Raw genomic sequence first — 192261 nt, forward strand, 5'->3', positions numbered from 1 at the left:
CGGCGTTTGTTAATTTATAAGTAAACTTATCGGAATAATAAAAATTGAGGCGTGACAACTTATGATAAGACGTATCCGCTCGGGCGGACATCTATACCCGATCATTTCACTTCTTGTCTTTATCGTACTCTGGCAGCTCATTGTGACGCTGGTCGGCGTGCCGATGTATATTCTTCCTTCGCCCATAGATACGGTGAAAGCTTTGGTCGAGGATTTCAACCTTATTGCCGGACATGTCGGCATGACATTATACGAATCAGCAATAGGCTTCTTGCTGTCCATCGTGCTGGCTTTTGTTATCAGCATTCTGATGGACAGCTTTGCTCCGCTCAAGAAGTCTTTGTATCCTATTTTAATTGTTAGTCAGACCATTCCGACGATTGTGATCACCCCTATCCTAATCATCTGGTTCGGGTTTGGACTGCTGCCGAAGGTTCTTGTTATCGTCATGGTGTGCTTTTTTCCGATCTGCATCAGCCTGATGGATGGATTCGAGAAGGTGGACAGGGACTATTTGAACCTGTTTCGTACCTTTAGGTCGAGCAAGCTTCAGACTTTCCTACACCTGAAGTTGCCGCATGCTTTGGTGAATTTCTTCTCTGGGCTCAAGATCGCTGCGACTTATCTGATCATGGCGGCGATTATTGCGGAGTGGCAAGGCGGCACGAAGGGGATCGGCGTGTATATGGTGCGAGCTAAGAGTGCCTACGCCCTCGATAAGGTGTTTGCGTCCATCCTAGTCATTGTTCTGATTAGTGTTGTATTAATCGCTCTCATCAACTGGGTCGGTGAGCGGGCAACGAAATGGAAATAGAGGTGATGACCGTGCAAACCGTACAAGAGCAAGCGCGGGAGAACGTGGAACCGAATGGGGAAAAGATGGGCGAAGAGATTCGCGGTACGGAAGCTCTAATTGTGCTCGATCACGTCAGCAAGAGCTTTGGCGACTTAGAGGTACTTAGGGATATCTCCCTGCGAGTAAATCGCGGAGAGTTTGTCTCCATCTTGGGGCCAAGCGGCTCAGGCAAGAGCACCTTGTTTAATATGATTACGGGATTGCTGCCATCGGATAGTGGCGATTTGAAAATAGACGGAGAGATCGGGTACATGCAGCAGAAAGATCTGCTGCTCCCATGGAAGACCGTTATGGACAACATTACGCTTCCTCTGAGGTTTAAGGGAGTCAATAAGAAGCTTGCGAGGGAGCAGGCGGATGCGCTAATCGACCGAGTCGGACTGCGCGGTTACGAGGAGCATTATCCCAGCCAGCTGTCAGGGGGCATGAAGCAGCGGGCAAGCTTCCTTCGGACGTTCCTCGCTTCGGGCGAAATCATGCTGCTCGACGAACCGTTCGGAGCGCTCGACTCGATGACAAAGAGCGGCATGCAGAGCTGGCTGCTGGAAGTGCAAGAAGCTTTTGGCGCGACGATCCTATTCATCACTCACGATATCGAGGAAGCGATTCTCTTGTCAGACCGGATTTATATTCTTTCATCGAGACCTGGCGTGGTGAAGGAGGAGTTGTCAGTGAGCTTCGCCACTGGCGACAAGCGGGGAAGATTGCTCGATCCGGAGATGCTGCGGATGAAGGAAGCGATTAAGAAGTTTTTGTAAGAGAGACAAAATATCATTAGAGGGGGAGCAAGCGTGGAATGGTATTCAATAGGAGAAGTCTCGAAGCAGTGTCGTATTCCGATCCGTACGCTGCGGTACTATGACGATATCGGATTGCTTAAGCCTGAGCGGATTTCGCCGGACAACAACTATCGTTACTATTCCAAGGAAGGTATGCGCAAAATCCCCCTTATCAAATATTATAAACAGCTTGGGTTCAAGCTGGAGGACATCGCGACGATGCTGGAGCGACAGAACTTTGACATGCTGGAGGATTACATGGAGAAGGAGCTTATTGACGTCGAGAAGCAAATGGCTGAGCTGCAGAAGAAACATTTTGCCATTCAGGAGTGGCGTAGGCTGCTGAAGCAGGGAGAATCGTTTCTAGCCGATTCCAAGAAGGAGAGGGAAATCGCTATTGCTGATTTCCCTCTCTATCGTACGATGACGTTCCACTACGAGGTCAAGGAACAGCATGCTGCGGACATGGAGGTGCTTTACAGCAATATACTTGTCGAGCTGTGCACTCGTCAGAATGTTTTCGCTTACGGGCCGTTCATACTGTACTTCGAGGACTTCGGACGACGCGTGGATCATACGTTCACAGGGGTCGATTGTTATACGTCGGTTATCGAAGACGGTACGAACGATGGGCTGACAACGGAGGTAGGAGGCTTCCGGGCGATTAGTGTTGTTCATCGTGGTGATTACCGCACGATTGGTCAGTCCTACCGCGAGGTTCAGGAATGGGCGGATCTGGAGAATATTAAGCTGCAGGGCGCATCCTATGAGCGGTACATCATCGATCCGTGGAGCACCAAAGACAGCGACAATTATGTAACGGAACTAATTCTGCCAATTGGGGGCAATGAGCATGTCTAACTTGATAAATGTTGAAGAGGCGGCATTGCTGCTTGGACATTCGAATGTCGTGTTCGCGGATGTGCGGTTCGTGTTGGGTCAACCAGAAGCGGGTCGCTGTTTTTTTGAGGCAGGACATATTCAGGGCGCGTTGTTCTTCGATCTCTATGAGGACTTGTCCGGTCCGAAGAAGGAGCACGGTGGAGGTCGTCCATTGCCGAGTGTGGAAGAGTTCGCACGAAAGCTGGGCGAAGCCGGAATTGACGCGGAGACGGAGGTTATCGTGTACGATGATCAAGGCGGCAGCATAGCCGCGCGGCTATGGTGGACGCTGAAATACCTTGGTCACGACCGGGTTAAGCTGCTGGCGGAGGGCTTTACGGGCTGGCTCGACGCCGGGCATCCCGTAACGAATGAGCTTTCGGGACCGAAGGTGGCGAAGCGGTTCATCCCACGCGTGAGGGAAGAGCTGTTCGTTGATATCGAGCAAGTGAAGGCAGGTATTGGCCGCAAAGGTCGAGTACTGATCGATGCGCGGAAGCCAGCACACTTCACGGGCGAGGATACGAGCAAGTATGCCAAAGCCGGCCACATTCCGAGCGCTATTAACCGTTTCTGGGAGGATGGATCTCCGGGCGGTGTCTTCCAAGATGCGGCGGCGCAGCGTGCAAGATTCAAGGATCTGCCGCTCGACTCGGAAATTATTGTCTATTGCGGGGCTGGCGTCACAGCAACACCTAATGTTCTGGCGTTAACGGAAGCGGGATATGGGAACGTGAGGTTGTATGTTGGGAGCTGGAGCGATTGGGTTTCTTATAAGGGGAATTTAGTTGCGGTGGGGGATGAAGAGAAGGCGTAAGCATATACGAAAAGAAGTACATCGCTCATTTCGCGATGTACTTCTTTGTGGTGGACCTAGGGGCGTCGAGGTCTACAAGAACTCAACATTAGATTCCTGATAGTATATTCATGTAGTACCCGATTCGGGCTCAGATTGAGACCAGCATGTATGGCCTTCGATAGATCGTACAGCCCTTTGTACGGTCACGAAGACAAGGAAGGCAGAAAGATTAAATACATATCCATGCGGGCTTCGTGCCTGATTAACTATAGAATTGCCAGAATACAAGCAGTCCCAACAGAACAATAATCATTGCCACTGCCAGAATGATTGACCACTTGTCACGGACAGTTGAAGCCGTTCTTTTTTTCTTCCAGGATAGAAGCAGCGCCACCACCAACAATACAGCTAGACCAGTCAGACCATAGTTAATTATAATCTGCGGATACACTTCGGCATAGGCACGCTCATTGTTGCTGAGCATACGTAACGCCAGAACTAGATTATTCCCCACAATACTGGTACCCGTTAAGGTGAGGCCAGTCACCAGCTTGCAGCTGATAGGACCAATTGCAGATAATGTTCTGGCTCTTCGCTTGTTCAAGATCGCCCGCACCAGCAATATAAACGGGGCAATAATGAAATAGACGATTGTCATCATCGCCAACGCGGCATTCAAGAGCAGAAGCGGCATTGATTTACTGGAAGGCAACGGCAAATAATCAGACGTATATACCGAGATTGCCTCTATCTTGCCATTACTGACAGTGACATGCAGCATTGGCCAGGCATCGAGCGCTGAATCTCCGCTTACTTTCTCATAGAGGTAAGGTTGAACCTGCTTATAGCTTCCGCTCATACCCGCAAGTGACACATGGAGCAGATTGGCTCCATGCGGCTTAATCTTCATCAGCGTAAGGTATGGGAATAAACTCATGAATCCATGTTCAGGGCGACGCGCAGCCACGAACTCACCTTGAATCTCTGAAGCATCCGGCAGATTGACAGCATCCGCCTGCTCCCGTACGCCCACTATCGCTTTGGCCAGACCATGAACAATGTTGGATTCGCTGGCCTGATTGGTCATAATAATGATTGCAAACCGGCTTTCAGGCACAATCAACAGATTGGTGGCAAAAGCAATCGTATTCCCGCCATGCCCCAGTGTACGGTGCAGTCCAGGGTATTCCCAGAATCCATGAGCAATGCCTGGCATTTCTGTAGATGAGGCATTACTCTGGGCCAGCATTGTGCTTAGCGTCTCGGGCTTATCGAACAGAGGGGATTGCTCCCTCGCTGCAGGTAGGAATGCCATCGCAAATTTAGCCAAATCTTCTGCAGTGCCGTTATTACCGCCATTGGGGTACATGGACATATAATTCCAAGCTCCCTGCGTAAAGGCCCCTTTTCCTTCAAAGAAATAACCTTTAGCTTTATGCTCAAGCAGCTCCGGACGATCCTCTACGACGGAGTACGCAATGGAACTTTTCATGTCCAAGGGATCAAAGATATGCTGTTGAACGTATTCATGAAAAGGCTGACCGCTAATTCTCTCCACAATATAAGCAGCTAGTGAGTTGCCATAGTTCGAATAGGCTACAGTTCTACCGGGCCTGTAAATTTGTGCCGGCTGGGCAAGCTGCAGTCCTTCTTCCAGTGATCGTACTTCCTCAGGAGATTGATAGGCCATATCGAACATATACTCTTCGAACCCGGCATTATGGTTCATTAGATTAATCATTGTTATCGGCTCATCATATTTCAGCTTGGTTAGGAAATTCACTGGTAAATAACTGCGGATATCTTCATTTAGATCAATAGTACCTTGTTCAGCCAGTTGCATCACGGATGTCCATACTGCAAGCTTACTAATTGAGCCCCACTCCATTACTGTATCTGTCGAGACAGGGATCTGCTGCTCCACATCGGCATAGCCGTAACCCTTGGACAGCACTATCTGGCCATCCTTCACCATAACAACAGACGCACCGACAGTTTGTTGTCCGATGTAGTCTTTTACATAATCGTCGACAAAAGCCTCTAGACTTGCCATAGGAATCCCGGAAGGGGTTGCTCCTTCTGATCCGTCGCTAACTTTCTCTGCTGCCAAGGCTGTGATAGTACTGCTCAGAAACAATAGTATGGCGAACACAAGTATAAATCTTTTTCTTAACAATGAAACCTCTCCTTTAGTCGGTTGAATGCCTCCAACTATTCTAACAAAAATCCTCAAACGGAACCGTATATTCTTATAAAAATGAGTTCTACTGCCTTAAGCGTAGTGGTATATCTCAGATGCGCTCAACAACTTCTAGAAAGGCTCATTGGCCAAGCGGTATTCGCCTGGCTCGTCTTGGGGTTTGCTGAGTTACAATGAATGTGCCTCAGTAATGGAGCTTTAATCGAACAGAAGAAATCGGACTTCACCATTTGACTGGAGAGGAATGCAATCATGACGGTTTCTCATATACGAGCAGTTCCGAAAGATTTCTATTAAAGCAGGGGAAGTGAATTTTTCGCTTGCCCCAATTGCGGCGGATCCAGCAAGGTTCATGATACCGATCAGAAGCATTGGCAACATCTTGATTTCTAGAATTGGAAAACCTATATCCATGCCAAAGTACCGAGAACGGAGTGCACGAATTGCCGCAAAATATGGCTCGTCCCTGTTGCATGGTCACGCCCGAAGTCGCACTTTACGCTGTATTTTGAAGCCTGGGCTATGCGTCTGATGGCGGAAATGCCTGTTAATGCCGCCGCCCGTGAGCTTCGAGAACACGATACTCGCCTGTGGCGGATCTTTCGTCACTATGTGAATAAAGTGATGACAGAATTGGAGTTGTCGTTGCTTGAAGGTATTCATGGACTTGTTCAAGTTTCAAAACGAAAAGCTCGCGGATACCGAAACGTGAATCATTTGATTGCTGTGGTTTACATGATCGCTAACAAAACACGACTTTCAGCACTCGCAGCACGAAGGAGCTGAACTCGTCAGTTCCCCGTTTCCTTTCTACCAGATTTTAAAGAAACTTTCACATCTAAGCGACACTATGAAACTACATAATTCGGTGTTAGCCACTCAATTGAGCGAAGAGCCGTTTTTTTTGTCGAAAGTCAACGTGGAGTCATCTATCGGCTTGGGAGTATTATACTTTTCGAAGTAGTATGGTACTTTGACCACCGAGGGATGGGATACAAATCGATTGAAGTTGGTTGTGAACAGTGTTACTCTAACAACGGTAAACTTATAATTTATGGTTTGCAATACGTCTAATAATAGTCACTATTTTAGTTATATAGAAAGGAAATACTATGATAACAGTTGATAACTTATCCTTCTCATTCCCGCAAAAAGAACTATATAAAAACATTTCATTTACGCTTGAGGAGGCACAACATTGCGCTTTTATAGGAACAAGTGGCAATGGGAAAAGTACATTGATAGATATATTGATAGATCCAGAAAGATATTTGTTCGAGGGCAAGTTAGAAATAGACCCCACTTGTAAGATTGGTCTCGTAAGTCAATTTCCACAATTTGACAAAAAGAAAGAAATAACCGTTTATGAATATATAGGGGAACAATTTATTAAGATACAAAATGAAATAACTGCTATTTGTATTGAGATGGAAACATCATCGGATATTGATTCCTTATTAGAAAAATATCAATTAGCTTTAGACGCATTTGATTCAATTAGTGGGGAAGATTTTGAAAGCAACATGAATAAGAAACTTAATCTAGCAAACCTTATGAGGCTTAAAGATCTTAGGGTATCCGACCTGAGCGGTGGCGAATTCAAGCTTATTCAAGTGATGAAGGAAATGCTTAGTAGTCCAGACTTAATGATTATGGACGAACCAGATGTATTTCTAGACTTTGAAAACCTAAATGCGCTTAAGAACCTTATTAATTCTCACAAAGGAACACTGCTAGTTGTTACGCACAACCGATATCTATTGAATCATTGTTTCAACAAAATGATACACCTTGAAAACACAGAGATCCAAGAGTTTGATGGGCGATATATAGATTATACCTTCTCATTACTTCAGACTAAAGTTGAGTTACAAGAACTCAAAATTGCCGAGGATGAAGAAGTGGAGAGAAACGAGAATATCATTATTAATCTCAGAGCTATGGCAACTTATAATTCAGAAGCTTCTAGAGGCAAAGCATTAAAAGCTAGAGTCAAGTTTCAAGAAAGATTGGAAGCGCGTAGAATTAAAGCGCCATTTGTTGATATTAAGCAACCGAATATTCGTTTTGGTATTGATAATGAAATGGAAGACACCATTGTTGTAAATGTCACTAATTATAGTGTTGCCTTTGATGAGTTGCTGTTAGACAATATTAACTTTGAGATAAAATCTACCGATAAAGTAGCCATTATTGGTTCAAATGGTACCGGGAAAACGACTTTACTCCGAGATATCTTTACAAATAATCATGATTCCATTGCAATAAATGCTGATGTTAAAGTAGCTTATTTATCTCAAAATCAAGGCGAAGTGCTAGAAGAATCTAATACAATACTAGAAGAATTCATCGATGCTGGGTTTAAAACGTATGATGAAGTTAGATCGTATATTTCAAACTATGGCTTTGAAGGAGAAATCGTTAATCAAAAGATAAAATCTTTATCGGGTGGAGAAACAAATATGCTTCAATTGGCTAAAGTAGCTGCCAGTAAAGCAAACGTATTGCTTCTTGATGAACCGACAAGCCATTTAGACATCTATTCACAAATAGCACTGGAGAAAGCTATTGAAGACTATCAAGGTGCGGTTCTCATGATTTCTCATGATTTCTATTCTGTTGTAAATGGTATGGATTATGTTTTAATCATTGACGATAAAAAGATTAGAAAAATGAGTATTAAAAAATTTAGACAGATGATTTATGCTAGTCATTTCGATAAGGACTATCTAGAAACTGAACTAAATAAAAGATCAGTTGAAATGAAAATAGAGTTGGCTTTAAAAGATACTGATTTTGAACTTGCAAAAGTATTGGTTGAAGAGCTGGAAGAGCTGATTAAGTTGCTTTAAATGATAACCTTCTGACTTAAATTGAAGACCCCACCGAGGTCGCAATGTCATTAAGATAAAGCACAGTGCCAAATATCAAGAAAAAGAGCAGGTTATCGAAAAGATAGGAGGCTATATAAGGAGAGGGCATCCCTCACCAAATAAAAATGCATTTTAATAGAAATAGAGCTGGGCAGTTCTCTTTGGGAGAATGCCCAGCTTTATTTTTTTTATTGGTTTCTTAAAAAAATCAGAAAAATATTGATGAGCTGGAAGAGCTGATTAAGTTGCTTTATATTATAACCTCTTATAAGAACTTGTTTGGGACTGTAGGCTAACAAATCTTTCTTGTCAGCTTTCGGTTAAATTAGATATGAAGTAGTCTGGCAAGGAGACAAATTGAGTATAGTACCGGGAGATAAGGTATTTAATGCTGTATGCAAAAATTTTAGATTGAGATACAAGAAAAAAAAGCGACCCTGATTATTAACAAATTCAATAAATCAAGAAATGTGGCCATCGTATTTGGAAAATCTGATTAATGATTCTTCGCGGCAGAAGCAACGCCCCAAGATCGCCGTCATCAACGGCACAATGAGAACAAAAGGTCTCGTTGTTCTGTACACGCCCCAAAGTTTCAACGCTGAAACCTTTTTCAGAGCATAACCGACAGCTGGAGTGATTGGATCTCGTATGCGAGAATCCGGTGGCTACAGGTGAAGACGAGAAGGGGCAAGCAGTAATATAGTATGCGGATATTGAATACATCGCCAGATAGGCTGAGTGCCTTGGGCGATGCTGCTCGAAGCATTCCGGCTTATTTGTGTTGCAAGCGACTACGATACGTTTGGAAGGATTTGTGAGAACCGCTCCGAATTATTAAGGATAACAAGATAATCGGAGGGGTTAAAGCTTGAAGGATAAAATGGCTAAGGTCAGCGAACCAACTGCGGCCGTACAAAGAAAAACGGAGGCTGCTGCCCCGGTCACGGGAGAGCGAGGTTTCGGCGGGGTGTACGGCGGGTATTCGCCGGAGTCGATCTTGCAGCTTCAGCAAAAAGCAGGCAACAGTGCGGTTATGCAACTGCTGGCAAGCCGTTCAGCAGGTTCAGCGCTTGGCAGCTTAGAGAGTTCAAGGCCTCCTGCGCAGCTGGCTAAGGAGGCAGAGCCTAATCGGACAGGCATGCCGGATAGTCTGAAGAGTGGTCTTGAGTCGGTGTCTGGCATGGATTTGTCGGATGTATCCGTCCATTACAACTCCTCACGACCGGCGGAGCTTCAGGCTCACGCCTACGCACAAGGAAATGACATCCATATTGCGCCAGGACAAGAGCAGCATCTCCCGCATGAAGGCTGGCATGTCGTGCAGCAGCGGCAGGGGCGGGTCAGACCGACCACACAGCTCAAGGGTGAGGCCATCAATGATAACAGTGCATTGGAGCAGGAAGCGGATCAAATGGGAGCACGAGCGAGCATGCTGGGAACAGCTTCGCACACGCTGTCGGCATCAGCAAGCCGTGCAGCATCCTCTACGGCTATTCCTCAGAGGAAGTCCTTTGGTTTTCTTCCGTCTACCTCCGCGAATGCACCGATTCAGCGTGCGCTAGTCCGAGATCAAGAGGTCATCGACGAACGCGACGATACGTTTAGATGGGGCAAGTTCAAAGGCAAGAGGGATGACGTCGACCCTAACCATGTAGGCATCGAGCAAGGAAGAGGCACAAAGCTGACCACCGGTGACAATGTAAAAACCAAAGTGCAGTGGAGCGCAATTGACGGCTTGGCTGGTGAAGGAAAGCGAGTAGAGGCGCTCGTTGGCCCCGATCATAATCTGGGAACATCGCCGAGTCATCCCAATGCAGTGGCGAGGGTCAATGGATTCAAGGCGCTATCGGGCCAATCCTATATCTCTGGCCATCTGCTTAATGAAAAGCTGGGCGGACCGGGCAACGACCCACGGAATTTGACCGCGATTTCAGGCTCGGCGAATTCGCTGCAAAGTTCGAATATTGAGCAGCATGTTCGTGATCCGGTGAACGAAGATGGCGATTGGTACAAGTACATCGTAGATGTAGAGTACGCGGACGATTCAACGTTAATGGAAAACAACAATCCGAAGCTGAAGGCCTATAATAAGCTTCCCAAGAAGCCTACCGGTGTTGTCATTACCGATTCAGGAGACAAGAAGCAGATTAAAGTGCGTTACGCTTCCAAGCTGACAGCCAACTGGTATCAGGTCAACTCTAAAGGTGGCAGATACGGTGCGGAATTCAAGAAAAACATGAGCATAAAATCCCCGTTTCACGGCGGAGAGTCCAGTATGGGCAAAATGAAGAATGAAGGGGAGGTAGCAGCCAAGCCCGACAAAAAGATTAGAGGCAAAGCTGCTCGAACGGATATCGACGCCGAAGAATTGGTGCTGACGACAAGCAATCTGCTCAAGAGCGTTATCGAAAACCGCGAGGGCTTAATCGAGAGACTCAATGAGTTGCGCGGCAGCAACAAAGAGCAGGCGGAGCTTGTGAAGAAGCTTGAGACGCTCGTTGACAAGGGTGAAGGAGAGTCTATTGAGCTTCGTGACATCGTCTATAATTACGGGTATGACTGGGGCTACGATCATGGCAAGGCGGCCCATTATACTAATATGGGCTGTTATGAGGATGATGGGAATAACGGTGTCTATAGCGAGGGATATGCGGAAGGCTACAAGCAGGGATATGTTGATGCTGAGCAATATGAGTTTGGTCATTCCCATGGCAAAGAGGACGGCTATTATGGGACGGGCTACACCAAGTACGAGAAATATAATGATATGCATAACAATCAATCTTACCGTGACGGGTACGATGCGGGTGATGTTGAAGGCCGCTTTGAATACTGGTATGAGCGTGGGGAGCAGGACGGCTATCACGATGGTCGGGAGGATCTGGAATGGCATTTGCTCAGCGAAGAGGAAGGGTACCTGAAAGGCTACGAGATGTCTTATGCAGAGGGCTTGAAGGAGAGTGCGTTCGCGAAGGGGAAAAGGCCAATTTGTGAAAACATTAAGCTGACCTATGACGCTAACGAGGCTAATCAATTCATATATAAAAAGTTTGACGGCACGACGATCGTTTCTCTGACGGGTGAAAGTGATTATTTCAATGGTGAGAAGTGGTATGAGGTGGAAGTCATGTTCTCGACCCATCATATTTTGCAAGAGTATATAAGAGACAACGAGTTTGCGAAAGCATTGATGCACAAGGATTGGATTCGAGAGGGTAAATAATAATATTCCTTTACGGGAATATTCCATTTGAGGTATGCTCTAATTATAAATTCATACTAAGAAATGAGGAATGGAAATGACAGTGAAACGGGAAGACAAGGAGCTAGTCATTACACGTGTACTCCATGCACCGCGTGAGCTTGTATTCAATGCATGGTCAGAGGTCGAGCATTTAAAGCGATGGTGGGGACCGAAAGGGTTTGAAATAAATGTCGCACAATTGGATTTCCGTCCAGGCGGTGTTTTCCATTACAACATGCAATCTTCCGATGGAAATCAAATGTGGGGTAAATTTGTGTATCAAGAAATTAAAGCTTTCGAGAAGATTGTCTGGGTCAACAGCTTTTCAGATGAGGCGGGTAATATTGTTAGGGCTCCTTTTAGCGATTTGATCCCGTTGGAAATACGAAATACAGTAACCTTTAGTGAAAATAACGGTATTACAACAATGACCTTGTGGAGTGGACCGATCAACGAAACGGAGGAAGAGAGAAGCTTCTTTGAGGGCATGTTTGAGTCCATGCAGGAAGGCTTCGGAGCAACGTTCGATCAGCTCGAACAATATTTGGCAGACCATTCTTAACCAAGATTCATAGGTAAATCTTATTATTGGTTAAAGAAATTGGATCTCGGTCACTGCCCTTTTTTGGTTGTACTGTAAGCAAGACTGTCTTTCGACTGAGTAATGCTACAATTATTGTATAGAATGTAATCATAACCGTCGCTAAAATGTTTTTGATAATAGGGCTAATTCAGTTAAGAGGGAGGCTGGCAAGTGCTTTAAGCAGGATGAAAGCACTCGCCAGCCTCGGAACGAGCCGGATTTTCCCTAGTGTTATAGTTAACTACCTAGATTGAATTTCTTATTTCTTTCAAGAAATCTCTCATTATGAGAGGACACGTAGGCCATGCTGTCGGCTGTCGGCTCCAAATACAGCTTAGCGCTGTTGAGCGCTAGCACCGCGTCATTGAAGGCACCGGCGATTAGCTTGACCTTGCTGCCGTGGGAAGCGATGTCCCCTGCAACGAAGACGCCTGGAATATTGGTAGCCATGGTCTCGTTGGCGGCAATGATATTATGGTTCATTTTTAGACCCCAATTGCCTATTTCGCCGTAGTCCCTAATAAAGCCATGGCTGATGACGACGGCATCGATCTCTAAAGTTATTGAGTCGCCTGTGTCGCTATGTACAATGTCCACGCTATGTATCGTTTCGCCTGACCCATGAAGCTTGTCGACCTTATAGGGTACGAACACACGCGCTTCTTTCATCATATTGGCCACCTGATTCTCATGGGCTGCAAACTGTTCTCGGCGATGTACGACATATACTTGTGCCGCAATCGGAAGCAGTTCATTGGCCCAGTCGACGGCAGAATCGCCTCCCCCGGAAATGAGTACGTGTTTGCCGCGAAAACGATCTAGCTGCTGAACCGTATAATGCAGATTGCTGATTTCGTATCGATCAGCACCTTCAATATCTAGCTTCTGTATGTTGGTTATGCCTCGGCCAATTGCTAGAATAACCGTACGCGAGTAATGCTTCTCGCCTGTGTCTGACAGTAATTCGATCGTTCCGTCCTCCAAACGGGCAAAGTGCTGAACACGCTGATTGAATACAATAGTAGGATCAAACGTACGAGCCTGCTGCTCCAAATGGCCGATTAACGTTTCGCAGCGAGTAGGAGGAACTGCGCCAATATCCCAGATCAGCTTCTCGGGATACATGTGCATGAAGCCTCCAAGCTCTGACTTGGCTTCGATTAGCTTGATTTTTAAATCGCGCATGCCGCCGTAGAAGGCCGCGTACATGCCAGCCGGTCCGCCGCCAATAATCGTAACGTCGAAAATAACTTTATCGTTCGGCATAACTCTGCTCTCCATATGTTGGTTATCCATTTATTTTATGTTTTCCTTTAATACTTTAATTAGCTCGTTAAGCTTGGCTTGCTCGGCTTTCGGGCCTTCGATCAGCCAGTTTTTCATGTTTAGTACATGTACATTTCCTTTTATGACTGCAGGAATGGAGCCCCAAACTGCCGTGTCTTCGAGAGCGAGCAAATTATCCAACGTCTTCTGCAAATTCTCGTCGCTTCCATCCGAGCTTAAGGTGACGACAAACAGATGCTCCGCCGATACTTCGGGAAGAACCTCTAGCGAAATTGAGGCGTTTTGCTTATCCGGGTTAGCCTTTTGCAGTTCTAGCGTGAATGGGTCGGCTTGCCAGCCAAGACCTTCATAAACGATGCTGACATAGCTAGACATTGGAGTCGTACTAGATAAAATAGATGGTAGGAACAAGCGAGCATCCTTCTCTTGCATCCGCAAAAAGGCTGCAGTCGGCTGTTCGCCAATCAGTTGGGATACTTCTTGTTTAGCTGCGGCAATAAATGCTTCCTGATCGGACAACACTTGCTGCGCTCGCTCGTCCAAGTTCAAGGCTTCGCCGATTTGAACGATGGAAGTTCTCCAATTGCTGCGATTATACGCGATAGTCGGCGCAATTGAGCTCAGCTTGCTGTACACTTCTTCGCCTAGCAGGGAGGAAGCGATAATAAGATCAGGGTCGGCTGCGATAACGGCTTCAAAATTTAACTCATCTGTAAAACTTTCAATTTTTGCACCTTGCTGTTCTAAATCGGAATTAAGGTAATCTTGGCGCAGAATAGGGGTTGCCAGGACGAGTGGAACATCAAGCGTTAGCAGCATATCTTCAAGATTAATGGACGCAATTCGTTTCGGATTGGCAGGAATATCGGTCGTTCCAAAGTTATGCACGACTGAACGCGTTTCGTTATTAATTTCTTCTTCGGGCAAATCTGACACGTTAGGCGTGGCATTGCCAGCTTCTATCGTTCCTGTATTGTTACCGCCGCAGGCTGCAAGCAAGGCTATCATAAGGAATAGTCCAAGAAATACACTCAGGTATCGTTTTTTGTTAATCATGTTGACCCCTCCAAGTTTAATTGATATTCATTCTCAATAAATAAAAGGATACCATTCCTCCCCGACGGGAGGAATGGACTTTTGTTGAGCTTATTCATGGATATAAGAGGGATTCGTAAACAGCTGTAGCGCTTCGTTTAATATTAAGTCGTGACCGTGCGCAGAATAGTCCAGCCAGGGCATCTCGTTGACTTCATACACCTGACTTTTCTGAAAGGGAATAAGATCGTTCCATATACGGGACTGGAGCCAGCTGTTCCATTGGTCTCGGGACTGCTTGTCTTTATTAACAATAACAAGCATATGGTCGCCTGCAAACAGGCCAAGCTCGGAAGGAGATACGTGGTGGAATACGGCAATTTGCTCGTATGGATAAGCGGGCTGCAAGCCTAAGCAGTCGAATAGGACGGAGCCGCCGTTTCGTTTGCCGTAAACGTAAAGCTTGCCGTTTTTGACATGGACAATGGATATGGCAGCCTTGCCTATCCGAGCTTGAATAGCTCCGGCAACCCTTTTCGCTTTGCGATCGTAGTCCTTCAACCATACTTCTGCTTCTCTGCGCTTGCCAAGAGCATCGGCGATCATACAAAGCTGTTGACGCCAGTCCAGCTCCATCCACGGAATAACGATTAGCTTGGAGGAGGAGTCGGAAAAAGATTGATAGGTGGCTGCCTCCTCTTCGCTGCACATAATGATCTCGGGCCGGGCTTCTCTGAGCATGTTTGTATTGAAGTGCCAGATGTCTTCGTCGATCTGTTCGGATCTTTGTAATTGATAAGGAATGCGATTGAAATAAGAGCTGCGGTGACTGTCGCGGCCTTGATCAACAACGGCTACGTATGGAACGACCTCAAGCGCCAGCAGTTGACCGGTAAAAGGAAAGCTGGCTGCCGCGATTTTATTTCGTTTGAGCTTGCGGTATGCGCTTGGCGATACGCCCTCCATATGTTTAAACTTGCGGCTAAAATAATACTCATCGGCAAATCCGGCTTGTCTGGCGATTTCGATAACGGATAGGTCTGTGGAAAGCAGTTTTTCTTTTGCAGACTGAATGCGGATTGCATTCAAATAAGCAATCGGACTTTGTCCGGTCTGCTTCTTGAACTGCTCGGAGTAATGCCATACGCTCATACCCGCAAGGCGGGCTAGCTTATGCCGGTCTAAAGGCATATAGTAATGCTTGTCCATGTAAACAATCGACTGGCTTATGACATGCTCGCTTTGCTTGTTCTTGCCTGTTTCACTGCACTCCATCAGAAGGAGCAGCAGCTTGGAGCGCATGAGCTCAGCTTGTACAATTGCACGGAGACCGTCTGCGGCTGTCACATTCAGAAGCTGTTCGGCCAGCGATAGCCACTCTGTTTCTGATGAACCTTCAAGCTTGCCGGCTTCGGGAAAGGGCCATTCCAGCCTTCGGAATGGGCGGACTTCGTCATTGTTAGGGGTTAACGGCTCATAGAAATGAATAGCTATGAAGAAGCCGCGTACTCCTCTGTCCGTATCATGTTCCGCGAATATGGCATTCATCTTCGGTAGAATGACATAGGCTTGGCCGCGTTCGAGCGAATAGTTTCGATCTTCAAGCTGCAATGTTCCAGTACCGTGTTGAACAATGAAAATGACGGTACTTGCTTGCAACATGAGGGCAATCGAGAAGGTATCGTTGGATGTATGATAATTTTGAACGTTGTCGATGTAAGTAATGGTCATTGCTTCGTTATGAGTCATAATAAAGTCCTTTTCATTTAATGATAATAATTATCAAACATAATGCGAAAAAACTCAATGAAAAGAAACGGGTAGTCAGATTGGGAGCTGAAATAGCGGTGTCATCAAACAGAGTGGTAGAGGGAGGGATTTCGACGCAGTAAGATTTACGATGTCGCTTTTGATTCTGAATGTGCAGCTCGAAGGAAGAAGCTTACCTTATATTACAAGGGTTGAAAAATTCGATCTGGTACCTTTTCCTCATTTGGTATTTATGTTTCTTAATGGAAACCCGATATAAAAAAGGGAAGATTACAGAGAGAAGGGACAGTCAGCCAGTTATACGATTTAAATCATGGGTCAATACATATCGAACGGACGATATTGAGTTTCACTATTGGATTGGGGAGGAAGGCAATCATGACGGCTTTCTTCACATACGGGCAGTACCGACGGATTTTTATGAAAACAGGGGAAGTCGATTTTTGAATATGGACGATGAAACCTATAAAGGTGTTGGCCAAATTATATCTTTAAAATGCCTTTAACCAAATGTTTAATCATTAAAACAAAACGGTTGACCAAGCTTTTCTTAATATTTGGACACCAAGCTCCATTTCCTCTTCTTTGATTCCCCCAAAGCCCAAATAAATCTTAGGGTTACCACAATTTAACCGTAATTGAGCATCTTGACTTCCGTATACAAGCACACCTTCCTGCCTTGCTAATTCAATCAATGTCTCAGCACTGACAGGGGTAGCAACACATAATTCTATGTGTAATCCTGATCCGCTGCTATTGACCTGGACAGACTCTGGCATATGGATGCGTATGAATTGAACCAATGCATCGTGTTTTAAGCGATATATTTTCCGCATCCGCCTTAAATGGCGATACCAATGGCCACGGGAAATAAACAGCTGCATAGCCCATTGATTCATTCTCGAAGGGCTGGAGAAAACTTGATCTAATAATCGAAGTTTCTCTAATAGATGCAGCGGTAGGATCATATAGTTCATACGTAATGAAGGTGTAAATACTTTTGAAAATGTACCCATGTAGATGACTCTTTCGTTTTTGTCCAGTCCTTGAAGTGAGAGTATGGGCTTGCCAGATAGTCGAAGCTCCCCATCATAATCATCCTCAATAATATAACCTCTATTTTGATTGGCCCATTGAAGCATTTGTTGCCTTATAACATAGGGCAAAGGTTCACCTGTTGGACGGTGTGAAGGCGTTACATAAAGTAAGCGAAGCTTATTGGAGGTTAACTCGTGCTCCAGTTCTCCATTATTATGCATGGAAAAAGGGACAATTTGAAACTTGTTTTGAGTAAAAATAGGTCTAACTTGAGCTATTCCAGGTTTTTCAATCCCAACATAGAGATTCTCCTCCAGAAGTCTGGAGAGTAAATGAATACTATAAGAAATACCGGTTCCAATCACAATTTGTTCGGGTGAGCATATAACGCCTCTTGAGTTACGAAGATATTGTGCCAAGCTTTCTCGCAATGGATATTCACCTTGAGGATCGCCGTATTCGTGAATGGATTGACTATTAAGTGTGAGGGACTCGCCTACTATTGATTTCCATCTTTGAATGGGAAACGAATCTCCATCAATAGTTAAAAGACTGAAATCAATGTAACCTTCCTTCCATGTTTGTCCCCGTTTATCAAGTTCAGCTTCCAGCTTTTTATGTACCGAGGAATCAGGATGCTTGGACGATTTTACTGGATAAGGATTAACGACAATTAAGCCCACTCTTTCTTTACTCAGAACATATCCTTCTTCCAACAGCAAATGATAGGCCGTTTCTATAGTTGTTTTGCTGATATTTAGCTGTCGCCTAAGCGAGCGAATGGACGGTAATTTCATGCCGTCTATCAAGACGTCATCCTGAATGAGTGCTCGAATATGTTTATATAACTGCATATATAGTGGTTCGTCTGTATGAAATGAAAGAACAAGATCGATCTTATTTCCCTCCTCATCTGACCCTTAAATATTGTTACAAACTGATACTATATATAAGGTCATTGTTATTATAGACTTTGTAATAAGTTCCATCAAGATTGCCTATTATTCATTCGGAGATTTTGTCGGATTCCATAATACGGTGAAAAGTTCGTGCTTTGCGAGATGGGGATTTAAACTATTGAGAATGTAGGTGGAGTAACAAATATGACTAAGCAAACCATAGCCGAGAAATTGAAGTTGTTGGGGATTGCGCTGCCAATTGCCAGTGAACCTGCTGCTAAATACGCGAATTATGTGAAAGTGAACAATTTATTGTTTGTTTCAGGAAAGGGACCTACGGGGAATCCTAAGGGTAAACTTGGAGGGGATTTTACAACAGAAGAAGGCTATCAGTTCGCCAGACAGGCTGGAATTGTAGTTCTTGCTGTATTGGAATCTGCTTTAGTCACATTGGAAAACGTGAAAAGAGTGGTTAAGATTCAAGGTTTTGTGAATGCAACTGCTAATTTCGAGGAACATCATAAGGTGTTGAATGGTTGTTCTGATTTAATGTTAGAAGTTTTCGGTGAAAAGGGAGTACATGCGCGTTCCGTTTTTGGAGCTGTTTCAGTAAGAGACAATCTTCCCATTATTATTGATTCCATTTTTGAAATTGAAGAATAGAGTGCTCAAATTTCCAGATAAGCATTTTGCTAAGCGGCAGTCACTCGTTATTTCCAATGCCAATGATTCATACAACGCTACGAAAAGTGTTCTTACAAATTATGCTATAATAGGGTGGGTTTTAAACCTGAATATTTCAAGAAAGAGGAATACCCTATGAACTTATACTATTCCATGCTCGGTCGATTGCTGGACGGGAGAACGCCGGTCCACAATGAAGGATACTATATGATAGACGATCAGAATGAGGTTGTGTTTTGCAAAAAACCTCCCGCTGAAGTGGAGATCGTAACGCTTGGGGATTTTACGAATGCATTGGTCGAGGGATGCAAACAAGTTATTTGTTCTTTTGCTAAAACCTCTGATAACAAAGACGTGTATGCTTTTAACCTATATACGGATGAGCACAAATTTATTTGTGTTTATATGAACACGTTGAGTTATTTTGAAAATACGTTGGCTAAGTATCAAGATAGATATGAAAATTATTATGAACAGCATGAGATTCAGTCGCTCAAGTATAATAGTGGGGATTTCGACCTTCAGTTTGGGCAGGACCATATGGGGGAATACGGGCGTTACGTTACTCAATTCGAAACGATTGCTTACTGTGCATCGGATATCGACAAAGAGCATGCTGAACAGGCCATGGAAGGTGTTCCGGTCGTCGCTTTTGAAGCTGGAATTATCGAAGATGGATATTATGTTTGTGCAATCGAGGCCATGCAACGACTAGTGAATGAGGACGCGTTTAATAGCTTGGATAAAACCGATAATTTTATTGCCTATGCTTCAACTGGAGAGGATGGTTTAGATTACGATATCGTAATGAGAAAAACGATCGACGCAAATTTGTATTATCTTGTATTCCCAGAGATGAAGGAATCAGATGAGAAGTTTGACGAAGCAATAAACGAAAGCAAGCATTTAACGGTTTCCGATGCTATTTCGTATTGGACGGATATCATTCATAATAATAACAGTTTGGAACCTTCGTTTACTTATATTAAGCCTACAATGGAGATTTTTGTACAGCTGGAGAGGTTTGGGAGTGAGTTAGCGCAAGAATGCTTGGATAAATTAACGGAATTACCAAGTCTAGAGAATTTAGATAACGCTGATTATGAGAAGATTGGCTTCTACATAGAAGCTTTATATTTCTGCGGATCTTTCACTCCTGAACAAATGAAACAGTGCGTCCAAATAGAACAAAGATTTTTGGAGGGTGACGATATTTTAATCGAATGTGCAAACGAACTGAAAGCCATAGTAAGCGGTTAGGAGACAGGGGGTGGTGGTAGAAACGATGTTAGCTTGGCCCTTCATTCCTTTAATACGGCGGGCGCCGATCAAGGTGCACAAGCATCGCAGAGCATCTCTGAAGCCATTATGGTTGTGGCCGACAGCTCGGAGTGGCAAACGTCCAGTGTACAAGATGGCAGTGATGCAGCGGAAAATATAGCGGTGCAAATTTACGGTGTTGCAGCACATAGCTCAGATGTAACAGCTATCGCATCTGAGGCTACTGCCTTGGCAGCAGACGGTTTTGCCGCTATGAACAAGCTGGGTAGCAAAATGGACGAGATGGGGCCCGGCATTCGTGAGTTGTCGGACACCATTCAAGACCTTAGCGGTTTGTCTGTCAAAATTGGCGAGGTTGTAGGAAGTATTAGCAACATCGCCCGCCAGACGAATATTCTTTCCTTGAATGCGGCCATTGAGGCATCGCGCTCTGGTGAGGCCGGTCGAGGTTTTACCGTCGTTGCTGATGAAATTCGGAAGCTTGGAGGACAGTCGATGGTATCTGCGGAACAAATTGCCGGCTTTATTGGTAGCATTCAGGATGAGATCGCGCTTACGCTTCGCGCATCCGAACAGACGGTAGAACAAGCTGCTCAGGGTAGACAAGCAAGCGAGCTATTTACACGTATCCGCTCATCCGTAGAACAGGTTGCAGAAAGCATTTGAAGCGTTTCTACGGCGGCGGAGGAGATTGTCTCTGGTACGGACAGCTTAGCTGGCTCTATTCGCTACATTGCCGATTCCGCCAGCGAAACCGCTGTTGAATCCGAGAATGTCTCGGCTGCCGTGCAGCAGCAAACGGCCTCGATGGAGGAGGTTGCTTCCTCCTCAGCAGAGCTCGCCAACATGGCAGGAAAGCTTCGGAAGCAAATCGATAAATTTAAGCTTTAGTAGGCTGATCGTTAAAGTCGAAAATTAGAAGCAAAAGATAATAGATACAACAAAAATTCGTTTCTTCATTCTGGGTTAGCATAGTCTGCTCATAATGAATGGAACGGTTTTTTTGAAGTTGCAAGTCAATTGATATAACAATTGAGCACTCTTTAACAAAGGAGATAACGTCGCTCGCAAGTTTTTTAACAGATGTCGGAAAAAGTTCCTTACCAATCTGTTGCTTAATATTATTTACTCAACTTTCGCAGCTACAAATTAACTCGAATATTTTGGGACTGTAGGGAGTAAACATTTTTTGTGTTTACAAAATAACTTCTTCGTTGGGTATCATGGAAGAGACTAGTAACCATTCAAAAAATAATAGATGTGTAAATCTACGGTATACCGTCGTTCCTAACTGACTAGTCTGTTTTTTTAGGTTTTCAGGAATGGTAAATTGCTTCGTTAGGTTGGGATTCGTAAGTCGTTTGCTCTCTCTGGGTTTACTGGTTTCAGTTGCTATCTCACTTGTACTTAAGGGCGAAAATTGCTTGCGGCTGCTGGAGAGTAGCCGCGGAGTCTAGTTGACGGGCTAGGATATGGTCTAGTGTTTCTTAAATCAAGTGTAACGATGGTTCGGCAGTTAAACGTGTAATAGTATTTATTTAGACGACTCAATTCTTCAGCGCAGCCGTGATAATAAGGTAGTACTAATTGTTCTGGTGTTTGATCATACAAAAGTCTGAGTGTATTCCATGTTAACGCTTGACGACTGGTTCGACGGCTTTAGCTTTACTTTGCCCCGATTGACTTTATCATGCTCTCGTCTACCAAACTTATAAATTGTATAACTGAGATGACGACAACAATTACGATGCTTAGTCGTGGGTATATGCTCCGTGTTGAGCCTCTTATAAAGTGGAACCTTTAAGGATAATAAAACTCTCATGTACTGAATGCAACACATCTACTTCAATATTAGGAATGTCCAGTGTAGGTAGTAAGTTGAGGAGTTGTATCCAATAATTGTTTGGTTCAAATTTGCAGCTTTCAATTTGTTGTGGGTATTTAAATTTTATATAGTAAAAAAGAGACTTTTGAACTATAATTACAAAAAAAACCAGCGAGGTGTGTGTTCTAAATGTATAACAAAGAAGTTGCTTATAATAATCTACTAATTTCTTTGAAAAAGACTCTTTCAGATTTCGGAACTATTTATATTGTAAGTAGTGATTTGAGTGAATCTGACTATGATCCTAAAATTTATAGCGATAATTTGCATTTGTATCGGGATGAAAATGATAAGTTTATATATTTATATGATAGAAGTGATGATGTTGTAAATAAAGTGTTAATAGGATCGTTAAAAATTATTCTACAAAATGTCGTAGCTCGATTAGTTGAAGAAACGCATGAGTTGAATTTATTAGAAGAATATCTAAGTACGGAAGATGGTGTATAAGGTCAGCTATGGATAATCTTATATATCACTTTACTGGAGCAACTGCGCTAAAGAGTATCATATTAAATCAAACATTTTGGATCACAAAGAGTGACTACTTAAATGATACCACTGAGTTGCATGCAATTAAGCCATTTATACAAAAATTTTTCAAACTGCATAACAAGATGAGTAGAAAAGTTCAAGCTTATATAAATGAACAACTAGAAAAATACTTAACCGATTACAATTATTATATCTTATCATGCTCTCAGGTAGATGATTCTTTACCTTTATGGAATTATTATTCTGAAAGTGAAGGGTATAGTATCGGCATTGACAAAGAAGAGTTTATTAATATGTTTGAACGATATTTTCAAAATATTGATGCAGATGTTAAAGTGAGTATTACTCCGGTTCGTTACGTAGCAGACTCAGATGAGACTGTAATTAAAGACTTATTATTACCTGTATCATATTTCACGGACCAAGATTTATTGTCAAAAAAAGACATATTAGATGAAATTTGTTTTGAGCTAGCCAATATGTCTTTTTCTGTTAAGCATGAAGCGTATTCAGCGGAAGAAGAAGAGAGAATTGTAGTTATATGCAAGAAAGACAGCGCCTTAACACATAGAGAAGAGTTTAGAGTATTAAATGGTACTTTTATTCCCTATATTGTTTTTAATAAAGAAAATGTTGATGGCTTGAAAGTGCCTATAAAAAAGGTTAAGCTCAGCCCCTATTTAACAATGGATGTCACTAAAAAGAGTGTTTTATATTTAGTTAATCGAAAATATGAAGATATTAATGAAAAAGATATTTCGCAATCAGTAATACCCTCAAGATACTAATCAAATTTCTATTGAATAAATATATAAAAAACCATTTTAAATATTATTTCATTTAACGCGTATAATTATGACGCGGTTTTCTGATATTGGGAAAATACTTATCGTGAGGTTGGCCAGCTAAATCTGGTAAACCTCTTTTTTTTATCTATACCTGTGAAATATGTGAGCTTGTACTTCGTCATAGAAATTGTTCATCTGCAATTTACATTAACTATGATGAAGCTGCATACGATGTTGTTGTAATAATGACGCAGTTTTGTGATTTTTTAAGAATCATACTGATAACGGAATAAGATGCACATATTATGCTGAAGTATCTGTTTGTAAAGACTAATTAAGCAATACCTAATCTTGTTCTAATTACGAGTTTTTCATAATCCCCGAGACGTTAGAGGGAGTGTTAGTTAAAAAATGAAGCAAAACAGGCTATGTAGCCGCTTCGCTAATCATAGAAGCACTGAAACTGCCAGAGACTACACAATTCAAGCCGTGGCTTGGGAATTTGTATAATCTTATAGGTTAAACTTCTTAAATGACAGCTGCGCCTTCTGTGCAGATTATTCTAACCCATCGCTTTCTAACAAGTCATAGAAATGATTACGGTCTTCGTTATCGAATTTACCAATCGTCCGTACCCTAACAGCTTCATACCAACCATACATGTCTAATTCCTCGTCATTCTTTGCCAGCTGGGCTCTACCCAAGTACCCGTAACATTTGGTCTCAGCGTTTTACCGTCAAACCGGTTCACCCCGATGTTTTATTAACCTTGGTACTTGTCTATTATCTAGTCTTTGCTTACAAAACTATTGATAATGATTCTTAAATGATAGGCGGAAACCGACGATGCTAGATACGAAATCTCACACGTTTGGAGAAATCCATTTTATTACAACGACAGATGGACGCCAGCTGCATCATATGGAGCAAGCGTAGGTGAACTTACCGTCATATTCGAATCGAGTATGGACTTGTCTCGCTCTACTTGGGGACTTGTGCAGCCGCTTGTCGCCGAACATGCGCGCTCTTGAGCGGGTGCTTGTAGGAGCGAGCCGGACAGTGAGCCAAGGACGCTGGTCCGAATAGCGGATGATCTGATTCTTTGTTGAACCATTTAGGAACAGGCCCGTTTATCCTCGTCGGGCATAGCTGGGGTGGCCCAATTATTTGCACAGTGGCAGCGATGGTTCCCGCACGCATACGTGGACTTGTTCTAGTTGATCAAACGGACGAGCATTGCGGATTGTATTTCAAAGAATCGACGGTAAAGCATTACGCGAGAATGAATTGGCTTATTCCGATGCTTGCCGGAACTGGCCTGTATAGGCTGATAGGAAGCAAACCCGGCAGTGTCCAGCTTACGGATGTCTATAAGGATCACCGCCGGGAGGATTTCATGATGCAGTCGGCTAGAACAATGGTAGCTGAAGAAGGCTTTTCCTTGATGATTTAAGAAGGCTCCACAAACAGCCGCTGATGCTCGTTGGCACTGAAGTTTCCGTTATCTCCGGAACTCTAATGACGCGGATGGAGCGGAAGTTCCGCCCGACACTTAACGAAGCTTATAGGCAGACTGCAGAGGTACTAGCGAATGGCTGCTTGGTAGAGGCACCGCATTCCGTGCATATGGTTATGTATAACGAACCTCAAATGGTCGTGGACGATATAAAACGAATAATGGATATGAATTAACGTTCTAAATAAAAATACATCGCCGCTAGAGTTATACATCTAAGGCGATGTATTTTTTTGTGTTTTGAGTCAACAGGGTGAAAGATCTAGGTTTCCTTACGCACGGTAAAACCGCCATAAAGTCATGTTAACCCTCCATAATGACCACTTAGCGCATAAGCGTTCCTAATTCGTAAACCATCGATTACATTAATGTATGTGAAGTACATGGATCGAAAGGTGGTCAACATGAAAATACCCATTAGAATTGTGGTTGGTTTAATTGTTTTGTTTGCGTTAGGGGTTGGTTTATTAGCCTTTCTAAATAGGCCGATATCGAAAGAGGCTGTAAATGAAAAGCTGGAGCAGCACCTAACCAAAATTGTTGAAAAAAATGATTCGCTATCAAGTGCATTATTGACGATTTACTCTAATCAAACGGGGTACTTGGGACAATTTGCAGTAGGCATTAAAAATCAGGTCTCGGATCAGCCTGTCCAAATCGATAGTCAATATCATGCAGCCAGTGTCGGTAAAACGATGCTTGCTGCGATCTATGGCCTGTTAGTAGACGAAGGTAAACTCAGCTTTGATGATAAAATCAATACATGGCTGGACGCTCAAATTTTGAAAGGATTATTTGTAGTAAACGGTACGGATTACAGCGACCAGGTAACAATAAGAAACTTGCTGAGTCATACATCAGGAGTGGGCGATTATTTCGCAGGTCCAGTGAAACATGGGAAATCGATATTGGAGATAATGGCTTCAACTCCAGACCGTTCATTCACTCCTCAAGAACTGATTTCATTTACCAGGGATAATCAGGAGCCTGTAGGACTGCCAGGGGAAACCTTTTACTATTCGGATACGGGTTATATATTGCTTGGACTCATTCTGGAATCGCTAGAGGGTAAGCCTTACTCCGAGATTTTAGAGAAGAAACTATTTGAGCCACTAGGCATGAACGACAGCTATTTAATGTTCGATCAGGATGAGCCTGCTGATATTGTTGGGATCTATGTGAATGGTATGGACTATAGCAACAAAAATGCATTATCGATTGACTGGTCAGGCGGTGGTGTCGTTACTACTATGGATGATCTGCTAACCTTTATGAAAGCTTTGGAACACGGGGCTCTGCTGTCTGATGAAGTGTATAGACAGATGACTGACTTTAGCGGGCGCTATGACAAGGGAATCTATTACGGCATGGGGATGATGTATTTTGACTTTAGTGAGCTGTCATTCCTGCTAGGCTCTATGACAGATGTATATGGCGGTGTTGGATCAACGGGGACGTATGTGTTATATGACAAGAAAAAGGATACCTATTTTATCGCGAATTTCGGATCGCTTGATTTTGCGGAAAAAGGGATAGAAGAATTAGTAAAAATAAGGATGATTTATGATAGGATGATAGTAGAATAAACAATACACTAGGTGTTATTAGGAGATATGATGGTTCAATTACTGTGTTCACACAAAGTGTATGAGAAATTGAAACAAGAGTTATCCAAATATCAAATCGAAGTTGAACCAGACGGTGAATGGGTGCTCGTTGAACATGGATATGACATACCACACGGCAAGCTTAGTGTTGTATTCGATGCGATTGATTACATGGATGTAGTCAAGCTATTGGTCTCTGGCGTTCGAGAAGATATACATCTGGCGAATACTTTTACAGGGTTAAGTGAAAACAAGTTTGCCGTTATGGAGCCGAGGGATGTTTTGTATCTAGAAGCAGGTATAGAAGGAATTACGGCATATACGAAGTCAAACCACTATAGTATCAAAGAAACCTTACAGTATTATGAGAACATTTGGGCAGCGAAAGGGTTTATACGAATCAATAAATCACAGATCGTTAATTTGCTGCATGTGAAAGAGATTATTCCTTGGTTTAACTCCAGATATGTACTGAGAATGGATAACCAGGCAGAGCTGGAAGTATCCAAAATGTTCTCGAAAAAGCTTAGGAATACACTCAAAATGTAGGAGAGCCGCAATGGAAACGATTCATTTTGAAAATATAATAAAATCATTTTTTCTCGGTATTTTTATGGGCATTGTACTGCAGTTCTATGATCATGCGGATATGCTCATCGGCTATAAAGTGTTAACGGTATTAGCCAGCGGAAGCATAGGTTTCATTATAGGCCTCCTAACTGAATGGCTAACGGCCATACTTCCGCTTAGTATGGCGAATGCGAGGATGTACTTCTTTATCAACAACCTAATTGCATTATTGGTAACTACATGCATTATGGCATCCTTATTATGGATAACAAGCAGTGATATAGAAAACAAGCAGTCCTTTGTGCCAACCCTATCCATTGTGCTTGGTATCATATGTATAGCGAATCTATTCGATTATATGATGTATCGGCGAGCACAAAATAAATTGAAAACATTGAAGGCATTTCTAAAAGATAAATAAGCGATGGGCCTAAATGGTATGAGGTTATTTGTAATATGATGTTATTGGGCACAGAAGGAGGAGGAGCACATTCTTTGCTCCTCCTGCAACTACTTATGTCTATGCAGTATCCGCCTCTGCTATAAGCTTTGCGATTACCGCACTGCGTGCCTCCTCCGTGAAGCGGATTGCGCCGTTCTCCTGAATGATAAGGCCTTCATTGATTCGTTTATCAAGCCAATCGCTGATGAAGCCGGGAGCGTACCCGTTTTGACCAAATTCACCGCCAAAAGCGATAATTTGGCTATAAGTATCCAGATACTGCTGACGGCTGGTAGCTGGGTAAGCACCCACGTACAGCCAGAACTGCACATCGTACATGAGATGAGAGAGCTCATCCGCATGAAAAGAGAAATGGCCTTTTTCTTTAACAATCCGGTTACAGACGCTGCGTATTTTGGACTCAAGCTCTTCTACCTCAGAGGCTTGAGCGGCACATAGCTCTGCGAGCAGAGGAGAGAATTTCCCATCTGTTACTTTAAGCAGATCGTCCTCTTTAACTTCCTCAGAAGTGTCGTATTCCTCGTCACTTACTAGTCCGCGAAAAAACGTCTCGAAGTCTGGAGCTAGGAATGTAATTTCATAATCATCCTCTTGATCGACATGGATAACTTCAGGTTCACCGTTCTTCCCGCAGTGCCGATAATCCAGCATTACAACGTCATGTCCTGCCGAGGGGCAATCACAGATCACCACGCCAATATCCGGATAGCCCCACTCTTCAATCATAAATGGGCTGCCGAGATCTCCACAAATCGAGTAGCTTTTGTCACGTCCGATTCCCATAATCCCCGTAATGGCGATATGATCCTCAGCCCACGAGGTAGCTTCATCTGTCGGAAAGGAAGTATGGTGGGGGATGCCTCCATTCTGATGCTTCATCAGTGCAATATAGCTTGCTGGTAGCCTATAGCCGAGCTCTTCTTCTACAGAAGCAATCAGCTCATTCGTAGGCGGAGCGGAGACATACTGTTCTCTAGCATAGGAACTATCTTCCCAGAAACGATTGAGATCCATGCCTTCAAAAGGAGCCGTTCCCGAGTCTTGTTGCTGCTTGCTACGTGCACGCCGCGCTTGGCTCTTTTGTTGTTTTTGCCACTTGCTTCGGCTCCAGTCCAGCAATCGGGCTGCATGCTGATCGTCAGGATCGAGCTCTGATGCGGTGCTCAGCACATCAATCGCTTCCTCATACCGCTTCATATAATAATAGGAATAGCCTACGCGAAAATGCCATAATGAATCATTTTTTCCCTGCGTGGCAATGGAAGCGAACTGTTCCAGCGCTTCTTCATACAGTCCTAGATTGTTAAACGCCCGGCCCATGCTGTTGATTATGTCGTAATCCCTGTCTGCTGGAGTCATTTTCATAAGAGTGTCTATGATCTGCTGGTGCTCGCTATCCTCATGCCATTGCATGATTTGGGTTTTTAGCTCTTGTTCCATCGTTGCCGTCTACCTCCCAAGTGAAAATATGATTTTCTCTATTTTATCAAATAGGAGACTGTGAATGGAAATTGGTGCTAGAGAGGATAATTATACGTGCAACTGAAGGGAACCGCAGCTAGGAGTGGTTTCTTAGGTGAATGTTCTTATTACTTATTTTCAGAGAAAAGGTATCTTTTATCGAAACTTGAATACACTATTAAAGGATTCGAAATGTTCTATTTATTCCTTTTGTTCTTTGTGGATAGATGGTAAGATGGAGGTGAGGAGGGTGATTATTATGCCTAGTGTACTGAGTTACGTTACACTGCCAGATGCTACTGAACGCACATTTATTAGTAAAGATGCGCGAAAATTAGCTAAAATAAGGCTGCTTCAACGCGCACTTGAGATAGAGGCTACAATCGCTGCACGAGGACTTACTGATACGGATATTAAAGACATTGAGGATGCTATTCAAGCACTCGATGTAGAACCTTTGATTGAAAGAGATGAGGCGGTACATCCAATTCCTGAGTTCTTAACGGTTCGTGATGTGAGTTTGATAACGGGACTTGCACCGCAAGTTGTTCGTAGACATCTTCAAAATAAAAAGTATGAAGGTTTTCAAAATGCTGGAGAAAATACGACATGGCACGTTTACTCAACTCAATTCTTAACTCACCCTAACTGGCAGAAGTTTCTGAAGGAGAAAGACAAAGGGTTCGAAAACTCTAAGCAAGTTGCTAACCTTGCGCTAGAACTCTTGGAACTTGAACCATCAACTGAAGCAAATGACGTTGCTAAGTAAGGAGAGATAGGGATTAGATGTCAGAGCCATTCGTCTTTATGCCGGACACAAATATGTTTCGTGATTTTGTAAACGGCAACGCTAATCAAGCAAATTTAAAACAGGCGGCTCACGATTTCTGGACTAGTACCAGTAGATTAGCCGCCATTAATCAAGCTGAAATTAAAATACCAAAAGAGGTAGAGGTTGAGCTAAAGGTTCAAATGCATACGTTCACCTCGGAACAGCATAAGAACATAATTACACAAATTTTGAATCAAAATGTCATCGTTGATTTTCCTTTACCTATAGATTTAGAACGCGAATTACGCGAGTTTACAAATTACCTCCGGGATAATAATAATTTTAACCAATCCGTTATACGTCATCCTAATTATGGTTTGAACTATCTGCAGGCATCCGATGCACGAATTCTTGTAACCGCTTATAAGTATGATGGCATATTAGTGACTCATAACATAAAAGATTTTCTCATCTACGATTTATTGTTTGAATCCACGGAAGACAAATTGTACGACTATGTGAATAAGCGTTTCGTCAAAGTTCCTACTGATGGAAGAACATTAATTGAGCAAAATATCTGGTTTCAAAAATTGAAGCAAGATTTGATTAACTTGTAAACAAAAAGTTGCCATATGGCGACTTTTATGGTTTAGATGGAGTCATGAATCTGCTTCTCTAATGTCCTTTTATAATGCGACTGCAACTACATTAAGGTAAACCGCGTCATAAGTAAGAGTGAGTTTTCTGGTAGGGTGCTTTATGGCGCAAGCTTGCTTTTATCAAGGAGATTGCTGAAGAGATCTGGCAGTAATTGCGCGGGATTATCATGCAGGTTGGTAAGTGCAATATAGGAAAACAATAAGGAGCTGCTGCGGCAGCTCTTTTTATTTGTTAGCAGGAGTCGTCTTTTGTATAAACGTGTTATATTACGCCTTGCACGCCCTTAGTAGCTTATACTATATTAAAAAGAAATATGATAAGCTAGCTTTCTGTATTTTACGACAAAACCTAAAGGAATTTATATCATGAATGCTACAGTTGAGCTTGTCTTAATGATCGCTTCCTTAATGATGACGGGTATCATTTTATACTTTGTATACGGGTTTAGAAAAGAGCGTGGAATAAGCTATCTCATTGGATTAATTGTGTGCCGGATGATCTACTCAAGTAGTATCATTCTAGAGAAAAGCAGCTTTTTGTTAGTCGAAAAGTTGTTTTTCCGCAATATTCAAAATACGGCGCTTAATTTAATCGTGCCTTTTTTCATCCTGTTTGTTTATCAGCTAATTGGCAGTGACAAGTTATTAAAGCTACGATGGAAGATTATGCTGTTCGCGATATTTGCGCTCTGGTCGCTGCAGTCATGGTTAGATCCCCAGCTTCATATGATATATCGCACAATCGAGCTCGACAACGGGCATTTATTCACAACGAGAACTGTTTATTCCATCATGTTCGGTGTTATTTGTTATTGTATTTTGATTCTGTGCATGTACTCTCTATTTAAATACATAAGGAATATTCGTAATGATTTCCGTACACCTGGGATGTGGGTTTTGTTTCTGAGCTCATTTCCCATCTTTCTTGAGATTATGAAATTGATGAAACATGAGTGGTCGCCTTGGCTGCTTCCGTTGTCAGTTTATTGTGGATTCTCGGGTACATTGATGCTGGTGATTATGCTGCGAATTAAGTTTTTCTCTACGGTGCCGATTGCTAGGAATATTGTGCTCGATACCATTCAGGAAAGTATTGTGATAGCCAATGCTTCGGGTAAGATTATTGATAGTAATAAGCAGGCTTCGAAATGGTTCGAAGAGATGGGTCATACAGCTATTGATAACCGCAATATAGCGGAGCTATTAGAGCCGTGGCCAGAATGGCAGGAGCTGTGTAAGTCTATGCAACAAGGACGCGTAGAAATCGATACTTGGCTGGATGGGAAAAGAAAAATATACAGCGTGAACGTATATCCATTACGAATACTGCGGAAGCAGAAGCAGGGCAGTATATCCCTTATCGTTGATATTACGGAGAAAGAAAATCATCTGGAACAGATTGCAAAGCTCAACCAGTTTAAGGATCAGTTGTTTACGATCGTGTCTCATGATATTCGGAGTCCGCTGGCGCTGCAATTTCAACTCGTAGAATTATTAGAAGAAGACAGAGATCGCTTCGATCCCGATCATCAGGAAATTATTGAGAAGCTAGGTGACCAGATCCGTAATACAATGGGAATGGCAAATAATCTATTAGAGTGGTTCCGCAGCCAGCGGGATGATATGGCGCTTAAGCCTCAACTGCTGGACTTGACTGATGTTGTTGAGGATTGCTGTCATATGCTGCTTATTAGCAGCCATGCTAAACATATAAAGATGCATCACACGGTTGCTTCAGGCACTCAAGTGTATGCTGACCGAGAAGCACTTGGCTTAATAATTCGTAATTTGTTATCCAACGCTATTAAGTTTACAGGACAGGGCGGGGAGGTTCGTGTACAGGCTCAGCTATCAGGGGATATGGTTATTATATCTATACATGATAACGGAGTAGGTATGGAGGAGATGCTGCTTCGTGAGCTATTTGCTGAGAAGCCCCTTAACTCGTCGGCAGGTACCTTGGGAGAGAAGGGGGCAGGACTTGGGCTGCTTGTAAGCCAGCAGTTCATAGAACTAAGCGGCGGGAGATTATGGGCGGAGAGCATTGCAGGACAAGGAAGTGTGTTTCATTTCACTATTAGAGGTGTGGATTTTCCGCAGTTAAAAGAGGACCTTCACGACAATGAATAGAAACAATATTGCACTAAAGGCCTGGATGGTTGAGACGTGGGCAAGCGATCAAGGCTGCTAGAGAATTGCATTTGCTGGATGAATAGATCGACGATAAAGTGAAATTGCAAAAGTCGGTTGGCGCAAACCTGATCCAGCTTTTTTTTGCTTTTCTACTACGTTAGTTGAGTTTTTTTACTTTTTGAGCTATTTATAGGTTCAGCAGTTATTTGTTTGTTTTTATCAATAATTGTATAAAAATGTAGTTTTGTGTGGTAGGGTGTAAGAAGTATTGTTTTGTAATCATATTGAGGGGGAATTAATTCAATGAACTACACTAAAAAATTCGTATCCACTTTATTGATTACAGTTATGTTGTTGCCATCGACTCAAGCGGCGTTTGGTGCATCAGAAACTTCGAAAACGGATATTCAGGGAACATGGGCCGAAAGTCAGGTATCTGATTGGATCGACAAAGGATATGTTACAGGTTATGAAGACGGCAGCTTCAAACCGAATAATACGATATCCAGAGCAGAATTCATCGCCTTAATTAACCGTTCCTATGGTTTTACGGAAACAGCAGATGTTTCCTTCAGCGATGTCGCTTCATCTAGTTGGATATATACCGAGGTTTCCAAAGCTATGAAAGCAGGCTACATTAAGGGTTATGCAGATGGAACATTTGGTGCAACTAAACCAATCAGCAGGCAGGAAGCTGCAGTTATCGTAAATCGCCTTCTAAATCTAACAAATACAGATAGTAAAGAAGCTAACTTTACAGACTCAAGTTCTATAGCCTCTTGGGCTAAGGAAGCCGTTGACGCTGCAGCAGCAAATGGTGTTATACAAGGCTATGCCAATAATACTGACTTCAAACCCCATCAACCTCTTACACGTGCTGAAGCGGTAGTCGTATTATATCGTTCAGTTACTGTGAGAGAAACATTAGGGAGCACACCAACTCCTACGCCAACACCGACAGCAACACCGACAGCAACACCGATAGCAACACCGATAGCAACACCACCAGCAACGTCAACACCAGCTCCGACGGCAACTCCAATAGATACAACAGCACCTACTCTATCGGGTGTAACGGTGGGGTCAATCTCACTTGGGGATGACGTAAATGGGTTAAGCAATGAGAATGGATATTTATATCTTGTTCCTTCAACAACTGTTGCAACCCTCACAGGTCTAAACCAGGCTGTGGATGCATCGATAGGTACAAAGCTATCCGCAGAAGCAGGCGTAAATGCAACCATTAAGACAGTAGGATTAGGCTTAGGTCATTATGTTGTATATGCAGTAGATGCTTCTAACAATATATCTATCGCTTCGGGCGAAATCGTAATTAGTAAGAAGCAGCTGACTGTTGCGAATCCAGCGACGCTGACAGCGGTCAAAATGTATGATGGGACGAATTCGACGTCTGTAACAGCAGGTTCATTAATCGATGTCGTTGGTGATGATTCGGTTACTGTAAACGCAGTAGCTTCTTACAATGACGCAGCAGTAGGAACAGGCAAAACCGTAACGGTGGTTTATACATTAAGCGGTGCAGATGCAGGTAATTATATGGCACCAGTAAACTACACAACAAATACAGCAGCCATTACACCTGCTCAATTAACGATTGAAGACCCAGAATTATCACTTTCAGAATCAGAAGCTGGTGATTCAGTAGTATCAGCAGTTGCAGGTGGATTAGTTGGAATAGTTGCGAATGAAGATGTGACAGTGAGTGTTGAAGTGACTTACGATACATCAGCTATAGTTCATGCTAGACCATTAACTGTAAAATACACAATATCGGGATCTGATCGTGCCAATTACTTGGCGCCTACAGACAATACGAACTACATGGCCTATGTACAATACCACGAAGATACAGGTATGATGATTGATCTGATAAAAACGTCCAAAGTGTATGATGGAACTAAGTCATCAGTCGTATTAGCAGGATCTAGAGTTGGATCGTGTGAATATGTAGGGATATGTCCTGGGGATGACGCGACAGTACTTGGATTAGGTGTTTATAGTGACGAAAACGTTGGCACTAACAAGACGATAGACGTGTCGTACACAGTTGTAGGAGCAGATTCTATTAACTATGGGGCTCCAGCCCCTATTGCAGTAACTACAGGTGTAATTACAGCTCGACAATTATCGATTTCATCACCTACAGTAATAGCCAAGGTGTATGATGGCAATGCAACAGCAATTGTAATACCGGGTACATTAATTAATGTTGTTAGTGGTGATGATGTCACGGTGCATGCGGTAGCCACTTACAATAACGCAGAAGTAGGAACCCATAAACAAATAATAATCGTTTATACGCTCACTGGGGAAGATGCAGGGAATTATCTTGCACCTGCAAGCACTAAATTTGATAATGGTGAAATCATAGCTGGCGTTTAATAGCTAAAAGAAATCACCAACCAATAAGAGACTGTTCAAAAAGGAATCCCTTTTGAGCAGTCTCTTTTACGTTTCGCCGTTGCTATTCCACTTCAATCTGTTTTACGGTTTCGCCTTCAATTAATACAGGCTGGTAGTAGGTGGTGGTGGGCAAGTCTTTTTTGCCTTGTAAGTTTTTAATGACCCAGTCCGCTGCGTCGCGACCCATTTGTTCTTGGGGGTGCGTCAATGTCGTTAGCTTAATATTGGCGTTTTTGGCGATATAGGAATTGTCCTGGCCAATGATGGATAGATCGTCTGGAATGGAAATTCCGAGCTCTCTGCAGACATTAACGACTTCCAAGCCTACCTCATCGTTATAACAGACAAGCGCAGTCAATTCATCACGATTATCGTTCAGATATACCTCTAAGTTAGCGGAAAGATCAGACTTTGTTGAAGTATCGAAAGAAAGCACATGCTCTTGCTGGAACCGAAGCTTAGCTTCTCCCAGTGCTTTAATAAATCCCTTCATACGAAACTTTCCTTGCAAATCATCCATTTTGGCAATGATGCCGATCTGAGTATGTCCTTTGGCAATAAGCTCTCTGGTTGCTAGATAGCTGGACTGTACATCATCCAGACAGAAGAAAGGCACTTCCAATTCTTCATAATAGGCATTGATCATCGTGAATGGAACATCCTGCTCCTTGAAAGACAGATAGTAAGCAATATTGGGGTTGTACACATTGCTTCTAGTAGGTTCTATAATGAGCCCATCCACGCCGTAGGACAGCATCATTTCTAATGCTTTTTTTTCCTGATTGATATCATTATTTGTACTGGCTAGCAGCAAGGAATAGTTATCTTCATTTAATCGGCTCTCAATGCCGCGGATAATAGAGGGGAAGATATAATCCGAGATATAGGTGGTGATGACGCCGATCGTTTTATTCATCGTCTTCGTACCTGTTCTGGATCGATATTGACTGCTGACGTACGTGCCGGAGCCCCTCTCGCTTCGCAGGAATCCCTCGTTCGATAACTCAAGTAATGCCTTCCGAACCGTCTGCCGGCTTACGTTGTAGCTCTCCTGCAAAGCGAGCTCCGAAGGGATCTTCTCGCCTGCTTTGTACGTTCCAGAGAGGATATATGTTTTGAGATCATCAATAATGAGCTGGTACTTTGGCTTCATGTAATCCACTTCTTTCATCATTGTTCAAAAAGTTGTACGTACACATTCTAGCATGAATTGCTTGAATTGCAAACGAAGTAGCCATATTTGTGAATATAACCGTACAAGTTGTATCCTTTTTATGTGTGATCTTTTATTTGAAGAAACAATTGAGGGCATGGTACTAGCTTATGTTAGTATAACTAATCGACTATATTGACAAATGTACGTACAGAAAATATACTAAGTCTGTCAGTAAGAGAAAGCGCCTTCTTTCTATCGGAATGAATCATTAACAGCAACAGGGGATCAATCCGACGGGAAGCGGCTAGTATAGAAATGATAATCGGCTAGGTTAAATTACGAAATGCAGTCGCTATAAGAGCGATGTAATTTCTGTACAAACCATGAATAGAGAGGGGACATACGTGATCATGAGTCATGTCGAATGGAAAGAAGCGATAACCAAGGGTGAAACTTCGCTGGGTATCGAGTTTGGATCTACACGGATTAAAGCGGTATTGATCGATCGTCGTTTCGAGACTATTGCATCGGGAAGCTTCGAGTGGGAAAATCTGTTGAAAGACGGATACTGGACGTACAACCAGGAGGATATTATAACAGGGCTCCAAACCGCCTATCGTGAATTGAAGCAGGAAGTGGAACGTCATTACGGAGTCACTCTCAAGGCCGTCGGTTCAATCGGATTTTCAGCAATGATGCATGGCTATATGGCATTTGATAACACAGGTGAGCTGCTAGTTCCGTTTCGGACTTGGCGTAATGCGACAACCGGCGCGGCAGCAAAGGAACTAACGGAATTATTCCAATTTAATATTCCTGAGCGCTGGAGTATCGCCCACTTATACCAAGCCATTTTAAACAAAGAGGAGCATGTGCCTCGCATTGATTTCGTAACGACGTTGGCCGGCTATATTCAATGGCTGCTAACCGGTAATAAAGTAATCGGCATCGGAGATGCTTCCGGCATCTTCCCTATAGATGAATCCACTCATAATTACCATCCAACGATGGTTAAGCAATTCGACGAATTAATTGCAGCCAAAGGCTATTCGTTGAAGCTTGAGGATATTCTTCCGAAAGTGTCTCTCGCAGGCGAGCAAGCTGGCGAGCTAACGGCAGCGGGTGCCGCTGTTCTTGACCCAGCCGGGGATTTGCAATTCGGTATTCCGCTTTGTCCACCAGAAGGCGATGCCGGCACAGGCATGGTTGCGACGAATAGCGTCAAGAAGCGTACGGGGAATATCTCCGTGGGTACTTCCGTATTTGCGATGATTGTATTGGAGAAAGAATTATCCAAGGTTTATCCAGAGATCGACATGGTAACGACGCCGAACGGCAGTCCGGTTGGTATGGTGCATGCCAACAACTGCTCCAGTGATCTTAACGCATGGATGGGATTGTTCCGTGAATTCTCAGATGCGATGGGTTTCAATGCAGATTCCAGCAAATTGTTCAGCGTGCTGTTGAATAAGGCATTGGAAGCCGACCCGGATGGTGGCGGTTTGCTTAGCTACGGTTATCTCTCGGGCGAGAATATTACGGGAATCGATAAAGGCAGACCGTTGTTCGTTCGTTCTCCTGAAAGCAACTTTAATCTAGCTAATTTCATGCGAACGCACTTATTCTCTGCTTTTGGAGCATTGAAGCTCGGAATGGATATCCTGACCGAAAACGAACAGGTTGCCATTGACAGCATCTTGGCACATGGTGGTCTCTTCAAAACTCCGGTTGTTGGTCAAAAAGCGTTGGCTGCTGCGCTGAACGTACCGATCTCAGTGATGTCGACTGCCGGTGAAGGCGGGGCATGGGGCATGGCGCTACTAGCTTCCTACATGACCAACAAGGATCAAGAAGAGAGTCTCGATGAGTTTCTTGAGCAGAAAGTGTTTAAAGATGCTGAAGGTCAGGAGATTAAACCGGATGCTACAGATGTGAAAGGGTTCGAAGTATTCATCAAACGATATCAAGCAGGGCTTGCCATCGAACAAGCTGCTGTAGACCATCTGCTAGAGAACGGGAGGGACTAACGTTGTTAGAACAATTGAAAGAAGAAGTATATCAGGCGAATCTGGATTTGCCTAAGCACGGACTCGTGAAATTTACTTGGGGCAATGCGAGCGCCATTGATCGGGAAAGCGGCCTGTTCGTGATCAAGCCGAGTGGAGTTAGCTATGAGAAGATGAAACCGAGCGACATGGTCGTTGTGGATCTCGATGGTAAGGTAGTCGAGGGAGAGATGAGACCATCCTCTGATACCGCAACTCACGCCGTATTGTACAAACGCTATTCGCAGATTGGCGGCATCGTGCATACTCACTCGACCTGGGCAACGATCTGGGCGCAAGCGGGACTTGATGTGCCTGTAATGGGAACAACGCATGCAGACACCTTCTATGGTGCGGTACCTTGCGCACGGTTCTTGAACCAAGAAGAGGTTGACCGAGGCTACGAAGCGGAGACGGGTCACGTTATTATTGAAGAGTTCGAGAAACGCGGATTGGATGTCATGGCGATCCCGGCCGTCTTGCTTCAGGGACATGCGCCTTTCACTTGGGGGAAAGACGTGAAGTCGGCGGTTGTGAACAGCGTCGTACTGGAGGAAGTATGCAAAATGAATCTGTATGCGCGTCAGTTAAACCATTTCGCCAAAGAATTGCCACAAGGCATTCTGGATAAGCACTATCTCCGGAAGCATGGGAAAGATGCCTACTACGGGCAGAAGTAATCGCCTTACCTACTATAAAACTTAGAAAAGAGGATGAATAAGATGTCAGTAACAGCAGCTAAACAATTTTGGTTTGTCGTAGGTTCGCAGCATTTGTACGGGGAAGAGGCACTAGCAGAAGTAAAAGCACATGCACAGACGATGACGGATGCTTTGAATAACAGCGGTGTGCTCCCTTATCCGGTTGTGTTGCAGGATCTGGCTGTCAGCGCAGATAAAATTACAAGCATTCTAAAAGAGGTTAACTATCGCGATGAAGTAGCTGGTGTGATCACTTGGATGCACACATTCTCGCCTGCAAAAATGTGGATTCGCGGTACGAAATTGCTGCAGAAGCCTTTGCTTCATTTGGCAACTCAGTTCAACGAAAGCATTCCTTGGGCAACGATCGATATGGACTTCATGAACTTAAACCAAGCGGCTCACGGCGACCGCGAATACGGCTTCATCAATGCCCGCCTGAAGAAACAGAACAAAATCGTCGTAGGCTACTGGGAACGTGCCGAGGTGCAGCAGCAAATTGCGGATTGGATGGACGTAGCAGTTGCATATAACGAGAGCTTCAGCATCAAAGTAGCCCGTTTCGGCGACAACATGCGTAATGTTGGCGTAACGGAAGGGGACAAGGTTGAAGCGCAAATTCAATTCGGTTGGACTGTGGATTACTTCGGTATCGGCGACCTTGTACAATACGTGAATGCTGTTACAGAACAGGAAATCGATGATCTGTTCGCGGAGTATGCGGAGCTCTATCATTTTGACTACGGCACGAATAGCAAAGAGGCTTGGGAAGCGAGCGTTAAAGTTCAAGTGAGTTATGAAATCGCCATTAAACGTTTCTTGGACGAAAAAGGTTATAATGCTTTCACAACGAACTTCGAGGATTTGCATGGCATGAAGCAGCTCCCAGGTCTTGCTGTTCAACGTCTGATGGCGCAAGGCTACGGTTTTGCTGGCGAGGGAGACTGGAAGACAGCAGCGCTTGATCGCTTGCTGAAAGTGATGAGCCGCAATCAAAACACAGGCTTTATGGAAGATTACACTTACGAGATGGCAGCGGGCCAAGAAGCTATCCTGCAATCTCATATGCTTGAGGTAGATCCATCCTTGGCGAGCAACAAGCCTACCATTATTGTTTCTCCGCTTGGTATCGGCGATCGTGAAGACCCTGCGCGTCTCGTATTCGACGGTAAAGCCGGCGATGGCGTCGTTGTATCCATGGCTGACTTCGGCACGCATTATAAATTGCTGATCAACGAGGTTTCTGCATTCGAGCCAACAGTTCCGGCTCCGAATCTTCCAGTGGCTCGTGTCCTCTGGACGGTTAAGCCGAACTTCCAAGATGGAGTAAGAGCATGGATCGAGAATGGCGGCGGCCACCATACTGTTGTTTCCTTGAACCTGACGACTGACCAAATCGTGACTTATGCGAAGCTGGTTAACTTGGAATACGTTGTTATTAAGTAATTCGTTATTAAGGTGAGAAGGCAGCTGAATCGGAGCAATCGTGAGGCGGCCTCCTTAAACCAAATGTAAAAACCGTTTCTTTCGTAAATGGATCATCCCATTACGAAGAAACGGTTTTTTTATAGTACGATATAAGTTCAGCGATCGGAAGAACCATTCACATAGCGGATACTAGCCGAAAAACATGAGTTGAACCTTGTATGCTCATAGGTGATGTCCAATCACTGTTGTGATTGAAGGCTCTTTTTCATAATATGGCTTTGGTAAAAATTAATTTTATAATCCAGCATTTGTTCGGTCGTTGTCAGGCTCTCCAACTGCTGGCGAATGAACGTGCGATGTGTCTCAAGCAATTGAAGTCTGTCCTCACGCGTATGTTCGCCTTCGGCCACAAGCCTGGCGTATTGCTTAATTTGTGCAATGGACATCTTCGTTTCCTTCAGACGGAGAACAAATCGCAGCCACTCCACATCCGCTTCACGATACACTCGCTCGCCTTGAGCATTGCGATCGGGTGCGACGATTCCTTCCGTCTCATAGTAACGAAGCGCATAAGTGCTGATACCGAGTAATTTGGAGAGCTGGCTGATGGCATACATAAGTTTCTGCCTCCTGGATATAATGAAATCGCTTGACTTCTAGTAAACTCTAACCAGTATAATTCATACTGCAACGAAAAAAAAGGAGGCTACACGATGAAGTATACAGTGATCACAGGAGCAAGCTCGGGAATTGGATATGAAACGGCGCTGACATTCGCGGCTCGCGGTAAAAACTTGGTTCTGGCGGCGCGGCGTCAAGCAAACCTGGAGGAGCTGCGTTCTCGGATTGAACATCAATACCCGGATGTGTTGGTCGTCTTGCAAGCTGTAGACTTGTCCGTAGCCGATAACGTCTATGCTTTTTACGAAAGTTTGAAGGAATACGAAGTTGAAACTTGGATTAACAACGCTGGCTTCGGCAACTTTGCAACAGTAGGCGAGCAGAAATTGGACAAAATCCAGCAGCTGCTTCACCTCAACATTGAGGCGCTGACTATTCTATCTACCTTATTTGTAAGGGAGTATGCTTCGAAAGAAGGCACTCAGCTAATTAATATTTCGTCTGGTGGAGGGTACACGGTCATTGCTGACGCTGTTACTTACTGCGCCTCCAAGTTTTATGTGAGTGCATTCACAGAGGGACTTGCGCTTGAATTGAAGGCTAAAGGATTGCCGATGCAGGCGAAGGTGCTTGCACCAGCCGCGACAGAGACGGAATTCGTCTTGCGTTCACGGGATGTCGATCAGTTTGAATATAAGGGTGCCGTGCCCAAATACCATACAGCGAAAGAGATGGCAGGTTTCTTGCTGGAGCTTTACGATAGTGAGAAGATTGTCGGAATTGTTGACGGACTGACGTATGAGTTTCATCTGAAGGACCCGATTTTTCAACATGCGACGATGGCTAGGCGTTAAGGAAAGACACTGCTGTTTCCTTCCATGAGCCATAACATCAGGTTGGTGAAAATGATGGATATTATTTCAGATAAACCTCTAGCTCACTACTTATGCTATAATTTGGGTATTGGGATAGGGGGATGAATCATGGAGGTTCGATTAGAAGGTATTACTGTGCTAGCTAACGATGTATCTGCATTAGCAGCATTCTATCGAGATGTCATCGGATTTAAAGTAGTCATCGAAGAGGGGCATTATGTGGAATTCGACAATAAGGGAGTTCGCATCGCGATATGCGCCAGACCGTTAATGGCTGACAATACGAATATGCATCATTCCTTTATCGAAGAACGCAAAGGTCAGTCTTTCGAGCTGAACTTTGAATGTCAATCTCCTAAGGCTGTTTATGATCTATATGAACAGTTCGTATCGAAAGGCGCCATTGCTATTACTGAGCCAAAGAGCGTGTCTTGGGGTCATACAGTTGGATTTTTCGCAGATCCAGAAGGCAATATCCATTCTCTCTTCGCGGTCAATACAGCGGAATAAGCAGAGATTTAACACAGCATGAGTTTATCTCCAATTATATGTTTTTAATAGGTGCACCTAATCGTTCTTTACTGGACGATTGGGTGCTTTTTTACGTCATTCTACTATTGCATTTGGTTAGTTGAGCGTGCATAGCTGGTCCCACAGTACTTTATTTTATATGGCGGCAAAGAAACGGTTCGTTTATACTTATTATATAAAATATGGAATTTAAAGCGGTTAAGTTACAGCGTATCCAGTTAAGGGGGATTACAGAATGAATGCGATGATTGGTGAGAAAATTGGTGAGGGTGGCTGCTCCGAGGTTTTCGAGTGGGGTACTGCTAGTAAAATTATTAAATTAGCTAGGGCGAATACAGATATGGATGCGATGAGAAGAGAATACCACAATAATCACATGGCTTGGGATAATGGATTGCCAGTACCTCAACCATTCGAGTTTGTAGAGATTGATGGTCGCCCGGGCATTGTTTTTGAACGTATCATTGGTGACACGCTAATGAAACGGTTTGTAAAGCATGCTCTAGAAAGAGCAGTATCTAAAGAAGTTCATATCGAAGAGGACAGCCAAAACGACATTAGAATGACTGCCCGAATACTGAATGAAATTCATTCCAAATCGAATGTGAATGTACCGTCGCAGAGAGAAACGATAAAAAACGCGATCGGCTGGGTAAATTATTTGTCGCCTGAGGAGAAAGAAACGATCTTTAAGCTAATAGACAGCCTCCCAATGAAACAACAACTATGTCATGGCGACCCTAACCTGGGAAATATTATGATTAAAGATGGTCATGCTATCATGATTGACTGGATGAATGCGACCATAGGCAATCCAGAAGCAGATCTGGCTGAATATATTATAATGATTCGCTATGCCATTTTGCCGTCCTATTTGCCTGATGAAGCAGTGGCATACATTGATTCAATCAGAGAGACTATTATTAAAGTATTTGTTGAAGAATATACACGTTTAACAGGAGTCACTTACGAAGAGATTGACGCGTGGATTGCTCCCGTTGCAGCGCGTAAACTATCGGCGGATGGGATTAGTGAGGCTGAAAAAAGTATTCTTATCAATGAAATTAGAGCTAGACTAAGCAAGCTTTCATAATATCATTCATTCGGCAAGCGATTACAATAGAGGATATGGATGTTGCGGATCCATATCCTCTATTGAACAATATGATTAAGCTCACGATGGGAATGAACTTCCGAATCAAATGCTCTCGAGCTGTCTATCCACGTCAGCAACGATAGTTCGATTTCTTCCTGTTTCCTTGGCTATATACAGCGCTTGGTCAGCCAATTGGAACAAGGCTTCAGTATGCTCTGAGTGGGTCGGATAATGAGCGATCCCCACGGAAACCGTGATTTGTTCCCCGGCTATAAGTACACTCGAGTCTAACGCTAGACGAATGTTCTCGGCTGTTTGGTAAGCGTCTTCCAGTGTAGTTAAGGCAAGGAGCATAACAAACTCTTCTCCCCCGTAACGGCAGCATACATCCCCAGGTTTTGCATATAACGTGATTATTTGTGAAAGCTGTTTGAGTACTTCGTCCCCCGCCTGATGACCGTAGGTATCGTTTATTTTTTTGAACCGATCAATATCCATGACCATAATCGAATAGGCAACTGCCTCGCTTGTCCATTTATTCATTACCGATTCAAGTGTTCTACGGTTTGTTAATCCGGTTAAAGGGTCGGTCATGGCATCCCGGGTTAATTGTTCAGTCTGCTTCTTAATGTCGGTAAAGGCGGCCGTAATCGCTTTGGTCAGCAGATCGGCTTCCCTGTTCCAATGATTCTTCATCTCAGGAAGTTGGACTTCTTCTTTTCCTATTCTGCTGACGAGATCGGCAAGAGATACGAACGGACGGGCCAATTTGCGTGCGAGCCATATTGCGGCAAGCAATAACAGAATAAACGGCAGCAGCATTTTCAAGAGCAGCAGTTGGATGTGATGCTCTAATTGCTCTTGGATCGTATTAACGGATGAGGTAACGACGACTCCCCAGCCATTCTCCGGAACATAGGAATACCCAGCTAGAAGAGGAATGCCAGTCAAGCTAACAAACCGCTCCTGTCCACTCTTGCCCTGCATCAGCTTCTGAACGACTGTATTAGCACTTATATCTTCGCCTAGACGGGATTTGTCCGGATGATACAAGAGATGCCCGTCCGATCCGACGATGTAAAAGGAGGAGCCGGCAGCATCTATATTATTGCTCCCGAATATCATATTCATAATATTAGGCTCCTGCAAATAAATACTGCCCCCGATAACTCCCCGATACGTACCGTTTTTATCATAGATAGGCTCGCTCATAAATACAATGAGGCGATTGCTTCTGGCGCTTGTGTAGGCTTGGGACAAATAGGGCTTTTTGACCGCTACTGCTTCCAAGGCTGTTTCCGTAGAGATTCGAGTGCCAACCATGTTATCGGCATAGGGGGAGCGGCTGCGTATGAGTCCGGTCTCATCGATTAAGAAGACCGAGTTAAAGTAATTGCTGCTAAGACGCATTAATTCAAGGGTTTCGAACAGTTCTTCCTCATCTGTTGCGGGGCTGTTCTTCAGCATACTCGCTGTATATTGAAGTCCGCTTCTCATTGATTTGAACAAAGAATCCATCGTTTGACTCATCTTTGCTGCGTTATTGAAATTCAGGTTAAGTGTCGTGTCATATAAGGCTTGCTTCTTGGATTGGTAGGATGCAATGAGCAGAATCGTCAGCGTAAGTAAGACAGAGAGGATGACTAATCCAGAAAATAAGGTGGCTAGGCCAACTTTCTTCTTATTGGTTTGAAGCTCTTGCTGTGAAGGCATCGTAGGACTCCTCATGAGTGAAATAGGCTCTGGTTAAAATTCGACGAGGTTCTACATATTCCTTTTAAGTGAATGGAAAAATTTTTCATATTAATGTCGAATAGATTGTAAATGAACGATACAACAAGAAATACATTGTAGATGAGAACGATTATCTTTAAAATAGGCGATAGTGCATCTGCGAGCGTGTCTTGTTGATGTGTAGAGGTATTCTGGAAGGTGAAGCAATGTACGTAGACGAGCATGTTAAACTTTGGAATCTGGCTTCAATTAAAATATGGGATGTACGGCATAGAGTACTGCATGCTGGTGAACAAGTAAAGGGTTATCGATTGCCAGCGAGCGGATTTTTATATACAACAAGAGGAAGTGCGACAGTTACGCTGGACGGAGAGGCGCATGCCGCTCAGAAGATGCAAGTTTTGCATGGAGGCAAGGGAGTATGTTTAGATATTACGCTCTCGGAAGAGTATTTTGAATATTATTTAATATTTTATCGGGCAAGCCTGCCTGTGTCTGGCAGCCGTGAGCTTCAATCCCTGCTTGGACAGCATATGCCTTTCCATATTCAATATGCATTCATACCAAGCTATCCTGTCGTCTTATACGACAAGGTCCAAAAAATTGATCAGTATTGGGGTCAAACGGATGCACTAGCGAAATTTCAGGTTAAAACGCTATTCTATCAGTTTATTAATGAATTGATGAGGCAGCTGAATACGCAAGATATTCAGACCATTCAGCCTAATCTCGTTGCTCAAGCCGTTCGTTATCTTCATGAACACTATGCTTTGCCGATTATGGTCGATCCACTCGCAGAGCTTCTGGACTGCAGCGCGGGACATTTGTCTAGAATGTTCAAGAAAGAGACGGGCAGCAGCCTAATCGCCTATTTAACGGGGATTCGAATGAGTAAAGCGAAGGAGCTGCTGCTGCATACGGATGCGTCTCTGCAGGCAATTGCCGAGGGGATCGGTATTCCCGATGTCATTTATTTCAATCGCCTATTCAAAAAGCACGTAGGTGTGTCACCGGGTCGTTTCAGGGAAAGTATCATTAGCCTGCCGACCAGTCAGGATAATACTAAGGGCAAGTCAGAATTGTCCATTGTCAGGCGTAAACTTCGAGGTTATATTCGTATTAATGATGATAATCATTATCAATATAAACAAAAAGGAGATTTACGCATACCTATGAAATCGAAACAATCCGTCACCATGCTTTTATTGCTTAGTCTTACACTCCTATTGTCCGCTTGTTCATCCTCACAGAATTCTACGACAGCAAACGGGAATGGACAGAACAATACAGCACAACCAACTGCCTCTGTACAACCAAGCGAGCATCCAGCAGCGCAGGAACGTGTCATTAAACATGCATGGGGAGAAACCGTTATTAAAGGTGAGCCTCAGCACATTATTTCCTTGTTCCCAGCTGCTACTGATTATTTACTTGCACTTGGCATTGTGCCGCAGGCGGCGTCGAGTAATGGAGAGGACAGCGATGAATTTCCTACGTACCTATCTGATCGTTTGCAGGGCAAAGAAAATTTGGGCTGGCAGGTTGAGCCCAATTTCGAAAGTATATTAGCAGCAGAGCCAGACCTTATTGTAGGTCAGGATTTCATGGGTGACGCTTTCGACAATTTAAGTAAAATTGCGCCTACCTTGTTTGCGGAGAAAGTGAAGGATGAGCAGGGCGTCATTCGAATGAAAACGAGCTTGCTTAAACTTGGCGAAATGCTGGAGCGGACGGAAGAAGCCAAGCAGGTTATCACAGACTATGAGAAGCTAGCGGCAGAAGGTCGTGAGAAGATTAAGCAAGCGATCGGTGACGAGTCGGTTATGTTCCTACGCTTATCCGACAAAGAAGTGCGGTACTATAGCAAACGGAACTATGAGGTTCTTTATGATGATCTAGCTCTTCAGCCTCCTGCTTCTATGCCTGACCCAACTGAGTCGATGCAGGTTATCTCGTTAGAAACATTGCCGTCCATTAATCCTGACCATATTATCCTTCTAGCATCAGATGGGGCAGAGGTAAGTGAGATTGAGAAAACAGCAGTGTGGAAAAGCCTGAAAGCTGTTAAGAACAACCATGTGTATATGGCTGACTACGGTTTATGGTTCCAAGGCCCAGGCGGCCCAATCGGCCAAAGCAAAATTATCGAAGAAACGGTGAATTGGCTCACCCGCTAAGGGGATGCGAGGGGGAGGAGCAGCCGATATGGAATCATCAGCAATAGAGAAGCTTATTCGTGAAAGAAGAACCATTCGTCAGTTTAATGAAAAGACGCTTCCGAAAGAAACAATCATGGACTTGTTGGAAGCAGCCGTATGGGCACCTGTACATTCACGCAAAGAGCCGTGGCGATTCATTTTATTTATGGAAGAGGGAAGGAAGCAATTCTCTGATGCGGTGTTGTATACGTTCTCTCAGGAAGAACGTGAGCGCTGGGAACAGAAGCTTCAGGAAGATTATTGCCAGCGAATGCAGGCCCATCTGTTGGTCGTTATAGAGGCTGATCCAAGGCAAAGAGTATGGGAAGATGCTGTAGGGGCAGGCGCAGCGCTTATTCAGAACATACAGCTGCTGGCATGGGAGCAGGGAATCGGCGTAGTATGGAAAACAAATGAATACAATTTCGACCCTGATTTCTGCAGACTTACAGGTGTGAAGCCGGGCGAGAGAATTATCGGCACGCTTCATCTAGGCTATTTCGATCAGAATAAGATCCCGAAGCCCAGGCCGCGTACCCCGGCAAGGGAGCGATTAACCTTCATCTGTGATGCAATGGGAGAGAAGCAGCAGTAATTGCAAATAAGTAAAAGACCGGTATTCTCTTGTTGAGAAACCGGTCTTTCTTCTGTGTACAAGCAGCTTACAGTCCAACCAGCCAATCAGCTAATTCTTCCGTTTGGCTTAGAATGGCAATGGGGTCCCAATACCAGGAGCGTTTGGATTCCCATAGAAATACGCGATCATTTTTAACCGCATCCAGCGAATTCCAAATCGGATCGTTTTTCAAATCCTCCAATGAATGAGAATCAGAAGTTAGCACGATATAATCGCCCGCATAGGTAGGCAGTGTTTCACTGGATAGAGAGGCCCAGCCTGGATCATTGAGCTCTGGACCTACAACAGCAGGCGGCTTGAAGCCAAAGCTCTTGTAGACTGGTTGTCCGCCTTTACCATAGTTTGCACCGACTGCCGATATATTTTTGTCCATAAGCTCTAGAACGGAGAAGGTACTGTCCGCAGGAATAACCTGTAACACTTTTTCTTTGGCTTCAGCAATACGTCGATCATAATCGGCTAGCCAGTCTTCCGCTTCTTGCTCTCTGCCCAGCAATTTACCGAAATAAGTGATTTCCTCGTGAACGGTTTTCAGCGATGCAAAAGGAATAACAACCGTAGGAGCTATTTTGGGAAGCTGCTCATTCATTTCGGCATAGGTATCATCCATAATAATAAGGTCGGGCTGCATATCCAATATTTTCTCAATATTTCCATTTCCCTCACCAATATCCTCAACACCTTTCAGAGCATCTCCGAAATAAGGATTCTGAATATGATGATTGGATGTACCAACAGGAGTAACGCCTAGCGCAATCAGACTGCCCAAGTATTCCCCTGCTACGATCCGCTGTGGATGGGTCGGCACTTCGATTTCCCCTGCAACGGTCGTCACGAGCTTCGTTTTCGGCTGCTCAGTGGCCGCTGGTGCTTCTGTAGCTTCTGTAGCTGGACGCTCTGTCGCCTCAGGTACGCTACTTGCTCCGCACGCGCTTAGCACCAGCATGAAGCTGAATAGCAGCACGGCCGCCAGCGGCTGCTTGAATGTTGTAAACATAGCTTGATCTCCCTCATTTTCATGTTGATAATGATTATCACTGACAACAGTATAGCTGAGCGGACCTGGTGAGACAATGGAGGATCTCATGCTAGGGGAAGGACAATCTTCTGCCCTGCGCTTCGCGGAGTGTTTCGCCCTAAAGTGTGTTGGCGAATATCCCTTGTGTTTTTTGAAGAGTCTGCCCAAATAATAAGGGTCTTGATAGCCTACACCGATTGCAATTTCTTTCAGAGTGGCATCTGTCTCAAGGAGCAGGGCAGCTGCTTTATCCACGCGTACTTTAATTAAATAATCAATAGGGGAGAGACCGGTTCGGCTCTTGAAATAAGAGGAGAGATGGGGGACGCTATAGTTCAAGCTATCGGATAAAGATTCCAAAGTGAGTGCTTCGGCATAACGGTCATGGATAATGGAGATGATCTGCGCAGCTAGATCTCGTTTCTCCTCGCGCATTCCTTGCGTATGTATCTGATTCAGCAGCTCATGGATAAATTGCTGGAACAAAGCACTTACGCGAAGCAGCGTAAGCGTACCTGCCTTCTGCCATTCGTTGTGCATATCGGACAAGCAGCGCAGCAACGCTACAGGCACTGCGGGGACAAAACTATACGTCATTTGGAAAGGACGCAGGCTCTCTGAAAGTCGAATCAATTCCGGACGAGCGGGCGAGGCAAGGCTTGCTTTATAGTAAAGGATATAATATTCGAACCCGTCTGCTCCAGCATGTATATTCAGCAGCACCCCTTTGCCTGCATGAAATAAGTTAACGCGGGCTACAGTATAGGCTGTACCACCTAGACTGAACTCCGCCGTTCCGCGTACAGACATGAGAAATACACTAGCAGGAATGGTATAGGGACTCGCGGATTGTCCAGCTTTCAGGATGATGCGGCGTATATCTGCAAGTCTGCAATGGGCATGGCTCCACAGCATAATATGATCGTTAATGTCCATCCTCATGCAACCTGCCTTCTATTTACGTAGTCATATTAATAAACAATGGCCTCTTCTATTATAAATGATATGTAATCTCGTAAACAGTCATGTTTCAGTAGGTTGATGCTGGTACAAAGCGTATCGTGAAATCGAAGGCTGCCAACATATAGAAACAGGCACGGCGTAATCAGACCTTGATGGAGCTTGAGAAAGCCGCTCTATCGAATGTCTGAATTCAACCGTGCCTGTTATAAGTGTTCGTTATTATTTGTTATTCTCAAAAACGCGTAGAACTTCGTCGATCGCATAGTTGTCTGCGAGTGGAGACATGCCCAAATTGAACCATTCCTTACCGGCCATCGTATAAACGTGATTGTTTTTGACGGCAGTCATGCTTTTCCAAATCGTGCTGTTCAATAATTCCTGATAGCGGCTCTGAATCGCATCATCGAACTCATTATTAAGCTGCAGGATGATATGGTCTGGATTGTATTCGGGCAGCTTCTCCAAAGAGATAGATAGAGAAAGCTCCGTTTGCGGGAAATTTTCAACTGGAGTTAAGCCAAGCTGCTTATGAATAAAGCTGCCCCGATCAATCGTTTCTCCATAAATAACGAGTTCCTTGTCCATAACCATCACGTACATAACAGTCTCGTCCCCAACAAGGGTGTCCAGCTTCTGCTTAGCCTCGGTTTCTTTGGTCTGCAAATCGGTAATAACCTTCTCTGCTACCGTTTCTTTGCCAAGTACTGCAGCAATATCTCGTAGCTCATCCTTCCAGTTATCACGCTCCGGCAGAAGGATAGTAGGAGCGATCTTCGATAGCTGATCATAATCCTTATCGGACCACCATGTCGGAGCTATAATCAAATCGGGCTCTTGTGCCAGAATCGCTTCAAAGTTGGGCACTTTGGCAATGCCCATCTTCAAGGTATCTTTGAAGGCTTCTTCCAAATAGGAAGGGAATTCATCATGGTAGTTTTGTACAGCTACTGGTGTAACACCAAGTGCATACAAAAACTCAGGATATACGACGGAAAGTCCAATGACCCGTTTAGGATCGGCTGGAATCGTTATATCACCTTTTAGGCTATTGACGACCCGCTCTGCCGCAGGCGCTTCTGTGCTCGGCTGGCTGGAAGGTTCAGCTGTTGCATTTGTGTTGTTCGTTTCTGTTTTCGCTGCTGCGCAGGCTGTGCTTATCAGCACTAACAAGATCAGCATCAATCCCATTAGTAAGCGTACATTTCTTTTCATTCTGTGGTGCCCCTCCTGTAAAACTAATTTATTAATGACTACCTCGCATTAAAATTGATAATCATTATCATATAAGAGGAGTATAGTTGAAATTGTTACTTCGGCATATTGACGATAAAGACATTTTTTTATGTACGATCCCGCCAAAGCTTCAACACTTCATCTAATATAAGATCATGGGTAAAAGCTGTATATTCGATCCAAGGGTATGAGGGGAGGAAAATCAATCGTCCTTCCCGGACGGCATTCAGACTTCGCCATTGATCGGACAGCATAAGCGCCTGCCAGCTCGATTGCGACAAAGGGTCCTCATCGATGAGGAGTAAGAGCCGATCAGCGTCCAACTCCTCAAGCTGTGCAGCACTAATCGGCTGATCTGTCTGCATATGATCGTCAGATCGTGCAGATCTCAACTGCAAATCATCATAAAAAACAGTGGCGATGCTTCTTCTGCCCAATGCGGTGTAACGCTCACCTGAGATCCTTAGAATGAGCAGACGCTCATTGCTGTTTACACCTTTGATCTGTTCGCTTACAAAGCGGGCTTTGCGTTCATAGTTTTCCAGCCAAGTCTCCGCAACCGAGCTTTTTCCCAGAAACTGAGCAATTAAGCGCAAATGCGTGCGCCAGTCATTTCCCGTCCAAGGCACAAAAAACGAGGGAGCGATTTCTTGCAGCAATGTCTGCTCCTCGGTGGATATATGTAGGTCTGTGCCGATTATGAAATCGGGGACGGCAGCACGTAATTGTTCTATCTTGGTGGATGGGAGGGTACTCAAAGGCAGAACAGCGCTAGATTCATACTTCCTCCGGTAGTAATCGGTCCATGGATGATCAGCGGGTGCAGCGCTTGGTGTGGCATGAAGGGCAAGGAGCTCTCCAATGATTAAGGAATGGTAAGCTACGATTTTTTGTTTGCTGTTTTTTATAAAAGCAGCTGGCGGCAGGCCTGATATTTGTTTGAATTTGCGGCGGAAATAAATATCATCTTGATAGCCTACATGTCTTGCAATATCCCGGATTCGGTACTGTCCGCCAGTTCGCATCAACTGCTGTGCCTGCTTGATTCGGTAGGCCGCCAAATAATCGATAGCGCTGCATCCATATCTTTTTTTGAATAGACGCATGAAGTGACGGGAGCTAATTCCTGCTACTCTAGCCAATTGCTCGATGGTTAATTCCTGCTGATAGTGCTGCTCGATATAAGTCTTCACATGCTCAAGCGCTGCGTCCGAGTCGGTTTCTTGGTCAAGGAGAGCATCCTGCAGCAAGGTATGGAGTATTTCTTGGAAAAGGATTTGTGCGCGGAAGCGGTTTAGAGGTTCATCGTCCTTCACGTACCGACAGATGGTATCGCACAACGCACCGATTGAGACTTGGGATGTCGGGATTAGTTCACCGATTACAGGAAAGTGATTGCTTTTTTCGGACGAGCTCCTGCTAGTTAAGGAAACACCATCATCCTTCATCACATCGAATCGCATGAAATAAAAACCCCGTTCATCAAACGATTGTGCTGCTGCTTCAATAAGCTGACCGGGAAAGAACACGTATAGACTGCCCTCCCGCAGCTCAATAAATTGTCCGTCGATGGTTAGCATGCCATGGCCGCTTGCGGCGAATATAATCGTATGCGCTTCAATAAATTGAAGCTTGAGACTCCATTCTTTCGATTCGTGCTTTATATGCTCGGCTTCTCTAAGCTTGAAGCACATGCCTTCAAGCGAGCCGTATGCTGCAGTTTTTATGGTCTTATTCGTTGAAGTCAATCAAGCTCACCACCCTTGTTGCTAGCTAAGGATTATTCTAGCTCACAATGCATTTCATCGCAATTTTTGGGCGGCAGAATGCTAAGGGAGCTATGACTGAACTGACAAGTGGAAATAGCCGATATCATGCATTTTGTTTTATAATAAATGATATAAGTTGTGAGGTGTATGAATGGAATGGTTAGAAACGATCCGCTTATGGAACCAAACACCCATTAGAGTATGGGATATAAGGCATGTTGTGTTGAAGCCGTGGGCGGAGCTGCGTTCCTACCGTCTTCCTGCGAATACGTTTCTCGTTTCCAGTCAGGGGGAAGCACGCATACAGCTGGATGGCATGAATCTGTCTTCCGAAGGCTGCCAGGTGTTCCACTGTGGTCAAGGTTCCGTTCTGAACTTGTGGGGCTTGAACCGCCCATTTGAATATTATTTGATATTATATAAACCGATGCTTAGGTTGAAGAGTGATGTATTGCTTGTCCAAGAGGAGCATCAAGCCTCCTTCAAACGACAATACTCGTTCCGGGCAAGCGAGCCTATTGCCTTGCTTTCGCTGCTTGAGCGAATGCATCACTATTGGACAAACGGCAAAGAGCTGGAACGGCTGCAAGTGACAGGGCTGTTCTATCAATTCGCATATGAACAATTCCGGCAGCTGCAGCTCGAGGGCGCTGAGCTTGCGGAGCCTGATCTAGCTATGCAGATCGCGCAATACCTTCATGAGCATTACCAGCAGTCGATTCCGATGGAGACAATGGCCAATGTGTTTCATTATAGTACTCATTACCTTGCAAGGGTGTTCAAGCGCAAGTTTGGAAACAGCCCGATGGAATATCAGGTTCAACTACGTATGGACAAGGCCAAAGCGTTAATGATCGAAACGGATATTCCCATCCGCACAATAGCGGAGAGTGTCGGCTATACCGATATTTATTATTTCAACCGGCTATTCAAGAAGCAGACCGGCGCTACGCCAGCGCAATTCAAAATGTATAGACCGGGACCCAAAGGTTCAATTCGTACGAATTTTATGCCCGAATCGTTCATTGCGCCTCAAGCAGGGGAAAGCTATAGTGTTAATAGTGATAATCATTATCAACATAATGCTTGGAGAGTGGATGAAATGAATTTGAGATTTAAACCTTCTTTTGCAGTAACCTTGTTATTCAGTCTTTCTTTGTTATTAGCCGCATGCGGCGGTGCTGGGGCTGAGGTGCAGCCGACTGCTCAAGCAAGTAATGAGCAGAAGAATGAATCCGCGAATACGGTGTCTTCCGAGAAAAGAATGTATAAGGATGCTTTGGGACGCGAGATTGAGATTCCAGCTGACCCGACCAAAGTTGTTGTTGTTACATATGGCGGATATTTGCTGCCGTTAGGCTTGAAACCAGTTGGCGTTGATCAAGCAACCTTGGAGCATTATCCAGAAGATATGGTCGATGTCGTGAGCATTGGCAGCGGTCTAGGCAATGCAGAGGCGATCTCTGCGTTGGAACCTGACCTGATCATCGTGCCTGATTACCATAATCCAGAGTCCTATGCATCCTACGAGAAAATTGCGCCGACCATTGCAGTAGCATGGGGTGGCGACCCGAACGTCATCGATACACTTCGTACGATGGGCGATATTATGAATCGCAAGGATGAGGCTGAAGCGTGGGTCGCTAAGTTCGAAGAGAAGCTGCAGCGGATTCGCGACCAGATCGACATTAATATTAAAGAGGGGACTACCGCCATCACCTTCATTCTATACGAGGGAGAGTTTCTATTAGGCGGCGAAGGCGGTACGCTGGGCAAGCTGATCTACGAGGATTATGGCTTCAAGATGCCCGAGCAGTTCAAGCAGTTTGCGGACGGCGGAACGTCATTATCGATGGAGCAATTTGTGAATCAGCCTGCGGACTATTTCTTCACACAAATGACGGATGAAGAGATGGCGAAGATGACAGAACTGTTCCAAGAGCCGATCTATCAAGCGATTCCTGCGATCAAAGAAAATAGGATCATTAACGTCACCCGTGACAAATGGAACTATGGTCCTTATCTGGTAGATGAAGCAGTTGATGCACTGATCGAGCAGGTAGCGAAGGTGCATAAATAACGAAGTAAACGTGTAAGTGTGGATGTAATGAAGGTGAGCATACAGAGAGAGGCGGGCTGCGACTGGCTTCTCTCTGTATTTTTTGTTTACTGTGAGGGGAAATATAGACTAGCACAATAGCTGTGAATTCATGTAAAATTTGATTAGGAAGCGATACATTAGGTTCACGATGGATATCGTAAAGAATTGTGATAAGGAGAATGGGATATGAGTCAGGAAGTAACCGATTTTATCGAAGCGATTAATGAGCCTTGGCAACGGGATCTGAGCTCTCGTCTGCGTGAGATTGTACAAGGTGCTGTTCCTGGCGTTCAGGAGCGTATTCAGTATAAGAAACCCCATTTCTTGCACAATGGGAAATATGCCGCTGTGATCTCTGTGTCGAAGGCGGCGGTAAGCTTCACTATCTTTAATGCGAGCGGTCTGACACTCCCGGAGGAGCTGTTCGAGGGCCCGCCGGAGAGAAAGACGATTAAGCTGAAGCAAGGACAGTCATTCGATGCTGAGCAATTATCGGCGCTTGTTGGTCAGGCCGTTTCAACACTGTAATAAAAAATCACTCCCCATCGCCTTCATACGCGGATGGGGAGTGATTTTTTATTTAAAATATTGGAATGTATATCCTTAGCGTATACATGCTCTCTAATTCTCGGAAAGAAACGTTCTTCGCCGCCAGAGGATGGCTTCAGCCATTTACGCTTGATAGGTTTTAGCGTTGAATCGGCTCAATCCGATATGAAGAGGCTTCGCTATCCGCATTTCTCGTTCCATCTTGCGGAATGACTTGCCAGCCAAAGGAAAGAACAGCTGCAAGCTGCCGAGCTTCAGCATCTGACAAGGAGGCGATAACTGCCTCGTGACCAGGGTCCAGCAACAGCTCTGCGTCCTGCTTCAGTGCGACGAATATCCAGCTGTGGATACCGCGTATCGTGTTGTACTTAATATGATAGCCTTGTTGTACGGCTTGCTTGAAGCTGTCTGCATTCTCTTTTGCGTAGGCAGTCAATGCCGAATAATCAAAGCGGAATTTGCTCTCATCCGCAGGGAAATCGCCGGTGTTTACTCTGTTGATCAACTCATCATTAGACCAGCCATGCGCTTTGAGCGACTCCAGCATGAGGGCATCCCACTGAGACAGACTTGCTTCAGGTTTCTGTGTAGCTGTCATTACGATTCACTCCTTCTTATGGATAGCTTGATAGGAAGAAGAGACTGCCCGGGTCATCGGGGATGGCCTGTGGCAGTCTCTTGCTTGTATGAACGGTTATTTATTTGCTTGTATTGTAAGCATTAAGAAATTCTTTCACTTTCGCAGCATCAGCTTTCAGCTCTAGTCCTGTGCTAACAAGCGGGCTAAGCGTAGAGATCGCTTTGAATTTGTTGCCACTGTAGTAGGCAAGAATTTCGTCTTGATTAATGGAGTACAATACTGCTTTTCTCAAATCAGCGCTAGTTGCTACCGGACGGTTTTTTGTATTGAATAGCAGATAAGAAACGCCGTTGCTCGGGATCGTTTGCAGCTCAAGCTTGCTGTCGCCTTTTACAACATCGTATTTCGTCTCGGAAACGCCGTAGTAAAGATGAATTTCTCCGCTGCGAAGCGCAGCCAAGCTGCTGTCAGCGTCTTTGATGAAGCGGACTTTGATGTTTTTGATTTTTGGTTCATTTTCTGTGCCTGTCATGTAAGCAGGGTTTTTGTAGAAAATAGCTTCATAATCATTTTTGCTGGATAGAATGTAAGGACCGCTTGCATAAAGCGTATTGTTGTATGCACTGCCTTCCGTTACGGTGTTCTGATCGCCGTATGGAATATCTTTGTTAACGTCGAATTTAGCTACATCATACGTATTAATGCTTTCTACTTGCTTCTTAGAAACGATGCCGGCAGATTGGTGAGCCAAATAGTTCAGTACTTGTGGGAAAGGCTCAGTCGTTGTAAGCTTCACAACTTGGTATTTGCCATCTTTGCTGCTTGCTTGCGTTTTGTCAGAAACAAGTGAAGAGATCGGTGCGCCTAGACCACTCTCAAGTGCAGCTTTCACAGTGTCGCTGCCGCCAGATACTTTAACGCTGTCAAGTGCAGCTGCATCAGTTACGAGCTCAACCTTCTGGATATGCTCGTGAAGCGTGAATGTACGGTGGTCAGGAACAGAGTTTTTATCCTTCGCACGATCTAGGGAGAAGATAACATCGTCCCCGCCAACGCGTTCGCCTGTATCTACTGCCAGCTTGTTTTTGATTTGAGCAAAGTTAATGTTGTCTCTGAGAATGAAGTAGTACTCTGAATTGCCATCAGCAATGGCATGGTTGTAGGATAGGGAGCCGTCAGATGTAATTTTGTCATCATCCGTCAGGTTCACCAGACGAACGTTCATGTTCGTATTAATAATGTTGATCGAGCCGTCATTCCCTTTAATGGGGTCAAGTGAAGTCAGTGTCGGCATTGTAGATTGAAGTACAAGGGCATCCTTGTCACGTTTGGATGTATCATTGAAATCAAGAGCTTCCCAAGGTAGTGAACGGGACTTCGAGATGCGTACGGAATCTTTGTTCAGCACTTCTTTGTTGAACGCTTGCGCCTTCAATGAGTTATATAATGGAGCAATATAAGCTTTGTCGAATACGAGCTGCTGCTCGAATTGTTTGTAGGTCTCCGTATACTCTGCTGGTGTTTGAGCGCCAGCGGCATCAATTAGTGCATCGATTTCTGGATCTGCAAGAATGCTGTAATCGCCGCCTGTTTTGAAGAGCGAGCGAACGGCATAGTCAGGATTGCCTGTTACTGTTGTCCAGCTGGACAATGCGATATCGAAGTTACCTGCGTCTTGTTGGGACTTGAAGCTACCGTAATCGGCTTGGACATTCAGCTTCACATTAAAGCCGTTTTTGGACAGTTGGTCGCGGATAATGTTGATGTCAGCCTCATTGCTGCTCATACCGAGCAATTCAATATCTACCGGGCCGCTATCTACGACAGCTTCTGTTCCTTCAGTAGGCTTTGGGGATTCAGTGACGTCGTTCTTGGTCGTTACACTGCAACCGCTGAGCATAATGGAAGCACTAAGCAGCATAAGAGCGCCAAACTTGGTTTTGTTCTTCATGGTATTCCCTCCAGATATATATTCTTTTTCTATTTTTAACTCACATTCATTCATCGCTCAGTTAGGTTATGGAAACATAGTGATCGACAGAATATGAATGAGTTACGTGTTTATCAAGCAGGCAGTTAGTCCAGTTTCGGGTCTAGTGCATCGCGCAAGCCGTCGCCAAGGAAGTTGAACGAGAGCACGAGCGCAATAATCGCAAGCCCAGGATAGATGGCTGTAAAGGCATGCGTTTCGAGATAGGCGCTGCCGAGCTTGAGGATATTGCCCCATTCGGGAATATGCGGCTCTACGCCAAGTCCTAGATAACTCAAGCTGCTTGTCGAGATGACTGCCGTACCAATCGTAAGCGTAGACTTAACGATCATAGGTGCAATGGAGTTTGGCACAATATGCTTGAACAGAATGGCGCTGTCGCTCGAGCCGAATGCTCGGGCAGCTTGGACATACTCAAGTGTAGAGACAAGCAAGACGTTTGCTCTCATCGTTCTAGCGTAGGTTGGAATAGCACCGACACTCAGTGCGAGAATCAGATTGACGGTGCTTGCACCGAATGCTGCGATAATAGCGATAGAGAGCAGAATGCCTGGAATCGCGTATAGGATGTCCAAGGCTCTCATGATTACGTTGTCCGTATGACGGCCGTAATAACCAGAGATGGCCCCAAGCACGCCGCCGATCACAACGGGAATGAGCGTAGACATCAGTCCGACAACTAGTGATATCCGTGCACCGAACACGATTCGGGAGAAAAGGTCTCTGCCGAAGTTATCCGTCCCGAGTGGGTAAGCCATATTCGGAGACTGTAGAATTAAGCTGTAATTGTTATCAATGGCCATACCATAATCGAATGTTAGATAGCTGGTGATGGACAAAGTCAGCAGAAACAGAATAAAGAGCAGTCCGAGCATGGAAGTCGAGCTTCGTGACAGTCGTTCGACGACCTCTCCGAGCTTAGACCCCGAAGTATGGCCCTTGTCACGGAGCTTAGCTATAAGCAGCAGCCCTAGGAACAGCGCAAACAAATTGCCGCTTACTGAGGTCAGAATAAGAATGAAGGCAACCACCCACATAAAGCGGGGGAGAATTGGCTTATCGGCGTACTTAGCAACGAGCAGTACGACAGCGAGCTGGAGAACGGTGACTATAATCAGCAGAAACATGCCGATTAGAAACCCGTTCGCAACGTAAGGTTTGAAAATATTTAATGCAGAAACTGCGAATACGAGAAGTGTTGTAAGTGCGGCGTATACGGATAGCGTATATGCAGAGCTTTTCTTCACCTTCAGAAGCTGAAACGCAGCGGTTGCTATAAATAGGTTGGCGGACAAGATGCTCAGAAGCAGCACATATCCGAGTAACCTCGTAGAACGCTTAATTGCGCCGAATTGAATAAGATCTCTGCGTATGAGCGACCAAACGGCGAGTTGAAGCAGTGTAAATATGAAATAGGTGAGACTGGCTATTAAGACGACTGGCTTGAATGCTCCCGTGCTTGGTATGTAGCTGTTCAGCAGCAGGACAAGCGCCAGAGCCAAGGACACGATGCCTGAGAAGCTTGCTTGGCCGTATTCTTGGCTGGATTTCAGCCGGAACTGAACTTCTTGTTTGGTGATGGACGGATTCGTCAAAAGTAGCACCTGCTTTAGTATTGTTTCATTTTGGAACGAATTCTCGGATCAAAGAACGCATATAGCAAATCAACAATCACATTTACGATGGAAATCGTAATGGCGGTATAGACAACTCCGCCCATAATGCTTGGGATATCAGGTATGAACTGCTTATCTACGATATAGCTTCCGATACCGCTAATATTGAACACTTTCTCCGTTACGGCTGCTCCGCCGAGCATAGCGCCGAACTGCAAGCCGATAACGGTAATAATCGGGATAAGCGCATTGCCGACAGCATGCTTCCAAAGCACATGTCTGCGAGCGAGTCCCTTTGCTTTGGCAGTCGTAATATAATCCTCATGGATGACCTCGAGCGTGGAAGAACGCGTCATCCTGGCTACAGCTGCTGTCAGTCCAGTGCCTAGTACAACAATTGGCATAATTGCAGACAGCCAATTGTTCGGATTATAAGTAGCGGGCAACCAGGGCAGTTTAATAGAGAAGTTTAGAATGAATATAAGCCCTTGCCAGAAATTAGGAATGGACAATCCGAGCAAGGCAATAAACATAAAGGTATAATCGAGAAAAGAATTCGGCCTTGTAGCAGATATGATCCCGATCGGCAGAGCGATTAGAACAGCAATCAACGTGGCAATAAACGTTAAAGTTAATGTAACTGGAAATTTATTCGCGATTGCTGTTGTTACGTTCTCGTTGCCGGCAAATGATTTGCCAAGATCAAAGGTTAATATGCCCTTAATCGTGTTCCATAGCTGGACAAGGTAAGGCTGATCCAACCCGTAAATATGATTGAAGGTTGCGATTTGTTCCGCAGTTGCTGTCTCCCCCAGCAGATTCGCAGCCGGATTCATCGGCGAGATGTAAAGAATCGTAAAGACGAGGAATGCGACTCCAAAAATAACGAAAATGGCCATGAACAGCCGTTCTGCGATATATTTCACATAAGGATTTGCATAGATAGCCATCAGCAGATACATGGGCAATCCAATAATAACCGAAAGAACCAAGAAGAAAGGGTTCATTGCTAATGAGTGGTAAGTGTCACCGAACGTGATTTTTAATCCGCTTTCTTCAGAAAGGCGTTCTTTTAACTGCACTTGCAGCGTTTCTTCGAATTTCTGTGAAGCTAGCTGCTTTGCCTCCCGAGCCGTTTGCTCTGTATTGACCGTCTGTCCGAAGAAGCGATGCTTGCGCTCCAGTTGATCCTTTGCTTCTAGAAGCAGCTCGTCAAGATAACCCGATTTCAGCAGCTTGTTTCTCGTTTCCTCGACGATGCTTGTATAACCACTTTTAGATTTGAGTAGTAGATACGCCACATAGACAATAATAGTCACGGGTGCTCCCGCAAGCAGAATAAGCAGCCTATAGGTTGGATGTAATAATATTTTGCGGTATGTGGCGGCCAAACGATCAGCATAGCCATTACCCGTTGCAGTAGCGTGCCCTATCAAGCTAGTCCGCTCCTTTTCGTTCAAACTTTTTTAATTGCATTATTCCGATCGATATAGTAGATTTTATTTTAAGGATTGAAAATTGTCAATATCCTTAAATCCTCCTGTTGGAATAACACTTTAATCATTATACAATATATAATAAGCATGAGAAATGTTTTAGTAACTTACTTTTTGAAATCTTTATAACTTTTATTGGAAAATAATAACAATGCGGGTGACAATATGCACACATTACTCCAAGTTAACGACTTATCTGTTTCATTCTTTTCTCATGACAAAGAAGTAGAAGCGGTTCGTCATGTCAGCTTTGAAGTTCATAAAGGCGAGACGCTGGGTATCGTCGGCGAATCTGGGAGCGGGAAGAGTGTCACCGCTAGGACGATTATGAGGCTGCTTCCCTCGCCGCCTTCTATGGTGAAGAACGGTGAGGTTTTATTCCAAGGCCAGAATCTGGCGTACAAATCCGACAAGGAAATGGAGGCTATCCGGGGCCGAGATATCGGCATGATCTTTCAAGACCCGATGTCCTCCCTGAATCCGACGATGCGGATCGGCAAACAGATTGAGGAAAGCTTAATGAAGCATCGGAAGCTGAACAAGCAGCAGGCCAAAGCAGAAGCGATCGAGATGCTGAAGCTCGTGGGCATTCCGAATAGTGAAGCTCGCTACTTACAGTATCCCCATGAATTCTCCGGCGGTATGCGTCAGCGCGTAATGATTGCTATCGCCTTGGCTTGCCGTCCTTCGCTGCTCATTGCGGACGAGCCGACAACGTCGCTTGATGTGACGATTCAGGCACAGATTCTTAATCAGATGAAAGACATACAGAAGCAGCTGGGTACCTCTATTATTTTGATTACACATGATCTTGGCGTAGTGGCGGGCATGTGCGACCGCGTCGTCGTCATGAAAGATGGAGAGATCGTTGAGACGGGAACGACGGAGCAAATATTCGCGAATCCCCAGCATCCATATACAGTGAAGCTGCTGAGCGCCTTGCCGCGGCTCGATGAGAAGAAAAAACCAAAGCCTGCTCCGAAGCTGTCCCGCCCAGAAGATGGCGTGCCCCTGCTCCAGGTAAGGTCGTTAAAGCAATACTTCGATATGGGCAAAGGACAGATTGTTAAAGCCGTTAATGATATTAGCTTCGACATTCGGGCAGGTGAGACGCTTGGCGTGGTTGGAGAATCCGGAAGCGGCAAATCCACGACGGGGCGTACAATACTTCGTCTAAATGAGCCAACAGGAGGCGAGGTTCTATACCGGGGTATTCCGCTGCAGCAATTGAACCGCACGGAGATGAAGACAATGAGGCGGCATATGGGGATGATATTCCAGGATCCCTATGCATCCTTGAACCCGAGGCTGCGCATCGTTGATATTATCGGCGAAGCGCTCGATGTGCATGGGATAGCTTCTTCGAAGCAGGAGCGTCAGCGACGCGTCGAGGAGCTGCTGGAGATGGTGGGCCTGGATGCGTCGCATGCGCTTCGGTATCCGCATGAGTTCTCCGGCGGTCAGCGACAGCGAATTGGCATCGCGCGGACACTAGCTGTTGAGCCGGAATTTATCGTATGCGATGAACCATTATCGGCGCTGGACGTTTCCATTCAAGCTCAGATTGTGAAGCTGCTTGAGGAACTCCAACAAAGGCTTGGACTTACCTACCTCTTTATCGCTCACGACTTGTCCATGGTCAAGCATATAAGCGACCGGGTAGCGGTCATGTACAAAGGCAAGATTGTTGAGCTTGCCGAGAGTGAGGAGCTGTACGCCAACCCGATTCATGCTTATACGAAGTCGCTGCTCGCAGCGATTCCGGTACCTGATCCAAAGGTCGAATCGCAGAAGAAGGCAGTTCCGCATACTGAAGCCGCCAAGGCCGATCCCTACGGGCTGGAGCACTCTACTTTTGTAGAAGTGAGGAAGGGGCACTGGGTCGCAATTGCAGACAATTAAACATTGAGAACGGTCTTCCAATTACAGGAAGGCCGTTTTTTGTTTTGTATGCCTGAGGGGTTGTTTTCTTTACATTTCTATAATAATTGAACATTCTCTCTATAGTTTATGCATAGTCAGTGACGGTCGGCCAGCCCATAATTAGAGCTAGGAATGACAACATTCGACAAGGGGGACGAAAGGTTTGAAACATGCAAAACGAAAGTCTGCTTTACTGTTCATGTGCAGCCTGTTATTCGTGTTGACCGCATGCAGCGGAAACAATGGTAGTACGGAGCAGCCGGATACGGTCGTTAAGGAGGGCGAAGGTTCAAAGAAACAGATTACTCTGACCTTCCAGAATCATTATCCCGATGCTACTGATGTCCAGCACAAGGTAATGAGGCAAATTACGGATGATTACATGGCAGCCAACCCGAATATTAAGATCGAAGTAGATTCCCTGAATATTGACCAGCAAAAAATTAAACTTAAGACGCAAGCGGCATCCAATGATATGCCGGATATAACGGTAGTGAACGCAGCAGCGCAGATGGCGCCATTCGTCGAAGGCGGCAAGCTGGCGCCTCTCAATGATATTTTAGACCGTGATGGTCTCGGTGCAAGCTTCCATAAAGGTATTTTAGATTACTATACGTTCGACGATAACGTGTACGCGCTGCCTGATGGCAACAACATTGCCGTCATTTATTACAACAAAGAACTGTTCGAGCAGGCAGGCGTAGCCATTCCAACGACGTTCGATGATTTGATCAAGGCGGCAGAAACGTTCAATGGAAAACAAATCATTCCCATGGTTGTAGGGGAGAAAGAAACGTGGACCGGCTCCTACTTCTTCATGAATATCCTCCTTCGTCTGGCTGGGCCGGGCTACCTGAGCGATGTTCAAGCGAAAACAAAGGATTTCATGGACCCTGCATTTGTTCAATCGGTTGCGAAGTTCCGCGAATTCATTGAAGCAAAGGGCTTCCAGGAAGGGGCAACCTCCTACGATTATGATTCTGCGGAGAGTCTGTTCACATCCGGCAAGGCGGCTATGTATTTCATGGGCACTTGGGCGACTGGGGCAATGGATGACGCAGAGATTAAAGGGAAGGTCGGTGTATTCCCTTTCCCTACAGTAGACGGTAAAGGTGATCTGGATGAATATATGCTGGGCCCGGGCACAGGCTTCGCCTTGTCAGCGAACAGTGCGCATCTGGAAGAAGCGAAGGATTTCCTTCATTATTTTATGACCAATTATCCGAAGGTATCGTTTGAATTCAAAAACGCAGTTGGCGTGGCACAAGTTGTGCAAGGAGATTTTGCACAAGCCGGGTATTCGCAGCTGGCGATTGACGTACTCGATATTTTTAAGAAGGTAAAAGGCGGAGATATTGCTTTCGATAATACGATGGATCCAAGTACGACACAGACGCATCTTAACAGTATTCAGAATCTGTTCGTATCCTCCATTCCACCGGAAGATACCGCTCGAGAGCATCAGAATGCATTTGCAGCCAACAACCAGTAAACGAAATCAGCTAAAGCAAGGGAGAGGATAATTCGATGCACGCCGCCAAAATTTCAAAACTAACCCTTTCGGTTTTCGTTCTCCCTTGTCTGATTTTATATGTGGTGCTCGTATTCGTACCGATTTCCGTCGCCGCCTATTATTCCCTGTTCCAGTGGAATGGCATCGGAGAGAAGCTGTTTGTCGGCCTGTCCAACTATTCAACGATGCTGGCTCATGATCCTGTCTTTTGGCCATCGGTGTGGAGAACGATTATGTTTGCATTCTTCTCGATGGCTGAGATTCCTATCGCCTTGCTCATTGCCGTGCTTCTGACCCGTTATGTGCGCAAGCCAAATTTCCTCGTTTCGAGTTACTTTCTGCCGGTCATTCTTTCGGTGGTCGTAATCGGACAGCTGTGGAAATCGATCTACAATCCGGCCTCGCTTGGCGGACTGCTGAACAATGCTCTCGATTTTGTAGGGTTAGAATCATGGACGAGAACGTGGCTTGCTGATCCTGAGGTATCGATTTTTGCTTTGTTCTTCGTATCGCTCTGGCAGTATCTGGGCTACCATATTCTGATTCAGTTTACCGGTATTCAGAATATTTCGCAGGAGGTTTACGAAGCAGCCAAAATCGATGGCGCGGACGGTTGGAAAGCAGACCGTTACATCACGTTCCCGCTCGTCGTTCCTGTCTTCAAAATTTCGATGGTTCTAGCCGTAATCGGTTCCTTGAAGGTATTCGACATGGTAATGGTGATGACCGCGGGCGGCCCGGCACATGCGACCGAGGTCATCTCGACCCATATGTACAATAAGACATTTGCGGCGCTAGAGTACGGATACGGGAGCGCGATCTCCATCTTCCTGGTCGTGGAATGCTTGCTGGCAACGGTGCTGCTCAATAAATTGTTCAAAAGCTCCGAAGACAGCATGCAGTAGTTAGTTATCATGTCCGGGAAGCATGGGAAGGAATAACAGGCAGTGAGGTGGACGGAAATGAGAAAAATAGCAGTATGGATATTGTTTTCAATTCTTTTTATAACACAGGTGTATCCGTTAGTATGGCTTCTGCTTTATTCATTCAAGACGAATAAGGAGATTATGTCGGGGCAATTTATGTCGCTGCCAGCTGCACTGCAGTGGGACAATTATACCTCGGCCTATACCGCGGGTCATTATTTGCAATATTTAATGAACAGCCTAATCGTCGTGAGTATTACGCTGCTGTTCACTTTGGTATTAAGTGCAATGGTCTCCTATGCAATTACTCGGTTCAATTGGAAATGGGGCAAGGCAGTCATGCTGTTGTTCTTGATCGGGATCATGATTCCGATTCAATCGACGCTGCTGCCGCTCGTGGTCATATTTAAAAATATTGGCATTCTGAATACGCATCTCTCGCTTATTCTACCGTACATCGCCTTTGCGATTCCGATCGCGGTCTTCATCCTGTCGGGCTTCTTCCGGACGGTGCCTCGTGAAATCGAGGAGTCCGCGAGCATGGATGGGGCGTCGGTTTACCGCATTTTCTTTAACATTATGCTGCCGATTATTGCTCCTCCGCTCATGACCGTAACGATTCTGACGTTCATTGACGTATGGAACGAGTATATTCTGGCATCGACGTTCATCTCTAAAATCAGCTTGAAAACACTGCCTTTCGGGATTTACAGCTTCTTCAGCCAGTATTCAACGAATCATGGAGCGATTGGAGCCTATTTAATAATGGGTGCAATACCAGTTATAACCATTTACTTCATACTGTCTGAAAAAATAACGAAAGGAATGGTTGCGGGAGCGATAAAAGGCTGAAATATCGTGTTATAATGCGAACATTATTCATTATATTGCTACGAAAAAGGTGTTCAATAATGATGACAATGTTCAAGTTTCGTTCATTTGGCACACGGTTATTTCTTTTATTCTCAGCATGCTCGTTCTGCCTGCTAATCGTATTTTCGTTATCGTATTCGAAACGATCTACCGAGCAGATCAACAGTATGCTTGGCGATGCGGCGTACAAAAACGTGTCCCAGGCCCGCGAGCATGTGGAGCTGCTCCTGAAGGGCTATGACAGCCTAAGTCGATCCATTGTCACCAACACCGATATTCAACGTTTGCTCGGCAAAAAAGAGCCCAATTCAGCAGTAAAGGCAATCAACGAGAGGACCATTACGAATGCGCTGGGTTCTATCTACTATTCTTGGGATGATGTTCTGGGCATCCACTTGTTTAATTTAGACCATGGCTTGTACAGCTATGGAAGCAGCACGCAAGTGATTGATCCAGAATATGCCAGCCGAGCATGGTATGAGCAGATTAAGCAATCTGCCGGAGAAACCGTATGGATTGGTATGAGACAGCATTCGGTTATCGACCAGAACGAGCAGGGGTCTGTATTCATATTTGGAAGGAAACTGACGGATTTGCACAAATCCCATTCGATCGGCATGGTGCTGATCGAGATTAAGCCGAACGCGCTGCAGACGATACTCAGCAATATGAACGTCACGGATCATACGATATCGTTTCTTGCGGAGTCTGACCAAATTATTGCCCATTTGGATGTATCGTTGCTCCAGTCGGAGCCGAGCGTTACGCTGCCGATGATTGAGAATGCTACGTCCAGCCGCTTTGTTGCGGGTGATGAGCAGATTGTCGTGTCCAAGCTGAGTACGAACAATTGGTATGCGGTAAGCTTGACGCCGATATCCGACTTGACGGTAGAGATTAATACGATTCAGCGGCTGCTGACGGGTTTGACCATTGGATTGCTTGTCGTATCACTCGTATTCGCCTTACTGGTCTCGGTTACGTTTACGGCACCGCTCAAACAATTAATGCGACATATGAGACTCGTGGGCCAAGGGAAATTCGAGGAGGTTCCTGTTCGAAAATCATTCAAGGAAACCGAGCTGCTGACCGAGGGCTTCAATCAGATGGTACGGCGCATTAACGAGCTGATTGAATGGAACAATCAGGTTTCTGAGAGTGAGAAAATTGCACAGCTGAACGCACTGCAATCGCAAGTGAATCCACATTTTCTTTACAATACGCTCGATATGGTGTATTGGATGCTCGATGAGAAGGACAATGAATATTTGGGCAATGTCGTATTGGCCTTATCCAGCATTTTTCGTTATAGCAGTGATTGGTCGAATGGCTCCTCCGCCACGCTTGGAGAGGAGATGGAGCAGATTCGGCGCTACGCTCTAATCACACAGGCCCGTTTCGGCGATAAGCTGAAATTCGAATTCGAAGGAGAAGAGTATGGTCTCGATTTGACACTCCCTAAGATGACGCTGCAGCCAATCGTCGAGAATGCTGTCATCCATGGCATTGGTCATTCGGGTAGTGGAGGGGTCGTCCGAATTTCAGTCGCGCGTCTGGACCAGCTTCTTGTCATTACCATCGAGGATAATGGTATCGGCATTGCGCCAGAGAAGGTCGACGTCATGAACGAAATGTTTGAAAATTCTGTACCTTTGGGCGGGCGATCTGGTGTAGGGCTTGCTAATGTTCATCGCAGGCTTGCCTATCGCTTCGGGACGGCCTACGGGCTTTCGGTCCGATCTGCTGTTGGCCAAGGCTCACAGGTCATTATCACTTTGCCGTTCCAAGGAACTCGGCGTGCAGACAGGGAGGCAGCGTTATGAGGATTCTGATTGTGGATGATGAACCGACGATACGCAATGGGGTGAAACGGACGATCGAGGCTGCCTTTCCGTCTGCTGTCGTACAAACTGCTGATTCCGGGGAAGCTGCGCTGCTTTGGCTGCCTGAGGTCGACATCGTATTTCTAGATGTCATGATGCCGGGAATGGGTGGGCTGGAGCTGCTGCGGCTGGGGAAAAAAGACTTTGAGAACATTCGTTGGATCGTCATCTCCGCCTATTCGGATTTTTCTTTCGCGCAGCAGGCGCTTCGTTACGGTGCGAAAGATTATTTGCTGAAGCCAGTTGGCAAGCAGAAGGTCATTGAATTGCTGCAGGAAGCGGACGAGGCCATACGCGTCGAACGATCGCTTAAGGTGGAACAAGAGCAACTGGACCGTCATATGCACTACATTCGGGAAGCCGTATTCCAGCGCTGGGCCTCTGGACTTGATACAGGCCACTACGATATGACTCCGATTGCGAAGGAATACGCGGGAAGCAGGCTGATTATGGTTAGTCTGCTTCCCGAAGAGGACACCCGCAAAAGTCATTTGCTGGCGGAGGAAGCGCTGTCGGCTTGGATGAGAAGCAGCGGGAAAGGGTTTTGCGTCAGCTTTGGCCAGCGCTCGCTGCTAGGTGTGTTTCTCGCTTCTGCATCGTTAAGTGAAGAGAACATACTAGCTAAGCTGCAAGTAGCGCTCGGTCAAACGTTAAAAGGATCGTTTCGGCTGCAGGTTTCGCAGCAGGTGGCTTCTTTTGACCATATCCATAAGCAGGTCACACTCATGCAAGCGCAAGCAGAGGAAACAGTAGAAAAGCTGGGCCTGCCTGAAGCTAACAGCAATGTGATTGTTCAAACGGCGTTAAAGTATATTCAGGACAATTATCAGAATAATTTGACGCTGGAGAAGGTTGCAGCTGCCGTGTATTTGAATCCCGTCTACTTCAGCCATTTGTTTAAACAAACTAATGGGATTGGCTATAAGGAATATGTTATTCAGCTTCGGATCGAACAGGCCAAGGATCTGCTAAAGCATTCAACTTGCAAAATAACAGATATTGCGGAGCGGGTCGGCTATCAGGATATGAGGCATTTCACGCAAGTATTTCGTAAAGCGGTGTCCATGACCCCTAGTGAATATAGGCTTCAAGAGAGCAAAACGAGTCTTTGATCATCAGGCTTTGAACAAGAAATAGGAGGGATTGTAGATGTTGAGAAAAATCGGCAAACCGGCAATCGTGCTTACGACAGCTTGTACGTTATTGTTCTCCGTTGCAGCATTCGCCGCAACAGACGGCAGCTCGAAGCATTGGGCTTCAGATACGCTGCAGGAATGGGTTTCGGAAGGGCTTCTAAAAGGGGATGCCACGGGTAATCTGAATGAAAATCAATCGATTACGAGAGCCGAATTTGTGGCATTGGTCAATCGTGTATTCAATTACAGTGACACCTCTTCCCAAGTATTTGCAGATGTTGCAGCGACGAAATGGTATGCGGACGAATTCTCCAAAGCGTTTGCTGCCGGCATCGTGCAGGGGGATGCTGCGGGTCTAATGAAACCCAATGCGAGCATTACGCGGGCAGAGGTTGCGGTTGTACTGGCGAATGCGTTCAGGCTGACTGCCCAGAATGGTAATGCGTACAGCGGCTTCAGTGACGGACGAGCGGTAGCGGCATGGGCACAGGATGCGGTTAGCGCTTTGTTGGAGAAGCAGTACGTACAGGGACGAAGCGGCAATCAATTTGCGCCTTCAGCGCAAATTACGCGGGCGGAAGCCGTAGTTATGATCGATAATGTGATGGGCTATCTGATTCATGCAGCGGGTACCTACAATCGCGATGCGGATGGAAATGCAGTATTGAACGCAGGAGACATTTTGCTCAATCAATCTAAGGTCGCTGGTAATCTCTATCTGACTTCAGGAATTGGCGAAGGTGATGCGACTTTAAAGGGGGTCGAAATTAAAGGCAACCTTTACGTTGAAGGCGGCGGCGTCAACAGCGTCATGCTCGATGGCACGACGGTGGGAGGACAATTGATCATAAACCGCAAGCAGGCACAGGTAAGAGTCGTCATCAGCGGGGAAAGTTCGCTGTCTAACCTTGTCTTCCAACGCTCCGGCAAGTTGGTGATCGAATCGCCGAATACGATTGGGACTGTGACGGTGGCTCCTTCTGATTCCACAGCAGTTATCAGTATTACGGGGAAAATCAAGAGGCTCATCATTGAAAGCGGAGCAATAGTAGATCTGAGCAACGCGGAGATTGAGGTGCTCGAAATCAAAAGTACCGGCTCTGGTGCGACCGTAACGGTAGACGCATCCTCGCAAATCGGAAAAGCATTGCTAAGCGGCATCTCCTCCATAAAAGGAACAGGCAAGGTGAACGAAGCCGAGATTCATGCAAGCGGCGTTACGATTGAACAAAGCGTTAGTACGGTTATCGTAAAGGATGGCTTAACGGCGATCGTGAATGGCAAAGAAGTGAAGGGAACAGCCAGCAATACTGGCGGCGGAAACTCGGGCACGACGCCTACACCTGGAGTTACACCAACTCCGACAGCAACACCAGCGCCAACACCAACGACTGAACCGACGGAGACTCCAGCGCCAACGCCAACACCGGATCCGGTAGGCACTGTGAAATATTTTAGCTTTACTGATCAGAAAGTACCTGTGAAGCTTAGAAACTATCATCTCGTGCTGATTGGTGAAAAAACGCTTGATTACACGATGACCCTGCAGCCGTCGATATTCCCAGTCAGCGATGACCATATCGTCGCATCCGTATTGGATACGGATGGTAAAGTATGGGTAGCTTCGGCCAATGAGCTGACTAGGTTTAACATCTATGAGCAGGATGCAGGCAAAGTCGAGGTTTTCCGTCAGGATGAGCATTTCAAGGGCGAGATTCAAGCGCTGCTTGTGGAAGGCGATGTCATATGGGTACTGACCAATGATTCTATATCTCAAATCAAATATAAATCGTCCATAAAATAACGAGGAGGGCTCACGATGAAAAGATGGACTAAGTCAATGGTATCGGCCGTTATTGGCGCTAGTGTATTCGCTTCGATTCCGCTCAGCGCTTTTGCTGCCACAGCAGCCTTGCCAAGCGCTAAATTTGCTCCCGTCGCGTTAGAGGAGCGGGCTCAGAAAGACATGAAGTATTACAGCGCTTCGGAATTTTCGGCGCTAGCTGACAAAGATGAAATTCTAGCCGGATTTGCAGCATCCTTGGTGATACCTAGCGATTTGCAGGTTCTTAAAGTAATCGGAGAAGAGCAGTTGACGGCATTCGTGCAGGATGGCGACACCCTTTGGATTGGAACAAAAAGCGGAGTTACGCGCATGAATTTCAGTGAAGCGGATACGCGTGATTACGTGCAGTATTTATCAGGCCCGCGCTACCTCTACAATGGCGATGACGTTGTAACCGGGCTCTACAGCGACGGCAGCAACGGCGTCTGGATCCAGAATGCCAAGGGCGTTGTCCATTTGGCTATGGAAAATAAGACGTTGAAGGAAAAAGCGGATATTCAGGAAAACATCATGAAGACGGTCAATGACCGTAACGGAATGATTCCGGATCAATATTATTCGATTGTGAATGGACAATATGTGGGCAAGCCAAGAACGAATGACAATGACGGCTTATGGACAGCGGCATATGCGATTGGAGAGATTTTCCGTTACCAGACAGCATTGCGCGAAGGAAACGAGCAAGAACGCGTGGAGGCTAAAGCTGCAGCAACAAGAGCAACCAAGGCGGTTCTGCTGCTGAATCAAATTTCTGGCCGCGCAGACGGCTTCCCGACGCGTTCCTACATCGTGAAGGGTGAGGAGCAGCGCAGCGGCTTATGGTTCGAAGTGAAGGAAGCAGGAGCAGGAGGATATGCGCTTGCGGTGAAATCACGCGAGGCTGTTGGCGATAAAGGCGCTGAAAACTTTCAGATTACCGATCCTGACTTAATCCTTGAAGCGAAGCAGGCATACGAGGCGATGACCGGAAGAACGTATGATACGGATTGGGGAACCAAAAATTATTACGGTCCGAATTGGATTTATCCTGTTGTATTCGACACAACGGTGTCTGGGCCGCGTAATGTCGGTTACTTGGAGCCCGGCGTCGCTTGGCGCTTGAAGTCCGATATCAATGAGGATCTTGATCCGATGCTGGCGGCATTGTACCGCGACATGGGCATTTCGGATACGGACATTATTTATAAGGCAGATACGTCGGCGGATGAAGTGCTGGCCCATTTCAGTCTCTTCTATTATGCAGACCGCTATTTATTCGATGGATCTTCCAGTGAAGATGCTCACTTGAAAGAGCTGACGGTCCAATTCGCAGACAGGATGATGAACCATATCCTTACGAATGATTTTAGAATCGTTGACGCGCATGGCAATTCCACGACATGGTCCAAATGGTTTGCTTCCTATTTTCTAAAGGATGATCCGGAAAATCCAGGGGAGTTTGCTTATGGCTATGAAGACGGGCCGCTGAACGCGATTGAAATTATGAGCTTTTTGAAAACGACGATGTATTTAACGAAGGGCAAAGCGGATTACAGCGAGCACTATGCGCAGTATGAGCAAGCATATAATAATCTGTGGGATTACAGCTACGACGGCACGGAAAACGGCAAAGGCTACGTTCGCTTCGCCAAAGAGCATTTGCAGCGGAGACTGGATATCGTTCCTCGCGATTACATGGAGTTTGACGACTACAGCTCTGATCCGGCAAGGATCGAAGACATCGTCGCCCGTCAGGATGTGACGCTATCCGTTAACTACTCCGATGAGCATTTGTTTACGATTTCGTTCATGCCATTGATTGAACTGGAGCTGGAAGAGGACCCAGCCTCCAGTCGGGTGAAGGATTTACGAGAAATTTTGGACCAATGGTGGGTAAATATGAGCCGTGAGCTCAATCCGCTATACACTTTCGTCTACCAATTTTCGAATCAGGATAACACGGATGTCGACCTGGAGTCGGCAGTATGGATGATGTACCGCTCGCCGCAAATTCGCATTGAGCTACCGGTGATGAATTCAACCCGCAAAGATGTACTGCATCTGGATGATTACAGCGCAAGGGATGAAGAGGAGCTTCTCCTTAACCGCGTGCTTCCGCCGGATGAGAACAAAATATACAAATACAACAAAAATCCGTTCGTTGCGGATGAGAATGTCAGCGACGGCGTATATGGTGGCGTGAATTACAACGATGGATATATGAGCAATTCAACGGCGTTTACGCTTCCCTATTGGATGGGCCGTTACTATGGAATGATCGAAGGCGAATAAGGGTTTCGGTAACCTGGCCTGGGCGCTGTCGGTCGTTATGACTGATTAGCCGTCCAGGCTTTCTCCTTATCGTAAACCAGATGTTTCAGCCAAATCAGAATGACTTCAGCCTGACACACTGGCCGTCATGAGGAAAGAGGAGATTGCGATGGCTATCGTAATGGGGGTTGACGGTGGCGGCAGCAAAACGTATGCCGTTATCGTAAATGATCAAGGCATCAAGCTGGGAGCCGGAGTTGCAGGCTGCGGCAATCATCAGCGGATTGGCATAGATGCGGCCCTAGGCCACATCAAAGAGGCGATTGACCTAGCACTGGAAAAGGCGGGGCTCTGTACCGAACAGATTGATTTTGTACAATATGGACTTGCTGGAGCGGATCGCGCTATCGACTTTTCTCTTTTGTTGCCTGCACTGGCCACGATCTCGTTCAAAAGCTGGGATGTTGTCTGCGATACGATGATCGGCTTGCGGACAGGCAGCAGGAGCCATAGCGGTGTCGTGCTCGTTTGCGGCAGCGGGACGAATGCGGCCGGACGAAGCAGCCAGGGGGAGATTGTCCAGATAGGCGGCTTTGGTGAGCTGTTCGGTGACCGGGCAGGCGGGGAGTATTTGGCCGCACTGACATTTCAGGCTGCCGTTCGCTCTTGGGAAGGACGGGAAGCGGCTAGCAAGTTGACTGATTACGTTGCGGCTTACTTTGGCGATGACCATCTGGGGACTACTATTGAGCGGCTGCTTGACGAGGACATCTCCACCGTACCGGAAGCACTGACGATCGTGCTGCATGAAGCGGCCGCTGAGGGAGACACGCTCGCTATAGGGATTTTGAAAGATACGGGAAGAGAGCTTGGACTGGCGGCAAACGCCGTAATCCGCAAGCTGGGCGGAAACCAAGACAGGCCTAATCCAATCGTGCTGATTGGCAGCGTGCTGCAAAAGGGGCGCAGCCCCCACTTAATGAACGAGCTGCAGGCGATGCTGCGGTCGGAGAACAATGATGATCAACTCGTCATTCCCGAAATGGCGCCTGTGTATGGCGCGGTAATGCTTGCGCTGGAGCGAGCGGGCATTCATGAGACGGAAGCGCTCGAACCTATTTTTGTACAATATGGAGGCTATCAAGAATGAAACATAAAGATTTAAAGGTCGCGGTCATTGGCGGAGGCTCCTCATATACGCCGGAGCTTATGGAAGGGTTTATTAAAAATTATAATCAATTTCCGATAAAGCAGCTTTATCTTGTCGATGTGGAGGCAGGCGCGGAGAAGCTGCGCATTATCGGCGAGCTGGCGAAGCGGATGTTCGAGAAGGCGGGGCTTGCGGTCGATATTCGCGTGACTCTCGACCGGCGTGAGGCGATCAAGGATGCCGATTTCATCAGTACGCAAATCCGCGTAGGGCAATTGGCGGCTCGCTCTCTCGATGAGCGAATTCCTGCCGAGCTCGGAATGATTGGGCAAGAGACGACCGGTGCGGGCGGCTTCGCCAAAGCGCTGCGGACCATTCCGGTCATTCTTGAGATTTGCCGCGATATCCGAGAGCTTGCGCCGGATGCCTTTCTGATTAACTTTACCAATCCAGCAGGTATCGTTACGGAAGCGGTGCTGAAGTACGGAGGCGTAAAGACGATAGGATTATGTAATTTGCCAATTGGCTTGCGTAATCAAATTGCAGAGCTGTGCGAGGTTCCCGTGTCCGAGGTGCAGTTGGAGTGGGTGGGGATCAACCATCTGAATTGGACCACGCGTATTATCGTGCGGGGCACAGACATTACGGAGCAATTTCTGCGTGAGATGGCCGGGGCGGGCGGGATGACGATGAGAAATATACCCGATCTGGACTGGGACCCGCAATTTTTGCAATCGCTAGGAGCTTTGCCATGTGCTTATCACCGTTACTATTATTTGCGCGATGAGATGCTGGAAGAGCAGTTTGCAGCGATGCAATCCGTTGGAACGAGGGCAGAAACGGTAATGCGGCTGGAAGATGGGCTGTTCAAGCTGTACCAGGACCCTCAGCTTGCCATTAAGCCTCCCCAATTGGAGCAGCGGGGCGGCGCATTCTATTCTGAGGTTGCGGTTAATCTGATGACGGCCATCTATAACAACAAAGGTGATATCCAAACGGTCAATGTACGCAATAATGGCATTATAGCCTGCTTGCCAGATGATGCAAGCGTGGAAGTCAATGCGGTTATTGATGCTGAAGGAGCGCATCCAATCGCTCTATCCGAGCAGCCGGGACCACAAATACGCGGATTGCTGCAGGTTGTGAAGGCCTACGAGGAGCTGACGGTCGAAGCGGCGGTTCATGGCGACTATAATAAGGCGCTGCAGGCGCTTTGCATTCATCCGTTGGTAGGCTCGGTGGCGGCAGCGAAGCAGGTGCTTGACCAATTGCTTACGGCACATCAGCGTTATTTGCCTCAATTTGGATAGTTGATTGGCAGGCAAGTAGCAGAAGAAATAAACGATAGGGAAATGAATGGTATAACAGCAATAGTAATGGAGGTTGTGAAGGGTTAGGAATGTAACCTTTTACAGCCTCTTTGTGGTTATTTCCTGTTTAATCTTTTCATCAAAAAAGGTAAGTATGAGCAGCTCGTGCAGCAAGCAATAAGATAGCGTTATAGAACAAGCTGATAGAGGGTAAATGCCTGAGATCAGCTTTTTTATATGCAACGGATGTAGAGCAGGTCGAAAGGGATTTCCCTATTTTGACAGAAATAGGTGTACTGAGGGATTGTACTAGCATGAAGTTTAATATTCCAATATAGAAAAGTATATCCTTAGGCAATGCATTCTCTATATTTCTAGGAATGATACTCACCGCACCGCTAAAGGACGGCTACAGCCGCTTCACCTTGATATCAGTTATTCCATAAAAAAGTGAACGAATAGGCCAGTTGTAATGTCAGTTAAGGTATAGGGGGGATGCCAGTTGGATTTCACGTATTTGAACACGCTTGCCGGTGAGTATGACCGTGAACAGGTATTGCATGACCTGATCCACGTTTATAGGAACGAGGTTTGGGATTATGCATTCTCAATCACCAGAAGCGTGGACATGGCTGATGACGTCGTGCAGGATGTGTTTTTGAAAGTGTATGAGAAGATGCATACCTATCGGGGAGAAGCCTCAATGAAAACGTGGTTATTGCGGATTACGCGCAACACCAGCCTTAATCGAAGAAAGAGCAGCTTTTTCCGGCGGGTGCTGCTGATGGACGAGGTTAGTGAGGGAAGAGGGAGGTCTCCTTCAGCCGAGAATCAAGCAATAGACAAAATGGTTTCATCGGAAGCATGGAAACTCGTTCTTCAACTTCCGATGAGGCATCGTGAGGTTATGGTGCTGCATGCGTATCATGGATTAGCTCAAGAGGAGATTGCCTCGTTGCTCCACGTACCGATCGGGACTGTGAAGTCACGTCTTCATCATGCCAGACAGAAATTAGCGAAAAGATTCGCAGGAGGTGCACGTGATGACAGATTATAACATGGAACTGGAGCATGCGCTTAGACTACGCCCGATTCCAGAGAAACAAGCGATTGTTGCAGTGGATAAGATCGTGTTACCGGCACGTAGAAGAACTTTGCTTCGCCATATATCGGTAATGCTTGCTGGCTGTGCTTTGGCGGCGGCTGTAATCTGGTTTGCCGGAGATGGGTATCAATGGTTGAAGGAGGTTGGTGTCCAGTCTGAGAGCCAGAATGAAGGACAGGCAGGAGTAGCTGCAAGTGTGACTTCGGCGTTAACCGATGCGCAGTGGCAGGACCTATTCAAAGGGGAGGCTTCTGTAGCTGGCATTGAAGTGCTTCACCGTGAGCAGGTTACTGATCACACTCAAGTACTGTTCATGGTGAAGGCGGGCATGGAGCCTTACCGCTATCACTTGATTCAAGCAGAGTTCGTGCTGGACAAGAATAAGGAGTATCAAAAAACACAGGTTTCTGAATCGGTCCCACTAACAAGAAGCCAGTGGCCTGAGCTTGAAGCGGGCAATGATTGGATCACCTTCAGTAAGCAATCGTTTCATCAGCAGGCGGGGCCTGATCGCCAAGTAGCATTCGGTTATATACTCAACTCGCGTGTAACGGAAATAAAGCTAACAGATAGCAAAGGGCTGCAGGAGGATGCGGCGGTACAATATGATTCCAAAGGGCAGGGATTCTGGTTTAAGGTGTTATCTGCCTCCATGTCAGAGGCTCCCTACTATGCGGATGCCTTGAACCGTAGGGGTGATTCTTTGCTTAAAATAGATAGTGAAAAGGGCAATATAGCAACCAGAAGCAGCAGCGTTCATGATTTAACAACAGCGGAGTGGTGGGATATTTACAACGGAGACACGGTTGATTCCCGCATGGAAATGCTGCATAAAGAGCAGCTGGCTGGCAATCAGTGGGTCATGTTTATGGCTGGCAAACGCCTTGATGAAGGCGGTACAGATTACAGGTTAGCAGTCACGTCACTCCGGCAAGCGCAGAATGGTACTTATTTGCCAACGGTACTTAGCGTTGCGGCATCGAAGGGGATGATAGAGAATTCAATTGGTCAAAATGCATGGTTCTCTCACGAATGGTCCGTATCAAGCACGGACCAGAACCCGCCCGTAGTTCATATATTTGGATTAGTCAAAAATGCTCAGGTCGCATCCATTCAACTGACGAATCCTGAGGGCAAGTATAAAACGTTGAAGCTGCTTCAAAATTCGGAAGGTGATGCGTTCTTCTTCTCCTATTTGCCGAATGAGTGGATGAAGCAGGGGGGGATTTTCCAGACAGAGGCGCTTAATAAGAACGGAGAGTCGCTATACATGGAGAGTGAATGGATAGCCCGATAGCCGTAAAGTTGTTGATTCTAAAGTATAGCTTGAGCCGAAAACGAGTGAGCGGCATGCTTGACGATTGAAGGAAGCAAGGGTACGATGGGGTTTATTGCTTCCTTCTTTGTTAGAATTTAGGTGTAGTCTATCATATGAGAAGGAGAGGCTGATAGGGCAGGAGAGGAACGTATGAAAAAGCTTTTAACGATTGAGAGTGGGTATGTCATTGCTGCAGGTATCGTCGCGGTATGGCTGCTTTTTACAGGCGTATTTATTGGCGTTGCTGATAATGGCGATTTCTTAAGGATGATGGGATCTGCTGGTTTGAACTATTATGATGCACTGGAGTCATATGAGGATCGTTTCTTTGGTTTTGCACATGTCTATTTTGCATATGATCATTTTTTTCGTGGATTTTATCCGTCAACGCAGTTCATTATTGTCGCTATAGCAAGGTTTATCGGAAAGCTGTTCAATGGCTCGGCATTTGATATTCGTATTCTTGGCGGCATGTATACCTTACTTCTGCTTACTGCGGGCTATCTGCTCATTAAGTACAACAAAACCAAGTCGGTATGGACGGCTGTTGTATTCGCTGTGCTCATGCTGCTAGTGTTCTCGGATATTGGTTATTTGGCGTATTTTAATTCGTTATTCGGCGAGCCCGTATCGTTTGTGTTTCTGCTGCTTACAATCGGTCTTGGGCTGATGCTCACGAAGCAGGAGGAGCCCTCAAGCAAGCTGCTGGTGCTCTTTTTTGTATCCATCTTCTTTCTGGTCTGCTCCAAAACTCAGAATGCGCCGATCGGTGCGGGCTTTGCCCTTCTTGGTCTGCGGTACGCCAGATTGAAGCAAGACAGAAGCTGGCGCAGGCTTGCGCTTGCGCTGTCTGTGTTCACTCTTTTCGCTTCCGTAGTGATGTATGCGGCTGCGCCAAAGGATTTCAAGCATATCAATATGTATCAAACCGTATTCTTCGGCATATTGAATGAATCGCCTGATGTCGCGGGAGACCTGAAGGAGCTTGGGTTACCCGCTCATTTGTCGGTGCTTGCTGGGACGAACTACTTCCAGACGGGTACTGCAATCAATCAGAATGATCCCTCGTTAAAGAGTGACTTCTATGACCGGGTGTCGCATAAGGATGTACTATTGTTTTATATGAAGCACCCGTCTCGATTAATAGATAAGATGGAATACGCAGCGAAGAACGGCATGACGATTAGACCGTATTACTTAGGCAGCTTCGAGAAGTCGGAAGGCAAGCCGTCTGGAGCGGTTGCCTATTCCTTCAGCGCATGGAGCGAGTTCAAAAGGCATCATCTGCCGAACGCTTTATGGTTTATTGCCGTTATTTATGTAGTGTACTTTGGGGCAGCAGTGCTCGAATGGCTGCGACGCGAGGACAAGCGCTCGCGCATCGCAGTTGAATTGATGATACTGCTAGGACTGACGGGCATATTCAGCTTCCTCATTCCGATTCTTGGCGACGGTCAGGCGGATATGAGCAAGCATTTGTTTTTGTTCAACGTTGTTTTTGATATGATGCTGGTTGCGATTGTCGTATGGATGGTTTACCACTTGACGGCTTTGTTCACCAAGCGAGGCGGCTGGAATAGATAGAGCTTGAATGCGTGCGGGGGCCAGAGCGGCTTCCGTTCTTTTTTTGAGTGCGGAGGTAAGACTACAGAGCGGTGTAGTATTTGTACAAAATATCCTTACAGTTTGTCCATTGATATTGCTTAAGGGCGAAGCTTACAATAAGATGATAATGAGAATTAATATCAAATAGAGGCTTAGGAGGAACCATTTTGACGGAATCATTAGAATTATATGATGTGACGATTATCGGCGGAGGCCCTGCGGGGATGTATGCTGCTTTCTATAGCGGAATGAGAGATTTGAAAACCAAGGTCATAGATGCGAATGAGAAGCTGGGCGGACGGATGCTCATTTATCCCGAGAAGATGATCTGGGACGTAGGCGGTGTTACGCCGATTCTGTGCGAAAAGCTCATTACGCAATTGGAGCAGCAAGCGAACACCTTTGAACCCACAGTAATACTGGGCCAGCAGATTTATGGTATAGAGAAGCTTGCGGATGGTACCTATATGCTGGAATCGTCTGAAGGGGTGAAGCATTGGACCCGCACGGTTATTCTAGCAATCGGGCGCGGTATTCTGAAGATGGCGAAGCTTGAGCTTGAAGGTGCGGAGCGGTATGAGGTATCCAATCTGCACTACACGGTCCAAGAGCTGGAGCCATTCCGCGGGAAACGGGTGCTTATATCTGGCGGCGGTAATTCAGCAGTCGATTGGGCGAACGAGCTGGAGTCAATCGCAGAGCAGGTTACGGTTGTGCATCGTCGCGAGCAATTCGGTGGCCATGAGAAAAATATTGCGAAGATGAAGGAATCCTCCGTAGACGTGAGGACGCCATACGAAGTCACTCAGCTATATAGCAGCAACGGTGAAGCGATTGATCAAGTAACGGTTGCACATCTGGAAACGGGACTAAGTGAGAAGCTCGCGGTGGATGCGGTTATCGTCAACCACGGGTTGAAAGCCGATTTCAGCGGCATTAAGGACTGGGGCTTGAAGATGGATGATTGGAATGTGTTTGTGAATGCCAAGCTGGAATCGAATCTTCCGGGGATTTTCGCGGCAGGGGATTTCGCTGAGTTTGATAGTAAGCTCAATCTAATAGCGGGGGCGTTTACCGATGCTGCGCTTGCTGTTAACAGCGCGAAGCTGTATATGGACCCTGAAGCACCGAAAGTGGCATATGTTTCCTCCCATAATGAGCGATTCAAGGAGAAGAACAAGGCGCTGGGCGTTGTGGAGGAAGAATAGAGGAAGAAGCTGCACGGCCATTAGGCGAATACATTTTGAACGGAGCAAATGGCGATTCTGCCCTAGATAAATGACTATATCATAAAAGAAAAGGCTGGTCTTACGGCATATACGAAACGTATATCGCCGCAAGTCCAGCCTTTTTGAAAATATAGGAATTTATAAGTTTGCTTGCTTATAAAGGGCTTTTATTTCACCGTCAAAACTATTTCAGCGTCTTAAAGGACGCCAAAGGCGTTTTTGCTTGGTTGGGAGCAGATGGATTAGCGCATGAGCAAGTAAAGGAAATAAGGTACGCTGAGTATGGTTACGATGATGCCCGCAGGTATATCCGCGCCGAAGCTTACCGTTCGGGCTATCGTATCAGCCGCCAGCATTATGATGCCGCCAATCAATGCAGCGGCCGGCAGAAGCAGCTTGTGGTCAGGCCCTACAAGCTTGCGTGCCACATGAGGGCTGATTAGGCCAAGAAAGAAGATGGAGCCGCCAAGAGCGACACTTCCAGATGCTATGGCAACCGCAGCGATAACTAAGCCGAGAAACTCTTTTTTGACATGTGTCCCTACTCCAGTCGCAATGTCATTGCCAAGCGTTAATGTGTTAAGCACCAGCGCTTTGTATCCCATAAACAGGATGAGGAGCAACACCCAAGGCGCAAGAAGAGCGAGGTAGGGCCATTCGTCCCCCCACAAGTAACCAGCTTGCCACTTCTGTGCAAAAACATATTGATCCTCATCCAGCTTAAGCGTCAGAAATAGTGTTAAAGCGCTCAGCCCTACGTTAATTGCAGCGCCTGTCAATACCAGTCTGGTCGGGGAAGGCGCGCTTCGCTTCCGGTAGGCAAGCAGATAGATGAGAAAAGCTGCCAATAAACCGCCGATGAAAGCCAGAAGCGGGAGGAGAAAGGCGGAAGATAATCCGGCAAGTCCGAATACCGAGATAAATAGGAGGACCATTAAGCCTGAGCCGGCGTTAATGCCTAGCATGCCGGGGTCCGCAAGATCATTGCGCAGCAGGCCTTGCATAACGGTTCCCGCTGCAGCCATGCCCATGCCGACAAGTGTCGCGAGCAGAATACGCGGAAGCCGGAAATCAAATACGACAAGGTTCTGCTGATCAGTGCCTTTCCCTAGCAGTACGCTCCATACCTCCGCAGGCTGGAGCGCCATCTTGCCTGCATTCATACTAAGTAGAATGCCCGCAAGCAAGCATACGAGCAGAGAAGCAAGCAGAATGCCGCGTTTTGTTTTTTTCGCCGTGATGGTCAATTGAACGCTCTCCTTTCCTTGCGGGAGATGAGCAGGAAAAACGGTACCCCGACGATTGCAAAAATGATGCCTAGCGCGATTTCATTCGGGCGATTAATAAGCCTGCCTACTAGATCGGCTGCGAGCATAAATACAGCTCCATATAGCGCCGCTGAAGGAATGATATGCCGGTAGTCGACACCAACCATAAACCGCATCATATGCGGAATAATTAAGCCGACGAACCCGATAGGTCCTACAAGCACGACAGACAGACCTGCCAAGATGAGTACGGCAAGTACGGAAAGCAGCTTAACGAGCAAGACTCTTTGGCCTACGCTTCTCGCAATCTCATCACCAAGATTCAAGATCGTTATGGATGGCGCTAGTCCGAGGGCAAGAGCTAGGCCTGCAATAAACCAAGGTGCGACCAGAGCCAGCTCATGCCAGGTTGCGCCAGCAACACTCCCGGAGGTCCAATAGGAGAGCGCTTGTCCAATTTTGAAGATGAGGGATATGAAAGTTCCAATTGCGCCAAACAGCATTGTAATGGACAGTCCTGCGAGTACGAGACGCTGCGGTGTCATGCCCTTTCGGCTGAATGAAGCCGTCAAATAGGTAAACCCGGCACCAGCGCCAGCTCCAATAAAACAGATAAGCAGCAGTGTAGTATAGGGACTTCCCGGGAAAAAGGCTAGAGCGATCGCCATGGCCAGCGCAGCTCCGGCATTGATGCCCATAAGCCCGGAATCCGCCAGTGGATTCCGGGTGCTGCCTTGCATTATGGCGCCTGCCGCTGCTAGACTTGCACCGACCATGATATCAGCAATCGTCCGAGGTGCACGCAGGAAACGAACGATTTGATGCTCCATTAATTTAGAGTCGAAGGAAAACAGAGCCGTCCATGCTGTCGTTAGGTCCATTCGGGCAGCCCCAAACGATATGGAGGCTGCTGCAGCGAGCAGCAGGAGAACAAGACCGGCCAGCATCAGCATGGCAAAGTAAGAGGCTGAAGGCTTACTGCCGACCGGAAGAGGTCTTCTAATACCTAGCATTTCGAGTTAGCTCTTCGGTGCTGCAGCAAGCAGATGTTCCACTATAAAGTCGAGCTGCTTATCAAGAGAGAATATATCGCTGTAATAAGCTAGGCTGAAACTAATCTCAATCATGCGGCCTTCCTTCACGGCAGGAATGGTACTCCAGATTGGATGATCCGTTAGATCGTCCATGCCTTCATAAGAAGAACGGAACACGTAATCACCAATGAAATTCGGAAGTACTTCCATGGAGACGGTTTCGCCGCTGCCTTCAGTTGCTACGTCGATTTTTTCCTGGATGGCAGCAGGTGCCTTTAAGCCCAAATATTCATAAATAATTTGGGAGCCGCGTCCGAATTGTTTACTAGCAACGACCGTCATTTCCTTCTTGCCGCCTTCTACAATCGATACGGTTTTGTCTTGCAAGCCAGCATCAGCGAGCTTCTTCTTGCTTTCTTCGACCTTGCTGTTGAAATTAGCGAGCAGCGTCTGCATTTCCTGCTCTTTGCCGAAAGTTTGACCGAGCAGCGCAAGACGCTCTTCTGTCGTCATCTGGTCGAAGGGTACAAAGACAGTTGGAGCAATATCTTTGAGTGCATTATAGGTATCCTCAGATGGGACGATGATGAGATCTGGATTAAGTGCCATAACTGCTTCTGGATTCGTTTCGAACCAAGTGCCGAGTGATTCAACGCCAACAAGTTCCTTCTCGAAGGCCGCACCTTCGGAAACCTCGGAGACGCCTACCGGCTTAATACCCATGGCCACAACATCGCCTAGCAAATAGAGTACGACTACACGTTTTGGATTAGCAGGCACCTCGACGTCGCCTTTCACAGTAGAGACGATGCGAGTTTGATTCTCGCTTGCCGTTTGGTTTGCTGCTGAATCAGCGGTCGCTGTTGCGGTTGCCGTCGTTCCGCTATTGGCATTGCTGTTAGCTGCACCTCCAGTTGAGCAAGCTCCGAGCAACAGTGTCAGACTTAGCAGCAAGCTCACTGCTAAACCAGGTTTTGAATATTTCTTCATTTGTAAAGACCCTCCACGTTTGTATTGATAATGATTATCACCATCACTATCAATATAACGTCCAATCTTTCGTAATCCAATGGATATTCCTGTCGTTCTAAATGGATGATCTTCTGATCGACGGTTTTGCCGTTCCTGTTTTTGGAAGCGAACAGGAGACAGACCTGTATATTTCTTGAAGATACGACTGAAATAATAGACATCCGAATAGCCTACAGCTTGAGCAATGTCCTGAAGCGCTGCATCCGTACTGAGCAGCAGCTCGGCTGCTTCGGTAACACGAACCTGAATCAAATAATGTATGGGGCTTTCGCCAGTTTGTTCTTTGAACCGCATGGACAGATGGCGCGGACTGTAATTCAGTGTCTCTGCTATGGATTCAAGGGTGAGGCTTTCTGAATAATGTGCATCCATATATCGTATCGCTTGGGCGACTAGGTCTGGCTTGCGCTTGCTCACACCTTGCATCTCCAGTTGACGCAGCAGTTCGTGAATAAACTGATAGAAATGGCTTTTGACTTGCAGCTGATCCAAGGTTCTCGCGCCATCCCAGCGTTTCTCCATCTCATTCAGACTGCGAAGGAGCGGCAGCGGCTCTTCCGGCTCGAAGGCATACTGAAGGGAGAAGGGGCTGTTGCAATCAAGGAGTCGTGTTAGCTCTTTCCGATGGGGGTACACAGGGGCGGCTCTGTAGAATAGCAAATAATATTCGAATTCTTCTCTTGCTTCTATATCGAGCAGCATGCCTTTGCCGCCATGAAGGACGTGAAAGCCCGTTGTCTCTTGCTTGATGCCATCGACTTTAATACTCGCAGCTCCGCGAATCCCATATAAGAAGATGCTGGCGGGAAGCCTATAGTTCTCCAGCAGCTCGCCGGGATGCATAATGGTATGCCGGATGTCTAATATTTTGATAGCGGAGTGGTTCCATAAGGTGATATGTTCGTCCAACTTCATTGTCTATTCCTCTCCGATCTTTGAATGAATAGGAAAAGTCCCTTTTCGAAAGAATCGTTATTCATGCCTTATACAGTATAAGTGATAACTATTCTCAATTACAATTAAAAACTTGTATGTATTTCGTTGATTAAATCGATTAAGCGACATAAAGGAGACTGCCCTTAAGGCTTGTCTTCCTCTGAGGACAGCTTCTTGTTCAGCTGGCTCGTTATGTTTTGTAGAGACGCAGCCGAGGGTCCAGTGTTGTTGGTTATGATAAGGCTAGTTGTGGGTATACATATTTATAAGCGAAGGGAGCTGTTGAAATATGCCGCAATATGCGAACATGACTGCAGAGATTCCAGACATTAATCCCGACCATAAGCCGGAAATCAAGCCGCCAGCTGCGCCGGAGATTCTGCCTGATCAGCCGTCTCCGGAAATCATTCCACAGTCGCCGCCTGAAATTAAGCCGGATGTCATTCCAGAAATCATTCCGGATGGTCCGCCAGAGGTTCCTCCTAGATCGGCATGAGGAAACGCGAAAAGCTCCGAGGCGCTAGTCGTCACGGGGCTTTTTTTGTCTACGACAGGAAAATGTGGAACGGCTCATAGGGCTGCATTCTCTCAGACTGCATGCGTTTGTTCGGAAGACCTCAAAAACATAAAGGATTTCCACCGATTTTGTCGAAAAATATAGCTATGAAAAAGATGACAAAAATAATCGTATATATGACTTTATTTATATTGGCACTTACAGGCCTTCGCCTATACTGGATATTTGTAGTTACACCGCCGCAGCCGGCGCAAGCCGTTCGAGGGGAACTAGATTTGCGTGACTGGAACTTCCATTCTGAGAAGGCTATATCGCTTAATGGCGAGTGGGAGTTCTATCCAAGCAGGTTGCTGCCTGATTCTGAAGCAGCAGCAGGAGAACAGGCAGATATGCGCATGATTCAGGTACCAGGCAACTGGAATGATGCTATTCAAAATAACGAGAATCCAACATTCGGATATGGCTCTTATCGCCTGCTTATAAAGGTTGAAGCGGATGAATATCAGATTTATGGTATCCATTTGCCGACCATTCCAACTTCCTCCAAGGTGTTCGTGAATGGGCGATTAGTAGCTGGGGCTGGACAGCCGAGCGAGACGCTGGATAGCTATGAACCAAGAATTGTTCCATATTCTGCAACCTTCTCCACGAATCAGCCGGAGATCGAACTCATTATTCAGGTCGCTAACTTTAATGATCGGGTAGCAGGGGGAATCTATTGGCCGATCAAATTCGGCAGCGATCATGCGGTTCACCAAACGACCTGGTTTTCTGCTGGTCTACAGCTGTCGGTATGTCTTGTTCTATTAGGTCATGCGGTTTATTCAGCTATTTTGTATGGCATGGGTGTAAGGCAGAAGGCTCTTATTTATTTTTTCCTCATGCTGCTCTTTGCAATCGTTTCGATTCTTATCGACAACAGCTATCTGCTCATTGCTTGGCTTCCAATCAGCTATGAATGGAATCTCAAGCTGTACTATTTGTCCTATTTGGGTATGGCAGTACTCATTCTGCAGTACACCAGAAGTCTGCTGCCAGAGATCGGCAAGCTTAGAGGCTTGTTTACTTATACCGCTGTTAGTGTCTTATATGCTGCGGCTATTCCTTTTTTACCCGTTGAATGGCTGACGTATTCTGATTATCTTCATGTTCCGCTCGTTATGTTGTCCTTTCTAGCTGTTCCAATTGTTGCATGTCTGGCGGTTATACGGGGAAATAAGGACGCTGTGTACATTTTACTGGGAATCAGCGCCATAACGATCAATTCGATCTGGGGCATTGTCAAAAATACTGGATGGATGGAGATGGGCTTCTACCCGTTCGACATGATCGCAGCTTTCTTTGCCTTCGGCTCCTTCTGGTTTAAGCGTTATTTGCGAAGCTCGGCCCAAACGGCTCAACTCGCAGAGAAGCTTCTGGAGTCAGACAGGCGCAAGGATCAATTTCTTGTTCAAACTTCGCACGAGCTGCGGAACCCTCTTCACGGAATGCTAGCCATTGCTCAAACGATTCTAAGTGGTGATGAGCGAGTGGATGATGCCAAAAATCGTGACAATATGAGATTGCTCGTATCTGTTGGCAAGCGTATGTCCTTCTTGCTGAATGATCTGCTTGATCTCTCCCGCTTGGAAGAGAGCCAGATGCGGCTCCAATTATCTCCTGTGTCCGCTCAAGCGGTAGTTGCCGGTGTTAATGATATGATTCGGCTGATGACAACGGGCAAGCAGATACAGCTCATTAACAACATGCCGGGGGAGCTTCCACTTGTTATGGCTGATGAGAATCGGCTTACGCAGATTTTATTTAATCTGCTTCATAACGCAGCGAAGTTCACGGATGAAGGAGTCATTGCCGTAGATGGACATGTTCAGGATGGTTATGCGGTTATCGTTATATCCGATACAGGCATCGGGATGGATGAAGCACAGCTTCAAACGATATTTGAGCCCTACGAACAGGGTGGCGGACATGCTGCCCATGCGAGCGGGCTTGGGCTGGGCCTCAGCATTTGCAAGCAATTGATTGAGCTCCACGAAGGCATGATTACGGTCCGCTCGATTCCTGGCAAAGGTTCAACATTTACATTCACACTGCCACTCTCAACTTCTAGCGCTCCCCTAGTGGAAGTATCGACTATCCCTGCGCAGTTGCAAACGATGTTTCTTGAGACGGCGACGGCTTATATGGAGCTTCCGCAGGATCAGTTCATAGAAGAAACGGATGAACGTCTACAAATATTAGCGGTGGATGATGACCCCATTAACCTGAGCATACTGAAAAGTATGCTTGTACAGGAAGGCTGCAATGTCGTAACTGCGACCAGCGGTAAAGAGGCACTAGACCTGCTGACAGTCAGAGATTGGGACTTAATCGTGACCGATGTGATGATGCCGAATATGTCAGGCTATCAATTCACACAAGCGGTTAGGGAGCGCTTCGGATTGACAGAGCTTCCGATTCTGCTGCTTACTGCACGCAGCCGTCCCGAGGATATTGAGACAGGCTTCAAGTCAGGGGCGAATGATTATGTCATAAAGCCGGTAGATGTGTTTGAGCTGAAATCACGCATACGTGCGCTGACGGACATTCGCAGATCGTTCCGGGAACGATTGCGCGTGGAGGCGGCATGGCTGCAAGCGCAGATTCAGCCGCACTTTTTATTCAACACGTTAAATTCGATTAGTGCACTTAGCGAAATCGATACGAATCGGATGCGCAGTCTATTGAATGAGTTTAGCGATTATTTGCGGGCGAGCTTTGATTCGAAAAATCTGGAGCGAGTTGTTACTTTAGAGCACGAGCTGAGACTGGTACGTTCTTATTTGCATATCGAGAAAGAGCGCTTTGAGGAGAGACTACAGGTATTCTGGGACATTCAAGAGAATATGCGGCTGGAGCTCCCGCCGTTGTCGATTCAACCGCTTGTCGAGAATGCGGTAAAGCATGGTATTCTGCAGCGTGCGCGCGGGGGCAGCTTGCATATACGAGTTCTAACCCATGCCGAAGGAATGGAAATCGTAATTGCCGATGATGGAGTTGGCATAGAAGCTGATAAGCTGAGGGGCATGCTTGAAGGCCCGCCGTATGTGGGGCAAGGAATTGGCCTGCGCAATACGCACAGAAGATTAAAGCAGCTGTACGGAAAAGGTCTTCATATTGAAAGCACGCCAGCTCAAGGTACGACTGTCTCATTCGTTATCGCTCATCGCAGTTGAAAGGAATAATTACAGTTTCTTATTGTAATTGCTATAGAAATAAATGAAACGCCAGAATGCGAGGTTCTGGCGTTTTCCGTCTGCTGAGAAAATCTCGGCAGACTGGCGGCGACAAAGCATAGATGCTTTGTCGCCATTTTTGCGTGTATATAGAAGTGCCTTACTTTCAATTAAAACATTCCATTGGTCTGGAGTATGAACTATAGCTCCAGCAGCTTCTGACCATCACGGATAAGGGTTACAGCTGAACGGCCGCCGCTTAGCTTCTGGAATGAGAGCCGGTCTTCGCGGCCCTTCCATTGCAGCACGGCCTCCGACTCCGCAGTCGAATAAGTAATGCTTGGTAATTCGTCGCCATGATAATGCGGAATCAACAGAACTTTGAACTTTGGCTCTACACAGTGGCTGGGGATAATCAACCGACGATCAAGGCCGAAGCTTCTTCCGCCGTCCTGCTTGTAAAGCGCATGTGTATCGTTAAAGGTATCCTTCTTCTCGAAGGTTTCCAGCCTGATCGCCGGATTCGTTTCAAAATCTCTGGCGAGTGCAGGTGTACCGTTCTCCAGCACGTGGACGAGCAGCATAGGATCGCCTTTGCGAGGCTCGGTACCGGATTTACTGCGGCTGAATAGAAGGATGTCGTGATGGCGAATAGCGCATACGTCAATATCCATACTTGCCATCATCGTCCATTCATAGAGCCGTTCTTGATCATCCTTGCGGATGTCGTCCACGATGAAGGCGTAGGGCTGCGACCCGCGGACAAGACCTGCGGTGCGGTAAGCGTACTGAACCGGGTTATGCATTACTCGTACCGGCCATCCGTCCTCGTCCCAGTAGCGAGGGCCTATACCCTCCCACGGTTTAAAGTGAGCAGCAATCGTTGGGGAAGGCTCAGGCTCTTGATGTACATCACCATATATCTGCTGGAATTTCATCGTTTCATCCTTGAAGCTGCTCCAACGCTCGTGCGCAAATTGTGGATCATCGGGTGTGCTGGAAGCTGCAATTGTTTTGGGCCAAAACCAATCATAAGCGTACTTGGCATCACATGCTGCAGCTGTTACAAACGGCTGATCCTGCGCGCCCAGCCATTTGCCGGGTGCTGGGAAATAGCCTTGTCCTTTGCCATCAATTAACACGCAGCTGTGATATTTGGTTTCAACTGAGCGAAATGTTTCGCCAACCCATTTGACGCCAAGGGCAGTAAAGCTGATATTCCCCCGATCTGCGTGCTCGTGGGAAGGTGTAAGGGTATCCTGCCTGCATTCGAATTGGAGCATAACGCCGTCCTCGGACCAAGTGTCCCTCGTAACGAGCGAACCGCGTTCAGCATCAACAAAGGTTAGTGCCTGCTGCACGGGCTTGGTCCTCTCAGAGTGACCGTCTGCTGCACAGAGAAGCGCCTCGACAAGATGCATGCGTTCCAAGCGCTGGTCTTTGCCGCGCTCGAATAACGTGTGATGCCAAAGCACATCCATATCAGGATCATCAGGATAATAGTATTTCAGCATTTGCGCAAAATGCGGACCAGGACCGCCGTCTCCGCCGTCTCCATGGCTAACCCATTCCTGGCCATAAGGCTGCATCGTATGCAGCAGCCAATGCTTGTAACGGTCGAAATGCGAGTGCAGAAACAAGTTGTCTCCTCGCCTAGCCATAGCAATCATGGCGGGCACGCCCCATACCCATCCGAAGGCGGTATAACCGACGGCTTCGCCGGAGCTGCCTGCAACTGAGATGCCGTAGGTCAAATAATCTTGCATCACCTCGACGCTCCGATGATAGACGCGGGCATCGAAGCCTTCTTCGCCTTCAATCGCCAGTGCGAGCAGCACGAAGCAGTTGCTGCAATTCATCCAGTTCCAGTTGCGCCAGTCAGGCGGCAGCTCCATGCCGAAGCTGATTGCTCCGCTTGTAATGGAAGAAATAACCTTGCGTACGGTAGCGCGCTGTTCCTCAGTCATGAACCCGTGCGCGAAATCATAAGCGTAGCCCAGATGCTGAAAGCCGAATAGCTCGTAGCTGCCAAGCGCATGCCAGCTGCCCCAGCGCGAGGCATGTCCGCCGAATATGCCGCTGCGGTATTGCCGGACTTTGGGCTCGAGCAGCTCAGCAAAGCCAGTAATGGCTGAAGCGGCAGCACGGCCTTTCGTTTCATCTCCAGAAATCCATGCATCGAGAGCCTCAAGAACCAAAGCGTACAGTATTGGTGGTTGATAATGGCCGGGCTCCTCCGAATATGCTGGATTGTCCAAAAGCAGCTCTGCTGCACGAGGGTCCTGTTGAAGGGCTGCATATACCTGGTTTTCCCAGGTTCCGTCGCAGAGAATGGTCGCTCCGTTCCGGCTACGGAGATTGGCAAGCAGCAGCCTGCCGGTCTCGGTTTCTTTCGTACGCCGCCTAATGTCCGGAAGCTGCTCCGGGCTGCAAAGAATCCGGGGATGAACCCCGGTTTCGGGCACGGGATAGAGCTTGCCTGAATCGAACAACGCATCGCTCCCTGCTACGAACAGCTGGTCGGTATTTGCGCGCTCCAGCCCGTTCAATACCTCTTCCGGAGATCTCTCCGCGTCGAATCTGTTAAGCTGTTTCTTCATTTATGTTCCTCCTTACTGATGTGCTGCGCTATCTTGATGACTACTTAACCATATGGCCGCCGCATCCGCCATAGACAATAATTGCAGGTAGACAAAAATGGGAAAACCCTTATAAAACCTATGCTTTTAGCCTATTCAAGGAGGAATCCAACACTTCTTGCTAAGCCGTAATTTTTGTTTATAGACGGGTAAAGTACGGGTGTGGTTCGATAAGGGTGTCCTTCCTGCAGCGAGGTGAACGAGGGGCAAATGTCTGAATTCGGAGTTGATACCTATTGAAAATTAATCCAGCTGTGAATGTACAGACAGCGTCCGCCGTGAATGCAAGCAGGCGAAGGTGGAAGCAGAACATTCCTTGGCTCATCATGTTCGCTCCCGTAGCGGTGTATTTCATTCTCTTCAAATATATTCCGATAGGCGGGTTAGTCATCGCCTTCAAAAACTATCATTTTCTGCACGGGGTATGGGGCAGCGAGTGGGTCGGCTTTAAAAATTTCGCCATGCTGTTCACGGACCCGGCAACGGTTCATACGATTCGGAACACACTGCTTATCAGTGTGCTTTCGATGGCTGTCGGGTTTCCTTTTCCTATTATTTTAGCCATCCTGTTCAACGAAATTAGGATGATGTGGTTCCGCAAATCATTGCAAACGCTGCTTTACCTGCCCCATTTCCTGTCTTGGGTTATCGTGGGCGGCATGGTCATTACGCTGTTCTCCCAGGAGACAGGCATTATTAATTCGATTTGGGAGAAGTTGACGGGCCGGACCTATCCGTTCATGTATCAGGAACCATCCTGGCTCGCTATCTTTCTTGGTGCTGGCGTGTGGAAGGAAGCGGGCTTTGGGGCCATCATTTATTTGGCTGCGCTTGGCAATATCGATCCGCATCTCTATGAAGCGGCTAATCTAGACGGCGCGAACAAGCTAAGACGAATTTGGCATATTACGCTGCCGGGCATCATGCCGGTCATTGTGCTCATGCTGATTCTCGGGATGGGCAGGGTGATGGAGGTCGGGTTCGATCAAGTGTATATGCTTCAGAATCCCGTCGTATCCAATATCGCCGAGGTCATCTCCACTTACATTTACCGCATGGGTCTGCAAGGAGCTCAGTTCAGCATTACGACGGCGATGGGCATGTTCGAAGCAGTTATTGGCTTGATTCTTGTCATGATTTCGAATGGCATTGCCCGCCGATTCAATCAGTCATTATGGTAAAAAGGAAGGTGGCCTCCTATGCAAATTTCAAGGGGAGAGAAATGGTTTTATCGCATTAACTACGTGCTGCTCACCTTGGCTGCTCTGACATGCTTGCTGCCGCTGATGAACATACTCGCTGTGTCGCTTAGCGGAAACAGGGCCGTCATGTCAGGAGAGGTCGGTATTTGGCCGGTCGAGTTCAATATTGCCTCTTACGCGGCGCTTGCCAGCGGCAGCCCAATCATTCCAGCATTCAAGAACAGCCTCATTATTACAGTGGTCGGTGTTGCACTTTGCATGTTGTTTACACTGCTGGCGGCCTATCCGTTGTCCCGGAAGGCATTCTACCTGCGCAAGCCGATTACGCTCGCTATCGTCTTTACGATGCTTTTCTCGGGAGGTATCATCCCTCATTACTTATTAGTTGATTCATTAGGTCTTGTGAACACGTACTGGGCGCTGTGGCTGCCTGTGCTCGTTAGCCCTTTCAATATGCTCATTATGAAAAACTATTTCGAGCATTTGCCGGAGGAAATGGAAGAGGCGGCGCGTATCGATGGGTGTGGCGAGTTCTCTTTTATAACGAAAATCGTACTGCCGTTATCATTGCCGATGATGGCGACTATCGCTTTATTTTATGGCGTTAACTTATGGAATTCGTTTTTCCAGGTGTTGATTTACATTAATGATACGGATAAATACAACCTAACCGTCCTTGTTCAGCAGATGGTAAGAAGCACGTCGGTGCTGCTTGAATTCACGAGCTTGCAGCCGGATGAGATGAATGAATTCCCGCCGGAAGGTGTCAAGGCTGCTGGGGTGATGGTACTGCTGCTGCCGATGCTGATCGTGTATCCGTTTATTCAGAAGTATTTCGTGAAAGGCGTTATGATTGGCGCAATTAAAGGATAGGATACCAGAGCTTCGAGAGGGGGAATGTCGGGCTAAGCAGCTGTTTTCCGTGAAGTTTTTACAGGGGTGTTGTACACTACGAGTATGGAGGATGAATATGACAAAGAAATATTGGAAGTCCAGTTTGGCGTTAATCGTAGCGGGTGTCTTCATTAGTTTGTTTTTGTCAGCATGCTCATCGAATGAAGAAGGTACGAATAAGGGCGCCAAGCCGTCCGAATCTGCGGCAAGTCCAGCGGCAACCGATCAGACAGAGCCGAAGGAAAGAGGCCAAATCTCGGTATCCATCTACGATAGAGGAACGGTTCCGGCGGAGGAAGGCAATATGGAGGAAAACCGTTGGTCGAAGTGGATTAATGAAAACGGACCGGTTGACGTGGATTTCATGAGCGTACCGCGCTGGGAGTCGCAGCAGAAATTTAACGTGATGTTTGCGTCCAAAGCAGCGCCGGACTTGATTATGGAATATGATACGGCTTACCGGAACCAACTATATAACCAAAAGCTGATTATGCCGATTGATAAGCTCGTCGAGGAGCATAGCACGAATTATAAAGCGATGCTGGAGAAATATCCCGCACTGCGCAAGGTTGGAACGAAGGATGACGGCCAGCTCTACGAGATTGCGCGCGTTATTGGCCTGCAGCCGAACCATGCCTTGTTTATCCGTGCCGATTGGTTGGAAGCGCTTAAATTGGAAGTGCCCCAAACGACGGAAGAGCTGTTCGCGGTAGCGAAGGCTTTCAAGGAAAATGACCCGGATCAGAACGGCGCTGCCGATACTTACGGGATGGCGCTTAGCTACATCAGCGGCATGATCGTGGATTACATGCATGGAAGCGTATTTACGATCTTTGAGAAGCAGCCTTGGTACCCGAATGACAAGGACGAGCTCGTACATGACTGGACCCGTGTCAAAACAGCTTTTGAATTTAAGAAGAAGCTGTTTGACGCTGGCCTAGTTGATCGAGATTTCCTGACCGACAGCAAGGGAGAGAAAGCGAAGCAGGACTTTATTAACGGCAAGCTCGGCATTTGGGGAACGACAGTTGGTGACTTTGCTTCCTATGAGACGTTGAAGAAAAACAACCCGAACGCCCAAATCAAAATTATTGCCCTGCCGGAAAGTCCTAACGGACAATTCAGCCCCGTGCTTTATAATCCGATCCAATCGGTGGGCGTTATTAATGTAATGGCTAAAAATCCGGAGGCCGTCATGGAGTATGTTGATTTCATGCTGGAGCCTGCTACAAAAAAGGTGTTTGATTTCGGAATTGAAGGCGAGCACCACACGGTTGTGAACGGCTGCCCGAAAGTAAACGATTCGGAGGAAGTGAAGAAACAGCTTGGCTACAAGGCTGATTTCATGATGCTGTTCTCGACCGACTTCGAAGACAAGTGCTCGGATTGGTGGAATTACAATGAATCTAACGCAACGCCAATGCAACTGGAATATAAGGAGCTTCGCTATGATGCAGTGGAAGCTTACGTGAATGAAGCGCGCCCCAACCCGGCCTTGACTTCAAGCGAGCATATGCCGGTTATCCCGCAGGATTTGCAAATCAATCAACAGAACGGCTTTAAGGCAGTAGAAGACGCGCTTACGAAATCGATTATTAGCGGTTCCTCTTATACGGTGGATAAAGCGATTGAGGATGCGAAAGCGGCATGGGGCAAAGCGAACGGCGACAAGATCGATCAGTGGTATGCGGATTGGTATACGGCAAACAAATCTACAGCGTTTTTGATGGACGATATGTATGAGCTGTCACAGGATATCTTTTTCAGAAAATAGGCAGTCATAAACAGGGGGAGCTCTATGAAGAATAAATGGTTTCAGAAAATGATGTTTTCATATCTCCCGTTGTTTTTTATTATGATTTCCATTCTCGTATTTATATTTTTCCTCTCAGTGAACCAGATTGCAGAGAAGGAGAATAAGCGGGCGAACGAGCAGTTCGCCAAACAGATTATGCAGCTGCTGGATAACGAGATGTATACGCTTAGCCAATCGTTTCTGAGCGATGTCTATTTCACGGATGAGGTGCAGCTGTTTTTCAATTCATTCTACAAGGATGATATCGCCTTGAATTATGAATTAATTCAGAAGCTGCAAGCGTTCGTACGCTCCTCGGAGTTCATTGATTCTATCTATCTGTACCGGAACTCGGACAGTATGGTGCTGTCTGATACGATCAAAATCGAGGCGACCCTGTATCCGGACATGGACTTCGCTCTGAAAGAGAGTGGGGAGATGACATGGTCCAACGCTCGTTCTTTTACGGAATTTGACGACTCGGGCAAACGGCGGGTCGTCTCCTCCAAGAAGCCTTATCCGCTCACGGGAACGCCGCAGGGTGGACTCGTGATGAACGTCAATCTTCAAGCATTGCAAAAGCGCTTCTCCGAACTTGGGCGGGTTGATCTCAGCTATGCGTACGTAAAGGACGATGCCGATCAGTGGCTTGTAGGCAATCTGAGCCAGCAGGATTCCGAGCAGCAGGAGCAGGATGTTGTACTGCGCTCCGAGACTACCGGATGGACGTTGTATTCGGGCCTTAACGAGCATTATTTGTTCACATCGCTGCAGCTCATTTCACGTATCTGGATCGTGACTGGAATCTTCATTATTTTGGCAGGCTTCGCTTGGCTCATTTATTTAATTAAGCGAAACTATCGGCCAGTTGAGGCGCTGGCAGCGCAAATCGAGAGCTATTCGCTCCGCAAGTCGATGGAACTTAGGGGGAATTACGACGAGTTCAAATTCATCGAGAACGCGCTGAATACTTTGCTTGAGGATGCCCAGTCCCATCATAAGCAGCTCAAGGAAAGTTTGCTGTACAAGGAGAAGTTTCTATTCCAGGCGCTGGCTGACGGGTCGCCGTCTTTCGCTTCTCACGAGCTGCTGCAAGCGCTCGCTGCCAAAGGCTTCGATCCTCAGGCTTCCGAATGGCGCTTCGTGCTGGTGGAGATGGACCAATTCCGCGACTTCGAGACCAACTACTCTCGAAAGGACCAGCTGCTGCTCAAGTTCGCGCTTACGAGCGTGCTGAAGGAAACGGCAGACCAGCAGCAAATTGTGCTGTGGGCGGAATGGATGTCCGATAAGCAGGTTGGCGTACTTGTGCAGGCTAGTTCGGCTGAAGAGCATGCTGTTCGTCTTCATGCATTGTATGAGGAATGCTTAAAGTGGGTCGAGACGCACCTGTCTTTTACGATCACCATTGCAGAGGGCATACGGGTCGCCAGCTTGGATGAGGTCTATCTCTCCTATGACAGCACACTGGAAATCATGAGGTTCAAGCCAACAATCGGCAGCAATCAATGGCTGGACGAAACGCAAATCAACCAAATAACTGGCGTGGGCTATTACCAGCTGCTGCCTGAGGTTCATCAGTTGACGGAGTCATTCCGGGTTGGCAAAGCCTCATGGTCAGCCAATCTGGAGGCTGTAAGCGAGAGCATACAGGACCATCATATGTCTCGCAAGGAAATCGTTAACTTGTTTGAATATATGCTTCATAAAATAAATAGCGAGCTAAGCGAGGTTGCCGATGCGAAAGGATCATTCTGGAGCAAGCGGAATATTGCGGATATACAGAAGGCGATTGATACATTCGATACCGTGGAGGAACTTGTCAGCCGTGTGAATGCTCTGCTCTCCGACGTATTTGCACGGATGCTCAGCTGGCGGGACAGTAACAGCAATCATGCTTTACTGGATCAAGCGAAGCAATATATTGAAAAGTATTATGCCGATGCGGCGCTTTCGCTAAACCAAATCAGCGAAGGGTTCGGCATGAATCCGGCTAATTTCAGCCGCTCCTTCAAGCAGGGAACAGGCGAGAAGTTCGTGGATTACGTGACGCGTATCCGGATCGAGCATGCGAAGCAAAAGCTGATTGCCACCGATGATTCCATTCAGGACATCGGATTCGCGGTAGGCTATGTGCATGCTGTATCTTTCAATCGTTCCTTCAAGAAGTCAGCAGGCATTACGCCGGGTGATTACCGTAAGCAGTATCAAGGGTGACGAAGCTTGAAAGGAGCGTGCGGCTTTTGACCAGAGACGCAACGAGCAAAACGTTAACGATGGATCAAATTGACGACAACATACAGAAGGTGATTCATCAGCTTCAGAATATGAAGGGTAGTATCGCAGAAACAGCGCCTATCGGCATCATCTCGATGGATAACTGGGAATGGCCGCAGGGCGTAGCGCTGTTTTCGCTTTATCTGTATTACAAGGAAACGGGAAAACAGGAGATATTGGACTATTTGTGCGGCTGGTTCGACCGACAGCTTGACGGCGGGGAACTGCCCCCAAAAAACGTTAATACGATGTGTCCAATGCTGACGCTCAGCTGCTTGCATGAGGAGACGGGCAATGAACGTTATCTGAAGCTTTGCAGAGAGTGGGCATGGCATGTGGTGCATGAGATGCCGCGTACGGGAGAAGGAGCTTTGCAGCATATCGTATCCGGTGAAACTAACGAAGGCCAGGTTTGGGACGATACGCTGTACATGACAGTGTTGTTCATGACGCGGATGGGCGTCGTTCTAGAGGAAGAGTCTTATATTCAAGAGAGCATCCGGCAGTTTCTGGTGCATCTGAAATATTTGACAGACCCGGTTACGGGACTGTTCTTCCATGGCTGGTCGTTCGTGGAAAACCATCATTTCGCCGGCGCCTTATGGGCTAGAGGGAACTCTTGGTATACGGCGGGCTTGGTCGATTATTTGGAAATGGCTCCAATACCAGCTGGGGTGGAGCACTATCTTATAAGCTCGCTTGAGAGGCAGGCGGCGAAGCTTCGCGAGGTGCAGGCCGAAGATGGTATGTGGCATACGCTGCTTAATGACCCGAATTCATACAAGGAAACATCGGCTACGGCCGCGTTCGCTTATGGCATTCTAAAGGCAGTAAGAAAAGGGTATTTGGATGAGAGTTTTGCGGCATGCGGTTGGAGAGCAGTGGAGGCGGTTGTGAATCAAATTGGCGGTGATGGTATCGTCCAAGGGGTGTCCTACGGAACGGGAATGGGCCGTACGCTGCAATATTACAAGGATATTCCTCGTTGCCCGATGCCGTATGGCCAGTCCATGACGCTGCTCATGCTGGTCGAAACGCTAAAGCATAAGGAATAATAGAGAGGATGAACGAGTATGGAAACGAGGCGTAAGGTTGGCATCGTAGGCACGGGGAACATTTTCCGCACGGCACATGCGCCGCTGCTGTATGGGCATCCGGAGATCGAGCTTGTCGCTGCTTGCGACATTGATGAGGCGAAGGTAAAGAGAGTGGCTGCGGAATTCGATATTCCTCATGTTTATACAGATTACTCAGAGCTGCTTAAAGAGCATCCTGATCTGGATATTATTGATATCTGCACATCTAATCTGCATCATTCAGATATTGCTGTTGTCGCATTAGAGGCGGGAATGCATGTTTTCTGCGAAAAACCGGATGCGATTAATCCAGCAGAAGCGCAGAGAATGGCGGATGCAGCGGAGCAATCAGGCAAGCTATTGCTTACGATGCGCAATAATCGCTTCCGTCCTGCGGTGCAATTTCTTAAAAAGTATGTCGCAGCTGGACACGCTGGCGATATTTATACGGGACGCTGCGGCTGGATTCGCCGCCGCGGCATACCGGGCAAAGGTGGATGGTTTACGACGAAGGAGCTGTCCGGTGGAGGGCCGCTCATTGATTTGGGTGTTCATTTCATCGATGTGGCTGTGTGGCTAATGGGCAATCCGCGTCCAGTGTCGGTCGTCGGCGCGACGTATACGAAATTCGCACAGAGCACGATTAGTGATTCTGCCCACAGCAGCTTCGGAGAGAAAAAACCGGAAGGGATTTTCGATGTTGAGGATCTAGCTTCAGGCTTTATCCGGTTCGATAATGGCGCGACACTGCAGGTAGAATTCAGCTGGGCTTCGAACATAGAGGAGGAGAGAAACTTCGTGGAGCTGCGCGGCACGAAAGCAGGCTTCTCCTTCGACAAGGGCGAGCTGAAGCTGTTTACGGAAATTGAAGATACCTTATGTGATATTGTGCCGAAGCTTGCGAAGGACGGCCATGGACATTCAGAGTATTTGCAGCACTTTATAAATTGCGTACAAGGCAGGGAAGAGCCGATCATGCAGCCTGTTGATGGCGTTCATATGATCAAGCTGCTCTCCGCTTTATATGAATCAGCGCGCACGGGCAATGAAGTGAAGCTGTAAGCAGTAAAAATGGGATTGTCCGCTCGGCCCTTTAGACGGGTCTGATTGGGCAGTCTTTTTTTGTACGGATATAAGTGGCTGTTGCGGTCTGCAAGAATCGTTTATTGACACTGAAAACCTAGATTAGTCGGGGATTTTTCAGATTTTGTTGTTCCTGTTAATTGATAATTAATGTCTATTTATGACTGTCCGTACGCTGTGCTACAGTATGGCGGCAGGGAGGAATGCTCTTATTATCTTTTTTGATCACTTGATGAAAAAGGAGGAATTTCATTTATGTAAGCGGTGTCATATATAGAGAATGGATAAGGAGGGTTTTGGAGTTGATTAAACAGAACATTTATTTCCATAACGTAACGGAACTAGAGCCTTGCAACGGGGGAGTCTATCTTCGAAGATGGCCGAGTGCGGTAAGGCATGCCATGGGGGATAGGGGAAGATTTATCGCGGAGGAGGCAACGGGCTGCGAGCTGCGATTTGTGACAGCGGCAAAGTATGTTCGGGTAACGGTTGGCATTCCGGAAACAGACGGCATTGTGAAGGTTTTTAAAGGTGGATTGTTTCATTCCGAGCATAAGCTGCAGGCCGGAGGCATTCGTACCTTGCATCTGGAAGAGCCTAGTGCCCGGTTCGCTATGGTGGATCGCAAGCATCTGCTGGAGTCCGGATTTGCTCCCGAGATATGGCGAATTTGCTTTGGCAACCACGCAGTAATCTTTTACAGTTTGAATACGTTTGGCTGTGAAGTGCGCCTCCCGCAAGCGGGAGAGATGCCTCGGCGGCGATGGTTAGCTTATGGCTCTTCGATTACGCACGGACTTGATAACTTCCCGCTGTCGTATATTCATCAAGCCGCAAGACGCATGAAGCTGGACGTCATGAATGCGGGGATGAGCGGATCTTGTTTGTGCGAGCCGGAAGTAGCAGATTTTATGGCCGGAAGGGATGACTGGCAGGTTGCTACACTGGAGCTTGGCGTTAATATGAGGGACAGCATGAGTGACGAACAGTTTGAAAGCAAGACATCCTATCTGCTGGAGAAGATGGTTGCGAGGCACCCTGACAAGCCTATTTTTCTAATTACAATTTATCCGAATTTCGCTACCTATGCAGGCAATGCCGTGACGGAGCGGGACCAACGTTTCAATGAAATATTACGCTCTCATGTCGCGAGATTGCGGCATCCGCTGCTGCATCTTATTGAAGGAGAAGACGTTATGCAGGATATGAGCGGAATGACCTGCGATCTCATCCACCCCGGCGAGTACGGCCATATGCGAATGGGAGAGCAGCTGGCGCAGCAAATGATTCATCTACTATTGTAAAAGGTGGGATGGTTATGCGTAGTTCAGTTCAAATGAAATGGATTTGCCGACTATTGATTTTCATGCTGGTTATCGGTATCGTTCAACCGATGTCTCAAGTGACTGTCAAAGCTTCGGGCAGCGCGGCAGCAACGATTCTGGCTGAGGTTTTCGACGATCAAACGACAGGAGCTCAGCCTGCAGGCTGGAATATCCCCACAGCACCGGCAGCGGTAGCCCCTGCTCCAGATCCGTATGTGATTCGGGCTTCCATCGGGGAGCTGGATGCTTATTCTGGTAAGCTGCTGAAATTTGAGAAAAATGGAAAATCGGTCGCTTCGTATTCGATTAGACGGAATGTAACGGCAGTTACCTCTAAGGTGACATTGACCTATAAGGTTCGTGCGGAACAGACGAATGCGGTCGTTTACTTGCCATCGCTTCAGAACAACACGGCCGTTAAATTCGCATTGAACAACGGACAATTCAGCTATATGAAGGAAAACGCTTCGGGTTGGACACCGATTCAGGCATACCAGAGCGGAGAATGGTATGACATTAAGGTGATGCTGGATACCGAGCTTGGCGTCTTCGATTTCTACATAGACGACACTATGCTGTTATCGCAGGAACCGGGAGGCGAAGGAACGCCGCTGTCCTCGTTTTATTTGGGCATGTACAAGGATAGCGTGGGTATCGTATATTTTGATGATTTCTTGATTTATCCGTACATGCCGGCTGCTTCCGCTAGCTTCGGGCAGTCCTCCCACGAGCTGGACACAGGGGAGCAGAAGCAGCTCGCGTTAAGCTTCGAGCCTCAGAATGCAACCGTCCAAAGCGCGGCATGGTCGAGCAGCAATCCCGCAGTCGCTTCGGTAACAGCTACGGGGATGGTAACGGGCATATCGGCAGGCTCGGCTTTGATTACGGCGCAGCCGCTGGATCAGTTGCCTGCCGTCACAACGAGCGTGTATGTGAAGGAGGCCGTGCGCGTCAAAGGAGATGTACTCGCCGAAAGCTTTGATGCTGCTGCGAGCGGTCAGGCACCGCCGAATTGGTCGATTCCGACGAAGCCGGCTGCGGTTCCTCCGGTACCTAATCCGTTTATATTGCAGGCAACGGTGGAAGAACTGCCGAATGAAACGGGCAAATCGTTGAAGTTCACTAAAAATGCACAAACTACCGCTTCCTATTCCATTACGCGAGCGGTGTCCACTACCTCAACGAAGGCTGTGGTCACGTACCGGATTAAAGCGGATCAGACGGGTGCTGTGATTTATCTGCCTTCCTTGAACAACGGCTCGCAAGTGAAATTCGCACTTAACGCCGGGCAATTTGCCTATATGAAGGAGGGCGGAACGGGCTGGACGAACATTCAGCCTTACGCGACGGGTGAGTGGTACGAGGTTAAAATTATGCTTGACGGAGATGCGGGTGAATTCGATTTCTATATCAACGGTCAGTTAAAGCTCTCTCGCGAGCCTGGCGGATCAGGCGGTCCGATCACTTCCTTTTATCTTGGCATTTTCAAAGACAGCATCGGTACGGTTTACTTTGATGACTTCAACGTTTACTCCTATAAATCGGCCGTGAGTGTTTCCTTCGCGCAGGACAACTACGACGTTGCCAAAGGTTCTAAAGTACAGCTGCCCTTGTTTTTTGAGCCGCTGGACGCGACCGTGCAAAGTGCGATCTGGACCTCCAGCGACGAGAGTGTAGCGAGCGTTTCCTCAAGTGGCATCGTAACGGGCTTGCAGACAGGAACGACGATTATTACCGCACAGCCGCTGGAGAATGTCGCTCCGGTCTCGGTAGAGGTGAGCGTATACTTTGTGCCAATCACGGAAATTACGTTGGAATCGATTGGTTCAGAGGTGCCGGTAGGCTCGCGTGTATTTTTGAAAGCAGAGGTATTGCCTACGGGCAGCACGGATCAACGCGTCTATTGGGGCAGCGAGGATGAGACTATCGCCACGGTGGATCGCTATGGAGAGTTAGCCGGAGTAAGTCCGGGTGTAACTACCGTGTATGCAGTTAGCTCAGATGGCGCCATTCGTGGAGAAATATCGGTCACCGTAGCTGCTAGAAACGTACAGCATGACATTTTCGTATCGCCGAGCGGCAGTGACAGCCAGGCTGGAACGGAAAGTGCGCCGTTCCAAACCATTGCAAGAGCACAGGTTCAGGTACGGGAATGGAATCAGCAGATGAGCGGTGATATTATTGTCAATCTTCGGGAAGGTTTGTATACGCTTATAGATACATTGGCTTTGGAACAGGCGGATTCTGGTTTTAACGGCCACTCCGTCGTTTATCAAAGCTATCCGGGAGAGCGCGCGGTTATTAGCGGCGGAGAGCGAATAACCGATTGGTTCGAGCATGATGCGGCTAATCAGATATTCAAAGCCAATGTGGGAACGGAGTTTCAAACCCGTCAGCTGTTCGTGGGTGGTGTTAGAGCAATCAGAGCGAGAAGCGAGGGCGGATTGCTCATGCCTGTGCAAACGGCGACAGGTTATACATCCGGTGATTCAGCTTTGGCGGGATGGCGGAATCCGAGCGATCTGGAGTTTGTATATCAGGAGAAATGGACCAACTCCAGAGCTGGCGTGGCAGCCGTCAATGCGGTGGATGGCAAAGCTCATATTGCGATGAAGCAGCCGGCATGGACCGCTATAACCGTCCGAGGCCTTACTTCGGCGACGGTTCCCGTTTATTACGAGAACGCTTATGAGCTTCTAGACCAGCCGGGCGAATGGTATTACGACCGCTCGGAAGGGATGTTGTATTATAAGCCGCGCGCATGGGAGGATATGGCCACTGCCGAGGTTATTGCACCGAAGCTGGAGCGGCTGATGACCATCCAAGGTGAATCTGTGGAGCTTCCGGTTCGGAACGTCCAGTTCAAACAGCTCAGCTGGATGTATTCGACATGGATGCGTCCAAGCACGGACGCGGGGCATTCCGATGCCCAGAACAATCATTTGAGATATTCCGGCAGCCCCGACATGCTGGCGGATGCCGCCATCGAGATCGAGCTGGCCAATTCCATTTCGTTCGTAGGAAACGAATTCGCAAAGCTGGGAATAACGGCAATTCGCATGCAGAATGGCGTTCAGAACAGCTTGATGGAAGGCAATCACTTCTATGATCTGTCTGGAAGTGCAGTCAACGTCGGTTCTCCGGACTCCACGATACAGGATGTGTTTAATCCGGCGGATCACCGTTTGGTAATGAAGAACAACGATATTCTGAACAATGTCATCCATGATATAGGCATTGATTACAAATCGTCATCGGCTATATCGGCTGGCTATCCCGTCGATATGGATATCAGCCACAACGAAATGTATTCCCTTCCTTACAGCGGCACGCATGTCGGTTACGGATGGGCGAAGGATTTCCAGCCAGTTACGAAAAACGTAAAAATTCAAAACAATCTGATCTACGATTTAATGGGGATGGGGCTCCGTGACGGGGGAGCCGTATACAGCTTGGGAACGACGGGGGCAACGGCTGCTGACAAAAACCTCGTTTCCGGCAACTACATCCGCAATCAAATGGATGAAGGGGCTCCACTCTATACGGATGAAGGATCAGCTTATTGGAAATTCGAGCATAATGTTATTGATTTGAAAGAAAGCAAAGATTGGCATTCTGCAAAGCGCTGGGCGCAAATTTGGGCGGCATCCATTCATGACATTGATTTCGTGAACAACTATACGACAGAGGCTAACGCTACAAGCAACGGCTACGATAATGTATTCTCGAACAATCAGGTGTTCCCGGAAGCGAATTGGCCAGCCGAAGCACAGGCCATAATTGAGGAAGCTGGTTTGCAAACGGACTTCTCAGCTGTGGCGGCAGAGGAAGTAAGACGCTTGAACATTAAGCCGGTTAACCTCGCTCTCGGCGAGAGCGACATCGTTGCTCTGCGTGGTTATGATGGTAAGGATCGCATGCAGGCCGTGAATGCGGAACAAATCTTCTTTGCATCTAGTAATTCTGCGGTAGCTGTCGTGAGTCAGCAGGGCGTTGTGACAGCGATAGCTAAAGGTCAGGCAAAGCTTACGGTTAATATCGTAACGGGCTCGATGATGCGAACGCTAGAGACGGATATTTTCGTTGGGGATGAGCTGACAGAGGTAGGTATTGAGGGGACGGCGGGCAAGGTTGCCTTCCTAACGGAAGGAACGAGCCAAGCGCTTATTGCTTTTGGACTTACCGCGTATGGTAACCGAATTGAGCTGGAAGACGTGGATTATACATCCAGCAATCCGAATGTAGCCTCGATTTCAGCGGAAGGATTTATTACTGCCCATCAGGCAGGGGATATCGTACTGACCCTTCGGGGAAGATTCGTAGGCACCGAGGCGGAAAGCCGTTACTTGCTTCGCGTAGCGGGAGAGAATACGGAGCATCATTATGGATTAAACCGAGAAATTAACGACGTAGATGGATGGTATGTGAATCCAACTGCTGTTAATCAGGTTCAGTCGGATGAGAGCAGTATTACGGTTGCGACGCCAAGCGGGGGACACGCGATCTACCAAGGCCGGAAGTTCAGCAATGAGCTTATCGATTTTGACCTATCTATAAATGGAACGGGCAGTTGGTATGCACTCATGCTCGGCAAGCAAAGTGAAACCGCAAGTTATGTGAATGACGATAATTACATTGTGGTCATCTCGGCAAGCGGAATCGAGCTGCATCGCTATAACAATGGTAAACGGACGGTTATCTACGGCAATCTGGCTGGTTTTGCAAGCATTGGCGGAGATGCAATACCAAATACGATGCTGCCGTTCAATGAAAGCCACCGCGTACAGCTTGGTAGCTTCAACCAGGCAAACGGCGTCAGGCTTCTGATGAAAGTAGATGGAGAAACGGTATTTGATTTCGTGGATACGTCATCATCGGCCTTGCGGCTTCCGGGTTATGTCGGTTTACTGGCAAGAAGCGGAAGCATGACGATTGCCAAACCCGATCAAACAGCGATACCTGCGGCACTTCTAATAGAGGGACCTGCGACGCTGGATGCTGGTGAAAGCGGGGAGCTCACAGTTAGCCTTATGTATGACAACGGCGAACTGCAGCCTCTTTCCTTTGCTGAGGCTGCGTTTAGCAGCGGGAACGAAAGTGTGGCAACAGTTGGAAGCGATGGCATACTGCACGCGCAAAGCGCAGGCACTTCGGTAATTACGGTCTCGTATGGGGGGATTTCGGCGAAATACGCGATTGTCGTCCATGAGGACGTGGTTGTACCGGAGGGATTGTCATTCGGTATTAAGCTGTAGTAAATACGACCATCTATGATATCAAAAGAGGCCTTTGCAATTGAGCAAAGGCCTCTTTGCTGAGAATTAGCAAATGATTCTCACTAAGGTAGTTTGTGTTGAAAATTATTGCTTGTGATCGGCATTACCGATTTTTTTGCTGTCAGATGACTTTTGGGTGAATATGGCAATGTAGGAAACTTCATCTGAGATCGGATAAAGGAGATGCTCTTCTAATGAATTAAAGTAGAGCGTATCACCTGGGCGAAGGGTGTACTGTGTATTTCCTACTTTGTAATTCATCTCGCCGCTAATCATATAAATGAATTCCTCGCCCTCATGAGCGAATCCATGCTGCCTGACCTCTCCTTTCTTCGCTGTTATGATATAAGGTTGTATCAGCTTATCTCTTCTTTCGCTCGCAAAGGCGAAGAAGGAATAGCCTTTGTCTGTTCTGATCCATTTGCTTCGATCACGATAGTTCTCACTGCTATTAAAAACGGTTGATTGTATGCTTTCCTCTTCAATTAAATCAGAGACTCTTACGCCCAGTGCGCCTGCTATTTTGATTAGCGTAGATACAGGAGGAGTGGATTGCCCGTTCTCGATCTTGGATAGCAGGCTCTTAGTGAATCCGCAATAATTTGCAATTTCTTCTTGTGTTCGTTTTTGTTCCATTCGAATTAACCGAATTCGGTTGCCGATGCTCATGATTCACACGCCCTTTGTTGAATTCCTAATAGCTATAGTACCACAAATAAACAAAGGGGAAAATAATTCAATTAAGTTGTTGTTTATTCAACATAGTTGAATTATAATAAACTCAGATTCATTATTACTCATGCAGTAGGTAGCTGCAAGACGACGGATGCCCGCATACAAGGAGGAACAGAATGGTAAAACCAACTGATTTAAATGAAGAGAATCATGTATTGAATATGGGTTGGGGGAAAATTTCTTGGCTATATGGCGAGGAAATCGATCCGAATGGACAAATGACTTTTGGTATGGTTTATATAAATGCTGGTGAAGAAAATGGACGTCATATCCATCCAAATTGCGAGGAAATTATATTTGTGCTCTCAGGTGAGTGTGATCATTCATTAGGAGATGAACAATTTCATCTAAAACCGGGGATGGCGCTTCGTATTCCACAAGGAGTACCGCATCATGCGAAAGTAACGAGCTGGGAGCCTTGCAAAATGATCATTGCCTACTCGGCTGTCGATAGACAAACGATTGGAGAATAAGGAAGGAAGGTTGAATCCGTGAGTTTCCAATATGCATTCTCTAGACCAACGTCCGGGCATGAGGAAGAAATTGCACTAATAGAAAGCTATCTGCAAGCAGGCTACGCAGGTCTGCAATTGAAATGGAATCAATACACGCCTTATTTGCATAATCCGGAGCAGTTCATTGCGCGCTGGGGACAGCCCGAGGGAATTGCATCTGCATTAATAACCGGAGGAACTCTGCTTGATGATGAAAGTAAGAATCAGCTTCGACAGCTGTACAGTTTTGCAGAGAAGGTTGGCTCGGAGATTATTGTGTATTGTCATGCTATCTCTAGAAAAGACATTCAAAGTGATCAAATAGCCAAATATGCTAGTATTTTTGAGGAGATGGGCAAAGAGGCTAAGCAGCACGGCTTGCAGCTGTCCTTGCACCATCATTATGATCAGCCGCTTATGTATCGGGAGGACTTTGATATTTTCTTTGATGAGATTAAGGATGCTTCATCAGTCGGGCTGACGGTAGATACTGCACATTTGGTTAAATCGGGTATTTATGATGTTGCAGAGGTTATTCGCAGCTTTGCACCCTATATTAATAATTTTCATATGAAAGATTTCGCCCATGGCGATTATCAAATTTTGGGCCATGGAGAAATTGACTTCAAGCCTATTTTCGAGGCAGTCAAGCAAATCGGCTATAACGGCTGGATATCGGCTGATGAGGAAAGTGGCGGGAGCGTCTCACAAGGCTTGCAGGAATGCATAGCATTTATGAAATCAGGACTGGGAGAGTGAATAATATGCGGAAGTTTAAAGTAGGGTTTGTTGGAGCGGGAGCCGTTACTCGGCTGCATCTGAGAGGATATGCCAATCATCAGAATCGTGTTGAAATTGTGGCCATGTGCGATCCGAGCGAAGCAGCAGTGAACGAACGCGCAGATGAATTTGGTATAGCTGGACGTTATACTGACGTGAACGAAATGATTCGGAGCGCAGGCATAGAGGTAGCCGTCGTGTGTACGCCGTCAACCATTCGCCAAAGCGTCATCACACCTCTTCTTCAAGCTGGTATTCCAGTTTTTGTAGAGAAGCCTTTTGCAGATACACTTGCTGAGGCCGAGGCCATAGCGAAAGAAGCTGCAAGCTTGAGCGTTCCTGTTTCGGTTAATCAGAATTTCCGCAGGCATCATAAATTTGAGTTTATTCGAGGTTTAATTGAGGAAGGCGTAATCGGCAAGCTGGAGGGAATTCACTTTGCTTCTATGTTCTATCGACAGGATGCAGGCTGGCGAATTCATACCGAACGCCACGCGATGTCGGTTATGGCCATTCACTGGTTTGACGGCATTCGTAGAATAGCGAATGCGGAAGCCGAATCCATTTATTGCACGACCTATTCCTCCGCTGCGATTGAGTGCTTGGGAGAAACAGATGCTACAGTTCAAATTACATTCGCTAATGGTGTTAAGGCTCATTTCACGCAAAGCTTTTCTAGTCCGCTTGGTAAAGATGATCTGGTTGTACTTGGAAGTGAAGGTGTAATCAGTACGACGAACAACGAAATTAAGTTATATCGCAAGGATCCGTCAGGCCTGCCGAATTGGAATCCCACTCCAGTACAAACTTGGAATGAAGCTTTACCGATTGAAGAAGCGATATTCGATGGACTGGACCAACTGCTCAATTGGATCGAAACAGGCATAGAAGCTGCTAACAGCGCATCTGACAATTTGCATACCGTATCCTTGCTTGATGGCGCGTACCTGTCTGCGAAAGATAATAAGGTTATCACTTTCAATAAGGGACTATTGTAATAGTAGAGTTCTATAATAGATAGATTCAGAGAGGGCGGTGTGCTTAGGCACGCTGCCTTCTTCTTTTTCGTAAAAACGCTACAATATACATTTTATCCACAATAATGGTTATTTTTTCGGTAAGGATAGCTGCCTATTACATTTAACTTAGAAAAAACTTGCAAATAATGTAGAGCGTTTGTACAATGCCATTGACGCTATTAAATTGGAATGTATTCGAATTGGAACGATAAAGGAGAATTACACATGGACGGACAGTTAACTAGTGATTATACAACTACTCAGGTGCTCGATCAGGAGTCGGTACTAACGGCTGTTGAGCAGTCGCTAGCCATGATCGAATTTGATACTCACGGAAAAGTATTGTGGGTGAATGAAAATTTTGCGCAGGCGATGGGTTATCGTTCGGAAGAGATGCTGGGCATGAAGCACAGGCAGTTCTGCTCAGTGGATTTCGTGAACAGCTCGGAGTATGAAATCCTTTGGGATAATTTACGCAGTGGACAGCCTTTTCAGGATAAAATATTAAGAATGGCAAAGGACGGCAGCATGCTTTGGCTCGAGGCGACGTATATGCCGATCCGTGATGCAGATGGCCGCGTTGTGGCCGTATTGAAGATTGCTACGGACATCAATGTTCGTGAGCAAGCGACTGCCAAAATTACAGGTGAATTGCTGGAGATGTCGGAGGAGCTTCTTGGCCGGGCAAAGGACGGAATATCCCAGAGCCATGAAGTGGAGTCTGCAATTGAGAAGGTGGCGGCAGAAGCGAGTGAAAATATGGCCGTGCTGCGCGAGCTAGAGAAGCAAACGGAGCTGATCCGAGGAATTGTGCGGACCATTCGTGATGTCGCTTCTCAGACGAATTTATTAGCTCTGAATGCGGCGATTGAGGCTGCGCATGCAGGTGAGCATGGGCTAGGCTTCAACGTCGTTGCGACAGAGGTCCGCAAGCTTGCTGGACAGGTGCAAGAGGCGACAAAGGAAGTGAATACTTATGTAGAAGGAATTGTTACTCATGTTAAAGAAATAACGAAAGGAACTGTGCAATCACAGTCAGCAGTGATAGAAAGTCAGCAGCGTATTCAACAAGCCGTCAACGAGTTTATGGGTATTGGAGAAGCTGCTGTACAGCTTGATGCTCAGGCCAAAGAGCTTCGGATAACAATGCAGTAAGCGGCCCATCGAGAAGGCTGCCCGTAGGTAGTTTTGTCTACTAAAGGATAGCCTTCTATGCAGTACAATACTCAGCCCATCCCCGATAGATCTTACCTAACCTACCTTATTCTTTAGTCATGGATGCGGTCAGGCCGTATCCAACTCATTTCCTCAAGGTTAAGCATCCTCCAACTCGTAATTAATATCCAAGCTAGCGAGGCATTTCCTGCCAAAGAAAATACGGTAACCCCAGCCATGATCCTCGGCATTGTAGAAGTACAGCACGGGCAACTGCTCGGAGAGATGTAATACTGTATCTGAAACATTGTCGCTTATATCCGTATCATCGGTGAAGAAGACAACCCATTCCTCGTTAAGCTCCTTTATGTAATTCAGCTTGCTCTGGTCTAACTGATCTTTGTAAGCCGTCAGTGTCAGATTCCCAGATGTAAATTCACTCATGAACAGAACCTCTTTTCAATAATAGGCATATAAAATTTCCACTAAATAACAATAGCACGCATTTCATGCAACATAAAGCAGATCGAAAAGAACGATAAGCCTTTTTGTTCATAGCCCCTTTAGCGCAACCTATGCCCGCCAAGAAGCGTCTAATTTCTGGAAGGGTATTTGAGTAGTCAGAGGATAGGGGAATGAACGGTTATGAAGGTAAGGAAATGGACATTTTGGCTGCTGTGTGCAGCTATTTGCATGAGCATTACTGCTCCGCTTGCTCAGGCGGCTGAAGCTTCTTCGGGCATTCGAATTATTTTGGACGGAAAGATGATTGACAGCGATGTAACGCCATACATTATTCCAAAGGTTAATGTAACGATGGTGCCGCTAAGGGTCATCAGTCAAGAGTTGAAGGCGAGCGTCGATTGGAGTCAATCGGATCAGCGAGTTACGATTACAAGCAGCGACGGCAAAACGATTCGAATGGTTAAGGGAGATACGGTCGCGACTGTGAACGGCGATATCGTTAAGCTCGATAATACGGTGCTCGTAACAGCTGGACGAGTGATGGTGCCTTTACGATTCGTCAGCGAAGAGCTTGGTGTTAAGGTGAATTGGAATCAAAGCAATCAGACGATCACACTGCTGACAGCCATCATTGAAGAACCGTCGGGTGGCGTTACACCGCCGATACAAGTTCCTGAACCGCAGCCTGGGCCAGTAACAGAGGCTAGCTTGCGCGGAGCTTGGGTGTCGACGGTGTACAATTTGGACTGGCCATCCGCTTCGTCCTACTTGAACCCTGTGAAGCAGATGGGTGAATTCGTCAGTCTGCTGAATGATTTGCAGGGCATGGGGATGAATGCTGTATTCGTGCAGGTGCGTCCTGCGGCAGATGCGCTGTATCCATCTCATTTGGTCCCTTGGTCCAAATATTTGTCTGGCGTTCAGGGATTAGCCCCTACCTATGATCCGTTGTTCTTTATGATCGAGGAGGCGCATAAACGGGGTATGGAGTTTCATGCTTGGTTCAATCCGTTTCGTGCGAACGTAGACGCCAAGACTGATTCGCTTGCTCCTAATCATGTTGTGAAGGAGCATCCCGATTGGATCGTGAATGCAGGGGGCAAGCTTTATCTTAATCCGGGCATTCCAGAAGCACGCCAGCATATTATGAATACGATTATGGAAGTCGTGAACGGATATGATATAGACGGTGTACATTTGGACGATTATTTCTACCCGTCTAATGTCGCATTTGCCGATGATACCACATTTAAAAATTTCAATTCGGCTAAGCTCAAAACAAAAGCAGATTGGCGAAGAAACAATATTAACGAGTTCGTTCGTCAACTCGGCATTTCTATCCATCTGGCAAATCCTGAACTGGAATACGGAATAAGTCCCTTCGGCGTATGGCGGAATATAGCTGTAGACAAGACAGGCTCCGATACGAAAGCAGGCATTACCGCCTACGACGATATGTATGCAGATGTTCGGACATGGATCAAGCAGGGGTGGATCGATTATGTAACGCCTCAAATCTATTGGAGCTTATCCTTTACTGCCGCGCGTTATGATAAGCTGGTAGATTGGTGGGTACAGGAAGTGAATGGAACCGATGTTGATCTATACATTGGCCATTCGCCCTATAAGCTGGGAACGAAGGAAGCCGGCTGGCAAAGTGCGCAGGAGCTCATTAATCAACTGGAATACAACAAGAAATATGCGGAAGTGAAGGGCGATGTATTTTTTAGCGCGAAGGATCTCCGGAAAAATGTATTAGGCATCACGGATACGCTTAGGACGTATTATGCGGGGCAATCCAAATAATGACCTGTTCATTCATTTATGCGTTTGATAGAATACATTGAAAGCGTTGATGAGGGAAGGTAGGTTGTTCACCAAATGCCCGTAGGGGCTTGGAGGAAGGACTATGCCACTGACCGCTGCTGCTTTCAGGCCTCCAGTAATGGAGAGGGATGACGTATACGCAAAAGTCCTTTTGATGGCTGCCATCAAAAGGACTTTTTAACGTTCTTATTCTTTTTCCTTGTCTTCGTTAAACCAAAGCGGGTCATCATTTTCGACTTCACCGTTATAGTTAATTAGAATCTCTTCTCCTGCCGATATGTCAGTATAGGCAAAAAAATCTACAGTATGATTGTCGAAATTCAAATCATAGTAGGCATTAGGCGTGTAGGAATGATTAAAGAGCAGGCCGTATCCAAGCAGGATGGCCGTATGGTTCTCGCCATATGCGAACACATAATCCGCAATCAGCGTTTTCTCGATATGTTCATACTGTTCATTAGGGAATGGAATGACGGGTGCCTCGTGGAACAACGTTCCTTTGGCGATATCACGCCTTGCAAATACGCCTCTATTCAATTCACCGTCGCTGAGCGTAGAAGTTTTTACTTCAATCATATTCGTCACCTGCACGTTCTATTAGTCTAAGAGGCATTCTTCGTAAGAAAGAAACCTGCTCACCTTAGGTAATATAACAAGATAATGAGGAAATAGCCAGTCGTGAAGGGATATTCCTAATGAGTAACACGGATGCGCCCGATTTGAATATGAGTCTAAAGCAATGATTGTCATATAAAAAAAGAAGCAAGAGGGGGAAATACCGTGGATCATCTTCATGGTTCGCATGATTCAACATTGGTGGTGGTTTCTTATATTGTTGCCGTCGTAGCTTCCTATACGGTACTCGTTATGGTAGAGAGATTAAGCATGGCCAAGGGGCTGCAAAGATGGGGCTGGCTCTTGTTCGGCTCTATTGCGATGGGGATGGGAATATGGTCGATGCATTTCGTTGGCATGCTCGCATTTTCTTTGCCCGAACCGGTCAGCTATGATCTGCGCATCGTACTGGTTTCGGTCTTGGCGGCCATTGCGGGTTCGTTTGTTGCGTTAGTTATTGTTGGGCGTTCACACCCCAAGTTGTCACATATAGTGACAGGCGGCGTGCTGCTCGCATCGGGAATATCAGCCATGCATTATATTGGAATGGCGGCGATGCGAATCGATATTGACTATAATCCTTTGTATTTTACCCTTTCAATCGCAATCGCAGTCGCTGCGTCTATTATAGCGTTGTGGCTCGCCATATATTTCCGCAAGGATAAAGGGAGTACTGGTGAGTGGTTGAAGCTCGGCAGCGCACTGCTCATGGGTGCTGCCATTGCCGGCATGCATTACACGGGAATGACGGGAGCTGAGTTCCATGAAATGGATACCTCGGCTACGGCTGCCGGCATCCTACTAAACCAGAAGTGGCTGGCTTACTACATATCAACAGGAACACTCGTTACGCTGGCATTATCGATCATCGGTATTTATATTTCGAAAAAGTTCGCACATAAGGATTCGGAGCTTCAACAAAAGTCGGACGAGATATATTTGATGAACCAAGAGCTGCGTCAATTGAATGAGCATCTGGAGGATCTCGTAGCTGTAAGAACGGAACAGCTTGCGAAGGCCCATGATGAGGCCATTCAGGCTAATCTGATCAAGAGCCAATTTCTGGCAAACATGAGCCATGAATTGCGTACGCCGCTTAATGCCATCATTGGGTACAGCGAGATGCTTCAGGAGGAAGCGGAGGAGCTGGGTGAAGCTTCGTTCGTAGATGATTTGACCAAAATCAGCAAAGCGGGCAATCATCTGCTTGCTCTAATCAACGATATTTTGGATATTTCCAAAATTGAGGCTGGCAAGATGGAGCTTCATCTGGAGACAAGCAGCTTGCCGGACTTGATTCAGGACGTCTTGACGACGATTGGACCGTTGATCCAGGGGAAGGGCAATCAGCTTGAAACGGTATGCGAGGAAGACGGACTAATTGAAGCGGATGTCACAAAGCTGAGGCAAATTCTAATTAATCTGCTTAGCAACGCCAATAAGTTCACTGAGGCCGGTTCGATTAGGTTCGAGGTGTACAAAGAGTCCAAGGGAGAGCAGTTGGGTTATGCTTTCCGCGTTCGTGATACGGGTATCGGTATGACGCCTGCTCAGCTAGCAAAGCTGTTCCAGCCTTTTACGCAAGCAGATGCTTCTACTACGCGCAAATATGGCGGCACCGGTCTCGGCCTTGCGATCAGCCAGCGCTTCAGCCAAATTATGGGCGGAGATATTCAGGTAGAAAGTGAATTCGGAGAAGGAACGACCTTCACTTGTTGGCTGCCCAGCTCGTCTCCTAGCGAGGCGGTGAACTTGCCGCTTCTTATGAAGGAGATCGCAGCACAATCAGAGGATTTGTCCGGACAAGTAAGCATTTTGCTTATTGACGATGAAGCGTTCAACCGAGAGCTTATGCAGCGGTATCTCGCCAAAACAGGCTGGAAGCTGGCATTCGCGGACAACGGTATGGAAGGAATAGAGCTGGCCCGAAAGCTGAAGCCTAAGGTCATTTGCCTGGATATTCTGATGCCGAGCATGGATGGATGGAGTGTGCTGGGCGCACTTAAGAGTGATCCTGAGCTCGCAGATATACCCGTTGTCATCTGGTCAATGACGAGTGACAGGAAGCTTGGATATACACTTGGCGCAGCTGAGTTTCTGATGAAGCCGGTGCAGAGGGAACAGCTCGTCACGGTGATGGACAAATACGTTGTCAACCGCGAGCAGCATTCGATTCTGGTTATTGAGGATGATACGTCTGCAAGCGAACTTGTTGCAAGAGTGCTTCGCAAAGAAGGCTATACCGTCACAGAAGCCGGCAATGGCGTAGTGGCTTTGGCCTGCATGGCTAGGGAAGCGCCGGCGCTCATCCTGCTTGATCTGATGATGCCGGAGATGGATGGATTCGAATTCATTGAAGAGCTGCGAAAGCAGGAGGAGTGGAGAAGAATCCCGATTGTCGTTATAACGGCGAAGAGCATTACACCAGAGGACCAGTTGAAGCTGAACGGGTATGTGAAAAACATCGTTCAGAAAGGTGCTTTCGATCCACAGTCCTTGTTGGCGGAAATTAGGCCGTATCTTTCTTAAGAAGCAATAGTCATCAAGGATAGACTACATAGCGGACTTTCTAAGCTGGATTGGAGAAATAAATGTTTACAGAGCTCAAAGATGTGAAGCATGCTTTAACGGCATTGGAACTATCATCGATTATTTCGATAACGGATCATAACGGAATTATTACCTATGCAAATGACTATTTCTGTGATATTTCCAAGTTTGATCGGAATGAAATCATTGGCAATAGCCATAAAGTGATCAGTTCCGGTTTTCATGATGCTGACCACTTTAAAGATTTGTGGGATACTCTGGGCCGTAAACAGGTCTGGAAAGGCGAAATGAAAAATCGCGCTAAAGATGGAAGCGAATTCTGGATAAGCATGTCGGTTATACCGCTTGCGAATGATGCTGAGGAAGTCTATCAATATGTGTCCATAGGGAAAGATATAACGGCTCGCAAGCAAAATGAGAATACGCTGCTCAAGACGATGGAAAATTTGCATGACATCGAGAATGCACTGGATGCTTCGTCTATCGTTGCCATTACAGATGATAAGGGTGTCATCACCTATGTAAACGAAAAATTTTGCGAGATTTCGATGTATGACCGTGAAGAGTTGCTAGGGAAAACACATCGGATTATTAATTCGGGCTTTCATCCGAAAACCTTCTTTACAGACATGTGGAGTACGATAAAGCGGGGCCATGTGTGGAGAGGCGAGGTTAAAAACCGGGCGAAGGATGGCAGCGAATATTGGATGCATACGACGATTGTACCTTTTCTCGATGACGAGCATAAACCGCGGCAATTTATTGCGATACGTACCGATATTACAGATAGGGTGAGGGCAGAGACCGATCTTGCCGAGCGCACGAAGCAGCTTGCGAAAGCGCATGACGAAGCCATTCAAGCCAATCGGATTAAAAGTCAATTTCTAGCGAATATGAGCCATGAACTGCGTACGCCGCTCAATGCGATAATTGGTTACAGCGAAATGCTGCAGGAGGAAGCGGAAGAGCTTAACGAGTCTTTCTTTGCGGAGGATCTAGCCAAAATTAATAAAGCGGGCAATCATCTTCTCGCTTTAATCAATGATATATTGGACATTTCCAAAATTGAGGCGGGCAAGATGGAGCTTCATCTGGAAGCATACAGCGTGCCTGATCTAATTCAGGATGTCTTGACTACCATTCGGCCGCTGGTAGAAGGGAAGGGCAATCACCTTGAAACGGTTTGCAACGAAGACGGGTTAATTACTTCCGATGTGACGAAGCTCCGGCAAATTCTCATCAACCTGCTTAGCAATGCCAACAAGTTTACAGATGCCGGCTCGATAAAGCTTGAGGTTTACAAGGAATATAGAGAGCAGCGAATGGGCTATGGCTTCCGAATTCAGGATACAGGAATCGGCATGACGCAGGATCAGATCGCGAAGTTATTTCAGCCCTTTACGCAGGCAGATGCCTCAACGACACGGAAATATGGTGGAACCGGCCTTGGACTTGCAATCAGCCAGCGATTTAGTCAAATCATGGGCGGAGACATACGGGTAGAAAGCGAATTTGGTGCAGGTACGACATTTACATGCTGGCTGCCGAGTGTTCCCACTGATGAAGTGCAGGATTAACGAAACCACGGAGAGGACGAGCATCAATAGATGAATCGTGGATAGCAAGCGAGAGATGGACGGCTTTGCATGTACGAATGAGCTTAGAAATCAGGAGGAGCTATATGTATACGATATTATTGGTAGAAGACAATGAAATGAACCGGGATATGCTGAGTCGGAGGCTGATCCGCAAAGGATATAAGGTCATTACGGCCAATGACGGACAGCAAGGTGTTGATCTGGCGGGGTCGGATCGTCCCGATCTCATTCTGATGGACATGAGCCTGCCAATTATGGACGGGTGGGAAGCTACGCGCACTCTCAAAAGCTCTGAGGAGCTGAAGGCCATTCCCGTCATAGCGCTGACTGCGCATGCGATGGCCGGAGATGAAGCGAAAGCTTACGAGGCAGGTTGCGATGACTTCGATACGAAGCCGGTCGTACTTGAGAGATTGCTAAGTAAAATGAACAACCTGTTAGGCAATGAATGAACTGATTTGAATTGAACAGAACTGAACGGAGGACGAACATGGCCGAATATACTCCGAGCCAAGCGAAAATTTTAATTGTGGATGATCAGGAATACAATATCAGCTTGCTGGAACGTATCCTTGGAAGAGCGGGATTTGTACATATACACAGCACGGAGGACCCGCATCAAATTTTACAGCTGCTGAAGGACATTGATCCGGATATTATTTTGCTGGATTTGCATATGCCGGGAATGGATGGCATTCAGGCGTTGAAGCTCATTCGGGAGCAAACGGGACCTGATAACTATTTGCCTGTTCTCATGCTTACTGCGGATGTGACGCCGAAAGCAAGGCAAGAAGGCTTACAAGCAGGCGTAAACGATTTTTTGACAAAGCCCTATGATCGGACGGAGGTTATTCTGCGCATTAATAATTTATTAAAGACGCGTGACCTTCACAGGCAGCTGCAATTCACCAATGCACTTCTGGAGGAACGGGTTCAGCAGCGGACCGAGCAATTGCAGCAGGCTCAGTATGAAATTCTCGAGTTGTTCGGACGTGCTGCAGAGTACCGCGACGATATGACAGGGATGCACACGCAGCGAGTAGGGAAGCTATCGAAGCGTATAGCCATCCGTTTAGGACTATCCGAGCAGCAGAGCGAGCTCATTGCCATGGCTGCTCCTCTGCACGATATTGGGAAAATAGGCATACCCGATCAAATTTTATTGAAGCCGGGGCGCTTCGAGCCGGAAGAGTTCGAACAAATGAAGCTGCATACAACGATCGGCGCGAGTATTCTAGAGGGAAGTTCTTTTGATGTGATTAAGATGGCAGAGACCATTACGAGATCACACCATGAGAAATGGGACGGAACCGGGTATCCGCAAGGTCTCAGCGGGGAAGCTATTCCCGTTGAAGCGCGTATCGTTGCGCTGGCTGATTTCTATGATGCGCTTACGCATGAGAGACCTTACAAGAAGGCTTGGACATCGCTTGAGGCGATTCAGGAGGTTGAGGTGCAAAGAGGAAAACATTTCGACCCGTCAATAGTAGAGGCTTTTCTCTATGAGGTCGGCCAGTCTGAAGGTTAAAGACTCATTCTAAATAAAGGGATTTAGTTTCCATTTCCCAATGACACCCTACGATCGCAGGTTTGCCCTTCGCTTGTCACCACAGGAACGACCTTCTTAGGTGTTTCATATTCTGCTTGAGGGGTAATACATGAGAGGGCTGTAAATCCCATGTGATTCCTTGCAGCCGAACAGCAGAGAGGGGAGCTGAAAAACTTGAAAAAGAAAATGTGGAGTCATATGATTATGTCTTTCGCACTCGTTATGGCTTTAGGTGCTTGCAGCACGAATGCTGAAAATACGCCAAGCGAAACGAGCAGCGATAACATGCAATCAGAAGCGGTGAATACGGAGATTAACGGTGCTACGAATGCACCCGTGAGTGAAAAGGAAACGAACGAGGCTTTGGCAGCTGGAGAAGAGAAGGTTCCAGCGTCTTTGCCCAAGGATTTCCCGCTGCCGCAGGATGTGGAGATTACGACCGCACATTCCTCAGAGACGGATGGGAAGAAATCTGTTCTGCTGATCTTTTCCACGAAGGAGAGCATGGCTGACGTTTCGAAGCTGTACAAAGATTATTTCGACGCACAGAAGCTGGATGAGGCAGGCCAGACCATTGACGATAACAATCTTATTATCCAAGGCATGAATATGGAGAAGAAGCATAGCTGGTCTATGATTGGTGGTCCTTTAGCTTCTCCCCAAGAAGATATTATTCAGCTTACGGTTACATGGGCTGAGATATAAGACTGACTCATATCCGAATTCGAATGACGAAGACCGACGCTCCTGCATAAGAGCTCGGTCTTTTCTATGTTATAAACAGGAATAAAGGACAGGCTTATATGAATAATCTACCAATGAAATGGCAAACGATAATGAGATTAAAGGTTTCCTTAATTAACATGGAGAATTGTATAGCCAGATGGAAATGGCAGACTTAGGCAGCGGCCTGTGCCATGTTCCAAGCAAGCTTTTTAGGGGGATCTATATGTACAAGCTGCTGCTCGTTGATGACGAGCCGGAAGTGACAGAAGGATTAATGATAGAAATCGATTGGGAAGCCTGCGGGTTTACAGAGGTCAGAACGGCCAGCAACGGCAAGGAAGCAATGGAGCTGTTCGAGAAGATGGAGCCCGACGTGCTTATGACCGATATTAGCATGCCATATATGAATGGACTTGAACTATCCGAATGGGCGAGAAAAGCTTATCCGATTACACGTATCGTTATTCTGTCAGGTCATGATGAGTTTGAATATGCGAAGCAAGCGATTCATTTGCAAGTAGAGGCCTATGTATTGAAACCGTTCTCAGCAGAGCAGCTAACCGATGCAGTGGTGGAGGTAGCTAGGCGTATGGACGAGGAGCGCGAGCAGCGGAGCAACATCGAGCTGCTCGTGGAGCACTACCGTACTAGCCTGCCGATCGTTCGAGAGAAGTTCCTATCTTCTTTGATTACGCGGAAGCAGCCATACCGGGACATTGCGGCAAAAGCAGAGAAATACGGGATGCAGTTGGAAGGTGAAGCGTATGTCGTTTCTATTATTGCCGTTAATCATTCCGACATTCAGGATGTGCAGAACGACTCCAAGCCCTCTGTATCTTTGGCATCCTCGACTGACTTGGATCTCAAATTGTTTTCGGTCAGCAACATTGCAAGTGAAATTTGGGCAAGGCATGGACTCGGCAAAGTGTTTATTCATCAGGACCATGTTGTTTTGTTCACCGTAAGCCCGCATGCTGATCAGACGCTAATGATGGAGGATACGCAAGCCGCTTTAAAAGAAATATTGCAAAGCATCGAGCGGTTTTTACGGTTTCCAGTCATGATTGGAGTAGGCACTTATACAGAAGCGCTGGATCAATTGAAGTACGCCTATGACTCGGCGATGGTCGCACTGGATTATCGGAGAATTGTGGGCAGCAACATCATTATTTGCATCGACGATATGGAAAACCGTGTTCATGAGAAGCTGCTTTTCGATGAATGGAAGGAGCAGCAATTGATTAGCGCGGTTAAGCTTGGGACGGAGAAGGAGCTGGAGGAAGTCGTTGACGCTCTCTTTGATGAGATCGCCCGCGTTCAGGCGCCAGTGCATGAATATCAGCATTATTTGCTGGAGATGGTGACGGCGATCATTAAGCTGACCAAGGTACTGGACACGGATTCGGATGACATTATAGGCGGGGGCTGGGGGATTCTTAATCAATACCAGAAGCTGAACAGCCCGCAGGAAACAAAGGTCTGGTTCGGAGAGATGTGCGCCAGGGTACGCAGAAGCATTGCAAGCCGCAGGCAGCATACCTACAAACAAATCGTAGAGGATGCCATTAGCTACACGAAGAGCCATTATCACGAAAGCGAATTGTCCATTGCCAAAGTATGCGGACAGCTTCATATCAGCGCAGGATACTTCAGCGGTTTATTCAAAAAAGAGCTGAAGCTGACGTTCGGCGCTTACTTGCTGCAGCTGCGAATGGAGGCAGCGAAGGAGCTGCTGCGGACGACGGAGCTGAAGGCCTTCGAGATTGCAGAGAAAGTCGGATTCGCAGACGCGAATTATTTCAGCTTGAGCTTTAAGAAATATGCGGGTGTGTCGGCCAAGGAATATCGAAACAGTCCAGCGGGGCAAGAGCAGTGATGCAGCGCAGGAGCATTCAATTCATCCTAACGGTGTCCTTCACGCTGTTTTCTGTCTTTATTATCTTAAGCGTCAGTATTTTGCTATTCAGCCGTTTCTCCGCAACCGCGCAGGAGAATGCCTTCCGTAACTCGCAGCAAATCGTCGATCAAGTCAGCTACAATCTGGAGAACTATGTCGAGGTTACGTCGGACTTGTTCAATATGATGCACCATGCACTCGGACAAAGCGAGAATGTGGAGTCCGATGCGATGCGCAAACAGCTGGAATCGATGATGTCCACGCGCACCGATACGGTATCGCTCGTTCTATTCGACGACAAAGGAAAGCTGCTAATCGACCTGCCGAATGTGGAATTGAAGGATACGCTGAAGATTACGGAGGAAGGCTGGTTCCGCAGCGCGCTGGATACGGCTGGCCATCTGTCGATATCACTGCCCCATGTGCAGAATTTGTACAAGCAGCAGTATCGATGGGTCGTTTCGATGAGCAAAAGCATTACTGTCCAGCATAACGGCAAACAGGTGCATGGTGTACTGCTGCTGGATGTTAATTTCAGCACTATTGATGAGCTTTCCGAGCGGATCAGCCTTGGACAGAAGGGTTATGTCTACATGCTTGACGAATCGGCAGGTAATATCGTGTATCATCCGCAGCTGGAGCTTATTTATGCAAGCTTAAAGGAAGAGAATGTCGAGCTTGCGCTCAAGCATACCTATGGCAGCTTTATTGATAAATCGGGCGATGATGCCAAGATGATCAGTGTCCAGACGATTGGAAATGTAGGCTGGAAGGTAGTCGGCGTCTCCTATATGGACGAAGTGATGACGACAAGCTGGGAGCTGAACCGCTCGATGTCCAAACTGCTCATTGCATTGGTACTGATTGTATTCTTGCTGTCCAGCTTAGTTGCCCGCCGGATTTCGCGTCCAATTAAACGGTTGGAGCTCTCGATGAAAAGTGTGGAGCGGGGGGATTTCAACAAAGTGGTAAGCGGGGAGGGGCCGCTGGAAATTAAGCATCTGGCGGATCGCTTCAACATTATGATTGGTACGATCAAGCAGTTGATGACACGAATCGTGACGGAGCAGGAAAGCAAGCGGAAGTACGAGTTAGAAGCGCTGCAGGCGCAGATCAATCCTCATTTCTTATACAACACGCTTAACACAGTCGTGCGTATGGTCGGCATGAACAAGAATGAAGAGGTAATTACGACGATTACGGCGTTGTCCAAGCTATTCCGTATCAGCATAGGGAAAGGAAGAAGCTTGATCACAATTGCTGATGAGATGGAGCATGCGCGCAACTATTTGATTATCCAGCAAATGCGATTTAAACATAAATTTGATTATTCCTTCGATCTGCAGCAGGAGGCGCTTGTCCATCCGACCTTGAAGCTGATCGTCCAGCCGCTCATCGAGAATGCGCTGGTGCATGGCATTGAGCCTTCTGTGGACAAAGGGCATATTGCGGTTTCTGCACGGCTCGAAGGCAATGAAATCGTTATTCAGATTAAGGATGACGGGCTTGGCATGTCGACTGCGCAGCTCTCCCAGATTCAAGCGGGAACAGTGGTGAGCACGAAGGGATCGGGCGTTGGCATTACGAACGTTCAGGAGCGAATAAAGCTTTACTTCGGGGAAATGTACGGGCTGCATTTCGAGAGTGAGCTTGAAGTCGGGACAACGATCACGATTCGGTTTCCTGCGCTTGTGCCAAGTCAAATCGACGGAGGGGAGCAGTCCTAATGGTGAAACACAAAAGCATTATAGTTAGCTGGCTGCTCTTTCTTGCGGCGTTATGCTTGCTATATTCGGCGCTGTACCCAGGCACCCAGGAGCCACAGGAGGAAGAAGAGAGCAAGACGATCCAGCTGATCCTCAGAACGAGCAAAGGGGATTATTGGAAAAATGTTACGATGGGCGCTCAGGCTGCCGTCAAGGAATTCGGCATTACACTGCATGTGTCTGCACCTGCTGACGATGGAGATATTGACGGCCAACTGCAGACGGCTATGCAATCGCTTCAGACGAAACCAGATGCGATTGTGCTAGGGGCAAATGCGGATTCTGCATTTGAAGGGTTTTTAACCGAAGCAGACAAACGACATATACCCGTTATTGCCATCGACAGCTTGCTTACATCGGGGGAAATTGCAGCTTACATCGGTACAGATAATTACCTTGCGGGGAAAGAAGCGATGCGCGAGATGGCGGACCGCCTCGGTGGAGAGGGCGATGTAGCCATCGTTGCATACAGCAAGGGCGGCATCAACGGAAAGCTGCGAGAGAAGGGGATTCGCGACGCGGTCAACGCTTATCCTGGTCTCAAGCTTGTTGACAGTCAATTCTGTTCCGATGAATACGGTTCCTGCCAAGCTGCAGTTGCAGATATGCTGAACAAGCAGCAACTGGACGGGATATTGTCGCTCAATACGGAGACATCCATCGGTGCAGCGCTCGAGCTGAAGCAGAGACAGGCTGGCGAGAAGATTAAGCTGATTGGCTTCGACAGCTCGCCGGAGCTGCTTGAGCTGCTGCAAGAAAATCAGCTTCAAGCACTAATCGTCCAAAACCCTTTCAGCATGGGCTATCTCAGCGTCAAACACGCGCTTGCGGCCGCTTCGGGGAAGGCGGTACCAGAGCGAATAGAGATGAATATGGAGCTTATTACAGAGGACAATATGTTCTGGCTCAAGAATCAGAAGCTGCTGTTCCCTGTCGTGCAATAAGCGAGAGCAGTTGAGAAACAGATGAGGATATTAATAAAAGTGATGAGGATATTACATGTGAATCGTCAGCAAAGTGAGACATAATGAAGCAGTAGTTAATTCATCCACCAGGGGGTCAATAAGAATGAAAAAGTGGACAGCAGCGCTCGTGATTGGTGCATTGGCAGTGACGGCGGCAGGTTGTGGAAACGCTAACGGCGAGGGAAGTACAAGCGGCTTGCCCAAAGCGGGAGTCGCGATTTATAAATTTGACGATACATTCATGAGCGGTGTGCGCAATGCCATCGAGACAGCGGCAGAGGGAAAAATGGCAGTAGACATCGTAGATAGCCAAAACTCACAGCCAACTCAGAATGATAAAGTAGATTTGTTTATTACGAAAAAAGTAAAAGCGATGTCGGTTAACCCGGTTGACCGTACAGCAGCGGGCATTATTATCGATAAAGCACAAAAAGCGAACATTCCTGTTGTATTCATTAACCGTGAGCCGCTTGCAGATGATTTGGCGAAATGGGATAAGGCGTTGTTCGTAGGTGCCAAAGCGGAAGAGTCCGGCACGATGGAAGGCGAGATTGTTGCCGAGTACTGGAAGTCGCATCCGGAAGCGGATAAGAACGGTGACGGTATCCTGCAATACGTTATGTTGAAAGGCGAGCCAGGGCACCAAGATGCCGAGCTTCGCACGAAGTTCTCCGTACAGGCGATTCAAGATGCAGGCATTCAAGTAGAGAAGCTTGCAGAAGATACAGCGATGTGGGATCGCGTGAAGGGCCAAGAGAAAATGGCTGCGTTCCTAGCTTCGAAAGGAGATCAAATCGAAGCAGTTATTGCAAACAACGATGATATGGCGCTTGGCGCAATCGAGGCGCTCAAGGCGGCGGGTTACTTCAAGGATAATAAGTTCATGCCGGTTGTCGGCGTAGATGCTACAGATCCAGCTCAGCAAGCATTGAAAGAAGGCACGTTGCTTGGAACGGTACTGAATGATGCAGCTAACCAAGGTAAAGCAACAGTTGAGCTGATGCGTGTACTTGCAGAAGGCGAAACTCCGACTAAAGAGAACACAGGCTTCGAAATTACGGATGGCAAATATGTATGGATTCCGTACAAAAAAGTAACGGAAGCAAGCAAATAATAAGCGGGTACAGCATGGATGAACGAGAGCAGGGGAATAACGTCACTTGCGTTGCCCCTGTTTTTTTTCGCCCATTAACGCAAAGCGGGCTCGACAAAAGGAGGCTATACGATGGCAAAGCAGCAGCCTTATTTGCTTGAAATGAATGGGGTAACGAAGACATTTCCAGGTGTTAAAGCATTGGATGATGTAACGCTGAAGGTACGTCCCGGTACGGTTCATGCGCTCATGGGCGAGAATGGCGCGGGCAAATCTACATTGATGAAATGTTTGTTTGGTATTTATAAGCCGGATGCCGGCGAAATCTTTCTAGATGAACAGAAGGTTGAGATTAAAAGCTCGAAGGACGCACTGAACTACGGCGTCTCCATGATCCATCAGGAGCTTCATCCCGTACCGCAGCGCAGTGTGATGGAGAACATTTGGCTTGGCAGATTCCCGGTAAAGGGCATCGTGCCTTTCCGGTTTATTGATCATAGAAAGATGTACCGTGACACGATAGCGCTATTCGAGGATTTGAATATGGCGATTGATCCTAATCAGCTCGTGGGCGAGCTGTCTGTATCCAAAATCCAATCGCTGGAGATTGCCAAAGCAGTATCCTTCAACTCGAAAATCATCGTCATGGATGAACCGACCTCTTCCCTTACGGGCAATGAGGTAGAGCAGTTGTTCGCTATCATTAATAAGCTGCGGGCACGCGGCGTTTCGATTATATACATTTCGCACAAAATGGAAGAAATATTACGTATTTCCGATGATGTCACGATTATGCGCGACGGTAAGTATATCGGGACATGGCCTGCACCAGAGCTGACGATTGATACGATCATTACGCGTATGGTCGGACGTGATTTATCGGAGCGGTATCCGGAGCGGACGAACATTCCGGGAGAGGTTATGCTGCGCGTTGATGGGCTCACTTCTCCGCATATGCATTCGTTCAAGGATGTATCCTTCGAGCTTCGCAAAGGAGAGATTCTAGGGATAGGCGGCCTTGTAGGGGCGCAGCGAACGGAGCTGGTAGAAGCGTTGTTCGGACTTCGATCTGTGAAATCGGGATCAGTTTATAAGGATGGCAAGCGGATCACGATCAAATCGCCGATTGATGCGAAGAAGCATAAAATCGCGCTGCTTACGGAAGAACGCCGCGTTACAGGGATATTTCCAGTTTTGTCTGTTCAAGAAAACACAGCCATCGCTAATCTGGGCATGTACCAGAATCGTTTCGGGTTCCTGAATGAGGCGAAGATGAAGCAAGAAGCCATTAAAGGTGTTGAGAGGTTCAAGACCAAGACACCGTCTGTCGATCAATTGATTCGTAATTTGTCAGGGGGCAATCAGCAGAAGGTGCTGCTGGCACGCTGGCTGCTCACGAATCCAGATATCCTGCTGCTGGATGAACCGACGCGAGGCATCGATATTGGCGCCAAGTATGAGATTTACAGCATTATTATTGAGCTGGCGAAGCAAGGGAAAAGCATCATAATGATATCTTCGGAGATGCCGGAGCTGATCGGCATGTCTGACCGAATTATGGTGATGTCAGAAGGACGCTCTACCGGCATACTTGAGAGTGATCAAGCGACCGAGCAAAGCATTATGCGGCTAGCTGCACAGACAGGCTAAGACCCTAGAACTTCAAGGAGGTTAATACAAATGGAAGCAGCTAAAAGCTTAAAAATAAAAAACGCATTCTCGCAAAATGCGATTTGGATCGTGCTTGTTGCATTAATTCTAATCATCGCTATCATTGACGCTAACTTTCTGTCGATTACAACGCTGAGAGATATGTTGGTGCAATCGTCGACCCGTACAATTATCGCGCTGGGCGCGGCGTTTGTACTGATTACGGCGGGTACGGATTTGTCCGCAGGACGGGTAGTAGGTCTAAGTGCTGTCGTATCGGCATCCATGCTGCAAATGCCCGACTATGCCAGCAAGTTCTTCCCTAATCTGCCGCAGCTTTCATTAATCATTCCGATTGCGATTGCGATCATTGTTGGTTTGCTAGTTGGATTGCTCAATGGCGTAATTGTAGCAAAGTTTAATGTTCCACCATTCATTGCGACGCTCGGTACGATGGTCGCAGTTTATGGCGCGAATTCGCTCTACTTCGATATGCCGCCGAACAACTCGCAGCCGATTGGCGGCTTGCGCAAGGATTTCACTGAGATTGGGACAGGTGCTATCGGAAGTGGTCAATTTTCGCTTCCCTATATCGTGCTTATTGCTATATTTGTCGCTTTTATTGTATGGGTTGTGTTCAACAAGACGCGTCTTGGTAAAAACATGTACGCTATCGGCGGCAATATTCAAGCCGCGCATGTATCCGGGATCAACGTAGCGCGCAATCTGATGTGGATCTATGCCATTGCTGGCGCTTTGTACGGCTTGGCTGGTGTACTCGAAGCTGCTCGTACGGGCGGGGCATCGAACAATTACGGCAATATGTACGAGCTTGATGCCATTGCGGCCTGCGTGGTCGGTGGTGTCTCGACTACTGGTGGCGTGGGCCGCGTGAAGGGGATCATCGCGGGCGTACTGATATTCACCGTTATCAATTACGGCTTAACGTACATCGGTATTAATCCGAACTGGCAGCTCATCATCAAAGGCTTGATCATCGTAGTTGCCGTTGCATTCGATATCCGCAAATATGTAGCGAAGAAGTAATAAGCTTAATTATCCAAGCTGCTCTTTAAGGTTATAGACCTTAGAGCAGCTTTTTTGCGCTCTATGGGTGGGGAATTTAGGTCCGCTCACACTGTTGTTTCTCATGGGCCGCTCGAGGTGGGAGTTTCTTATTCTTTTGACTTGATGTGGTAATCTAAGTAAAATACGTATATTGCGAGAAAAAGGGGAATTTTTACATGTACAGAAAGAGAGTGTTAGTCATATTTGCAATCCTATTGATTATGCTTGAAGTGAGCGCTTGTGCAAACCCGGCACACAAATTGGAGGTTTTATATGAGGTTGAGCAGTTGGAGGGCGGAACAGCGATAACGAGGGAATTGATGTTGAAAATGGCCAAAGGTATGGAGTTTCGCCTTGTTGGTGCTGGTGTATCCAAGCCTAACATACGACTTGTAGATTCCAATAAAATCCGCTTGAAATTATCTGACGCATCAAATGAGGAAGAATTAAGAGAGATGCTCATGGAGCCTTTCTACATTACGTTTCGTGGTCCTGATGGTACAATCGAGATGGACAGCAGCGACTTGAAACGGAATGGCGCGAGTTTAATGTCCAATATGGAGATGGAACAGTCGCTCGTTATTAACTTAAAGGATAAGAACAAACTCGAAGCGATTACGACTCGCCTGGTTGGACAATATATGACAATTTATTTGGGAGATATGAAGTTGTCGGAAGCGTCGATTAACCAACCAATAAGCGACGATGACTTTCAGATTTCAGGTAATTACACGCCTGCTGAATGGTATGAATTTGAGGATATGATCAATTTAGGAACACTCCCCTTCAAGCTGACTGAAATACCTGAAAACCGTTAGACGAAGTGAATGAGTGTTCATGTCATGACGGAAAGGCTGTCGAGAAGGTCTCGACAGCCTTTATTGCGTCAATCCGTGTATTATGGCAACACACTGTTCCACTGACACGACGCCTAGAATCCTAAATCATGTATGTATGTCCATATATTTATTCACAACCCGCAACATCTTTTATATAAACGGCTACGCCGTCTTCATCATTACTCAGCGCTACATAAGTAGCGAGCTCATGAAGAGCAGGGTGTGCATTGGATACGGCAACCTTTGCCCCAGCGGTCTCAAACATCCCGAGATCGTTCAAATTGTCTCCGAAGACGGTAACGTCCTCCGGTTTGCATCCAACGAGCTTGGCCCATTGTCTCAAACCTTCCTTTTTGTTCGCGTTAGGGTGGCCGAACTCTAGAAAATAATGATTCGCTATGTAGGAGTCCTTCATGAGATGAATATGCACCTGACTGTCAAAGCGGCGTACGACTTCGTCCCTGAGTGGCTCAAGCTCGTGAAGCAAACCGATATAGGTAACCTTTAACGTTCTAAAGGAATCTGGACAAGCAAGATTCGTCATTTCGCTAAAGCGCGGATCGTTAGGACGGCTTTCATAGAAGGAGATGCTTCCGCTACCCGTTAGCTTCTCATGCAGGGCGCGCTCCTTGTCATTCTCATCAAGTGCGAATATAAAGGGCAGCAGGGCATGTGCTCTTCCAATATCGACAATGCTGTTCGCGACGCTGTTATCCAACCAATGACCGCCAATGACTTTCATGGTAAGGGGATCATAAATAACAGCACCATTATACAACACGATTGGATGCTTCCAAGGGATGACCGATACTATATGGTTAGAGCTCATGTAGCTTCTGGCTGTAGCATAGCTGATAACTGCGCCTTGTTCCATAGCCCTCGAGATCACATCAACTGTATAAGCGGACAAAGTCGCATCGGAAAGCAGCAGCGTCCCGTCAAGGTCTGTGAGGAAGTGTATGTTTCTCAGAATAATGTCTCCTTCCATAATAATGCTATACCAATCTGGATAGATTGCTAATTAGTGCACAGGAAATATAGTATATAATCGAATGTAGTAGAATAAGAAACTGAAGATGCGGAGCGAAGGGGAATGGTTGGAAAATTTGTCTATATTATAACATTATTATTTTTTATGATTGGTACGATCTTTACCGGATATATTATGGAATCGGATTTCTTAATTATGAATGCATGTGTCTACGTTGCTTTTCTTGTTGTGCTGCTTAGTAAAACGCCGCTGATCGTCAAGAGAACGCATTTGATGATTTTTATATTAGTTATATGTTATTGGGTCTCCGTTCTATACGCTGTTGATAGGGAAGCAGCAATAATTGAAGCATCTAGAGTTTCGAGTATCGTACCGCTGTCATTAATGCTATCCCTGCTAGCTAGAGAGCAGCTTATGAAGCTTCTATTTAAGTTACCTTGGCTAGGGAGCTTTCTGGTACTCGCTGGGGTCGTTTTCCAGCTAAATCGGGAAGGTCGATTGGAATCATTCTTTCAATATGCCAATGCATTAGCCATACTCCTTTCCGTATGTATTCTAATTAGCATTATGGCGATTGTGATGACGAAGTCAAAACTGCATATTGTCCTTATAACAATTAATGTCGCTGGACTATTATTGACATTTTCTCGATCGGTATGGGTTTTATGGCTTGTCTCGGTAATCATGATGTTTATTCTCATCCCTATCTTGAGAAATAAAAGGATGTTTATCGTTCTCTCATCAACACATCTTCTAGGTTTAATACTTGCAATGCTAGTAAAACAGGATATATGGTTTTTTCTCAATCGTGTATCAAGCATACAAACGAAAACCTCTGAGTTTCAAATTCGTTTTGTTTATTGGAAAGATAGCATTCGTATGTTCATAGATTATGCTTTGGGTGGGGCAGGAGGCGGTGGATGGGCATTGCTTCAGCAGACCTACCAGTCTCAAAGTTATTTTGTGAAATTTATACATAACCATTATATTCAAGTGTTTCTAGATGTGGGACTGATAGGTGGGCTGGCTTTTTTGGCGATCATTATATTGTTTTACAAAAATGCTCTTGTTCAATTAAAAACGATTGAAGCAATTGATATGAATTTGCTTAAGGGCATTGTCATTATGGTTACAATGATGCTGCTGCATGCGGGATTCGATTTTGACTTAACTTACCCGTATCTCAATATGCTGTTGATAGGCTTGATGTTACTCATACCGCAACAATCGCTCAACATGAAAGGGGCTAAAATAAAATACATAGTAGTTGTCCCAATAGTAGTTTTGCTTTTCTCTATTTTTATGTGGATCGGCGTCGGTTATCAGTTGAAGGAAAAAGGCATAGAAGCAAGTAAGCAAAGTAATTGGGAGCAAGCGGGAAAACAACTGGAGCAGGTGCGGAGAATGGTTTCATGGTCAAACACAATCATATACGAAAAGGCAAAGCTATACATTCGAATGGGCAATGAAACCGGTGATACTCGTTATTATGACAAGGCAGAATCAGAGCTTGAGAGAGCGACAGAAATGGTTCCGCAAAAAAAGCTGTATACAGATCTTTTAAAAGATTTACAGAATGAAAGATAAACATTTCATAACAACCTAGATTTCGACAATATTTTTTGATAGAATTAATGGGTTATGTTAAAAAATACTATTTCTAGGGGCGGTTAAGTGAACAGTTCATTCCGTAAAAAGGTTAGTTTGTCTTTAGTTTCTTTAATGCTGTTATCAATGCTGGCACCAGTACTTTCTTATGCAGCGGCTTATATGGTTTTTCAATACAATGAACGTACGGGGGAATTATCTGGGGGGATATATACTGCAGACCCTGATAACATTAAAGTAGAGAGAATCGATCAATCTGGTGTTTCTGAATTTTTGGACAGAAAAGTGTCAAATTTCTCATATAAAGAGTACGATGCAAATAATGTTCCATACGAGTGGGTCTATTTCAGCAAATATGTTGGTTCGGATACGACCAAAGAACTTAGAATAACAGAAGGTGTTAATGGCAAGGTTTTCAATGTAAGCAAGGGTGAGTATAACCAATATGCATATTCGGATCAACCTATAGACTTAGATGTTTATCGGATGAAGGGTGCGGAAGGATTTTCTGGAAAGCAGGAGAAAACATTCTTGGGGAGTAACACGGTATTGTTCTCTTTCACCCCAGAAGAATCAGGCTATGATTCTGTTATGATTAGTCTTCCAACAGGTTATGGGGTTGATAATATGATAAGGTACAATCCATCTACTACATCGGCAAATGATTTCTCTTTGACTGACGTTAGCGTTAATCAAAGTGTTTATGCCAAAGCGCTATATCCTTTTGAAAATTACTATTATGAAAATGGTACTCCAATAGTAAATAATCAGTTTATACTTCAGTTTCCTGAATTGCTTGTTAAAGGTAAAACATACGAATTAAAGCTTTCAAGTCTAAGTAGCGGAGATGAAATTCAGCTACCAAATTCAGAGCTAACATACTATGCTAGTATCGCTTATGGTAATCACGTAAGTTATACCAATAGTGAGACTGGTGAGGTCGACCATTATGTAAGTAGAAAAAACATCGTTAAATTTAACAATATTACATTCACATCAGCAATTGTAACTCCTACTACTCCTCCTTCAAGCGGCTCTGGTGGCGGCGAAATCGTTGATTCGAATCCGAATCAAGGAAAACAGGTTGTGAGTGTGGACAGCTTAAAGACTGACAAGGATGGTATTGTTGCAATTACCGTGTCCAAAGAGAAACCTCAGGTGTTGCTTCCTATTAAAACAGCAGAGGTGCTTGGTGATAATAAGCTTCGTTTAGCTAGTGAGAACATCTCTGTAGATCTTCCAGCAAAGGTTCTTGCTAAGCTTCAACAGCTGCTTCCGGCAGACCAGCTTGAAGGTGCTCAAATTGAATTTGATTTTAGCGCCGTGACAGATACTTCGGCTGCAGCCTTACTAAACAAAGCAAAAGATCAGACTTCAGCAGGCCTTACTAGAGCAGGAGATGTATTCGACTTCTCACTGTCGGTAATCACGAAAGACGGAAAGAAAACATCGTTGAGTACATTTGACCAACCCATAAAAGTGAGTTTCAAAATAAATGCAACAGCAAATAAAGAGTTGTTAGGTGTTTATTATATTTCTGAAGATGGCAAGCTGGAGTATGTCGGCGGCGTAGTAAACGGGTCGGAAATCCAAGCGGAGCTCACTCATTTCAGTCATTATGCAGTTCTTGAATATTCCAAATCCTATGATGATGTAGCCGATGATTATTGGGCATCCGATATAATTAAAGTGATGTCGGCAAAGCATATTATTCAAGGCGTAAGCGATAAAAAATATAATCCGCAAGCTAATGTGACTAGAGCAGAGTTTACTTCAATGCTTGTTAGAGCCCTTGGTCTTAAAGCGGAGGGAACGGCTCCATTCGCCGATGTGAGTGCTAGTGCTTGGTATTCAGAAGCTATCACTGCTGCGAGTCAAGCGGGTCTCGTTTCTGGAACATCAGCCAGTGTATTCTCTCCGAATGTGAACATTACAAGAGAAGAAATGGCAGCATTGTTGGTTCGAGCTTATGAGCTGAAGACTAGCAGTAAGCTTGATAGCACAAGCGTTGCAGACTTTACGGATAGAAGTAAAGCGTCGAAATGGGCATTGTCGTTCATTGATGCAGCTTATAAGGCAGGTTTCATTCAAGGCAGAGCTAATAATGAATTTGTTCCTCAAGCCCAATTAACTCGTGCGGAGAGTGCTAAAGCCATTTATACGTTGCTTCAATAATAGGTACACTCTTATTACCTATTTATTGACCGTTGCAATTGCCTTCATATTCCCTTAACATTAACGTTTAGAATAACCGTCATGTCATGACGGTTATTTTTATTGATGCAAGTTGTACACCGTTAAGGAGTGAGAGCACTTGTTACTATTCTCGAAACGTTACGGCCGATCACCGTTTATCGTTATTTTTGTGATGATCATGCTTAAAATGCTGCTGTTCAGGCATTTCATATTTCAAGGCATTCAGGCCGATCGTCTGCCAGCAGACGGGGCAGCTGTATTGGCGCTGTTATTCGTTTTTGAACTGATTACCTCTGCCAAATGGAAAGGTGCCGTCTTCGGTATCGTGAATGCCGTCATGTCGCTTCTTTTGTTTGCTTCAACGGTCTATTTCAGCTATTACGGGACCGTTCCGACTTATACCGCGCTGCATGGGCTGGATCAAGTGCTGCAGGTTAGGACGAGCGTCGGATCAATCATGCAGCCATCCTTCTACCTCTTTTTCGTTGATGTGATTGCGCTGTCCATCCTCTCGATCTGGAACCGCCTGTACGGCCCACGCTTAGATGGACGCAACCGGATCGCGAGGCCCCTATATACTGGAATCGCAGCACTGTTGTGTATATCGGTATCGGGAGGCTATATTTGGTCGAGCAGCTCCATCCCGAATGAGATTGTGCAAGCGGAGAGCTTGGGCTTCCTTGATTATCAGGTAGCTGCTGCAATGAAAGAGAGCAAGGAGAAAGCGGAGCTGCGCAGTGGAAGCATAGAAGACACAGCAGCAAGCACTGATGCGCTGCAGACCTCATATTTTGACCAAATCGGTCAAGCAGTGGAGGCGGGAACGCCTAACTACTTCGGCTATGCCAAAGGCAAAAACGTCATCGTTATTCAAATGGAAGCATTCCAGAACGTTGCGGTTAATCTCTCTGTTGGCGGCAATCCGGTGACACCGGTGCTTAATCAACTGGCGAAGGAAAGCTTCTACTTCCCGCACTTCTTTCAGCAAATTGGGCAAGGGAACACATCTGACGCTGAGTTTTTGTCGAACACCTCGATCTACCCTACCGGTGTCATTGCGATGTCAACGGGGTATGGGGATCGGGTTCTCCCTAGTCTTCCTAGATTGCTTGGCGATAAGGGGTATGAATCGAATACGTTCCACATTAATGATGTAACCTTCTGGGATCGTAACCGCATGTATCCTGCATTAGGTTTTACGAAATACTATGATAAGCCGTCGTTTGAGAATGATCATTTCAATTCCTTCGGAGCATCAGACGAGGAGCTGTATAAGGTTGGTCTTGAGAAGCTGCAAGCGTTCAAGCAGCAAAATAAGCCTTTCTATGCGCAGTTTGTGACGACATCCAGCCATCATCCATTTAAGGTGCCAGACGACAAGCAGCGTATTACGATGCCTGATGGGCTGCAAGGCTCGCAGCTAGGCGATTATTTAACGGCGCTAAATTATACCGATTATGCGCTTGGCCAATTTATAGAAGGACTGAAGGCGAGCGGCTTATGGGACAACACGATATTTGTTGCATATGGAGACCATTACGGGCTTCAGAAGAACGACAATGACCCTGCTTGGGTCAGTGAGCAGCTCGGCATAACGTATGATGGGGACATAGACCGCTTCAATATTCCCTTATTCGTTCATGTGCCAGGCGCAGAGGGGAAAGTGATGGATCAAGTAGGCGGTCAGGTCGATATTATGCCAACTGTATCGAACCTGCTAGGCATCTCTCTGGTCGATGAGGCGTACACAGCGTTCGGACATGACTTGCTTAATACGACGAGCAATGTCATCGGGATGCGATACTATCTGCCTACGGGATCGTTTTTCAACAATGACATTTTATTCGTACCAGGCAAAGGGTTCGAGGATGGGAAAGCTACGGATATTAGGACGAAGCAGCCGGTCACCGACTTTAGCCAATATCGAGCAGATTACGATTATATATTGGAGCTTATGAAGCTTTCTGATGATTATGTTCGTTTGCTGCCTAAGCGCGCCCCTTAGCCTAAGGCGTAGCGTCTCTTGTCTAATAGGACGAGGGGCGTTTTTTTGTTAAGGTCAAATTATGCGAAGCTCAAAACGATGGCTGTAAGCGCATGTGCGCTTAAGGAGTCGGATTGACGTAGGAGTCAGCAAGAACGGAAGCTGTTAGCGCTATTTTTTGTTTAAGTGAAAGGTTAAGCTTTAATGGCAGGTGGCAATGAGTTAATATGGAGAGAGCTACAATATATTATTCTATTCCAATAAACGTAACGTAAGGAATCGATGAGACATGCGAATTGGTTTTTTTGACTCGGGAATCGGCGGGCTCACTGTACTGTCAGAAGCACTGCGCAGGCTCCCTGATATGGATTTTCTTTATATGGCAGACACGCTGCACGTTCCCTACGGCACGAAGGCCGAGGAGGATGTAAGAGCGTATATACTCGATTCGGTCGGTCTGATGATGAATGAGGGCATAGATGCTTTGGTAGTAGCCTGCAATACAGCTACCAGTATCGCCATCAATGATTTGAGAGAGCGATATTCTCTTCCGATTGTAGGCATGGAGCCAGCGGTGAAACCTGCCGTAGAGATGAACCGGGCAACTGGCAAAAGAGTACTCGTATTCGCTACGCCATTAACGCTGCAGCTGCCCAAATATTACGCACTCGTTTCCCGCGTAGATGAGCTGGGTATCGTCGATTCTCTCCCGCTGCCAGAGCTTGTCCATTATTGTGAGAAGCTGCAGTTCGATACAGCGATTATGCAAGACTATTTCCGTACCAAGCTTGCGGACTATAATCTGGATGATTACGGTATTATCGTGCTTGGCTGTACCCATTATCCGTTCTACAAACAAATTCTTAGAGAGATGCTGCCTGCCCATATTGAAATCGTTGACGGCAACGTAGGTACGGTCAAACGGCTGTCCGCATTGCTTAGCCGTTACGGGATCGCTGGCGGCGGCGGGAGCGGTGAGGTCCGCTTTATGTGCTCTGGCCATGAACCTGCCTACATCGACAAAATGCAAAAAGCGCTCGCCATCCTGCGTGAAAGGGATGCCTTGTCAGAGTCGCTCGCTACATGAATAGAAAGGGCGATTCCGCTGAGCGGGATCGCCCTTTCTATTCATAAGCATGCAGATACGGGAACGCGTTGCATCTCCGTTTGACAGGTGTCCTTGCACATGCGAACTAGAGCTTGCGAAGATGTCTTCATACGTTGGAAGCCACGCTTTATAGATGATCCATTGTAAGCAGAACCGGGCAGTGGTCGCTGCCCATGATATGACAGTCAATCTGGGCATCAATAAGCTGCGGTTCTAGACGGTTTGAGACAAGGAAATAATCAATGCGCCATCCCACATTTCGCTCACGAACCTTGGGCATGTAAGACCACCAGCTATAAATATCTGCGCGATCCGGGTAGAAGTGCCTGAACGAATCGAGAAAACCGCCATCGAGGAGCTCTGTCATCTTGCCGCGCTCCTCAAGCGTAAATCCGGAGTTTCCAAGGTTCGGCTTAGGATGCTTGAGATCGATTTCTTGATGCGCAACGTTGAGATCACCGCATACAACAACGGGCTTCAATGAATCTAGCTGCTGCAAATAGCTGCGGAACCGATCCTCCCACTCCATGCGGTAATCGAGTCTGGTTAAGTCGCGTTTGGCATTAGGGGTGTACACATTTACGAGGTAGAATCCGTCAAACTCGAGCGTGATGACCCGGCCCTCAGGCTCCGAGTTTTCTTCAATACCGTAATGAACAGAGAGCGGTTTGATTCTCGTGAATACCGCCGTACCAGAGTAGCCTTTCTTCACTGCATAATTCCAAAACTGTGCGTACTCCTCGCCGAGCTCCATTGTAATCTGGCCTTCTTGCAGCTTCGTTTCCTGCAGGCAGAATATATCGGCTTCCGTTTCTTTGAAATAATCATAAAAACCTTTTGTGACGCATGCTCTTAATCCATTTACGTTCCAGGATACTAGCTTAATCATCGTTTATCTCCTTGCCAGCCATATCGTTTATTTAATAGTTTATCATAGATTGGGCTGAGATTGGCTGTCAGGAATAGGGAGAGACTGTTTGTTTGATCTCCTTCGTATAATTGCCTCCATTACGATCAAGTTAGGTACCCAACAGAGCCATGCAACAAAAAGGTATCCGGTCACGAAATCTCCAAAGAGCATGACCAGCGGCGCGAGCCAAATACGGAGGGTAACGCCAGCAAAGGTGAGAGCGTAGCTGCGGAGCATCCATTCGCGGTGTCTTTTTATATCTTTAACCATTATTTTGCGCAAGGCAATCAGGGTAGTCGTTACCCATAGAATATCCAAAATAAAGAAGCCAAGACCCGAAATCAATCCGCCCGTCGCGAACAAAGATAAATAAATGCCGGCAACGCTGCTTATCACAATGGAAAGGACATATACGTAACCAAGTCGTTTATGCAAAGCTCCTCTAGGCTTCGACTTCTTGTGGAAGAGTTGAAAGGGACCTATAGCTAGTGCCAATACGGCTGTTACAATATGGGCATACAAGACGTAGACCCACGGTGTTAGCTGGAATTCAGGCTCTTGAAGCTTGGCGGCAACAAGGCCGGCATCACTTGCATCGAATAAGCTGTACTGTACGATAGCATACCCGGCTACTGCAAAAGCAAGAAAAAAGATGAATACAACGTTCCATTTCTTCATCATTATAATCACACTCACTTCTTCAATTTTTTTAATTAATCAGTGTTCAATAAAAACCAAAAAAATTATTGCAGTCCTCGCAGAAGCAACTGCACATGCAAAGAAGCAAGCTCGTTAACCTCTTCAAAGGTTTGCGTGCCGGCAATAAAGAAGCTCACAAAGCCGTGAAGGGAGAGGAAGAGTACCCAAATCATATGATCATCGCGAGCATGATCTGGATTTATTTCGTGCAAGGATCGTTTCACAGCATTCGAAAATTTCTCGTAGCTTCCCATCTTCGCCTGCATGTAATAGCAGTCCAAATCAGGCTGCTGAATAAGGAACATCAGCTCGAATGACCGCTTGTTTTCCAATCCAAATCGAATAAACTGCATAAAAATCATGCGCAGCTGGTCGCTACCGAGTTCAGGGGTTTCGGTGATCGTGTCATGAAGGAGGGCATTTAGCCTCTCGAAATCAACTTCAGCCATCGCGCTGAACAAATCCGCTTTCTCACGGAAATGATAGTAGAGAGATCCAGGCGAGTAGCCTAATGCTTTCGCAATGCCGCGCATAGAGACATCGCGATAGCCATGCTGTGAGAATTGCTCTCTTGCTGTTTCTAATATGCGCTCTTTGCTTAGCTCTTGATCGACGGCTTTACGTGGTGTCATTTCGTTAGCTCCCTTTATTCAAACGGTGTTTAATAAAAAGATGTTACCATGTGCTTCCTATTGCCGTCAATATTTTGATTTATGCTTGGACAGAGGGGGCGTGGAGAGTGTATCCTGTTTTTATCCATATGATTCAGACGATGCAGGCTCGAAGTTATGCCGCATAAGGAAGGGGAGCAACATGAGCAAGACCCGTAAATTAAATAGCTTTAGTCATTACCGGATGATGTTAAGCCGCTATTTGCTGCCGCAGAAAAAAGCGCTGGCGACTCTTACACTGCTTATCTTCTCGTCAATTGGGCTGCAGCTCATTAATCCGCAAATCATCCGTTACTTCATTGATACGGCTCAATCGGACAAAGCCTTACAGCCGCTTTATTATGCAGCGGCGTTATTCATCGGTTTCTCGCTTATGCAACAGCTGGTATCTGTCTTCGCGACCTATGTGAGTGAGAATCTGGCTTGGCGGGCCACAAATGAGCTGCGTGGCGATCTCGCTGAGCATTGTCTCCAGCTGGACATGTCATTTCATAAAACAAACACCTCTGGCTCTATTATTGAGCGAGTAGACGGTGATGTGAATGCGCTGGCAAATTTTTTCTCCAGTTTTATGATTCATTTGGCGGGGAATCTCATCCTTATGATCGGCATTATCGTATTATTATTCCGCGAAAATGTATGGATTGGCACAGGAATGCTGCTGTTCATCGTATTCGCTATAGTTGTAATTGAACGGATCCGCAAATTTTCAATGCCGATATGGGCGAAGTGGCGGCAGATTAATGCAGAGTTTTATGGCTATATCGGTGAGCATCTGGAGGGGACGGAGGATACGCGGGCGAATGGGGCAACTGGTTTCGTGATGAGCCGCTTCTATTCGTTACTTCGCCGTATGCTGCCGCTGCGAAGAAAAGCATTTCTAGGCTTCTCCTCCATGTGGATTGCAACCATCATTGTGTTTGCATTAGGCAATGCGATGGCTTTCGCCATTAGCGCGTCCTTATGGAAGGCAGGCACAATTACGATAGGAACGGTTTATTTGATTTTCTATTACACAGAGCTGCTTGCTAAACCGATCGAGAAGATTCGTACGCAAATCGAGGATTTACAAAAAGCGGATGCCAGCTTGCTTCGTATTCGAGAGTTGTTCGCAACCGCTCCAAGGATTGAGGACGGACCTGGGGCAAAGCTGCCTGAAGGCCCGCTAGCGTTAGAGTTCGACAATGTAACGTTCGGCTATGATGAATTCCCAACGCTTGCGGAGCTAAAGCTGCATGTGAAGGAGGGCGAAGTGCTGGGCTTGCTCGGACGCACAGGCAGCGGGAAGACGACGCTTGCTCGGTTGCTATTGCGATTCTATGACCCTCAGCAGGGCAGTATCAAGCTGAGCGGAACGGATATTAAAGAGTGCAAGCTTATTGAGCTGCGATCGAGAGTAGCGCTTGTCACGCAAAATATTGAAATTCTGCAGGGCAGCGTTAGAGACAATCTCACTTTCTATGACGAGAGTATATCTGATCAGGATATTGTTGCCGTTCTGAGAGAGCTCGGACTGAGGAACTGGTATGACTCGCTGCCGGAAGGACTGGACACGCCGCTTACTTCAGGCGGGGGGAGCTTGTCCGCGGGAGAAGCACAACTGCTTGCTTTCGCTCGAGTGTTTCTTACGAATCCTGGTCTCGTCATTCTTGACGAAGCCTCGTCGAGGCTTGATCCGCTCACTGAGTTTCGATTGGAGCAAGCGATTACGAAGCTGCTCAGCAACAGATCCTGCATTATTATTGCCCATCGTCTTACAACGGTGCAGCGTGCTGACCAGATTGTCATTCTGGAACAAGGACGGATCGTGGAGAGCGGAGCTCGCATCAAGCTTGCCGCAGACCCCGATTCCAGATTTAGCCGCATGCTCGCATCAGGGCTAGAGGAGGTGCTGGCATGAGTACCTTTATGTACATGTGGCGCCTAATTAGCTACCGCAAGGGCTGGTATATGATTAATGCGCTTATGTGGACGATTATCTATTTGATGCCTATCCTGCCTGGGCTGATTATGAAAGCCTTTTTTGACTCGCTCACCGCTGAATCAAGCATTGGTGTTGGCGTTACGGGGCTTATTGCGTTATTAATTGGGGCTGCACTCGCTCGCAGTGCTGTGATATGGATTGGTTTCATAACAGATGTTAATTTCCGCTTCCGCATGGGGATGCTGCTACGAAGAAATTTACTGGAACATATTTTGAAGGAGCCGGGAGCGCGGGCGATTCCATGCTCGCCGGGTGAGGCCATCAGTTATTTCCGCGATGATGTTGATCAGTCAGAGGAGGCTGTCAGTTGGTCTGTTGATGTGTTCGGGATGACCTGCTTCGCTGCTGTCTCCTGCTATATTCTGCTTCGCATCGACGCACAAATGACACTTCTTGTGTTTTTGCCTCTCGTTATCGTAGTTGTTGCAGCGCAGCTCGCGACTACAAAGCTGCAGAAATACCGCTCGGAGAGTCGTGATTCGACTGCAAAGGTTACAGGTGCTATCAGTGAGATGTTCGGCAGTGTGCAGGCTATTCAGGTCGCAGGTGCGGAGAAGCGCGTTATGTCTCGCTTCAGGAAGCTGAACGACAACCGTCGCAAAACGATGCTGAAAGACAAGCTGATGAATGAGGTGCTGGACTCGATCTTTTCAAATTCGGTGAATTTAGGGACGGGTCTCATTCTACTGCTTGCAGGTCAAAAAATGCGCGGAGGCGAATTCACTGTAGGTGATTTCTCGCTATTCGTCTATTATCTAACCTTCGTCACGCAGTTTATTTCGAACTTCGGCAAATTTCTCACCTATTTCAAACAGATGGCAGTTGCGCTGCTGCGTTTAACGAGTATTCTGCAAGGAGCTCCAGCGGAAGTACTGACGAACAACAATCGATTGTATCTAGGTGATGCCGAAGTAAGAGAGGTTCGCATAGCTCCTTCTCCAGCGGTGGAGAAGCTTGAACTGTTAGCTGCGAGTGGTCTAACCTATATCTATCCTGAGACAGGAAGAGGAATTACGAACGTAGACCTTCGTCTGAAGCGGGGATCTTTCACCGTTATTACGGGTCCAGTGGGCTCAGGGAAAACGACTCTGGTACGAACCTTGCTGGGCCTTCTACCACAGGCTGGCGGTAATGTGCATTGGAACGGGCAGAAGGTGCTTGACCCGGGTTCCTTTTTTGTACCGCCGCGAAGCGCCTATACCGCACAGGTGCCGAGACTTTACAGCGATACACTGCGGGAGAACATATTGCTTGGCGCATCCGATCAGAAAGGGCAGCTCGCGCGGGCGCTGCATACAGCCGTGCTGGAGGATGATCTAGGCCGCTTGCAGAACGGTTTGGATACGGTAATTGGACCGCGAGGGGTGAAGTTGTCCGGCGGGCAGGCGCAGAGAACGGCTGCGGCACGCATGCTTGTACGCGACAGCGATCTCTATGTATTCGATGATCTATCCAGTGCGCTCGACGTTGAGACTGAGCAGAAGCTTTGGGCTCGTCTCTTCCGCGAACGCGGAGATGCGACCTGTCTTGTTGTTTCACATCGCAGAACGGCGCTTGCACAGGCGGATCATATTATCGTCATGCGAGATGGTAGAATTGAGTCTGAGGGAACAGCTGAGCAGCTGCTTGCAGCAAGCGATTCGTTCCGCAAGCTATGGCATGGTGAAGAGGGCTAGTTTTTCAGCATTCAGAAGCCATGAGTTCCAGTGGGAGCATGGATTCTCGTCAAGTTCAACAGCCACACAAAAAAAGGCCAATATCAGTTACGCTGGTATTGGTCTATTGATTTATCTACTCATTAGAGCGTGAGCATTCTATCCATGATAGAAACATTTTTGATCCGAATAGTCCCATTTGATATTAATGTGGTCTTTTCTTTTAGCAAAAGCGTTATCCTATGTTAGTAGACGAAGCCAATCCGCATAAAATTGTAGAAAATCGAATCAATTGAATCATTTAATGCTGTCGACTGAATCAGTCATTTGAAGTGAATATCGAATAAGAAAAGTCACATGGATTTTAGTTGCTTCTGGTAAATGAGTTATAAAAAAATGAAAATTAATAATGATAATCGTTATCAATAAATAAGGATAATTTTTTATATTACTAAATATTATTTTAAATTAACAAATAATTATAGTTGAAAAACATAAATCAAATAGTTATAATATTAAAATAAAATTAATGATATTGTAATGGGAACAAATAGAAATATTTGCTGAACTATTTAAATTATAAATAGAGGATCAAATACGATTGACATATTTTAGACTATAACTATAAAATCAAACTATCGATGGACGATGTACACGTTATCGAGTTTCTGAAGATAAGAGGCATGTTACTTGCAGCAGCAAGCATATGCTTATGCCACGGGAAATTTTTTTTGCATCTAAGATGATAATGATTATCATTGTCTTCATAATTACTTTTCTGTGAGCTCTAGCTTCGCTTTAGAGAGGAGGAATGAAGTCGGAATCAGCTTTAGTCGATCATCACTTTGAATGTCATTAAATCTTTTCTGGCAATAAAATATGAACTTAAACCTAAAGGAGTGTATTGAATAATGGTAAAATCGATGAAAAAATTGGTTCCTATGATGCTTTTGACTTTGGTATTCGCACTTGTTATGGCTATTCCGGCTTTTGCCGCATCACAAAGCTACCGTTTCCTTGATTCAGCTGGCAGCGCAACGTCCTTTACAGCTACTCACTCGAGCGCATTTATTAACGGTGCTGCTGATGTGACGGGCTCTACTGCAACAATTACACTTACTGGCGACTACTTCCCATCCCTTAAAGTAAATGGTACTTTTGCAACAAGAGCAGTGGTCGGAGGCAACACAACTTTCACGTTCCCGGTTGCTGACGTAGTTACCAATATCCCGGTTGAGCTTAGAGTTTACATCGAGGATATTCACGATGCAACATTCAACCTGCAAATCGACTGGCTATAATTCATATTATAACAGCGACCTGACTTTCTGAGAAAAGCTAGTAATGAGAAGCGGCCTGATCTATTCAGCCGCTTTTCATTACGTCTGTTTGGGCAGAAGCAGGTTGCAAAGAGGGAGTGTAAAAAAGTTGAAAAACAACCTAAGAAAATCCGTTGCCATGCTGCTAGCGTTCATGCTGCTGCTGACATCATTTCAATTAAGCTATGCCGCAGATTCGCAGGAAGCAATCGTTCAAGACGGCGAGTATGCAATCAGCTACAGCTACTGGAAGGATAACGAGGCAACGGCGTCGGCTGCGAATGGATTTATGCAAACCGGCAATGCAGGTAAATTGATTATTCAGAATGGAAAAGCAGTGTTCGAGCATGAAATTACGAATAAGAGCTATGCTTATTTTCATTATTTAGGCTCGCGTAAGTCAGGAAACAGCAAGGCTGTTATTACGTCAGTTGGTTCCAATTACATAGTAGATGGCCAAGATGGCTATCAACCGGTTACTTATCGTCCGGCAAACAACGGTACAGGAAACTGGATCGTTGGAATCGATATCGAGAACGTATGGCAGAAACAAGATATACTCATGCATGTTGAGGTTACAGACATTCCGGGGTTCACTTACAATCACTGGTATAATGTTCAATTAAATCTGAATACAAGCACGCTGCCGCAGCTTCCAGTAGATGGAGGCGGCGATAACGGTGGAAATAATGGAGGGGGTACAGAACAGCCGGTTACCCTTGAACAGGTAGAAGAGTTGATTACGGTATCACGTTCAGTCTATGACCATTCAACGGAAGGAACAAGCAACGGCGACTATCCGGTAGGATCGAAAGCATTATTCTACGACAGCATCGTGCTTGCCGAGTCGGATAAGGCAGCAGCGGGCTCGGACGCGGCTCTTCTTAAAGAGGTTTACATGAAGCTGGAAACGGCTCTGAACCTGTATAAGTCATTATTGCTGTCTGCAGACAAATCAGGTCTAAGTCTTCTTATTCATCTATCAGAGGAGATCTCAGCATCTGCCGTGGAAGTAGGGACGGCTGAAGGCAAGCCGGGCGACATCTACGCACCTATTACGCCGGGAGAATATGCGAAAGGCTCCATCAGTAATTTTAAAGCTGATATTAGCAATGCGAAAACGGTGTTAAATAATGAGCGAGCAAGTCAGACAGCTGTTGACGCAGCAGTTAATACAATAAATGCTAGATATATTGACTTCTCAACTTGGCAATACATTGCTGCAGAGCCGACGAAAATTTATGTGTTGGATTCTTTGGACCCGACAACGGTCGAGTCTACCTATTTTGAGGAAATAGAGAGAACGACTGCTCTTATCACGAATACGGGTTTGCAGAACCGAACAAGTGTTAATCTTACCTTCAATGCTTCTGCGATCTCAGAGGTTATCCAGTCTAATGCTCTAGAAGGCGGCGGAATGTCGACGGATCCTTTGGTATTCACGAGAAATCGAGATAAAGCTATACCTATTAATAACAGTACGACTGCCGAGAAAAAGGTTTATCAGGTTATTATCCGTAATTTGCTGGCGACTGATGAAGTATGGCAGGGACTCTCCTTTGTTAAATACAAATTGGAAGGCGAGACCAAACAATTCTATGTCAGTTACAACGCTGAATGGCTGCAGGAGCTAGAACAGGCTGCGGCGAGCGTGCAGAAGCAGCTGGATGCTGCAATTGCGGTAACAGGAGAAGAGCTGCAATTTGAAAATGCGAAAGCGGAACTGCAGACGGCGATACATTCGGCGGAGCAGGTCTCAAGAAACCTTGCTGCTACAAGGCCGCAAATCACTAGTGAGAAATCTGAACTGCAAGCGGCACTAGCTGCGTTCAAAGAAACGGCCGCAACTGAAGTTTATTTCTCTGCTGTCTATGCAGATAAAGAGCAATTCTCCACGATGGATAGTTACTTTGCGAAGCCGGCTCTAGTTACGACGCAAAACGGCTCCACTTTCGTAACATTGACGGTGAAAGACAGCTCGACGGTCCAAGCGTTCCGCGTCAAAACAGGTGGGGCGTTCGTGGAATCTGAAGTAATCAGTCAAGACACAGAAGCGAATACGCGAGTCGTGACATTCAAGGTCGATGATCTATCGGCGCTTGTAAGCGCACAGGTTCGTGTGGTCATTCCAGCGAGAAATTATGACAGCACGCATGATATTCGCTTGAACATCAATAATGTGAACAATGCGGCATTAGCACTAGCTATTGCTGATGCGACTGCGCTTGATAAAGCTGCCGTGGCAGGAAGCAACAAAGGCGAATATCCTGCATCCGCAAAGAGCACGCTGCAAAGCGCGATTCTGACAGCAAGTGCTGAGGCCGTGCGAGTAACAGGCACCCAAGAGCTTACTGACACAGCTTGGGCGGATCTTCAGGCTGCTATCGTTGTATTTAAAGCAGCAGTAATCACAGTTACGACGCCAGATCCAACGGCAACACCAATACCTGATTCAGGCTTAGCTAATGGTCAATACAGCATCAATGTTAAAATATTGAAGTTCGGAACGGAACAAGATTCGGTTATGCAGTCTTACATTAACCCGAATGCCAAGCTAATCGTGTCAGGCAGCAGCAATGTGATCCACCTGACGATCAAGCAGGACAAGGAAATTACGGGGCTGAAATTTAATGGCGCTAACGTTTCAGTTGTGAGCAGAAATGTGGAGCAGAACACGAGAGTGGTCTCGTTCTCAGTATCAGATTTGTCTAAGGTCGTGAATGGTTGGGTGAAAATCGACTGGCCGGAAATGGATTATTTCCATGAATACGATATTCAGATTAAATTCGACCAAACCAGTATTAGAAAATATGATGGATCTGATATTCTTCCTGTAGAGGACGAAGAGACAGCCGTGGATGATTTGGTAGAGCCGGTTGTTACAAATTTCAAGGATATTCAAGGTCACTGGGCGCAATCGTCTATTGAGAAAGCAATTGCCCTCGGCATTGCGAAAGGCTATGAGGATGGCAAGTTTTATCCGAATGCAGTCATTAACCGTGCTGAATTCGCGGTCATGATCAGCCGCGCACTGAAGCTTGAAGCGAGCAAGGAAGGGACGAAGTTTAACGACAAGGATCAATTGCCGAAGTGGGCAGAAGAGCATATCGCTAGAGCGGCAAAAGCTGGCTTGATCGGCGGGTACGATGATCAGACCTTCCGTGCAAAAAATGAAATAACACGCGCAGAGCTGGCGGTCATCATCGCACGCGCAGCGAAGCTTGAAACGAAAGAGGACGCGGTATTGTCCTTCGCTGATGCAGCCGAGTTCCCAACATGGGCAAGACAAGAAGCTGCAGCTGCGATTGAAGCTGGTTATATTCAAGGAAAAGGAAACAACAGGTTTGATCCGAACGCAAGTGCAACGCGCGCAGAAGCGCTGACGCTGATTTTACGCTTGTTGGAGAAGAAGTAACATATTTTCGCTAAAAAAAGCCGAGATCTTCCTATATGGAAGGTCTCGGCTTTTTAGATGAAGAAATATGCAGTTGACATGATTAAATCCTAATGGTAGGATGAATATATCCTAATTATAGAATTTATGAAATTAAGATATATGCAAGGAGGTACAGCAATGTATCATCCCAATGAACAAAGTCAGCTTGATCTTAGGCTGTTTCGTATTTGGCATAAGGCAGGCATAGCGGTACAAAACAATGTCCGTAAGGATATGGAGAGCTATGGCATCAATCAGGAGCAGTTTATGATATTGGAGCTGCTATATAGTAAAGGACCGCACAAGGTTCAGAAGATTAGCGAGAAGTTCTCGATTCCAAGCGGCAGCATTACTTATGTAATCGATAAGCTCGAGAAGAAGAGTTACGTGAAGCGAGAGCCCAGCGCAACGGATCGCAGAGGCTGGAACGTTACGCTTACGGATGAAGGACATGCATTTTTTGATACTATTTTTCCTAAGCATGCTGAAGTTATCAGCCGTCAATTAAGTTTTATAGGCAACGAAGAGAAGGAGCAGCTAATCGTACTCTTGAAAGCAATTGGCCTTGGCGCCGAAGCACTCAGTGAGAAGGGGGAGTAATGAGATGAAGGTGAACGTGTATACACCGCTTCAGCAGGCCGTTGGTTCATTTGAGGGCGGGAGAATTATTGAGCAGAAGCCCATTGGATTCCCGCAGGAGCAAGAAGCTGTGAAAGGGGTAGGCCCTCTGTTCTACTGGGCATGGGCACATGCTAAGGAAGGGGGCAGCATCGGGCTACATCCGCATAAGGGCTTTGAGATTATGACGTATGTCGTGAACGGGATCGTTGAGCATGGCGATACATTAGGCACGGAGAGCATTGTTGGATCGGGCGGAGCCCAGGTTATGCAGACGGGTTCAGGCGTATCTCACCGCGAGAAAATAACTGGCCCCGACGCGGAGATTTTTCAAATTTGGTTCGAGCCAGATCTGAATGAATCGGTCAAGAGAAAGCCGACTTATCATGATTATCATGCAGAGGATTTCCCGACATTCAATGGAAATGGTGTGCATAGGAAAACGATTCTTGGCGAGGAATCCCCTATCCAACTCGTAACGGATGTGCAGATGTGGGATTTGACTTTGGAGGAAGGAACGGAATATACGTTCACGATTCCTGAAGGCTATGCCGCTGCAGTACTTGCGATTAGAGGCGATGGCTTATGGAGCTTTGGTGCGGAGGGTGCTAGCAGGGCAATCTTCAAGCAAAAGGACTTTACTGTCCTAGAAGCGCAAGGACAAGCAGAATTGATCCAACTGGTTATTGGTGACAAGCAGGCTAGATTGATCTTTATTCAGGTGCCTGTGCAGGTTGAATACCCGTTATATCAGCGTTAATACTTATTATTCAGCATAGAGAAGGAGTTGTTTATGATGTCAAAGGTGAAGCTAGCCATTATTTATTACAGTGTTACGGGTACTAACTATCAAATGGCACAATGGGCGGCAGCAGGTGGCGAAGAGGCTGGAGCCGAGGTTAGAATTCTCAAGACTGCAGAGCTTGCAAGCGAAGATGCGATTCAGGAGAATCCGATTTGGCGGACTCATATTGCAGAAACCAAACATATTCCTGAAGTTACCTATAAGGATTTGGAATGGGCGGATGCGATCATTTTCAGTATTCCATCGCGCTTTGGCGGCATTCCAGGCAGCGTAAAGCAGTTTCTGGATTCAACGGGCTCGTTGTGGTTTAACGGCAAACTGGTGAACAAGGTCGTAAGCGGGATGACTTCTGCACAGAATGCTCATGGCGGGCAAGAGCAGACGATCCTTAGTCTATATACGTCCATGTATCACTGGGGCGCGATTGTTGCAGCACCGGGCTATTCAAGCCCAGTGACGTTCGAGGCGGGCGGCAATCCCTATGGCACAAGCGTTACGGTTCAAGGGGGCAAAATGGTTGAAGACGTCAAAGCGGCTGTCGAATATCAAGCGAAGCGTACGGTGACGGTAGCGCAATGGGTGAAGAACGGACTTGCAGAATCTTAAATCAAGTTTATAATAGGCAGTGGTTAGAGGACAGCATTAGGCTGTCCTTTTTCTTGTTCTGTGTTGCAAATAGAGGTGAAAGAACGTCTTACATGTAGAACCTCTATGCTGCAAGTAACAAAACTAAAATAGAGATTTGGAAGGGAGCAGAAATGGAAGACATTATTATCTGGTTAAAGTATGTGCTGCTGGGCATCGTTCAAGGCGCAACAGAGCCGATTCCAGTATCGTCCAGCGGGCATCTTATTGTTGCCCAGTGGCTGCTTGGCGTGGAACAAAAAGGACTGGCATTCGAAATTTTAACGAATACGGCCTCGCTTATCGCAATTAGCTTCATCTATCGTAAAGATATCTGGCGTTTGCTAATTAGCAGCATTCGTTATATTCAGACGCGAGATAAGAACTATAAGTCAGATTTTCTGTTCGTGGTGTATGTTGGAGTGGGTACAATTCCAGCGGTTGTAGTTGGGCTTCTATTCAAAGATCAAATTGAAAGCTATTTCTCTAGCGTGCGAACCGTAGCTTTCTCATTATTATTGACTGGTTTGGCGCTTTGGTTCATTCGCAACCTGCGCGGCCGTAAACGAGATGGTGATTTGTCCTTCAAAGATGCCCTCTTAGTGGGATTGGCGCAAGCTATTGCACTAGTGCCTGGTATTAGCAGATCAGGTTCCACCGTTATCGCTGCCATTGGGGTAGGGATGAAGCAGGAAACGGCACTCCGGTTTTCGTTCATGCTTTATATTCCCATCAGCTTGGGTGGTTTAGTGATGGGTATCAAAGACCTTTCAGCATCTTCGGATTTATCAACTTTAGCCATTCCTTATATTCTTGCATTTTTAACTACGTTAATCGTTACTTATATCGCTATGAAGTGGTTTATGAACATCATGGCGAAAGGAAGTTTGATTTATTTCGCCTATTATTGTTTTGCTGCTGGTATTCTTCTTCTCTTATTTCTGCCTTGATAATAAATGGTATAGGTGAATGGGCGAATGGGGATGGTAACAGGCTTATCCTCATGCTGCGTTGATTATTGATAGAATCGTTGATTTTTAAAATTACGAAACGGGTCTTTTTCACCTATAATAAACATACGGGAATTAGCAATCCGATAGAGACCAGCGAAGGGGCATTAAGCGAATACAACGTACCCCTTTTGGATAGCGGTATTATAAGTAAGGAAACGAAGCCGGCATCGACAGGTAGCCGGCTTCTTGCGTTCACTCGAAGAAGAGAAAGGTAGTCCTATGTATAAAATAACGAGGCTGCTCCGAAATTTAAGCGTAACTTGGAAATTCGTTGCAACGTTTCTGTGCATTCTGGCTGTCTCTTTGTCCGCCTGCGGTATTTATTTGTACTTGCAATTGTCAGGCTCGGCTGTATCACAAGCACAGATCGTTATGGAGCAGAATTTGCTCCAGACCCGCAATAGTGTGACGAACAAGATGAATATGATCCAGAATATATCCAAGCTGCTTACCTCGGATATTCGTCTTCAAACCTTTTTGGGAAGCGATTTCAATAAAAACTCATTCTCTTATGACGATTATACTTCAAATATTAGTCCTTACGTGGAGAATGTGATGCGGCAAAATCCGAGCGTGCACTCCTTGCGCGTCTATATGACAAATCCGTCGATTCCGGAGATATTCGATAGCTTCTATCAAATCTCTCGAATCGCGGAACAGCCATGGGCTAAGGAAGTATTGAGGGATGAGACGAGTACCTTCGGCTGGAGAGGCCTTCACACCGAGAAGCTGCTGTTGAATATTCCGAAGCGCGGTGAGCCGGGCAATGTATTCTCCTTCTACCAGAAAATAAATTCCATTCGCTATTTCGATACGGTTGGTTTGCTTGAAATTGAAATATTGGAAAGTGAACTATTCGATATTTTGAATTCGGAGAGCACAGGGCAAATTGGCGATATATTTATGATTGATCAGAATAATTATGTCGTTTCCAGCAATAAGAGCGGACTATTTAAGCAAAAGCTTCCAGATGAGGGCTTAACCCAGCTTCCGCTTAATACAGGCTTTAATCAGGTACTTAAGGTGAACGGCAGCAAGTCAGTCGTCATTTCGGTGCCGATGCATGATCTTGGGCTTCGCTTGATTGGTATCTTCCCGGTCAGCGGTCTGAACGAGAAGGTGAAGGAATCTGCTTTCTCCATTACGGGTATTCTGCTTATTGCGCTAGTCGTGCTCGGTTTTGTCGTCTATTTCATTACGAACGCTCTGCTATCGCGGCTAAAGAGGATTGTGCTCGCTATGAAACGGGTCAAAGAAGGCTCGTTAACCGTTTCGGTGCCCGTACAATCCAATGATGAGTTTTCTCAGATTGCGATCAGCTTCAACCATATGACCGAAAGAATTCACGAGCTCGTCGAAACTGTTTATAAAAGCCAGCTCATGGAACGGGAAGCGGAGCTTAAAGCGCTAGAGTCGCAGGTTAATCCGCACTTCCTCTACAATACGTTAGCTACTATATCCTGGGTGGCTCGGAAAGCGGATTCAAAGGAGATTGTCCATTTGTCAGGAGCGCTGGCACAGTTTTATCGGTTGGTGCTCAATAAAGGAAGACGAGAGATTCTGATTAAGGAAGAGCTGGAGATGGTGAAGGCCTATCTAGCTATTCAGAAGTTTCGCTTCGAGGAAATGTTTGATGTCGTTTACGATATCGATGAACGAGTGTATGAATATTGTGTCGTCAAAAATATTCTTCAGCCTATTGTTGAGAATGCACTGAATCATGGCATCGAACCAAAACGTGATCGAGGTACGCTGCAGATTAAAGCTTCGCTTCAGGAGGATGATATGCTTTGCTTTAAGGTAATTGACGATGGTGTAGGTATGTCTAAAGAGCGGCTAGCGGCTTTGCTTGCCGGCAACATTGAGCGAACGAGCGGCAGCGGGTATGCAGTGAGAAATATTACGGAGAGACTAAGCTCTTATTACGGAGATAAGCATGTCTTCCGCATTCACAGCGCACCGGGCATTGGAACGTCGGTAATGATTACTTTTGCCAAGGAGAGAGCGTGACTATGTATAAATTGCTAATCGTTGAGGATGAACGTTGGGAACGGGAAGGACTGATCGATTTCCTCGATTGGACTTCCCTTGGCATCGAGCTGCTTAGCACGGCTCGCGACGGAATTGAAGGATTAGAGCAGACGCTTGAACTGGAGCCTGACATTGTGATTACGGATATTCGGATGCCAGGCATGGATGGTCTCGAAATGTCTCGCAGAATCAAGAAGGCTAAGCCGCATATTCGAATCATTATTTTGACGGGCTACGGTGATTTCGAATACGCCCGCAAAGCCATTGACATACGAGCGAGCCATTATGTGTTGAAGCCAATTAATGAGCATAAGCTGCTTGAAGCAATCCAGAAAGTGATTCGAGAATGTGAAGAGGATGTTCAAAACAAGCAGGAGAGAGAGAAACTGCGGTCTGAGGCTTTGGAGCATCGTGAGCAGATGAAGGAGAAATGGTTGAATGATTTGCTCTTTGGCTCACTTGATCCGAAACTGGTTAGAGAGTTGGCTCAAGTGGAGGGGTTCGGCTTGGGACTTGGCCAATATGTCGCGTATGCCATTGCGGAGCCGAAACAGGCGAGAGGGGCAGAACGGCTGCGCAGCTTGTTTCCTAATCCGTGTATGCTTGCCTATTCGGATCATAGGGAGGGGCAATGGATTATTGTGATTCCTGAACCGAAGGAGCCTCAGGAGGCATTCGTGGCAAAGCTAGTTCGACAGCTAACGCAGGGCAGTGGCTGGCTATGGCCCTCCAAGATGATAATTGGAGCAGGCACGGCTGTTGACGGATTGACGCATATCGCGGCGTCGGTGAAGCAGGCAGAGCAAATCTTGGCTTACGCATCGTTCTGGGATGTGGATGGTATCGTCGGCATAGAGCAGGTGGAGCGGGAGAGAACAGGGTTTCTGAATGAGGTTGCCGATTTCCTGCAGAAGAGCAGCCAGCAGGTGAAGGCCATTGTTCATGCTGTCCATGCGCTTGATGAGCCGAAGGCTCTTGCTGGAGCCGAAGAGATGTTCCAGGCATTGCTGTCGCGCCGCGGCGCAGAAGGTGACTATATTCGTCATTATATAAGCGGGTTATTATTTGAGCTCTCTGTACTTTCAGGCATGAGCCAGTCGGAGGGCCGCTTGCATGCAGACCCCGGCGAGCAGTTGTATGCGCTACCAACGCTTGCCGCTATCAATGTGTATACGCTAGCGTTTATTACGGAGACGATAAAGGCGATAAGAGAGAAGCGCGACGGAAAAGAGGAGTACGTGATTCGTCAGGTGAACAAGCTGATCGAGCAGCGATTCATATCCTCCGATATCAGCTTAAAGTCTATAGCAGAAGAGGTATTCTTATCTCCTAATTACTTAGGATCATTATATAAAAAGTCAACAGGGCAGTCGTTTCACGACAAGCTCGCAGCGGTGAGAATGGAGAAGGCTAAGTCGCTTCTGGCGCTCCCGCATTATAAGGTTGCAGCAGTCGCCCAAGAAGTGGGCATTCCGAGCACCTCGTATTTTTGCACCGTTTTTAAAAACACGTTTGGCATTTCGCCGGGGGAGTATCAGGAAATGTTGCACCGCAAATGATGATTGCCTACACGGTTAAATGAACGGCTGCCTGAGCAATAGGCGGCTGTTTTTATTGTGAAGAAGAAATGTAAGCGCTGCTAAAAGTGCGTTGAAATTTGCAACAATCCACACTTTTTGATATATCTCGCCGCCTTTGTATCTTCTACAATAAAAACAAGGAAATCATCAAGAGAAGGGGTGGACAGATGGATAACTTAACGATGGCCGCGAAGCCGGGCACAAGCGGCGGAACCGCGCGAAGCCAATTCGGCAAGCGATTATGGGCACAGCGCTACTTAATGATTCTAACGCTGCCGGCCGTTATTTGGCTAATTATATTCCATTACGTGCCGATGTACGGCATTATTATTGCATTCGAGGAGTACAACCCCGTGCAGGGCTTTACCTTCAGTCCATGGGTGGGGCTCGCGAACTTCAAGGAGCTGTTTATTGATCCGAGCTTCCTTGATTCGGTAGTCAATACGTTCAAAATTAGCTTTCTAAAGCTGCTATTCGGCTTTCCTGCACCGATATTGCTAGCCATTATGCTTAACGAGCTGAGGGCGCAGCGACTTAAGAAAATTGTACAGTCGCTGTCTTACCTGCCCTACTTTATTTCATGGGTATTCGTTGTCGGCTTTATGTATACGCTGCTTGATCCGCGAACAGGTGCGCTTAGCGGACTGCTTCAATGGCTCGGCCTAATCTCGCAGGAGCAACTGCTTATGGGAGATCCCAAAACCTTTACGACACTTGTTGTCGTTTCTGAGGTGTGGAAAAACATCGGTTGGAACTCGATCATATTTTTGGCAGCGATTGCAAGTATTGACCCGCAGCTCTATGAGGCGGCAACGGTGGATGGCGCAGGGCGCTTTCGCAAAATATGGCATGTAACACTGCCTGCTATTAAGCCGACAGTCGTTATTCTGCTCATTCTAAACGTAGGCGGTCTGGTGAATGCCAACTTTGATCAGCTGTTCCTCATGAAAAATTCGATGACGCAGGATCAGGCAAACGTGCTTTCTATATACTCCTATGAGATGGGCCTCGTGCTTGGACGATTCTCTTATGGTACAGCAGTAGGACTGTTCCAGTCTGTTGTCGCGTTCCTGCTTATGCTGGGAGCCAACTACTCGTCGCGCAAAATAACGAATGAAAGCTTATTCTAGCTGCGGATCGCATCTATGAACGAGACAGATATGATTGAGGAGGGTTAGCTATGAATGCTGTACACCGGACAACGGGAGAAAAGCTGTTCGATGCGGCGAATGTTGTGCTGCTCGTGCTGCTTGCCTTTGTGACCTTGTATCCGTTCTATAACATATTGATTACTTCGCTTAACGATCCCGCCGATGCGGCGCGGGGAGGCATTACCTTTTGGCCGCGCGTGCTTTCCTTCGAGAATTACAAAATGGTGCTGCAGGACGAAAGCTTGATCAACGCCTTTGTAGTGACGGTGCTTCGTACGATCGCAGGTACGGCTACGGCCGTACTTTTCACTGCAGCGTTCTCGTACGGTGTATCCAAGCCCGAACTGCTTGGTCGTAAGCTATTTCTGATTCTGGCCATCATCACGATGTACTTCAGCGGGGGTCTTATTCCGCAATACTTGCTTATTGCCCAGTACCTCCATCTTAAGGGCAGCTTCTTGGCTTATATATTGCCGAACCTGTTCAGCGTGTTCAATGCACTAATTATGATTACCTTTTTCCGAGGCATTCCGAAGGAAATGGAGGAATCGGCCAAGGTAGACGGAGCTCATGAGCTTACTATATTCTGGCGTCTTGTGCTGCCGGTCTCCAAGCCGGTACTGGCAACTATTGCGCTTTACAATGCTGTGTTTCACTGGAACTCATGGTTTGATGCGATGCTCTACGGTGGCGAGAGCCTAAGAACGCTACAGCAAATTTTGATGCAAATTATTAGCTCCAACAGCAATGTAAGCTTGATGGCGAGCAATCTCGGGATGAAAGCCGTGACGGCCGAATCTGTGAAGCTGGCGACAATGGTCATTACGACGCTTCCGATTGTATTCTCGTATCCATTCCTGCAGAAATACTTTGTCAAAGGCATTATGATTGGTTCTGTCAAAGGCTAAGCAACGGCTTCCGCGGGCAAACTGCCCGATATAATAGAAGCAATTCGAAAAGGGAGGATTCATTCATCATGATCAAATCAAACAGAAAGTTGCTTACGGCTGCTTTGGCTCTCATTCTTGTGCTGGCCCTGGCTATTACGGGCTGCAGCAGCGGCAATAATAACGATCCTGCGGCAAGCAACGGCGGTGCCAACACAGAGACAGGCAATGCCAGCAATACACCGGAGACTTCCAGTGATCCGAATGAGCTGGAGTGGAAGCAGGATACTTCTCCATTCACGTTCCGTCAATATTTCTATGGCACTTGGGCATCCAACTATTTGTGGAAAGATCAGCTTAACATGAAGCAAATTACTGATAAAACAGGTGTAACCATTGATCGCTTTCTTGCAACGGGCAATGACAACGATTTCTTGAATACGTTGATTGCTTCGAATGATTTGCCGGATTCGCTCATGCTGGATTGGAATCATCCGCAGGTGACGAAGCTGATTAACAACGGTATGCTGTATTCACTAGATGAGCTTATCGACAAGTATGCACCTAAGCTATGGGATCTGATTGATCCTGAAATTATTAAATACCATTCCGTTGACGGCAAGCTGTGGTATTTGCCTAACAACTATGAGACGGAAGAGCGTCTGACGAATGGTGTGCCGATTACAGGCATTCGTCCATGGTTTGTACGCAAGGACATTTATAAGGCGCTAGGCGAGCCTAAGATCGAGACGGAGGAGCAGCTTAAGGCTTTCTTAGAGCAAGCGAAAGCGAAGTATCCAGAGCTGAGCCCGGTCGGCATGGAATCATTTGATGTGTCCATGTGGGGCTTCCAAGGCAGCCTGTCAATGGATTACTTAATTGATTCGTTCTCGCCAATGAATATGGAGAATCGGATCAAGGACGATGCGCAGCGTGTGCTATATCCGATGCGCGATACGAAGTTTATTGATGCGTTCCGCTATGTGAACAGCCTAGCGAAAAATGGTTTGTTCGACTCGCAGCAATTGATTGCCAAGCAAGAGCAATATGACGAGAAAATATACGGAGCGAATTTCATCGTAACCTCTGCGTTCATGAATGGGATGTATACGCAATACAATCCGAAGATTAAAAGCACGCTGGGCGAGGATAAAACGTATGTCGTACTCGATGGCTTGAAGGTCGGCGGGCAAGAGCCTCGTTATCCGGCAAGTCGACTTATGGGCTGGCAGGGCTTCTTCATTACGAAAAAAGCAAAAAATCCGGAGCGGATTATTAAGTTTTTGGAATACGCATGGTCAGATGAGGGACAACTGGACTTCCGTTATGGCAAGGAAGGCGAAACGTATGACATGGTCGATGGCCTGCCGAAAGCAAAGGATGAAGTGAAGGGACTTGAGCTTAGCGATAATAACGCTTGGTATAGCAAGTATGGTTTTACAGCTTCTACGCTGATGTGGCGTTCAGGAAAACTATGGGATGCTGCTGATAAACGTGATTTCGATGACAAACAGCCTGAGCAAGCGGCAGCTAAGGATTTGCTGAAGAAATACAATTTCGACAGCTTCTCGTTAGGACTTGAGAATATTGAACCAGAGGGCTCGACCCCTGAAGGTGTGATCAATGCCAAAATTAAAAATCTTTGGAACAAAACGATTCCGATGCTTGTGCTTGCGGGATCGGATAAGGAATTCGATGCTATTTATAATGATTTCGTGAAGGATATGGACAAGGTAGGCGCTGATAAGGTTGAGAAGGTTATGTATGAGCGTCATTTGGCCGATTTGGAGAAAAAGGGAATTAAGTAATAGCAGGGCGGACAGGGAAGCTTGTCCGCTCTTTTCTTTAATAAATGATAGGAATTAGTATGATGTGAAGGGGGAAATTGAAATGGATAAGCTCGGTAAAGAAGAGCAAGCCTGGAAGCTTTGGTATGAGCAGCCTGCCATGAAATGGGAAGAAGCGCTGCCGATTGGAAACGGGCGGTTCGGCGGAATGGTATTCGGAGGAACTAGCTGCGAACGAATTCAATTGAACGAGGATACGCTATGGGCGGGTTTCCCTCGCGACACAAACAATTATGAAGCATTAAGGTATTTGAAACAAGCACGGGCGAATGTCGATCGTGGCGAATTTGCCGAAGCAGAGCGCTTAATCAATGAGAAGATGCTTGGGGTAAATACGGAGCCTTACCAGCCGCTAGGAAATCTGTGGATTGAGCATGTGGGACTTCAGGCAAATGAAAGTGACAGCTACAGACGTGAGCTGAACTTGGCGACTGGTGTTGCATCGACGGAATACGGATTTGGCAAAGGGAATGTAGTAAGAGAAGCTTATATTAGTGCGGTGGATGATGTAATGGTCATTACTTATGAAGCGAGCGCAGGGGAGCTGGAGCTGCTCGTATCCGTTGATTCTCTGCTCCCGCATAAGGTGGTTGGCGCAGAACAGAATAAGCTGCTTCTTACCGGTTATTGTCCGACGCATGTGGCTGACAATTATATGGGAGATCATCCTGAGCCCATTTTATTCGAGGATAAAGGCAGCCTATCTTTCGCGCTTCAGTTGAAGGTGCTGATTGAAGCTGGCGCGATAAGTGAAACAGCTGACGGCAAATTACATATTACAGGTGCGCGGCAAGTGACGTTGTTGCTCGCGGCTGCTACCGACTTCGTTCATTATGATCAAGCACCAGCAGGATTGCATGTGGCTGGCGCACGCTGTACGGAGCGGATGGAAGCTGCCGAGAAGTGTGGGAGCAATCGACTGCGCAGCAATCATATTGAGGATCATAGTCGTTTGTTTGGGAGAGTCGAGCTTAATCTAGGCGTAACACCAGCTGCACAATGGCCAACCGATAAACGGTTGAATGCTTATCGGAATGGAGTTAGGGATCCACAGCTTGAAGCGTTGTATTTGCAATATGGCCGATACTTGCTAATGGGGAGCTCAAGGCCGGGATCGCAGCCAGCTCATTTGCAGGGAATATGGAATCATCAGGTACAGCCACCGTGGAATAGCAATTATACAATTAACATTAATACACAGATGAATTATTGGCCAGCGGAGGTATGTGCGCTTAGCGAATGCCATAGTCCGCTTTTTGATATGCTAGGCGATTTAGCAAAATCCGGACAGCGAACAGCAAAAATTCATTATGCCGCTGGAGGATGGGTTGCTCACCACAATGTGGATTTATGGCGATCAACCGTTCCAAGCGGAGGGGACGCTAGCTGGGCGTTTTGGCCGCTTGGGGGCGCTTGGTTGACTAGGCACTTGTGGGAACACTATGTCTACAGTTTGGATCTCGCTTTTCTGGAGAAGACAGCCTATCCGCTGCTAAGGGGCAGTGCGATGTTTCTACTCGATTTCTTGATCGAAGGACCTGACGGTTATCTGGTAACGAACCCATCGACCTCACCAGAGAATAAGTTTGTGACCGAAAGCGGTGAATTAAGCAGCGTATCACTCGCAAGTACGATGGATATTAGCATTATCCGCGAGCTGTTTACGCATTGTATAAAGGCGTGTCAATTATTAAAAGTTGATTCGTCATTTGCAGAAAAACTGGAGGCAGCTTTGGCAAAGCTCCCGCCGCTGCAGATCGGTCAATATGGCCAGATTCAGGAATGGTTTTATGATTTCGAAGAAAGCGAGCCGGGTCATAGGCACGTTTCCCAATTATACGATCTGCATCCCGGTGAACAGCTTACGGAGGAAACACCGGAGCTTTGGGCAGCGGCAAGGGCAACGCTGGAACGCAGGCTGAATAACGGCGGCGGGCATACAGGCTGGAGCTGCGCTTGGCTCATAAATCAATTCGCAAGATTGCGAGACGGAGATGAGGCACATCGATTTGTTCGCATGCTGCTCTCCCGCTCTACGCTTCCGAATCTGTTCAATGATGGACCGCCATTCCAGATTGACGGTAATTTCGGGGGGACGGCAGGTATAGCTGAGATGCTGCTGCAAAGCCACCAAGCAGCGATTGTGCTTCTGCCAGCTCTGCCAAGCGAATGGCCGGATGGAATGGCGTCTGGATTGAGAGCAAGAGGGGGCATTACGGTTGGGATTGTATGGAGTGAAGGCAAATGGAAAAGCGCTTCGATAACGGCTGCTGCAAACGGAATTTGCACGATTGCACACAGTGGAGAGTTCAAGGTACACAGCGAATCGGGATTATCTATCGCTTGTGAGGGAGGAGCATTTGAAGTGGTCGCTGGGGAGAGCTACCAGCTGTTGCGCTTGACTTAATCTTATATGGTTATGTTGGCAAGACATGAAATTCGCGATAAGATGTTTCTAACAGGATGGTTAGCGCATCCTTGCGATTCTAAGCAAAGAGGAGCTAGAGTAACCATGAGCCTACCCATTGAGGAAAGAATCAAGCAAATGGAGCAAGAGGAGCAGGAGCTGCGGTTCACATCGTTTACGAATGATACGGCGCTGGAGCTTGGGCTTGCGATCGTTGAGGAAGCCAAACAAGCGGACAAGCGAATTACAGTAGACATAACGCGCGAGGGACATCGGCTGTTTCTTCATGCGATGGAGGGTACTTCACCGGAGAACGAGGACTGGATTCGTCGTAAAAACAATGTTGCGAATCATTTTGGGTCGAGCTCTTGGAGAATGGCTTGCCAGCTCCAAAGCGAAGGAACGACGATGGAAGTGAAGCATGGGCTGCCTTTCGTTGATTATGCAGGTGCAGGCGGGGCATTTCCACTCTACTTAGAGGGTCAGGGACGCATTGGGACGGTTACGGTTTCTGGTTTGCCGGATCAAGAGGATCATGATTTGCTAATAACCGTATTACGCCGGTTTCTAACCAAACAGCAATAAAAAAGCTGCTCATTTGAGCAGCTTTTTTATTCTCTCCAACTTCCCATCATATGGCGGAAACACAAGACCAAGCTCGAATTTGCTGCTTTTTTTCAAAATACTCTTCCGATGGGAGAACAAGTCAAAGCTATGTTTGCCATGATAAGCACCGACACCGGATGTACCTACCCCGCCAAAGGGCAGATTAGGATTTGATACATGCATAATCGTATCGTTGATACACCCTCCACCGAATGAAATACGGTTCAGCACCTCATGCTCAAGCGGCTTGCTCTCCGTGAACAGGTACAAGGAGAGTGGCTTAGGCCGCGCATTAATAGCACGAACGGCCTCATCAATATGACTGTATGTCAGGATGGGAAGAATCGGCCCGAATATCTCGTCAGACATCGCTGCGCTCTCCCAAGCAGCGCCATCAAGCAACGTGGGCTCGATGAAAAGGTCAGCAGCGTCGGTGCGGCCACCAAATACGATGCTCGTTTGATCCTTCTCAAGAATGGATGCCAGTCGGTCGAATTGGCCGCGATTGACGATTCGCCCATAATCGTAGTTGTTCTGGATGTCAGAGCCGTAGAAAGCGGTAATGGCTTCCTTCATTTTCATGAGAAGGGGCTCTTTGATCGATTCATGCGCTAGTACATAATCGGGAGATATGCAGGTTTGGCCCGTATTCAAGCACTTGCCCCAGATGATACGTTTGGCAGCGAGGTCGAGGTTAGCTGTAGAATCGACAATGACAGGGCTTTTACCGCCGAGCTCAAGCGTAACGGGTACCAGCCTCTTGGAGGCGGCTTCCATTACAATTTTGCCGACCCCAATACTGCCTGTGAAAAAAATATAGTCAACAGGAGCATGAATGAGCAAGGACGTGGTTTCCCGTTCGCCCTCAACCACCTTAATGTAAGCAGGGTCAAACGTCTCGCTAATGATTTGGTTAATTAATGCGGCGATGCGAGGCGTATTCTCAGAGGGCTTCACAATCGCACAGTTGCCTGCTGCAATAGCGCCGATGAGCGGCTCAATGACAAGCTGGAATGGATAGTTAAAGGGCCCGATAATTAAAACCGTCCCATAGGGCTCCATCACAATCTGGCTGCTGGCTGGGAACAAATAAAGCGGCGTTTTTACTTTTTTCGGCTTTATCCACTTTTTAAGCTGTTTCATTGTATGGGTGATGCTTGTTTTTGCAATGAGAATTTCGGTCATATAGGTTTCTAATTCACTTTTGTGCAAATCGTGAAAAAGTGCTTCTACAATATCTTTTTCATGGCGTATAATCGCCTTCTTAAGTAATTCGAGCTGCTGGAGACGGTATTGCAAATCTTTGGTTTGTCCCTTCTCGAAAAAGGTTTTTTGTCCTTGAATGATGTGTTCGATGTCTTCCAAGCTCGTTGTATTCATCCCAATCCCTCCTTGCTATTACACACATAGTAACAGGTCATATTAAACACGGCTACAATTTGCTTCTATTTATGCAGGATTGACACATTTCTGTGAATTATAATTGCCTGGTGAAAGGTACTTGAAGCAAATCGGTAAACGATTACAACTTGTCTATGAATTGGGCTATAATGGGAGAAAATGCATGTCGAGTAGGAGGCGCTCACGATGGATTGGAATTACTACAATACGTTTATTACAGTATCACCGGATTGCCCAGCAGAGTTCGCGGTTGTTCCACCTGACAAGAAGAGTGGAAGGACGAAGCCGAGTCTCGAATATGAGCTTGCCGCAGAGCAGCCATATGGCTATACACAAGAGGAGTTATTGTATGAGGTGCATGTACGTCATAAGTCAATTGCCCCGGAGGAGTTGGCTGAGCGCGGGGCTGAGCTGAAAGAAGCTTTTTTCTCAAAGCCTACGGCATGTATGCGTGCTTCCATGCTGCCCAAGAAATATGGCTGGGGCATACATTTCAACGAAGCGGGTAAGCTGGCGCTTGTTCCGCGGGAATCTGAGCAATACCATGACTTCGCAGCAGGCAAGCATGCGAGTATAAAGGTACTTGCAGGCATGCGGAGCAGCAAGAAATAAACGGTTAGGAGGCTGTGAATATAATGAAACAGAACAAGTATGATGAGCCTGGTTTCTTTGCCAATTACAGTGCGATGTCCCGCTCGATCGGCGGATTGGATGCTGCTGGGGAGTGGCATATATTACGTGGGATGCTACCAGAGCTTGGCGGCAAAAGAGTGCTTGATCTCGGCTGCGGATTCGGATGGCATTGCAGATATGTACGAGAGCAGCATGCTCGATCTGTCGTCGGGATCGACCTTTCCGGCAATATGCTTGAGCGTGCTAGAGTATTGACTAATGACACGGAGATTGAGTACCGCAACTGCGCAATCGAGGATTTGGAGTTTACGGCTGGTGAGTTTGATGTTGTGCTAAGTTCGCTGGCGCTGCATTACGTAGAGGATTTCGCGAGTGTATGCTTGAACGTACATGAAGCGTTGGCGGCAGGCGGCTCGTTTGTCTTGTCCGTCGAACATCCCGTTTTTACTGCAGCTGCCGCACAGGACTGGCATTACGGCCCCAATGGGGAGAAGCTGCACTGGCCTGTAGACGGCTATTATTCGGAAGGTATGAGGGAGACAAGCTTTTTGAATCATGAGGTGGTGAAGTACCATCGGACAGTTTCCTCCTACGTCAACACGCTAATTGAGGCAGGCTTTCGCATTATGGTGCTGTCAGAGCCTCAGCCATCACCAGATATGCTGAATCAGTATTCCGGCATGCAGGATGAACTCCGACGTCCGATGTTTTTAATGATTGCGGCTGTTAAAATGGTAGGCTAAGGGTGCTCAGAATGTGTGCAAACAGATAAGCGAGCAGCAGGACACCTTGGCGGTTAGCAGTCTGCTTATGCTTCAAAACGGATGTCTCTATGGGAACGCTGCGCTTCGTACCGACTTCCACTTAGTTCCACAAACACACCTTCAACGATTTTCTAATACAAGGTGAATTGACCATGTATAATGAGGGTGGGAGGAGGATTACAGATGAGCAGACAGATAACGAACAAGCTTCCGTTCCGTGATGTTTTTTTTGTTATGCAGGATATACATTATGTGTCTACTGCGGCTGGCGAGCAATTGAAGGTTGCGGCAGGAGCAGCACCGTTGCTTCTTATTGTTGGAGCAGGGAACGGAGTACTTCAGTCTGAGCGTGGGCAGCAGCTTCTGGCGCAGCATATGATTCTAATGATTCAACCGGAGGAGAAGGCGCAGATTACGAATGACGGGCAGTCGACTCTAGGCTGTTATATGGTTACATATAAAGTTTATCAAGCAGAGAAGCATAGTCATAATCATCATACCCAACTAACGAATGGATCTGCTGATCTGGTAGGCAGAAACGCTGTGCTGGAGGCGACGGATTCGATTCAAGAGATGGTTAAGTCGCTTTATCGCGCTGCGAATACAGTGGATGAGCAGGAAGCTATTGCGAGTCATTTTATTTTCCAAAAGCTGATTTTTGCATTGATCGAACAGCAGCGTTTTCAAAAAGAAAACAAAAATCCACGGCTTGCTGTCAAACGCACGCTGCAATATATGGAACGCCATATCGACGAACCGATATCCGTCGAACAACTAGCGAGGTTAGCAAATATTAGCAGACGATGGTACACCATTCTTTTTAAGGAAATGACGGGCGAGAACCCGCTTGATTATTTAATTGGCCTGCGAATTAGGAAAGCGAAGGATTTGCTCAACCTATCGGGAGACAGCTTCAACATGATCGCAAGGCGAGTCGGCTTTGAGGATGAGCATTATTTCAGCAGGCGCTTTAAGCAGAAGGTTGGCGTATCCCCGCGTTATTATTTGCAGCAGCGGAGACATTTCGGCACCAGGGTTACTTATCCGGAATTAATGCATGTGCTCGGCGTTACACCGATCGCAGCGCCTACTCCCCATCAGGAGTTTCCTAACTATTTGCAAGCATCCTTCGGTAAAGTGGAGAAGCTTTATTACGATAAAACATTAAGTCTAGATAAGATTAGACGATCGAAGCCTGATTTCATCGTCGCATCTGAGTGGCAGGATCAAGCAATCTATGAGGAGCTGAGCAGTATCGCCACGACGGTGTTATTGCCGAGCCGTGAGGATTGGAGAGATGAGCTGCGGGATATGGCAGAAATATTAGGAAAGAGGGCTGAGGCGAATGGCGTAATAGAACGCTTTTCGGATAAGCTGGACAAGGCTAGGGAAACGCTATATTTCGCTATGAAAGGTGAAACGGTTGTTTACGTGCGGCTGACCTCAGAGGGAGCAGTCGTGTTTGGCGAGCAATCATCCAGAGGGCGCATTTTGTACTCGGAGCTTGGCTTAAAGCCGCCAGACGTATTCGCTTTGCATCAAGATGGCATCGTTTTGCCGCTTGACAGGCTGTCCGAGCTGAAGGCGGACCATATCATTCTACAAACAGATGATAAGCAGCATTGGGGACTGAGTAATGGGGAACGGCTGCCCATAAGCAAGGAGAGCCGAATCTATCAAGTAGGCAATGCGGAGTGGTATAACTTTTCATTCTCCCCGCTTGCAACGCATTTCGCTGTTGACGAAATCATTCAACTATTCGCTGCCAGAAAAGGATAACAGTCACGGCACAGTCTTTATTCGCATATCTCCATGTTTTGTTTCCGATGCTCCATGTACAATACAAGGCTACCCTCTATAATGAGAATGAGAATTATTATTAACAGAAGATGGCGAGAGGGATGGGAACATGAGTAAGTGGAAAATAGGAAGCGTATGGATGATAGCGCTTGTCTTAATCGTGATGACAGCATGTGGAGCGAATGAAAAAAATGCAACAAATGAGACGGGGAATGCAGCTACTCCAGCTGCTGAAACGGAAACAGAAACAGAAACAGAAGCACTAAGAGTTGTAGCCACTTCGGTTACTTATCCGGATTTCTTATATGTTCTTGGCGTTACGCCCGTTGCGGCTGAAAACTATCATGCAGAGTTTCCAAGCTATTTCAATGATGCGTTCAAAGATGTAGCTAAACTAGGCAACGGTGAAAACTTGGAAGGCTTGCTTGCGGCGGAGCCGGATCTAATTATTGCTCCCAAATGGCGGGATGAGAAGGTGTATGACCAATATTCCAAAATTGCCAAAACCGTGCTGATGCCAGACCGCGACAACTGGCGCGATGAGCTGCGGGATGTGGCTGCGGCGCTTGATAAAACAGAAAAAGCGGAGCAGGTCATTACAGATTACGAGGCACATATTCAGGAAGCTAAAGATTCCTTACAACAGATTGTTGGAAGCGAAACGTTCGTATATATGCGAATTATGCAGACGGAAAGCTATATTATGGGTGAAATCTCCGATAGAGGAAAAGTCATTCACGGTGAGCTCGGCCTACAGACTGTTGCTGCGTACCCGAAAGAGGAAGGCAGTCTAGCGATTTCATTGGAAACGTTGACTGAATACAATCCGGATCATATTATTCTCCAAGTAGATGGCGGGGAAGATAAAGCTAGCGCGCAAAAAATATATGATGATATGAAGGTTAGTCCTGTATGGCAGGGCTTAAAAGCGGTTAAAGCGAATCAAGTTTATTTGGTTGGCGATAAAGAGTGGATGAATTTCGGTTTCTCGCCGGTTGCCACAATCAGAGCGGTAGATGAAATTGTAGCTGCTATTCAGCAGAATAAACAGTAAACCGCAGGAGGTTAGTCTACTTGCATAATGGGATCGAGCGGACGATTCGGGACCGTAGAACGATTAGGTCCTTTGCGGATAAGGAAGTTACGGAGGACATGCTGCTTCGGCTGCTGAATGCTGCAGTCTGGGCACCTTTCCACTCCCGTGTTGAGCCTTGGCGTTTTATCGTGTTTATGAAGGATGGACGCAAGGCATTCGCTGATGCTGTGCTGTCTACCTATACGAAGGAGGAACTGGAGCGATATGGAGCAGGCGCTCGTTATGAGTATGAGCAGGAGACGCCCGTTCATATTGTTATCGTTGTTCCAGAGGATGAGCATCCAGGTAAGATGGAAGATGCACTACTTGCTGCAGCCTCGCTCATTCAGAATATGCAGCTGCTGGCTTGGGAATGGGAAATGGGCTTCGTGTGGAAGACGCATGAGTACAATCGCGAGGATGCTTTCAAAGAGAGAACAGGCATCATGCCGAATGAGAAAATAGTAGGTACGCTCCATTTGGGATATATCAAAGCGGAGAAGATTCCTAAGGCGAAGCCTAGAAAGCCGGCTGAGCAGCTCGTTACGTGGCATAAGGGATAGACAGAAGGGTAGGAAGGAGCCGAAAGCCGCTCTTTCCTACCCTTCTGTTGTATTATTCCTTCCCATGCCGAATGAATAGCCAAACCCCGAACAGAATCAGTGCTCCAGCTGCCAGCTGATACGCGGTCAATGCTTCTTTGAGCAGCATCCATGCGAGCAAAGAGGAAATGACTGGCTCGCCTAGAACGGACATCGATACCGCGGCGGCGCTCATATGCTTCAGCAGCCAGTTGAACAGGTAATGGCCGAACAGAGTCGGAACGATTGCAAGCAGCAGGAATAAGCCCCACTCCTTCGAGCTGTAGCCTGTGAAGGAGTTGCCGCGCACGATATTGTAGAAGGCAAGCGCCGTAGCGGCAAGCGCAAAAACCCAGAAATTATAGGCGAAGGCGCTCATATCTTTGCGCAGCTGCTTACCAATCAACATATGGACGGCAACGGCTGCTGCACCCAGCAAGGAGAGAACATCACCGAGCAGAGCATCGCCAGAGAGGCCGAAGTCTCCTGAGCCAATTACAACAGAGCCGGCGAGCGCTAGCCCCATGCCCCACAGCATCATACGGTTGGCTTTGATACGGAACAGGAAGTAAGAGCCGAGCATGACCATGACGGGCTCCAGCGTCAAGATAACGGTAGAGCTTGCAACGGTCGTCAGACGCAAGGAGGCCATCCAGAGCAGGAAGTGCAAGGCGAGCATAATGCCTGAGAAGGTCAGAAGCCGCCACTGCCTTGCGCTGAGCTGGAACATCTCCTTGCGATACTTCCATACGAGCGGAAGCATGATAAGGTTGGTCAGGTACAGTCTATACATCGCGATGACGGCGACATCGGCTTCCGACCAGCGTACAAATATGGATGAGAAAGAAATGGCAATAATGCCAATGACATAAAGCGATTCATAAGTTGTGACTGATCTCGTGCTGCGTTCCATTACGTTCTATTCTCCCATACTTATAAAACCCCCAATTCATCATGCGGCTCTCGCATGATGAATCGGGGGTTCTGTTCTATTATTGCTTACCCAGCTTGTCCAGCGGATGGCTTGGCCGCTTTCTCCAGCTCTGCATCAAAATACTGCTGAAGCTCTGCGACCTTGCGCACATCTTCGAAACTCGCTTTCCCAGCAAGGTATTTCTCTGCAAAAACTTCCCATTGCGGCACGACCTTCTGCGCTGTCATGGAGCGAATAGCATTTTTGACCATTCGACGTTCCTTTGCATTCGTATACATATCTTTGAACTGCTGCTTGAGGCTGAGATCAAGCTCGCCGACGATCTTGCGGAAAACATGCGCCGTCATGCGGGCATCGTCAAGCGCGCGGTGGGCGGAGCCTTCTGCCTCGATCTCAAGATCAAGCAGAGCCGCCTCGACGCTGACATCATTCGTAACATTCTTATAGCGAATATATCCCTTCAGCAAATCGAAATAATCGGCTGCCATCCAGAAGCTGTCATCGAGCTTATGCATACGCGTATCGAAGACGATCCGCTTCAAGTCCTCGCCGCCCCAAGTAAATAACAGAAAAGTGTCGCTCTTATTCAGCCAAGCAGTGAAGTCACCGATTACTTTAGGAAAGCGCCTCGCGCTGTCGATGTCTTCTTGCGGGATGCCGGTTTTTTTCTTGATGAAGCTGTTCAGCTTGGAGAAGTAAATCGGTTTGATAAGTGCGGAAAACTCATCGATCTGCTCTAGTGAGCTATTCAAACGAACCGCCCCGATCTCGATGACCTCCATAGGCAATTCGCTTGCAAACTTACGTCCATTAAATTCAATATCCAATATAATATAATCCAAACGTTCAACCTCCGATAGATAGCCTGTGTTATCCATTCTATCAGAAAACGTTATCCAGATGGAAACTACAATCTGGCAAAATGCTTTTGCAGGCTTATTTTCTTACTTTTATGACGTAATATAGGATCGTTCCAAGCAAAATGAGGAAAGCGATCGGTAGCAGCCAAGAGCCAATTCCGATAGATTTGCCTACCGCGTTCTGTATGACGGACCACTGCACATAACTGAAGATAAGGAGAATTTCAAGCTTGACCCAGCTAAGCAGAATAATAGCATTTTTGTAGTGATGAAGAGCATTTTGTTCCGTAATCTTGGCTATATAATTGAATTGATGGGGAATTTTTCGCAGCAGCGAAAGTAAGGTGAATATGACAAGTGAAAGAATCGGCAACAACAAAAGAATCGCCTTGCTTCCCCAGCCGTCCGCCTCGCCGCTTCCGTTGAAGTGGATCGCAATTGTATGCGGAAGCTCAGCCCACTTCACTGCGAAATAGACGAAGGAGAGCAGCAATATCAGAATGGAGATAACGTCATGTAATCGTTCGAGAATGGTTTTGGGAACCGACAGCTTAGGTAATTTGGTCATGGAGCAGCACCGCCGTTCTTATGGTTTGTGCGTACTCTTTTATTATATCGCAAACATTTTACAGAGGCCTAACTTATTTTCAATTAATTTCTAATAAAACACCAGCCGCATCCATGTCGATGCGGCTGGTGAAAGGTTTTGCTTATATGGACGGATGAGCGTCTCATTACGAACGTTTCGTACGGCGCGCATTGAGCCATAAAGGAATGCGGAAGATCAAGTTGATAAGCAGTACGACGAATACGAGCACAGCCGCCGCTTTTTGTGCAATTTCCTGCGCGTCGCCGACAATGGCCTCTGACTGCACGTACCAAAGATGAACAGCAAGTGTAGCGCCTGGCGAGAACAGACTGAAATCCCACATTTCGCCTGAGGTTGTAACACCTGCTGTGAGAATAATAACGGCACTCTCTCCGAATGCACGGCCAGCAACCAAGCAAATCCCTGTAATGATACCGTTTAACGCCGCGGGAATCAGCGCGCGTGTGATCGTTTGCAGATGCGTGCCGCCAAGTGCAAAGGAGGCGCTCTTCAGCTCCTTGGGAACGGAGCGGATAGATTCTTCGGTAACGCGTGTCAGTACAGGCAGGTTCAGGAATGCAAGGCTGACTGCGCCGCCTAGGATGGTGAGCCCGATCTCAAAGTATTCTACGAACAAGGCAATTCCGAACAAGCCAAAAATAATGGACGGTACGGAAGCGAGACCTTCAACGCAAATACGTACGAAGCCGATCAGTTTATTGTCCGGTGCAAATTCGGCAAGGTAGATGCCTGCTGCCATGCCGAGCGGTATGGAAATGAGCAGGGATATGAACAGAATATAAAAGGAGTTGATGAGAGTGGGTCCGATACCGCCGCCTTCATCGATTTCACTCGGCAAGCCGAATATGAAATCCCAAGTAATTTTGGGAAGACCATCTTGTAGAATCAAATAGAGAAGTCCGAAGATAAAGGCGATAATCAGTACACCAAGCGTCCAGACGATGCCTGTGAACGCGCGATCCTTCAAGCGGTTTAGTCCTTTTTTGTTGCTGAAGGGACTAGCTGGCGGAGTCAATTCTAACGCTTGCTTCACGCTTGTGCCCCCCTTTTCTGCAGCCATCGGATGGCAACAATCATTAACAGCGAGATGATAAGGAGCAGGAAGCCCATCAAATAAAGCGCGTAGTTCCAAGTTGAATCGAATGGAACGTTGGAAATTTGCATAACGATGTTGCTTGTAAGGACAGAGGTAGGTTTAAGCAGGCTGTCTGCCAGCTGCGGCGTGTTGCCGATAACCATAACGACAGCCATCGTCTCGCCTACAGCACGCGCCATGCCGAGAATGACGGCATACATAATACCGCTTTTAGCTGAGGGAAGCAGTACTCTCCATACCGTCTGGAAGCGAGTAGCGCCAAGGGCATAGGAGGCGTCGCTAAACTTAGCGGGTACTGCGCTGATTGCGTCATCGCTTATTCGGCTTACGGTTGGCAGCACCATAATGGTAAGTACGAGCGCTGCTGCAAGCAGGCCATCGCCCATTCCGCTTCCGGTCACAGTACGAATGAGTGGGATAAGGACGGTTAATCCCAAATACCCATATACAACGGATGGAATGCCGACAAGCAGATCAAGTACAGGACGCAGCATGTTTTTGAGCCAAGGTGGTACAAAAACAGAAAGGAATACAGCAATAATTAATGAGATAGGCACACATATGAGCAAGGTTAATGCCGTTAAGGCGAACGTTCCGAAGATGAAGATTAGTGCTCCGTATTGTTCATTCTCAGGATTCCACTCTGTTGAGAAGAAGAAGTCTGCGATTGATATCTGGCCGAAGGTGAGCACGCCTGTACGGAACATGAGCAGCAGAATTAGGAAAAGAATCAGACATACGAAGCTTGCTGCCGCAATGCAAAGATAGCGGAAGAGGCGGTTCGAAAAAAACAAACGGGATCTCCGGTCAAACGGCTTGCTGCTGCCAGCGAGTATCGCTTTGCCAAGCTCGGCAGAGAGCCCTGACTGCCGCCCGGTATGAGTAGATTCCAACATATACGGTAAGCTCCTCTAAACGATCGGAGCTGAAAGACGGTGATTAGTCCGCTTTGCTCGTTTCGCTGTAATATGTAAACATGGTTAATTATAAAGGCCGTTGAAGGAAAGAACGGCCGGCTCAGGCGCTTATTCGCGCAAGCCGACCGCTCCTTTGAACAAAAGTTATTTGATCGCTGAGATCGGAATGAACTTAAGCTTCTTCAATGAGCCGTTTTGGAACTTCGTGCTTTGTACGTATTTGATGAATTCTTTGGTCGCGCCTGTAGGCTCGCCTTTTGTCATGTAGTAGCCGTAGCCCCACACCTTGTACTTGCCATTGATTACATTCGCTTCAGTTGGAGCGATGTCATTGATTTTTACAGCAGTCATTTTGTCTGTTACATAAGCAAGGTCCATATAGCCGATTGCATTAGGTGTTGTTTCAATAGCGGATTTCATGTCGCCGCTCGTTTTTACTTCTTTGTAGTTGTCGCCTTTAGTCATGAAGTCAGTACCGCCAAGCGCCTTGTCTTGGAAGTTTACACGTGTACCTGAACCGAAGGTACGGTTAACGACGATGATTTCAGCATCCTTGCCGCCAACTTCCTTCCAGTTTTTAATTTTACCTGAGAAGATGCCCTGCAAGTCTTTTGTAGTCAGGTTTGTTGCTGTAACATTCTTGTTCACGACAGCAGCGAAAGGAATAACAGCTACCTTGTGAGCGACTTGGCCGTCGAATTTTTTGAAGCCAGGAACATCCTTGGAAGCATCCCAGTCAACTGCTCCAATGTCAGCAATGCCTTTGCGTACAGCTTGTGGTCCTGTGATGGAACCGGCAGCTGAAGCAGATATTTTTACTTTAGGGTTAAGCTTTTTGAATTCGTTAGCTGCTTGAAGCGTTAAAGGTAGAAGGGCAGATGAACCGTTGATTACGATTTTGCCGCTCAGCTTGCTTGCTGCGGTAGCAGTTGGTGTAGAAGCGGGAACAGAACTGAAGCCGATTACGGCGATAAGTGCTGCGATTGTTAGTTGTTTAAACCATTTCATTAGGGAATACCTCCATTAATTAGTTAGTAATGTTTTTCCAGCTGCCGTTAGTCCATACAGCGAGTTGTCCGTCGATAAGAGCGGCGAAGTTAGCGTTGCTTGATACAATAAGCTCCGATGTGCTATCGGACACGGTTTGTACAAGCTTGCTTGTACCAGTCGCGCTGTCGATTTCATAGATTGCGTTCGTACTGTTTCCGTCAGCAGTCAATAGATAGAGCTTGCTTCCGCCTTGCACAAGTTGGTATACATCTTTGTCAGCGAATGCAGGCGTACTTGTTTGGCCTGTGTTGTCGATCGACACCAGCTGTCCAACGCTTGCATCGTCTGCACCTACGCTCACGTAGCTGATCTTCGAGCCGTCTGCCGAAAGCTGTAGGAATACTTTATCCGCAGAATCCTTCGTCAGTTGTATTGACTTATTGTCGGCTGCTGCTGTGTTGTAGTAGTAAATTTGCGGTTCAGTTCCTGTAGCATCAATAGCAACATCATCAAGCTCAACATCTTTGCTGCTGTCAGCTGTTACTTTTGGCTGTTTGAACACGTAGAATGCGACTTGTGTACCGTCAGCAGAAACTTCAAGGTTCGCTTTGTAATCGATTTTATCTTCCAGCACTTTGGAAACTTTGCCGTCAGCAATCGTTACTTTCGCTACAACCGAGCTTTTGTCGCCTTGCAGGAAGAAGAGTGATGCACCGTCTGTTGACCATTGCAGCTCGTTCTTAATAGATGTATCCGTGCTTACTTGTTTAGGCTGCTTCGTGCTTAGGTCAATCGTGAATACGGCACCGTTCGCATCGGAGTAAGCAACGTGGTTGCCATCAGGTGAGAGAACAAGCTCAGAAGCACCTTCGGATGCGAGCAGCAGCTCATATTTACCGGTAGCAGCGTTAACCAAGTAGTCCTCGCGTCCTTCGCCTGCTGTGTTCGACACAATAAGCTGGGAAGCATTAGCCCAGATCGCATGTTCTGCTCCGTCCAGAAGCTCTACCGTGCTGATGGAGTTGTTATCGTAGCTGCCGCCAAGTGCTTTAACGAATGCAGCAGGCTCGATGAAGGTGGAGTAAGCGACTTCCTTCGCCGGGTGAGAGATCGTTCTAGCAGCGCCATCTAAGTTAATGGATGTGGAGGCATTCTTTAGCTTCAATGTGTGCGAGCCGAACTTAACAACTACTGTCCGGTCGCTGTTGATATGCAGTGTAGCGCCGATTGCGTTAGTTATGTCACGAACCGATGCGAGTGTAACGCCGCCGTCTACGATCGTACGAATGGAAACCGGATTTGCATTTACAAAAAAGTTTGTAGTACTGATTTGTACAGCTTGGTTAGCAGCGGCCGTGTTGGCGAATGCTGGAGTCACTGCTGATACACTAATTGCTGCTGCGATCATGGAGATAGCCATTGCTTTTTTCATTTGCATGGAATGAGATCACCTTTCTCTAATGGGGGTTTATTATGATTCAAATCTCCGACGCTGCGGTCGGTATGTAAGCAGCTTGATCCCTCCCAGACAGCGTTAATTCGGAGTAGTTCTTCGTATGTCATTCATTTCTACTAGATCATATCAGCCAATTATTATCCCATCATTTAGAAATTGTATTGAATTTGTAAATGAGAGGAGTTATATCGAACTAGAAAACAGTCTATTGATTTAAGTCGGCTGCAACCTTTTCAAGCGGGGAGTCGTTCAAATAGGAGAACAAATAAAATCAACCAGAAGAGGTGGACGACCATGAAGAAACGAATGAGCACAGCAATTGCAGCGGTCGCAGTCATGCTTTCTGCATCCTTTACAACACAAGCTTTCGCTTCGGCTCCTTTTGGCGATATCGGCAGCTCAAGCAATAAAGTACAAATTGAATCCTTGCAGCAACAGGGTATTTTGAAAGGGGTAAGTGATTCGGCGTTCCATCCGGAGGACAGTCTGACAACCGCTCAAGGAATTTCCTTAATCGTGAGAACGACTCAGATCAGCTTGGCAGCTATTAGCTTCGTTAAGGCTCCAGAAGCTGACGACTACTTTACCCAAGTGAAAAACGATGCATGGTACGCAGAGGATTTCATTATTGCGCATTATAATGGTTTGGATATTCCAGCTGATATTGATCCTTCTGCACCGCTTACGAAAGAGCAGTTCACCCATTACCTGGTTCAAGCACTTGAGCTGACAGGTCAATACGCTACTATCAAAATGTTCATTCCGATTCTAGATGAAGAGGATATCACGATCGATTATCAAGGAACGATTCAACGCGCTCTTCTATATCGTATCGCCTCTTTAGATGAAGCAGGCAATTTCGATCCATCGCATGTGCTGACAAGAGGTGAGGCTGCGGCGATGCTTTATAATACGCATGCCTTTATTGAAGCACACAAAGAAACCGCTGTTCCAGAGCAAACGGCTCCAGAAGCGATCGAATAATAAGCTTTAATGAAAAACGAGACTGCTCTCCAGATTCTGTATCTGAGGAGCAGTCTCGTTTTTATTATGTACAAACAGGAAATGCTGCTGTAGGTAAGTCTTCTATGAGAGAGGGATCGCGCGATTAATAGTAGCAAAAGGATTTCAAATAGAAGGCTTAACTGGCGAGATAGCAGCTTATCGTTATTGTCCGAGCATCGCGATAAATCCAAGCGGATAAATATGAATTAAAAGTGTAATCTTTATTTATATCATATCTCTTCATGAAAAATCAATATGAATAGCAAAAAAAGCCTTGAAATATTTTCTAGGCTATAGTATCTTGTAAATAAGAGGTTTTGAAGGAGGTGAACGGACATGGAAAAGATGGCGATGCAAATGATGATGAACATGTGCATGGAAGAAATGATGTGCAAGATGAAATCCATGAAGATGATGATGGACATGTGTATGGAAATGAAAATGATGGACAGCATGGATACGAACATGATGATGATGAAGATGCAAGAGTGCGACGAAATGTCTACGATGATGATGAAAATGATGCGTGACATGGAGCAAGTATCGATGTAATAGCATTCACCTATGAATCTGACCATTCATAGATGGATTGTTTGAGATAGACCGGCAGAGCAGTTCACTGCATGCAGGCTTTTTTTTTGCCTTGTAATATGGAGTATCCTCTAATTGTGCCCCGTACCTAGTTCTTACCAAGCGTAGTGCGCTTTAAGCTTGCTTGCAATCATGACGCGTTGAAGCTTGAACTCCCAAACCTTATCCCTAAGCTGTTTTTGCTGCTGCTCTGAATGCTGAGCATTACGCAGTTGTTCGTATATATCAAGCATTTTACGATTAATGTTATCGAAACGGAGCCATAGATCTACGCGAATACCATGCTCAATTTCAAGGCGAATGTGGTTGTCTTTGGCCTGCAGAGTTTGGATAATTTGCTGCTGCCATTCGACATCTCCATTCGTTACGGCAAAGTTATAAAGATCCAAATAATCATCTACCCATTTGGCAGCTATTTGTTGTTCTGAATAAGTCATGAGGAGCAGCTCCAATCTCTTTGGCTTTCATATACCTAGTATTATACTCGGAATTAATGGGAATGCAAGTAATTATTTTAAAATCTTGCTTATGTCCTCCAATTGGCGGGCTGTCTTGCTGCTACAGGCTATACAGGAAGTACAGCTGGCCTTCAAAAAACGCCGCCAATACCAACTTGATTAGTCGGTATTGGCGGCGCAGCTTATTTGATGATATGGAGTGATAAGTTTTATCTGTTTACTTAAATTTTGGAGGCTGCAAAAACGGCAAAGCTGTGATATTTATAAATACAATCGGAGTAGGTGAAGCCAGCTTCAGAGAGCCAAGTGAGCTGATCCGGTACGCTGGCATTTATGTCGACCTTACGACGCTCGATTGAAGCTTGAATGGCGTCTTCGGACAGTCCGCTATTGCGAATAGTGTTCTTCCACTCGGACATATAGTAATCGTCCCAATATGGCGTCGATCCGGCCGCTTGATCGGCATTGACGAACGTACCGCCATCAATGAGAAGCTTGTGAATGGTTGAGAACAGTGCTCTTTTGGCAGGATGCGTTAAATGATGGATGGAGAGGGAGGATATAACAGCGTCGTATTTCCCTGCATAGTTATAGTTCGAATAATCAGCGGCAATCAATTCAAATGCAGGATCATCTCCGAAGCGAGCGTGCGCAGCTTTGAGCATTTCCTCGCTTAAATCAATGAGTGTGAAAGTGGCGTCTTGATATTTGCTGCGTACAAATGATGAGAAAAGACCGGTCCCTGCACCTAAGTCGAGAATACGGGGAGTTGCGTTCGAACAGGTTACAGCATGAGTGGCTGAACCATAAAAGTCATCGAAGCAGGGAATAAGCTGACGGCGCTGACGGTCATAATTCGGAGCGACGGCATCAAAGTGTTTTTTTACGATATTATTCATCGTTCTAGTTCCTCCTCGGTTATTAAGGATGATTATGTGTGCTTCTGTGCTTAGTTACGTTGTATGTTACAGCTTTTGCATTCATAACTGAAATATATAAAATGAATAATCTTTATAGTTTTAAACTATTAATGTGCAATGCGATATGAGTTAAAAAATGGGTATTGCATATAAACAATATTGGTGTTAAGATTGGTGAAAATTTCATGATCATCGATGATTGTATATGACAATCTGAATAGCTTTTACATTCAATGACGAGAAAGAGTACGCTACGGGCACGATCGAACAGAGAGTTGGGGCAGCTGAAAACCAACGTTCGGGTCATAGCGGAAAGCCATCTCCGAGAAGCAGGCTGAACGAGAGTAAGCTCTGCCGCAATTCCAGCGTTAACGGGAACATGCATTGACTGATGCATGAGCAGAGTGTCGCGCTTTGGCGTGAAACTAGGGTGGTAACACGGGTGGAGACTCGTCCCTTTATAGGGATGGGTCTCTTTTTTGTTTTTCAAAATATAAGAAAGTATAAGTTTCACCCTTATGCTCCGCTTATATTTCTCGGACTGAAGCGCGCTGCGCCGCCAAAGAACGGCGACTGCCGTTTCACCTTGAAATATAAGAAATTATAAGTTTGTTAGCTTATAAAGGGCTTATATTTCACCGTCAAAGCTACTTCAGCGTCTTAAAGGACGCAGAAGGCGTTTTTGCTTGGGCAACCTAAATTAGGAGGAACTAACATGAAATCATGGTCTATGAGTGAGATGATCTCGCCAATCGTAAAGCAAATTCCGCCTTCGGGCATCCGAAAGTTTTTCAGCTTGGCCGAAGGGAATAAGGAGATCATCTCGCTCGGAGTTGGAGAGCCTGATTTCGTTACTCCTGAGCATGTGAGGGCAGCGTGCGTTCGTGCACTTGAGCTGGGTAAAACCTCCTATACGCCTAATGCAGGCTTGCTTGAATTGCGAGAAGAGATTGGAAGTTATCTGCATAATAGCTTTCAAATTAAGTATGAGCCTGCGAATGAAATCCTTGTGACTGTCGGCGGCAGTGAGGCAATCGATCTTGCGCTTCGAACGCTAATTGGGCCTGGGGATGAAATTCTCGTTCCAGTTCCAAGTTATATCGCGTACTCACCCATTGCGCAATTGAACGGCGGGAAGGTTGTCGAGGTGGAGACGTATGCGAAAGACGATTTCAAACTGACGGCTGATGCGCTGAAGGCATCGCTTAGTCCGCGTTCCAAGGTGTTAATTATTAATTACCCTAATAATCCAACTGGTGGAATTATGAAGTATGAGGATTGGCTGCCGATTGCTAAGCTAGTGGAGGAGAACAATTTAATCGTGATCTCTGATGAGATTTATGCAGAACTTACGTACGGAGAGAAGCATGTTAGCTTCGCTTCACTGCCCGGCATGATGGACCGGACGCTGCTTATTAGCGGATTTTCGAAGGCATTTGCGATGACAGGCTGGAGGATCGGTTACGCTTGCGGCCACCCGGAGCTGATTGCTGCCATGCTCAAAATTCACCAATACACGGTAATGTGTGCGCCGATCCTTGGTCAGATCGCTGCAATCACGTCCCTTCGAGATGGGTTGGAGGAGAAGGATATGATGGTCGAGGCCTATGCACAGCGCAGGCGTATGTTTGTTAAAGGCTTGAGGGAAATTGGACTTCCTTGTCATGAGCCGAGAGGAGCCTTCTATGCGTTCCCGTCCATTGCGCATACCGGGCTGAGCTCAGATGCATTCGCACAGAAGCTGATAGCTGAAGCAGGTGTTGCCACGGTTCCTGGGCATGTATTTGGTTTAGGAGGAGAAGGCTTCCTTCGCTGCTCCTATGCCTCTTCCGTATCCAGGCTTACGGAAGCGCTGGAGCGAATGGATCGCTGCTTGAGAGCTTCCGGTTTGCTAGGTGGGTAAGCAAGAGGGAACGGCGGTAATTATTTTGTGAAAACAATCGTACGAGAGGAGGCGGAAGCGGCGGCGAATGCAAGCAGCTTCGCTCCTTCTGCGGTCAGTGCCTCGCGCTCCGCAGGGGAGAGCTTCTCGAACGGGTGAATATGAAGGCTTGCCGATTCGTTCGTCTGCTCTATTCGCCAAGTGCCGCATACGAAGCCATCAATTAGAATGGTGGAACGAATAATGCCATTCACAGTGAAAACGAGCGGTTTATGGCACTCGTTGATAATGCGGCTGCGGTTGTCGTAGGAGAGAAGCATATTGTCAAATTCAGAAAGAAATCGTGGCGGTGCTTCCGTATCTTCCTTCGGTAAAGGGGCGTTCGGCAGGTCGAACAGCTCGTTTCCTTGCTCATCCGTGTAAGTACTCAGCTTAGGACGCAGCGCCTCAACCGTTTCACGCAGTTTACTGAGACCAGACCATCTCTGCATATCCTTGATGCTTGCGGGACCAAAGGCTCCGAGGTATCGCAGCAGCATGGATTCAAGGGAAGGTGGCTGAGCAAGCGACTTGCCCAGCCAGCTCTCTGCAGAAGTATGAGCAGCTTGACCGCTGGAGCCCCAAATTCCGCGCGGGGGGACTTGTACGAGCGGGACAAGCGTTCGGACGACTGCGCTGAGAACGGATGGAGCCAGATCGGGCCACTTTTCTGCTAGCAGCTTGCCAAGCTCATTGAAGGTGATCGGGTCTTCTTCTACTAAACGGCATCCTTCATGGGCAATGGGTGCAAGCTCGATTCCGTGTAACGCTTTTCTGTACGTGCTTTGCAGGCTCTTCTCCAAGACAGGTTGAACAACAGGCCGCAGCCCCATACCATCCTTCGCACTAACCAGATGGATTGTGGAACGCATAAGCGCAATACGTACAACTTCTCGGTTTATGAATAAGCTAGACAATTCCTCGTGTTGGAAGTTCTCAAGGCGAGTCCAAAGGGCAAAGTATGGGGGAGTAGGAGCTTGCGCCTGAATGCCTACCAACTGTTCGATCGCTTCAAGCGCAGTTACATTGGAACGCTCAAGCAGCATCTGTCTATGTAGTAATGCTCGGTTTAGCTGCTTTGTGCTAAGCAGGGGAGCAGAAGTATTGCTTGATCGTAAGGATAGGGACATCGTTCAAGGCCTCCTTCATAGGACTCAGGTTAAAGATAAGCATAGTTGAAACTTAACTTAGCAACTCTGGCAGTAGGATGTCAAGGTTAGCATCCCTAACCGCCTCGAATTGTCGATCGTTGCGAGTTTAGCCGGCTTTTGGAGCCTTGCGAATTTCTGCATTCCACCTCGTCCTCTGTGGAGCCTTGCGGATCCCTCATTTAACTAACCAACCCCTGCCTATGTTGCACTTATTGCAATGGAAACCTCATATAGCCGGCAAGTTGTGAGTCTATATTGCAGAAACTGCAGCAGAATCCTCCTCGTGGGTGAGAACCTAGCTGTGACAGCCAGGTTCTGTTGTAGAAACTGCAACGTAGCAAGAGAGTGGCTACTTAAACGACGATTAGAGTGTATAAACTGCAACGTAGGCTGGTGGGTACGATGAGTCAGCAAGGTTTCCTGGATAGCAATCTAGTGAATTAATTGTTGTAACGAGTCTTCGGTAAGCTCGTAAAAACGCACATCCTTGCCATTGATGACAGGACGCAGTAGCTTTTTCTCCACTAGCGTACGAAGTCTATGACGAGCAGTGCGGAAATTTAGTTTGAAATGGTTTTGAACATCTTTGGGACGTATTTTTCGTCCGAGTGACCAAGCTAAATGCAGCACCTCACGTTCTTTAAAATTAGTTTGTGAGTGTACTTCGCCGCGAATAAGATGAGGGGCAAGCGACAGCTGGAGCAGCATGCGGCAAATTTCAGGGCGGTTTTTTACGTCATCGAATGTAAAATGAAACATTTTCCATCCCATTCCAGTCAGGAAGTTGTCGCGGTTTACCGCGTAGCTATGCTTCTCTCTATCCATATCCTTAATATGGCTTTGAAAACCGTCACATTCTATTCTGAAGCGTCCGAATTCGGGGAGAAAAGCAAAATCGAGAAACTGAGATTTTCGATTCCAATCATAAATCTCGTATTCGGGATGGAGATTGTGGAAATTTCTAAAAAGCGGCCACCATACGTTCTGAAGCAGTAGCTTCTCAGCAAAGCCATGTCCTCTTACTAGCCTTCCTTTGCGTTCTCCAAATCGCCGTTGTTCATGAAGCTCCAAAAATACCGTATAGGATTGCTCAAAGCTGCTCATTTCAACAAACCTCCTAACAAAATAAAAAAACGCCCTTAAGCCATGAATAGGCATAAGGACGTTCTTCGTCTGCTGCAAGTATATCACTCAACCGGACAGAGACCAAGAGACTTCAGCTTCAAATGATGTGAGAACATTAGTCTGTAACAGCTATGAGAACATGACATTACAGTACGTGGCAGTAAAATCGCATTTACTCTTTTATATTCCCAGCCAGCTTCAGCCGCTGAGCGATCGCTTTGAATTCTTCCTCCGATATACCTGGTGCAAACTCCTCTTCCGCGGCTGGAGCTTCAGGTATCGGGAAACCTTTGGGCGTGCCTTTCAGTACTTCCAGCGGTAAATCATCCTCGGGATGCGTGCCTTTCCAAATTTGGTCAATCGAGTTGAAGTCATTGTCGCTGTACGTATACAGCTTCGTATGGACACCTTTCTCTTCATATTTTCTCGCTTCATTAAACGCTTTGTTGCTTAAAGAAGGAATGGGTACTAATTTGGTAACATTAACGCCAGTGGCGATTTCCAGCGCCTTAGCATAGGCAACGACATGCACGCCGCCGCGAACGAGCAGATAGCCGACAACAGCTCTTGCCGCTGGATGGTCGGTCATTTCGTAAACCTTCATCTTGTGAGTTCTCGCGCCGCATTCGAGGAAGAAGTTATGGAGCAGATCCTCGACGAGGTTGCCGCTGTTGAATACATGGGCTCCCGTCCAAGGATTGCCCATGGAATCGAAGGGCATAGCACCTTGAGCACCAGAGAGGAAATGGTAGGATAAACGCGCGTCCTGCACAGAACCCAGTGGTGTCTGCTCTGGTTCTTTATAGGCAGTAGAGCCTCTTAGGCATTTGTTGATGGCATGCGATACAAGCTCGACATGTCCAAGCTCCTCCGCCGTAATGCTCATAACCAAGTCGTAAAAGGGCTTTAGCTTTTCTTTGGAACGAAAGTTAAAGGATTGATAGAGATAATTGTTTAACGTCGACATTTCGCCAAACTTCCCGCCCAACAATTCTTGCACGGCAGCAGCGGCGTTAGGACTCGGTTTTTCAACATTCGGAATTTCAATCAAGATCTCATCCATACGCTTAAACATGCAGGTATCATCCTCCTAATTTTTAGCTAGTATGACCTCGACTCACAATACTCATCCACGAATGTTCATTTAAGCTCAAACATGCAAATGGGATACAAGAGGATGAAAACGTTTCAATTAGCCGCTTGTTTATGTTATTTTTAAAGGAATAACTTCATTTTTATAAGATAAAGGAGAGATAAGAAATGTCATTACAAACGAAAGAATGGATTCTGCACTCGGTTATTTTTACATTAAAGCATGAGCAGGGCTCTGAGGCTGAGATTCAATTTTTGGCTGATGGAGAGCGGATTTTAACATCGATTCCTACTGTAACAAACTTCCAGGTGTACAAGCAGGTAAGCGCGAAAAATGACTATCGCCACGGTTTTTCCATGGAGTTCGCGAATCAAGTTGATTACGATGCGTACAATGAGCATCCGCTGCATGTACAATTCGTGAATGAACGCTGGGTTGTCGAAGTAGAAAAATTTCTAGAGATTGATTACGCCAAGTAGCATAAAGATTGAAGATTTGTTCGAAACGACATATAATGAACGTTATAGACAACACATTTTCGAACAAATACGAACATAATAGGAAGAGGGATTTGCGAATGAAAAAGCTTAAAGTGCTGCAGCAGCTGACGGAGGCTGGCGTTGTCGCTGTACTGCGCGCCGACTCGCCAGAGGAAGTTGTGGAAATGTCGCGCCGCGCGATCAAGGGCGGTATTAAAGCGATAGAGATCACGATGACTGTACCCTTTGCACTTCGCGCAATCGAGCAATTATCGAAGGAATTTTCAAGCGATGTATCACCGGATGCGGATAATTTCGCTATTATTGGCGTAGGTACTGTGCTTGACCCAGAAACGGCTCGTGCTGCTATTCTAGCTGGAGCTGAATATGTCGTCTCACCTGCACTGAACCCAGATACGATAAAGCTATGCAATCGATATGCGATTCCTATTCTTCCTGGCACAATGACGATTCATGAAATTCAAACAGCACTTGAGCTTGGTGTTGATATTGTGAAGCTGTTCCCAGGCAACCTGTACTCTCCGAATGTCATTCCTTCTATTAAAGGGCCGCTGCCTCAAGCGAACGTTATGCCGACAGGCGGCGTATCACTTGATAATCTGAAGGATTGGATCAAGGCTGGTGCAGTTGCGGTTGGCATTGGTTCCGATCTAACGAAGGATGCGGTGAAAACAGGCGATTTCTCACTTATTGAGAAGAAGGCTGCTGCTTATATTGCGGCATATCGCGAAGCAAAAGGCAATTAATTTTATACCCTGATGGAGTAAGCTTGTGCTCTATCGGGGTATTTTTTCAAAATATAAGAATTTATAAGTTTGTTCGCTTATAAAGGGTTTATATTTCACCGTCAAAGCTGCTTCAGCGTCTTAAAGGACGCCGAAGGCGTTTTTGCTTGAGCCGAGCTGTATCTATCGAAGTAGAGGAGAAGGGCGGAACGCTTCAGAGGAAAATCGAATTGCGTGGTGAAAAGGCTTGGACAACGCTCTTCCTGAGGTTTATGCTTGACAGTAGCCGGAGCCCTGCGCTTCAGAGGCATAAACATATTCAAGATGGGATGGGTAGTATGAGATCGTCTATGATTGAGGACATGCTTACAATCGTCTCGCGCAACATCTATGATTCGGCAACACAAGTGATGAGCACGGCGAGTGCGATGATACCGGCAAATACGTTTTGTATTGCGATAAACGATAGGCTTACGACTACGGTTTTAAGATCATTTAACCGTGCTAATCATATTCTAGACGAAGGTTTGGTTGTGGATAACGAAGATTCCTATTGCCATCTCGTTATTGAGAAGTCCAAAGGCCCACTCGTTATTGGAGACAACCTCACGCATCCCCTTACTCGGGAGATGGATGCAACCAAGCTGGTGGGTGGCTGTTCCTTCATGGGGGTTCCGATTGTAAAAAGGAAAGGAGAGGTCTATGGCTCGTTGTGCGCATTTGATCATGAATTTTATGCTTACAACGAAAAAGAAGTTGCATTTATGTCTTCTTTGGCCGCATTTTTTGCGAATGTACTGGAATTAGAGGATGCGGCAAATGCCTTAAAGGATGCCCATCAGACAATTTACAGCTTAGCAGAGGAGAAGTCCAATTTGCTGGCGGTCATGAGTCATGAGATTCGCACGCCGCTTAACGGTATTATCGGGATGATTGATTTGCTTCAATCGACGGAACCGTCAGAGGAGCAGCTGCGATATATCGAAATTGCGAAAACAAGCGGTGATTCGCTGCTCGCTATTCTGAACGATATCCTCTCGTATGCCAAGCTGGAATCGGAGGCTAAGGATTTAAGCTTTCATTCGATTCAATTGGAAGCTTGCATAAAGCAGGTCCATGATCTGATGTTTCAGAATGCTGCCAGTAAAGGTATTAAGCTGCACATGGACATCGATTCTTCCGTGCCTGATACTTTATTCGTGGACGTGACCAAGCTGCATCAGATTATTATTAATTTGGTTAGCAATGCAATTAAGTTTACCGATTCCGGCAGTGTAACGATAATGGCTGATACGATTATGGAGCCGGCAGACAGCCCTCGATTGCTGCTTAAAGTGAGAGATACAGGAAGCGGAATAGATAGCAAGAAGCTGGATCAGCTGTTTCAGCCTTTCAGCCAGCTGCATGCGCCCAGCCGATCAGAGCAATATGGCGGCACGGGACTGGGACTTTCGATTTGCAAAAAGCTGGCTGAGCAACTGGGGGGCAACGTCTGGCTCGTGGAATCAAGTGAAAGCGGTTCATGCTTTGCGCTTAATCTGCCTTTGTTCGTATCAGCTCCACTTGAGTAGGTTTTCTTTTTAAGCAAGAAAGATGTTTCTACTGAAGGTTCTCATTAGTATATATCATGTTCATTCCTCTTTGTTTCGCGGATAAAAGTTATATTCATAAAGTGGGAAAAATCTTGTTTGTCTTACAGCATAATAGAAATCGTTTTCAAATGATAAGGGTGAAAGGTTGCGACAGCTGGGTTGTGCACAATTTCTTCTTATCTAAAATACGCTGGATTGCTTGATTCTGAGTCAGAATAGCGTTATAACAGAAACAGGGTCATGAAGAGTCAAATCAATTGATTAAAGGAGTCGTTCAATTAATGGATTATCGGATTGAGAAGGACACGATGGGCGAGATTCAGGTTCCTGCAGACAAGCTATGGGGCGCACAAACGCAGCGCAGCCTGCAAAACTTCAAAATAAGCGGAGAGCGTATGCCGATAGAAGTCGTCTATGCAATGGCTTATATCAAAAAAGCGTCAGCGCGTGCGAACGAGAAGCTTGGCGTACTCGATGCGGCGAAATCTGCGATTATCGGTGAGGCAGTTGATGAGATCGTAGCAGGCAAATGGGATGAGCATTTCCCGCTCGTTGTATGGCAGACAGGCAGCGGCACGCAAACGAATATGAACGTTAATGAGGTTATTGCGAACCGTGCGAATGGCTTGCTTGCTGAACGCGGAAGCGAAGTACGCATTCACCCAAATGATGACGTAAACCGTTCGCAAAGCTCGAACGATACATTCCCAGCAGCTATGCACATCGCTGGAGTGATTGCGCTTGAGGATCGGTTGCTTCCTTCACTAGATTTGCTTAATGGAACCCTTCGTGCGAAAGCAGAGGCGTTTAATGATATTGTCAAAATCGGTCGTACGCATCTGCAGGATGCAACGCCAATCACACTCGGTCAAGAAATCAGCGGTTGGTACTCGATGCTTGATAGAACGCGTGCGATGCTTGTACAAAGTGTTGAAACGATGCGCGATCTAGCGCTCGGAGGCACAGCAGTTGGAACAGGCCTTAACGCACATCCCGACTTTGCGGTGGCGGTAGCTGAGGAAGTAACGGCGCTGACTGGAAAATCGTTCATCACAGCGGAGAACAAATTCCATTCGCTTACTAGCCATGACCAAATCGTGTACACGCATGGCGCTGTAAAAGCACTTGCAGCTGATTTGATGAAAATTGCGAATGATGTAAGATGGCTGGCGAGCGGACCTCGCTGTGGTATTGGCGAAATCTCGATTCCAGAGAATGAGCCGGGCAGTTCTATTATGCCGGGCAAAGTTAATCCAACTCAAAGCGAAGCATTGACGATGGCTGTATGTCAAGTCATCGGCAATGATACAGCAATTTCGATGGCGGCTAGCCAAGGCAATTTCGAGTTGAACGTATTCAAGCCTGTTATCATTTATAATTTCCTGCAATCGGTAGCGCTGCTTGCTGACGGTATGGTATCGTTCAACGATAACTGTGCGGTCGGTATCGAGCCTAATGAAGCAGTTATCAAGCGCAACCTGGATCAATCATTGATGCTTGTTACCGCGCTTAATCCGCATATTGGCTACGAGAACGCGGCAGCTATTGCGAAGAATGCACACAAAAAAGGACTCACGTTGAAAGAGTCAGCGATTGCCAGCGGCTTGCTCACTTCCGAGCAGTTCGACGAGTTCGTTCGTCCTGAGAACATGATAGGCAAACGTTAATGCATAGCAAAAAGGGCTGCTGCCGTCTTTTGAAGACGGTATGCGGCCCTTTTTTAAAATATAGGAAAGTATATCATTAAGCTGCAAATTCTCTATATTTCTCGGAATGAAACGCACATAACGGCAAAAGAACGACGATAGCCATTTCACCGTTACAAATGCGACTGGATATAGCAGCTCCAATCCGCACTGTAACCTATGATTATTTAGCTTTGTTTGAGATAGCCATCGACAATAGCTTTGATCTGCTTCGCAGTTTCTTCAAGCGAAACATTCTCGATGACATGCTCGCAGAACTTGCGATAGGTCACTTCTTCCGAGTAATGATCCAAGTAGCTGTTAATGATTTCGTAGCTTGTGCCTTTACTCTCTAAGCGCTCGGATACGGTCTTCTTGTCTACGTAAATAAAAATGCGGATAGCACGCTCGCCATACAGTTTGCGAATGGTATCCGAGCCCTCGCGGTTTAGGATCAAATAGGCGCTGTTGCCTGCTTGAAGTGCCAAATCGAGATAACGTTTGCCTATGCCGTAGCGATGTCGGTCAATTCTGACCGATTCGGTGAAGAAGCCATCAGCCTCGTGCTGATCGAATTGCTCTTTGCTGACATATCGGTAATCCATATCGGGACGTTCTTTGTCGCGCGGCGGACGATCCGTACAGGAGGGGATATGCGCAATGCCGGAGCCTTGCAGTGCCTTGTGCGCTGCTGTCTTGCGGCCGGAACCGCTTGTGCCGGTAAATATAAATAGATAGGGTTTGCTCATGCGGAATCACTCCTTCCTCTTACCTTTTATATCGGCATATTGCGGGCAAATGGTGATCTGTTTTTTGGCAGGCTGCAGTGGTTTAGAGGGGGAAGGGCCAGTAACTATAAATCCTATTGAAATATAGAAAAGGAAATGATTTTGCCATCCTTCTCTATATTTCTCGGAATGAAACGCGCTGCGCCGCCAGAGGGCGGCGACAGCCGTTTCGCCTTGTGGTATGATACGAATGGTTGCGATTGCAGCTATACTCTTGCGAAAAAGTAGGTTTGCCATATGCATTTATTATCTGTTGAACATATAACGAAGAGCTACGGCGAGAAGCTGTTGTTCGAGAATGTCACGTTCGGGGTTGAGGATGGTGACAAAGTCGGCATTATCGGTGTGAATGGCACGGGAAAATCAACCTTTCTGAAAGTGATTGCTGGTCTAGAGCAGGCTGACTCGGGCAATGTGTCCATCGGCAACCGGGTTACGGTTAGAATGCTGGCACAGGACCCGGTGTTCGCCCCTAATGAAACGACGCTTGAGCATGTGCTTGGCGGAGATTCTCCACAGCTTAGAGCGGTTCAGGCATACGCTGCGGCTATGGTAGCCATTGAGTTGAACCCAAGCGATACAGCGCTGCAGGAAAAACTGATCAAAGCGAATCAGCTTATGGATGAGTTCGATGCCTGGCAGCTCGAGAGCGATGCGAAGATGGCGTTGTCTAAGCTTGGTATTTATGATTTTGAGGCTAAGGTGGAGACGTTGTCCGGCGGTCAGCGTAAACGTGTCGCCATGGCGGCCGCGCTATTGCTGCCCTCCGATGTGCTTATCCTCGATGAGCCTACGAACCATATCGATAATGATTCTGTTGCGTGGCTGGAGGGCATGCTGCAGAAGCGCAGAGGCGCTCTCCTCATGATTACGCATGACCGTTATTTCCTCGACCGAGTCAGCAATCGTGTCATTGAGCTTGATAAAGGTCAGGCACATTTCTATCAAGCGAACTACAGTCGGTTCCTGGAGCTGAAGCTGGACCGCGAAGAACGGGAAGCTGCAACGGAATCAAAGCGGCAAAACCTGCTGCGTAATGAACTGGCTTGGATTAGACGCGGTGCAAAGGCGAGAACAACGAAACAGAAAGCGCGCATCGACAGATTCGACGCTTTGAAGGCAGATGCGCCTAAGCAAGCAGGCGGCAAGATGGATGTCTCCGTCGCTTCAACACGGCTTGGCCGCAAGATCGTTGAGTTGGAAGAGGTGACGAAACGATTCGGCGATCGGACGTTAATTCGTGATTTTAGCTATATTGGTGTGCCAGAGGATCGAGTGGGAATTGTTGGCCGCAACGGAAGCGGCAAATCGACGCTTATGAAGCTGATCGCCGGACGCTTAACACCCGATGAGGGAACGGTGGAGCTCGGTACAACGGTGAAGCTAGGCTGGTTCTCGCAGGAGCATGAGGAGATGGATCAATCGCTCCGCGTCATCGAATATATTCGCGAGGGAGCCGAGCAGGTTAAGACGGCAGACGGCTCGACGATTTCTGCGGGTCAAATGCTGGAACGATTCTTGTTCTCGCCAACGATGCAGTGGACACCGATCTCCAAGCTGTCTGGTGGGGAGAAACGCCGCTTGCAGCTGCTTCGCGTGTTAATGAACGCGCCGAATGTATTGCTGCTGGATGAGCCTACGAATGATTTGGACATCTCAACGCTTACGGTGCTTGAGGATTATTTGGACGATTTCCCTGGAGTTGTGTTTGTTGTTTCTCATGACCGTTATTTCTTGGACCGTACAGTAGATAAGATCGTCGCATTCGAGGGCGATGGTGTGATTACGCATCATACCGGCAATTATTCTGAATATCAGGAGTATGTCGCAAAGCATGGTACAGCCCAAGCGGTCGCTGCTGCGCCAGCTCCGAAAACACAAGCCCCTGCGGCAGCGGATATTAAAGCAGCGGACAAGCAGCGTACGATTAAGATGTCTTACAAAGAGCAAAAGGATTTTGAGCAGATTGATGGATGGATTGAAGCAGCAGAGAACGAGATTAATGAGATTGCTACACAAATGGAATTATCAGGAAGTGATTCTGTTAGACTTCAAGAGCTTGCAGCCGAGCAGCAGCAGAAGGAAGAGCAGCTTGAGAAGCTAATGGACCGCTGGGCAGAGCTGAATGAGCTGGCCGAACAGATCGCAGCTCAGAAATAAGCTGGACGAACAACTTGCAATAGGGAAAGGCGGAATGCTCGTGAGTACGAATTCGAATGACATTCGGAATATTTATTGTATTGGCCGCAACTACCGGCTTCACGCATTAGAGCTCGGCAACGAAGTACCGGACGAGCCGCTTGTGTTTACTAAGCCGTCTCATGCAATCGTGCCGATGGATGGCAATGTCGTCTCAATACCAGGCAATGTGGGTGAGGTGCATTTTGAGCTAGAGATTGTGCTTCGCATTGGCGAGGCTTATGAGCCGGGCAACGATATCGAGCAATGTATCGACGGCATAGCGCTTGGTCTTGATTTGACGCTACGCGACGTACAGTCGAAGTTGAAGGCGAAAGGCCAGCCGTGGTTGGCGGCCAAAGGCTTCAAAGGATCGGCGCCGCTAGGGGAATGGCTTCCTTATCCGGGTGCGGCAGCGCTTGCCGAAACCGAGTTTGTTCTGCTCCGCAATGGAGCAGAGGCGCAGCGCGGCAAAGCGGCGGATATGCTGTTCGGCGTGGCGGAGCTCATTCAATATGTTGGCGAGAACTATGGTCTCGGTGCAAGCGATATTATTTATACAGGTACGCCAGCGGGCGTTGCTGCGTTGCAGGAAGGCGACTTGCTGCAAGCATTATGGGCGGATAAGGTCGTTGGAAGCTGCAGTGTGGCATTGGTATAACGATTATACAAAAGAGGGTGCAGTTTACAGCCTATTCGCTGTGAACTGCACCCTCTTTTTACGATGATGGCCGCTTATTTGTTGTTAAACGCGCTCAGCATCCACACATGCTTCTCAAGTGTCGTATGAATCGCGAGCAGCATATCTGCTGTTGTTTCATCCTCGGCTTTTTGTGCGGCCTGCATGCCTTCCTTCAACTCACCGATAATGGTTGAGAAATCCGCTATCAACTGATCAACCATCTGAGTAGCATCCTCTTTATTAGAGGCTTCCTCGATGCTGGAAGTTTTTATATGCTCCTTCATAGTAGCGATCGGTTTGCCTTTCAAGGCAAGAAGGCGCTCTGCGAGCTCGTCGACGTGGAGTGCGGCTTCCTCGTACAGTTCTTGGAATTTTACATGTAAGGTAAAAAATTGAGAGCCCTTCACATACCAGTGGTAATTATGAAGCTTGATATAAAGTACGCTCCAGTTGGCGATTTGGTGGTTAAGGTGCTCTTGTACCGTAGCTGATTTTGCAGTAGTTGCTGTTGTCATATCGATCATCCTCTCTGATGGTAGTTTGCGCTATGAGTAGGTGGTGAATACGTAATAAACAAGGAGTATTTGTTTTTTGATTTAGATCAATTCCTTATTTATAATAAGTACAAATAAATAACTACTTGTCAATACTATTACACATCAATTCGGAAACTGAAACAGGCAGGCTTTAAAAAAAGTGAACAGAAGGATTGGCTGACCACTCACCAAGGAATCGTTGCGGCGTACATTGCACTTTGTGCAATAGAACCGCGCAAAAAAGGCAATTCGTCAGGCTACGCTGCAGAAAGTGCAACAGTATCACTCCTGTTAGTGAGATATAGGCTGTGAAA

General features: G+C 46.5%; 147 protein-coding genes and 1 other annotated feature. Of the genes, 105 read left to right on the plus strand and 42 right to left on the minus strand.

What is annotated here, in order from left to right; genetic code table 11:
- Window positions 1-61: 61 nt before the first annotated feature.
- The 4 genes from FGT79_RS19565 to FGT79_RS19580 are packed head-to-tail and all read left to right on the plus strand — an operon-like array spanning window position 62 to window position 3334.
- Window positions 62-814, plus strand: coding sequence for an ABC transporter permease (locus FGT79_RS19565; RefSeq protein ID WP_138754521.1), 753 nt, complete (start codon window positions 62-64; stop codon window positions 812-814).
- A complete protein-coding gene (locus FGT79_RS19570) occupies window positions 805-1614 on the plus strand; it encodes an ABC transporter ATP-binding protein (protein WP_212758610.1) in 810 nt (269 codons plus the stop codon). Before FGT79_RS19565 ends, FGT79_RS19570 begins: the two co-directional genes overlap by 10 nt.
- 33 nt (window positions 1615-1647) lie before the next feature.
- Window positions 1648-2496 (plus strand): MerR family transcriptional regulator, encoded by an 849-nt coding sequence (locus FGT79_RS19575; RefSeq protein WP_138754522.1) that lies wholly within the window; start codon window positions 1648-1650, stop codon window positions 2494-2496.
- On the plus strand, window positions 2489-3334 hold the full coding sequence (locus FGT79_RS19580) for a sulfurtransferase (RefSeq protein WP_138754523.1): 846 nt from the start codon (window positions 2489-2491) through the stop codon (window positions 3332-3334). Before FGT79_RS19575 ends, FGT79_RS19580 begins: the two co-directional genes overlap by 8 nt.
- 244 nt (window positions 3335-3578) lie before the next feature.
- Here FGT79_RS19580 and FGT79_RS19585 read toward each other — a convergent pair whose 3' ends face one another.
- The gene (locus tag FGT79_RS19585; RefSeq protein ID WP_138754524.1) at window positions 3579-5492 is read right to left on the minus strand and encodes a serine hydrolase domain-containing protein; all 1914 of its coding nucleotides are present in this window, start codon (window positions 5490-5492) and stop codon (window positions 3579-3581) included.
- A 477-nt stretch (window positions 5493-5969) separates the two neighbouring features.
- Here FGT79_RS19585 and FGT79_RS19590 point away from each other — a divergent pair, with 477 nt between their 5' ends.
- The 4 genes from FGT79_RS19590 (at window position 5970) to FGT79_RS19605 (ending at window position 12198) form a co-directional block, all read left to right on the plus strand.
- Window positions 5970-6302, plus strand: coding sequence for a helix-turn-helix domain-containing protein (locus tag FGT79_RS19590; protein ID WP_281285997.1), 333 nt, complete (start codon window positions 5970-5972; stop codon window positions 6300-6302).
- A 326-nt stretch (window positions 6303-6628) separates the two neighbouring features.
- The gene (locus FGT79_RS19595) at window positions 6629-8368 is read left to right on the plus strand and encodes an ABC-F family ATP-binding cassette domain-containing protein (protein ID WP_138754526.1); all 1740 of its coding nucleotides are present in this window, start codon (window positions 6629-6631) and stop codon (window positions 8366-8368) included.
- A gap of 892 nt (window positions 8369-9260) precedes the next feature.
- Entirely contained in the window at window positions 9261-11615 is a 2355-nt protein-coding gene (locus FGT79_RS19600; RefSeq protein ID WP_212758612.1) for an eCIS core domain-containing protein, read from the plus strand.
- A gap of 76 nt (window positions 11616-11691) precedes the next feature.
- Entirely contained in the window at window positions 11692-12198 is a 507-nt protein-coding gene (locus FGT79_RS19605; RefSeq protein ID WP_138754527.1) for an SRPBCC family protein, read from the plus strand.
- Window positions 12199-12456: 258 nt separating this feature from the next.
- Here FGT79_RS19605 and FGT79_RS19610 read toward each other — a convergent pair whose 3' ends face one another.
- From FGT79_RS19610 to pdxR, 4 genes are all read right to left on the minus strand, one after another.
- Window positions 12457-13485 carry an NAD(P)/FAD-dependent oxidoreductase gene (locus FGT79_RS19610; protein ID WP_138754651.1) on the minus strand — a complete coding sequence of 343 codons (1029 nt, stop codon included), beginning with the start codon at window positions 13483-13485 and terminating at the stop codon, window positions 12457-12459.
- Between the two features lie 30 nt (window positions 13486-13515).
- Window positions 13516-14562 carry an ABC transporter substrate-binding protein gene (locus FGT79_RS19615; RefSeq protein WP_138754528.1) on the minus strand — a complete coding sequence of 349 codons (1047 nt, stop codon included), beginning with the start codon at window positions 14560-14562 and terminating at the stop codon, window positions 13516-13518.
- 90 nt (window positions 14563-14652) lie between these two features.
- Window positions 14653-16290 (minus strand): helix-turn-helix domain-containing protein, encoded by a 1638-nt coding sequence (locus FGT79_RS19620; protein ID WP_138754529.1) that lies wholly within the window; start codon window positions 16288-16290, stop codon window positions 14653-14655.
- A gap of 542 nt (window positions 16291-16832) precedes the next feature.
- Window positions 16833-18203, minus strand: coding sequence for a MocR-like pyridoxine biosynthesis transcription factor PdxR (pdxR, locus tag FGT79_RS19625; RefSeq protein ID WP_138754530.1), 1371 nt, complete (start codon window positions 18201-18203; stop codon window positions 16833-16835).
- A gap of 249 nt (window positions 18204-18452) precedes the next feature.
- Between pdxR and FGT79_RS19630 the strand changes: the two genes are divergently transcribed.
- From FGT79_RS19630 to FGT79_RS19670, 9 genes are all read left to right on the plus strand, one after another.
- Window positions 18453-18911: a RidA family protein gene (locus FGT79_RS19630; protein WP_138754531.1), complete on the plus strand. Its 459-nt coding sequence runs from the start codon at window positions 18453-18455 to the stop codon at window positions 18909-18911.
- A 228-nt stretch (window positions 18912-19139) separates the two neighbouring features.
- Window positions 19140-20192: a DUF4303 domain-containing protein gene (locus FGT79_RS19635; RefSeq protein WP_171056336.1), complete on the plus strand. Its 1053-nt coding sequence runs from the start codon at window positions 19140-19142 to the stop codon at window positions 20190-20192.
- A gap of 33 nt (window positions 20193-20225) precedes the next feature.
- Window positions 20226-20879 (plus strand): methyl-accepting chemotaxis protein, encoded by a 654-nt coding sequence (locus FGT79_RS19640; protein ID WP_138754533.1) that lies wholly within the window; start codon window positions 20226-20228, stop codon window positions 20877-20879.
- A gap of 1348 nt (window positions 20880-22227) precedes the next feature.
- A complete protein-coding gene (locus FGT79_RS19645; protein WP_138754534.1) occupies window positions 22228-22548 on the plus strand; it encodes a hypothetical protein in 321 nt (106 codons plus the stop codon).
- 8 nt (window positions 22549-22556) lie between these two features.
- Window positions 22557-23381, plus strand: coding sequence for a DUF2971 domain-containing protein (locus FGT79_RS19650; protein ID WP_138754535.1), 825 nt, complete (start codon window positions 22557-22559; stop codon window positions 23379-23381).
- A gap of 1102 nt (window positions 23382-24483) precedes the next feature.
- Window positions 24484-24834, plus strand: a complete 351-nt coding sequence (locus FGT79_RS31975) for an alpha/beta fold hydrolase (RefSeq protein ID WP_246096504.1) — start codon at window positions 24484-24486, stop codon at window positions 24832-24834.
- Window positions 24835-25301: 467 nt separating this feature from the next.
- Window positions 25302-26483: a serine hydrolase domain-containing protein gene (locus FGT79_RS19660; RefSeq protein ID WP_138754536.1), complete on the plus strand. Its 1182-nt coding sequence runs from the start codon at window positions 25302-25304 to the stop codon at window positions 26481-26483.
- A 27-nt stretch (window positions 26484-26510) separates the two neighbouring features.
- Window positions 26511-27053 (plus strand): LytTR family DNA-binding domain-containing protein, encoded by a 543-nt coding sequence (locus tag FGT79_RS19665; RefSeq protein WP_246096505.1) that lies wholly within the window; start codon window positions 26511-26513, stop codon window positions 27051-27053.
- 10 nt (window positions 27054-27063) lie between these two features.
- The gene (locus tag FGT79_RS19670) at window positions 27064-27495 is read left to right on the plus strand and encodes a hypothetical protein (protein WP_138754537.1); all 432 of its coding nucleotides are present in this window, start codon (window positions 27064-27066) and stop codon (window positions 27493-27495) included.
- Between the two features lie 99 nt (window positions 27496-27594).
- Here the strand turns inward: FGT79_RS19670 and FGT79_RS19675 are convergent, their stop codons facing one another.
- Window positions 27595-28977, minus strand: a complete 1383-nt coding sequence (locus FGT79_RS19675; RefSeq protein ID WP_138754538.1) for an SMI1/KNR4 family protein — start codon at window positions 28975-28977, stop codon at window positions 27595-27597.
- Between the two features lie 280 nt (window positions 28978-29257).
- Here FGT79_RS19675 and FGT79_RS19680 point away from each other — a divergent pair, with 280 nt between their 5' ends.
- The 4 genes from FGT79_RS19680 to FGT79_RS19695 all read left to right on the plus strand — a co-directional run bounded on the left by FGT79_RS19680 (window position 29258) and on the right by FGT79_RS19695 (window position 34965).
- Window positions 29258-29767 (plus strand): hypothetical protein, encoded by a 510-nt coding sequence (locus tag FGT79_RS19680; RefSeq protein ID WP_138754539.1) that lies wholly within the window; start codon window positions 29258-29260, stop codon window positions 29765-29767.
- A gap of 17 nt (window positions 29768-29784) precedes the next feature.
- Window positions 29785-30387 carry a PIN domain-containing protein gene (locus FGT79_RS19685; RefSeq protein WP_138754540.1) on the plus strand — a complete coding sequence of 201 codons (603 nt, stop codon included), beginning with the start codon at window positions 29785-29787 and terminating at the stop codon, window positions 30385-30387.
- Window positions 30388-30795: 408 nt separating this feature from the next.
- A complete protein-coding gene (locus tag FGT79_RS19690; protein ID WP_138754541.1) occupies window positions 30796-32559 on the plus strand; it encodes a sensor histidine kinase in 1764 nt (587 codons plus the stop codon).
- A 306-nt stretch (window positions 32560-32865) separates the two neighbouring features.
- Window positions 32866-34965: a YDG domain-containing protein gene (locus tag FGT79_RS19695; RefSeq protein ID WP_138754542.1), complete on the plus strand. Its 2100-nt coding sequence runs from the start codon at window positions 32866-32868 to the stop codon at window positions 34963-34965.
- A gap of 82 nt (window positions 34966-35047) precedes the next feature.
- On the opposite strand, the gene FGT79_RS19700 is transcribed toward FGT79_RS19695, so the two are convergent.
- Window positions 35048-36139 carry a GntR family transcriptional regulator gene (locus FGT79_RS19700; RefSeq protein WP_138754543.1) on the minus strand — a complete coding sequence of 364 codons (1092 nt, stop codon included), beginning with the start codon at window positions 36137-36139 and terminating at the stop codon, window positions 35048-35050.
- Window positions 36140-36552: 413 nt separating this feature from the next.
- On the opposite strand from FGT79_RS19700, the gene FGT79_RS19705 reads away from it, so the two are divergent.
- From FGT79_RS19705 to araA, 3 genes are read left to right on the plus strand one after another with little or no spacing between them, the layout of a single operon-like run.
- Window positions 36553-38169 (plus strand): xylulokinase, encoded by a 1617-nt coding sequence (locus FGT79_RS19705; RefSeq protein ID WP_138754544.1) that lies wholly within the window; start codon window positions 36553-36555, stop codon window positions 38167-38169.
- A gap of 2 nt (window positions 38170-38171) precedes the next feature.
- Window positions 38172-38867 carry an L-ribulose-5-phosphate 4-epimerase gene (locus FGT79_RS19710; RefSeq protein ID WP_138754545.1) on the plus strand — a complete coding sequence of 232 codons (696 nt, stop codon included), beginning with the start codon at window positions 38172-38174 and terminating at the stop codon, window positions 38865-38867.
- A 42-nt stretch (window positions 38868-38909) separates the two neighbouring features.
- The gene (gene araA, locus FGT79_RS19715; RefSeq protein WP_138754546.1) at window positions 38910-40334 is read left to right on the plus strand and encodes an L-arabinose isomerase; all 1425 of its coding nucleotides are present in this window, start codon (window positions 38910-38912) and stop codon (window positions 40332-40334) included.
- 221 nt (window positions 40335-40555) lie between these two features.
- Here the strand turns inward: araA and FGT79_RS19720 are convergent, their stop codons facing one another.
- The gene (locus FGT79_RS19720) at window positions 40556-40933 is read right to left on the minus strand and encodes a MerR family transcriptional regulator (protein ID WP_138754547.1); all 378 of its coding nucleotides are present in this window, start codon (window positions 40931-40933) and stop codon (window positions 40556-40558) included.
- A 96-nt stretch (window positions 40934-41029) separates the two neighbouring features.
- Between FGT79_RS19720 and FGT79_RS19725 the strand changes: the two genes are divergently transcribed.
- The 3 genes from FGT79_RS19725 (at window position 41030) to FGT79_RS19735 (ending at window position 43436) form a co-directional block, all read left to right on the plus strand.
- Window positions 41030-41791 (plus strand): SDR family NAD(P)-dependent oxidoreductase, encoded by a 762-nt coding sequence (locus tag FGT79_RS19725; protein WP_138754548.1) that lies wholly within the window; start codon window positions 41030-41032, stop codon window positions 41789-41791.
- A 129-nt stretch (window positions 41792-41920) separates the two neighbouring features.
- Window positions 41921-42322, plus strand: a complete 402-nt coding sequence (locus tag FGT79_RS19730) for a VOC family protein (RefSeq protein ID WP_171056337.1) — start codon at window positions 41921-41923, stop codon at window positions 42320-42322.
- A 256-nt stretch (window positions 42323-42578) separates the two neighbouring features.
- Window positions 42579-43436: an aminoglycoside phosphotransferase family protein gene (locus tag FGT79_RS19735; RefSeq protein WP_138754550.1), complete on the plus strand. Its 858-nt coding sequence runs from the start codon at window positions 42579-42581 to the stop codon at window positions 43434-43436.
- Window positions 43437-43541: 105 nt separating this feature from the next.
- Here the strand turns inward: FGT79_RS19735 and FGT79_RS19740 are convergent, their stop codons facing one another.
- A complete protein-coding gene (locus FGT79_RS19740) occupies window positions 43542-45152 on the minus strand; it encodes a sensor domain-containing diguanylate cyclase (RefSeq protein ID WP_138754551.1) in 1611 nt (536 codons plus the stop codon).
- A 227-nt stretch (window positions 45153-45379) separates the two neighbouring features.
- Here FGT79_RS19740 and FGT79_RS19745 point away from each other — a divergent pair, with 227 nt between their 5' ends.
- Together FGT79_RS19745 and FGT79_RS19750 are read left to right on the plus strand one after the other, a co-directional pair.
- Window positions 45380-47350: an ABC transporter substrate-binding protein gene (locus FGT79_RS19745; RefSeq protein ID WP_138754552.1), complete on the plus strand. Its 1971-nt coding sequence runs from the start codon at window positions 45380-45382 to the stop codon at window positions 47348-47350.
- A gap of 28 nt (window positions 47351-47378) precedes the next feature.
- Complete coding sequence (locus FGT79_RS19750) at window positions 47379-47966, plus strand: nitroreductase family protein (protein ID WP_138754553.1); 588 nt, start codon at window positions 47379-47381, stop codon at window positions 47964-47966.
- 67 nt (window positions 47967-48033) lie between these two features.
- Here the strand turns inward: FGT79_RS19750 and FGT79_RS19755 are convergent, their stop codons facing one another.
- The 3 genes from FGT79_RS19755 to FGT79_RS19765 all read right to left on the minus strand — a co-directional run bounded on the left by FGT79_RS19755 (window position 48034) and on the right by FGT79_RS19765 (window position 52970).
- Window positions 48034-49968 (minus strand): AraC family transcriptional regulator, encoded by a 1935-nt coding sequence (locus FGT79_RS19755; RefSeq protein ID WP_246096506.1) that lies wholly within the window; start codon window positions 49966-49968, stop codon window positions 48034-48036.
- A 240-nt stretch (window positions 49969-50208) separates the two neighbouring features.
- Window positions 50209-51201 carry an iron-siderophore ABC transporter substrate-binding protein gene (locus FGT79_RS19760; protein WP_138754554.1) on the minus strand — a complete coding sequence of 331 codons (993 nt, stop codon included), beginning with the start codon at window positions 51199-51201 and terminating at the stop codon, window positions 50209-50211.
- Between the two features lie 128 nt (window positions 51202-51329).
- Window positions 51330-52970, minus strand: coding sequence for an AraC family transcriptional regulator (locus tag FGT79_RS19765; RefSeq protein WP_138754555.1), 1641 nt, complete (start codon window positions 52968-52970; stop codon window positions 51330-51332).
- 172 nt (window positions 52971-53142) lie between these two features.
- Between FGT79_RS19765 and FGT79_RS19770 the strand changes: the two genes are divergently transcribed.
- Window positions 53143-55071, plus strand: coding sequence for an ABC transporter substrate-binding protein (locus FGT79_RS19770; protein WP_138754556.1), 1929 nt, complete (start codon window positions 53143-53145; stop codon window positions 55069-55071).
- Window positions 55072-55278: 207 nt separating this feature from the next.
- Window positions 55279-55620: a DUF1801 domain-containing protein gene (locus FGT79_RS19775; protein ID WP_138754557.1), complete on the plus strand. Its 342-nt coding sequence runs from the start codon at window positions 55279-55281 to the stop codon at window positions 55618-55620.
- Window positions 55621-55780: 160 nt separating this feature from the next.
- Here the strand turns inward: FGT79_RS19775 and FGT79_RS19780 are convergent, their stop codons facing one another.
- The 4 genes from FGT79_RS19780 to FGT79_RS19795 all read right to left on the minus strand — a co-directional run bounded on the left by FGT79_RS19780 (window position 55781) and on the right by FGT79_RS19795 (window position 61263).
- Window positions 55781-56239, minus strand: a complete 459-nt coding sequence (locus tag FGT79_RS19780) for a hypothetical protein (protein ID WP_138754558.1) — start codon at window positions 56237-56239, stop codon at window positions 55781-55783.
- Window positions 56240-56339: 100 nt separating this feature from the next.
- On the minus strand, window positions 56340-58172 hold the full coding sequence (locus tag FGT79_RS19785; RefSeq protein WP_138754559.1) for an ABC transporter substrate-binding protein: 1833 nt from the start codon (window positions 58170-58172) through the stop codon (window positions 56340-56342).
- 125 nt (window positions 58173-58297) lie between these two features.
- Window positions 58298-59806, minus strand: a complete 1509-nt coding sequence (locus FGT79_RS19790; protein WP_138754560.1) for an ABC transporter permease — start codon at window positions 59804-59806, stop codon at window positions 58298-58300.
- 14 nt (window positions 59807-59820) lie between these two features.
- Window positions 59821-61263 carry an ABC transporter permease gene (locus FGT79_RS19795; protein ID WP_171056338.1) on the minus strand — a complete coding sequence of 481 codons (1443 nt, stop codon included), beginning with the start codon at window positions 61261-61263 and terminating at the stop codon, window positions 59821-59823.
- A gap of 225 nt (window positions 61264-61488) precedes the next feature.
- Between FGT79_RS19795 and FGT79_RS19800 the strand changes: the two genes are divergently transcribed.
- The 14 genes from FGT79_RS19800 (at window position 61489) to FGT79_RS19865 (ending at window position 81369) form a co-directional block, all read left to right on the plus strand.
- Complete coding sequence (locus FGT79_RS19800; protein ID WP_138754561.1) at window positions 61489-63225, plus strand: ABC transporter ATP-binding protein; 1737 nt, start codon at window positions 61489-61491, stop codon at window positions 63223-63225.
- 184 nt (window positions 63226-63409) lie between these two features.
- On the plus strand, window positions 63410-64738 hold the full coding sequence (locus FGT79_RS19805) for an extracellular solute-binding protein (protein ID WP_246096507.1): 1329 nt from the start codon (window positions 63410-63412) through the stop codon (window positions 64736-64738).
- A gap of 35 nt (window positions 64739-64773) precedes the next feature.
- Window positions 64774-65664: a carbohydrate ABC transporter permease gene (locus FGT79_RS19810; RefSeq protein ID WP_138754562.1), complete on the plus strand. Its 891-nt coding sequence runs from the start codon at window positions 64774-64776 to the stop codon at window positions 65662-65664.
- Window positions 65665-65721: 57 nt separating this feature from the next.
- A complete protein-coding gene (locus FGT79_RS19815) occupies window positions 65722-66537 on the plus strand; it encodes a carbohydrate ABC transporter permease (RefSeq protein ID WP_138754563.1) in 816 nt (271 codons plus the stop codon).
- A gap of 59 nt (window positions 66538-66596) precedes the next feature.
- Window positions 66597-68381 (plus strand): cache domain-containing sensor histidine kinase, encoded by a 1785-nt coding sequence (locus FGT79_RS19820; protein WP_171056339.1) that lies wholly within the window; start codon window positions 66597-66599, stop codon window positions 68379-68381.
- Window positions 68378-69553, plus strand: a complete 1176-nt coding sequence (locus FGT79_RS19825; RefSeq protein WP_138754565.1) for a response regulator transcription factor — start codon at window positions 68378-68380, stop codon at window positions 69551-69553. Before FGT79_RS19820 ends, FGT79_RS19825 begins: the two co-directional genes overlap by 4 nt.
- 37 nt (window positions 69554-69590) lie before the next feature.
- Window positions 69591-71381, plus strand: coding sequence for an S-layer homology domain-containing protein (locus FGT79_RS19830; RefSeq protein ID WP_138754566.1), 1791 nt, complete (start codon window positions 69591-69593; stop codon window positions 71379-71381).
- Window positions 71382-71396: 15 nt separating this feature from the next.
- Window positions 71397-73694 (plus strand): hypothetical protein, encoded by a 2298-nt coding sequence (locus FGT79_RS19835; protein ID WP_138754567.1) that lies wholly within the window; start codon window positions 71397-71399, stop codon window positions 73692-73694.
- 148 nt (window positions 73695-73842) lie between these two features.
- Window positions 73843-74823 carry an N-acetylglucosamine kinase gene (locus FGT79_RS19840; RefSeq protein ID WP_138754568.1) on the plus strand — a complete coding sequence of 327 codons (981 nt, stop codon included), beginning with the start codon at window positions 73843-73845 and terminating at the stop codon, window positions 74821-74823.
- Window positions 74820-76133: a 6-phospho-beta-glucosidase gene (locus tag FGT79_RS19845; RefSeq protein WP_138754569.1), complete on the plus strand. Its 1314-nt coding sequence runs from the start codon at window positions 74820-74822 to the stop codon at window positions 76131-76133. The genes FGT79_RS19840 and FGT79_RS19845 overlap by 4 nt, the downstream gene beginning before the upstream one ends.
- 502 nt (window positions 76134-76635) lie before the next feature.
- Window positions 76636-77190, plus strand: coding sequence for an RNA polymerase sigma factor (locus tag FGT79_RS19850; RefSeq protein ID WP_246096508.1), 555 nt, complete (start codon window positions 76636-76638; stop codon window positions 77188-77190).
- A complete protein-coding gene (locus FGT79_RS19855; protein WP_138754570.1) occupies window positions 77177-78535 on the plus strand; it encodes a hypothetical protein in 1359 nt (452 codons plus the stop codon). Before FGT79_RS19850 ends, FGT79_RS19855 begins: the two co-directional genes overlap by 14 nt.
- A 171-nt stretch (window positions 78536-78706) precedes the next feature.
- Window positions 78707-80140, plus strand: a complete 1434-nt coding sequence (gene wsfD / locus FGT79_RS19860; RefSeq protein WP_138754571.1) for a glycan biosynthesis hexose transferase WsfD — start codon at window positions 78707-78709, stop codon at window positions 80138-80140.
- Between the two features lie 188 nt (window positions 80141-80328).
- On the plus strand, window positions 80329-81369 hold the full coding sequence (locus tag FGT79_RS19865; protein WP_138754572.1) for an NAD(P)/FAD-dependent oxidoreductase: 1041 nt from the start codon (window positions 80329-80331) through the stop codon (window positions 81367-81369).
- Between the two features lie 263 nt (window positions 81370-81632).
- Here FGT79_RS19865 and FGT79_RS19870 read toward each other — a convergent pair whose 3' ends face one another.
- Genes FGT79_RS19870 through FGT79_RS19880 form a run of 3 tightly spaced genes read right to left on the minus strand, consistent with a single transcriptional unit; the run spans window position 81633 to window position 85639 of the window.
- Entirely contained in the window at window positions 81633-82637 is a 1005-nt protein-coding gene (locus FGT79_RS19870; protein ID WP_342778508.1) for a FecCD family ABC transporter permease, read from the minus strand.
- Window positions 82634-83671: a FecCD family ABC transporter permease gene (locus FGT79_RS19875; protein ID WP_138754573.1), complete on the minus strand. Its 1038-nt coding sequence runs from the start codon at window positions 83669-83671 to the stop codon at window positions 82634-82636. Before FGT79_RS19875 ends, FGT79_RS19870 begins: the two co-directional genes overlap by 4 nt.
- Window positions 83672-83677: 6 nt before the next feature.
- A complete protein-coding gene (locus FGT79_RS19880; RefSeq protein ID WP_138754574.1) occupies window positions 83678-85639 on the minus strand; it encodes an AraC family transcriptional regulator in 1962 nt (653 codons plus the stop codon).
- A gap of 310 nt (window positions 85640-85949) precedes the next feature.
- Between FGT79_RS19880 and FGT79_RS19885 the strand changes: the two genes are divergently transcribed.
- Together FGT79_RS19885 and FGT79_RS19890 are read left to right on the plus strand one after the other, a co-directional pair.
- A complete protein-coding gene (locus tag FGT79_RS19885; RefSeq protein WP_138754575.1) occupies window positions 85950-86156 on the plus strand; it encodes a hypothetical protein in 207 nt (68 codons plus the stop codon).
- 149 nt (window positions 86157-86305) lie between these two features.
- Entirely contained in the window at window positions 86306-89392 is a 3087-nt protein-coding gene (locus FGT79_RS19890; RefSeq protein ID WP_246096510.1) for a hybrid sensor histidine kinase/response regulator, read from the plus strand.
- Window positions 89393-89592: 200 nt separating this feature from the next.
- Here the strand turns inward: FGT79_RS19890 and FGT79_RS19895 are convergent, their stop codons facing one another.
- On the minus strand, window positions 89593-91992 hold the full coding sequence (locus FGT79_RS19895) for a hypothetical protein (protein ID WP_138754576.1): 2400 nt from the start codon (window positions 91990-91992) through the stop codon (window positions 89593-89595).
- Window positions 91993-92357: 365 nt separating this feature from the next.
- Here FGT79_RS19895 and FGT79_RS19900 point away from each other — a divergent pair, with 365 nt between their 5' ends.
- The 8 genes from FGT79_RS19900 to FGT79_RS19935 all read left to right on the plus strand — a co-directional run bounded on the left by FGT79_RS19900 (window position 92358) and on the right by FGT79_RS19935 (window position 106938).
- Window positions 92358-93212: an ABC transporter permease gene (locus tag FGT79_RS19900; RefSeq protein ID WP_138754659.1), complete on the plus strand. Its 855-nt coding sequence runs from the start codon at window positions 92358-92360 to the stop codon at window positions 93210-93212.
- A gap of 18 nt (window positions 93213-93230) precedes the next feature.
- Window positions 93231-94106, plus strand: a complete 876-nt coding sequence (locus tag FGT79_RS19905; RefSeq protein ID WP_138754577.1) for a carbohydrate ABC transporter permease — start codon at window positions 93231-93233, stop codon at window positions 94104-94106.
- Window positions 94107-94203: 97 nt separating this feature from the next.
- A complete protein-coding gene (locus FGT79_RS19910; RefSeq protein ID WP_171056340.1) occupies window positions 94204-95901 on the plus strand; it encodes an extracellular solute-binding protein in 1698 nt (565 codons plus the stop codon).
- A gap of 24 nt (window positions 95902-95925) precedes the next feature.
- The gene (locus tag FGT79_RS19915) at window positions 95926-98139 is read left to right on the plus strand and encodes a helix-turn-helix domain-containing protein (protein WP_138754579.1); all 2214 of its coding nucleotides are present in this window, start codon (window positions 95926-95928) and stop codon (window positions 98137-98139) included.
- A 26-nt stretch (window positions 98140-98165) separates the two neighbouring features.
- Window positions 98166-99254 carry a beta-galactosidase BglB gene (bglB, locus tag FGT79_RS19920; RefSeq protein WP_246096511.1) on the plus strand — a complete coding sequence of 363 codons (1089 nt, stop codon included), beginning with the start codon at window positions 98166-98168 and terminating at the stop codon, window positions 99252-99254.
- Between the two features lie 18 nt (window positions 99255-99272).
- A complete protein-coding gene (locus FGT79_RS19925; RefSeq protein WP_138754580.1) occupies window positions 99273-100337 on the plus strand; it encodes a Gfo/Idh/MocA family protein in 1065 nt (354 codons plus the stop codon).
- 323 nt (window positions 100338-100660) lie between these two features.
- Window positions 100661-101662: an SGNH/GDSL hydrolase family protein gene (locus tag FGT79_RS19930; RefSeq protein WP_138754581.1), complete on the plus strand. Its 1002-nt coding sequence runs from the start codon at window positions 100661-100663 to the stop codon at window positions 101660-101662.
- 14 nt (window positions 101663-101676) lie between these two features.
- Entirely contained in the window at window positions 101677-106938 is a 5262-nt protein-coding gene (locus FGT79_RS19935; RefSeq protein ID WP_171056341.1) for an Ig-like domain-containing protein, read from the plus strand.
- Window positions 106939-107043: 105 nt separating this feature from the next.
- On the opposite strand, the gene FGT79_RS19940 is transcribed toward FGT79_RS19935, so the two are convergent.
- Window positions 107044-107628 carry a helix-turn-helix domain-containing protein gene (locus FGT79_RS19940; RefSeq protein WP_138754583.1) on the minus strand — a complete coding sequence of 195 codons (585 nt, stop codon included), beginning with the start codon at window positions 107626-107628 and terminating at the stop codon, window positions 107044-107046.
- Between the two features lie 182 nt (window positions 107629-107810).
- On the opposite strand from FGT79_RS19940, the gene FGT79_RS19945 reads away from it, so the two are divergent.
- The 4 genes from FGT79_RS19945 (at window position 107811) to FGT79_RS19960 (ending at window position 111142) form a co-directional block, all read left to right on the plus strand.
- On the plus strand, window positions 107811-108167 hold the full coding sequence (locus FGT79_RS19945) for a cupin domain-containing protein (protein ID WP_138754584.1): 357 nt from the start codon (window positions 107811-107813) through the stop codon (window positions 108165-108167).
- 18 nt (window positions 108168-108185) lie between these two features.
- The gene (locus FGT79_RS19950; RefSeq protein ID WP_138754585.1) at window positions 108186-108947 is read left to right on the plus strand and encodes a sugar phosphate isomerase/epimerase family protein; all 762 of its coding nucleotides are present in this window, start codon (window positions 108186-108188) and stop codon (window positions 108945-108947) included.
- A gap of 5 nt (window positions 108948-108952) precedes the next feature.
- Window positions 108953-109966: a Gfo/Idh/MocA family protein gene (locus FGT79_RS19955; RefSeq protein WP_138754586.1), complete on the plus strand. Its 1014-nt coding sequence runs from the start codon at window positions 108953-108955 to the stop codon at window positions 109964-109966.
- A gap of 246 nt (window positions 109967-110212) precedes the next feature.
- On the plus strand, window positions 110213-111142 hold the full coding sequence (locus tag FGT79_RS19960) for a methyl-accepting chemotaxis protein (RefSeq protein WP_138754587.1): 930 nt from the start codon (window positions 110213-110215) through the stop codon (window positions 111140-111142).
- A 159-nt stretch (window positions 111143-111301) separates the two neighbouring features.
- On the opposite strand, the gene FGT79_RS19965 is transcribed toward FGT79_RS19960, so the two are convergent.
- Window positions 111302-111586: a hypothetical protein gene (locus FGT79_RS19965; protein WP_138754588.1), complete on the minus strand. Its 285-nt coding sequence runs from the start codon at window positions 111584-111586 to the stop codon at window positions 111302-111304.
- Window positions 111587-111787: 201 nt separating this feature from the next.
- On the opposite strand from FGT79_RS19965, the gene FGT79_RS19970 reads away from it, so the two are divergent.
- The gene (locus FGT79_RS19970) at window positions 111788-113413 is read left to right on the plus strand and encodes a family 10 glycosylhydrolase (protein ID WP_138754589.1); all 1626 of its coding nucleotides are present in this window, start codon (window positions 111788-111790) and stop codon (window positions 113411-113413) included.
- Window positions 113414-113620: 207 nt separating this feature from the next.
- On the opposite strand, the gene FGT79_RS19975 is transcribed toward FGT79_RS19970, so the two are convergent.
- Window positions 113621-114010: an SET domain-containing protein gene (locus FGT79_RS19975; protein ID WP_138754590.1), complete on the minus strand. Its 390-nt coding sequence runs from the start codon at window positions 114008-114010 to the stop codon at window positions 113621-113623.
- A 204-nt stretch (window positions 114011-114214) separates the two neighbouring features.
- Between FGT79_RS19975 and FGT79_RS19980 the strand changes: the two genes are divergently transcribed.
- The 12 genes from FGT79_RS19980 (at window position 114215) to FGT79_RS20035 (ending at window position 129729) form a co-directional block, all read left to right on the plus strand.
- Window positions 114215-116578 (plus strand): MHYT domain-containing protein, encoded by a 2364-nt coding sequence (locus FGT79_RS19980; RefSeq protein ID WP_138754591.1) that lies wholly within the window; start codon window positions 114215-114217, stop codon window positions 116576-116578.
- 62 nt (window positions 116579-116640) lie between these two features.
- The gene (locus tag FGT79_RS31645) at window positions 116641-118176 is read left to right on the plus strand and encodes a PAS domain-containing sensor histidine kinase (RefSeq protein WP_212758614.1); all 1536 of its coding nucleotides are present in this window, start codon (window positions 116641-116643) and stop codon (window positions 118174-118176) included.
- A 104-nt stretch (window positions 118177-118280) separates the two neighbouring features.
- On the plus strand, window positions 118281-118649 hold the full coding sequence (locus FGT79_RS19990; protein WP_138754592.1) for a response regulator: 369 nt from the start codon (window positions 118281-118283) through the stop codon (window positions 118647-118649).
- A gap of 38 nt (window positions 118650-118687) precedes the next feature.
- Window positions 118688-119725: an HD-GYP domain-containing protein gene (locus FGT79_RS19995; protein WP_138754593.1), complete on the plus strand. Its 1038-nt coding sequence runs from the start codon at window positions 118688-118690 to the stop codon at window positions 119723-119725.
- Window positions 119726-119920: 195 nt separating this feature from the next.
- Entirely contained in the window at window positions 119921-120451 is a 531-nt protein-coding gene (locus FGT79_RS20000; protein WP_138754594.1) for a hypothetical protein, read from the plus strand.
- A gap of 244 nt (window positions 120452-120695) precedes the next feature.
- A complete protein-coding gene (locus FGT79_RS20005; RefSeq protein WP_138754595.1) occupies window positions 120696-122348 on the plus strand; it encodes a response regulator in 1653 nt (550 codons plus the stop codon).
- The gene (locus FGT79_RS20010) at window positions 122348-124096 is read left to right on the plus strand and encodes a cache domain-containing sensor histidine kinase (RefSeq protein WP_138754662.1); all 1749 of its coding nucleotides are present in this window, start codon (window positions 122348-122350) and stop codon (window positions 124094-124096) included. The genes FGT79_RS20005 and FGT79_RS20010 overlap by 1 nt, the downstream gene beginning before the upstream one ends.
- Entirely contained in the window at window positions 124096-125079 is a 984-nt protein-coding gene (locus FGT79_RS20015; protein ID WP_138754596.1) for a substrate-binding domain-containing protein, read from the plus strand. Before FGT79_RS20010 ends, FGT79_RS20015 begins: the two co-directional genes overlap by 1 nt.
- Before the next feature lie 124 nt (window positions 125080-125203).
- Entirely contained in the window at window positions 125204-126214 is a 1011-nt protein-coding gene (locus FGT79_RS20020) for a galactose ABC transporter substrate-binding protein (RefSeq protein ID WP_138754597.1), read from the plus strand.
- A gap of 111 nt (window positions 126215-126325) precedes the next feature.
- The gene (locus FGT79_RS20025; protein WP_138754598.1) at window positions 126326-127843 is read left to right on the plus strand and encodes a sugar ABC transporter ATP-binding protein; all 1518 of its coding nucleotides are present in this window, start codon (window positions 126326-126328) and stop codon (window positions 127841-127843) included.
- 30 nt (window positions 127844-127873) lie between these two features.
- A complete protein-coding gene (gene mglC, locus FGT79_RS20030) occupies window positions 127874-128890 on the plus strand; it encodes a galactose/methyl galactoside ABC transporter permease MglC (RefSeq protein ID WP_138754599.1) in 1017 nt (338 codons plus the stop codon).
- A 197-nt stretch (window positions 128891-129087) separates the two neighbouring features.
- Window positions 129088-129729 carry a SecDF P1 head subdomain-containing protein gene (locus tag FGT79_RS20035; RefSeq protein ID WP_138754600.1) on the plus strand — a complete coding sequence of 214 codons (642 nt, stop codon included), beginning with the start codon at window positions 129088-129090 and terminating at the stop codon, window positions 129727-129729.
- Between the two features lie 148 nt (window positions 129730-129877).
- Here the strand turns inward: FGT79_RS20035 and FGT79_RS20040 are convergent, their stop codons facing one another.
- Window positions 129878-130738 carry a Cof-type HAD-IIB family hydrolase gene (locus FGT79_RS20040; RefSeq protein ID WP_138754601.1) on the minus strand — a complete coding sequence of 287 codons (861 nt, stop codon included), beginning with the start codon at window positions 130736-130738 and terminating at the stop codon, window positions 129878-129880.
- A 105-nt stretch (window positions 130739-130843) separates the two neighbouring features.
- On the opposite strand from FGT79_RS20040, the gene FGT79_RS20045 reads away from it, so the two are divergent.
- The 4 genes from FGT79_RS20045 (at window position 130844) to murI (ending at window position 137616) form a co-directional block, all read left to right on the plus strand.
- Window positions 130844-132328, plus strand: coding sequence for an O-antigen ligase family protein (locus tag FGT79_RS20045; protein ID WP_138754602.1), 1485 nt, complete (start codon window positions 130844-130846; stop codon window positions 132326-132328).
- Between the two features lie 87 nt (window positions 132329-132415).
- Window positions 132416-134524, plus strand: coding sequence for an S-layer homology domain-containing protein (locus FGT79_RS20050; RefSeq protein ID WP_138754603.1), 2109 nt, complete (start codon window positions 132416-132418; stop codon window positions 134522-134524).
- A gap of 139 nt (window positions 134525-134663) precedes the next feature.
- Window positions 134664-136550: an LTA synthase family protein gene (locus tag FGT79_RS20055; RefSeq protein WP_342778509.1), complete on the plus strand. Its 1887-nt coding sequence runs from the start codon at window positions 134664-134666 to the stop codon at window positions 136548-136550.
- A gap of 268 nt (window positions 136551-136818) precedes the next feature.
- Entirely contained in the window at window positions 136819-137616 is a 798-nt protein-coding gene (gene murI, locus FGT79_RS20060) for a glutamate racemase (RefSeq protein ID WP_138754604.1), read from the plus strand.
- Between the two features lie 148 nt (window positions 137617-137764).
- Here murI and FGT79_RS20065 read toward each other — a convergent pair whose 3' ends face one another.
- The 3 genes from FGT79_RS20065 to FGT79_RS20075 form a co-directional block, all read right to left on the minus strand.
- Entirely contained in the window at window positions 137765-138523 is a 759-nt protein-coding gene (locus tag FGT79_RS20065; RefSeq protein WP_138754664.1) for an exodeoxyribonuclease III, read from the minus strand.
- 45 nt (window positions 138524-138568) lie between these two features.
- Complete coding sequence (locus tag FGT79_RS20070) at window positions 138569-139228, minus strand: DUF2306 domain-containing protein (RefSeq protein WP_246096512.1); 660 nt, start codon at window positions 139226-139228, stop codon at window positions 138569-138571.
- Window positions 139229-139290: 62 nt separating this feature from the next.
- On the minus strand, window positions 139291-139878 hold the full coding sequence (locus FGT79_RS20075) for a TetR/AcrR family transcriptional regulator (protein ID WP_138754605.1): 588 nt from the start codon (window positions 139876-139878) through the stop codon (window positions 139291-139293).
- A 181-nt stretch (window positions 139879-140059) separates the two neighbouring features.
- On the opposite strand from FGT79_RS20075, the gene FGT79_RS20080 reads away from it, so the two are divergent.
- From FGT79_RS20080 to FGT79_RS20150, 15 genes are all read left to right on the plus strand, one after another.
- A complete protein-coding gene (locus tag FGT79_RS20080; RefSeq protein ID WP_138754606.1) occupies window positions 140060-141817 on the plus strand; it encodes an ABC transporter ATP-binding protein in 1758 nt (585 codons plus the stop codon).
- Window positions 141814-143577, plus strand: coding sequence for an ABC transporter ATP-binding protein (locus tag FGT79_RS20085; RefSeq protein ID WP_138754607.1), 1764 nt, complete (start codon window positions 141814-141816; stop codon window positions 143575-143577). The genes FGT79_RS20080 and FGT79_RS20085 overlap by 4 nt, the downstream gene beginning before the upstream one ends.
- Before the next feature lie 890 nt (window positions 143578-144467).
- Window positions 144468-144857: a hypothetical protein gene (locus FGT79_RS20090; RefSeq protein ID WP_138754608.1), complete on the plus strand. Its 390-nt coding sequence runs from the start codon at window positions 144468-144470 to the stop codon at window positions 144855-144857.
- A 127-nt stretch (window positions 144858-144984) separates the two neighbouring features.
- On the plus strand, window positions 144985-148290 hold the full coding sequence (locus FGT79_RS20095) for an NEAT domain-containing protein (RefSeq protein ID WP_171056342.1): 3306 nt from the start codon (window positions 144985-144987) through the stop codon (window positions 148288-148290).
- A gap of 159 nt (window positions 148291-148449) precedes the next feature.
- Window positions 148450-148911, plus strand: coding sequence for a MarR family winged helix-turn-helix transcriptional regulator (locus FGT79_RS20100; RefSeq protein ID WP_138754610.1), 462 nt, complete (start codon window positions 148450-148452; stop codon window positions 148909-148911).
- 4 nt (window positions 148912-148915) lie between these two features.
- Entirely contained in the window at window positions 148916-149689 is a 774-nt protein-coding gene (locus FGT79_RS20105; protein WP_138754611.1) for a pirin family protein, read from the plus strand.
- Window positions 149690-149725: 36 nt separating this feature from the next.
- Window positions 149726-150340 (plus strand): NAD(P)H:quinone oxidoreductase type IV, encoded by a 615-nt coding sequence (wrbA, locus tag FGT79_RS20110; protein WP_138754666.1) that lies wholly within the window; start codon window positions 149726-149728, stop codon window positions 150338-150340.
- 152 nt (window positions 150341-150492) lie between these two features.
- Window positions 150493-151308, plus strand: a complete 816-nt coding sequence (locus tag FGT79_RS20115; protein ID WP_138754612.1) for an undecaprenyl-diphosphate phosphatase — start codon at window positions 150493-150495, stop codon at window positions 151306-151308.
- A gap of 282 nt (window positions 151309-151590) precedes the next feature.
- Window positions 151591-153381, plus strand: a complete 1791-nt coding sequence (locus tag FGT79_RS20120) for a cache domain-containing sensor histidine kinase (RefSeq protein WP_138754613.1) — start codon at window positions 151591-151593, stop codon at window positions 153379-153381.
- Between the two features lie 2 nt (window positions 153382-153383).
- Window positions 153384-154961, plus strand: a complete 1578-nt coding sequence (locus FGT79_RS20125) for a response regulator (protein WP_138754614.1) — start codon at window positions 153384-153386, stop codon at window positions 154959-154961.
- Between the two features lie 188 nt (window positions 154962-155149).
- Complete coding sequence (locus tag FGT79_RS20130) at window positions 155150-156112, plus strand: ABC transporter permease (RefSeq protein WP_212758616.1); 963 nt, start codon at window positions 155150-155152, stop codon at window positions 156110-156112.
- A 50-nt stretch (window positions 156113-156162) separates the two neighbouring features.
- Complete coding sequence (locus FGT79_RS20135; RefSeq protein WP_138754615.1) at window positions 156163-157041, plus strand: carbohydrate ABC transporter permease; 879 nt, start codon at window positions 156163-156165, stop codon at window positions 157039-157041.
- Between the two features lie 68 nt (window positions 157042-157109).
- Window positions 157110-158828 (plus strand): extracellular solute-binding protein, encoded by a 1719-nt coding sequence (locus tag FGT79_RS20140; RefSeq protein ID WP_138754616.1) that lies wholly within the window; start codon window positions 157110-157112, stop codon window positions 158826-158828.
- An 82-nt stretch (window positions 158829-158910) separates the two neighbouring features.
- Window positions 158911-161274 (plus strand): glycoside hydrolase family 95 protein, encoded by a 2364-nt coding sequence (locus FGT79_RS20145; RefSeq protein ID WP_138754617.1) that lies wholly within the window; start codon window positions 158911-158913, stop codon window positions 161272-161274.
- Window positions 161275-161379: 105 nt separating this feature from the next.
- Window positions 161380-161859, plus strand: a complete 480-nt coding sequence (locus FGT79_RS20150; RefSeq protein WP_138754618.1) for a heme-degrading domain-containing protein — start codon at window positions 161380-161382, stop codon at window positions 161857-161859.
- Between the two features lie 9 nt (window positions 161860-161868).
- Here FGT79_RS20150 and FGT79_RS20155 read toward each other — a convergent pair whose 3' ends face one another.
- Window positions 161869-163260 carry an aldehyde dehydrogenase gene (locus tag FGT79_RS20155; protein ID WP_138754619.1) on the minus strand — a complete coding sequence of 464 codons (1392 nt, stop codon included), beginning with the start codon at window positions 163258-163260 and terminating at the stop codon, window positions 161869-161871.
- Window positions 163261-163467: 207 nt separating this feature from the next.
- On the opposite strand from FGT79_RS20155, the gene FGT79_RS20160 reads away from it, so the two are divergent.
- From FGT79_RS20160 to FGT79_RS20180, 5 genes are all read left to right on the plus strand, one after another.
- Window positions 163468-163893 (plus strand): DUF6157 family protein, encoded by a 426-nt coding sequence (locus FGT79_RS20160; RefSeq protein WP_138754620.1) that lies wholly within the window; start codon window positions 163468-163470, stop codon window positions 163891-163893.
- A gap of 23 nt (window positions 163894-163916) precedes the next feature.
- Window positions 163917-164657 (plus strand): class I SAM-dependent methyltransferase, encoded by a 741-nt coding sequence (locus FGT79_RS20165; RefSeq protein WP_138754621.1) that lies wholly within the window; start codon window positions 163917-163919, stop codon window positions 164655-164657.
- Window positions 164658-164861: 204 nt separating this feature from the next.
- Window positions 164862-166457, plus strand: a complete 1596-nt coding sequence (locus FGT79_RS20170; RefSeq protein WP_171056343.1) for an AraC family transcriptional regulator — start codon at window positions 164862-164864, stop codon at window positions 166455-166457.
- A gap of 130 nt (window positions 166458-166587) precedes the next feature.
- A complete protein-coding gene (locus FGT79_RS20175; RefSeq protein ID WP_138754623.1) occupies window positions 166588-167532 on the plus strand; it encodes an iron-siderophore ABC transporter substrate-binding protein in 945 nt (314 codons plus the stop codon).
- Window positions 167533-167552: 20 nt separating this feature from the next.
- A complete protein-coding gene (locus FGT79_RS20180; RefSeq protein WP_138754624.1) occupies window positions 167553-168116 on the plus strand; it encodes a nitroreductase family protein in 564 nt (187 codons plus the stop codon).
- Between the two features lie 52 nt (window positions 168117-168168).
- Here the strand turns inward: FGT79_RS20180 and FGT79_RS20185 are convergent, their stop codons facing one another.
- From FGT79_RS20185 to FGT79_RS20215, 7 genes are all read right to left on the minus strand, one after another.
- On the minus strand, window positions 168169-169047 hold the full coding sequence (locus tag FGT79_RS20185) for a DMT family transporter (RefSeq protein WP_138754625.1): 879 nt from the start codon (window positions 169045-169047) through the stop codon (window positions 168169-168171).
- Window positions 169048-169133: 86 nt separating this feature from the next.
- The gene (locus FGT79_RS20190; protein ID WP_138754626.1) at window positions 169134-169910 is read right to left on the minus strand and encodes a 3'-5' exonuclease; all 777 of its coding nucleotides are present in this window, start codon (window positions 169908-169910) and stop codon (window positions 169134-169136) included.
- A 94-nt stretch (window positions 169911-170004) separates the two neighbouring features.
- Entirely contained in the window at window positions 170005-170496 is a 492-nt protein-coding gene (locus tag FGT79_RS20195) for a DUF1648 domain-containing protein (RefSeq protein WP_138754627.1), read from the minus strand.
- A gap of 166 nt (window positions 170497-170662) precedes the next feature.
- Window positions 170663-171553 carry a phosphate ABC transporter permease PstA gene (pstA, locus tag FGT79_RS20200; protein WP_425465032.1) on the minus strand — a complete coding sequence of 297 codons (891 nt, stop codon included), beginning with the start codon at window positions 171551-171553 and terminating at the stop codon, window positions 170663-170665.
- A 14-nt stretch (window positions 171554-171567) separates the two neighbouring features.
- Window positions 171568-172530 (minus strand): phosphate ABC transporter permease subunit PstC, encoded by a 963-nt coding sequence (gene pstC, locus FGT79_RS20205; protein WP_138754629.1) that lies wholly within the window; start codon window positions 172528-172530, stop codon window positions 171568-171570.
- A 165-nt stretch (window positions 172531-172695) separates the two neighbouring features.
- Entirely contained in the window at window positions 172696-173559 is an 864-nt protein-coding gene (locus FGT79_RS20210; RefSeq protein ID WP_138754630.1) for a phosphate ABC transporter substrate-binding protein, read from the minus strand.
- 19 nt (window positions 173560-173578) lie between these two features.
- Window positions 173579-174979: a stalk domain-containing protein gene (locus tag FGT79_RS20215; protein WP_138754631.1), complete on the minus strand. Its 1401-nt coding sequence runs from the start codon at window positions 174977-174979 to the stop codon at window positions 173579-173581.
- Window positions 174980-175291: 312 nt separating this feature from the next.
- Between FGT79_RS20215 and FGT79_RS20220 the strand changes: the two genes are divergently transcribed.
- On the plus strand, window positions 175292-175981 hold the full coding sequence (locus FGT79_RS20220; protein WP_138754632.1) for an S-layer homology domain-containing protein: 690 nt from the start codon (window positions 175292-175294) through the stop codon (window positions 175979-175981).
- Between the two features lie 357 nt (window positions 175982-176338).
- Window positions 176339-176554 (plus strand): hypothetical protein, encoded by a 216-nt coding sequence (locus tag FGT79_RS20225; protein ID WP_138754633.1) that lies wholly within the window; start codon window positions 176339-176341, stop codon window positions 176552-176554.
- A gap of 134 nt (window positions 176555-176688) precedes the next feature.
- Here FGT79_RS20225 and FGT79_RS20230 read toward each other — a convergent pair whose 3' ends face one another.
- Window positions 176689-177030 carry a hypothetical protein gene (locus tag FGT79_RS20230; RefSeq protein WP_138754634.1) on the minus strand — a complete coding sequence of 114 codons (342 nt, stop codon included), beginning with the start codon at window positions 177028-177030 and terminating at the stop codon, window positions 176689-176691.
- 242 nt (window positions 177031-177272) lie between these two features.
- Entirely contained in the window at window positions 177273-177950 is a 678-nt protein-coding gene (locus FGT79_RS20235; RefSeq protein ID WP_138754635.1) for a class I SAM-dependent methyltransferase, read from the minus strand.
- A 245-nt stretch (window positions 177951-178195) separates the two neighbouring features.
- Window positions 178196-178432 (plus strand) — a binding site (T-box leader).
- 254 nt (window positions 178433-178686) lie between these two features.
- Here FGT79_RS20235 and FGT79_RS20240 point away from each other — a divergent pair.
- Window positions 178687-179874, plus strand: a complete 1188-nt coding sequence (locus tag FGT79_RS20240) for an aminotransferase class I/II-fold pyridoxal phosphate-dependent enzyme (protein ID WP_281285996.1) — start codon at window positions 178687-178689, stop codon at window positions 179872-179874.
- 20 nt (window positions 179875-179894) lie between these two features.
- Here the strand turns inward: FGT79_RS20240 and FGT79_RS20245 are convergent, their stop codons facing one another.
- The 3 genes from FGT79_RS20245 to FGT79_RS20255 form a co-directional block, all read right to left on the minus strand.
- Window positions 179895-181022: a winged helix DNA-binding domain-containing protein gene (locus FGT79_RS20245; RefSeq protein WP_138754636.1), complete on the minus strand. Its 1128-nt coding sequence runs from the start codon at window positions 181020-181022 to the stop codon at window positions 179895-179897.
- 453 nt (window positions 181023-181475) lie between these two features.
- Window positions 181476-182147: a PDDEXK family nuclease gene (locus tag FGT79_RS20250; protein ID WP_138754637.1), complete on the minus strand. Its 672-nt coding sequence runs from the start codon at window positions 182145-182147 to the stop codon at window positions 181476-181478.
- A 193-nt stretch (window positions 182148-182340) separates the two neighbouring features.
- Window positions 182341-183243, minus strand: a complete 903-nt coding sequence (locus tag FGT79_RS20255; RefSeq protein WP_138754638.1) for a manganese catalase family protein — start codon at window positions 183241-183243, stop codon at window positions 182341-182343.
- A 185-nt stretch (window positions 183244-183428) separates the two neighbouring features.
- On the opposite strand from FGT79_RS20255, the gene FGT79_RS20260 reads away from it, so the two are divergent.
- From FGT79_RS20260 to fumC, 4 genes are all read left to right on the plus strand, one after another.
- On the plus strand, window positions 183429-183740 hold the full coding sequence (locus FGT79_RS20260; protein ID WP_138754639.1) for a Dabb family protein: 312 nt from the start codon (window positions 183429-183431) through the stop codon (window positions 183738-183740).
- A 98-nt stretch (window positions 183741-183838) separates the two neighbouring features.
- On the plus strand, window positions 183839-184507 hold the full coding sequence (locus tag FGT79_RS20265; RefSeq protein WP_138754640.1) for a bifunctional 2-keto-4-hydroxyglutarate aldolase/2-keto-3-deoxy-6-phosphogluconate aldolase: 669 nt from the start codon (window positions 183839-183841) through the stop codon (window positions 184505-184507).
- A gap of 146 nt (window positions 184508-184653) precedes the next feature.
- Entirely contained in the window at window positions 184654-186057 is a 1404-nt protein-coding gene (locus tag FGT79_RS20270; protein ID WP_246096514.1) for a GAF domain-containing sensor histidine kinase, read from the plus strand.
- 302 nt (window positions 186058-186359) lie between these two features.
- A complete protein-coding gene (gene fumC, locus FGT79_RS20275) occupies window positions 186360-187745 on the plus strand; it encodes a class II fumarate hydratase (protein ID WP_138754641.1) in 1386 nt (461 codons plus the stop codon).
- A gap of 206 nt (window positions 187746-187951) precedes the next feature.
- On the opposite strand, the gene FGT79_RS20280 is transcribed toward fumC, so the two are convergent.
- Window positions 187952-188512 carry a guanylate kinase gene (locus FGT79_RS20280; protein ID WP_138754642.1) on the minus strand — a complete coding sequence of 187 codons (561 nt, stop codon included), beginning with the start codon at window positions 188510-188512 and terminating at the stop codon, window positions 187952-187954.
- Between the two features lie 276 nt (window positions 188513-188788).
- Here FGT79_RS20280 and FGT79_RS20285 point away from each other — a divergent pair, with 276 nt between their 5' ends.
- Together FGT79_RS20285 and FGT79_RS20290 are read left to right on the plus strand one after the other, a co-directional pair.
- A complete protein-coding gene (locus tag FGT79_RS20285; RefSeq protein ID WP_138754643.1) occupies window positions 188789-190711 on the plus strand; it encodes an ABC-F family ATP-binding cassette domain-containing protein in 1923 nt (640 codons plus the stop codon).
- A gap of 40 nt (window positions 190712-190751) precedes the next feature.
- Window positions 190752-191390, plus strand: coding sequence for a fumarylacetoacetate hydrolase family protein (locus tag FGT79_RS20290; RefSeq protein ID WP_246096515.1), 639 nt, complete (start codon window positions 190752-190754; stop codon window positions 191388-191390).
- A gap of 74 nt (window positions 191391-191464) precedes the next feature.
- Here FGT79_RS20290 and FGT79_RS20295 read toward each other — a convergent pair whose 3' ends face one another.
- Window positions 191465-191926, minus strand: coding sequence for a Dps family protein (locus tag FGT79_RS20295; RefSeq protein WP_138754644.1), 462 nt, complete (start codon window positions 191924-191926; stop codon window positions 191465-191467).
- Window positions 191927-192261 lie beyond the last annotated feature (335 nt).

Source organism: Paenibacillus sinopodophylli, from assembly GCF_005930355.1.
GTDB lineage: Bacteria > Bacillota > Bacilli > Paenibacillales > Paenibacillaceae > Pristimantibacillus > Pristimantibacillus sinopodophylli.

What these genes read in the sequence shown, in the direction of transcription:
- FGT79_RS19565 (WP_138754521.1), top strand. Translation starts at nt 62, where the DNA reads ATGATAAGACGTATCCGCTCGGGCGGACATCTATACCCGATCATTTCA.
- FGT79_RS19570 (WP_212758610.1), top strand. Translation starts at nt 805, where the DNA reads ATGGAAATAGAGGTGATGACCGTGCAAACCGTACAAGAGCAAGCGCGG.
- FGT79_RS19580 (WP_138754523.1), top strand. Translation starts at nt 2,489, where the DNA reads ATGTCTAACTTGATAAATGTTGAAGAGGCGGCATTGCTGCTTGGACAT.
- FGT79_RS19595 (WP_138754526.1), top strand. Translation starts at nt 6,629, where the DNA reads ATGATAACAGTTGATAACTTATCCTTCTCATTCCCGCAAAAAGAACTA.
- FGT79_RS19605 (WP_138754527.1), top strand. Translation starts at nt 11,692, where the DNA reads ATGACAGTGAAACGGGAAGACAAGGAGCTAGTCATTACACGTGTACTC.
- FGT79_RS19610 (WP_138754651.1), bottom strand. Translation starts at nt 13,485, where the DNA reads ATGCCGAACGATAAAGTTATTTTCGACGTTACGATTATTGGCGGCGGA.
- FGT79_RS19615 (WP_138754528.1), bottom strand. Translation starts at nt 14,562, where the DNA reads ATGATTAACAAAAAACGATACCTGAGTGTATTTCTTGGACTATTCCTT.
- FGT79_RS19620 (WP_138754529.1), bottom strand. Translation starts at nt 16,290, where the DNA reads ATGACTCATAACGAAGCAATGACCATTACTTACATCGACAACGTTCAA.
- pdxR (WP_138754530.1), bottom strand. Translation starts at nt 18,203, where the DNA reads ATGCAGTTATATAAACATATTCGAGCACTCATTCAGGATGACGTCTTG.
- FGT79_RS19630 (WP_138754531.1), top strand. Translation starts at nt 18,453, where the DNA reads ATGACTAAGCAAACCATAGCCGAGAAATTGAAGTTGTTGGGGATTGCG.
- FGT79_RS19635 (WP_171056336.1), top strand. Translation starts at nt 19,140, where the DNA reads ATGATAGACGATCAGAATGAGGTTGTGTTTTGCAAAAAACCTCCCGCT.
- FGT79_RS19645 (WP_138754534.1), top strand. Translation starts at nt 22,228, where the DNA reads ATGTATAACAAAGAAGTTGCTTATAATAATCTACTAATTTCTTTGAAA.
- FGT79_RS19650 (WP_138754535.1), top strand. Translation starts at nt 22,557, where the DNA reads ATGGATAATCTTATATATCACTTTACTGGAGCAACTGCGCTAAAGAGT.
- FGT79_RS19660 (WP_138754536.1), top strand. Translation starts at nt 25,302, where the DNA reads ATGAAAATACCCATTAGAATTGTGGTTGGTTTAATTGTTTTGTTTGCG.
- FGT79_RS19665 (WP_246096505.1), top strand. Translation starts at nt 26,511, where the DNA reads ATGATGGTTCAATTACTGTGTTCACACAAAGTGTATGAGAAATTGAAA.
- FGT79_RS19670 (WP_138754537.1), top strand. Translation starts at nt 27,064, where the DNA reads ATGGAAACGATTCATTTTGAAAATATAATAAAATCATTTTTTCTCGGT.
- FGT79_RS19675 (WP_138754538.1), bottom strand. Translation starts at nt 28,977, where the DNA reads ATGGAACAAGAGCTAAAAACCCAAATCATGCAATGGCATGAGGATAGC.
- FGT79_RS19680 (WP_138754539.1), top strand. Translation starts at nt 29,258, where the DNA reads ATGCCTAGTGTACTGAGTTACGTTACACTGCCAGATGCTACTGAACGC.
- FGT79_RS19685 (WP_138754540.1), top strand. Translation starts at nt 29,785, where the DNA reads ATGTCAGAGCCATTCGTCTTTATGCCGGACACAAATATGTTTCGTGAT.
- FGT79_RS19690 (WP_138754541.1), top strand. Translation starts at nt 30,796, where the DNA reads ATGAATGCTACAGTTGAGCTTGTCTTAATGATCGCTTCCTTAATGATG.
- FGT79_RS19695 (WP_138754542.1), top strand. Translation starts at nt 32,866, where the DNA reads ATGAACTACACTAAAAAATTCGTATCCACTTTATTGATTACAGTTATG.
- FGT79_RS19700 (WP_138754543.1), bottom strand. Translation starts at nt 36,139, where the DNA reads ATGAAGCCAAAGTACCAGCTCATTATTGATGATCTCAAAACATATATC.
- FGT79_RS19705 (WP_138754544.1), top strand. Translation starts at nt 36,553, where the DNA reads ATGAGTCATGTCGAATGGAAAGAAGCGATAACCAAGGGTGAAACTTCG.
- araA (WP_138754546.1), top strand. Translation starts at nt 38,910, where the DNA reads ATGTCAGTAACAGCAGCTAAACAATTTTGGTTTGTCGTAGGTTCGCAG.
- FGT79_RS19720 (WP_138754547.1), bottom strand. Translation starts at nt 40,933, where the DNA reads ATGTATGCCATCAGCCAGCTCTCCAAATTACTCGGTATCAGCACTTAT.
- FGT79_RS19725 (WP_138754548.1), top strand. Translation starts at nt 41,030, where the DNA reads ATGAAGTATACAGTGATCACAGGAGCAAGCTCGGGAATTGGATATGAA.
- FGT79_RS19730 (WP_171056337.1), top strand. Translation starts at nt 41,921, where the DNA reads ATGGAGGTTCGATTAGAAGGTATTACTGTGCTAGCTAACGATGTATCT.
- FGT79_RS19735 (WP_138754550.1), top strand. Translation starts at nt 42,579, where the DNA reads ATGAATGCGATGATTGGTGAGAAAATTGGTGAGGGTGGCTGCTCCGAG.
- FGT79_RS19740 (WP_138754551.1), bottom strand. Translation starts at nt 45,152, where the DNA reads ATGCCTTCACAGCAAGAGCTTCAAACCAATAAGAAGAAAGTTGGCCTA.
- FGT79_RS19745 (WP_138754552.1), top strand. Translation starts at nt 45,380, where the DNA reads ATGTACGTAGACGAGCATGTTAAACTTTGGAATCTGGCTTCAATTAAA.
- FGT79_RS19750 (WP_138754553.1), top strand. Translation starts at nt 47,379, where the DNA reads ATGGAATCATCAGCAATAGAGAAGCTTATTCGTGAAAGAAGAACCATT.
- FGT79_RS19755 (WP_246096506.1), bottom strand. Translation starts at nt 49,968, where the DNA reads ATGAGGATGGACATTAACGATCATATTATGCTGTGGAGCCATGCCCAT.
- FGT79_RS19760 (WP_138754554.1), bottom strand. Translation starts at nt 51,201, where the DNA reads ATGAAAAGAAATGTACGCTTACTAATGGGATTGATGCTGATCTTGTTA.
- FGT79_RS19770 (WP_138754556.1), top strand. Translation starts at nt 53,143, where the DNA reads ATGGAATGGTTAGAAACGATCCGCTTATGGAACCAAACACCCATTAGA.
- FGT79_RS19775 (WP_138754557.1), top strand. Translation starts at nt 55,279, where the DNA reads ATGAGTCAGGAAGTAACCGATTTTATCGAAGCGATTAATGAGCCTTGG.
- FGT79_RS19780 (WP_138754558.1), bottom strand. Translation starts at nt 56,239, where the DNA reads ATGACAGCTACACAGAAACCTGAAGCAAGTCTGTCTCAGTGGGATGCC.
- FGT79_RS19785 (WP_138754559.1), bottom strand. Translation starts at nt 58,172, where the DNA reads ATGAAGAACAAAACCAAGTTTGGCGCTCTTATGCTGCTTAGTGCTTCC.
- FGT79_RS19800 (WP_138754561.1), top strand. Translation starts at nt 61,489, where the DNA reads ATGCACACATTACTCCAAGTTAACGACTTATCTGTTTCATTCTTTTCT.
- FGT79_RS19810 (WP_138754562.1), top strand. Translation starts at nt 64,774, where the DNA reads ATGCACGCCGCCAAAATTTCAAAACTAACCCTTTCGGTTTTCGTTCTC.
- FGT79_RS19815 (WP_138754563.1), top strand. Translation starts at nt 65,722, where the DNA reads ATGAGAAAAATAGCAGTATGGATATTGTTTTCAATTCTTTTTATAACA.
- FGT79_RS19820 (WP_171056339.1), top strand. Translation starts at nt 66,597, where the DNA reads ATGATGACAATGTTCAAGTTTCGTTCATTTGGCACACGGTTATTTCTT.
- FGT79_RS19825 (WP_138754565.1), top strand. Translation starts at nt 68,378, where the DNA reads ATGAGGATTCTGATTGTGGATGATGAACCGACGATACGCAATGGGGTG.
- FGT79_RS19830 (WP_138754566.1), top strand. Translation starts at nt 69,591, where the DNA reads ATGTTGAGAAAAATCGGCAAACCGGCAATCGTGCTTACGACAGCTTGT.
- FGT79_RS19835 (WP_138754567.1), top strand. Translation starts at nt 71,397, where the DNA reads ATGAAAAGATGGACTAAGTCAATGGTATCGGCCGTTATTGGCGCTAGT.
- FGT79_RS19840 (WP_138754568.1), top strand. Translation starts at nt 73,843, where the DNA reads ATGGCTATCGTAATGGGGGTTGACGGTGGCGGCAGCAAAACGTATGCC.
- FGT79_RS19845 (WP_138754569.1), top strand. Translation starts at nt 74,820, where the DNA reads ATGAAACATAAAGATTTAAAGGTCGCGGTCATTGGCGGAGGCTCCTCA.
- FGT79_RS19855 (WP_138754570.1), top strand. Translation starts at nt 77,177, where the DNA reads ATGACAGATTATAACATGGAACTGGAGCATGCGCTTAGACTACGCCCG.
- wsfD (WP_138754571.1), top strand. Translation starts at nt 78,707, where the DNA reads ATGAAAAAGCTTTTAACGATTGAGAGTGGGTATGTCATTGCTGCAGGT.
- FGT79_RS19875 (WP_138754573.1), bottom strand. Translation starts at nt 83,671, where the DNA reads ATGCTAGGTATTAGAAGACCTCTTCCGGTCGGCAGTAAGCCTTCAGCC.
- FGT79_RS19880 (WP_138754574.1), bottom strand. Translation starts at nt 85,639, where the DNA reads ATGAAGTTGGACGAACATATCACCTTATGGAACCACTCCGCTATCAAA.
- FGT79_RS19885 (WP_138754575.1), top strand. Translation starts at nt 85,950, where the DNA reads ATGCCGCAATATGCGAACATGACTGCAGAGATTCCAGACATTAATCCC.
- FGT79_RS19895 (WP_138754576.1), bottom strand. Translation starts at nt 91,992, where the DNA reads ATGAAGAAACAGCTTAACAGATTCGACGCGGAGAGATCTCCGGAAGAG.
- FGT79_RS19900 (WP_138754659.1), top strand. Translation starts at nt 92,358, where the DNA reads ATGTTCGCTCCCGTAGCGGTGTATTTCATTCTCTTCAAATATATTCCG.
- FGT79_RS19905 (WP_138754577.1), top strand. Translation starts at nt 93,231, where the DNA reads ATGCAAATTTCAAGGGGAGAGAAATGGTTTTATCGCATTAACTACGTG.
- FGT79_RS19910 (WP_171056340.1), top strand. Translation starts at nt 94,204, where the DNA reads ATGACAAAGAAATATTGGAAGTCCAGTTTGGCGTTAATCGTAGCGGGT.
- FGT79_RS19915 (WP_138754579.1), top strand. Translation starts at nt 95,926, where the DNA reads ATGAAGAATAAATGGTTTCAGAAAATGATGTTTTCATATCTCCCGTTG.
- FGT79_RS19925 (WP_138754580.1), top strand. Translation starts at nt 99,273, where the DNA reads ATGGAAACGAGGCGTAAGGTTGGCATCGTAGGCACGGGGAACATTTTC.
- FGT79_RS19935 (WP_171056341.1), top strand. Translation starts at nt 101,677, where the DNA reads ATGCGTAGTTCAGTTCAAATGAAATGGATTTGCCGACTATTGATTTTC.
- FGT79_RS19940 (WP_138754583.1), bottom strand. Translation starts at nt 107,628, where the DNA reads ATGAGCATCGGCAACCGAATTCGGTTAATTCGAATGGAACAAAAACGA.
- FGT79_RS19945 (WP_138754584.1), top strand. Translation starts at nt 107,811, where the DNA reads ATGGTAAAACCAACTGATTTAAATGAAGAGAATCATGTATTGAATATG.
- FGT79_RS19955 (WP_138754586.1), top strand. Translation starts at nt 108,953, where the DNA reads ATGCGGAAGTTTAAAGTAGGGTTTGTTGGAGCGGGAGCCGTTACTCGG.
- FGT79_RS19960 (WP_138754587.1), top strand. Translation starts at nt 110,213, where the DNA reads ATGGACGGACAGTTAACTAGTGATTATACAACTACTCAGGTGCTCGAT.
- FGT79_RS19965 (WP_138754588.1), bottom strand. Translation starts at nt 111,586, where the DNA reads ATGAGTGAATTTACATCTGGGAATCTGACACTGACGGCTTACAAAGAT.
- FGT79_RS19970 (WP_138754589.1), top strand. Translation starts at nt 111,788, where the DNA reads ATGAAGGTAAGGAAATGGACATTTTGGCTGCTGTGTGCAGCTATTTGC.
- FGT79_RS19975 (WP_138754590.1), bottom strand. Translation starts at nt 114,010, where the DNA reads ATGATTGAAGTAAAAACTTCTACGCTCAGCGACGGTGAATTGAATAGA.
- FGT79_RS31645 (WP_212758614.1), top strand. Translation starts at nt 116,641, where the DNA reads ATGTTTACAGAGCTCAAAGATGTGAAGCATGCTTTAACGGCATTGGAA.
- FGT79_RS19990 (WP_138754592.1), top strand. Translation starts at nt 118,281, where the DNA reads ATGTATACGATATTATTGGTAGAAGACAATGAAATGAACCGGGATATG.
- FGT79_RS19995 (WP_138754593.1), top strand. Translation starts at nt 118,688, where the DNA reads ATGGCCGAATATACTCCGAGCCAAGCGAAAATTTTAATTGTGGATGAT.
- FGT79_RS20005 (WP_138754595.1), top strand. Translation starts at nt 120,696, where the DNA reads ATGTACAAGCTGCTGCTCGTTGATGACGAGCCGGAAGTGACAGAAGGA.
- FGT79_RS20010 (WP_138754662.1), top strand. Translation starts at nt 122,348, where the DNA reads ATGCAGCGCAGGAGCATTCAATTCATCCTAACGGTGTCCTTCACGCTG.
- FGT79_RS20015 (WP_138754596.1), top strand. Translation starts at nt 124,096, where the DNA reads ATGGTGAAACACAAAAGCATTATAGTTAGCTGGCTGCTCTTTCTTGCG.
- FGT79_RS20020 (WP_138754597.1), top strand. Translation starts at nt 125,204, where the DNA reads ATGAAAAAGTGGACAGCAGCGCTCGTGATTGGTGCATTGGCAGTGACG.
- FGT79_RS20025 (WP_138754598.1), top strand. Translation starts at nt 126,326, where the DNA reads ATGGCAAAGCAGCAGCCTTATTTGCTTGAAATGAATGGGGTAACGAAG.
- mglC (WP_138754599.1), top strand. Translation starts at nt 127,874, where the DNA reads ATGGAAGCAGCTAAAAGCTTAAAAATAAAAAACGCATTCTCGCAAAAT.
- FGT79_RS20035 (WP_138754600.1), top strand. Translation starts at nt 129,088, where the DNA reads ATGTACAGAAAGAGAGTGTTAGTCATATTTGCAATCCTATTGATTATG.
- FGT79_RS20040 (WP_138754601.1), bottom strand. Translation starts at nt 130,738, where the DNA reads ATGGAAGGAGACATTATTCTGAGAAACATACACTTCCTCACAGACCTT.
- FGT79_RS20045 (WP_138754602.1), top strand. Translation starts at nt 130,844, where the DNA reads ATGGTTGGAAAATTTGTCTATATTATAACATTATTATTTTTTATGATT.
- murI (WP_138754604.1), top strand. Translation starts at nt 136,819, where the DNA reads ATGCGAATTGGTTTTTTTGACTCGGGAATCGGCGGGCTCACTGTACTG.
- FGT79_RS20070 (WP_246096512.1), bottom strand. Translation starts at nt 139,228, where the DNA reads ATGATGAAGAAATGGAACGTTGTATTCATCTTTTTTCTTGCTTTTGCA.
- FGT79_RS20075 (WP_138754605.1), bottom strand. Translation starts at nt 139,878, where the DNA reads ATGACACCACGTAAAGCCGTCGATCAAGAGCTAAGCAAAGAGCGCATA.
- FGT79_RS20080 (WP_138754606.1), top strand. Translation starts at nt 140,060, where the DNA reads ATGAGCAAGACCCGTAAATTAAATAGCTTTAGTCATTACCGGATGATG.
- FGT79_RS20085 (WP_138754607.1), top strand. Translation starts at nt 141,814, where the DNA reads ATGAGTACCTTTATGTACATGTGGCGCCTAATTAGCTACCGCAAGGGC.
- FGT79_RS20090 (WP_138754608.1), top strand. Translation starts at nt 144,468, where the DNA reads ATGGTAAAATCGATGAAAAAATTGGTTCCTATGATGCTTTTGACTTTG.
- FGT79_RS20100 (WP_138754610.1), top strand. Translation starts at nt 148,450, where the DNA reads ATGTATCATCCCAATGAACAAAGTCAGCTTGATCTTAGGCTGTTTCGT.
- FGT79_RS20105 (WP_138754611.1), top strand. Translation starts at nt 148,916, where the DNA reads ATGAAGGTGAACGTGTATACACCGCTTCAGCAGGCCGTTGGTTCATTT.
- wrbA (WP_138754666.1), top strand. Translation starts at nt 149,726, where the DNA reads ATGTCAAAGGTGAAGCTAGCCATTATTTATTACAGTGTTACGGGTACT.
- FGT79_RS20115 (WP_138754612.1), top strand. Translation starts at nt 150,493, where the DNA reads ATGGAAGACATTATTATCTGGTTAAAGTATGTGCTGCTGGGCATCGTT.
- FGT79_RS20120 (WP_138754613.1), top strand. Translation starts at nt 151,591, where the DNA reads ATGTATAAAATAACGAGGCTGCTCCGAAATTTAAGCGTAACTTGGAAA.
- FGT79_RS20125 (WP_138754614.1), top strand. Translation starts at nt 153,384, where the DNA reads ATGTATAAATTGCTAATCGTTGAGGATGAACGTTGGGAACGGGAAGGA.
- FGT79_RS20130 (WP_212758616.1), top strand. Translation starts at nt 155,150, where the DNA reads ATGGATAACTTAACGATGGCCGCGAAGCCGGGCACAAGCGGCGGAACC.
- FGT79_RS20135 (WP_138754615.1), top strand. Translation starts at nt 156,163, where the DNA reads ATGAATGCTGTACACCGGACAACGGGAGAAAAGCTGTTCGATGCGGCG.
- FGT79_RS20140 (WP_138754616.1), top strand. Translation starts at nt 157,110, where the DNA reads ATGATCAAATCAAACAGAAAGTTGCTTACGGCTGCTTTGGCTCTCATT.
- FGT79_RS20145 (WP_138754617.1), top strand. Translation starts at nt 158,911, where the DNA reads ATGGATAAGCTCGGTAAAGAAGAGCAAGCCTGGAAGCTTTGGTATGAG.
- FGT79_RS20150 (WP_138754618.1), top strand. Translation starts at nt 161,380, where the DNA reads ATGAGCCTACCCATTGAGGAAAGAATCAAGCAAATGGAGCAAGAGGAG.
- FGT79_RS20155 (WP_138754619.1), bottom strand. Translation starts at nt 163,260, where the DNA reads ATGAATACAACGAGCTTGGAAGACATCGAACACATCATTCAAGGACAA.
- FGT79_RS20160 (WP_138754620.1), top strand. Translation starts at nt 163,468, where the DNA reads ATGGATTGGAATTACTACAATACGTTTATTACAGTATCACCGGATTGC.
- FGT79_RS20165 (WP_138754621.1), top strand. Translation starts at nt 163,917, where the DNA reads ATGAAACAGAACAAGTATGATGAGCCTGGTTTCTTTGCCAATTACAGT.
- FGT79_RS20170 (WP_171056343.1), top strand. Translation starts at nt 164,862, where the DNA reads ATGAGCAGACAGATAACGAACAAGCTTCCGTTCCGTGATGTTTTTTTT.
- FGT79_RS20175 (WP_138754623.1), top strand. Translation starts at nt 166,588, where the DNA reads ATGAGTAAGTGGAAAATAGGAAGCGTATGGATGATAGCGCTTGTCTTA.
- FGT79_RS20185 (WP_138754625.1), bottom strand. Translation starts at nt 169,047, where the DNA reads ATGGAACGCAGCACGAGATCAGTCACAACTTATGAATCGCTTTATGTC.
- FGT79_RS20195 (WP_138754627.1), bottom strand. Translation starts at nt 170,496, where the DNA reads ATGACCAAATTACCTAAGCTGTCGGTTCCCAAAACCATTCTCGAACGA.
- pstC (WP_138754629.1), bottom strand. Translation starts at nt 172,530, where the DNA reads ATGTTGGAATCTACTCATACCGGGCGGCAGTCAGGGCTCTCTGCCGAG.
- FGT79_RS20210 (WP_138754630.1), bottom strand. Translation starts at nt 173,559, where the DNA reads ATGAAATGGTTTAAACAACTAACAATCGCAGCACTTATCGCCGTAATC.
- FGT79_RS20215 (WP_138754631.1), bottom strand. Translation starts at nt 174,979, where the DNA reads ATGCAAATGAAAAAAGCAATGGCTATCTCCATGATCGCAGCAGCAATT.
- FGT79_RS20220 (WP_138754632.1), top strand. Translation starts at nt 175,292, where the DNA reads ATGAAGAAACGAATGAGCACAGCAATTGCAGCGGTCGCAGTCATGCTT.
- FGT79_RS20225 (WP_138754633.1), top strand. Translation starts at nt 176,339, where the DNA reads ATGGAAAAGATGGCGATGCAAATGATGATGAACATGTGCATGGAAGAA.
- FGT79_RS20230 (WP_138754634.1), bottom strand. Translation starts at nt 177,030, where the DNA reads ATGACTTATTCAGAACAACAAATAGCTGCCAAATGGGTAGATGATTAT.
- FGT79_RS20235 (WP_138754635.1), bottom strand. Translation starts at nt 177,950, where the DNA reads ATGAATAATATCGTAAAAAAACACTTTGATGCCGTCGCTCCGAATTAT.
- FGT79_RS20240 (WP_281285996.1), top strand. Translation starts at nt 178,687, where the DNA reads ATGAAATCATGGTCTATGAGTGAGATGATCTCGCCAATCGTAAAGCAA.
- FGT79_RS20245 (WP_138754636.1), bottom strand. Translation starts at nt 181,022, where the DNA reads ATGTCCCTATCCTTACGATCAAGCAATACTTCTGCTCCCCTGCTTAGC.
- FGT79_RS20250 (WP_138754637.1), bottom strand. Translation starts at nt 182,147, where the DNA reads ATGAGCAGCTTTGAGCAATCCTATACGGTATTTTTGGAGCTTCATGAA.
- FGT79_RS20255 (WP_138754638.1), bottom strand. Translation starts at nt 183,243, where the DNA reads ATGTTTAAGCGTATGGATGAGATCTTGATTGAAATTCCGAATGTTGAA.
- FGT79_RS20260 (WP_138754639.1), top strand. Translation starts at nt 183,429, where the DNA reads ATGTCATTACAAACGAAAGAATGGATTCTGCACTCGGTTATTTTTACA.
- FGT79_RS20265 (WP_138754640.1), top strand. Translation starts at nt 183,839, where the DNA reads ATGAAAAAGCTTAAAGTGCTGCAGCAGCTGACGGAGGCTGGCGTTGTC.
- fumC (WP_138754641.1), top strand. Translation starts at nt 186,360, where the DNA reads ATGGATTATCGGATTGAGAAGGACACGATGGGCGAGATTCAGGTTCCT.
- FGT79_RS20280 (WP_138754642.1), bottom strand. Translation starts at nt 188,512, where the DNA reads ATGAGCAAACCCTATCTATTTATATTTACCGGCACAAGCGGTTCCGGC.
- FGT79_RS20285 (WP_138754643.1), top strand. Translation starts at nt 188,789, where the DNA reads ATGCATTTATTATCTGTTGAACATATAACGAAGAGCTACGGCGAGAAG.
- FGT79_RS20295 (WP_138754644.1), bottom strand. Translation starts at nt 191,926, where the DNA reads ATGACAACAGCAACTACTGCAAAATCAGCTACGGTACAAGAGCACCTT.